The organism is Sphingobium sp. LF-16 (assembly GCF_003711185.1).
Taxonomy (GTDB): domain Bacteria; phylum Pseudomonadota; class Alphaproteobacteria; order Sphingomonadales; family Sphingomonadaceae; genus Sphingobium; species Sphingobium yanoikuyae_A.
This window is the reverse complement of sequence record NZ_CP029335.1, coordinates 4,393,352-4,572,548: the sequence shown is the minus strand read 5'-3', so window position 1 is coordinate 4,572,548 and position 179,197 is coordinate 4,393,352. Positions and strand designations below refer to the sequence as shown.

176 protein-coding genes and 2 tRNA genes (1 of these 178 only partly in view) are annotated in these 179,197 nt (G+C 65.2%); 98 read left to right on the top strand and 80 right to left on the bottom strand.

The features are described from left to right. Window positions 1-431: 431 nt before the first annotated feature. Both rpsT and mutM read right to left on the bottom strand, forming a co-directional pair. On the bottom strand, window positions 432-695 hold the full coding sequence (rpsT, locus tag DIZ22_RS21570; protein WP_010335635.1) for a 30S ribosomal protein S20: 264 nt from the start codon (window positions 693-695) through the stop codon (window positions 432-434). Window positions 696-812: 117 nt separating this feature from the next. Further along, entirely contained in the window at window positions 813-1,625 is an 813-nt protein-coding gene (gene mutM, locus DIZ22_RS21565; protein ID WP_010335634.1) for a bifunctional DNA-formamidopyrimidine glycosylase/DNA-(apurinic or apyrimidinic site) lyase, read from the bottom strand. Window positions 1,626-1,805: 180 nt separating this feature from the next. Here mutM and DIZ22_RS21560 point away from each other — a divergent pair, with 180 nt between their 5' ends. Then, on the top strand, window positions 1,806-2,537 hold the full coding sequence (locus DIZ22_RS21560) for a class I SAM-dependent methyltransferase (RefSeq protein WP_010335632.1): 732 nt from the start codon (window positions 1,806-1,808) through the stop codon (window positions 2,535-2,537). A gap of 7 nt (window positions 2,538-2,544) precedes the next feature. Beyond that, window positions 2,545-4,086, top strand: coding sequence for a 2-polyprenylphenol 6-hydroxylase (ubiB, locus tag DIZ22_RS21555; protein ID WP_048936406.1), 1,542 nt, complete (start codon window positions 2,545-2,547; stop codon window positions 4,084-4,086). A 10-nt stretch (window positions 4,087-4,096) separates the two neighbouring features. On the opposite strand, the gene DIZ22_RS21550 is transcribed toward ubiB, so the two are convergent. Next, a complete protein-coding gene (locus DIZ22_RS21550; RefSeq protein WP_048936405.1) occupies window positions 4,097-5,029 on the bottom strand; it encodes a hypothetical protein in 933 nt (310 codons plus the stop codon). Between the two features lie 97 nt (window positions 5,030-5,126). On the opposite strand from DIZ22_RS21550, the gene coaBC reads away from it, so the two are divergent. Genes coaBC through DIZ22_RS21525 form a run of 5 tightly spaced genes read left to right on the top strand, consistent with a single transcriptional unit; the run spans window position 5,127 to window position 8,328 of the window. Then, complete coding sequence (coaBC, locus tag DIZ22_RS21545; RefSeq protein WP_048936404.1) at window positions 5,127-6,371, top strand: bifunctional phosphopantothenoylcysteine decarboxylase/phosphopantothenate--cysteine ligase CoaBC; 1,245 nt, start codon at window positions 5,127-5,129, stop codon at window positions 6,369-6,371. Continuing rightward, a complete protein-coding gene (gene dut, locus DIZ22_RS21540; protein ID WP_048936403.1) occupies window positions 6,346-6,801 on the top strand; it encodes a dUTP diphosphatase in 456 nt (151 codons plus the stop codon). The genes coaBC and dut overlap by 26 nt, the downstream gene beginning before the upstream one ends. Before the next feature lie 5 nt (window positions 6,802-6,806). Continuing rightward, a complete protein-coding gene (locus DIZ22_RS21535; RefSeq protein WP_048936461.1) occupies window positions 6,807-7,211 on the top strand; it encodes a hypothetical protein in 405 nt (134 codons plus the stop codon). Then, entirely contained in the window at window positions 7,208-7,975 is a 768-nt protein-coding gene (locus tag DIZ22_RS21530; RefSeq protein ID WP_048936402.1) for a HesA/MoeB/ThiF family protein, read from the top strand. Before DIZ22_RS21535 ends, DIZ22_RS21530 begins: the two co-directional genes overlap by 4 nt. Then, on the top strand, window positions 7,963-8,328 hold the full coding sequence (locus tag DIZ22_RS21525) for a DsrE/DsrF/DrsH-like family protein (protein WP_170978397.1): 366 nt from the start codon (window positions 7,963-7,965) through the stop codon (window positions 8,326-8,328). The genes DIZ22_RS21530 and DIZ22_RS21525 overlap by 13 nt, the downstream gene beginning before the upstream one ends. Window position 8,329: 1 nt before the next feature. On the opposite strand, the gene DIZ22_RS21520 is transcribed toward DIZ22_RS21525, so the two are convergent. The 3 genes from DIZ22_RS21520 to DIZ22_RS21510 all read right to left on the bottom strand — a co-directional run bounded on the left by DIZ22_RS21520 (window position 8,330) and on the right by DIZ22_RS21510 (window position 9,637). Further along, window positions 8,330-8,521, bottom strand: a complete 192-nt coding sequence (locus DIZ22_RS21520) for a helix-turn-helix transcriptional regulator (RefSeq protein ID WP_004208912.1) — start codon at window positions 8,519-8,521, stop codon at window positions 8,330-8,332. Further along, window positions 8,518-9,105 (bottom strand): hypothetical protein, encoded by a 588-nt coding sequence (locus DIZ22_RS21515; protein WP_048936401.1) that lies wholly within the window; start codon window positions 9,103-9,105, stop codon window positions 8,518-8,520. The genes DIZ22_RS21520 and DIZ22_RS21515 overlap by 4 nt, the downstream gene beginning before the upstream one ends. A 94-nt stretch (window positions 9,106-9,199) precedes the next feature. Next, window positions 9,200-9,637 carry a biopolymer transporter ExbD gene (locus tag DIZ22_RS21510; RefSeq protein WP_048936400.1) on the bottom strand — a complete coding sequence of 146 codons (438 nt, stop codon included), beginning with the start codon at window positions 9,635-9,637 and terminating at the stop codon, window positions 9,200-9,202. Window positions 9,638-9,807: 170 nt separating this feature from the next. Here DIZ22_RS21510 and thrS point away from each other — a divergent pair, with 170 nt between their 5' ends. Then, window positions 9,808-11,790 (top strand): threonine--tRNA ligase, encoded by a 1,983-nt coding sequence (gene thrS / locus DIZ22_RS21505; RefSeq protein WP_048936399.1) that lies wholly within the window; start codon window positions 9,808-9,810, stop codon window positions 11,788-11,790. A gap of 127 nt (window positions 11,791-11,917) precedes the next feature. Then, entirely contained in the window at window positions 11,918-12,451 is a 534-nt protein-coding gene (gene infC, locus DIZ22_RS21500; RefSeq protein WP_029547879.1) for a translation initiation factor IF-3, read from the top strand. Between the two features lie 80 nt (window positions 12,452-12,531). Here the strand turns inward: infC and DIZ22_RS21495 are convergent, their stop codons facing one another. From DIZ22_RS21495 to pabB, 7 genes are all read right to left on the bottom strand, one after another. Further along, window positions 12,532-13,059, bottom strand: coding sequence for a GNAT family N-acetyltransferase (locus tag DIZ22_RS21495; RefSeq protein ID WP_122928739.1), 528 nt, complete (start codon window positions 13,057-13,059; stop codon window positions 12,532-12,534). Window positions 13,060-13,096: 37 nt separating this feature from the next. Then, window positions 13,097-14,215, bottom strand: a complete 1,119-nt coding sequence (locus tag DIZ22_RS21490; protein ID WP_122928736.1) for a zinc-binding dehydrogenase — start codon at window positions 14,213-14,215, stop codon at window positions 13,097-13,099. 84 nt (window positions 14,216-14,299) lie between these two features. Beyond that, window positions 14,300-14,974, bottom strand: a complete 675-nt coding sequence (gene msrA / locus DIZ22_RS21485; protein WP_122928734.1) for a peptide-methionine (S)-S-oxide reductase MsrA — start codon at window positions 14,972-14,974, stop codon at window positions 14,300-14,302. After that, window positions 14,961-15,122, bottom strand: coding sequence for a hypothetical protein (locus tag DIZ22_RS21480; RefSeq protein ID WP_199909680.1), 162 nt, complete (start codon window positions 15,120-15,122; stop codon window positions 14,961-14,963). Before DIZ22_RS21480 ends, msrA begins: the two co-directional genes overlap by 14 nt. Before the next feature lie 310 nt (window positions 15,123-15,432). Beyond that, on the bottom strand, window positions 15,433-16,635 hold the full coding sequence (locus DIZ22_RS21475) for a pyridoxal phosphate-dependent aminotransferase (protein ID WP_037515969.1): 1,203 nt from the start codon (window positions 16,633-16,635) through the stop codon (window positions 15,433-15,435). Between the two features lie 185 nt (window positions 16,636-16,820). After that, window positions 16,821-17,444 (bottom strand): aminotransferase class IV, encoded by a 624-nt coding sequence (locus DIZ22_RS21470; RefSeq protein WP_004210299.1) that lies wholly within the window; start codon window positions 17,442-17,444, stop codon window positions 16,821-16,823. A gap of 32 nt (window positions 17,445-17,476) precedes the next feature. Then, the gene (pabB, locus tag DIZ22_RS21465) at window positions 17,477-18,655 is read right to left on the bottom strand and encodes an aminodeoxychorismate synthase component I (protein WP_048936394.1); all 1,179 of its coding nucleotides are present in this window, start codon (window positions 18,653-18,655) and stop codon (window positions 17,477-17,479) included. A 93-nt stretch (window positions 18,656-18,748) separates the two neighbouring features. On the opposite strand from pabB, the gene DIZ22_RS21460 reads away from it, so the two are divergent. After that, window positions 18,749-19,135 carry a DUF983 domain-containing protein gene (locus DIZ22_RS21460; protein ID WP_037515965.1) on the top strand — a complete coding sequence of 129 codons (387 nt, stop codon included), beginning with the start codon at window positions 18,749-18,751 and terminating at the stop codon, window positions 19,133-19,135. A 14-nt stretch (window positions 19,136-19,149) separates the two neighbouring features. On the opposite strand, the gene DIZ22_RS21455 is transcribed toward DIZ22_RS21460, so the two are convergent. Next, window positions 19,150-19,590 carry a thioesterase family protein gene (locus DIZ22_RS21455; RefSeq protein WP_004210293.1) on the bottom strand — a complete coding sequence of 147 codons (441 nt, stop codon included), beginning with the start codon at window positions 19,588-19,590 and terminating at the stop codon, window positions 19,150-19,152. A 219-nt stretch (window positions 19,591-19,809) separates the two neighbouring features. Here DIZ22_RS21455 and DIZ22_RS21450 point away from each other — a divergent pair, with 219 nt between their 5' ends. The 4 genes from DIZ22_RS21450 to DIZ22_RS21435 all read left to right on the top strand — a co-directional run bounded on the left by DIZ22_RS21450 (window position 19,810) and on the right by DIZ22_RS21435 (window position 25,914). Continuing rightward, a complete protein-coding gene (locus tag DIZ22_RS21450) occupies window positions 19,810-22,080 on the top strand; it encodes a TonB-dependent receptor (protein WP_048936393.1) in 2,271 nt (756 codons plus the stop codon). 1 nt (window position 22,081) lies between these two features. Further along, entirely contained in the window at window positions 22,082-23,422 is a 1,341-nt protein-coding gene (locus DIZ22_RS21445) for an ectonucleotide pyrophosphatase/phosphodiesterase (RefSeq protein ID WP_048936392.1), read from the top strand. Window positions 23,423-23,525: 103 nt separating this feature from the next. After that, window positions 23,526-24,770, top strand: coding sequence for a YceI family protein (locus DIZ22_RS21440; RefSeq protein WP_048936391.1), 1,245 nt, complete (start codon window positions 23,526-23,528; stop codon window positions 24,768-24,770). Window positions 24,771-24,819: 49 nt separating this feature from the next. After that, window positions 24,820-25,914, top strand: a complete 1,095-nt coding sequence (locus tag DIZ22_RS21435; protein ID WP_048936390.1) for an AI-2E family transporter — start codon at window positions 24,820-24,822, stop codon at window positions 25,912-25,914. Between the two features lie 72 nt (window positions 25,915-25,986). On the opposite strand, the gene DIZ22_RS21430 is transcribed toward DIZ22_RS21435, so the two are convergent. Beyond that, on the bottom strand, window positions 25,987-27,855 hold the full coding sequence (locus DIZ22_RS21430; protein ID WP_026109113.1) for an ABC-F family ATP-binding cassette domain-containing protein: 1,869 nt from the start codon (window positions 27,853-27,855) through the stop codon (window positions 25,987-25,989). 199 nt (window positions 27,856-28,054) lie between these two features. Then, the gene (locus tag DIZ22_RS21425; RefSeq protein ID WP_026109112.1) at window positions 28,055-28,930 is read right to left on the bottom strand and encodes an OmpA family protein; all 876 of its coding nucleotides are present in this window, start codon (window positions 28,928-28,930) and stop codon (window positions 28,055-28,057) included. Window positions 28,931-29,576: 646 nt separating this feature from the next. On the opposite strand from DIZ22_RS21425, the gene DIZ22_RS21420 reads away from it, so the two are divergent. Beyond that, window positions 29,577-31,727: a TonB-dependent siderophore receptor gene (locus tag DIZ22_RS21420; protein ID WP_048936389.1), complete on the top strand. Its 2,151-nt coding sequence runs from the start codon at window positions 29,577-29,579 to the stop codon at window positions 31,725-31,727. A 317-nt stretch (window positions 31,728-32,044) separates the two neighbouring features. Here DIZ22_RS21420 and katG read toward each other — a convergent pair whose 3' ends face one another. From katG to DIZ22_RS21400, 4 genes are all read right to left on the bottom strand, one after another. Further along, the gene (katG, locus tag DIZ22_RS21415; protein ID WP_048936388.1) at window positions 32,045-34,279 is read right to left on the bottom strand and encodes a catalase/peroxidase HPI; all 2,235 of its coding nucleotides are present in this window, start codon (window positions 34,277-34,279) and stop codon (window positions 32,045-32,047) included. 131 nt (window positions 34,280-34,410) lie between these two features. Beyond that, window positions 34,411-36,696 carry a glycoside hydrolase family 3 N-terminal domain-containing protein gene (locus DIZ22_RS21410; protein WP_048936387.1) on the bottom strand — a complete coding sequence of 762 codons (2,286 nt, stop codon included), beginning with the start codon at window positions 36,694-36,696 and terminating at the stop codon, window positions 34,411-34,413. Window positions 36,697-36,857: 161 nt separating this feature from the next. After that, complete coding sequence (locus tag DIZ22_RS21405) at window positions 36,858-37,178, bottom strand: multidrug efflux SMR transporter (RefSeq protein WP_017499387.1); 321 nt, start codon at window positions 37,176-37,178, stop codon at window positions 36,858-36,860. An 85-nt stretch (window positions 37,179-37,263) separates the two neighbouring features. Then, window positions 37,264-37,349, bottom strand: a tRNA-Tyr gene (locus tag DIZ22_RS21400). A gap of 103 nt (window positions 37,350-37,452) precedes the next feature. On the opposite strand from DIZ22_RS21400, the gene rlmB reads away from it, so the two are divergent. Together rlmB and DIZ22_RS21390 are read left to right on the top strand one after the other, a co-directional pair. Further along, window positions 37,453-38,193: a 23S rRNA (guanosine(2251)-2'-O)-methyltransferase RlmB gene (rlmB, locus tag DIZ22_RS21395; protein ID WP_004210274.1), complete on the top strand. Its 741-nt coding sequence runs from the start codon at window positions 37,453-37,455 to the stop codon at window positions 38,191-38,193. Between the two features lie 85 nt (window positions 38,194-38,278). After that, entirely contained in the window at window positions 38,279-39,046 is a 768-nt protein-coding gene (locus DIZ22_RS21390) for a hypothetical protein (RefSeq protein WP_048936386.1), read from the top strand. Between the two features lie 22 nt (window positions 39,047-39,068). Here the strand turns inward: DIZ22_RS21390 and DIZ22_RS21385 are convergent, their stop codons facing one another. Continuing rightward, on the bottom strand, window positions 39,069-39,386 hold the full coding sequence (locus tag DIZ22_RS21385) for a 2Fe-2S iron-sulfur cluster-binding protein (protein WP_004210272.1): 318 nt from the start codon (window positions 39,384-39,386) through the stop codon (window positions 39,069-39,071). Window positions 39,387-39,462: 76 nt separating this feature from the next. Between DIZ22_RS21385 and DIZ22_RS21380 the strand changes: the two genes are divergently transcribed. Then, on the top strand, window positions 39,463-40,092 hold the full coding sequence (locus tag DIZ22_RS21380) for a DNA-3-methyladenine glycosylase (protein ID WP_048936385.1): 630 nt from the start codon (window positions 39,463-39,465) through the stop codon (window positions 40,090-40,092). Window positions 40,093-40,131: 39 nt separating this feature from the next. Here DIZ22_RS21380 and DIZ22_RS21375 read toward each other — a convergent pair whose 3' ends face one another. Together DIZ22_RS21375 and DIZ22_RS21370 are read right to left on the bottom strand one after the other, a co-directional pair. Next, the gene (locus DIZ22_RS21375) at window positions 40,132-40,764 is read right to left on the bottom strand and encodes a DUF202 domain-containing protein (protein ID WP_037515927.1); all 633 of its coding nucleotides are present in this window, start codon (window positions 40,762-40,764) and stop codon (window positions 40,132-40,134) included. Window positions 40,765-40,777: 13 nt separating this feature from the next. Continuing rightward, window positions 40,778-41,314: a DUF4136 domain-containing protein gene (locus DIZ22_RS21370; RefSeq protein ID WP_122928732.1), complete on the bottom strand. Its 537-nt coding sequence runs from the start codon at window positions 41,312-41,314 to the stop codon at window positions 40,778-40,780. A 314-nt stretch (window positions 41,315-41,628) separates the two neighbouring features. Between DIZ22_RS21370 and DIZ22_RS21365 the strand changes: the two genes are divergently transcribed. Further along, complete coding sequence (locus DIZ22_RS21365) at window positions 41,629-41,805, top strand: hypothetical protein (protein ID WP_017499382.1); 177 nt, start codon at window positions 41,629-41,631, stop codon at window positions 41,803-41,805. A gap of 191 nt (window positions 41,806-41,996) precedes the next feature. Further along, the gene (locus tag DIZ22_RS21360) at window positions 41,997-42,671 is read left to right on the top strand and encodes a hypothetical protein (protein ID WP_010339336.1); all 675 of its coding nucleotides are present in this window, start codon (window positions 41,997-41,999) and stop codon (window positions 42,669-42,671) included. 5 nt (window positions 42,672-42,676) lie between these two features. Here DIZ22_RS21360 and DIZ22_RS21355 read toward each other — a convergent pair whose 3' ends face one another. From DIZ22_RS21355 to DIZ22_RS21345, 3 genes are all read right to left on the bottom strand, one after another. Then, entirely contained in the window at window positions 42,677-43,351 is a 675-nt protein-coding gene (locus DIZ22_RS21355; RefSeq protein WP_029547956.1) for a hypothetical protein, read from the bottom strand. A gap of 15 nt (window positions 43,352-43,366) precedes the next feature. After that, a complete protein-coding gene (locus tag DIZ22_RS21350; protein WP_048936384.1) occupies window positions 43,367-44,098 on the bottom strand; it encodes a hypothetical protein in 732 nt (243 codons plus the stop codon). 239 nt (window positions 44,099-44,337) lie between these two features. Beyond that, window positions 44,338-45,009: a murein L,D-transpeptidase catalytic domain family protein gene (locus DIZ22_RS21345; RefSeq protein WP_037490921.1), complete on the bottom strand. Its 672-nt coding sequence runs from the start codon at window positions 45,007-45,009 to the stop codon at window positions 44,338-44,340. A 133-nt stretch (window positions 45,010-45,142) separates the two neighbouring features. Here DIZ22_RS21345 and DIZ22_RS21340 point away from each other — a divergent pair, with 133 nt between their 5' ends. After that, window positions 45,143-45,712 (top strand): helix-turn-helix domain-containing protein, encoded by a 570-nt coding sequence (locus tag DIZ22_RS21340; RefSeq protein ID WP_048936459.1) that lies wholly within the window; start codon window positions 45,143-45,145, stop codon window positions 45,710-45,712. A gap of 21 nt (window positions 45,713-45,733) precedes the next feature. On the opposite strand, the gene DIZ22_RS21335 is transcribed toward DIZ22_RS21340, so the two are convergent. The 8 genes from DIZ22_RS21335 to DIZ22_RS21300 all read right to left on the bottom strand — a co-directional run bounded on the left by DIZ22_RS21335 (window position 45,734) and on the right by DIZ22_RS21300 (window position 59,487). Next, complete coding sequence (locus DIZ22_RS21335; protein ID WP_048936458.1) at window positions 45,734-47,056, bottom strand: oligogalacturonate lyase family protein; 1,323 nt, start codon at window positions 47,054-47,056, stop codon at window positions 45,734-45,736. Window positions 47,057-47,070: 14 nt separating this feature from the next. Next, on the bottom strand, window positions 47,071-49,779 hold the full coding sequence (locus tag DIZ22_RS21330; RefSeq protein WP_048936383.1) for a Tat pathway signal sequence domain protein: 2,709 nt from the start codon (window positions 49,777-49,779) through the stop codon (window positions 47,071-47,073). Window positions 49,780-49,801: 22 nt separating this feature from the next. After that, complete coding sequence (locus tag DIZ22_RS21325) at window positions 49,802-50,494, bottom strand: DUF6250 domain-containing protein (protein ID WP_048936382.1); 693 nt, start codon at window positions 50,492-50,494, stop codon at window positions 49,802-49,804. Between the two features lie 105 nt (window positions 50,495-50,599). After that, entirely contained in the window at window positions 50,600-53,326 is a 2,727-nt protein-coding gene (locus tag DIZ22_RS21320) for a TonB-dependent receptor (protein ID WP_048936381.1), read from the bottom strand. A 320-nt stretch (window positions 53,327-53,646) separates the two neighbouring features. Next, window positions 53,647-54,459, bottom strand: coding sequence for a class I mannose-6-phosphate isomerase (locus DIZ22_RS21315; RefSeq protein ID WP_048936380.1), 813 nt, complete (start codon window positions 54,457-54,459; stop codon window positions 53,647-53,649). A 100-nt stretch (window positions 54,460-54,559) separates the two neighbouring features. Further along, a complete protein-coding gene (astD, locus tag DIZ22_RS21310; RefSeq protein ID WP_122928730.1) occupies window positions 54,560-55,972 on the bottom strand; it encodes a succinylglutamate-semialdehyde dehydrogenase in 1,413 nt (470 codons plus the stop codon). A 120-nt stretch (window positions 55,973-56,092) separates the two neighbouring features. Beyond that, complete coding sequence (locus tag DIZ22_RS21305; protein WP_122928728.1) at window positions 56,093-57,184, bottom strand: tyrosine-protein phosphatase; 1,092 nt, start codon at window positions 57,182-57,184, stop codon at window positions 56,093-56,095. A 23-nt stretch (window positions 57,185-57,207) separates the two neighbouring features. After that, complete coding sequence (locus tag DIZ22_RS21300; RefSeq protein ID WP_048936377.1) at window positions 57,208-59,487, bottom strand: TonB-dependent receptor; 2,280 nt, start codon at window positions 59,485-59,487, stop codon at window positions 57,208-57,210. A 226-nt stretch (window positions 59,488-59,713) separates the two neighbouring features. Between DIZ22_RS21300 and DIZ22_RS21295 the strand changes: the two genes are divergently transcribed. From DIZ22_RS21295 to DIZ22_RS22320, 4 genes are all read left to right on the top strand, one after another. Continuing rightward, window positions 59,714-60,919 (top strand): TetR family transcriptional regulator, encoded by a 1,206-nt coding sequence (locus tag DIZ22_RS21295; protein ID WP_240626787.1) that lies wholly within the window; start codon window positions 59,714-59,716, stop codon window positions 60,917-60,919. Window positions 60,920-61,157: 238 nt separating this feature from the next. Next, window positions 61,158-62,018, top strand: coding sequence for a methyltransferase domain-containing protein (locus DIZ22_RS21290; protein ID WP_048936375.1), 861 nt, complete (start codon window positions 61,158-61,160; stop codon window positions 62,016-62,018). A gap of 32 nt (window positions 62,019-62,050) precedes the next feature. Further along, a complete protein-coding gene (locus tag DIZ22_RS21285; RefSeq protein ID WP_048936374.1) occupies window positions 62,051-62,917 on the top strand; it encodes a DUF2520 domain-containing protein in 867 nt (288 codons plus the stop codon). Then, window positions 62,914-63,135, top strand: a complete 222-nt coding sequence (locus DIZ22_RS22320; protein ID WP_048936373.1) for a hypothetical protein — start codon at window positions 62,914-62,916, stop codon at window positions 63,133-63,135. Before DIZ22_RS21285 ends, DIZ22_RS22320 begins: the two co-directional genes overlap by 4 nt. On the opposite strand, the gene DIZ22_RS21275 is transcribed toward DIZ22_RS22320, so the two are convergent. After that, a complete protein-coding gene (locus DIZ22_RS21275) occupies window positions 63,132-64,100 on the bottom strand; it encodes a nucleoside hydrolase (RefSeq protein ID WP_048936372.1) in 969 nt (322 codons plus the stop codon). The two genes, DIZ22_RS22320 and DIZ22_RS21275, sit on opposite strands and share 4 nt — an antisense overlap. Window positions 64,101-64,265: 165 nt before the next feature. Between DIZ22_RS21275 and DIZ22_RS21270 the strand changes: the two genes are divergently transcribed. Further along, window positions 64,266-64,373: a helix-turn-helix domain-containing protein gene (locus tag DIZ22_RS21270; protein ID WP_234415651.1), complete on the top strand. Its 108-nt coding sequence runs from the start codon at window positions 64,266-64,268 to the stop codon at window positions 64,371-64,373. Here the strand turns inward: DIZ22_RS21270 and DIZ22_RS21265 are convergent. From DIZ22_RS21265 to DIZ22_RS21245, 5 genes are all read right to left on the bottom strand, one after another. Further along, a complete protein-coding gene (locus DIZ22_RS21265) occupies window positions 64,370-65,467 on the bottom strand; it encodes a glycosyltransferase (protein ID WP_048936371.1) in 1,098 nt (365 codons plus the stop codon). The two genes, DIZ22_RS21270 and DIZ22_RS21265, sit on opposite strands and share 4 nt — an antisense overlap. Beyond that, the gene (locus tag DIZ22_RS21260) at window positions 65,464-66,555 is read right to left on the bottom strand and encodes a sugar-transfer associated ATP-grasp domain-containing protein (protein WP_048936370.1); all 1,092 of its coding nucleotides are present in this window, start codon (window positions 66,553-66,555) and stop codon (window positions 65,464-65,466) included. Before DIZ22_RS21260 ends, DIZ22_RS21265 begins: the two co-directional genes overlap by 4 nt. A gap of 3 nt (window positions 66,556-66,558) precedes the next feature. Beyond that, window positions 66,559-67,365, bottom strand: coding sequence for an NTP transferase domain-containing protein (locus DIZ22_RS21255; protein ID WP_048936369.1), 807 nt, complete (start codon window positions 67,363-67,365; stop codon window positions 66,559-66,561). Further along, window positions 67,365-68,396, bottom strand: a complete 1,032-nt coding sequence (locus DIZ22_RS21250) for a phosphoribosylglycinamide synthetase (RefSeq protein ID WP_048936368.1) — start codon at window positions 68,394-68,396, stop codon at window positions 67,365-67,367. Before DIZ22_RS21250 ends, DIZ22_RS21255 begins: the two co-directional genes overlap by 1 nt. A gap of 118 nt (window positions 68,397-68,514) precedes the next feature. Then, a complete protein-coding gene (locus DIZ22_RS21245; RefSeq protein ID WP_048936457.1) occupies window positions 68,515-70,137 on the bottom strand; it encodes an NAD(P)/FAD-dependent oxidoreductase in 1,623 nt (540 codons plus the stop codon). 118 nt (window positions 70,138-70,255) lie between these two features. Here DIZ22_RS21245 and DIZ22_RS21240 point away from each other — a divergent pair, with 118 nt between their 5' ends. Together DIZ22_RS21240 and DIZ22_RS21235 are read left to right on the top strand one after the other, a co-directional pair. After that, window positions 70,256-70,663: a MerR family DNA-binding transcriptional regulator gene (locus DIZ22_RS21240; protein WP_004210206.1), complete on the top strand. Its 408-nt coding sequence runs from the start codon at window positions 70,256-70,258 to the stop codon at window positions 70,661-70,663. Between the two features lie 57 nt (window positions 70,664-70,720). Beyond that, window positions 70,721-72,523 (top strand): acyl-CoA dehydrogenase C-terminal domain-containing protein, encoded by a 1,803-nt coding sequence (locus DIZ22_RS21235; protein WP_048936367.1) that lies wholly within the window; start codon window positions 70,721-70,723, stop codon window positions 72,521-72,523. A gap of 6 nt (window positions 72,524-72,529) precedes the next feature. Here the strand turns inward: DIZ22_RS21235 and DIZ22_RS21230 are convergent, their stop codons facing one another. Then, entirely contained in the window at window positions 72,530-73,387 is an 858-nt protein-coding gene (locus DIZ22_RS21230) for a DUF3617 family protein (RefSeq protein ID WP_240626786.1), read from the bottom strand. Between the two features lie 149 nt (window positions 73,388-73,536). Here DIZ22_RS21230 and DIZ22_RS21225 point away from each other — a divergent pair, with 149 nt between their 5' ends. After that, the gene (locus DIZ22_RS21225) at window positions 73,537-74,835 is read left to right on the top strand and encodes an amino acid permease (RefSeq protein WP_048936456.1); all 1,299 of its coding nucleotides are present in this window, start codon (window positions 73,537-73,539) and stop codon (window positions 74,833-74,835) included. Between the two features lie 18 nt (window positions 74,836-74,853). Here DIZ22_RS21225 and dnaJ read toward each other — a convergent pair whose 3' ends face one another. Together dnaJ and dnaK are read right to left on the bottom strand one after the other, a co-directional pair. Continuing rightward, the gene (gene dnaJ / locus DIZ22_RS21220; protein WP_048936455.1) at window positions 74,854-75,990 is read right to left on the bottom strand and encodes a molecular chaperone DnaJ; all 1,137 of its coding nucleotides are present in this window, start codon (window positions 75,988-75,990) and stop codon (window positions 74,854-74,856) included. Between the two features lie 103 nt (window positions 75,991-76,093). Beyond that, window positions 76,094-77,992 carry a molecular chaperone DnaK gene (gene dnaK, locus DIZ22_RS21215; RefSeq protein WP_004210200.1) on the bottom strand — a complete coding sequence of 633 codons (1,899 nt, stop codon included), beginning with the start codon at window positions 77,990-77,992 and terminating at the stop codon, window positions 76,094-76,096. 177 nt (window positions 77,993-78,169) lie between these two features. On the opposite strand from dnaK, the gene DIZ22_RS21210 reads away from it, so the two are divergent. Together DIZ22_RS21210 and DIZ22_RS21205 are read left to right on the top strand one after the other, a co-directional pair. Then, entirely contained in the window at window positions 78,170-78,655 is a 486-nt protein-coding gene (locus DIZ22_RS21210) for a copper chaperone PCu(A)C (protein WP_037515827.1), read from the top strand. Continuing rightward, a complete protein-coding gene (locus DIZ22_RS21205; protein WP_048936365.1) occupies window positions 78,652-79,116 on the top strand; it encodes a hypothetical protein in 465 nt (154 codons plus the stop codon). The genes DIZ22_RS21210 and DIZ22_RS21205 overlap by 4 nt, the downstream gene beginning before the upstream one ends. Window positions 79,117-79,125: 9 nt before the next feature. On the opposite strand, the gene DIZ22_RS21200 is transcribed toward DIZ22_RS21205, so the two are convergent. The 4 genes from DIZ22_RS21200 to sdhC all read right to left on the bottom strand — a co-directional run bounded on the left by DIZ22_RS21200 (window position 79,126) and on the right by sdhC (window position 82,475). Then, the gene (locus tag DIZ22_RS21200; protein WP_048936454.1) at window positions 79,126-79,752 is read right to left on the bottom strand and encodes a hypothetical protein; all 627 of its coding nucleotides are present in this window, start codon (window positions 79,750-79,752) and stop codon (window positions 79,126-79,128) included. A gap of 124 nt (window positions 79,753-79,876) precedes the next feature. Then, the gene (sdhA, locus tag DIZ22_RS21195; protein ID WP_004210194.1) at window positions 79,877-81,691 is read right to left on the bottom strand and encodes a succinate dehydrogenase flavoprotein subunit; all 1,815 of its coding nucleotides are present in this window, start codon (window positions 81,689-81,691) and stop codon (window positions 79,877-79,879) included. Then, entirely contained in the window at window positions 81,691-82,080 is a 390-nt protein-coding gene (gene sdhD / locus DIZ22_RS21190) for a succinate dehydrogenase, hydrophobic membrane anchor protein (protein WP_004210192.1), read from the bottom strand. Before sdhD ends, sdhA begins: the two co-directional genes overlap by 1 nt. After that, window positions 82,080-82,475: a succinate dehydrogenase, cytochrome b556 subunit gene (gene sdhC, locus DIZ22_RS21185; RefSeq protein WP_122928726.1), complete on the bottom strand. Its 396-nt coding sequence runs from the start codon at window positions 82,473-82,475 to the stop codon at window positions 82,080-82,082. Before sdhC ends, sdhD begins: the two co-directional genes overlap by 1 nt. Before the next feature lie 172 nt (window positions 82,476-82,647). Here sdhC and DIZ22_RS21180 point away from each other — a divergent pair, with 172 nt between their 5' ends. The 3 genes from DIZ22_RS21180 to DIZ22_RS21170 all read left to right on the top strand — a co-directional run bounded on the left by DIZ22_RS21180 (window position 82,648) and on the right by DIZ22_RS21170 (window position 85,925). Then, window positions 82,648-83,979, top strand: coding sequence for a methyl-accepting chemotaxis protein (locus DIZ22_RS21180; protein WP_029547951.1), 1,332 nt, complete (start codon window positions 82,648-82,650; stop codon window positions 83,977-83,979). Window positions 83,980-84,176: 197 nt separating this feature from the next. After that, the gene (locus DIZ22_RS21175) at window positions 84,177-85,175 is read left to right on the top strand and encodes a 50S ribosomal protein L11 methyltransferase (protein ID WP_048936364.1); all 999 of its coding nucleotides are present in this window, start codon (window positions 84,177-84,179) and stop codon (window positions 85,173-85,175) included. A 30-nt stretch (window positions 85,176-85,205) separates the two neighbouring features. Further along, window positions 85,206-85,925, top strand: coding sequence for a dienelactone hydrolase family protein (locus DIZ22_RS21170; RefSeq protein WP_048936363.1), 720 nt, complete (start codon window positions 85,206-85,208; stop codon window positions 85,923-85,925). Here the strand turns inward: DIZ22_RS21170 and DIZ22_RS21165 are convergent. The 3 genes from DIZ22_RS21165 to DIZ22_RS21155 are packed head-to-tail and all read right to left on the bottom strand — an operon-like array spanning window position 85,922 to window position 89,041. After that, window positions 85,922-87,286 (bottom strand): amidase, encoded by a 1,365-nt coding sequence (locus DIZ22_RS21165; protein ID WP_234415652.1) that lies wholly within the window; start codon window positions 87,284-87,286, stop codon window positions 85,922-85,924. The two genes, DIZ22_RS21170 and DIZ22_RS21165, sit on opposite strands and share 4 nt — an antisense overlap. Before the next feature lie 37 nt (window positions 87,287-87,323). After that, complete coding sequence (locus DIZ22_RS21160) at window positions 87,324-88,454, bottom strand: M14-type cytosolic carboxypeptidase (protein WP_048936362.1); 1,131 nt, start codon at window positions 88,452-88,454, stop codon at window positions 87,324-87,326. Next, on the bottom strand, window positions 88,451-89,041 hold the full coding sequence (locus DIZ22_RS21155; RefSeq protein ID WP_004210178.1) for a DUF4136 domain-containing protein: 591 nt from the start codon (window positions 89,039-89,041) through the stop codon (window positions 88,451-88,453). Before DIZ22_RS21155 ends, DIZ22_RS21160 begins: the two co-directional genes overlap by 4 nt. A 196-nt stretch (window positions 89,042-89,237) precedes the next feature. Here DIZ22_RS21155 and ykgO point away from each other — a divergent pair, with 196 nt between their 5' ends. After that, on the top strand, window positions 89,238-89,363 hold the full coding sequence (ykgO, locus tag DIZ22_RS21150) for a type B 50S ribosomal protein L36 (RefSeq protein WP_004210176.1): 126 nt from the start codon (window positions 89,238-89,240) through the stop codon (window positions 89,361-89,363). Window positions 89,364-89,547: 184 nt separating this feature from the next. On the opposite strand, the gene pyk is transcribed toward ykgO, so the two are convergent. Next, window positions 89,548-91,020, bottom strand: a complete 1,473-nt coding sequence (pyk, locus tag DIZ22_RS21145; RefSeq protein WP_010339297.1) for a pyruvate kinase — start codon at window positions 91,018-91,020, stop codon at window positions 89,548-89,550. Between the two features lie 104 nt (window positions 91,021-91,124). On the opposite strand from pyk, the gene DIZ22_RS21140 reads away from it, so the two are divergent. The 7 genes from DIZ22_RS21140 (at window position 91,125) to DIZ22_RS21110 (ending at window position 94,472) form a co-directional block, all read left to right on the top strand. Beyond that, the gene (locus DIZ22_RS21140; RefSeq protein ID WP_048936361.1) at window positions 91,125-91,424 is read left to right on the top strand and encodes a DUF1244 domain-containing protein; all 300 of its coding nucleotides are present in this window, start codon (window positions 91,125-91,127) and stop codon (window positions 91,422-91,424) included. Between the two features lie 178 nt (window positions 91,425-91,602). Then, window positions 91,603-91,845: a DUF2312 domain-containing protein gene (locus DIZ22_RS21135; protein ID WP_004210171.1), complete on the top strand. Its 243-nt coding sequence runs from the start codon at window positions 91,603-91,605 to the stop codon at window positions 91,843-91,845. A gap of 123 nt (window positions 91,846-91,968) precedes the next feature. Beyond that, window positions 91,969-92,295 (top strand): heavy metal-binding domain-containing protein, encoded by a 327-nt coding sequence (locus DIZ22_RS21130; RefSeq protein WP_004210170.1) that lies wholly within the window; start codon window positions 91,969-91,971, stop codon window positions 92,293-92,295. Between the two features lie 94 nt (window positions 92,296-92,389). Then, on the top strand, window positions 92,390-93,133 hold the full coding sequence (locus DIZ22_RS21125; protein ID WP_004210169.1) for a YebC/PmpR family DNA-binding transcriptional regulator: 744 nt from the start codon (window positions 92,390-92,392) through the stop codon (window positions 93,131-93,133). Between the two features lie 84 nt (window positions 93,134-93,217). Next, window positions 93,218-93,709, top strand: coding sequence for a crossover junction endodeoxyribonuclease RuvC (ruvC, locus tag DIZ22_RS21120; protein ID WP_004210168.1), 492 nt, complete (start codon window positions 93,218-93,220; stop codon window positions 93,707-93,709). A 25-nt stretch (window positions 93,710-93,734) separates the two neighbouring features. Then, on the top strand, window positions 93,735-93,965 hold the full coding sequence (locus tag DIZ22_RS21115; protein WP_004210167.1) for a DUF2188 domain-containing protein: 231 nt from the start codon (window positions 93,735-93,737) through the stop codon (window positions 93,963-93,965). A 69-nt stretch (window positions 93,966-94,034) separates the two neighbouring features. Then, window positions 94,035-94,472 carry a response regulator gene (locus DIZ22_RS21110; protein ID WP_037515798.1) on the top strand — a complete coding sequence of 146 codons (438 nt, stop codon included), beginning with the start codon at window positions 94,035-94,037 and terminating at the stop codon, window positions 94,470-94,472. Here DIZ22_RS21110 and DIZ22_RS21105 read toward each other — a convergent pair. Together DIZ22_RS21105 and murA are read right to left on the bottom strand one after the other, a co-directional pair. Continuing rightward, complete coding sequence (locus tag DIZ22_RS21105) at window positions 94,417-95,934, bottom strand: PAS domain-containing protein (protein ID WP_048936360.1); 1,518 nt, start codon at window positions 95,932-95,934, stop codon at window positions 94,417-94,419. The genes DIZ22_RS21110 and DIZ22_RS21105 overlap by 56 nt on opposite strands. Beyond that, window positions 95,927-97,210, bottom strand: coding sequence for a UDP-N-acetylglucosamine 1-carboxyvinyltransferase (gene murA, locus DIZ22_RS21100; protein WP_004210161.1), 1,284 nt, complete (start codon window positions 97,208-97,210; stop codon window positions 95,927-95,929). The genes DIZ22_RS21105 and murA overlap by 8 nt, the downstream gene beginning before the upstream one ends. A 208-nt stretch (window positions 97,211-97,418) precedes the next feature. Here murA and DIZ22_RS21095 point away from each other — a divergent pair, with 208 nt between their 5' ends. Further along, complete coding sequence (locus tag DIZ22_RS21095; protein ID WP_004210159.1) at window positions 97,419-98,156, top strand: Crp/Fnr family transcriptional regulator; 738 nt, start codon at window positions 97,419-97,421, stop codon at window positions 98,154-98,156. Window positions 98,157-98,167: 11 nt separating this feature from the next. On the opposite strand, the gene DIZ22_RS21090 is transcribed toward DIZ22_RS21095, so the two are convergent. Continuing rightward, complete coding sequence (locus DIZ22_RS21090; protein ID WP_004210158.1) at window positions 98,168-98,734, bottom strand: HNH endonuclease; 567 nt, start codon at window positions 98,732-98,734, stop codon at window positions 98,168-98,170. 93 nt (window positions 98,735-98,827) lie between these two features. Here DIZ22_RS21090 and gluQRS point away from each other — a divergent pair, with 93 nt between their 5' ends. The 8 genes from gluQRS (at window position 98,828) to DIZ22_RS21050 (ending at window position 104,772) form a co-directional block, all read left to right on the top strand. Continuing rightward, window positions 98,828-99,733: a tRNA glutamyl-Q(34) synthetase GluQRS gene (gene gluQRS / locus DIZ22_RS21085; protein WP_164488921.1), complete on the top strand. Its 906-nt coding sequence runs from the start codon at window positions 98,828-98,830 to the stop codon at window positions 99,731-99,733. A 9-nt stretch (window positions 99,734-99,742) separates the two neighbouring features. Continuing rightward, a complete protein-coding gene (locus DIZ22_RS21080; RefSeq protein ID WP_004210155.1) occupies window positions 99,743-99,976 on the top strand; it encodes a twin transmembrane helix small protein in 234 nt (77 codons plus the stop codon). A gap of 6 nt (window positions 99,977-99,982) precedes the next feature. After that, a complete protein-coding gene (locus tag DIZ22_RS21075) occupies window positions 99,983-100,558 on the top strand; it encodes a cob(I)yrinic acid a,c-diamide adenosyltransferase (protein ID WP_048936358.1) in 576 nt (191 codons plus the stop codon). 126 nt (window positions 100,559-100,684) lie between these two features. Next, window positions 100,685-101,539 carry a GGDEF domain-containing protein gene (locus DIZ22_RS21070; RefSeq protein WP_004210153.1) on the top strand — a complete coding sequence of 285 codons (855 nt, stop codon included), beginning with the start codon at window positions 100,685-100,687 and terminating at the stop codon, window positions 101,537-101,539. Window positions 101,540-101,632: 93 nt separating this feature from the next. Then, window positions 101,633-102,901 (top strand): ergothioneine biosynthesis protein EgtB, encoded by a 1,269-nt coding sequence (gene egtB / locus DIZ22_RS21065; RefSeq protein WP_048936357.1) that lies wholly within the window; start codon window positions 101,633-101,635, stop codon window positions 102,899-102,901. A 5-nt stretch (window positions 102,902-102,906) separates the two neighbouring features. Next, entirely contained in the window at window positions 102,907-103,863 is a 957-nt protein-coding gene (gene egtD, locus DIZ22_RS21060; RefSeq protein ID WP_048936356.1) for an L-histidine N(alpha)-methyltransferase, read from the top strand. A 358-nt stretch (window positions 103,864-104,221) separates the two neighbouring features. Beyond that, on the top strand, window positions 104,222-104,470 hold the full coding sequence (locus tag DIZ22_RS21055) for a type II toxin-antitoxin system ParD family antitoxin (RefSeq protein WP_099231618.1): 249 nt from the start codon (window positions 104,222-104,224) through the stop codon (window positions 104,468-104,470). After that, complete coding sequence (locus DIZ22_RS21050; protein ID WP_048936355.1) at window positions 104,467-104,772, top strand: type II toxin-antitoxin system RelE/ParE family toxin; 306 nt, start codon at window positions 104,467-104,469, stop codon at window positions 104,770-104,772. The genes DIZ22_RS21055 and DIZ22_RS21050 overlap by 4 nt, the downstream gene beginning before the upstream one ends. 13 nt (window positions 104,773-104,785) lie before the next feature. Here the strand turns inward: DIZ22_RS21050 and DIZ22_RS21045 are convergent, their stop codons facing one another. From DIZ22_RS21045 to DIZ22_RS21035, 3 genes are all read right to left on the bottom strand, one after another. Beyond that, the gene (locus DIZ22_RS21045; RefSeq protein ID WP_080993510.1) at window positions 104,786-105,547 is read right to left on the bottom strand and encodes an HAD family phosphatase; all 762 of its coding nucleotides are present in this window, start codon (window positions 105,545-105,547) and stop codon (window positions 104,786-104,788) included. Between the two features lie 32 nt (window positions 105,548-105,579). Further along, window positions 105,580-106,635 carry a DUF1176 domain-containing protein gene (locus DIZ22_RS21040; protein WP_048936354.1) on the bottom strand — a complete coding sequence of 352 codons (1,056 nt, stop codon included), beginning with the start codon at window positions 106,633-106,635 and terminating at the stop codon, window positions 105,580-105,582. Window positions 106,636-106,701: 66 nt separating this feature from the next. Beyond that, complete coding sequence (locus DIZ22_RS21035; RefSeq protein ID WP_004210148.1) at window positions 106,702-108,015, bottom strand: nucleoside transporter C-terminal domain-containing protein; 1,314 nt, start codon at window positions 108,013-108,015, stop codon at window positions 106,702-106,704. A 161-nt stretch (window positions 108,016-108,176) separates the two neighbouring features. Here DIZ22_RS21035 and DIZ22_RS21030 point away from each other — a divergent pair, with 161 nt between their 5' ends. From DIZ22_RS21030 to DIZ22_RS21015, 4 genes are all read left to right on the top strand, one after another. Further along, window positions 108,177-109,424 carry an MFS transporter gene (locus DIZ22_RS21030; protein ID WP_048936353.1) on the top strand — a complete coding sequence of 416 codons (1,248 nt, stop codon included), beginning with the start codon at window positions 108,177-108,179 and terminating at the stop codon, window positions 109,422-109,424. 114 nt (window positions 109,425-109,538) lie between these two features. Next, window positions 109,539-110,441: an intradiol ring-cleavage dioxygenase gene (locus tag DIZ22_RS21025; protein ID WP_122928721.1), complete on the top strand. Its 903-nt coding sequence runs from the start codon at window positions 109,539-109,541 to the stop codon at window positions 110,439-110,441. A 44-nt stretch (window positions 110,442-110,485) separates the two neighbouring features. Then, complete coding sequence (locus tag DIZ22_RS21020; RefSeq protein ID WP_037490911.1) at window positions 110,486-111,217, top strand: response regulator; 732 nt, start codon at window positions 110,486-110,488, stop codon at window positions 111,215-111,217. A gap of 8 nt (window positions 111,218-111,225) precedes the next feature. Then, window positions 111,226-112,578, top strand: coding sequence for an ATP-binding protein (locus DIZ22_RS21015; protein WP_048936351.1), 1,353 nt, complete (start codon window positions 111,226-111,228; stop codon window positions 112,576-112,578). Here DIZ22_RS21015 and DIZ22_RS21010 read toward each other — a convergent pair. The 3 genes from DIZ22_RS21010 to typA all read right to left on the bottom strand — a co-directional run bounded on the left by DIZ22_RS21010 (window position 112,575) and on the right by typA (window position 115,954). Continuing rightward, window positions 112,575-113,750, bottom strand: a complete 1,176-nt coding sequence (locus tag DIZ22_RS21010) for a hypothetical protein (protein WP_234415653.1) — start codon at window positions 113,748-113,750, stop codon at window positions 112,575-112,577. The genes DIZ22_RS21015 and DIZ22_RS21010 overlap by 4 nt on opposite strands. Before the next feature lie 107 nt (window positions 113,751-113,857). Next, window positions 113,858-114,028: a hypothetical protein gene (locus DIZ22_RS22040; protein ID WP_004210141.1), complete on the bottom strand. Its 171-nt coding sequence runs from the start codon at window positions 114,026-114,028 to the stop codon at window positions 113,858-113,860. 108 nt (window positions 114,029-114,136) lie between these two features. Beyond that, window positions 114,137-115,954, bottom strand: coding sequence for a translational GTPase TypA (gene typA, locus DIZ22_RS21005; RefSeq protein ID WP_004210140.1), 1,818 nt, complete (start codon window positions 115,952-115,954; stop codon window positions 114,137-114,139). Between the two features lie 221 nt (window positions 115,955-116,175). Between typA and DIZ22_RS21000 the strand changes: the two genes are divergently transcribed. After that, the gene (locus tag DIZ22_RS21000; protein ID WP_048936349.1) at window positions 116,176-117,735 is read left to right on the top strand and encodes a peptidase S10; all 1,560 of its coding nucleotides are present in this window, start codon (window positions 116,176-116,178) and stop codon (window positions 117,733-117,735) included. 35 nt (window positions 117,736-117,770) lie between these two features. Here the strand turns inward: DIZ22_RS21000 and DIZ22_RS20995 are convergent, their stop codons facing one another. The 3 genes from DIZ22_RS20995 to DIZ22_RS20985 are packed head-to-tail and all read right to left on the bottom strand — an operon-like array spanning window position 117,771 to window position 120,552. Continuing rightward, window positions 117,771-118,469: a DUF899 family protein gene (locus tag DIZ22_RS20995; protein ID WP_048936348.1), complete on the bottom strand. Its 699-nt coding sequence runs from the start codon at window positions 118,467-118,469 to the stop codon at window positions 117,771-117,773. 44 nt (window positions 118,470-118,513) lie between these two features. Then, window positions 118,514-120,214, bottom strand: a complete 1,701-nt coding sequence (locus DIZ22_RS20990; protein ID WP_048936347.1) for a cation acetate symporter — start codon at window positions 120,212-120,214, stop codon at window positions 118,514-118,516. Next, complete coding sequence (locus DIZ22_RS20985) at window positions 120,211-120,552, bottom strand: DUF485 domain-containing protein (RefSeq protein WP_037506302.1); 342 nt, start codon at window positions 120,550-120,552, stop codon at window positions 120,211-120,213. Before DIZ22_RS20985 ends, DIZ22_RS20990 begins: the two co-directional genes overlap by 4 nt. 153 nt (window positions 120,553-120,705) lie before the next feature. Here DIZ22_RS20985 and DIZ22_RS20980 point away from each other — a divergent pair, with 153 nt between their 5' ends. From DIZ22_RS20980 to DIZ22_RS22035, 3 genes are read left to right on the top strand one after another with little or no spacing between them, the layout of a single operon-like run. After that, the gene (locus tag DIZ22_RS20980) at window positions 120,706-121,917 is read left to right on the top strand and encodes a toxic anion resistance protein (protein WP_048936345.1); all 1,212 of its coding nucleotides are present in this window, start codon (window positions 120,706-120,708) and stop codon (window positions 121,915-121,917) included. A 40-nt stretch (window positions 121,918-121,957) separates the two neighbouring features. Then, entirely contained in the window at window positions 121,958-122,668 is a 711-nt protein-coding gene (locus tag DIZ22_RS20975) for a hypothetical protein (RefSeq protein WP_048936344.1), read from the top strand. 18 nt (window positions 122,669-122,686) lie between these two features. Then, window positions 122,687-122,842, top strand: coding sequence for a hypothetical protein (locus DIZ22_RS22035; RefSeq protein WP_004210133.1), 156 nt, complete (start codon window positions 122,687-122,689; stop codon window positions 122,840-122,842). Between the two features lie 67 nt (window positions 122,843-122,909). Here the strand turns inward: DIZ22_RS22035 and DIZ22_RS20970 are convergent, their stop codons facing one another. The 4 genes from DIZ22_RS20970 to DIZ22_RS20955 form a co-directional block, all read right to left on the bottom strand. Beyond that, on the bottom strand, window positions 122,910-124,358 hold the full coding sequence (locus DIZ22_RS20970) for an alginate export family protein (RefSeq protein ID WP_122928719.1): 1,449 nt from the start codon (window positions 124,356-124,358) through the stop codon (window positions 122,910-122,912). Window positions 124,359-124,388: 30 nt separating this feature from the next. Further along, a complete protein-coding gene (locus DIZ22_RS20965; protein WP_048936342.1) occupies window positions 124,389-125,573 on the bottom strand; it encodes a benzoate/H(+) symporter BenE family transporter in 1,185 nt (394 codons plus the stop codon). Between the two features lie 10 nt (window positions 125,574-125,583). Next, window positions 125,584-126,912, bottom strand: coding sequence for an aromatic acid/H+ symport family MFS transporter (locus tag DIZ22_RS20960; protein WP_048936341.1), 1,329 nt, complete (start codon window positions 126,910-126,912; stop codon window positions 125,584-125,586). A gap of 125 nt (window positions 126,913-127,037) precedes the next feature. Further along, window positions 127,038-127,961 (bottom strand): LysR family transcriptional regulator, encoded by a 924-nt coding sequence (locus tag DIZ22_RS20955; RefSeq protein WP_122928718.1) that lies wholly within the window; start codon window positions 127,959-127,961, stop codon window positions 127,038-127,040. A gap of 111 nt (window positions 127,962-128,072) precedes the next feature. On the opposite strand from DIZ22_RS20955, the gene DIZ22_RS20950 reads away from it, so the two are divergent. The 13 genes from DIZ22_RS20950 (at window position 128,073) to rlmJ (ending at window position 139,249) form a co-directional block, all read left to right on the top strand. Then, window positions 128,073-129,230, top strand: a complete 1,158-nt coding sequence (locus DIZ22_RS20950) for a muconate/chloromuconate family cycloisomerase (RefSeq protein WP_048936339.1) — start codon at window positions 128,073-128,075, stop codon at window positions 129,228-129,230. A 5-nt stretch (window positions 129,231-129,235) separates the two neighbouring features. After that, window positions 129,236-129,526, top strand: coding sequence for a muconolactone Delta-isomerase (catC, locus tag DIZ22_RS20945; protein WP_037511893.1), 291 nt, complete (start codon window positions 129,236-129,238; stop codon window positions 129,524-129,526). A 38-nt stretch (window positions 129,527-129,564) separates the two neighbouring features. Then, window positions 129,565-130,491, top strand: a complete 927-nt coding sequence (locus tag DIZ22_RS20940) for a dioxygenase (RefSeq protein ID WP_048936338.1) — start codon at window positions 129,565-129,567, stop codon at window positions 130,489-130,491. 26 nt (window positions 130,492-130,517) lie between these two features. Continuing rightward, window positions 130,518-131,867 (top strand): Rieske 2Fe-2S domain-containing protein, encoded by a 1,350-nt coding sequence (locus DIZ22_RS20935; RefSeq protein ID WP_080993509.1) that lies wholly within the window; start codon window positions 130,518-130,520, stop codon window positions 131,865-131,867. Next, entirely contained in the window at window positions 131,864-132,379 is a 516-nt protein-coding gene (gene benB, locus DIZ22_RS20930) for a benzoate 1,2-dioxygenase small subunit (RefSeq protein WP_048936336.1), read from the top strand. The genes DIZ22_RS20935 and benB overlap by 4 nt, the downstream gene beginning before the upstream one ends. A gap of 11 nt (window positions 132,380-132,390) precedes the next feature. After that, complete coding sequence (gene benD, locus DIZ22_RS20925; RefSeq protein ID WP_048936335.1) at window positions 132,391-133,176, top strand: benzoate diol dehydrogenase BenD; 786 nt, start codon at window positions 132,391-132,393, stop codon at window positions 133,174-133,176. Between the two features lie 13 nt (window positions 133,177-133,189). After that, window positions 133,190-133,897 (top strand): CoA transferase subunit A, encoded by a 708-nt coding sequence (locus tag DIZ22_RS20920; protein WP_122928715.1) that lies wholly within the window; start codon window positions 133,190-133,192, stop codon window positions 133,895-133,897. After that, window positions 133,897-134,544, top strand: coding sequence for a 3-oxoacid CoA-transferase subunit B (locus DIZ22_RS20915; protein ID WP_048936333.1), 648 nt, complete (start codon window positions 133,897-133,899; stop codon window positions 134,542-134,544). The genes DIZ22_RS20920 and DIZ22_RS20915 overlap by 1 nt, the downstream gene beginning before the upstream one ends. Before the next feature lie 14 nt (window positions 134,545-134,558). Beyond that, entirely contained in the window at window positions 134,559-134,876 is a 318-nt protein-coding gene (locus DIZ22_RS20910; RefSeq protein WP_048936332.1) for a 2Fe-2S iron-sulfur cluster-binding protein, read from the top strand. 2 nt (window positions 134,877-134,878) lie between these two features. Then, window positions 134,879-135,649: a 3-oxoadipate enol-lactonase gene (gene pcaD / locus DIZ22_RS20905; RefSeq protein ID WP_048936331.1), complete on the top strand. Its 771-nt coding sequence runs from the start codon at window positions 134,879-134,881 to the stop codon at window positions 135,647-135,649. A 5-nt stretch (window positions 135,650-135,654) separates the two neighbouring features. Beyond that, complete coding sequence (pcaF, locus tag DIZ22_RS20900; RefSeq protein ID WP_048936330.1) at window positions 135,655-136,857, top strand: 3-oxoadipyl-CoA thiolase; 1,203 nt, start codon at window positions 135,655-135,657, stop codon at window positions 136,855-136,857. After that, entirely contained in the window at window positions 136,857-138,107 is a 1,251-nt protein-coding gene (locus DIZ22_RS20895) for an FAD-dependent oxidoreductase (protein ID WP_048936329.1), read from the top strand. The genes pcaF and DIZ22_RS20895 overlap by 1 nt, the downstream gene beginning before the upstream one ends. 311 nt (window positions 138,108-138,418) lie before the next feature. Further along, window positions 138,419-139,249 carry a 23S rRNA (adenine(2030)-N(6))-methyltransferase RlmJ gene (rlmJ, locus tag DIZ22_RS20890; RefSeq protein ID WP_048936328.1) on the top strand — a complete coding sequence of 277 codons (831 nt, stop codon included), beginning with the start codon at window positions 138,419-138,421 and terminating at the stop codon, window positions 139,247-139,249. Between the two features lie 306 nt (window positions 139,250-139,555). Here rlmJ and DIZ22_RS20880 read toward each other — a convergent pair whose 3' ends face one another. After that, a complete protein-coding gene (locus DIZ22_RS20880) occupies window positions 139,556-139,744 on the bottom strand; it encodes a hypothetical protein (RefSeq protein WP_048936327.1) in 189 nt (62 codons plus the stop codon). On the opposite strand from DIZ22_RS20880, the gene DIZ22_RS20875 reads away from it, so the two are divergent. Continuing rightward, complete coding sequence (locus DIZ22_RS20875; protein ID WP_048936326.1) at window positions 139,745-139,957, top strand: hypothetical protein; 213 nt, start codon at window positions 139,745-139,747, stop codon at window positions 139,955-139,957. Between the two features lie 493 nt (window positions 139,958-140,450). Here DIZ22_RS20875 and DIZ22_RS20870 read toward each other — a convergent pair whose 3' ends face one another. Further along, on the bottom strand, window positions 140,451-141,596 hold the full coding sequence (locus DIZ22_RS20870; RefSeq protein ID WP_107917513.1) for a site-specific integrase: 1,146 nt from the start codon (window positions 141,594-141,596) through the stop codon (window positions 140,451-140,453). A 73-nt stretch (window positions 141,597-141,669) separates the two neighbouring features. After that, window positions 141,670-141,759: transfer RNA gene (locus DIZ22_RS20865), tRNA-Ser, on the bottom strand. A gap of 146 nt (window positions 141,760-141,905) precedes the next feature. Between DIZ22_RS20865 and hspQ the strand changes: the two genes are divergently transcribed. The 7 genes from hspQ to DIZ22_RS20835 all read left to right on the top strand — a co-directional run bounded on the left by hspQ (window position 141,906) and on the right by DIZ22_RS20835 (window position 150,858). After that, window positions 141,906-142,277, top strand: coding sequence for a heat shock protein HspQ (hspQ, locus tag DIZ22_RS20860; protein WP_004210078.1), 372 nt, complete (start codon window positions 141,906-141,908; stop codon window positions 142,275-142,277). Continuing rightward, window positions 142,234-143,022 (top strand): GDSL-type esterase/lipase family protein, encoded by a 789-nt coding sequence (locus tag DIZ22_RS20855; RefSeq protein ID WP_048936324.1) that lies wholly within the window; start codon window positions 142,234-142,236, stop codon window positions 143,020-143,022. Before hspQ ends, DIZ22_RS20855 begins: the two co-directional genes overlap by 44 nt. 90 nt (window positions 143,023-143,112) lie before the next feature. Beyond that, window positions 143,113-145,077, top strand: coding sequence for an oligopeptide transporter, OPT family (locus tag DIZ22_RS20850; protein ID WP_122928712.1), 1,965 nt, complete (start codon window positions 143,113-143,115; stop codon window positions 145,075-145,077). A 147-nt stretch (window positions 145,078-145,224) separates the two neighbouring features. Beyond that, complete coding sequence (locus tag DIZ22_RS22030; protein ID WP_164488920.1) at window positions 145,225-145,365, top strand: hypothetical protein; 141 nt, start codon at window positions 145,225-145,227, stop codon at window positions 145,363-145,365. 131 nt (window positions 145,366-145,496) lie between these two features. Continuing rightward, window positions 145,497-148,298, top strand: a complete 2,802-nt coding sequence (locus DIZ22_RS20845) for a TonB-dependent receptor (protein WP_048936322.1) — start codon at window positions 145,497-145,499, stop codon at window positions 148,296-148,298. 77 nt (window positions 148,299-148,375) lie between these two features. Further along, entirely contained in the window at window positions 148,376-149,776 is a 1,401-nt protein-coding gene (locus tag DIZ22_RS20840; RefSeq protein ID WP_048936321.1) for a metallophosphoesterase family protein, read from the top strand. A gap of 11 nt (window positions 149,777-149,787) precedes the next feature. Then, window positions 149,788-150,858 (top strand): phytase, encoded by a 1,071-nt coding sequence (locus DIZ22_RS20835; RefSeq protein ID WP_048936452.1) that lies wholly within the window; start codon window positions 149,788-149,790, stop codon window positions 150,856-150,858. A 44-nt stretch (window positions 150,859-150,902) separates the two neighbouring features. Here DIZ22_RS20835 and DIZ22_RS20830 read toward each other — a convergent pair whose 3' ends face one another. The 4 genes from DIZ22_RS20830 to queF form a co-directional block, all read right to left on the bottom strand. Further along, complete coding sequence (locus tag DIZ22_RS20830) at window positions 150,903-151,307, bottom strand: NUDIX domain-containing protein (protein ID WP_048936320.1); 405 nt, start codon at window positions 151,305-151,307, stop codon at window positions 150,903-150,905. Between the two features lie 49 nt (window positions 151,308-151,356). Then, on the bottom strand, window positions 151,357-154,005 hold the full coding sequence (locus DIZ22_RS20825; protein ID WP_048936319.1) for a M1 family metallopeptidase: 2,649 nt from the start codon (window positions 154,003-154,005) through the stop codon (window positions 151,357-151,359). Between the two features lie 163 nt (window positions 154,006-154,168). After that, a complete protein-coding gene (locus tag DIZ22_RS20820; RefSeq protein WP_122928710.1) occupies window positions 154,169-154,435 on the bottom strand; it encodes a hypothetical protein in 267 nt (88 codons plus the stop codon). 48 nt (window positions 154,436-154,483) lie between these two features. Beyond that, window positions 154,484-154,936, bottom strand: a complete 453-nt coding sequence (gene queF / locus DIZ22_RS20815) for a preQ(1) synthase (protein WP_004210067.1) — start codon at window positions 154,934-154,936, stop codon at window positions 154,484-154,486. A gap of 109 nt (window positions 154,937-155,045) precedes the next feature. Here queF and DIZ22_RS20810 point away from each other — a divergent pair, with 109 nt between their 5' ends. The 6 genes from DIZ22_RS20810 to DIZ22_RS20785 all read left to right on the top strand — a co-directional run bounded on the left by DIZ22_RS20810 (window position 155,046) and on the right by DIZ22_RS20785 (window position 161,420). After that, window positions 155,046-156,362, top strand: a complete 1,317-nt coding sequence (locus DIZ22_RS20810) for a hypothetical protein (RefSeq protein ID WP_048936317.1) — start codon at window positions 155,046-155,048, stop codon at window positions 156,360-156,362. A gap of 66 nt (window positions 156,363-156,428) precedes the next feature. Further along, complete coding sequence (gene sseA, locus DIZ22_RS20805; RefSeq protein ID WP_048936316.1) at window positions 156,429-157,277, top strand: 3-mercaptopyruvate sulfurtransferase; 849 nt, start codon at window positions 156,429-156,431, stop codon at window positions 157,275-157,277. Continuing rightward, window positions 157,274-158,482: a cystathionine beta-lyase gene (gene metC, locus DIZ22_RS20800; protein WP_048936315.1), complete on the top strand. Its 1,209-nt coding sequence runs from the start codon at window positions 157,274-157,276 to the stop codon at window positions 158,480-158,482. Before sseA ends, metC begins: the two co-directional genes overlap by 4 nt. Further along, a complete protein-coding gene (locus DIZ22_RS20795; RefSeq protein WP_048936314.1) occupies window positions 158,479-159,774 on the top strand; it encodes a mechanosensitive ion channel domain-containing protein in 1,296 nt (431 codons plus the stop codon). Before metC ends, DIZ22_RS20795 begins: the two co-directional genes overlap by 4 nt. Window positions 159,775-160,045: 271 nt before the next feature. Further along, complete coding sequence (locus DIZ22_RS20790; protein WP_048936313.1) at window positions 160,046-160,786, top strand: TorF family putative porin; 741 nt, start codon at window positions 160,046-160,048, stop codon at window positions 160,784-160,786. A 115-nt stretch (window positions 160,787-160,901) separates the two neighbouring features. Continuing rightward, window positions 160,902-161,420: a sterol desaturase family protein gene (locus tag DIZ22_RS20785; RefSeq protein ID WP_048936451.1), complete on the top strand. Its 519-nt coding sequence runs from the start codon at window positions 160,902-160,904 to the stop codon at window positions 161,418-161,420. 411 nt (window positions 161,421-161,831) lie between these two features. Here the strand turns inward: DIZ22_RS20785 and DIZ22_RS20780 are convergent, their stop codons facing one another. After that, the gene (locus DIZ22_RS20780) at window positions 161,832-162,551 is read right to left on the bottom strand and encodes a methyltransferase domain-containing protein (RefSeq protein WP_122928707.1); all 720 of its coding nucleotides are present in this window, start codon (window positions 162,549-162,551) and stop codon (window positions 161,832-161,834) included. After that, window positions 162,551-163,678, bottom strand: coding sequence for a peptide chain release factor 2 (prfB, locus tag DIZ22_RS20775; RefSeq protein ID WP_048936311.1), 1,128 nt, complete (start codon window positions 163,676-163,678; stop codon window positions 162,551-162,553). The genes DIZ22_RS20780 and prfB overlap by 1 nt, the downstream gene beginning before the upstream one ends. Window positions 163,679-163,906: 228 nt before the next feature. On the opposite strand from prfB, the gene DIZ22_RS20770 reads away from it, so the two are divergent. Continuing rightward, entirely contained in the window at window positions 163,907-164,341 is a 435-nt protein-coding gene (locus DIZ22_RS20770) for a hypothetical protein (RefSeq protein ID WP_048936450.1), read from the top strand. A gap of 33 nt (window positions 164,342-164,374) precedes the next feature. Here DIZ22_RS20770 and DIZ22_RS20765 read toward each other — a convergent pair whose 3' ends face one another. Both DIZ22_RS20765 and DIZ22_RS20760 read right to left on the bottom strand, forming a co-directional pair. Further along, window positions 164,375-166,909: a transglycosylase domain-containing protein gene (locus tag DIZ22_RS20765; protein ID WP_048936310.1), complete on the bottom strand. Its 2,535-nt coding sequence runs from the start codon at window positions 166,907-166,909 to the stop codon at window positions 164,375-164,377. A gap of 136 nt (window positions 166,910-167,045) precedes the next feature. Next, on the bottom strand, window positions 167,046-168,326 hold the full coding sequence (locus DIZ22_RS20760) for an N-acetylmuramoyl-L-alanine amidase (protein WP_048936309.1): 1,281 nt from the start codon (window positions 168,324-168,326) through the stop codon (window positions 167,046-167,048). Window positions 168,327-168,845: 519 nt separating this feature from the next. On the opposite strand from DIZ22_RS20760, the gene DIZ22_RS20755 reads away from it, so the two are divergent. From DIZ22_RS20755 to DIZ22_RS20715, 9 genes are all read left to right on the top strand, one after another. Beyond that, on the top strand, window positions 168,846-171,584 hold the full coding sequence (locus tag DIZ22_RS20755; RefSeq protein ID WP_234415655.1) for a ribonuclease E/G: 2,739 nt from the start codon (window positions 168,846-168,848) through the stop codon (window positions 171,582-171,584). A gap of 149 nt (window positions 171,585-171,733) precedes the next feature. Further along, the gene (locus tag DIZ22_RS20750; protein ID WP_048936449.1) at window positions 171,734-173,080 is read left to right on the top strand and encodes a M48 family metalloprotease; all 1,347 of its coding nucleotides are present in this window, start codon (window positions 171,734-171,736) and stop codon (window positions 173,078-173,080) included. Then, a complete protein-coding gene (locus DIZ22_RS20745; RefSeq protein WP_170978344.1) occupies window positions 173,077-173,844 on the top strand; it encodes a DsbA family protein in 768 nt (255 codons plus the stop codon). Before DIZ22_RS20750 ends, DIZ22_RS20745 begins: the two co-directional genes overlap by 4 nt. A 170-nt stretch (window positions 173,845-174,014) precedes the next feature. Then, window positions 174,015-174,149, top strand: coding sequence for a 50S ribosomal protein L34 (gene rpmH, locus DIZ22_RS20740; RefSeq protein WP_004210039.1), 135 nt, complete (start codon window positions 174,015-174,017; stop codon window positions 174,147-174,149). A gap of 32 nt (window positions 174,150-174,181) precedes the next feature. After that, the gene (gene rnpA, locus DIZ22_RS20735; protein ID WP_037518557.1) at window positions 174,182-174,583 is read left to right on the top strand and encodes a ribonuclease P protein component; all 402 of its coding nucleotides are present in this window, start codon (window positions 174,182-174,184) and stop codon (window positions 174,581-174,583) included. Then, window positions 174,580-174,792: a membrane protein insertion efficiency factor YidD gene (gene yidD / locus DIZ22_RS20730; protein ID WP_004210035.1), complete on the top strand. Its 213-nt coding sequence runs from the start codon at window positions 174,580-174,582 to the stop codon at window positions 174,790-174,792. The genes rnpA and yidD overlap by 4 nt, the downstream gene beginning before the upstream one ends. 35 nt (window positions 174,793-174,827) lie before the next feature. Next, complete coding sequence (gene yidC / locus DIZ22_RS20725) at window positions 174,828-176,534, top strand: membrane protein insertase YidC (RefSeq protein WP_048936307.1); 1,707 nt, start codon at window positions 174,828-174,830, stop codon at window positions 176,532-176,534. Window positions 176,535-176,575: 41 nt separating this feature from the next. Then, the gene (gene yihA / locus DIZ22_RS20720; protein WP_048936306.1) at window positions 176,576-177,223 is read left to right on the top strand and encodes a ribosome biogenesis GTP-binding protein YihA/YsxC; all 648 of its coding nucleotides are present in this window, start codon (window positions 176,576-176,578) and stop codon (window positions 177,221-177,223) included. Window positions 177,224-177,227: 4 nt separating this feature from the next. Continuing rightward, window positions 177,228-177,530: an alkylphosphonate utilization protein gene (locus DIZ22_RS20715; protein WP_037507361.1), complete on the top strand. Its 303-nt coding sequence runs from the start codon at window positions 177,228-177,230 to the stop codon at window positions 177,528-177,530. A 6-nt stretch (window positions 177,531-177,536) separates the two neighbouring features. Here DIZ22_RS20715 and DIZ22_RS20710 read toward each other — a convergent pair whose 3' ends face one another. Further along, window positions 177,537-178,088, bottom strand: a complete 552-nt coding sequence (locus DIZ22_RS20710; protein WP_048936448.1) for a 2'-5' RNA ligase family protein — start codon at window positions 178,086-178,088, stop codon at window positions 177,537-177,539. A 119-nt stretch (window positions 178,089-178,207) separates the two neighbouring features. Between DIZ22_RS20710 and DIZ22_RS20705 the strand changes: the two genes are divergently transcribed. After that, window positions 178,208-178,642: a pyridoxamine 5'-phosphate oxidase family protein gene (locus DIZ22_RS20705; protein WP_122928705.1), complete on the top strand. Its 435-nt coding sequence runs from the start codon at window positions 178,208-178,210 to the stop codon at window positions 178,640-178,642. Window positions 178,643-178,659: 17 nt separating this feature from the next. Further along, the gene (locus DIZ22_RS20700) at window positions 178,660-179,037 is read left to right on the top strand and encodes a DoxX family protein (RefSeq protein ID WP_080993508.1); all 378 of its coding nucleotides are present in this window, start codon (window positions 178,660-178,662) and stop codon (window positions 179,035-179,037) included. Between the two features lie 3 nt (window positions 179,038-179,040). Here DIZ22_RS20700 and DIZ22_RS20695 read toward each other — a convergent pair whose 3' ends face one another. After that, window positions 179,041-179,197: the final stretch of an aminotransferase class V-fold PLP-dependent enzyme gene (locus tag DIZ22_RS20695; RefSeq protein WP_048936303.1), read on the bottom strand. Its footprint extends 1,082 nt past the window's final position; 157 of the gene's 1,239 nt are visible here — the last part of the coding sequence; the start codon falls outside the window, past its right edge; the stop codon is at window positions 179,041-179,043.

Below are 179,197 nucleotides of genomic sequence, written 5' to 3'. Positions count from 1 at the left end.
TGAATGCTGCCCCCAAAATACCAACAAAAATGCCCCTGAGGGCACGACTATCGGACGCAACAAGATGGTTCGGAAAAGCGCCCCCGCCTTTCCGAGTCTGATACATCGACTGACATTATGACGACCGCCAGGAAGTGATTCGATCAGCGGCCGGAGGATCAAAATAGACAGGGCCGCTTCGCCGGATCAAGGGCGGGTCGCTTCAAAAAACTGAAATAAAGACGTTGACTCGGGAATCCCGCGGAAAACTGCAGATTCACAAATTATGGCTATTTTTCAGTGAATTACTTGGCAGCGATTCTGACGATCCGGCTCGAATCGTGAGAAATTCGCGGGTCAGGGAAATGACTATTCCGTGACTCCAGCAGAAAAAGCCCGCTCCGGCGATCCGGAGCGGGCTTTTCAGATAAGCGGGTAGCTTAACGTAAGGCTTAGGCGATCGCGCCGACGGCCTTGGTCAGGCGACCGAACTTACGAGCGGCGGTGTTCTTGTGCAAAACGCCACGGGCAACGCCGCGGGCCAGTTCGGGCTGGACAGTCTGAAGCGCGGTCGCAGCAGCATCCTTGTCACCGGCGAGGATGGCGGCTTCCACCTTCTTCACCAGGGTGCGGATCCGGCTGATGCGGGCGCCATTGATCGCGGCGCGACGCTCATTGCGACGGATGCGCTTCTTGGCTTGCGGCGTATTGGCCATTCTATTCCTCGGTTCTCATCAAATCTCGGGAAGAGGCCCGTCGGATTCGCCAACCAGCCTCGTGAAGGTGCGCCCCTTACAGCTGTTCCGGGGTGTCGTCAACCAGCGAGCCCCCCGCTATTTCTGGCATTTGGGGCAATGGAAGGTCGATCGCCCCCCATCGACTCGGCGTTGCACGGTGCCGCCACAGGGACAAATCTGCCCTTCGCGCCCATAGACTCGCCATTGATTGGAGAAATAGCCCAATTCGCCATCCGGCCGCGCATAATCGCGCAGGGTGGAACCGCCGGCGACGATGGCGGCGGACAGAACGGTACGAATCGCTTCTACCAGCAAAGTGAGTCGGGGCTTCGATATGCGCCCTGCCGCTCGAGTCGGGGCGATGCCCGCCATGTTCAGCGCTTCGCATACATAGATATTGCCCAGCCCCGCGACGATGCGCTGGTCGAGCAGCGCCGCCTTGATCGACGTCGCCTTGCCATCCAGCACCTTCGCCAGATAGGCCGCGTCGAAATCCGGCCCCAATGGCTCCGGCCCCATGCGGGTGAAGGGGGCATAGCCCTGCCAGGCGTCACTGCGCACCAGATCCAGCGAGCCGAAGCGGCGCGGGTCGTTGAGCGAGAGAAGATGCCCGTTGCCCGTCTCCAGCAACAGATGGTCATGCGCCCCGATTTCCGCCGGATCGATTCGCCATCGCCCCGACATGCCGAGGTGGAAAATCATCATGTCGCCGCGATCGGTTTCGATGAGGCCATATTTGGCCCGGCGCGACAGTCCCGTGACGGTGGCGCCGGTCATACGCTGACGCAGGTCCACCGGAATCGGGAAGCGCAGATCGGCGCGGCGTGGCTCGACCCGTGTGAGGGTCGCGCCCTGCAGGACGGATCGCAGGCCGGAAACGGTGGTTTCGACTTCGGGAAGCTCTGGCATGGTCCCTATGTAGGATGCCGGATAGCGGAGCGACAGGGGCGTTTACGCCCAACTCCCAACCCATGCCTTCGCGCCGGATTGGCGCTGAAACTGCGCAATCATACAAGAGCGGGATTCGCCGCATCGCGTAAGCGCGCATAGCGCTTCCATCTGGCACGATCAGGCTCTAGAGCGAACCGCATGAGCGAAACAGCATCCTTCGGCTATCGCGACGTCGATGCCGCCGAGAAGGCCGGCATGGTCCGCGCCGTATTTTCCAATGTCGCCGCCAAATATGACCTGATGAACGACGCCATGTCGGGCGGCGCCCATCGGTTGTGGAAGGATCAGTTCGTCAAGCGCGTGAAGCCGCAGCCGGGCGAACAGATATTGGACATGGCCGGCGGCACCGGTGACATCGCCTTTCGCATGCACAAGCTGGGCGCGCATATCACCGTGTCCGACATCAACCCCGAGATGCTGGCCGTGGGCGTCGAACGGGCACAGAAGAAGGGCTATGAGGGCCTGATCTGGTCGGAGCAGAATGCCGAAACGCTGACCTTTGGCGACCGGGAGTTCGACGCCTATACGATCGCCTTCGGCATCCGGAACGTCACCCATATCGACATGGCGCTGCGTGAGGCGCACCGCGTGCTGAAGTTTGGCGGCCGTTTCTTCTGCCTGGAATTTTCGACCACCACCTGGCCGGGCTTTTCCGATGTCTATGACAGCTATTCGCACAAGCTGGTGCCGCAGTTGGGCAAGCTGTTCGCCAATGATGCCGACAGCTATCGCTATCTGATCGAATCGATCCGCCGCTTCCCGCCCATGCCCAAGTTCGAGGGCATGATCCGCGATGCCGGCTTCGTGAACACCAAGGTCGAGCCGATCCTGGGCGGACTGGTGGCGATTCATTCGGGCTGGAAGATCTGACGCCCGCATGACCACCCACGCGACTCATATCTGGCGGCTCCTGAAATGGGGCCGGACACTTGCACGCCATGGCGCCCTCACTGGCATAGAACGCGATCCGCTGACGCCGACGCCGGTGCGCCGGCTGGTCCGCCTGGCCCGCTTCGGCGCGCGCGTGCCCAAGCAGCCACGCTATGCCGACGCGTTCCAGTCGATCGGCCCGGCCGCGATCAAGCTGGGCCAGACGCTGGCGACCCGCCCCGACCTGGTCGGCGAGGAGGCGGCGAACGACCTGCTGCGCTTACAGGACGCCCTGCCCCCGGTGCCGTTCGAGACGATCCGCGCCCAGATCGAGCAGAGCTTCGGCCGGCCGCTGGAGCAGGTCTATGCCCACTTCGACGAGACACCGGTCGGCGCCGCATCGATCGCACAGGTGCATCGCGCCGTCACCACCGATGGCCGCGACGTGGCGGTCAAGGTGATCCGCCCCGGCGTGATCGATCAGTTCAACCGCGACATCCAGACCTATGAATGGGCCGCCGCCCATGTCGAGATGCTGGGCGGCGAAGTGGCCCGCCTGCGTCCGCGTCTGGTGATCGCCAATATGAAGCGCTGGACCGCGCGGGAGCTGGACCTGCGGCGCGAGGCGGCATCGGCATCGGAACTGGCCGAGGCGATGGAAGCGATGCCGGGCTATCGCATTCCCGCCATCGACTGGGATCGCACGACCGGCAAGGTCATGACGATGGAGTGGATCGACGGCATCAAGATCTCCGATCGCGATGCGCTGATCGCCGCCGGCCATGACCTCAAGGACATCGCCGCGCGGCTGGTCAACGCCTTCCTGCGCCAGGCGATCGCCGAGGGTTTCTTCCACGCGGACATGCATCAGGGCAATTTGTTCGTGAAGGGCAATGGCGACATCGTCGCGATCGATTTCGGCATCATGGGGCGGATCGATCGGCGCGCGCGCATGTGGCTGGCCGAGATTCTCTATGGCCTGATCACCGGCAACTACAAACGCGTCGCCGAAATCCATTTCGAGGCGCAATATGTGCCCGGCCATCATAATGTCGACGAGTTCGCCACCGCCTTGCGCGCCGTGGGCGAGCCGATGCGCGGCAAGCCGGCCAGCGAACTGTCGGTCGGCGGCATGCTGGACGGCCTGTTCGCCATCACCCGCGATTTCGACATGCAGACCCAGCCGCATCTGCTGCTGCTGCAGAAGACGATGGTGATGGTCGAGGGCGTCGCGCATCAGCTCGATCCCGAAATCAACATGTGGGAGACGAGCGGCCCCTATGTGAAGGAATGGCTGCGCACCGAATTGGGGCCGGAAGCCAAGGCGGCCGATGCGCTGATCGAGAATTGGCGCCTGATCCAGCGGCTGCCAGCACTGGTCCGCCGGATCGAGGATGCCTTCCCCGAAAAGGGCGGTGCCCCGCCACCGCTCCCGCTGGGCGACGTAAAGTTGATCCAGGTGGGCGGCGGCTGGCGCTATGGGCTGATCGCGCTGCTGGCCGCGGCGATCGGCGCCGGGGCGATGGCCGCGGCCACGACTTTCCTATGAAGTCACAGGGTTAAGAGCCGGACGGATCATTCTTGTCGTCGTCCGGCCTCTTGCCAAAGCCGCGCATACGCCACACCACCAGCGAAGCCGCAACAATGACGCCTGCTAGCGCCAACAGCCATCCGCGCAGGCTTTCGAGCAGGCCAGTCGTATCCTTGATATCGTCCTTGGCGGTCTGAATCTTCTCGGCCCGGACTTCCCGGTCGGTGACATGGACGCTGACTGCGATCGGCGCGCTCTGATAGAGTTTGAGCCGGGTCGCATGGCCCTCCCCATCCTGGGCGAAAGTCTCGATCCGAACCTGCAATGTCTGATCGCCCGCGCGGGTCGGGGTGACATCCCATTCCCATTGTTCGCTGCCGCTCATCCCCAGATCGCGCTGAGGATCGCCGATCGGCACGATATCAAAGGCGCTGCCGCTAAGCGCGGCGCGCATGTAGCGACCGATACGGATCGGGGACACCTGAACATCGGCCGGACGGCCGCCGGCAGCGCGTATCGTCTCGCTCCGTTCAGCCTGCGCGCCTATGGCCAGCACGACTCGGGTGGCAGCACCGCGCATCATCATGCGCGGTGGATTGAAGGCGGCAACCCCTTGCTCCAACGAATCACGCTGGGCGGCGAGTGCCGCGCAGCGCGCGGCTGGCATGGCTGCGCGCGCGGCGGGGCACCAGGGATCATCCGCCGTACCACCAGCCGCATTGCCCGGCTCAACCGATCCGCCGCCATAAACGGGGCCGCCAGTATCCGGACTGACGGCATTGCCGGGCATGATGTCGGCCGCGTTCATCGCATTGTCGAGCGCATCTTCGGGGATCGCTCCGGGCATGGGGGCCGCCGCATTTTCGACATCGGACGATGCGCTCTCGCCCTGCATCGGCGCGCTGTTGCAACCCGCCAGCCCCAGCATCACCGCCATCGTCAACAGCCGTCCGCCCATCATCCCAGCCCCCAGAGACGAAAATGGAAGACGCATCCTATCATGAATGCCGGCCGGTGCGACGATTGATTCATGCGCGGCCAACGGGCAAGGAAGACATATGACCCAGCGTGTCCTTCTCATCGTCTCCGGCGGCATTGCGGCCTATAAGTCGCTGGAACTGGTGCGCCAGTTGCGCCGGCGCGGCATCGCCGTGCGGGCGGTGCTGACCGAAAGCGCGCAGCAGTTCGTCACGCCGCTGAGCCTGGGCGTGCTGACCGAGGATCATGTCTATGGCGACATGTTCGACCTCAAGGAAGAGCGCGAGATCGGCCATATCCAGCTGTCGCGGCAGGCAGACCTGATCGTCGTCGCACCGGCCACCGCCAATATCCTCGCCAAGATGGCGGCGGGCATCGCCGATGATCTGGCCACCACCATCCTGCTTGCCACCGACAAGCCGGTGCTGGCAGTGCCGGCGATGAATGTGCGCATGTGGCACCACAAGGCGACGCAGCGGAACTTGGCGCAGCTCCATGCCGATGGCGTCCGCATCATGACGCCCGACGATGGCGAGATGGCCTGCGGCGAATATGGCAAGGGCCGGCTGCCCGAGCCCGAAGCGATCGCAGCGGAGATCGGGCGCCTTCTGGCCGCCGCCCCCCTGCCCGATCCGCTGGCGGGCCAACCTGATTTCGCGGGCGCGGATGAGCCGCTGGCCGGGCGCCATATATTGGTGACTGCCGGGCCGACGCATGAGCCGATCGATCCGGTGCGCTACATCGCCAATCGGTCTTCGGGCAAGCAGGGCTTTGCCATCGCCGCCGCTGCCGCCCGCGCTGGGGCGAAGGTGACTTTGGTGGCCGGCCCAGTCCATCTGCCAACACCTGCCAGGGTCACCCGCATCGATGTCGAGACCGCGCGCGAGATGCTGGCGGCGGTCGAGGGCGCGCTGCCCGCCGATGCCGCGATCATGGTCGCGGCCGTTGCCGACTGGCGCACCGCCGACGCGGCCGAGCAGAAACTGAAGAAGGATGGCTCCGGCCAGCCCGCGCCGCTCGCCCTGGTCGAGAATCCCGACATATTGGCGACGCTGGGCCATCATGCCCGCCGCCCCCGCCTGCTGATCGGCTTTGCCGCCGAGACGCAGAAGATCGCCGAACATGCGCAGGCCAAGCTGGCCCGCAAGGGCGCCGACTGGATCGTCGCCAATGATGTGTCGGGCGACGTCATGGGCGGCGACAGCAACAGCGTCCAGATCGTCACATCCACCGGCATCGAAAGCTGGGCCGCCATGGCCAAGAGCGATGTCGCCACCAAACTCATCGAAAAGGTTGCCAATGCCCTCTCCGCTGCCGCCGATTGATATTCAACTCATGCGCCTGCCCAATGGCGAGGGCCTGCCCGTCCCCGCCTATGCGACCGCACATGCCGCCGGCATGGACGTGGTGTCGGCCGAGGAGATCACCCTCAACCCCGGCGATCGCCATCCGGTCGCGACCGGTTTCGCGCTGGCGATTCCCGAAGGCTATGAGATTCAGGTGCGGCCGCGGTCCGGCCTGGCGCTCAAGCATGGCATCACCCTGCCCAACGCTCCCGGCACGATCGACGCCGATTATCGCGGTGAACTCAAGGTGCTGCTGATCAACCATGGCGCCGATCCCTTCCCGATCAAGCGGGGCGATCGCATCGCACAACTGGTGGTTGCGCCGGTTCAGCTTGCGAGCTTCGTCGAGGTCGATATGCTCGACGATACCGTCCGCGGAATGGGCGGCTTCGGTTCTACGGGAGTATGACCATCATGATGACCCCGCTGCTTTCGCTGATGCTTGCCGCCGCCACACCGCAGGCGCTGCCCGCCATGCCCCAGGATCTGAGCGAAGTGCCGGTGATCGAGGGCTGGCAGGGTCGCAAGGTGTCGCCCAAATGGTCGGAGAATGTTCACACTCTCTACCGCAAGGCATCGTGCAGCGGCGCGGTCAATTATGAAGGCTCGCAACTGCTGGAACTGGATGTGCTGTTCCTGCTCGACGGTCAGGGCCGGCCGCTGAAGATCGCGCCGGTCAATGTCCGCTGCCCGGATGTCGAAACATTCGTGAGCAAGCGCATCCTCGGCACGCTCAAGGGCAGCTTCCCCAAGACCGGCACCGACGAACCGGTCTGGATGCGCTCGCAGGTGCGCTTCCTCTGGTCGGACGCCTCGTGACGCTGACCGACGATCAACTGGAGCGCTATGCGCGCCATATCGTGCTGAAGGAAATTGGCGGCGCCGGCCAGGCGCGGCTGCTGTCGGCCGATGTGGCGGTGATCGGCGCGGGCGGCATCGGTAGCCCGGCCATTCTTTATCTGGCGGCCGCCGGCGTCGGCACGATCCGGGTGATCGACGATGACGCCGTCGCCCTGTCCAATCTGCAGCGGCAGGTGCTGTTCGGCACCGCCGAGATCGGCACGCCCAAGGCGGAAGCGGCGATGGCGGCGGTCGCCCGGATCAATCCCGACATCAAGCTGATCCCGATCAATGCGCGGATCGACGCGGACAATGCCGCCATGCTGCTGCGCGAGGCCGATGTCGTGCTGGACGGGTGCGACAGTTTCGCCACCCGGCTGGTGGTCGCCGATGCCGCGCAAGCGCTGCGCATGCCGCTGGTGTCGGCGGCGGTCGGCCCGTTCGAGGGGCAGCTCGCCACCTATCGCGGCTGGGAGACGGACAAGCCCTGTTATCGCTGCCTGGTCGGCAGCCCGGTCGATGCGCCCGAGCGCAATTGTTCGGAAACCGGTGTGATCGGCGCGCTGACCGGGGTGATGGGCAGTCTGGCCGCGCTGGAGGTGATCCGGGCGCTGGTGCCGTTCGGCACCGACATGGCGGGGCAGTTGCTGATCGCGGACCTGCTGGCGATGCGTTTCCGCACGCTGGGCGTGCCCAAGGATCCGGCCTGCCCCGGCTGTGCGGCGGAACTGTGCGCGCCCTGAGGATCGTCGTCATGACGGCCGATGCGGAGCGGCTGCGTGGCGCATTGGTGCTGGCCACGGCGCAGGCGGCATTGGGCGGCGAGGCCAGCCTGTTCCTGCAACTGGATGCCGTGGGCCTATTAGCACGTCCAATGGCTGCACCACAGGATGATGCGCACCACGCGGCAGGCTTGCCTACGCTCTCCGAATTGGTGAACGAAGCGCTGGACATGGACGTCGCCATGATCGCCTGCCAGAGCGGCCTTGCACTATCTGGGCTGTCCGCCGACAGCCTGCCCAAAGGTGTAGAGGTCGGCGGCCCACTCTCCTTCCTGCAACAGATGGACTCAGAAGCCCGGCTGCTGATCGCCTGAATCAGTCGCGCAGGAAGATATCCTCGATCTTCAAACCGAACAGGTCGGCGATGCGGAAGGCGAGCGGGAGCGAGGGGTCATATTTGCCCGTCTCGATCGCGTTGACGCTCTGGCGCGAGATGCCGAGCTGGGCGGCGAGATCGCTCTGGTTCCAGTCGCGCTCCGCCCGCAATATCTTGAGCCGGTTCTTCATGCGCGGCCGCCGGGCAGGATCGGCGCCAGCAACAGGCCCAAATTCCACAGGATGAAGGCGGCATAGGCGGGCGCATGGGGGGCAAGGCCGGAACCTTCGAGCAGGCCCCAGACAGTGGTGATCACCAGCATGAAACCGGCCGCGATCAGCGCGCGCCGGGCATGGACCATACGCAGATATTCGTCGCTCTCCTCCACCAGAAGGCGTCCCATCGCCCAGATGAAGCCGATCAGCGGCGGCGCCGGCAGCAAGGCGACGAGCACGGCCAGGACGCCCGCCGGATGCCATTCGCGCTGGATGGTGATGGCCGCGACCACGGTGACGATATTGGCGATCATCAGCGGCACGACCCGGCCGATATAGCGGGCGATCGCCGATCCGGGCACGCCGCGCGCCAGCCGCATCGCTTCCCAGATCAGCCAGCCCAGCGCCAGCAGGCCCGGCACCATCAGCGGCAATTTGCCGTTGCCGCTGATGGTGAAGATGTTGGCGGCGACGGCAGCGGCCACCATCAGCACCGTGAACAGCGCGGCGGCAGCGCAGATGCGCCAGGGAAAGGGGTGAATGGGTTCCGGGGCGATCATGACTCGTGCCTCCTGCTCTGAAAGGGTCAAGCGTCCTTTACAGAAACAGGAAGCAACGAGTCAACTTACCTTTACATTTTATCGCGTATCCTTGTCAGAACTGGCCATAGCGCTCATTGCCGACAAAGCCGAGCTTGGTGACGCCGGAACGGCGGATGTCGGCCAGGGTCTGGTCGACCACCAGATAGCGGGCGGCGGCGTCGGGCTGGAATTGCAGTTCCGGTTCGACCGGCATGGCGAGCGTCTGAGCGAGATAGCGGCGCAGCGTCAGGGCATCGACCGCATTGCCGTTCCAGCGGACCACGCCCGATGCGTCGATCGTCACCTTGTTCTTGATCGGATCGGGTTGGGGCAGGCTGGTATCGACCGGCGCCTGGGGCAGGTTGATACCCACGCTGTGGGTCTGGATCGGGATGGTGATGATGAACATGATCAGCAGCACGAGCATGACGTCGATCAGCGGCGTCGTGTTCATCTCGCCCATCGGCGCGTCATCCTGCGCGCCACGGGATTTTGCAAAGCTCAAAGCCATAAGTCCCTCCTGCGCTGATAATGATATATCAGCACATAAAACATGCGCCCATGGGTGACTCTTGGCAAGAGGGCTTCTATTGACAGGGCAGACCGCCCATTTATGGGGAAGGCGCGGCTTTTTGGGCCGTGCAACCTGAACATTTCACAGAAAGACCCCCCGTGTCCGCCATGCTCAAGATCACCCTGCCCGATGGTTCCGTGCGTGAAGTCGCGCCCGGCACTACCCCGGCGGATATTGCAGCGGCGATCGGGCCGGGCCTGGCCAAGGCGGCGATCGCTGCGAAGGTCGACGGCGAGTTGCGCGACATCATGCGCCCGCTGGAACAGGATTCGCAGCTGGCGCTGGTGACGGCGAAGGACGAGGCCGACGCGCTGGAACTGGCGCGCCACGATTTCGCCCATGTGCTGGCCGAAGCGGTGCAGGCGCTGTTCCCCGGCACGCAGATCACCTTCGGCCCGGCGACCGACGATGGTTTCTATTATGACTTCGCGCCCAAGGATCGCCCCTTTGCCGAGGAAGACCTGCCCGCGATCGAGGCGGAGATGCGCAAGATCATCGCCGCCAACAAGCCGCTGCGCCGCGAAGTCATCGCCCGCGACACGCTGATCGCCCAGTGGGAAGCGGCCGGCGAGACGTTCAAGGCGCAATGGGCCGCCGAGCTGCCGCAGGGCGAGGAACTGACCGTCTATCATAGTGGTGACGGCTGGTACGACATGTGCCGCGGCCCGCATCTGGCCTCCACCGGCAAGCTGGACCCGGCCGCGTTCAAGCTGACCCGCGTGTCGGGCGCTTACTGGCGCGGCGACCAGAAGAACGCGATGCTGAGCCGCATCTATGGCACCGGCTGGCTCAACAAGAAGCAGCTCAACGAGCATCTGACGCGGCTGGAAGAGGCCGGCAAGCGCGACCATCGCAAGCTGGGCGCGGAGATGGACCTGTTCCACCTGCAGCAGGAAGCGCATGGCAGCGTCTTCTGGCACCCCAAGGGCTATCTGATCTGGCGCGAGCTGGAAGCCTATATGCGCCGCGCGATCGACGATGCGGGCTATCGCGAGGTGAAGACCCCGCAGGTGATGGACGCGCGCCAGTGGGAGCAGTCCGGCCATTGGGGCAAATATCGCGAGAATATGTTCGTCATCCCCGACGAAGTGCCGAATGTGGCGGACGAAGGCCCGCTGGTGTCGGACGATGTCGACTGGATGGCCCTGAAGCCGATGAACTGCCCGGCGCACATCCTGATCTTCAAGCAGGGGATCAAGAGCTATCGCGACCTGCCCTTGCGCTTCTACGAAAATGGCTGCTGCCACCGCAACGAGCCGCATGGCGCGCTGCATGGCCTGATGCGGGTACGCCAGTTCACCCAGGACGACGCCCATATCTTCTGCCGCGAGGACCAGATCGTCGAGGAAGTGCGCGCCTTCTGTGCGCTGGCCGACCGGATCTACCGGGATTTCGGCTTCACCTACTCGATCAAGCTGGCGCTGCGCCCGGAAAAGCGCTTCGGCACCGAGGAAATGTGGGACAAGGCGGAAGAGGAACTGCGCAACGCGGTCGCCGCCGCCGGCCTCAACACGCCCGAATATGGCTGGGAAGAACTGCCCGGCGAAGGCGCCTTCTATGCGCCCAAGCTGGAATGGCACCTGACCGACGCGATCGGCCGCACCTGGCAGGTCGGCACGATCCAGTCGGACCGCGTGCTGCCCGAGCGGCTGGACGCTTCCTACATTGCCGAGGATGGCGAGCGTCATCGGCCGGTGATGCTGCACCGCGCGATCTTCGGCAGCTATGAGCGGTTCATCGGCATCCTGATCGAACATTATGCCGGCAAGTTCCCGCTGTGGCTGGCGCCGGTGCAGGCGGTGGTCGCGACGATCGTGTCGGATGCGGATACGTATGCACTGGACGTGGTCGAGAAGCTGCGCGCCGCTGGCATTCGCGCGGAAGCCGACGTGCGCAACGAGAAGATCAACTATAAGGTACGCGAACATTCGCTGGGCAAGGTGCCCAACCTGCTGGTCGTCGGCCGGCGCGAGGCGGAAGAAGGCACGGTCGCGCTGCGCGAACTGGGCAAGGATGGCCAGACCATGCTTTCGCTGAGCGAAGTGATTGCGCGCCTTGAAAAAGAAGGTCGCGCACCCGATATGGGTTGAGGCAGCAATGCCACAGGGTGCGTGATTCCGTTACGACGGAGGCACGCACCCCTTTCGGTTTTGTAGAAAAGCCGCTAAGAGCCACTCGGTTTTAATAGACTCAGGAGAAGCTGCTATACGTCCCCCGATGATGCGCCGCCCACTGGCGCCGCCGCCGAAGTCCGGCCCCCGGTATAACGAATTCATCACCGTGCCCAAGGTGCGCGTGATCGATGACGAAGGCGAAAATTTGGGCGTGATGTTTACGCAGGAGGCGATTGAGCAGGCCGCCGACGTTGGCCTGGACCTGGTCGAAGTGTCGCCCAACGCCGATCCGCCAGTCTGTAAGTTCCTGGACATCGGCAAGTTCAAGTACGAAGCCCAGAAGAAGGCGAACATCGCCCGCAAGACCCAGAAGACGCAGGAACTCAAAGAGATCAAGATGCGTCCGAACATCGACGATCATGATTATGATACGAAGATGAAGAAGGTCCATGATTTCATCGGCGATGGCGACAAGGTGAAGATCACCCTGCGCTTCCGCGGCCGCGAACTCAGCCACCAGCAGCTCGGCATGAACCTGCTGCAGCGCGTGGCGGAAAATGTCGCCGAGATCGCCAAGGTCGAAGCCTATCCGCGCATGGAAGGCCGCCAGATGCTGATGGTTCTTTCGCCGAAATAAATGGCGCCGCGACATTGAAGAACATGCGTATCGGGCGGGGTCTGGCGACAGACTCCGCCCGATACGCATTTGAGCGCGACTTAGTCGATCAACGACGTGTCGGGCGTGGCGCGTGCATCCAACGCCAGTTGCAGGAAGGCCAGGTCAAGCCACCGGCCAAATTTCATGCCGACCTGCGGCAGCAGGCCGACCTGGGTGAAGCCCAGTTGCTCGTGCAACCGGATCGACCCGATATTGCCGGCCTCGATGCCGGCGACCATGACATGCTTGCCGATCGCGCGGGCGCGATCGATCAGGGCGAGCATCAGCGCCTTGCCGATTCCCGCCCCGCGCTGATCGGCGCGGACATAGACCGAATGTTCGACCGTGTTGCGATAGCCATCCCAGGCGCGCCAGTCGCCAAAGGAGGCATAGCCAAACACGTCGCCCAGCGCATCGACCGCGACCAGCACCGGATAGCCCTGCCCCTGCCGCTCCGCCAGCCAGGCGCGGCGATTGGCAGCGTCGACCTGATGATCGTTCCAGATCGCCGTCGTGTTGACGACCGCGTCATTATAGATGGCCGCGATGGCCGGCGCATCGGCCGGGCCGGCATCCCGAATGGTCATTGGCGCAGGTCACTCCTTGATGGGTTCATATAAGGGCTCAGGCGGCGTTCGGCACGATCAGATATTTCTCGCCGGTGCGGCGGGCATTATAGGCCAGCACCGCGTCGCGCGTCAGCGCCTCGCGGAGCGACAGGCGCGCCTTATAGTGGCTGGCGAAGAGGCCGGTGAGATTGGCGCGGACGCGGGCGCGCATCCGCTCCCCCGTGTCCGCCCCCGCCTGCGCCAGGAAAGGCGTCAGCAGCCAGCCGCCGACCCGCCAGCTGAAGCCGAAGCTGCGCGTCAGCAGGGTTGGCGACAGGTCTAGGGCGCCATAGATATAGGCCTGCTTCATGGTGGCGGAGCCATAGCGGCTATAGGCAGCGCCCGCACTCGCCACCTGTTCCATCGCGCCCAATATCCGGCTGACCAGCGATCCGCCGCCAATCGCGTCAAAGGCGATGGTCGCCCCCGTTTCGCTCAGAGCGGCGACCAGCAGTTCGGCAAAATCATCGGCCGTGCTGTCGAGCACATGGCGCGCGCCCAGATCGCGCAGCAGCGCAACCTGCGCCGGGCTGCGGACGATATTGACCAGCGGGATGTCGTCCGCCTGGCAGATTTTGACGAGCATCTGGCCAAGGTTGGAGGCCGCCGCAGTATGGACCAGCGCCTTGTGCCCCTCTGCCCGCATGGTTTCGACAAAGCCGAGCGCAGTCATCGGATTGACGAAGGCCGATGCCCCCTGCTCCGCCGTGGCGCCATCCGGCAAGACCATGCAGGCGCGCGCATCGACCAGCCGATATTGGGCATACATGCCGCCCGGCACACAGGTGACGCGCTTGCCGAGCAGCGCTTGCGCCTCCGGCGCTTCGCCCGCTGCGATCACCGTGCCCGCCCCTTCATTGCCGACCGGCATCGCTTCGCCCAGGCGCGAGGCCATGGCGCGCATCGCTGCCTCGGGCATCTGCGCCACCAGATAGCCATCGCCATATTCGGCATGGTCGACATCGGCCGACCCCAGCAGAAACCCGAGATCGGATGGATTGATCGGCGCCGCCTCGACCCGCAGCACGACCTGAGATCCGGTCGGCGCTGGCAGGGTCTGCTCTGCCAGCGATACGGTCAGTCGGCCATCGGGCGCGAGGGTCGAAAGAATTTGCAGACCGGTGATGTCGGACATGAGGAGGCTCCCTTGGCGGCGATGACATTGCGGCGATGAAAGGGGCTTAGCCTGCCACGCCGCCATCGGCCAGCATCGGCGCGATCAGGCGGCGGGGACCGCGCGGTAGAGCGTGGGATACATGGCGCGGAATGCCTTGAGCTTGGGCATGTCCCAGCGCTGGATATAGGGATGATAGGGATAGCGGGCCATGAAGTCCTGATGATCGGCTCCGGCATCCTGGAAGCCGGTGAAGGGCTCCACCTTGGTCACGATCGGGTCGCGCCACAGCTCGGCCTTCTGCAACTGTATGAGATAGGCGCTCGCTGCCTTGTCCTGCTCTGGATTGAGCGGGAAGAGCGCGCTGCGATATTGGGTGCCGCTGTCGGGCCGCTGATAATTGAGCGTGGTGGGATCGGTGATGACCGAGAAGAAGATGCGCAGCAGCGTGCCGTAGCTGACGATCTTCGGATCATAGGTGACCCGGACCGACTCGGCGAAGCCGGTATCGCCGCCGCTGACCATGTCATAATCGACCTTGCGGTCGCGCGGGCCGCCGGCGAACCCCGCCACGACGAGCCTGACGCCCTTCACATGGGAAAAGACGCCCTCGACACCCCAATAGCAGCCGCCCGCGAAGATCGCGGTTTCCAGCGACCGGGTCGGCTGCGCATCCAGCGCCGGAATCGGCGCGGGGACGGCAGGTTCGGCATGCAATGGGGAAGACGCGGCGGCGAGCGCCGCAAGGGGGAGTAGGAAAAGGCCCTTAGAACGCCGCACTGCCGACAGGGGTCGCGGTCGACGCGATCGCGGTCGAGGTCAGCGCCGGCGGCTCATTATTGGGCTGAAGCGCGAACATTGCGACCGCCCCGATGGCAAAGCCACCCAGGAAGCGGAAGAACAGTTCGGATTTCAAAAACGCCAACATGGCCAAGCCTTTCTGTCGCGATATCTTCGCGATCGTCGCCCGGTAGGACATTGCGCCTTGCCCCTGTCTGAACATGATCGCGCCGGACAGCGGCTTTCGACCAAGGACGGGAGCGGAGCGACGAAATGCCACCGCACATAAGTTTCTTTACGCAACGGGCATATAGCGCCTGCGGCGTCAATCACAAGACGCTGCAGTGCGAAAAAGACCGTTTCATTTTTTGAGACAATGGAAAAATCCGGCCGCGATAGACAGTATCGCGACCGGATTTTCAAGAGCTTATTGCAGGCCGACGATCATCGGCCGGCGCTTATTTCAGCGCTGCGCAGGCTTCCTGGATGCGCACGCAGGCGGTCTTGAGCACCTCTTCCGAGGTCGCATAGCTGATGCGGAAGGCCGGCGAGAGGCCGAAGGCAGCGCCATGGACGGCCGCGACCTTCGCTTCGTCGAGGAAATAGCCGATCAGCGCTTCGTCGCTGTCGATCAGTTGGCCCTTGGGCGTCACCTTGCCGATCACGCCGCTGGCGTCGGGATAGACATAGAAGGCGCCTTCAGGCGTCGGGCAGTCGAGGCCCGGCGCGTCGTTCAGCATGGCGACGACCATGTCGCGGCGCTTCTTGAAGGCGGCATTGCGCTCTTCCAGGAAATCCTGCGGGCCGGTCAGCGCGGCCACGGCGGCGGCCTGGCTGATCGAGCAGGGGTTGCTGGTCGACTGCGACTGCAGCTTGCCCATGGCCTTGATGATCCATTCAGGGCCACCGGCGAAACCGATGCGCCAGCCGGTCATCGAGAAGGCCTTGGAGCAGCCATTGACCGTCAGGGTGCGGTCATAAAGGTCCGGGCACACCTGGGCGATGGTGGCGAAGGGGGTCGGCGCGTACCAGACATGCTCATACATGTCGTCGGTCATCACCAGCACATGCGGGTGACGCAGCAGCACCTCGCCCAGCGCCTTGAGTTCGGTCGCCGAATAGGCGGCGCCCGACGGGTTGGACGGCGAATTGAGCATCACCCACTTGGTGCGCGGGGTGATCGCGGCGTCGAGCTGGGCCGGGGTGATCTTGTAGCCCTGGCTGGCCGGGCCTTCGATGAACACCGGCGTGCCGCCGGCAAAGTTCACGATGTCGGGATAGCTGACCCAATAGGGTGCCGGGATGATGACTTCATCGCCCACGTCGACGGTGGCGACCAGCGCGTTGAACAGGGTGTGCTTGCCGCCCGAGTTCACGCTGATCTGGCTGCGCTTGTAGATCAGGCCATTGTCGCGCTTGAACTTGAAGGCCACGGCTTCCTTGACGTCGGCAGTGCCGTCGACATCGGTATAGCGGGTCAGATTCTTGCGAATGGCCTCGATCCCCGCCTCTTTCACGAAATCGGGCGTGTCGAAATCAGGTTCGCCGGCCGAAAGACCAATGACGTCCACGCCTTCGGCTTTAAGGGCATTCACGCGCGCGCTCATCGCCAGGGTGGCGGAGGGCTGGATGCGACCGAGGGCTGCGGAAGTCTGGCTCATGGCAATGATCTTTCTCCAGAGCGATGCCCAGACGGACAAAAGCGTCCGCGTTCGACGGCATCGCGACAAAAAATAATATTATCTCCTTGCCTGCCGCGCAGGCAGACGCGGCGGTCCTTAGTGCGCAAAGGACGCCGGAGCAACCGCCAGTTGCCGGTTATTGGCTTGTGCGCGTCCTAGGAAAACTATCGGACCAGCGAGGCCGCGACCATCCCGCGCGACGCATTGCCGATGAAGAAGCCGCGTTCCAGATCATGGATGCGCAGATCCCCCTCCACCGCCTCGCCCATGTCGAGCAGGCTCTGGCGCAGGATTCCGCGCAGCAGCCCGCGCGAGGCCGGCGGCGTCACCAGCTTGTCGCCCCGCTCGACGAAGATGGAGGAGAAGCAGCCTTCGGTCAGATAGCCCTGCTCATCGGTCATCAGCACCTCATAGGTGCCGCCGCGCTGCAGCGCGTCGCGATAGAGGGAGCGGTCGGTGGTCTTGTGCTCCAGCCGGGGATCCGTGGCGGCGGCGAGCCGGGGCACGACCTTCACCTGCATGATCGCCTTGGGCCAGGTGCGATGTTCGCGCACCTCGATCGACACCGAGCCCTGGCGCGACACCAGCAACCGCACGCGGCTGAGTTCGCGCAGGCGGAAGGTTGCGGCCTGAAGCTCGTTGCGCACGCTGTGGCGGTCGAAGGCGAAACCCAGCGCCTGCGCGCTGTCCTTCAGCCGGCCAAGATGCAGTTCCAGCAGACGCACGCCTTCATGCGGATCGAAGGCCATGGTCTCGAGCAGATCATATCGTCCGTCAGCCACCGACATCGAACCTATTCACGCCCCACTGCAATCATCTTTCATCCCAGCGACAGGAAGCGCCCCTTGGCCAGGCATTCCGCCCATTCGGCCGACGCATCCGAATCCGCAACGATGCCGGAACCCAGGCCCAGGCGACCGATACCGCTTCCTTCTTCGACGCAAATGGTGCGAATGGCAACATTGAAAGCCGCGTCCCCCGCAGGATCCATCCAGCCCATGGCGCCAGTGTAGACGCCGCGGGCGAAAGGCTCGACCATATCGATGATCTCCATCGCCCGCACCTTCGGCGCGCCGGTGATCGATCCGCAGGGGAAAAGCACCCGCAGCACGTCGACCGGCGCCAGCCCCGGCAGCACCCGGCCGCGAATGGTGGACACCATCTGATGGACGGTCGGATAGGTTTCGACCTTGAACAGGTCGGGGACCGTGACCGATCCGGCCCGCGCCACCCGCGACAAATCATTGCGCAACAGGTCGACGATCATCAGATTTTCGGCGCGCTGCTTGGCATCGCGCGCCAGCTCGGTCGCCAGGGCGGCATCGCGATCCGGATCATGATCGCGCACGGCGGTGCCCTTCATCGGCCGCGCAGTCAGTTGCCCGCGCACCTGGGTGAAGAAGAGTTCGGGCGAGAAGGACAATATCTGATGCCCGCCAATGTTGATGACGCCGCCATAGCCGGCCTGCGCGCGCGGACGCAGCGCCGCATAGAGCGCCATCGGATCGCCGGCGAAGCGCAATTCGCACGGGAAGGTCAGGTTGACCTGATAGATGTCGCCGGCACGGATCAGTTCCTGCACCTGGTCGAACTGCGCGCGATAGTCGGCTTCGCTGACCAAGGGCCAAGGCGCATCGACGCTGACAGCCGCAGGATCGGGCAGCAGGTCCGCGACGCCATCGGCCGGGATGAAGCGACAGCCCTCGAACAGGCCGAACCAGAGCAAGGGCATGGCCTGCGGCCCGCCCTTGGGCGGGCGGTGCGCGATCGGCGCCAGCCGCTCCTCCAGCGCCAGCCCGGCTTCATAGCTGATATAGCCGGCGGCATGCAGGCCGGCCTCGCGTGCTTCGGCGATGCGGTCGAGCGCGGGCTGTACCTCCTCCATCCGCCAGGCGGCGATGACCGACACCGGATCGCGATACAGCCGTGCGGGCGCTGCCCCCTGGACGCGCGCATCGTCGAACAGGGCAAAGGCTTCGGTGGGACCAGGCAGGCGCATGGCGTCCTCTTAACAGGCTTTGGCGCGCACGAAAGAGCGATGCAGGCAGCAGCATGATTGCCCGGCGGGGCAAAGCTGGCTTAGACAGGAGCCATGTCCGACCAGCCCCCTGCCTCGACCAGCGAACCGCGTCCGTTCAAACCGGCCTTGCTGCTGGGCCTGCGCAGCCGCTGCCCGGCCTGTGGCGAGGGCAAGCTGTTCGCGCGCTTCCTGAAACCGGTCGCCGCGTGCAGCCATTGCGGCCAGCGCTGGGACGGGCATCAGGCCGATGATTTCCCGGCCTATATCGTCATCCTGCTGCTCGGCCATCTGCTGGTGCCGCTGATGATCGAGGTCAATGCCGCGCTGGCCATCCCGATCGGCTGGCAGGCGGTGCTATGGCCGACGCTGGCGGCGATATTGGGGCTGGCGATGATCCAGCCCGCCAAGGGGGCGGTGCTGGCCTTCCAATGGTCGCGCCGGATGCACGGCTTCGCCTGACGGCGCGCCGGGCCTTATTCTGCCGGCTTGCGGATGAAGTTGAGTTCCATCGCTTCGCGCAGCGTGTCGTCGATCGAGCGACGCCCCTCCGCCCCATGGGTGACGACGGTGGTGTCGCAGGTGGCGACGCATACGCCCTTCTGGAAACCGGCCGAGCTGATCGTCCAGCTGGTGCGACCGATATGGCCGATCGCGCAATGGACCTCGAACGGATAGGGGAAATGCGATTCCTCGATGAAGTTGAGGTTCACATTCGCCACCAGCCAGCGCACGCCCTGTTCCTGCGGGTGGCGGCCCATATGGTGATGAAAGCGGATACGGGCCGTTTCGAAGATACCGGAAATGGCCACATTGTTGATGTGACCCATGGTATCGAGATCCTGGAAACGCGTATCGATGCTCGTGATGAAGCGATATGCGTCGGGACTGAACCGCCAGGATTCGGGTTTGGCCATGTCCTGCTTTCCTTGAAATTGTTTTTTTCGCTCTTAGCCCAGCGATCTTGCGATGCAATGTTCGCGGCGAAAATGCCGCGACTGCGACCTTTATGACACAGACAAAATCATAACGATATTGTCACGAAACTGACGCCGCAGCGTCGCGATAGTCACATTGCAGTGCAACATGCCCAGCCTAGAGCGCCCGCCAATCACATCCGATTGGGGGATTTCACCATGCGCCACGCACTCAGCCTGCTGCTCGCTTCGACCGCCTGCATCGCCGCACCCGCCTTTGCCCAGGACATGGCGCCCGCCGCCGATGCCGCGGCCGATGCGGACAGCGCCGGCATCATCGTCTTTGGCCGGGGCGAAACCCGCCAGGTCCAGGAAATCACCACCCGCGACCTCGTCACCCTGACGCCCGGCACCAATGCGCTCAAAGCCATCGAGAAGCTGCCCAGCGTCAATTTCCAGTCGTCCGATCCGTTCGGCAGCTATGAATGGTCGCAGCGCGTCAGCATCCGCAGCTTCAACCAGAACCAGCTTGGCTTCACCTTCGACGGCATTCCGCTTGGCGACATGAGCTATGGCAATCATAACGGCCTGCACATCACCCGCGCCATCAGCAGCGAGAATATCGGCACCGTCCGCGTGTCGCAGGGCTCTGGCTCGCTCGGCACCCAGTCGACCGGCAATCTGGGCGGCACGATCGAGACCTTTTCGATCGACCCGGCCGATGCGCTGGGCGCACAGGGCAACCTCACCTATGGCAGCGACGAGACCTGGCGCGCCTTCGCCCGGCTAAACATGGGCAGCGCCGACGGCATTCGCGGCTATGTCTCCTACGCTTACGGCTCGACCGACAAGTGGAAGGGCCAGGGCACGCAGGACCAGCATATGGTCAATGCCAAGGTCGTGATCCCGGTCGGCGACGGCAAGCTGGATGGCTGGCTCAGCTATTCCGACCGCCGCGAACAGGACTATCAGGACATGTCGATGGACATGATCAACCGCCTGGGCTGGAAATGGGACAATACCTCGCCCGACTATGCCAAGGCGGTCCTCTATGCCGACATCGGCAATAATCGCGGCGAAACCGGCGCGCCGGTCAGCAACGCCGCCGCCGGCACCGTCTATCCCGACAATGTGACGTCGGTCTGGGACGCCTATTATGACGCCGCCGGCCTGCGCGAGGACTGGCTGGGCGCGATCGGCTACAGCACGCCGCTGGGCGATCATGCCAATTTCAAGATCAAGGGCTATTACCACAATAACAGCGGCATGGGCCTGTGGGCGACGCCGTCCGTCCCCAGCCCCACCGGTGGTTCGCCGCTGTCGATCCGCACCACCGAATATGACATGGACCGGATCGGCGCGTTCGGCAGCGTCGATGCGACGATCGGCGTCCAGACGCTGGAAGCGGGCGCCTGGTACGAGAATAACAAGTTCAACCAGGCCCGCCGTTTCTATGCGTTCAAGAGCCGCACCGAAGCCGGCCTGTCCTTCCGCGACTATCCCAAGAACCCGTTCGCGACCCAGTGGGAGTTCGATTTCACCACCGACACGATCCAATATTATGTCCGCGACAAGATCGACCTCGGCATGCTGACGATCAACCTGGGCTGGAAGGGCTTCAAGGTCACCAACGAGGCCGAGGCGGTCGTGTCCAGCAGCTTCCCCGAGGGCAAGATCAAGGCCGAGGACTGGTTCCAGCCCCATGCCGGCTTCGCCGTCGAACTGAGCCCCGAAGCGGAAATCTTCGGCGGCTTCACCCAGGTGACCAAGGCCTTTGCCAGCGCCACCACCACCGGCCCCTTCTCCACCAACCAGGCCGGCTTCGACCAGATCCGCGACGACCTGAAGCCGGAAAGCTCGGACACGTACGAACTGGGCCTGCGCTACAACACGTCGCGCTTCAACGGCACGCTGGGCGCCTATCTGGTCAATTTCCGCAACCGCCTGCTGGCGGTGCAGGTCGGCAGCCCGATCCTGGGCCTCGCCTCCGCGCTGCAGAATGTCGGCAATGTCCGCGCCGTCGGTATCGAGGCGGCCGGCGACCTGAAGCTGGGCCAGGGCTTCGGCCTCTATGCCAGCTACAGCTACACCGACGCCACCTATCGCGACGATGTGCTCAACAGCTCGGACGGCACGCTGGTCGCGGCGATCAAGGGCAAGACCGTGGTCGACAGCCCCAAGCATATGCTGCGCGGCGAGCTCAATTATGACCAGGGGCCGCTGTTCGGCCGGATCGGCGCCAACTATATGTCGAAGCGCTATTACAGCTATACCAACGACGCGTCGGTCGATGGCCGGGTGATCGTGGACGCCTCGATCGGCTATCGCATCACCGACCAGATCGAAGTGCAGCTCAACGCCAGCAACCTGTTCGACAAGAAATATATCAGCACGATCGGATCGGGCGGCTTTGGCAATAGCGGCGACGCGCAGACGCTGCTGATCGGCGCGCCGCAGCAATTCTTCGTCACCCTCAAGGCGGGTTTCTAAGATGAACAAGGCCGCGCTGCTTGCCTCCGCCCTGCTCGCCGTCACGCCGCTCCCGGCGCTGGCCGAGCCGGTGCTGCTGATCTCGATCGACGGGCTGCGCCCCGGCGACGTGCTGGAGGCGGACAAGCGCGGCCTTGCCTTGCCCAATCTGCGCCGGTTCCTGACCGATGGCGCCCATGCATCGGGTGTCACCGGCGTGCTGCCGACGCTGACCTATCCCAGCCACACCACGCTGATGACCGGCGTGTCGCCGGGCAAGCATGGCATCGTCAGCAACAACAGCTTCGACCCGATGCAGATCAACCAGGGCGGCTGGTATTGGTATGCGCAGGATGTGAAGGTGCCGATGCTGTGGGATGCGGCCGCAAAAGCCGGGCTGTCCACCGGCAATATCCACTGGCCGGTCAGCGTCGCCGCCAAGGGCATAAGCTGGAACCTGCCGCAAATCTGGCGCACCGGCCATGCCGACGACGCGCAACTGCTGGATGCGCTGGCGACGCCGGGCCTGAAGGCGGAACTGGAACGGGCGGTCGGCCAGCCCTATGCCATGGGTATCGATGAAAGCCTGTCCGGTGACCAGAACAGGGGCCGGTTCGCCACCGCCCTGATCGCCGCGCACCAGCCCAACTTCCTGACCGTCTACCTCACCGCGCTCGACCATGAGCAGCATGGCAGCGGTCCCGACACGCCGGCCGCCAAGGCCGTGCTGGAAAAGATCGACGCGATCGTCGGCGATCTGGTCGCCGCCGAGCGCAAGGCCCATCCCGACGCGCTGATCGCGCTGGTCAGCGACCATGGGTTCGAGGCGACTCATAGCGGCCTCAACCTGTTCCGCCCCTTCATCGATGCAGGCCTGATCACCCTCAGCGCCGACGGCAAGGTCGCGTCGTGGCAGGCCATGCCGTGGATCGGCGGCGGATCGGCCGCGATCATGCTGGCCCGCCCGGACGACCAGATGCTGGCCGACAAGGTGAAGGGCCTGCTCGACAGGCTGGCCGCCAACCCCGCCAACGGCATCGACCGCATCGTCGACCGGGCGGAAATGACAAAGCTCGGCGGCAATCCGCAGGCTGCCTTCACGATCAACCTCAAGCCCGGCTTCGTCACCGACATCTTCCGCGGCGCCAATGTGCCGCTGGTCGCGCCGACACCGGTCAAGGGCATGCACGGCTATTTCCCCGGCCCGGCCAATTTGCGCGCCACCTTCATGGCGATGGGACCGGGGGTGAAGCCGGGCAAGGATCTGGGCCTGATCGACATGCGCGCGATCGCGCCCACCCTGGCCAAGGCGTTGGGCGCCAAGCTGGCCGGCGCGGAGGCGGCGGCGATCGACCTGCGCTGATTCACCCGGCAACGGATCGTTTCCTGCTGCGACGATGGACTTCATTACCCCCGCGACATAATTTTGCGCCCAATCCAACAGGGTCATTTTCGGGGTAGTCCATATGCCGCAGCGTTACAGCCTGGCCGCCATCATCTTGCACTGGGCGATCGCCGCCCTGCTCGCCTTCCAGATCGCCGTCGGCTTGGCGCTGGGCAGTCTGGGCGCGCGCGGCTTTGCGCTGTTCCAGTTGCACAAGTCGATCGGCATCACCGTGCTGCTGCTGACGCTGCTGCGCATCGGCGTGCGCTGGTGGAAGCCGCGCCCGGCCAAGCTGGAGGGCGGCTGGCAGGGCGCGCTGGCCTCCGGCGTCCATGTCGGCCTCTATGCCTTCATGCTGGGCGCGCCGCTGACCGGATGGGCGCTGGTATCGACCGCCAAGGTCAAGGTGCCGACGCTGTTCTTCGGCGTCATTCCCCTGCCCCATCTGCCGCTGCCGATGGCAAGCCATGGCCTAGCCGAAGGCGGCCACAGCCTGCTCGCCTGGATCGGCATCGCGCTGGTCGCGCTGCATGTCGCGGGCGCGCTGCGCCATCATGTGCTGATGCGCGACGGGCTGATCTGGCGGATGGTGCCGGGCCGTTCGACCGCCTTGCTGCTGGGATTGCCCGCGCTGATCCTCGTCGGATTCCTGCTAGGCCGGGCGATCCTGCCGGGCGCCGCGCCTGAAGCGCCCGCGGCCCCCGCCACCAATGCGGTCGAAGCGGAAGACGTGCCTGCCGAAGACAATGCCGTCGAAGCCGCCGGCAATGCGAGCGACAATGCCGCCGCCCCGGCTGCGAACGAGACCGCGGCTGTTGCCGAGGAACCCGCCGGCCCGCCGCCGGCCTGGGCCGTACAACCCGGCGGCAAGATCGGCTTTTCGGTCGGCAACAGCGGCGAGACGATCAGCGGCAGCTTCTCCAAATGGACCGCGAAGATCGTGATGGACCCCGACCATCCCGAAAGCGCCGACATCAAGGTGACGATCGACATGGCATCGGCCAGCGTCGGCGACGCCTATAAGGATAGCATGCTGCCGGGCGACGAATTTTTCGGCAGCGCCGCCCACCCGACCGCAACCTTCGTCGCCAAGGGTGCGGAAAAGACCGGCGCCGACGCCTATCGCGCCAATGGCACGCTGACGCTGAAGGGCGTGGCCAAGCCGCAGGCGATCCGCTTCACCCTGTCGGGCAGCGGCACAAGCCGCAAGGTCAGCGGATCGGCCAGCGTCGCCCGCCTGCCCTTTGGCGTGGGCAATGGCGACAGCAGCACCGGCCTTGATCCCAAAGTGATGGTGACCTTCAACTTTGACGCCAAGGCGCAATAAGACCATGCGATGCATGGATTAACGTAACGGTTTCTGCCAAGAAGCGGACATGGAACGACAGAGCCGGCATCGCCGAACGCAGATTGAGGATGGGGTGTTCGTCGCCCTGGTGGTGCTGGTTTCCATCGCCTTCGCACTGGTGGTCGAGCCCTTTTTCGGGGCGATCCTCTGGGGCGTGATCGTCGCCATCCTGTTCATTCCGGTGAACCAGGGGCTGCTCAAGCTGATCCCCGGCCATCGCAACAGTGCCGCGCTGCTGACGCTGCTGCTGATCATCGCGATCGTCATCGTGCCGGCCATCATCCTGTCGATCGCGCTGGTGCAGGAAGCGACCGCGCTCTACGCCCAGATCAATGTGGGGAAGATCAACATTCCCCACATGTTCGCGCAGTTCCAGGCGGCGTTGCCCGACTGGGCATCGATCGGCCTGCGGCGGCTGGGCATATCCAATTTCGCGGCGGTCCAGCGGCTGCTGACCGATGGCCTGACCGCCAGTTTCCGCACCGTCGCGGCCCAGGCCTTCCTGATCGGCCAGGGCGCCTTCAGCTTCATCATCGCGCTGACGGTGATGCTCTATCTCACCTTCTTCCTGCTGCGCGACGGGCTCGACCTGACGCGCAAGCTGGACCGGGCCGCGCCGCTGCGGGTGCTGCATCGCCGCGCGCTGATGCGGCAATTCGTCATCGTCATCCGCGCCACCATCAAGGGCAGCATCGTCGTCGCCATCCTGCAGGGGCTGATCGGCGGGCTGGTGTTCGGCGCACTGGGCATTTCCGGCGCGCTGCTGTGGGGCGTGATGATGGGCTTCTTCTCGCTGCTGCCGGCCGTCGGCACTGGCCTCATCTGGGCGCCGGTGGCGATCTATCTGCTGGCGACCGGCGCGATCTGGAAGGGGCTGATCCTGATCTTCTGTGGCATGTTCGTGATCGGCATGGTCGACAATCTGCTGCGCCCGATCCTGGTCGGCCGCGACACCCGCATCCCCGACTATGTGGTGCTGATCACCACGCTCGGCGGGCTGCAATTGTTCGGCTTCAACGGCATCGTCATCGGGCCGGTGATCGCCGCCCTGTTCATCGCCACCTGGCAGATCGTGATCCGCACCCGCTCCAACGAAGCGGGCGCGCCACCGCTGACATTCTAGACCCTGATCGTCTGAGGTGAACGCGCTCCGCGCTTTCACCGATGGCGTGAATCAGGGTCTAAAGCCGGAGAATCAGCCGGCTTCCAGCGCCGCGCCGGCTTCCATCCAGACTTCCTCGGCCGCTTCGAGCTTCTTCTCGACTGCGGCGCGCTTCACCATCAGTTCGCTGGTGGTCATCTTCGCCTCGGCCCCGGTCGCGCTCTTGGGATCGGACAGCACGGCGTCGATCCGCTTGCGCTCGGCGATCAGCGTGGACATTTCGCGCTCGGCCTTGTTGACGGCATTCTTGAGCGTCTTCTGCTTCTCGCGCCATTCGGCAGCGGCCTTCTTGTCCGCCTTGCGATCGACCTTGGGCGCGTCGCCGCCCGACGGGTTGCCGTCCGCCTTGCGCAGGATGATGTCGGTATAATCGTCGAGCGATCCGTCGAACGGTTGGGCGGTGCCATTGTCGACCAGCACCAGCCGGTCGGCGACCAGTTCGATCATGTGGCGGTCGTGCGAGACGATGACGACGGCGCCCGAATATTCGTTGAGCGCCTGCACCAGCGCCTCGCGGCTGTCGACGTCCAGATGGTTGGTCGGTTCGTCGAGGATCAGCAGATGCGGCGCATCGCGGGTGATGAGCGCCAGCGCCAGCCGCGCACGCTCGCCGCCCGACATGGAGCCGACCTTCTGCGTCGCGCGCTCGCCGGAAAAGCCGAAGCGGCCAAGCTGGGCACGCACCGCGCCGGGCGTCGCGCCCTTCATGACGCGGGTCATATGCTCCAGCGGCGTGTCGGTGACGTCCAGTTCCTCCACCTGATATTGGGTGAAATAGCCGACATTCATCTTGGCCGAACTGTTGATGGCGCCTTCCATCGGCGCCAGCTGCGCGGCGATCAGGCGGGCCAGCGTGGTCTTGCCATTACCGTTGCGGCCGAGCAGCGCCAGACGATCGTCGGGATCGATGCGCAGATTGACGCGGCGCAGGATCGGCGTGTCGTCATAGCCGACCGAGGCCATGTCCATGGTGATGAGCGGCGGGCGCAGTTCGGCGGGGCTGGGGAAACCGAAATGCAGGCTGGGGTCTTCGATCGCAGCGGCAATGGGCTGCATCTTGGCCAGCGCCTTGGCGCGCGACTGGGCCTGCTTGGCGGTCGAGGCGCGGGCGGAGTTGCGGGCGACATAATCCTGCAATTTCTCGCGCTCGGCCTGCTGCTTGGCGCGTGCCGCCTCCTGCTGGGCCAGGCGCTCGGCGCGCTGGCGCTCGAACGCGTCATAACCGCCGGGATAGAGGGTCACCTTCCCGCCTTCGAGATGCAGGATATAGTCGACCACATTGTTGAGCAGGTCGCGCTCATGGCTGATGATGACCACGGTGCCGCGATAGGCCTTGAGGAAATTCTCCAGCCACAAGGTCGCTTCGAGATCGAGATGGTTCGACGGTTCGTCGAGCAGCAGCAGGTCCGGGTTGGAGAAGAGCAACGCCGCCAAGGCCACGCGCATCTTCCAGCCGCCCGAATAGCTGTCAAGCGGACGGCCCTGCATTTCCTCGTCAAAGCCCAGGCCGACGAGGATGCGGGCGGCGCGCGCGGGCGCGGTGTAGGCATCGATCGTGGTTAGCCGCTCATAGATATGGCCGAGGCGGTCGGGATCTTCGGTATGCTCCGCCTCCGCCATCAATTCGGCGCGTTCCTTGTCGGCGGCGAGCACGGTGTCGAATGGGGTGGCGGTGCCCGAGGGGGCTTCCTGCGCGATATAACCAAGGCGGGTGTCGCGCGGCATGTCGCAACTGCCCTCGTCGGGGTCGAGTTGGCCGATCATCACCTTCATCAGGGTCGACTTGCCCGCGCCATTGCGGCCGATGAGGCCGACGCGGCTGCGCGGCGGCAGCGCGGCGCCGGCGCGGTCGAGGATGGTGCGGCCGCCCAGGCGCACGGTGATACCGTTCAAGTTAAGCATGGCCGCGCCTGTAGCAGAGCTGCGGCGGGGGGTGAAGCGGCTTGGCACGCTTGCGAAAGCTGCAAAATATATAGTGTCGCAGAGGACGCATTTGCGCCGCTGCCGGTCCGCAGTCACGACTTCGCAATAGGAGATTTTTGCGAAGTCGTGCGGTCGACACGCAAAAAATGGGGGTGGGCAAGGGCCCACCCCGCAGGTGTCAGAGGCCGTCGACGGCCTTGCTGACAAGGATATTGACCGCGACGCGGCGATTCTGCGCCTTGCCCTCGATCGTGTCGTTGCTGGCCACCGGATCGGCCTCGGCCATGCCGGTCGGGGTCAGCATGCGATAGGGCTTCCAGCCGCACGCCTGCTGCAGATAATTGACCACGCGCGAGGCACGCTTTTCACTGAGTTCCTGATTCAGCTCCTCGCCACCGGTGGAGTCGGTATAACCCACGACCAGCAGCAGCGCGTTGCTCATGCCATTGGCCGAGGTCGCCGCGGCGCAGAGGTCATTCTTCGCCTGATCCGACAGCACCGCCTTACCGGTGTCGAAATTGACGTTGGTCGTACCCTTCACATTATACTGGTCGATCTCGCCCATGCGGCCACGCAGCGCCTCGGTCGCGGCGGTCTGTTCATCGAACCGCTGGGCCGTGCCGTTGTTGATCATCGACGCGGTCTTGAGATCCTTGTTCTGCAGGGCGATCTTGCTGGCAAGCAGCCCTTCGCCGGCCTGCAGGGTCTTCACTGTCACCGGCAGACCGTTCAGCAGCGACGTCGCGGCCAGATGGTCGCGGCCAAGGCCGAACAGCCCCTTGCTGGCGCTGATCTTGGTATCGTCATTGATGGTGATGACGCTCTTGCTGCCGTCGGCGGCGGTCACCTGCATCCGGTCGCCGCTGCGCGCGGAGATGATGCCCTTGATCTCGGGCCCCTCCGTCAGTTCGGCGGCCGGCATGGCGACGCTGGCCGACACATCGGCCGGCGGCGCGTCCTGGGCCTGGTCCTGCGCCACGACGGCGGCCGGGGCGGCCCCGGCCAGCAGGGCAAGCATCACAAGATATTTTTGGTTTTTGGACATGATAGGCATCACGCTGCTCCTTCACTTCTCGATCGGTCGGGCCTGCAGCATTGCAGCTTGTCGTCCGACGGCGGCCGCCTGGTGGCGTTTCCGGCCGTCAGAACCCCCTTCTTCTGACCTTCATAAATTTTGACGTCTTGGCGCCGTGGGATGCGCCAGACACATTGCCTGTTCGTGTCCGGCTTTCTGCTGCATGAACAGCCCGTGTTCCGGCCGTGTTGCGCAGGCCAGATGAGCGGATGATGCGACGAAACGAAGGTGGAGACGGAAAGTGTTAACGCGATCCACTTGAGTCATAACAGCTATAGATTGCCACCACACTTCGCCATGAAGGACCCTGTTGTTGTGAAACAAAAATCAGCGTCCGCGTGGAACAAATTCCGAATTTCTATTTTTGCGCTTTCATAACATTGACTTGAAACATTATTTGACGATCCGGCGTGCGGAGCAGGCCGAGGGACGCCTTGACCGGCCGCAGCCGCAACGCGCATCACCCGCCAGTCGACGGCACTGGTTGTGGCAATATGGTCACAGAGGGAAATATTCGCATATTTTGCGCAAAATAGCATTGCGACGCATTCGCATTATTGTTGCGATCACCTCGCAATACCGCTTAGGACGACGCCCAATTTCCTACCAGAAAACAGGGGTCTTCATGCTGTCCAAATATCACTGGCTTGCCGGCGTCGCACTATGCGTCGTCGCCCTTCCCGCCGCCGCCCAGACCAGCGCCGCACCGGCCGATGAGAATCGCGACGACCAGATCGTCGTCACCGGCACCTATACCCTGCCCGACAAGATCGACACCGCGACCGGCCTGGGCCTGACGGTGCAGGAAACGCCGCAGTCGGTCAGCATCATGACCGCGCAGCGCATCCTCGACCAGAATCTGATCAGCGTGAAGGATGTCATCACCAATGCGGTGGGCGTATCCGCCAACGAAGTCGACGATGTGCGCAACAGCTTCTTCGCGCGCGGCTTCGAGATCCGCAACACCCAGGTCGACGGCGTGCCCGCGGCCTGGACGCTGGCCGGTGGCAATGGCGAGACCAGCATCGACGTCTCCATCTATGAACGGATCGAGGTCGTGCGCGGCGCGACCGGCCTGCTGTCGGGCGCGGGCGATCCGTCCGCATCGGTCAACCTGGTGCGCAAGCATGCCGACGCCACCGACCTGACCGGCTATGTCAATGCCAGCATCGGCAGCTGGAACACCTGGCGCCTGTCGGCCGACATTGGCGGCGCGCTGACCGCTGATGGCCGCATCCGCGCCCGGCTGGTCGGTCGCTATGAAAAGGGCGACTATTTCATCGACATTCAGGACCGCAAGAAGTGGGTCCTCTATGGCGTGGTCGAAGCTGACGTCACCGATAGCACGCTGGTCCGCGTCGGCATGAGCCACCAGGACAGCAAGCCCAAGGGCGCAACCTGGGGCGCGCTGCCCACCTTCTACACCGACGGCACGCTGACCGACCTGCCCCGGTCGCAGACCACGGCGGCGGACTGGACCTACTGGAACACCACCAACCAGAATATCTATGCCACGGTGCGCCAGGAATTTGGCGATCGCTGGAACCTGACCGCCAATTACAACCGGCTAAAGACCACCGGCGATACGCAGCTCCTGTATCTCTATGGCGGCGTCGACAAGGCGACCGGCACGATGGACGGGACCAACCCCTACAAGTCCAAGGGCGAAAGCATCCAGAACAGCATCGACGCCCAGTTGAAGGGCCAGGTGGCGCTGTTCGGCCGCGATCATGAGGTCGTGCTGGGCGCGCTGCACAGCGTGCTGAAGCGGCACACCGACAATTATGTGGCGCCCTCGCCCTGGCTGACGGACGTGCCGGTGATCGGCCAGGAAGGCGTGCCCTATCCCGAGCCGGTCTGGGGCACCGACGCGGTGCGCAACGAACAGGAACGGATCGAGCAGACCGGCTATTATGGCGCGTTCCGCCTGAACGTGGCCGATCCGTTCAAAGTCATCCTGGGCGGCCGCATCGCCAGCTGGAACCAGCGCGGCTTCGCCTGGAGCGGGCCGAGCGACTATGGCGACGACAATGTGTTCATCCCCTATGTCGGCGCATTGTATGACATCACGGCGAACCATCGCGTCTATGCCAGCTATACCAAGATCTTCCAGCCGCAGAACCTGTATGACCGCGAACAGCGCCTGCTCGATCCGCTGAACGGCGCGGCCTATGAAATCGGCCTCAAGAGCAGCTTCTTCGGCGACGCGCTGCAGACCTCGATCGCGCTGTTCCGCATCGAGCAGGATAATGTCGGCGAGATGGACGGGCCGGAAATCATCCTGAACGGCCAGACCTTCCAGCCCTATCGCGCGGTCGAGGGCGTCACCAGCAAGGGCTTCGAACTGGAAGCCACCGGCCAGCCGCTGCCGGGCTGGAACGTCAACGCCAGCTACAGCCAGTTCAAGATCGAGGATCCGGACGGCAATGACGTGAACACCGCCCAGCCGCGCAAGCTGCTCAAGATCTTCACCACCTATGACCTGCCCGGCGTGCTGACCGGCCTGACCATCGGTGGCGGCGTCAATTATCGCAGCAAGGCCTATTCGGACGGCACCATCCCCGGCACCACGCCGGCCGTGCCCTTCCGCTTCCAGCAGGACGGCTATACGCTGGTCAGCCTGATGGCGCGCTATGCCGTGACCGAGCAGCTGCAGCTCCAGGCCAATGTCGAAAATCTGTTCGACAAGAAATATTACAGCCAGGCCGGTTCGTTCAGCCAATATCGCTACGGCGCCCCGCGCAATTTCACGATCAGCGCGAACTACAAGTTCTGATAAAAGAAGGGCGCCGTGGGAGACCAGGGCGCCCTTTTTGTTGGGGGGCGGATGGATGCTGACGCAGGTCCAGCATCAGGAATGACGCAACGTTGTTTTGGGGTGGCGCCCGGCCATTCCCCTCCCGCCGGCGGGAGGGGGAGCGAGACTTGCGCGCGCAGCGCGTTAGTCGCAGCGGGGTGGGCTTTCGCGATGTCCAGCCCACCCCCTAACCCCCTCCCGCTTGCGGGAGGGGGAACAGGTCCGAACTTGGTCGCTTCCGGTCAATCTGATACCAAGAACCCGGCGTCGCCCTGCGCCGCCGGGTTCTTCATTCTTCAGAAGCGGTCCGCGTTCATGACCTTGGTCCAGGCGGCGGCGAAGTCGGTGACGAACTTCTCCTTCGCGTCGTCCTCAGCATAGACTTCGGCCACGGCGCGCAGTTCCGAATTGGAGCCGAAGATCAGGTCGACCGGGGTCGCCGTCCACTTCGCCGTGCCGCTGGCCCGGTCCTTGCCGTCATAGAGGCCCGGCGTCGCCGACTTGCTCCACACCGTGTCCATCGTCAGCAGGTTGACGAAGAAGTCGTTGCTGAGCGTGCCCGGACGGGTGGTCAGCACGCCATTCTTCGATCCGCCGCTGTTGGCGCCCAGCGCCCGCATGCCGCCGACCAGCACGGTCATTTCCGGCACGGTGAGGTCGAGGGCGTCGGCCTTGTCCACCAGCGCGTCGGCCGGACTGACCTCCGCCCTGGGGCCATACCAGTTGCGGAAGCCGTCCGCCTTGGGCTCCAGATAGGCGAAGGAGGCGACATCAGTCTGCGCCTGCGCCGCGTCGACCCGGCCCGGCGTGAAGGGCACGGTGATGCTGTAGCCGCCCTTCTGCGCCGCCTGCTCGACCGCGGCGTTGCCGCCAAGCACGATGAGGTCGGCCATCGACACCTGATTGCCGGACTTGGCGAAATCCTTCTGGATCGCGGTCAGCTTGGCCAGCACCTTGTTCAGCTCCGCCGGGTCGTTGACCGCCCAGCCGCGCTGCGGGTCGAGCCGCAGGCGCGCGCCATTGGCGCCACCGCGCATGTCGGTGCTGCGGAAGGTCGCGGCCGAGGCCCAGGCGGTGCGCACCAATTCCGGCCCGGTCAGACCCGACGCCAGCACAGCGGCCTTCAGCTTGGCCTGATCGGCGGCGCTGACGGGGGCGAAGCTCGCCTTGGGCAGCGGGTCCTGCCAGCTATAGGTTTCGGACGGGATGTCCTTGCCGAGATAGCGGGCCTGCGGCCCCAGGTCGCGATGGGTCAGCTTGAACCAGGCGCGGGCGAAGGCCTTGCTGAACAGCTCGGGATTCTTCTGCCAGCTTTCCAGCACCTTGCGGAAACCGGGATCTTCCTTGAGCGCGATGTCGGTGGTGAACATGATCGGCGCGTGCCGCTTGTCCTTCACATGCGCGTCGGGGACCATCTGCGCGGCGGCGGGATCGGTCGGGATCCATTGCGTCGCGCCCGCCGGGCTCTTGGTCTTGACCCAGTCGAAGTTCAGCAGATTGTCGATATATTGGGTGGTGAACTGGGTCGGCGTGGCGGACCAGGCGCCTTCCAGGCCCGAGGTCAGCGTATCCTCGGCATTGCCCTTGCCGCACTTGTTCTTCCAGCCGAAGCCCTGATCCTCGATGCCGGCGGCGGCGGGTTCCGCGCCCAGGCATTCCTCCGGCTTCTTGGCGCCATGCGCCTTGCCGAACGTATGGCCACCCGCGATCAGCGCCAGCGTTTCCTCGTCATCCATCGCCATATTGCCGAAGGCGCGGCGGATGTCGGCGGCGGCGCCCTTGGGATCATGATTGGCGCCGGGGCCTTCGGGGTTCACATAGATGAGGCCCATGGTGGTCGCGGCAAGCGAGCGCTTGAGCGAACCGTCGGGATTGGATCGCTCGGTGCCCATCATCTTGGTTTCCGGGCCCCAATAGACGACGTCGGGCTGCCAGGCGTCGATGCGGCCGCCGGCAAAGCCCACGGTCTTGAAGCCCATATCCTCCAGCGCGACATTGCCGGACAGGACCATCAGGTCGCCCCAGCTCAATTTGCGGCCATATTTCTGCTTGATCGGCCAGACCAGGCGGCGGGCCTTGTCGAGGCTGACATTGTCGGGCCAGCTGTTGAGCGGATCGAACCGCTGTTCGCCGCCATCCGAGCCACCGCGGCCGTCACCGACGCGATAGGTGCCGGCGCTGTGCCAGGCCATGCGGATGAAGAAGGGGCCATAATGGCCATAGTCGGCCGGCCACCAGGGCTGCGACGTGGTCAGCACCTTGCGGATGTCGGCCTTGACCGCTTCGAGGTCGAGGCTGTTGAATTCCTTCACATAATCATAGTCGGCACCATAGGGATTGGCGCGGGTCGCCTCATGCTGGCGCAGCGCGGTGAGGTCGAGGCGCTTGGGCCACCAGTCCTTGTTGGTCATGCCGCCGGGCTTTTCGGTGACGGCGGGCGCAGCGGCGGCGGGCTTGGTTTCTGCGGCGAGCGCCGGGCTGGCGAGCAGCGCGCACGCCAAAGCGAATGTGGAAATGCGGGTCGTGGACATGTTTCTCTCCCCTGTCCTGTTCTGCCTGTTCAAGGCGCGAAAAGGGGTAGTCCCGTGCGGCAGCGGATCGAAACGAATCGATTCCGTCACAGTGATCGGATTTTCCTATGAGAGAGGGTGGATCGGAGCGGTCAGCCTTTTGGTGGCGGAGAAGTCGGCGCCGCCGCGTAGAGGGTGAACTGGCCGTGCAGGCCGCCGGTCGAGGACTGGCCGACCCACAGATCGAACAGGCCCGGTTCGGCGATGCGGCGGTTGCCGGCGCCGACAAATTCGAGGTCGGTGCGCGACAGGGTGAAGCGGACCTGGGTGGAATCGCCCGGCGACAGGGTGACGCGCTGGATGCGCTTCAGTTCGCGGATCGGGCGGGTGCGGCTGGCGACGCGGTCGCGGATATAGAGCTGCACCACCTCGCTGCCCTTGCGCTTGCCCTTGTTGGTGAGGCGCGCGGTGATCTCGACCGCGCCGTCCCAGCGCAGCGCGGTGTCGGAGAGCTTCAGGTCGCTGAGGGCGAAATCGGTGTAGCTGAGGCCATGGCCGAAGGGAAAGCGCGCGCTATTGTCGGTGGTGGCGTAGCGCGCCTTATATTCGGTGCTGCCATTGTCCACGGTCGGCCGGCCGGTCGACTTGCGATCGTAGAAGAAAGGCTCCTGCCCGCTTTCCCAGGGGAAGCTGACCGGCAGCTTGGCCGATGGATCGACCTTGCCGAACAATATGTCGGCCAGCGCATGGCCGGTTTCCGACCCCAGAAACCAGGTCGCCAGCAACGCCTGGGCATTGGCGACGCCGTCATGCAGGGCCAGCGCGCGGCCATGGCGCAGCAGCACGATGACCGGCTTGCCAGTGGCGGCGATCGCATCGGCCAGCGCCTGTTGCGAGGACGGCAGCTCGATCATCGTGCGCGATTGCGCCTCGCCCGACATCGCCTGGGATTCGCCGACCGCCAGGATCACCACGTCCGCCGCCTTCGCCGCCGCGACGGCACGGACGATCCCGTCCTTGATCGGGCCGTTGACCGCGCAACCCAGCTCGACCGTCAGCTTCGCCGGATCGGGCATCGCCGCGCGCAGGCCGGTGGCGATGTCGACGCCCTTGTCGGGATCGCCGTAAAAGGCCCAGGGGCCGTAGAGATTGGCCTTGTCCTCGCCGAACGGACCAATCAGCGCGATCCTTTGCCCGGCGGCGGGATCGAGCGGCAGCACCCCGTCATTCTTGAGCAGCACGACCGATCGCGCCGCCGCCTCACGCGCCAGTGCATGATGGGCGGGCGTGCCGATGCGCGCCTTTTCAACCTCTTCGTCAAGCGAGCGATAAGGATTGTCGAACAGCCCCATCGCGGTCTTCACGTAAAGGATGCGGCGCACCGCGACATCGACCGTCGCCATCGGCACCGCGCCGCTCTTCACCAGATCGGGGATGTGGCGGATATAGAGGCCGCTCTGCATCGACATGTCGACCCCGGCCAGCACAGCGAGGCGGGCGGCGTCGCGCTCATCCTCGGCAAAGCCATGGGCGACCAGTTCTTCGTCGGCGGTGTAATCGGAGAAGACGAAGCCGCGAAACTGCATCTCACCGCGCAATATGTCGGTCAGCAATTCCCGGTCGGCGGTGGCGGGCACGCCGTTAATCTCGTTGAAGGCGGCCATGGTGGTGAGCGCCCCAGCGGCAAAGGCCTTGCCGAAGGGCGGCAGATGGGTTTCGCGCAGCGTTTCGTCACTGATGTCGACGCTGCCATATTCGAGGCCCGCCGCGACCGCGCCATAGGCGGCGAAATGCTTGGGACAGGCGAGCAGCGAATCGTCGCGGCGCAGGTCACGCCCCTGGAAACCGCGAATGCGCGCCGCCGACAACAGGCCGGTCAGATAGACATCCTCGCCCGCGCCCTCGACCACCCGGCCCCAGCGCTGGTCGCGCGCGACATCAACCATCGGCGCGAAGGTGAGGTGCAGGCCGGCTGCCGTCGCCTCCACCGCCATGACCCGCGCGGTCTTTTCCACCAGCATGGGATCGAAGCAGGAAGCCTCCCCCAGCGGAACGGGAAAGATGGTCTTGAGTCCGTGAATCACGTCGCCGGCCAGCAGCAGCGGGATGCCCAGGCGGCTGTTCTTGACCGCCATTTCCTGCGCGCGGCGCCCGCCGGCAACGCCGATGCCATTGAACAGGCAGCCGACCCGGCCCTTGCGAATCTCGTCCGCCAGGCGCTTCTCGTCCTGGATGCCGGCCGCCGGGTTGGGTGGGTTGAAGGGACGGAAGCTGTCGGCCAGGCAGGTCATCTGCCCAGCCTTTTCCTCCAGCGTCATCTTCGCGATCAGCGCGTCGACGCGAGCAACGTCAGCCTGCGCCAGTGCGCGGCGAGGGATGCCAAGGGCGAGGACACCGCCCAGAGTGCGGATCAGAAGGTCGCGGCGATCAAGAGTCATGCGGGAGAGAGCGTAACCGGGGAAGAATGAACGGGGCTTGTCCGAAGACAAACGGACTTGCGCCGATTTTGTTGCGCTGCGGCAATAAGCCTGCGGCGCGACGCCCCGATCCCGCGATCAGGCCATGCGCCGAATCATGTCGCGCGAATCAGGAGTAGCAATCACGCCTGGGCCGACAATTTGGTGCCGACCACGCCGATCACGATCATCGCCATGAAGCCGATCTGGGCCATGTTGACCCGATCGCCATAGAGAATCATGCCGCCGATGATGACGCCCACGGCGCCCAGGCCCGTCCAGATCGCATAGGCGGTGCCCGCCGGCAGATCCCGCATCGCCAGCGCCAAAAGGCCCATGTTGAGGAAGCTGAGGCCGATCGGCACGGCCGATGCCTGCCAGCTGCCGACGGTGGCGGCCCATTTCAGGCTCAATGCCCAGATGATTTCGGTGAATACGGCAATGCCGAGAATGACCCAGGCCAAGCGGCGTTCCTCTTGCGGTAACGGGCTCGGCTGGAGCGGCGCGCGGACCGGAAACCCGAAAGAGGCGGCGCGCCGATGAGGGCAGTGGTGGACAGGGCTGGATTCGAACCAGCGTACGGAAACCCGGGCAGATTTACAGTCTGCTGCCTTTAACCACTCGGCCACCTGTCCAGTGCCCTACGCGGTGGAAATTTGCTGTCCCGCCGCGCTGGAGGCGGCTCAATGGCGAATGGAGGCTTGCCTGTCAATGGGGTGATGTGAAAAGAGCGAAAACATGAAAAGAGGACATCGTACCGGCAAGCCGAAAGGCGCCTTCCCCCGCTTCTACGGACGCCATGCCATCACGGCTGCGCTCGCCAATCCGAACCGCGTCGTGCGCAAGATATGGGGCACGCGCGAAGCGATCGGCGCGCTCGACCTGCCGCCCGTGCTGCCGATCGTCTATTCCGACGTCGCCGACATGGGCCGGATGGTGCCGTCGGATGCGCCGCATCAGGGCATCGTCGCCGAAGTCGAGCCGCTGGACGATGTCTGGCTGGGCGACGTGCTGGAACAGGGGCGGGACGACCAGCGCCCGATCCTGGTGCTCGACCAGGTGACCGACCCGCATAATGTCGGCGCGATCCTGCGGTCGGCCGCCGCCTTCGACGCGCTGTGCATCGTGACGCAAGACCGGCATGCGCCGCCCGAATCGGGCGTGCTGGCCCGCGCCGCGTCGGGCGCGCTGGAAACCGTGCCCTGGGTGCGGGTGGTGAACCTGGCCCGCGCGCTCGAAGAGATTGCCGAAGCCGGTTACTGGCGCATCGGCCTGGACGGCGATTGCGACACCGTGCTGGCCGACGCGATCGGCGAATCGCGCGTCGCGCTGGTGCTGGGCGCCGAGGGCGAAGGGCTGCGCCACAACACCATGGCGCATTGCGACATTATCGCTAAGCTGCCGATCAGCCCGCGCATGGAGAGCCTGAACGTCTCCAATGCGGCAGCGATCGCCCTGTACGCCGCCACCAGCCGGTAAGCGGCCGCCGGGCACCATCTTGCGGCGATGTGGGTAGGGCGCCCTGCCCCGCCCATATCGTCGCGCAGACGAACGGGGGTTCGCCATGGTCCTATTGTCCCGCGCGGCGGGCGCGCTGGCGGCGCTGCTGATGCTGCCCGGATGCCTGGTGACCCCCGGCAGCTTCACCTCCACGCTCGACATCCGCGCCGACCGCAGCTTCGCCTTTGCCTATAAGGGCGAGATATTGGCGTCGGACATGGACAAGGCGCTGGGCGGCCTCAACAGTGATGCGGAGGAGGATCCGCTGGAAGGCGTCGCCCCGCCCGAGGGCGAGGAGGCCGTGCTGCAGAAGGTGGCGCAGAGCCAGAGCAAGACACCCGCCCCGCCCGCCGAACCCCAGTTCGACAAGGCCGGCGGCGACGATGCGCAGATGCAGGCGATGGCGAGCGCGCTCACCAAGGAGAAGGGCTTCCGGTCGGTCCAGTATCTGGGCGATCACAAATTCGCGATCGACTATGCGATCAGCGGAAGGCTGGACCATGCCTTCCTCTTCCCCTTCAACATCGACGCGCAGATCGTCCTGCCCTTCGTCGCGGTGGAAATGCGCGGGGCGGACCGGGTGCGGGTGAAGGCACCGGGCTTTTCCAACGGTTTCGACAAGAGCCAGGGGCCGGCCGGCATGGGCGGCGGATCGGGCGACGCCGCCGCCAAGGCGCTGAACGGCACGTTCACGCTGACCACCGATGCAGAGATCGTGAGCCAGAATCAGGAAGATGGCGCAACCACAGTGCCGGAGGGCAAGCGCATCACATGGACCATCACGCCGCTGACCGGCGATGCGCCGGCCGCGACGTTGCGGGTCAGGCCCTGAAAAACGGGGCCGTAGGAAGAAATCAGTCTTCCGGCGCGATGGTGACGCGCAGGCCGTCAAGCGCATCGCTCAGCACGACCTGACAGGACAGGCGGCTGGTCTCGTTGCGATGATCGCTGCTGTCGAGCAGGTCATTCTCGTCCTCGCTCATCGCCGGCAGGGCGTCGGCAAAGGCCGGGTCGACATAGACATGGCAGGTCGCGCAGGAGCAGCAGCCGCCGCACAGCGCGAGCAGCTCGTCAAAGCCATGGTCGCGAATGACTTCCATCACCGAGAGACCCTTGTCCCCCTCAACAGTCTGTTCGGCACCATCACGGTTGACCACGATCAGCTTCGGCATCTACCCATTCCTTTTGGACTTATCCCCGCCGCTCTGACCGACAGCGACGGCGAAATCAAGGGCTGGACAGGCGGACATGGTAAGCACGGCGGAAGAATTGCGCGTCAGCCTGGACTTCATCGCTGCGGCGGAGCCGGCATTCGGCGCGGCGATCGCCAGCGTCGGCTATCCGGTGCCGCGCGTGCGCGAGCCGGGCTATGAGACGCTGCTGCGCACCATCGTCGGCCAGCAGGTCAGCGTCGCCTCCGCCGCGGCGGTCTGGCGCAAGCTGGAGGCGGAGCTGGGCGTGGGCTGCACAGCCGAAGCGCTGCTGGCGCGCGATTTCGATGCGTTGCGCGCCTGTGGCCTGTCGCGGCAGAAGCAGGGCTATGCCCGCAGCCTGGCCGAACTGGTCGTGGACGGCACATTGGACCTCCACGCCCTGCCCGCCGACGATGAAGTCGCGATCGCGCAACTGGTGCAGATCAAGGGGATCGGCCGCTGGTCGGCGGAAATCTATCTGCTGTTCGCCGAAGGCCGCCCCGACATCTGGCCGGCCGGCGACCTGGCGGTGCAGATCGCGGTCGGGCGGATATTGGGCTTGGGCGAGCGGCCGAGCGAGAAGCTGACCCGCGACCTTGCCGAAGCCTGGCGGCCGCATCGCGGCGCCGCCGCGATCATGGCCTGGCACCATTATAATAAAGGGCAGGACATGCTGCAGAGCTGAGACGCGGCGGGGCACAGCCCCCGCCCGCCTGCCCGCGCTTCAGCCCAGCAGGGCGATGTTGAAGACGATGCCCAGCACCGCCGCCAGCGCCAGCGCCAGCAGACACAGCGCAATCACCAGCGTCACCGAGATCGGGAAGCGGCTGTCGGAGTGAATCAGCCCATCCTCCGTCATGATCTTGCGCCGATCCCGCAATTCGGTCGCGAACTGGACATGGCGCACGATCCCGCCGGCCAGCAGCACGATGCCGAACACCAGCAGCGCCACGCCGAAATTGCGCGGCGCGTTGACATTCTGGATGCTGCCCGCGTCCTGCATCTTCTGGAATGCCTGGTTGATGGTAAAGCCAAAGCCGATCAGCGACAGCGCCGTACGCATTTCCGACATCAGGGTCCGGTCCGCGCTCATCCGGGTGCGCTGGAACGACATGCCGGTCCGGCGCATCGACATTTCGGTGCGATGCCCGGACAGGTCGGTGCGATATTCGGAAAGGTCGGTGCGATGTTCCGACAGGCCCGTGCGATGGCGCGACAGGCCGGTTCGGAAATGCGAATAGGCGGTCGATGCCCCTTCGGGATCGCTCGCATCGACCGGCGGAATGGGCGGCACGGGCTCGCCCACATTGCGGGCCGGGCGGATGGGCACGCCCCTGGGTTCCTGCGTTTCGGCCATATGCCCCCTCCTGTCAGTTCGGCTTGATCGGCGGCGGGAAATTGGCGAGCACGGCGGTCACCGCCTTGTCGATTGTCGCCTGGTCGGGTCTCTTGCGGCTGACCTCCTGCGTGGCCGTGCCATGCCAGACCGGCTGTTTCGTCCCGGTGTCATAGATATCGACCGTCAGCGTGCCGTCGGTCACGTTGCGCACATCGACATTGCGATAGCCGCCCCAGCCGGCCCACCCGCCCCAGGGACGATAATAAGTGGCATAGGGACCGAAATCGGTCACCTCGACCCGGTCGCGCGCGCCCAGGGTAAAGCCGATGGCAAATTCGCCGGGTTCAGCCTGGCTATAGCCGCGCGCCGCGAGGGCGGTGTCGATCGACGCCTTCACCCGCTGGAACAGCAATGGGTTCATGCCCTGCGGCACATTGATCGACGCCCAGCTATAGCTGCGATAGCTGGCGAAATTGGCCGCGGGATCGGCATCATAATTGACCCGTGGCGTGGTGGCACAGCCTGCCAGCGCCAGCAGCAGACCCGTGACGAATATGCGCCTGATCATATCGCGACCTCCCTTTGAATATCCCTGGGCATAGCCAAGCGGACGCCGGGCCAGCCATCGGGATTCTCCCCTAGGGAGCGCCCCGGATATCCCTATCCCATGGCGTGAAGCGGCGCCCGAAAGCCGCGGTCGGACCAAAGCGGGACGATCGCCCGACCCCCGGAAAATCCGCTATGGCGCGATGCCCGCGAATGCGCGATCATCCCTTATTCCAGCGGTCGGACGGGTGAGTCGCGGCGTCAATCGCGAAACTGTTCCTGCCGATCGCAGCCCAGCAGAGGGAGCTGTGTGCGATGGTAAGAGACTGGCCTGCAATGGTCGCAGCGGGCGCCGGCATTTGTGTGGCACTGGCCACGGCAAGCAGCATGGGCACGCCGCAGGATGCAACCCCCACCGTCAGGCTGGCGCCACCGGCCCTGCCCTGGCTTGACGATCTGACCGCGGACAAGCCGGCGGTGCGCGCCGGACAGCAACTCGCCAGCAACCGCTAGCGCGGCCATCATCCGAGCTGGACGGGCCTGCGTTGAACGGGCTGACGGATTCACGCTCAATCGGTCCAACTGAACCGGCCCAACTGAACCGGGAAACATTCGGCCGGGGCAGCACCAACGCCTGAACGGCTCGGCGGCAAGACCCTGCCCCGGCGGCGGGATACCAGCCTTCCTCATGATCGGGAGCATCAATGGATTTCCTACGCCTGTTCCAGTCGCTGGAAGAATTTCTCTATGAGGCGATGAGCTGGCTGGTCTTCTATCCCCGCACCCTATGGCGGACCATCCGCCACCCGATCCAGATGCTGCGCTATTCCGACAAGGAACTGGAGGATGCGCCGGACCAGCAATTCACCGACATGCTGAGCCCGCCCCTGTTCCTGATGCTGACCATATTGCTGTCGCACCTGATCGAGGTGGCGTCGCACCAGAAGATGCCGGAGGTCGCGACCACCGGCATCGGCAAGGAAATCACCGCGTCGGAGATGAACCTGCTGGTGCTGCGCGCCTTCCTCTTCGCCATCTATCCGCTGATGTTCGCGGTGCGGCGGCTGAAGGCGCAGCGCATGGCGCTCAATCGCGACACGCTGCGCCGCCCCTTCTACGCCCAATGCTATATTGCCGGGCCGGCCGCGCTGGTGCTGGGCATCGCGTCGATCCTGGCGCGCCTCGGCGACGTCGCCTGGGCGATCGCCGCACTGGTCATCATGCTGGTGACGATCAGCTGGTATCTGCGGATCGAGACGATCTGGCTGCGCAGCCGCACCCGGAAATCGACCGGCAAGGCGTTCCGATCGGCGTTGGGCACCTGGCTGCTCGCCTCGCTGATCAACAGCGGGGCGAGCTTCCTGATCCTGGGCGGCTGACCCGGCTATTTGCCGTCCGGCGTCATCGCCAACACGTCGACGAAGCGACGCTGCGCATCGAAGCGGCAACGGAAGCGCTTGATCCCCTCGCTGCCCTTGTCGACCGTGCCGTCGATGAAGAAGCCACCGGGCGCCTTGGCGATCGCGCCGGTCTTCACATAGGCCGGGCGAGTGCCATATTGGCCGGACACTTCCCCCCGGCAATAAGCGGGCATGTTGCCCGACGTCAGCGCCGGCCCGGTCGCCGCCGGCATCACCTGCGCCGCGGTCGCCGCCAGCGCTTGCACGCTGACGGTCAGCGTATAATTGGCGACTTCGTTGCGGCGGGCGGCATTGCGCATCAGATAGACGCGGATGCGATAATCGCCATTGGCGGGCAGGCGGCCGGCAAAGCTGTTGCCGGCGGACGAACCGACGAACATGGCGCTATCCCCGGCACCGGGCGCGATCACGTTGAAATAGCTGGAGGCGTTGCTGGTCTGAAGCCGGACATTCATGGTCTGGCCGGCCCGCGCGCCGACCAGATAATCGACCATGTCATAGCCCTTGAGCGACGCCTTGATGACCTTGGAGGCGGTCCCCCTGGCGAATTGCACCCGCTCGCTGCGCACCGGGGCCTGGGCGATGGCCGGCATGGCCAGTGCCGACAGCGCGACGGTCGCAATCATGGCATTCCTCATGATGCATCCTTTCGATCAGTAGGGGTCCATCGACATCACATTGCCATTGCCCGTAACGCTACAACGCGAGCGATAATGGCCGGACGCGACGATGATCTCGTAGCGATCCCCACCTTGGGGATAGACGCTGACCGGCACGGAACTGCCCGCCGGCACATTCTGGAACTCGTCGCCGCGCCGGGCACAGGCCCGCTGCGCCGCCGCCGGCGCGCCCCGCACGATCTGGCTGTTGGCGGCAAGGCGATTGCTCCGCTCCGCATTGCCCGCCGAAAAGCCCGAATGATAGGCTTCGCTGTCGTTGCGATCATAGTCACCGCCATAAAGGCCGTCATGATAGCCGCGCTCATATTCGCTGTCATGCTGGGCCGAACTGTCGCCATGGCTCTTCTTGTGGCTGGCAAGCGCCGCGATCAGGCCGATCGCCGCAACGCCGGCTACGGCCGCGGCGGCCGTGTTGCCACCGTCATGGCCGCAATCACCGTCTGACGCGCTGTCGATCGCGTCATAGCGACCATTATAGGTGACGACCCGGATGCACTGGTCCTTCGCGCTGTTCCACCAATAGTTGGTGAGGCCATTCTGCTTGGCGACACGATAGCCGCGCGACTGGAGCGCATTTTCCCCCGAAGAGCCTCGCGCACCGACCAGATCATCGACATCGCGCGGCGCCGCCGCATGGGCCGGTGAGATCGGAAGGGCAGCCGCCAGCAAGGCGGTCACCGACAAGAATGTCGAAAAACGCGTCATCCTCTTTTCCCCTGTTCCTGCGACGCCGGAAAGCGGAGTCGCAGACGGCCGCATGCTACAGCAACGCTGGCGCCGCGCATTCGGCAAAGCCGTGGATAGAGCTCAGGGAAAATACCGAGAAATAAAGTCCGGGAGCGATGCAAGCATCGCTCCCGGACGGCCATGGTGCCCACCGCGAAAGGGGTTAAGCGGCGGCACGGACCCGCGCGCCGATTGGGGCGACGCGCTTATGGCAGAATTCAGACGACCAGCTTGGCCGCGTAGATCAGGCTGCCCCGGCCCAACTGGGCCATGACCTGCGACCGGACGCTGTCGCCGACCGCGAAACAGCCCTGGCTGCGCCCCAGCTTGCCGCGCGCACCGGCCAGCGTGGGTTCGGCATACCAGGCACCATGCAGCACGATCGCCCGGCTCATCGCATTGTCGTTGGTCGGATCGAGCCCCTGCAAGCGCTGCGACGGGCCATGTTTCCCGACATAGGGATCGGCCGTCAGGAATGCGCCCGAACAGGAGGCGTTGGAACCGGGCGCATTGGAAAAGCGCTCCAGCCAGCCGCTATGATCCGGGTCCGATCCGCTGCCATGCGCCACCAGATAGGAGGTGGTGGTGCCATCCAGCAGGTTGACGATGTGCAGCCGCGGCTCCGACGAGGGCGCGGCAAAATCGACCAGCGCCATGCGGTGCCGGTTGACGATCTGCGGATGCCGTTCCAGCGCCGCGCGGGCCTGCGCGAACAGCGCGGGCTTCACCAGCGCCGGCGGGGTGGGCGTGGCAAGCGGCGCGATCGGCTGGGCCGGCACCATGGGTTTCAGCGCGCGCATCGGCCCCGGCGCGGAGGCACGCGCGGTGCCAACAGCGCCCGCGACCAGAACGGAAGCGGAAAGGAGAAAACGGCGACGATCGGGGTTCATGGATGGTGCGACTAGGGTGCAGGCCCCGCCAAGGTCTTTGCCGAAATCGGGCGCCGCGCACAAAGTCTTGCGCACATCCGTCCGGCCCGGCATTTTTGTCGGGCGGGGCACGTCGAAGCGGGAGAAGCGGGACATGGCCGGAACGCGGCTATCGAACGGCATCTATCGGGAAGCGGTCGCCACCATCGTGCGGCGCATCCAGAAGGCCCATGGCCTGTCCGACAGCCAGCTGGCGGAACGGATCGGCTGTTCGGCCGGCACGGTCAAGAATGCCCGCAACGAGGCGAGCAACCTGGACGCCGTGACCCTTGCCAATATCGAGCAGGTCTTCGGCCCCGGCGCGATCGACCCCTATCTGGCGCTGGCCGATGTTCGCGCCGTGCCGCTGACCCCGCCAGTGCCGGTCGAGCGACTGCACCCGACGCTGGCGATCGTCGAGGCGTTGCACCGGATCATCGAGAAGCAGATGCCCGACAGCGAAGGGGGCACGCGCATCACGTCCCACGAGCTGCTGACGATCCTGAGCGAATTGCGCGAGGCGCGCGGCGTGTTCGACGCCCTCATCATGATCGCCGATCCCGCGATCGACAGCGGCGAGATCAGCTTCCGCGACAAGGGCCGCAAGCGGCTGGCCGTGGTCCACAGCCAGGGCGGCACCATCACCCGCGCCGACATCATGCACAGCGAGGACGATGCCGACTGAACCGGCATCGTCCCGCGCCGATCAGCCCGCCGTCTTGGCAATCTCCGCCGCGTAGATTTGCGGCGCGCCATCCATGTTGGAGCGGAAGATCATCCATTTGCCGTCGGGCGTGAAGGTGATGTTGGGCTCCAGCCGATAGTCATGCTTGCGCATGTCGACGATCTTCTCGACGCCGAAGGTGCCCGGCGCGATCAGGTCGGCGGCATTGTCGGCATGGATGCCGGCAACGTCGGGAATAGCCTGGGGCGTGAAGAGATAGAGATATTTGCCGTCGGGCGCATGGGCGACCATTTCGCTGTCGCCGCCGTCGCCGGAGAAATGCTTCAAGTCGGGCGCCTGGTTGTAATGGACCGACCATTGGTTGCGGTCGACCTTGAACCATTGGCGATGCCCGGTCGCCAGCTCATAGCCTGCGAGCCAGAACACCTCGCCACGCGGGGTCTGCAGATCATACCAGATCCACTTGCCGTCGGGCGAGAAGAACTCGTGGCCGGCGATTTCCATGTTCATGCTGCGCTTGTGGACCAGTTGCTGGCCGCTGCCGTCGGTGCGGATCGTCCAGATCCGGTCGACCTTGTGCCAGGGGCCTTCATGACAATACATGATGAGGCCGGGGTCGGTCGGCGAGAACTGGATATGGTTGAGCCAGTCGGTCGAGGCGACCACCACCTTGCGCTCCCCGGTGCGGATGTCGATGGTGAAGATCTCCATCGGGATGCGCGCTTCCAGCCGTTCATTGAGGCGCACTTCCTTCGCCTCGGCAAAGCTGAGCGGCTTTCCGTCCGGGCCGTTGGCGGCATAATTGGCCTGGCCGAACTGCTGCTTGATCTCGGGCGCGGCGCGCTTCTGGGTGCCGTCGGGCTGGAGCGGCTTGTCGCTCGCCGCCCATTGGCCGAGCAGCAGCGTCTCGTCCGCATTGATCGAGCCGATCGAACCACGATCGACGGTCGCGATCTTGCGCACCTTGCCGCTGTCGATGTCGGCGGCATAAAGCGTCGTCGCGCCCGCGCCGTCGTCGCGCCTGTGGCTGGCATAATAGGCCGTGCGCGTCTTGCGCCCGGTGAAGAGCAGCTGGATATCCTTGCCCTTGACCAGCGGCCTGATGCTCCAGTCCGCCAGCGTCAGCACCGAAATGCCGTCGGGGGTGGAGATCACCATCTTGTCGCCCTGCGGCGTATAGCTGTTCTGGTGGAAATAGAGGCTGGCGCTGCCCGGCGTGTCGGTCAGCCGCAGCACGCGGTGGCCGGTAGTCTGGTCGACCCATTCGGCCACGGGCTTGGCCAGCGCCGGGGTCGCCGCGCTCACCGTCAGCGCCGCCATCAGGCCCATCATCATCGTCTTCATCTTATGGCCCTTCATCAGTTGGCAGCGTCAGCGAGCGCGTCGGGAATGAGCGCCAGATTCTCGATCGCGGCAAGGCCCCATTGCGACGCCGCATTGGTGGAGACGTCCGGCCATTCGACGATCGGGCGGACATAGGCCGGCCCCTTCAGCGCCACGCGCGGATCGCCGTTCGACAGGCCGAGGCCCGCGTCGCCGCCGAGAAATTCCTTCCAGGCGCGCACCGCCAATTCCTTGTCGCCGGTCTCGCGCGCGACATAGGCGGTCAGGCGCGAATGGCCTTCCTTGAGGTTACGGCGACCGAAGGGCTGGTCGAATTTCGCCTTCCACTCCTGCGGCGAGGCATTGAACCAGCGGCAATAATCGAGCCAGGCGGTGCGATAGCGCGGCACGTCGAGCAGGTCGAGAAGCTCGGCATTCACCTCCAGCGCGCCAAACACGGCATTGAGGTGCGAGATGGAAATCTTGTCCCCCGCGCCCATGAAGCGCCCGGTCTTGAGATCATAGGGCGCGCTGCCCGCCAGCCAGCCATATTTCAGGCGACCGATGCTATCCATGCCGTTCAGCAGTCGTTCGCGCCACTTCTTGTCGCCGGTCCGCTCCCATTCGGTGAGCCAGGCCGAGGCGACCGAGCACCACATGGTGCCGAAGCTGAGGTCAATGACCCCCGCCGGCAGCGGCGTGCGCTCGGCCCCCGGCACCTTGCGGCCGATCTCGACATGCTCCAGCGCCAGGTCGGACGTGACCAGATCGCGCATCAGGTCGCCGGCGCGCTCGTCGGCGGTCAGATAATAGAAGATGCGGCGATACATGGCATTGCTGACGCGCGGCTGCTTGCTGCTGTCGCTCCAGTGCTGGACGCCATGGCGGGTGCCCAGCCCCTTGAACCGGCCGAGATGATAGACGTCGACCTCGCCGGTGTGCCGGGTCAGCGCCTCGGCAAAGCGGAAGGCGGCGGCATTGCCGGTGCGCAGCACGCTGGTCCAGAACCACAGGTCGGGCGAAAGCTCGCTATTGTCCCAGGCGAAGCCGCCAATGTCGTAGCGCCAGACATGCCGGTCGAAATCATAGGTGTGCATGATGTCGCCATGGTTCCAGAAACCATACCAGCGGCGGCGATCGACCTCACCAACATAGAAGTCGACGAGATTTGTATTCTGGTCCTCGATCCGCGCCTTCATGGGCGTCGAGCGGTCCGGCAGGCTCCAGATGCCAAACACCCCGGCTTCATGGATGCGGTCGGGCGTCACCATCAGCTGCGGCGGCACGGCGTTCGCCTGTGCCATGGCGGCCAGCGCATCGGCCGAGGGGGTGGCGGCGCAGGCCCAGAGGGTCAGCTCGCTGGTGCGGGCAACGCCGGTCGCGGCATCCCAGCCGGGCTCATAATCCTCATAGGTGATGTCGAGCCCTTCATTCTGGGCGTCATAACCCTCCATCCCCAGGACGCCGCGATAGGAGCGCATGTCCATCGGCTTGGCATCGGGCGACCAGAGCCAGGCGGTCAGCGTCGCCATGTCGCTTTCGGCGTCCCGAATGCTGATCTGGGACGGGTGGCGCTGCCAGAAATAGCGGGTGGCGATCGCCGCGCCGCCTTGGGGCGAGCCGATATAGCCCAGGCCCTGCGACCGGCTGCCAGCGACGGAATCGACCCAGGCATGGCCGTCCTGGGTGCGCTTGGCGATGGAGAAACCGTCGGCCGACAATTGGGTCAGGTCGAAATCGCCCCAGGTCGGGATGCGATCGAGCAGCTTGGCGACGCCCGGCGCCATCGCGTCCATCGGCACCGCCTTGCCGGCGATCTGCGCGGCACGCACCGCCTTGCCCGGATCGCGGCGCAGGCCGGTGAGCGGCCGCACCGCTTCGCTGAACAGGCCATCATCGGCGGTGGCGAGGCGGACATGACGGTCATGCGCGGCGCCCGCCATCGGCACGGCGGCGGTGAGGCCGATGCCGCTGATGAAATCCTTCGCCGGATCGCCATCGAAGATGAAGCTGTGGACGATGCGCAGATGGTCGCCGCCGGCATGGGCGTAGAGGCGCAGGGTGAAGGGCAATATCTGTCGCCCCTGCCCCTCATGCACGCCAGTCAGCTTGACCTCGGCGCGGACCGGCCCCTTCTGCTCGACCGTGGCGCTGGTGATGCGGCCGGTGAAGGGCGTGCGGGTGCCGCCCTCCGGCGCGCTGTCGACGCTGGCGACCAGCGTCAGGGGACCAACGACAGTGCGGCCGCCCTGCTGCGCCGACTGGATGATGGCATTGCCCGAGCGGCCGATGCTCCAGCGCAGCGCCCCGACCTGAATCTCGATCCGGTCGGCCAGTTCGCGCACCAGCACCGGTGCCTGCGGCGCGGCCGGCTTGCCCGGTACCACGCGCAGCGCGCCGGGCTGGCCGGTGCCGGCGGGCAGCGCATGGGCGGTCCATTTGATCGAACCGTCGGGCCAGGTGGCCAGCGTCCAGTGCTGCGAGGGCAGAGCGGTGCCATCGGCGCCCTGTACCGACAGCGGCTTGCCCGCGCGCAGCACGCCGCGCGGCCATGGCACGCCGAACGTCTGGCCGAGCGAGAGCGGCGGGGCGGCATCGTCGATCCAGCGCACCGGGGTTTCCGGCATCGCGCCGCTGCGCGCACTGGTCGCCGCCTGCGCCGCGCCCGGCAGCAGCGCGGTCGCGCTCGCCATCAATCCCGCCTTCAGGCTGTCGCGCCGGCTGATCCCCGCCCTGATATCCACTTTGCTCTCCCTTTTATGTTGTTCAGATCTTGGTGATGGTGAAGTTGCGGACCTGGAGATGGCTCTGCGTCGTGCGCAGGCCGAAATGGCCGCTGCGATAGGGATCGGGATCGTCGAGCGTGAACAGGGTCGCCCCGTCCCGCTCCACCACGATATGAGATCCGTTGGCGATCAGGCCGATCGAAAACCACTGATTGGGCACCAGCATCGCCGCCTTGTCGGTGCGGTCATGTTCCGGCAGCAGCGGGCGATGGCCCGGCTCCCCCACATAGCGGCGCATCCGCGTGGTGCTGTTCCGGTTGCCGCCAATGCCGACATAATAGGTCTGGAGGCTGTCATAATCCTCGAACGTGCCGCTGCGCGTGCGGCCGAGCGCGGATCCGCCGGGCGCCGCCGGGTCGCACGCCATCCAGAAAGCGTTGACGTCGCTGACCTCGTCATAGGGGCCGCCGTCCGACACGGCGCGCACATCATAGCGGATCGCGACCGGGCCCTTGAGCGCCTGACGGAACCAGAGCGTCAGCCCCCTGGGCGCGACGATGTCGAGCAGCCCGTCCTGCGCGGTCACGCGCGCGTCGCCCACCGCCTCGAGCTGCCATTGCTTGAGGCCATGACGGAAATCGTCGCGCCAGAGCGGCTCCCGCGCCGCAGCGTTCAAGGGGCCGGCGATCGGCGCGAGGGCCAGCGATGCAAGAAGGGTGCGGCGAGAGAACATGGCGACCTGTCCCGCTTGATCTTGAAAACATGATGCTGCGGGTCGGGCATGTCCCGACCCGCAGCCTGTCTCATGACCTGGGGGAGGCCAGGCCATGAGCGCCAATCAGAGCTTGAATCGGATACCGCCATAGACGCGGCGGCCGACCGTCTCGATGATGGTGCGGCGTTCGACGCTGTTGGCATTTTCCTTGCGCGTCGCGTCGAGCAGGTTGACGCCTTCCAGGAACATCGAGATGCCCGGCATCAGCGTGACGTTGAGCGACGCGTCGAGCTGGCCATAGGCTTCGCCAAACTCGGGATTGTTACCGCGGCCCTGCGCCGTGATCAGATATTTGGACCGCCAGTTATAGGCGCCCCGCAGGCTGACGACGTCATCTTCATAATAGGCCGAGATATTGTAGGCATGGCGCGACAGGCCCTGGAAGGGCAGGGAATCGCCAGTGAAATAATCCTTCCCTTCGTAGCCGCTATCCTTGGAATAGGTATAGTTGGCGACCACGCCCATCTGCTTGAGCACCGGCACGTCGATGAAGTCGAACGCGATCTGCGCGCCGGCCTCCACGCCGTTGATCGTCACCTTCTGCGTGCCGTTGGTGGGCACGGTGATGGTGTAGGTCACGCCGCTGGCATCGGTGTAGGGTTCGGTCGTGTTCTGGATGAACGAGCTGATTTCCTTGCGGAAATAGGTGACCGACGCGAAGCTGGTGCGGTTGATATAATATTCCAGGCCCGCATCATATTGGCGAGCGCGGAACGGCTGCAGATTCGGGTTGCCGCGCGAACCCGACAGGCCAACGACGTCGATGGTGAAGCGCGGTGCCAGCTGCTGCGGCAGCGGACGGGCCATCACTTCGGTCGCGGTCGCACGCGCCATCAGCTTGTTGGGGATGAGTTCCGCCTTCATGTTGATCGAGGGCAGGAATTCGGTGCTGTTGCTGTCATAGGATACGGGCGAGATCACGCCGCCGGTGCTGAGATAGCCCGAGGTGTTGACCTTGGTATTGACGACGCGGGCGCCGATCACGCCGCTGACGGGCACGGCCCCGACGTCGAAGGCGAAGCTGGCCTGGCCATAGCCGGCCAGATTGCGTTCGCCGACCTTCCAGGTGTCGGTATAGACCTGGCAGGTGCCGTCGGCATTGGCCGGGCAGCCGCCTTCCGCGAACGGATCGGGAATGCCGACCGCATCGGCCACGCCCTGGGTCATGTTGAGCCAGCCGCTATAATCGCCGGTGAAGCCCAGATTGCCGGTGTGGAAGAAGGGCGAGGTGCCGAGCGCCGCATTGCCGCTGACGATGCTGTCGATCTGTGCCTGCACCGCCGGATCGCTGAAGCCATTGAGCGTCGTGGTGCGGGTGTAGAAGCGGCTCTTGACCGTCAGGTCGCGATACTGGCCACCGATCTTGAACGAGGTGAACAGGCCGCCGTCGGTCTTATATTCCGCGTCCAGCTTGGCCATCTTCTCGGTCTGGTCGTCATAGCGCGGACGACGCAGCACGGTCAGCTGGTTGATGCCGGCCGTGGTGGTCGGATCATTGGGCAGGATGATGTTCGGCGCATTCTGGCCGTTGCTATAGTCGACGATCAGGCTGGACATGCCGGTGACGGCTGCGGTCGCGTTGATCTCGTTATTATAGGCCTTGGCCTTGGACAGCGAGATTTTCGGCGTCAGCGTCAGGTTGCCGGTCGTCCAGTCGGCGCCCAGCGCGACATTATAGGTGGTACGCTTGATGTCGCCCAGAATGTTGCGATAGGACACGCCCAGCTGGCTGGTCTGCGCCTTCGACGTATTGTTGGTCATCACCAGATATTCGACCGTATTGTCCGGGCCGATGATGGTGTTTTCCGTGTCGACGATGCCGCCGCTGGTGCCGGTCTGCAGATATTGCGAGGTCACCGACTGGATCGACTTGGTCCAGTTGCTTTCGACATAGGCCTTGAAATCGTCGCTCGGGCGCCATTCCAGGATGCCGTTCAGCGCATAGCGGCGGGTTTCCAGGCGGTTGATGACATAGCGCGGAATGTCGGGGAAGAAATCGCCGACGCCGTCATTGTTGAGGTCATAGGCCTGCATGCCGGCCGTATTGGGATCGCTGTCCAGCTGGACCCAGCCGGTGGTGCGCGCCTGATGGCTTTCGACATTGCGGTTCTCGAACGTGCCCGACACCAACACGCCGATCGTGCCATTGGCGAAGGTGTCGCTGCCGATCAGCGCCAGGCGCGGGTCCATATGGTCGCCGATATCGGCATAGATGGCCTGGGCGGAACCGGCCAGATAGGGCTTGCCGCCATTGTCGAACGGCCGGCGGGTGATGACGCGCACGGTGCCGCCGACGCCGCCTTCGGTCATGTCGGCGGTGGCCGACTTCACCACTTCCAGGCGGTTGACGAATTCGGAGGGCAGATCGCGGAAATCGACGTCGCGGCCGCCGCCCACGGTGGTGGACAGGGCGGTGACGCCGTTGATCTCAACGCGGTTCAGTGACGGATCGGCACCACGGATGGTGATGCCGGAGCCTTCGCCGTCGGAACGGGTCAGCTGGACGCCGGTCACGCGCTGCAGCGCTTCACCGACATTCTTGTCCGGGAACTTGCCGATATCCTCGGCCGAGATGGCGTCCAGAACCTGGGCTGCATTGCGCTTGGCGTTGAGCGCGCCCTGAAGGCTGGAACGGATACCAGTGACGACGATATCCTCGCTGCTCGCTTCGGGCGCCTGCTGGGGCTGTTCGGACTGCTGCTGGTCTTGTGCCGCGGCCGGCATGGCGCCCAGCAGGACGGCGGCGACGGCCGACGTCGACAACAAGGCGCGATAATTGGAAAACCTCACTTAAACATCCTCCCTATGCGTGCCCCCCCGTTTGGGCACGGGTTTGAGGTCGACCGCGACCAGACCCCGCCGCGACAACCCTTTGATATCCCATATATTGGGTCTTTATATCTATATATGGACACGTAGAGATGGCGCTCTCTTTGCGACAAAGCGAGCTATATCATCGATGAACCGTTGCCATAACGGACCATGGTTCCATCATGTGGATCATTATACGTCACCAGACGCTTCACCGCGAATCCGGGCGCGCCGGTCGCGTTAAGCCGTCCGGCGGATCGAGCGCCAATGCGTTCCAGATTGTGGAATGGGTGCGCCGTTCAGGCGACGGGTCGCGCCAGTAGGGCGTGCAACCGGTGTTCGACCGCGATGTCCGCCTGATCTTCGATCAGCCAGCACTCGCCCGCCATCCAGGGCTGACCGTCGATCAGCCCACTCCCCTGCAACGGGATGAACCAGAACGGCCCCTGATCCTGCAGAACCCTTTCGCCAGCCTCATGCACCAGATTTTCGAGCGTGAAGGGGGCGCCGGTTTCCTCCACCAGCATAGCGGCGCTGTCGTTGGTCACATGCTGTGCCAGCCGGTCATAGGGTACGGGCTCACTAACAGCCATGCCGGCATCCAGATGCAGTTCGCGGGGGCGCCCATAATCAAACAGGCGATAGGTCACGTCGTTATTCTGCTGCACTTCGACGAGGGTGATCCCGCCGCCGATGGCGTGGATCGTACCTGCCGGAATATAATAGAAATCGCCCGGCTTTACCGGCTTCCAGTCGATCAATTCCTCAATCGATCCATCCAGTGCGGCAGCCTTCAGCGCATCGGCATCGACCGTCCGGGTCAGGCCGATGCCCAGCCGAGCGTCCCCTTCGGTTGCCAGCACATACCAGCATTCCGACTTGCCGCCAGCCAGCCCCATGGCCTGCGCCTGGGCATCGTCGGGATGGACCTGCACCGACAATTTCTCGCTGGTGAAGAGATATTTGACCAACAGCGGCTGAGGCAGGTCCGCGTCCGCCGTGAACCAGATCTCGCCCACGCGACGATCGGCATTCAACCCAAAGCGCGCAGGCAAATCCCTGCGTCCCCAAGGCTTTTCGACGGCGCTCGGAATCAGGCGATAGGACGACATATCCAAAGCCATAGCAGAATGGCAATCGCTGTCATGTCATCATCCGTGCCAAGCCGATATTGTCTTGCGTCATCTAGTAATTCCCGACCGGGCGCATGTATCAGCCCGCCAGCCCCTTGATATCGGCAGTCAGATCCAGCACCTGCGCCGCCTCGAAACTGGCGACCGGATAGGCGCAATAATCGGCGGCATAATAGGCGCTGGGGCGGTGGTTGCCCGATGCACCCAGACCGCCGAACGGCATCGCCCCGCTGGCACCGGTGGTCGGCCGGTTGCGGTTGACGACGCCCGCGCGGCTTTCCAGCAGGAACCGGTCCCACAGCGCATCATCGGCGGACACCAACCCAGCCGCCAGGCCATAGCGGGTCGCGTTGGCGGCGGCGATCGCGGCGTCGAAATCGGCGACGCGGGTCACCTGCAACAGCGGCGCGAAAATCTCCTCGTCGGGGGCGCTCACCCCGGTCATGTCGATGATGCCCGGCGTCAGGAAGGCCGCGCCGAGGTCTGCCGGCTGCTCCAGCGGCAACAATTCGCCCCCGCCCAGCGCCAGCAGCGCGGCATGGCGCGCCCTGGCATGAGCTGCCGCCTCAGCCGAGATCAGCGCGCCCATATAAGGCTCAGGCTGGCTGTCCCAGGCACCGATCGTCAGCCGCCGGGCGAGCGCCACCGTCGCGTCGAGGATCGCGTCGCCCGCCGCGCCCTGCGGCACGATCAGCCGGCGCGCGCAGGAACAGCGCTGGCCCGCGGTGATGAAGGCCGACTGGACGATGATCGAGGCGACCGCCTGCGCATCGCCGTCCCAGGCGACCAGCGGATTATTGCCGCCCAGCTCCAGCGCCAGGATGACGCCCGGCCGGTCGGCCATCACGCGCGCGAAATGCGCGCCCGCGCCCGCCGATCCGGTGAACAACAGACCGTCGATATCCTGCGCGATCAATGCCGCGCCGGTGTCCCGCCCACCCTGCAACAAGGTGAAGACGCCATCGGGCAGGCCCGCGTCGCGAAACGCCTGCGCCATCAGTTCGCCGACCAGCGGGGTAAGTTCCGATGGCTTGAAGATAACCACATCGCCCGCCAGCAGCGCCGGCACGATATGGCCGTTGGGCAGATGGCCGGGGAAATTATAGGGGCCAAGCACCGCCATCACGCCATGCGGCTTGTGGCGCAGCACCGCCCGGCCGAACGGGGTCGCCTGCTCGCGCGATCCGGCGCGCTCCGCCTGCGCCGCGATCGAAATGTCGACCTTGCCGATCATCGAGGCGATTTCGGTCTTCGCCTCCCATAGCGGCTTGCCGGTCTCGCGCGCAATCGCCTTGGCAAAGGCATCGCTGCGGTCCGACAGCAGCGCCTTGTAGCGCCGCACATGATCCTCGCGCGCGGATTGCGGCAGCCCGGCCCAGGCCGGAAAGGCGGCGCGGGCGCGCGTCACGGCCGCCGCACAGGTCGCGGCATCGGCCGCCTCCCCTTCCCACAGGAGCGTGTCGCTGGCCGGGTCGATCGAACGGAAAATCATATGGCCTCCAGAAAGTGGGACAAGGATAGCGCACCCTTTTCCAGCCTCCTAGCGCCTTGCGGGCGCGGCGGGATAATGAATCCCGCCGCGCCCTTCATGCCGATCTGGAATAAGCGATACTTATTCCAGATAGGTGGTGCGCAGCGCGGCAATGTCCACCGGCGTCAGGCCGATTTCCTGGGCCAGATAGGCATCGACCGAACCCCATTTCTGGTCGATTTCGGCGAAGGCATAGGTCAGGAAGGGCGTGCCGTCGGGCAGCACCAGCGGATTGGCCTTGGCCATCGCTCCGCCCTTCTGCATCTGTGCGAACATGCCGGCGATCGGGCTGCTCTGCGCGACGGCATCGCTCATCGGCGGCACTTCATATTCCGGGCGGCGCGACGGCGTCGAGAGCACATAGTCGCGATAGATGACATCGCGCGGCACGCCGAGCGCCGACAGGATCATCGCGCTGACAAAGCCGGTGCGGTCCTGCCCGGCCGAGCAATTGTACAGCAGCGGCCCGTCCTTCGACAGCAGGCGGGCAAAGACGATACGCAGTTGCGGCTTCAACTGGGTCGCCATGCCGCGATAAGTGCCGGCATAGGCTTCGGCCTGCTTGGCCATGTCCATATTCTTGGGGTCGAACTTCATGCCCTGCATCATTGCGGCCATCGAATAGCCGACAGCATTATAGGCAATGCCGTCCAGCTTGGTCGGCGCGAACAGCCGTTCCTCGTCGGAGCGCAGGTCGACCAGATTGGCGACGCCCAGCGCCTTCACCTGCGCCACGTCGGCCGGGGTCAGCATCGCCTGCCCACCCGAGCGGTAGATCCGGCCCCAGCGGACATGCTTGCCGCCAGCCGCCGGATAGCCGCCCAGATCGCGGAAGTTGGAGGATTGTTCCATCACCAGCACACGCTCGGCCACGCGCGTCACCGCGCCGCTCTTGCTGTCGCGCAACAGGAAATAGGGGCGGGTGCCCGGCGCCACCTGCACCTCCTGCACGCCGTCCTTGTCCCTGGCCGCCACCAGCGTGGCGCTGGCAATGGGGGCATCGGGGCGATCGGCCTGCAACAGATCGACCGGATCGGCATCCTGCCAGCGGATCGCCAGCTTGTCGGGCGCCACCCGTTCCACCACCGGATCGGCGATGGTGCCGGCGAAGGCTGCGGCCGGCATCGTCAGGGGCAGCGCCGCCAGCGCGGCGCGGATCATCATCTTGCGCATGATCTTTTCTCTCTCCCTCTATTTTAGAAGCGCACCGTGGCTTCCAGGCCATAGGTGCGCGGTTCGTTGAAAATGCCCATTTGCAGCGACGAGGAGCCGGTCTGGAAGAATGTGTGCTGTTCGTTGAACAGGTTGCGCGACCAGGCCGAAATCTGGAGCTTGGCGTCGCCCTTGAGCGTGATGTCGGCGAGCGACAGGCGGGCATTCACCAGGAAGGAAGAGTCGGTCAGCGCCGCGTCGCTGGACTGGGAATGATAGCCATCGCCGCCATTGGCATCGACATGGGCGCGCAGCGTCGCCCAGTCGAGCGGCAGGCTATAGTCGATCGCGCCGCTGAAGGCGTTCTTGGGCGTGTAGACCACGAACACGGTCTGCAGCGCATTGCCGGCAAAGGGGTTGGCCGCCTGTGCCAGATCGCCCTTGGTATAGGCATAGGCGGCGGTCAGCGTCAGCCCCTCGACCGGCATGACCACCAGATCCGCCTCGAAGCCCTTGATCGTGCCATGGCCGTCGACATTGACGGTCTCGATCGTGGTGCGGGTCGGGCCGCCCGGCACTTCGGACAGCACCGCGTTGAAGTCGATCTGCTGATTCTTGTAGATCGTCTTGTAGGCGGCGAGGTTCAGCCGGACATGACGGTCGAGAAACTCGCCCTTGAAGCCGATTTCGGAGGTTTCGACCTCTTCGGGCTTATAGGCGCGATAGGTGACGGAGCGGGAATTGGCGCCGCCGGCGCGATAGGCTGTCCCCCATTTGCCATAGAGATGGATATTGTCGGTCGCGTCGAACGCCAGAGTGACGGTCGGGTCGATCCGGCTGCTGGAAATGTCGAAACGGAAATCCTTGTCGACGCCATTGACCTTGAACAGGTCGCCGCTCTTCTTGTCGCGGGTATAGCGCGCGCCGCCGGTCAGGTGCAGCGCATCGTCGAGGATCGCCGGGGTCCAGGTCGCCTGGCCATAGAGGGCGAAGCTGTCCGCCTTGGCGTCGCTGGCACGGTCGGGATAGGGCGTGACCTGGCCGGCTTCCAGCGTCGGCAGGCGGGTCGGCGCGTCGGCCGCAGTTGCGCCCCACTGCATGGTGTAGGGCGCCCAGGCCCAATCCTCGCCCTTTTCATGATAATAATAGGCGCCGGCGACGAAATCGACGCGCGAGAGCGAGCCCACCAACTGCACTTCCTGGCTGAACTGATTCTGTTCGAGACCCGCGAGGCTGTAGCGCGCAAACTTGGCATAGGGGGCGAAGGCCCCCTGATGCGCGCCGCCATTGTCATATTGGCTCTGGCTCAGTTCGCGATAGGAAGTGATGGAGCGCAGGTTGATGCCATCGGCGACCTGCCAGTCCATATGCAGCGCATGACCATGGGTCTTGCCGATGCTCTTCTGGATCGGCACGCCGATATCGGCGGTCCTGGCGCGATCGGGCTGGACCTCGACCATGTCCGCGACCGGCAGACGGTCCGACTTGCCCAGCATCTGGAAATAATAGGGCGTGCTGGCGTCGTAGGAGGTGTCGAAATCATATTGGGCGGAGAAGCGGCTGCTCGGTTCCCAGAGGATCGCGCCGTGCATGCCGCGCTGGTCGAGCTGGTTATAATCCTCCTCGCCCGTCATCGGATTGTCGGTGGTGCCGCCGCGCTTGGTGACCAGCGCGTCCAGCTTGACGCTGAGATTGGCGAAGCTGGGCAGGTCGAGATGGGTTTCGACCTTGTAGCCGTCATAGTTCATGACGCCCATGGCCTGGCTGAGGTGAAACTCGCCGCTCGGCTTCCTGCTGACGATGCTGAGCGCGCCGCCGGTCGAGTTGCGGCCGAACAACGTGCCCTGCGGCCCCTTCAGCACCTCGATCCGTTCGATGTCGAACAAAGCCGTGCCCAGCCCCTGCGACCGGCCGAGATAGACGCCGTCAATATAGATGCCGACGCCCGCGTCGCGGCTGGGCTGGTTGGCGTCGAACGGCACGATGCCGCGAATGCCGACGGTCAGCGCGGAATTGCGCGAGGCGAAGGGGGCGATGCGCAGCGAGGGCACAGCGCCGTCGCCCAGATCCTTCAGGCTCACCACGCTGCGCGCCTTGAGATCATCGCTGCCCAGCACCGAAATGGCGATCGGCGTCTTCTGCAGATTGGTCTCGGTCTTCTGCGCGGTGACGACAATCGAACCAAGGCCGGCATCCCCTTCGTCAAGCGGCGCGTCCTCCGCATGGGCCGGGGCCGCGAAGCCCGCCCCCATCAGCCCCGCCCCCATCAGCATGGTGCCGGCCAGAATGAGTGCGCGACGGCGCAGGACAGACGAACATTTCATGATGCGTATCCCCCGAATGATGTTGAATTCGGAGGGGCAGTTAGAACGTCTGTATGCATCCGCAGTTACATATGTATCTCAGTTCGATGACAGGAACAGCGGCAATATGACAGCGGCGAGACACGGATATCGCCCCGACGCAGCCTTTGCCAGTTCGGCGGGATATGGCATAAAGGACGTTATGGCGACGGCTGCAAATTCGAAAAAAACATCGGAAATCTGCGCGATGGAGCGGCTTATCGAGGCCGTTCTCGACATATGGGAACGCGATGGCGCGAGCGGCACATCGGCCCGCGCGATCAGCCGCCTGGCCCAGACCCCCGTATCCGGAATCTATCACCACTTCGGATCACTGAAACATTTGTTTCTATCCAGTCACGAACAGGCCCAGCGCGATTCGGAACGCTGGTGCGCGGCGCGGCTGGCGGAACTGGAGGGGGTCGCGCCCCTGTCGCGTAACGCCTTCGGGCCGTTGCTCGCCGCCCTGATCGACCAATGGTGCGAGGAGGAACGCCGCCTGGCCTTCGTCTGGCGCGAATGCCAGCTGATCGCTGCGCGCGAGGATCGCTATGGCCCGGTCGCCCAACGCTGGACGGCGATGTGGCGCAATTTCTGGGAAGAGGTCTGCGCGCGCTGCGACCATCCGGGCCGAGGCGCCTTCACCGCCTATCTGTTCGATGGCGAAGCGACGCTGCACCTGATGCGCTGGCGCCGGCCGGTCGACCGCGCCGGGCTGGAAGAGCTGTGCGCCGGCTGGAACGACTGGCTGTGCGGGCGCCCGGTGCGTGCCGGCCATTGGCGTCAGTTTGCCCGCGAACAGGCCGACCTTGCCCTGCCCGAACAGACGATCAGCAGCGGCACGATGGAACAGATTGCCGAGGCGGCGGCCGATGTGCTGGCGCAGGAGGGCATGGCGGCCCTGACCCATCGCGCCGTCGCCGCGCGGGCCGGCCTGACGCTGGGCGTCGTTTCCTATAATTTCCGGTCCAGCGCCGAACTGGTCCGCGCGGCGTTCGAGATGATCTATCGCAAGGCGGTGGAATCGGGCGGCGGCACCGTGCCGGAGGCAGTGACATTGACCGACGAGCAGTTGCTCGCGCGCTATTCCAATCCCCCGCCCCGCAACGACCGCATCCTGCCGGCGATCGACGAACTGATGCTGGCCGCCGCACGCGATGGTGACCTGCGCGATTTCGCCCCCCAGTTGCGCTATCGGCGCGGCCGCACCAGCGGCGGTCTGCTCCGCGCGATCCTGGGCCGGGATGTCGCGCCGCTGGAGGCCGCGCTCTTTTCCGGCGTCATATCGGGTCATCGCAAGACCTGTTTCGGCCTGACGCCGGCCGAAGCCGCCAGAGCCGGCGCACAGGCCATGCTGGACCTGCGCACGATGGTGCGCACCGCTGTGGATATGGCTCAGTCGGAAAGTGCCTGAGCATCATGCGCCTCAATCCCGCCGCGTGCAACGGATCGATGGCCAGCGATGCCAGCCATCACCCGTGGCGCGCCGTTGCTCGGCGAGCATAACATCTGGTCTATGGCGATATATTGGGCTTGAGTGACAGCTAAATTGACGACCTGATCGCCTGTCGCGTCATCTGGTAATCAGCCGCTCTTGCAAGTTGATCGCCAGCCATTAGATTTTTGCGAACGATTCGCAAAAGGGAAAGAAGATGGCGCAGCCCAATGTCTATCAGGTGTCGGACTGGAACGGATCGAGCGGCGAACGCTGGGTCACGCATCGGCAGCGGCTCGACGCCATGCTCGCCCCCTTTGGCGATGCGGCGATCGCGGCGGCGGCGGTCCAGCCGGGCGAGCGCGTGCTGGACGTGGGATGCGGCGCGGGCACCAGCAGCATCGCCCTTGCCCGCCAGGTCGGCGCAACCGGTGAAGTGCTGGGCCTCGACATTTCCGGGCCGCTTATCGCGCTCGCCCGATCGCAGCAGCCCGCCGACCTGCCGATCCGCTACGCCCTGGCCGATGCCGGCAGCGCGACATTGACCACCCACGGCTTCAACCTGCTCTTCTCCCGCTTCGGCGTGATGTTCTTCGACGATCCCGTGGTCAGCTTTGCGCATATGCGGCGCTGGCTGCGGCCGGGCGGACGGATCGCCTTCGTCTGCTGGCGGGCGGCGGCGGACAATGATTGGGTGCGCCTGCCGATGGGCGCGATCCGCGACATCGTGCCGCCGCTGGCGCCGCCCGACCCCGAAGCGCCCGGCCCCTTCTCCTTTGGCGATCAGGCACGGGTAACGCGCATCCTGACCGACGCCGGCTTTGCCGAAATCGACCTAGCCCCGATCGATGGCGTCATCCCCTTCGGCCAGGGCGCAAATCGCGAGGCGGCGCTGGACGATGCCCTCGCCATGGCGTTCGAGGTCGGCCCGCTCTCCCGCGCGCTCGCCGATCAGCCTGCCGATGTGCGGGATCGCGCCGCCCAGGCGGTACGCCAGGCCTTCGCCGCGCGGCCCGGCGAGACCGCGATCCTGATCGACGGCGCCGCCTGGATCGTGACCGCCACCAATCCGGGCTAGAGTAGCCGCACCGGCCGGGATATAGGCGCGCCATGACCGAGCATCCCGCCTATCGCCAGATCGGCCTCATCGGCACCGGCCGGGTCGCGCGCGCGCTGGGGCTGGCACTGGCGCCGCACAGCGCTGCGCCGATCCTGGTGCAGGGTCGCAATCCGGATCATGCCGCCGCTGCGCTCGAGGCGATTGGCCGTGCGCAGGCCGTTGCCCTGTCAACTTCGCTGTCATCCAATTGCGACCTGATCCTGCTGGCGGTGGCGGACGACGCCCTGCCGGCGGTGATCGCGGATCTGGCCACTATGCCGCTGTCTGCCACCATCTGCCATGTCAGCGGGCGCAGCGGCGCGGCGCTGCTTGCCCCGCTGCGAGCGCAGGGCGCGATCACCGCCGCCGTCCATCCGGCGATGACCTTCACCGGCGATCCGGCCGCCGAAGTCGCGCGGATGCAGGGCGCCCGCTTCGCCATCACCGGGGCCGATGCGCCTTCTATCGCGGCGGCGCGCAAGCTGGTCGCGCTGCTGGGCGGCGTGGCGGTCGAGGTCGCGGAAGCGCATCGCGCCCTCTATCATGCCGCCCTCTGCCATGCAGCCAATCATCTGGTAACGCTGATCGCCGGCGCGTCCGACGCGCTGGTTGCGGCCGGCGTGGTGGAGCCCGGCGCGCTGCTGGCGCCGCTGGTCCGGGCCGCGCTCGACAACAGCCTGGATCGCGGGATCGATGCCCTGTCCGGCCCGCTGCTGCGCGGCGACCGACAGACGATCGGCAATCATCTGACGGCGTTGACCTCGCACGCGCCCGAACTGCTGCCGGCCTATCGCGCCATGGCGCTGGCGACTCTCGACGCGCTGGACCGGGACGAGAGCGCGCTGCGCGACGATCTCAGCCGGCAAAGCGGCTGTTGATCATCCGGGTGGTCGACCAGCCGCCGTCCACCGCGCCCGAGCGGTCGATGCGCCGCCAAATTGATGTCCCTTCTGCACAACAAGGACCGACAGGCCCAGATGGACCGCATGCACACCTATATCTGGAAACCGGCCACGCGATGACCCCGCCGGCCAAGGCGCCGATGAATGTCTACGAGGTGCGGGTTGTGGACGATCGGATCGAGATCGCCCGCTAGCCTGCCCGCGGCCGCATCAGGGCCAGGAAATCGGCCAGTGCCAGCCGCGCATCGAGTTGGGTGAAGAGGCGGATCGAGCGGCCGGGGATTTCCGCGCCATAGCGGGAATCGTCCAGCAGGCGCCGTCCGGCGACGACCGAGGAGGCGCTGCTCTCCGCAGACACGGACGTCAGCAATACCATCGGACTGTCGCCCAGGGTGATGGCGCCGCCCAGTTGGACGAAAGGCGGCAGATCGGCATAGCGGCCATAGAGCCATGCGGTCGTGGGCGACATCGGCCGCAAGGTTGCCGTCATTTCCGCCACCGACATCTGCAACTGGCGATAGGCGCCGGCGGCTATCTGCCAGATCGGCATGCGACTCCGCTCGATCACGACACGCGCCGCTTCCAGATCGGTAGACAGATTATATTCGCTGCCGCCCTGCGGATAGTCGGCGCCGCCGATCCAGACCAGGGTCATGCGATCGGCGATGGCCGGCTCCAGCAGCATCGCCTGGGCGAGATTGGTGAGTGGCCCGCCACAGGTGAAGAAGAGCGGCAGCGGATCGTCCCGCATCGCCTCCGCCACGATCGCCCGTGCCGCCGCCGATGCCTGTGCCCCGGCGACGCCGAACTGCTCGCTGCCTGCGATCACCGGGCAAGGGTTCGTCACCCCCATGATCTTCATCAGGTCGATCGCCGCCTGTTTGCCCGCCGCGGCGGTTGCGCCGGCCGGCTGTCCGCCGAGCGCCGCCAGCTTCGCGTCGAGCGCCGATGTCGTGACCAGCACCGGCCGCGCCGCCTTCGTCGCCAGTTGATGCGCGAGCGCGATCAGACCGTCGGGATCGCCGGCGAAATCATTGTCGATGATGATGCGCGCCTTGGGCGACTGCCGGATCACCGGCAGGGCGGATCGGGCGGCCGTGCCGATCATCAGGCTGGCGCCCGCTGCGATGAACCCGCGCCGATCGATCTCTGTCCGCATGCCTCTCCCCTGTCTGGACCGAGGGCTGGCATGGGGCCGCTAAAGGGTCAAATAGCGATTTGCAGGTAGGCCATAGGCCAGCGCTATGGATGGCTGAGCAGCCCGCGCTGGCCCAATTTTCGGCGACCTGGAAGCACGTCCATTGGTGCGGCCGGCCGGTGAGGAATGTCGAGCGCCACGGCGGAGCGGCTGGGCTATGCCGAACAGACCAGTTTTGGTCGCGCGTTCAAGCGCTGGACCGGACTAACGCCACGGCAGTTTCGCAACGGCTAGCGCAGCAGCCGCCCCCAGGCATCGGACAGCGCGTCCAGACCGAAATGATCGATCCGGTCACCGGGGCGGATCGCGGTGGCGAGATCGAGCTGACGCTCCAGCGCATCTGCCAGCGCTGTCGCATCGGCCGGGTCGACCAGCAGGCCGCACCGTCCATCATCGAGCAGGTCGACGGCGTTGCCGGCGCTGCGCGACGCGACGATCGGCACGTCCACGGCCATCGCCTCCAGCAGGACATTGGGTGATCCTTCCCACCAGCTCGGCAGGATAAAGGCATCGGCATGGGCCAGCCAGGGAAAGACATTGTCGACCGTGCCGGGCAGGTCGAGATCATCAGCTATACCGAGCGCCTTCGCCTGCGCCCGCAGGCTGTCACAGGCGCGGTCGCGACTTTCGCCCAGGATGATGAGGCGCGCGGGTCGCTCCCGCCGCAGGATCGCGAAGGCGGCAAGCAGAGTGACGAAATTCTTCTGCGGCGCCAGCCGGCCGATCGCCAGGATCACCGGCGGCGTGCGCCCCATCCAGCGATGCGGCACTGGCCCGTCGGCCAGGAAGCGGGCGGCATCGGCGTCGATGCCATTGGGGATCACCGCCACCTTGCCTGCCCGCGCCGCGCCGGCAAAAGCAGGCGTATCCGCCAAGGTCGGCGACACCAGCACCAGATGATCGGCGTCGCGCGCCAGCAGCCGCGCCATCGCGGTGCGGCCGATGCGTCCGAGCCCACCTGATGGTGCGCCGGCCGCATTGCGCATGATGTCGTTGCTGATGCGATAGATGCGCCGCACGTCGCGCAGCCCCTGGCTCGCCGCCCAGGCGGTGCCATGGCCATGATTGCCCGCCGAAATCAGCGTCGCTTGCCCCCGCGATCGCAGATGCCGCCGCAACGCCGCGATCGCCTGCACCTTCTCGCGCGGGCGCGACGGGTTTGGCCCGGCCAGCAGCGCATGATGCGGCACGCCGGTCACGCCCTCGCCGCCCGGCAGCGCCGTCACCAGTTCGACATCCAGCCCGCGCGCCGCCAGTTCGGCGGCCAGGATACGGACATTGCGCACCACGCCGGTCGCGGCCAGCGCATGGACATAGAGGATGATCACGCCCGACGCGGGTCGCGCTCGATCGCGCCGGCCGCCTGCCAGCGCTGCGGCGGCAGATGGCGCAGATGATGGCAGTAAAGCGCGCCCAGCCGGCTGTCGGCCAGCCCCCGGCCGCTCACCAGTTGCATGATGTCGGTGCCGGGGTTCCAGTTGCCTTCGACCAGCACCGGGCCGTCCGGCGTCAGGCCAACATCCCAGCCGATCACGGTAAAGCCCGATCGGAAAGCGAGATGCGCCCGCAGCGCCAGCGCCACGGCGGCATCCAGATCAGGCACCGGCCGGCCGCTGATAAGTGCGCCGGTCAGCGGATGCCGGTCGCAGCGGATCGGCGCGCCGTCCGGTCCCGCCTGCCACACCGGCCCACAGCGTCCGTCGGCATCGACCGACAGCACAAGATTCCCGGCGTTGAAATTATCCACAGGGCGCCCGCCGCCGGCAGACAGGCGCAGCGCCAGCGCGCAGGCCTCGGGCGTGCCAACCTCGTCCAGGCAGGTGACCACGCGCAAGGTCGGCAGCGCGCCCGGCGACATGTCCGCCAGCGCTTCATGGGTAGCCAGGCAGCGCTGGATCACCCCGCCGGCCGCCCAGAGCGCCAGCAGGCGTGCGCGCAGCGTATCGTCGGCGATCGGCCCTTCCGCCCCTTCCCAGCGCCCGCCCTTCTTTGCGAAGCGCACAACCCCCTGCCCCTTGGAACGATAGCTGGGCTTGGCGATGATGACGCTCTGGCCGTGCAGCCAAGTGGCGATATCACCTGTCTCCAGCGCGAAACTGTCGGGCACCGGCAATCCCGCCGCAGCGGCATGGCGGGCGAAAAGCTGCTTGTTCTTGAGCGGATTGGTCTCGGCCGGGAAAGCGCCGGGATTGAGCAGCCGATGCAGCCCCTTGCGATCGCGCATGCTGAGCCCCTGCGCCCGCACCGTTTCGCACAGCAGGCGCCGTTCCGACGCCGCCCAGCCGCTGCGCCCGCTCGCCGCGATCAGCCGCGCAACCGTTCGCCGGCCCAGCGGCCAGTGGCGACGCAATCCGTCATGATAGGCCGCCAGCAGGACATTGCCGTCGGCCGGGGGCAACGCACGCAACGTGAACAAGGGTCAGGCCGCCTCGACCCGCGCCAGCCGCCGCTCCAGCAATTCGCTTGCCACGCCATGGCTGCGCGCATTGTCGACGTCGATCGCGACCGCGCCGTCGCTCAGGATCACCGGCGCGATCACCATGCGGAAGCGGCGGGAGAAACGCGCAAAGGCCTGGCCCAGTGTGCCGATGCCGAAGCGGAAACGGATCAGGTTGAGGAGGCCGAAGGCGCCGATGATCCGCATCGGATGCTTCACGAACTGCCCGCCCGAGCGGAAGGTCTCGGCCGCTGCCAGCGCCTTTGCATTCTTCAGCCAATAGGTGTTGCAGTTGGAAAATTCGTCGTCGGCGAAGCGATAGAATTTGCGCTGTCCCTGCGGATGCGCCGTCAGCACGGACGCGCGGCGGGTGAAGGCGACGGCGGCGTTCGCGCCCTGCGCGGCGCAACCGTCCAACATCTCGGCCAGTGCATCGGGCGTCAGCAGCACATTGTCGGCAGTGGTGATGAGCAACGGGAAGCGCGCACCATCGGCCGCCGCCAGTACGGAATCGACCAGATTGGGCCGGGCCGAAATAGCGACCAGCCGTCCGGTATTCCGTAGTCCGCGCAGTTGCGGCAGGGCGTCGAGCACCGCCACATCCTCGATCGCGACCCGGATTTCGCCGATGCGCGGGCTGGCCGCCAGCGCCTCGATCACATGGACCAGCATCGGCTGGCCGACCACCGGGACCAGGCATTTATGGGTGACGCCCGCAGCCTGTGCGAGTGGGTCTGTCGCGCCGTCGCGCTTGCCGGCGAGCACCAGCGCCGTTGCCATGCCGGGCATCAGGCGGCCTCCAGCACCGGCATTTCGGTCAGCAGGCCATGCCGGGCCAGGCTTTGCGCGACGATCGTTTCGACCAGGCTCTGATGATCGACGCCGATCGACGCGGCTGAGCGCGAGATCGTCTTCTTCGACCAGAGATTGCAGGACAGGTTCACTTCCATGAACAGCAGCTCGCCCGACGCCGGATCGTAGCGATACTCGAACCGGCCATAGTCGAACGGCCAGAGTTCGGGCAGCAGGCGGCGGGTCATATCCTCTAGCCGCGTCCGCAGGTCATGGTCCTCCACCAGGATCAGCGGATCATCGCCCGCATCGATCAGGCCGCGCTTCTCCTCATAGCTGCGTTCGCGATGCGGATCGGCCGGCACATACATCATCGGCGGGAGAATCCAGGGCTGGCCACCGCTGCCGCCGACGACCGGCACGGCCACGTCGAGCAAGGGCGCCCAGGCCTCGACCAGCACGTCATGGCCCAGGCCATGGAGATGATCGGCATGGGCATGGGCCTCCGTCCAGTTGTCGACCATCGCGAGGCCCCAGGAGGCCGACGAGGCGTTGGGCTTCACCACCAGCCGCTCGGCCTGGAATTCCGGGCCGGCCGGCATGGCGCCCCGACGCAGGATGCGCGCCGGCATGGTCGGCACGCCATGGGCGCGAGCGATCAGCTTGGAGAGATATTTATCGTCGGACACGCCACGGACGATCGGGCTTGCACCCAGGAAGGGCACGCCGCGCCAGGACAGCAGGAGCGGCGCCAGCATCTCGCTATTCTGAAATCCGCCGCGATTGAGCAGGGTGACGACGAAGTCGACATCGGGCTTGTCGAACAGCGCATCATAACTGTCGGCAACCGCGACATGGAGGCCAATCGCCTCCAGCGTCGATCGCATCTCATGATGATAGACGGCATGATTGCCATCCACGCTGTCGGCGCCGCCGCCCTTGCAGGCATGCTTGGCCAAGAACAGGAGGCGCAGCCGGGCCTTGTCGGCCGGGGAGATGCGCATGCAACGGTCGATCGGGTTCAGCATGGCGCCGCAATAACGCGCGCCCGTTACGCTGGATTGACGGTGCGATGACGCCGAAGGGACGAAGACGGGTCAGGGCCGTGACGGCTTCATGACCGGGCGATGTCAAACCCGTCGCAGATCAGGACTGGACCATCTGAACCGCCACCGCCTCGGCCACCTTGATGCCGTCGATCGCCGCCGAGAGGATACCCCCGGCATAGCCCGCGCCCTCACCCGCCGGGTAGAGGCCGGCAACGTTGAGGCTCTGAAAATCCTTGCCGCGCGTGATGCGGATCGGCGAGGAGGTGCGGGTTTCCACGCCGGTCATCACCGCGTCGGGATCGTCATAGCGGGCGATCTGGCGACCAAAGGCCGGCAGCGCCTCATGAAACGCCTCGATCACATAGTCGGGCAGGCAGAGCGACAGGTCGGTCGGCGTCACGCCCGGCTTGTAGGAGGGCACGACCGACCCCAGCTGGGTCGAAGGCCGACGCGCGAGGAAGTCGCCGACCGTCTGCCCCGGCGCCCAGTAGGAGGAACCGCCTGCGACATAAGCCAGGCTCTCCCAATGGCGCTGCAGTTCGATCCCCGCCAGCGGTCCATCGGGAAAGTCGCGCGCCGGATCGATGCCGACGACCAGCCCCGAATTGGCGTTGAACTCGGCGCGGCTATACTGGCTCATGCCATTGGTGACGACGCGCCCTTCCTCCGAAGTGGCGGCGACCACCCGGCCACCCGGACACATGCAGAAGCTGTAGACGGTGCGGCCATTGGCGCAATGATGGGCGAGGCTATAGGCCGCCGCACCCAAATCGGGATGGCCGGCGCAATTGCCATAGCGCGCCTTGTCGACCCAGCTTTGCGGATGCTCGATCCGCACGCCGATCGAGAAGGGCTTGGGTTCGATATGCACGCCCTTGCCGTGCAGCATCTCGAAGGTCGGGCGGGCGCTGTGGCCCACCGCCATCACCACATGATCCGCCTCGATCACGCTGCCGTCATGCAACACCAGCCCGCGCAATTTCTGCGTGCCGTCGCCCTGCCGTTCCAGCACCAGATCGTCGACGCGGTGCTGCCAGCGATATTCGCCGCCGAGCGACTCGATCTGCTTGCGCATGGCTTCGACCATCGAGACCAGGCGGAAAGTGCCGATATGGGGGTGCGCTTCCCACAAGATATCGTCGGGTGCGCCGGCGGCGACAAATTCCTCCAGCACCTTGTGACCCAGGAAGCGGGGATCCTTCACCCGGCAATAGAGCTTGCCGTCGGAGAAGGTGCCTGCGCCGCCCTCGCCGAACTGGACGTTGGAATCGGGGTTGAGTTCGGCCCGGCGCCACAGGCCCCAGGTGTCCTTGGTCCGCTCGCGCACCACCTTGCCGCGATCCAGGATGATCGGCTTGAACCCCATCTGCGCCAGGATCAGGCCGGCAAACAGGCCGCACGGCCCCGCCCCGATCACCACCGGGCGCTTGCCCTGCCAGCCGTCGGGCACATGGGCGACGAACTTGTAGCTGGTGTCGGGCGTCGGCCGGACGTCATGGTCCTTGGCAAAGCGCTCCAGCACCGCGGCCTCGTCGGCCACGTCGATGTCGAGCGTGTAGACCAGTTGGATCGCGCTGCGGCGGCGTGCATCATTGCCGCGCCGCACGACGCTGTGGCCAAGCAGTTGCTGCGGCTCCAGCCCCAAGCGTTCGCAGATGGCGACGGGCATCGCCTCGGCCGGGTGGTCGAGGGGCAATTTCAAACCGGAAAGACGGATCATGGCGCCGCCCATAGTCGCAAATCGCCCGAAATGCTATTCCCCGAGGCCGTGGCACGGCCGATCGTCCTGCGCATCTTCTAACCTTGACGTAAACGTAAAGCCGTCATAGTCTTTGCTCATGAACACGCGCACCAGCATTGCCGGCATCGAGCTTCCCGATGACCGTGACCAGCAGAGCTACAGCATCACCGACCTCAGCGAGGAGTTCGGCGTCACCGCCCGTGCCCTGCGCTTCTATGAGGATGAAGGACTGATCGCACCGGAGCGCCAGGGCCTGGCCCGCGTCTATTCGCGCCGCGACCGCGCCCGCCTTGCCTGGATCCTGCGCGGCAAGCGCGTGGGCTTCAGCCTCAACGATATTCGCGAGATGATCGACCTCTATGACGCCGACGAGGGTCATGAGGAACAGCGCCGTGTGACGATCGACAAGTGCCGCGCGCGCATCGACCTTTTGACCCGCCAGAAGGACGATATCGATGCCGCCATCGCCGAACTGGCGAGCTTCATCGGAACGATCGAGAAATAAGCCGGAGCCGCATCGTCGGCTCCCCCGCAGCAGAACAAAAACGCCTGGAGAAGATTCATGCCCAGCTACAACGCCCCTGTCCGCGACACCCGCTTCGTGCTCGACCATGTCGTCGGGCTGGAGCGCTACGCCAATCTGCCCGGTTTCGAGAATGCGACCCCCGACCTGGTCGAAGCGATCCTGACCGAAGGCGGCAAGATCGCGTCGGAAGTGCTGTTCCCCATCAACGCCGTGGGCGACAAGGAAGGCTGTACCCGTCATGCCGACGGCAGCGTCACCACGCCGACCGGTTTCAAGGCTGCCTATGACCAGTTTGTCGAGGGCGGCTGGACCACGCTGCACGCGCCAACCGAATTTGGCGGCCAGGGCCTGCCCAATGTCGTCGCCACTGCCGTCACCGAATATGTGCTGTCGGCCAACCAGGCGTTCGAAATGTATCATGGCCTGACCGCCGGCGCGATCGCCGCGCTGATCGCCAAGGGCAGCGACGAACAGAAGGCCACCTATCTGCCCAACATGGTGTCGGGCGTCTGGACCGGCACGATGAACCTGACCGAGCCCCATTCCGGCACGGACTTGGGCCTCATCAAGACCAAGGCCGTGCCGAACGGCGATGGCAGCTTCGCGATCAGCGGCACCAAGATCTTCATCTCGGCCGGCGAACATGATCTGGCGGAGAATATCATCCACCTCGTCCTCGCCAAGACGCCGGGCGCCCCCGACAGCAGCAAGGGCATCTCGCTGTTCGTCGTGCCCAAGTTCATAGTCAATGAAGACGGCTCGCTGGGCGACCGCAATGCCGTGTCCTGCGGCTCGCTCGAACATAAGATGGGCATCCACGGCAACGCCACCTGCGTCATGAACTATGACGGCGCCAAGGGCTGGCTGGTCGGCGAGGAGAATAAGGGCCTGGCCGCCATGTTCATCATGATGAACGCCGCGCGCCTGGGCGTTGGTCTGCAGGGCCTGGGCCAGGGCGAGATCGCGTTCCAGAACGCCGTCCATTACGCCAAGGACCGTCGCCAGGGCCGCGCACTCACCGGCCCCAAGGAGCCGGAGGAAAAGGCCGACACGCTGTTCGTCCACCCCGATGTCCGCCGCATGCTGATGGAAGGCAAGGCGCTGACCGAAGGCCTGCGCGCGCTGATCCTGTGGGGCGCATTGCAGCATGACCTGTCGCACAGCGCCGCGACCGAGGAAGAGCGCCAGGCGGCCGACGATCTGCTGCAGCTGCTGACCCCGGTGATCAAGGGCTATGGCACCGACAAGGGCTTCGACGTTGCGGTGTCGAGCCAGCAGGTGTTCGGCGGCCATGGCTATATCTGGGAAAATGGCGTGGAACAGTATGTTCGCGACGCCCGCATCGCCCAGATCTACGAAGGCACCAATGGCGTGCAGGCGATGGACCTGGTCGGTCGCAAGCTGCCGATGAATGGCGGCCGCGCGCTCCAGGCCTTCCTCAAGATCCTGGCCACCGAAATCGCCGAGGCCAAGACCAACGAGAAGCTGGCGAGCTTCGCCGATGCGCTCGAAAAGGCCAAGGGCCAGCTCGAAGCGGCGACCATGTGGTTGATGCAGAACGCGATGAAGAACCCCGATAATGCCGGGGCCGGCGCGCATCATTACATGCACATCCTGGGCATCGTCGCCACCGGCCTGATGTGGCTGCGCATGGCGAAGGCCGCCACCGGCCTGCTCGATGCGGGCGAAGGCGATGCCGGCTTCCTGGAAGCCAAGCTGGTCACCGCGCGCTTCTTTGCCGAGCGCATCATGCCCGACGCCGGTTCGCTCCGTCGCAAGATCGAGGGCGGCGCCGACACGCTGATGGCGCTCGACCCGGACATGTTCCTGGCGGCCTAATCAGCCTTAATCCCGCCCTGCCGTGCCTTCGGGCCGGGAGGGCGGGCATTCGCCGATGCGCCGGCCGTTGAGCAGATATCGGTCCTCGGTTTGAAAACGCCCGGTGTCGGTGTTGGCGAGCATCAACCCTTCAATCCGCTCGGCCGTCAACTGCGCGCTCAATCGCATATCGATCGTGCCATAACGTGAAGGACAGGAGCGGGTGACACTCAGCCGCCCCTCCTCCACCTCCATGCGCGCCATCATGCAGCCCTGGTGTCCCTCGCGCTCGAAATGATCGTCGACAAATTGCCGCAATGTCTCCGCATCACTGCGGCTGAGGCATAGCTGATAGCGATAGCCCGGTGGCGGCGGCGGCGGCGCCCGTGACGGGCGGGGGCCAGTCGTTGGAAGACCCCGCGTCTGGCTGAACATCCGCCCCTTCTCGATCTCCCACAGACCCGGCCTGATCCGGTAGCGCGATCCGGTCACGAGGATGTCCGTATCCCGCTCGGCCGGCGGCAGGCTGATCTGCGGACCGGGCAGCGCGACCGAAGCGACCGGTTGCCGCGCCTGTTCCAGCGCTGCGGGACGAACGAGGACCACATCCTCCGCCTCCATATCCGCATCGACCAGCGCCGCGATCCGGTCGCTGACGCAGGCCTGCGCCTCGCGCCGTCGGCCATGGCCATCGGCCACGCACTGGCGCACGAACTCGCACATCGCCTGATCGACCCGATCCTCGCCGCTGCTGCGCGTGATCGTGCAGCGGACAAGGTCGCGGCCGCGCACATCATAGTCGATACCGACCTTGCGCAGCTTGGCGGCAGTGACGACGATCGGATCGTCCGCATCGGCTGCGACGAGCGACGCGGACAGAAGCATCAACACGCCTGTCGCGATCGGTCGCATGTCCCGCCTCTCCTGCTCTGTCCTTGGCCAAGGATCACCCGAAGCGCGCCGCCATGCAAGTCCGAACGAAGGCGCAACGATCCGCTCTGGCCCTGCCCCCTTTTCACCGATAGACAGGGATGATGGACAGCCCGCCGCCGGCACAGGATGTGATCCCCCACCGCCCGGTGCGGACGCTGGGGCTGGCCGCCTGCATCGCGCTGGTCATGGGCAACATGATCGGATCGGGCGTGTTCCTGCTGCCCGCTGCGCTCGCCCCCTTCGGCTGGGATGCGGTCGCCGCCTGGGTGTTCACCATCGCCGGCTCCTTGATCCTGGCCTTCGTGATCGCCCGACTGACCGTCGCCATGCCCGATGCCAATGCCGCGCAGATGAGCGCGCGCGCCTATGGCCCGCTGGCCGGCTTCGCGATCGGCTGGATCTACTGGCTGTCGATCATTATCACCAATGTGACGATCGCGGTCGCCGCCACCGCCAACCTGTCCAGCCTGTTGCCGGCGTTGAACCGGCCGGGCATGGGCGCGCTCTGTTCGATCGGCTTCATCTGGCTGACCACCGCGATCAACCTGCGCGGCGCCCATGCCGCCGGCACGGCGCAACTGGTGACGACGATCATCAAGGTCGTGCCCATCCTGGTCGTGCTGGTGCTGCTGGCGCTGACGATCGGGCGCGGCACGGCGGAAATCGTGCCCTTCCCGGCCCAGGGCTTTACCGGCAGCGGCATCACGGCAGCGGCGGCACTGACGCTGTGGGCCCTGCTCGGTTTCGAATCCGCCTCGGTCGCGGCCGACAAGGTCAAGGATCCCGCCCGCACCGTGCCGCGCGCGACGATGATCGGCACGGCGGTCACCGGCCTTCTCTACCTGTTCGTCTGTTCCGGTATCGCCCTCACCCTGCCCGGAGCCGAAAGCCAGACCGGGTCGCCCTTCGGCGCCTATGTCACCCATTATTGGTCGGCCGGGCCCGCCAGCCTGATCGCGACCTTCGTCGTCATCAGTTGCCTTGGCGCGCTCAATGGCTGGACCCTGTTGCAGGGCGAGGTGCCGCTGGCGATGGCGCGCGCAGGCGAGCTGCCGGCCTGGCTGGCGGGCACGGATGCGCGCGGCACGCCGGTGCGCGGATTGATATTGTCGAGCATCCTTGCCAGCCTGCTGCTGGTCGCCAACAGCCTGCAGGGGCTGGTGGCCTTGTTCACCGCCATGGCGCTGCTCGCGACATCGGCGACGCTGTGGCTCTATGTGGGTTGTGCGCTGGCTGCGCTGCGCTTGCGGATTGCCGTACCCGCCGCAGCGGTCGGCCTCGCCTATGCCTGCTGGACTTTATGGGGCGCGGGCCTCGTTCCCAGCGGCGCCAGCTTCCTGCTGATGGCGGGCGGCCTGCCCTTCTACTGGTGGGCGCGGCGCACCAGCGCCACGCCCTGACCAGTCCTGTGGGGAGGATCAGTCCCCCCACAATTCCTTGAGCTTGCCGAAGAAGCCGCTCGATTGCGGGCATTCCTCGCCGGTCTCGGTCTCGCGGAAGGCTTCGAGCAACTCGCGCTGCTTGGCCGTCAGCTTGGTCGGCGTTTCGACATCGACCTGGACGACCAGGTCGCCCTGACCGCGGCCGTTCAGCACCGGCATGCCGGCGCCACGCTGCTTGATCTGCTTGCCCGACTGGATACCGCTCGGGATCTTGATCTCGTGCCGCTGGCCATCGAGGCCCGGCACTTCGATCATTCCGCCCAGCGCCGCCGTCGTGATGCTGACCGGCACGCGACAGAATAGCGTGGTGCCATCCCGTTCGAAGATGCTGTGCCGCTTCACATGCAGGAAGATGTAGAGATCGCCCGCTGGCGCGCCACGCGCACCGGCCTCGCCCTCGCCCGACAGGCGAATGCGGGTGCCTTCGTCAACGCCCGCCGGGATATTGACCGACAGCGTCTTGGGCCGATCGACCCGGCCTTCGCCGCGACAGGATTTGCAGGGGCTTTCGATCACCTGGCCCGCGCCATGGCAGCTGGGGCAGGTCCGCTCGACCACGAAGAAGCCCTGCTGTGCCCGCACCTGGCCGTGGCCATGGCAGGTGCCGCAGGTCTTGACCCCGGTGCCCGGCTGGGCGCCCGAACCGTCGCAGCTATCGCAGGCGGCCGACACCTCGATCTGGATCTCGGTCTTCTTGCCATGATAGGCTTCGTCCAGCGTGATTTCGAGATCATAGCGCAGGTCCGCGCCGCGGCGCTGCTGCTGGCGTCCGCCACCACCGCCGCCAAAGCCGGCCTGGCCAAAGATCGTCTCGAAAATATCGCCAAGGTCGGAGAAACCACCGGCACCGCCGTGGAATCCGCCGCCGCCACCCTGTTGCTGCTGCTTGAACGCGGTATGACCGAACCGGTCATAGGCCGCCCGCTTCTGCGGATCCTTCAGGCAGTCATAGGCTTCGGAAACGGCCTTGAACTTGGCCTCGCTGTCGGTGCAGCCCCCGGTCTTGTCCGGGTGATATTTCATCGCCAGCTTGCGATAGGCGCTCTTGATCGCGGCCCCGTCGGCTGTGCGTTCTACTTCGAGCAGTTCGTAATAGTCGATTTCGGTCGTCATCTCGCCCTCGGCGCGCACGGTCCCCGGCCTCGCTCCGAACGGATGCACTGGTCAGAAACCAGCCTGTCCGCCCGAAGCGAAGCCGAGGAGCGTTTCATGGGGCTTACGCCTTGTTGTCGTCCACTTCGGAGAATTCGGCGTCGACGACGCCGTCATCGGCCTTCGGCGCTTCGGCCTCCGGCGAGGCTGCAGCAGCCTGCTCCTTCTCGTAGATCGCCTGGCCCAGCTTCATCGCGACGGTCGCGAGTTCCTGCGCCTTGGCCTTCATGGCTTCGGCGTCGCCACCTTCGATCGCCGACTTGGTTTCGGCAATCGCGGCTTCGATCTCGCCCTTCAGCGAGGCGTCGACCTTGTCGCCATGTTCGGCCAGCTGTGCCTCGGTCGTGTGGACCAGGCTTTCGGCGTTGTTCTTGGCTTCGGCGGCTTCACGACGCTTCTTGTCCTCTTCGGCGAAGCGCTCGGCATCCTTGACCATCTGGTCGATGTCGGAGTCGCTGAGGCCGCCCGAGGCCTGGATGCGGATCTGCTGTTCCTTGCCGGTGCCCTTGTCCTTGGCGGACACGTTGACCAGGCCGTTGGCGTCGATGTCGAAGGTGACTTCGATCTGCGGCACGCCGCGCGGTGCCGGCGGGATGCCGACCAGGTCGAACTGGCCGAGCAGCTTGTTGTCCGCCGCCATTTCACGCTCGCCCTGGAACACGCGGATGGTCACCGCCTGCTGATTGTCGTCGGCGGTCGAATAGACCTGCGACTTCTTGGCAGGGATGGTGGTGTTACGGTCGATCATGCGGGTGAACACGCCACCCAGCGTCTCGATGCCGAGGCTCAGCGGGGTCACGTCGAGCAGCAGCACGTCCTTGACGTCGCCCTGCAGCACGCCGGCCTGAATGGCGGCGCCCATGGCGACGACTTCGTCCGGGTTCACGCCGGTGTGCGGTTCCTTGCCGAAGAATTCCTTCACGGCTTCGCGCACCTTGGGCATGCGGGTCATGCCGCCGACCAGAACGACTTCGCTGATTTCGCTGGCGGTCACGCCGGCGTCGGCCAGAGCCTTCTTGCAGGGCTCCATCGTGCGCTTGATGAGGTCGGCGACCAGACGCTCCAGATCGGCGCGGGTGATCGTCTTCACCAGATGCTTGGGACCATTCTGATCGGCGGTGATGAAGGGCAGGTTGACTTCGGTCGACTGGGCCGAGGACAGCTCGATCTTCGCCTTTTCAGCGGCTTCCTTCAGACGCTGGAGGGCCAGCTTGTCCTTGGTGAGGTCGATGCTCTCGGCCTTCTTGAAGTCGGCAGCCAGATATTCGACCAGCTTGGCGTCGAAATCCTCGCCGCCCAGGAAGGTGTCGCCGTTGGTCGACTTCACTTCGAACACGCCATCGCCGATCTCCAGGATCGAGATGTCGAAGGTGCCGCCGCCAAGGTCATAGACGGCGATGGTCTTGCCGTCCTGCTTGTCGAGGCCATAGGCGAGCGCGGCCGCAGTCGGCTCGTTGATGATGCGCAGCACTTCGAGGCCCGCGATCTGGCCGGCGTCCTTGGTCGCCTGACGCTGGGCGTCGTTGAAGTAGGCGGGAACGGTGATGACCGCCTGCGTCACGGTTTCGCCCAGATAGCTCTCGGCGGTTTCCTTCATCTTCTGCAGGATGAAGGCGCTGATCTGCGACGGACTATATTCCTCGCCACCGGCCTTGACCCAGGCGTCGCCATTCGGGCCCTTCGCGATGTCATAGGGGACGAGTTCCATGTCCTTCTTGGTCATGGGATCGTCGAAGCGGCGGCCGATCAGGCGCTTCACCGCGAAAATCGTATTGTCCGGATTGGTGACAGCCTGGCGCTTGGCCGGCTGGCCGATCAGACGTTCGCCATCCTTGGCGAAGGCGACGATCGACGGCGTGGTGCGCGCACCTTCCGCATTCTCGATCACCTTGGGCTTGCCGCCGTCCATCACAGCGATACAGCTGTTGGTCGTGCCAAGGTCGATACCGATAACTTTTGCCATTTGTGTCCTCTTTGAACCCCAAAATAAATTCAGCGGTTGACGGCCCAATACCTCACGTAAGCGCCAAGGCAAGGCCGGTTTGCGCAAGGGATATAGGCGCGCTTTCGCTTGGCACAAGGATCAGGCGCGATTAGTCAGGCATTGACCGGAAACGAGACAGTCACGGAGCCCTGATCCATGCGTGCGCCCCTTGCCCTTATCGCCCTCGCCGCGCCGCTGGCCCTTGCCGGCTGCGGCGACCCTGCGCCCAGCTATGTCGACCAGGCCTGGGTCCGGCTGTCGCCCAACAAGGATACGCCCTCGGCCGGCTATTTCGTGGCGCATGGCGGCGATGCCGGGGTGCAGTTGCGCGGGGTGATGACCGACTATGCGCTCAAGGTCGAGATGCATGAGAGCGTCGGCAAGGACGGCATGATGTCGATGCAGCCGATCGAGAGCGTCGACGTGCCGGCCAAGGGCACGGTGGCCTTCGCGCCGGGCGGCAAGCACCTGATGATCTGGGGCGTCAACGATACCGCGATCAGCCGGGGCAAGATGCAGCTCACCTTCCTGATGTCGAACGGCGACCGGTTGCTGGTCGATGCGGTGATCCGCAAGCCCGACGGCAGCGCAGCACCGGCGCCTGCCGCGGGCAATGCGACGGAAGAGCATAAGGCGCATTGACCAGCCGCCCGCTGACACTTGAGGAGGCCGCGCTCGCCCGGACGATGTTCGGCGACGCGATCGCCTATGACCGGGTGCGCGTCCACAACCGCAAATGGTGGCCCTTCCAGCCGCGCGCCGTGACCATGGCGCCCGACGGCGACCTTTGGTTTCATCCCGAAGGCGGATTGTTCTGCGACGATTTCTGCGCCAGCCCGCTCAGCCTGCAGGGCCTGTTCATCCATGAAATGACCCATGTCTGGCAGGCGCAGCGGTCGGGCAAATATTGGCTGCCGCTGATGCGACACCCCTTCTGCCGTTATGATTATGCGATCGAGCCGGGCAAGCCCTTCGCCCGATATGGCATCGAGCAGCAGGCCGAGATCGTCCGCCATGCCTTCATCCTGCGCCAGGGTGGCCGAGTGGAAGGCAAGCCGGGGATCGCGGTTTATGAGGCGCTGTTACCGTTTGCCGTGACCTAATCGCTCCCCTCATCCCCCATGGCCGCTGCGGCAACCGTCGGGGACGACGCTGCGGCTGAGCGAGGCGGTGGAGAAGATATCGGCTTCGGGCAGGCTGTGGCTGTAGGTGAGGACCGCGCTGGTCAGCCGCTCCGTCGCGTCGCCATTGGCGTCATGGATCGTCGCCGCGATGATCGCGCCGTCGTCGAGCACATCATAGGTGCGCAGATTGCCGTCATCGGCCACCGCGATGCGGGATACGGGGCCATAGCGACCGCCGGTCTCCCGCCCCAGAAACTCCTTGGCGACCAGTTTGCGGTTGGCATCGACGCCACAGGCGGCGGCCGCGAGTGACGGCGAAGTTGACACTTCACCAGTGCGCACGTCGAGATGCTGCGCCTCCCCCGTGGCGCAATTGGCGACGATCCGGTCGCGCGGGGTTTCGACCCGGTGACGGTCGCCCTGATGATATTCGGCCGCCCATTCCTTGAGCTGCACTTCCTCACTGGGCGTCACCACATTCCAGGTGCAGACCGCATATGTCGCTTTCGTTGTCCGCGTCAGCGCGAGCACCGCGTCCACATCCTGGGGCGGGGCCGCAGCCGTCAGCAACAAGGGCAGCAGGATTATCCCCTGACGTCCAACAGGTTTCCGCATCGCCGGCACCTCCTTGATCGATCGGCACCCAAGCTAGAGCCTGATCGCGCGCTGGCAATGGGCAAAGAAAAAGGGCGGACCAGATGGCCCGCCCTCTTCGGATTTCCGGCATGATGCCAGAGGCTTAGTATACGCGCGCCTTCGGCTTGATATACTCGGCCTCGTCGGTCATCGTATAATCGTGGACCGGACGATAATCGAGGGTCACCTTGCCGCTCGAACCACCCCAGCCTTCGAACCAGCTGATGGTGTGCTTCATCCAGTTTTCGTCGTCGCGGTTCGGGAAATCCTCATGCGCATGGGCGCCGCGCGATTCCTTGCGGGCCTCGGCGCCTTCCATCGTGCAGATGGCCTGGCTCATGAGATTGTCCAGTTCCAGCGTCTCGATCAGGTCGGTGTTCCAGATCAGCGAACGGTCGGCGATCTTGACGTCCTGAAGGCGCTTGTTGACCGCCTGCATCTTGACGACGCCATCGGCCAGCAATTCGCTGTCGCGGAACACGGCAGCATGCTTCTGCATGGTGCGCTGCATGTCCATGCGGATGTCCGCCGTCGAGGTGGTGCCATTGGCATTGCGGTAGTGATCGAGGCGCGACAGCGCCAGATCGGCCGCATTGGCCGGCAGCGGCTTGTGCGGGGTGTTGGGCTTGAGATTGTCCTTGAGGAACAGGCCGGTTGCGCGGCCGAACACGACAAGGTCGATCAGCGAATTGGAGCCCAGGCGGTTAGCGCCATGGACCGACACGCAAGCCGCTTCGCCGACCGCGAACAGGCCCGGCACCACGACTTCCGGATCGTCGCCGACCTTCGTCACCACCTGGCCATGATAGTTACAGGGGATGCCGCCCATATTGTAATGGACCGTCGGGGTCACCGGCAGCGGCTGGCGGGTCAGATCGACACCGGCAAAGATCTTGCCGCTTTCGGTGATGCCCGGCAGGCGCTCGGCCAGAACCTTGGGGTCGATATGGTCGAGGTGCAGGAAGATATGATCCTTGTGCTCGCCGACGCCACGACCCTCGCGCATTTCCATCGCCATCGAGCGCGACACGACGTCACGCGACGCCAGATCCTTCGCCGAGGGGGCATAGCGTTCCATGAAACGCTCGCCTTCGGAATTGGTGAGGTAGCCGCCTTCGCCGCGCGCGCCTTCGGTGATCAGCACGCCCGCGCCATAGATGCCGGTCGGGTGGAACTGGACGAATTCCAGATCCTGCAGCGGCAGGCCGGCGCGCAGCACCATGCCGCCACCGTCGCCGGTGCAGCTATGGGCCGAGGTGGCCGAGAAATAGGCGCGGCCATAGCCACCGGTCGCCAGCACGACGGCATGGCTGCGGAAGCGGTGGATGCTGCCATCTTCCATGCAGATGGCGATGACGCCGCGGCATTCCTTGCCGTTCGGGCCATCTTCCATGATCAGGTCGATGGCGAAATATTCGATGTAGAAGTCGGCGTCATACTTCAGGCTCTGCTGATAGAGAGCGTGCAGCATGGCGTGGCCGGTGCGGTCGGCGGCGGCGCAAGTGCGCTGCACCGGCGGGCCGGCGCCCATATTCTGCATGTGGCCGCCGAACGGACGCTGATAGATGGTGCCGTCCTGGTTGCGGCTGAACGGCACGCCGGCATGTTCCAGCTCGATCACCGCCGCCGGCGCTTCGCGCACCATATATTCGATCGCGTCCTGGTCGCCCAGCCAGTCCGACCCCTTGACGGTGTCGTACATGTGCCAGGTCCAGTGATCGGGGCTGTTGTTGCCGAGCGAGGCGGCGATGCCGCCCTGCGCCGCCACGGTGTGGCTGCGGGTCGGGAACAGCTTGGTGATGCAGGCGGTCTTGAGACCCGCTTCGGCGCTGCCCATGGTGGCGCGCAGGCCCGAGCCGCCGGCACCCACGACGACGGTGTCGTAGGTATGGTCGATGATCTTGTAAGCTTCGCTCATTACTTGACGACCCCGATGAAGGCGATCTTGGCGATCGCGAAGACGCCCGCGGCAGCGCCGGCATAGGCATAGAAGTTCAGCAGCAGCATCGAGAAGAAGGCCAGGCCCTTGTCGTGGACATAGTCCTCCAGCATGACCTGCATGCCCAGACGCAGATGCATGAAGATGCTGACGACCATCAGCATCAGCGGCACGGCGACCAGCGGATTGTGGATCCAGTTGACCACGCTCTCATAATCGAGACCGGGCAGCGCGATCAGGCTGAAGAGCAGCCACAGCACCAGCAGCAGATTGCCGATGGCGGTGTAGCGCTGTGCCAGCCAGTGGTGCGCGCCATGCTTGGCCGAGCCAAGACCGCGGACGCGGCCGATTCCGGTTCCGGTTCCCATCAGAATTTCCCCAGGCAGATCGCGGCCCAGAAGGCGGCGGTGGCGATCGTCGACAGCACGAAGGTCAGGATCGACCAGGTCTTGCTGGTCTTCAGGTCATAACCCGCACCCATGTCGAGCACGAAGTGACGCAGACCCGAGAAGAGGTGCTGGAAGAAGAACCAGGACAGGCCCGCCATGACCAGATAGCCGATCGGCGAGGTCGCGCAGATGACGAAGGTGGCATAGGCTTCCGGGCCGGTCGCGGCGGCCATCAGCCACCAGATGAGGCCAAGAGCACCAGCGGTGGCCAGGCCATTGCCCGTCACGCGGTGAATGATGGAGACGGCCATTGCCGGCCCCCATTTCCAGATCGTCAAATGCGGCGAGAGCGGCCGGCTTGTGGTTCGCGCCATGTCTACCCAGGTCCCTGCTATGTCCTTTGAGTCCGCTCCCCTTAGGAGCGAAGACGCCGAAGGGCAAGCCGCGCGGACCATGTCGATGCGCGCGCCCAAATAAGAAGTGATTAACCAAATGGCGCTATCACCGCCTGGTTCGTCCTGACACCTATTTGGGGTTCTGCAATCCATGACTTCCGCCACCACGCCCAGGAACGCCATCGCCCAGATGCTGGCCGAAGTGGACCCCCGCGGTGATCTGGCCCGTGGCATGGCCGAAATCGAGCAGCTGGTTGCCGACGATGCGGTGATTGCCGCGCGCACCTTCTTCTCTACCTATATGGACAGTTCGGGCCTGCGAAACCGGTTGCAGCCCACGACGCTGGCGAAGATCGAGACCGCCGCGCATGAATATGTCCGCCAGAAGCTGCGCCATTACAGCGCCGGCGACTGGGCGCTGTCCTCCACCGCCTGCGTCCGCCACGCCCGCAAGCACGGCATTTCGGTGCGCGGCGTGCTGCTGCCCGTCGCCGCGGCCAACGAGAAACTGACCGATATCATCTGGGAACGCGCAGCCGACGACGCCACCCGGCGCCGGCTGGTCGACATCATGGCGCAGGTCGGCATGGTCGATGCCGGGCTGATGGCCAATGTGATCGCGATCGACGATGCCGAAAGCCAGCGCAATGCGCGCCAGCAGTTCGGCGTCCTGTTCGAACAGCGCATCATGGGCGAGATCGACGGCGCGTCGCAGCTGGGCGAATCGCTGCGCGAGCAGGCCAAGGATGCCTCTGCCGCGACCCGCGGTATGCTGGGCAAGGCGTCGGAAGTCGCCGCAGCCGCCGAACAATCCGCCCTTGCGATGCGCGAGGCTGCCCGCACCTCGGCCGGCCTGATCCGCGCCATCGAGGACGCGCGCACCGAAGTGGAAAGCGCCGCCGAAGTGGCACAGCGCGCCGCGTCGCAATCGGGCGACGCCGTTTCCATGTCGGCCACCCTGTCGGACCATGCCAAGTCGATCGAATCGATCCTGGGCCTGATCCGCGACATTGCCGGCCAGACCAACCTGCTGGCGCTCAACGCCACGATCGAGGCCGCCCGTGCCGGTGACGCCGGTCGCGGCTTTGCCGTGGTGGCGCAGGAAGTGAAGAGCCTGGCCAACCAGACCGCCCGTGCCACCGACGAGATTGCCGGCAAGATCGCCGCCATCCAGGCATCGACCCGCCAGTCGGTGGAGACCAACGAGCGCATCCGCGATACCGTGGGCGAAGTGCAGGCCAGTGCCCAGCGCATCCGCCACGCCATGGACGCCCAGGCCCAGACCGTGACGATGATCACCGCCGCCGTCGACGAGACCGCGCTGGCGGCCGACTCGATGTCGACCACCATTTCGGCGATCCGCCAGGACACCGAAGTGGTCGCATCGGAAATCGACCAGTTGGAACGCGGCTTCATGAGCGTCGAGGGCAAGCTGTCCAGCCTGCGGCATGCCTCCAGCGACTTCGGCCGCCAGGTCGCCTGAGACTGGGCTGAGGCCGGGCTGCAAATAGCGCCTTTCTGCGCTTCCGGTGCTCACGTGCTTCAAGCACGTTCCGTCGGACCGAGGCACGTGACTCGGTCCGAGGTTCTCGAAAGTCACTATTTTCGCTCCGGCCTGAGCCCAATCTGACAATTGCCAGATGCTTCCCCTCTTCCCTCTGCTGGTCTAAAGGCGGCGGCATGAATGATGTCGCTGCGCCAGCCGCCCAGAGCTGGAAAGTCACCCTGCCCTGCACCCGCGCCGAAGCGGAGGCGCTGGACGGGGACATCGCCGCCTTCGCCCTGATGGAGCATCCGCCGGTGCTGATGACCAGCGAGGCGGAGCCGGACGACGAGAATAAGTGGCAGCTCGACGCCTATTTCGAGGGCAAGCCGAGCCCGGCGGCGATCAAGCTGCTCAAGACCCTGGTGCCCAGCGCATCGGGCATCAAGCCGCAGGTGGAAGCGCTGCCCGACGAGGATTGGGTGACGATGAGCCAGCAGGGGCTGGAACCCGTCACCGCCGGTCGATTCCATGTGCGCAATGTCGCCAGCGATCCCGAACAGCCCGGCCATGTCAATTTCCTGATCGAGGCGAGTCGCGCCTTTGGCACCGGCCAGCATGAGACCACCGCCGGCTGCCTGGCGATGATCGACCGGATGCGCGGCGTCGGCATGCGCTTCCGCAATGTCGCCGATATCGGCACCGGCACCGGCCTGCTCGCCTTTGCCGCGATGACATTGTGGCCGCGCGCCCATGCGATTGCTTCCGACATCGATCCGGTGGCGGTCGACATCAGCCGCGAGAACGCCGTGGCGAACGGCATTGCCCTGGGCGGGGGCGCCGGCCAGTTGGCGCTCTGCACCGCTGCCGGCGTGGATCATCCCGCGCTGGTCGGGCGCGCGCCCTATGACCTGCTGATCGCCAATATCCTGGCCGGGCCGCTGATCGAACTGGCGCCATCGCTCTGCGCATTGGTGGAGGATGGCGGCACGATCGTGCTCGCCGGCCTGCTCAATGAACAGGCCGATGCGGTAATCGCCGCCTATCGCGCGCAGGGCATGCGCCTCGCCGAACGCAGCGATCGCGGCCATTGGCCGACGCTGCGCCTGCGCAAGCGGCCGCAGATCGGCTGGAAGCGGCCCCGCCGCATCAATGCCGCCGCGCGTGGCGAAGCCCCCGGCTTCGGCAGCATCTGACTTTTCGACTTATCCACAGGAGACGCTTTCATGGTCCTCACCCGTCAGACGATCATCCATGACGGTCCAGGCGGCACGTTCGAAAGCGTCGCCGTGGTCGACAATGCCGCCGCCGGCCCGGTGCCGGGCATCCTGCTGGTGCCCAATGTCCTGGGCACCAAGGAAGCCGACTTTGCCTATGCGGAAAAGGTTGCGGCGCTGGGCTATGCGGTGCTGGTCGCCGACGTCTTTGGCCAGGGCAAGCGCACCACCCGCGAAGATCCCGATGCCGGGCGCTACATGAACGAGCTCAACGCCGACCGCGCGCTGCTGCGTGACCGGATGCTGGGCGCCCACGCGCTGCTCAAGGATATGTCGGCGGTCGATGCCGCCCGCACGGCCGCGATCGGCTTCTGCTTCGGCGGCAAATGCGTGCTCGACCTGGCCCGCGCGGGCACCGACATTGCCGGCGGCGTCAGCTTCCACGGGGTCTATGAGGCACCGCCCTTCCCCAACGCCACGATTACCGCCAAGCTGCTGGTCTGCCATGGCTGGGAAGACCCGATCGCCCCGCCCGAAGCGACCGTCGGCCTGGCGAAGGAACTGACCGAGGCGGGCTGCGACTGGCAGATTCATGCCTATGGCCACACCGGCCACGCCTTCACCGACGAAAGCGTCCATATGCCCGAAAAGGGGCTGGCCTATAGCGCCGACGCCGACCGGCGCAGTTTCCGCGCGATGGTGAATTTCCTCGACGAGCTGTTCGGCTAAACCGCGAGCAGCTTCTCCACCGCTGCCGCGATCGCGAACAGGCGCCGGTCCTGCCCGGCCCGCGCCATCAGCATCAGGCCGACCGGCAGGCCGCCCTCGCGCGGCAGCGGCAGGGAAATGGCGCACAGGTCGAAGCTGTTGCCGAGGCCGGTGTTGCGCAGCAGCAGCCGGTTGCGGGCGACGAAGGCGTCGGCATTCGCCACTTCGGCCTGAGTCGGCGCGACGATCGGCGTGGTCGGCAACACCAATATGTCCAGTCCGGCCAGGCGCGCGTCCATCGACCGCACCAGCGCAGCGCGCTCCACCAGCATCTGCTTATGGCGTTCGCGCGTCACGTCACGGCCCGCCTGCATCCGCGCCAGCACGATCGGATCGAAATCCTGCGCACGGGTCGCGATTCGATCGCGATGGATGGCATAGGCCTCGACCGAGGCGATCGGCACCGGCGACTGGAGCGCCTGCATCGCATCGAATTGCGGGAAGACCTCGTCACTGAGCGTCACACCCGCCTTGCCCAGCCGCGCCAGCGCATCGGCAAAACGCGCCGCGACGGTCGCGTCCAGATCGGCCAGCGGCAGGCCCTGGGAAATGCCGGCGCGCAGCCCCTTGAGCGGTGCGAGGTCGAGCCGGCGGGGCGCCTCGCCCGCCAAGATCGCATCGGTGCGGAAACAGGCGTCGACGCTGGTTGCGATCGGCCCGATCGAATCGAGCGTGGGCGAGAGCGGAAAGGCGCCGTCGGTCGGCACCCGCGCCTTGGTCGGCTTGTAACCGACGACACCGCACAGCGCAGCGGGGATGCGGCAGGAACCGCCGGTATCGGTGCCGATGGCGATCTCGCACATCTGATCGGCCACCGCGACGCCGCCGCCGCTGGTCGATCCGCCCGGCACGCGGCCCCGGTCGGCCGGATTGCCCGGCGTGCCATAATGGGGATTCACGCCGACGCCGGAAAAGGCGAATTCGACCATGTTGGTCTTGCCGACGATCACCGCGCCGGCCTGCTTCAGCCGGGCAACGACCGGCGCATCGACGGTGGCGGGCGGGGCATCGGCCAGGATCAGCGAACCGGCGCGGGTCGGCTCGCCCGCGACATCGAACAGATCCTTGATGCTGACGATCGCGCCGTCGATCGGCGAGAGCGGCGAAGCGGCGCGGGCATCGGCCGCATCCGCCGCCGCCCGCGCGCTGTCCGCATAGAGGGTGAGGTAGGTGCGCCTGCCCTCCCCCGCCGGGTCGGCGATGCGCGCGAGCGCGGCTTCCAGACGCTCGCGCGACGGGCGGGATTTGGCGATGGCCGGCGCGCCGACGGTGCCGAGCGCCATGGCGCCACCGGCGCCGTGCAGGATCGTCCGTCGCGTCACGCCGCCATGCTCCATTATTGCCCCCCGACCAGCCTCGTCAGATATCCTCGATCATCTCCGCCAGCACGGCCAGGCAATCCTTGCCCAGTTGCGCCGAACGGGCCGGCGACCAGCCGAAATCGGCGTCGGGCAGATCGTCATTATCCTTGAACGGCATTTCCAGCGTCATCGCGACCGCGCCGAAGCGTTCGGCCAGCTGGTTGGTCGACATGGCGAGATTGGCCTTGCCGCCGCCCGCCACCGGATAGCCGAGGCGCGTCTGGAAATCGGGCGTGCGGGCCGCCAGCGTGTCGCGATAGCGATGATAGAGCGAGAGTTGCCGGTCGGTGATCGAGGGAATGCCCTCAAAGCCGGCCAGGAAGACCGCCGGAATCGCCTCGTCGCCATGCACGTCCATGGCGAAATCGACGCCGGTTTCATCCATCGCGGCACGGACCAGATAGACTTCCGGGCTCTTCTCCATCGACGGCTCATGCCATTCGCGGTTGAGATTGATGCCCGCCGCATTGGTGCGCAGATGACCGCGCCGGCTGCCGTCGGGATTCATGTTGGGGACGATGTGGAAGGTCGCCTTCTGGCGCAGATAGCGCGCCACCGCATCCTCGTCGTCGGTCAGGCGCTCCAGCGCGCCTTCCATCCACCACTCGGCCATGCTCTCGCCGGGATGCTGGCGGGCATAGAGCCAGACATTCTTGGGGCCTTCGCCGACGCTCAGCATGTCGAGCGGCTGGCCGTCCAAGGTCAGGCCGAGTTCGCGATGCTCGACGCCCGGCTGGCAGGCGGCCCAGGCGACCAGGTCATGATGGCGCTCCATCGAATAGGGCGCGAAATAGGCGAGCCAGACGGCATTGCTGTCGGGCGAGAGGCGGATGGTCAGCGTGCCGTCGGCATAGTCGGTATCGGCTTGCAGCCAATTCTCGCGATCCTCGCTCATCCGCGCCTTGTAGCCCGGCCAGCCGTCGGGATAGGCCGAGCCCGCGCAGTTCACGATCGCCAGTTCCACTTCGCGTCCGGCGGCACCCGCCAGACGGAAATGGAACCATTGATAGAAGTCGCTGTCCTTGTCCTTGACGATTTCCAGCTCGGCGCGGACGCCTTCTGGACTGTCGGTGATGGAAAGAACGCGGATGTTGCCGCTGTCGAAGGCGCTCGAAATGGAGATGGTCATTTGACCGTTATAGTGCGCCCGGATTCGCCCGGATAGCCCCCGAGGAGGGCGGCAGCGAGCTTTTGCGCGACGGCGCGCGGCTGCGATTCGGGCGTGCCTTCACGCGATTCGGTCGAGGCGCGGCCTTCCCAGATGGCGGCCTGATCGCTGCGACGGCGAATCTGGATCTGCAATTCGGTGGAGACGATATCCTTGGGCTTGCCCGACAGGTTGATGCCGACGCCCAGCCCCAGGCCGGAATAGCCGCCACTGCCCAGCGCGCCGCCGACGCCGACGCTGACCGGCTTGTCATTGCGCGCGGTGCCGGTCGGGCGGAAGCTGCGGCGGAAGCCGACCAGCGCGACATAGTCGCTGCCCGCATCGCCCGCATTGGTGAAGCCGACGCGCTGCAGTTCCTGGCTCACTGCGCCTGCATAGGTGCGGAATTCCAGGCCAACGTCCGGATTGCCGGGGATTTCCTGTACCGCGATCGATCCGGTCTGTGCCGGGCTGCCATTGTGGAATCGCGTCACCTCCACCGACGGCACCGTCGCGCAGGCGGCGAGCGACAGGGCAAGACAGGAGGAGAGGATGATCTGTTTCAACATGCGATTGCACTCCAACGGGACTATGTCCAACACGCCGCCGACATAGCATTCCCTTCCAACGGGTGAAGCCATGACTTGGCTGCATGCAGGATGAACGGTGGCAAAAGGCGGTGGCCTGCGCTTGACTTTCGGCCGCCTCCCCCATAGGGGCTGCGCTTCGATTTTTCCAATCAGACATGATTCCAGAAGGCTGACAATGAAGATCCGCAACTCGCTCAAGTCGCTCAAGGGCCGCCACCGGGACAACCGCGTGATCCGTCGTCGTGGCCGGACCTACGTCATCAACAAGACCAACCGTCGCTTCAAGGCCCGCCAGGGCTAAAAGCGCGGACGGATCGGCTCGCCGATCCTCCGGACCTTCCAAAGGTCTTATTGAGCGCCCGATCCCATGGATCGGGCGCTCAACGTGTTGGCGCGGCATTTTCACGCGAATCGATTCGCGGCCATAAAAAAAAGCGCGGCCGCCCGAATGGGGCGGCCGCGCCGAATCGATCATGCCAAAGCCGTCAGGCCGGCAGGCTGGGTGTCTCGTCGCGCCCCTTCAGCTCGTCGCCGCGCACGGTCGCCACATGCAGCACATTGGTCGAACCGGGCGTGCCGAAGGGCACGCCGGCCAGCACCACGATCTTGCCGCCCTTGGCGCTCATGTCGTGGCGCAACGCCATGCGGCGCGCCTTGCCGATCATTTCCTCGAAATTGCCGATATCCTTGGTGCGGATCGCATGGACGCCCCAGGTCAGGCCCAGCTTGCGCGCCGTGTCCGACCGCGGCGTCAATGCCAGGATCGGCGCGGACGGCCGCTCGCGCGCCACGCGGCGCACGGTGCTGCCCGATGAGGTGAAGCAGGTGATGACGCTGGCGCCGACGACCGGCACGATGCCGGCGGCAGCCTCCGCCAGGGCGTCGGCGGTGGTCGGGTCGGGCCGCGTTTCGGTGAAGTGCAGACGGGCGAAATAGCCCGGATCGCGCTCCACGCTATGGGCGATGCTGTCCATCATCGACACTGCCTCGACCGGCCAGTCGCCCGCAGCCGTTTCGGCCGACAACATGATCGCGTCAGCGCCGTCATAGACCGCGGTGGCCACGTCCGACACTTCGGCGCGGGTCGGGGTCGGCGCCTTGATCATCGATTCGAGCATCTGGGTCGCAACCACCACCGGACGGCCCATGCGGCGCGCGGTGGCAACGATCTGCTTCTGCAGCGGCGGCACCGCCTGCGGCGGCAGTTCCACGCCCAGATCGCCACGCGCGACCATCACGCCGTCGGCCATCTCGATAATCTCCTCCAGCCGCTGCACGGCCGAGGGCTTCTCGATCTTGGCCATCAGCGCGCCATGGCCGCCCATCAGCTTGCGCGCTTCGGCCAGATCCTCGGGCCGCTGGACGAAGCTCAAGGCGATCCAGTCGCAGCCCTGATCGACCGCGAAGCTGAGGTCTCGGCGATCCTTGTCGGTCAGCGCCGGCACCGGCACGACCACGTCAGGCACATTCACGCCCTTGCGGTTCGACAGGGTGCCGCCGATTTCGACGATGGTGTCGATTCGCGTGTCCGTGACTGCCTTCACCCGCAGCACCAGCTTGCCGTCATCCAGCAGCAGCCGGGTCTCGGGGACCAGCGCGGCGTAGATTTCGGGGTGTGGCAGGTTCACGCGCTCGACGGTGCCCGGCGTGTCGTCCCGATCGAGGACGAAGGGCGCGCCGGTTTCCAGCACCACCAGCCCCTTCTCGAACGTGCCCACGCGCAGCTTGGGTCCCTGAAGGTCGGCCAGAATCGTGGTCGGCCGGGAAAATTCCTTTTCCAGCTCGCGGATCGTGGCGATGCGGGCGGCATGATCCTCATGCGCGCCATGGCTCATATTGACTCGAAAGGCGTCGGCACCCGCGACAAACAAGGCGCGGATCATCTCTGCGCTCTCGCTGGCGGGACCCAGGGTCGCGAGAATGCGAACCTTGCGCGAGCGGGGCGATAGTCGTGTCATGTCTTCTCCTGGCCGTATTGATCGCCTCTGGCTTGCCAGGGCGTCGTTATCGATTATCCGTGCTGCACGACAGGATGATGTAGATTAAGCGAAAGGTTCCGCCTGTGTCCGCTACCATACTCAGTGACGCCGTCGCTGCAACCGCCTTCCGTCGGCTGATCGCGCATTTGCAGCATCGGACCGACGTACAGAATATCGACCTGATGGGCACGGCCGGCTTCTGCCGCAACTGTCTGGCCGACTGGATTGCCGAGGCGGACGGCAATCTGAACCGTGACGAAGCCCGCGCAATCGTCCACGGCATGCCCTTTGCCGAATGGAAGGCCCGCCACCAGGGCGAGGCGACGCCGCAGCAGATCGCAAAGATGCAGGAGAGTGTGGCGAAGAACGCGGACAACCATTAAGCTTTGGCATCAGGCTTCGGGCGACCCTGCCGGATCAGCCTGGAGTGCATTTCGCAACCCGGCATTTCTCAATTAGAGCCTGATTCACGGTATCGGCGGAAGCGCAAAGCGCTTCCACCTCAACCGATCAGGCTCTAGGAGCATCCGCCAACCGATTCACACTGACACGGAGATTCCCATGAGCGAGGGCAATATCGCAGCCGACCAGCTGCGCCTTCTGATCGAGCGCATCGAGCGCCTGGAAGAAGAAAAGAAGGGCATCGGCGACGACATCAAGGACGTCTATCTGGAAGCCAAGGCGACCGGTTACGACCCCAAGATCATGCGCCAGATCATCCGCCTGCGTAAGATGCAGCCGCATGACCGCCAGGAAATGGAAGCGATCCTGCAGACCTACCTGTCCGCGCTGGGCATGGAATAAGGCGGTCCACACCTTATTCCCGACCGGTGCAAGCCACCGGACCTTGCCGAGGGGTGCTGTCGACCTACATCTGGTCCAGCCCCCTCGCGCCAGGGGCGCCACCAAAATGAGAGGACGCCCCTTATGACCGACATCATCGTCAGCACCACCAGCCGCCTGGAAGGCCGTCCCGCCCAGGATTATCTGGGCATCGTCACCGGCGAAGTGATCGTCGGCGCCAACCTCTTTCGCGACCTGTTCGCCAGTGTGCGCGACATCGTCGGCGGCCGATCGGGCGCCTATGAGGATGTGCTGCAACGCGCCCGCAGCGAAGCGATCGAGGAGATGCAGGGCAATGCCCGCAAGCTCGGCGCCAATGCCGTCGTCGGCGTCGACCTCGACTATGAAGTGATCGGCGCCAATGGATCGATGCTGATGGTCTCCGCCTCGGGCACCGCGATCCGCTACTGATCGCGCCACCCCCGCTATCCTCTAGCGTTGCAGGATGGCGACGCGCTCGCTAGAGAGCGCGCTTCGGTTTCACAGAAAATGTCAGGAGAAGGCCGTGGCCGGCCATTCCAAATTCAAGAACATCATGCATCGCAAGGGTGCGCAGGACAAGAAGCGCTCGTCGATGTTCTCCAAGCTGTCGCGCGAAATCACCGTCGCGGCCAAGATGGGCATGCCCGATCCGGACATGAACCCGCGCCTGCGCCTGGCGGTCAACGCCGCCAAGGCCCAGTCGATGCCCAAGGACAATATCCAGCGCGCAATCGACAAGGCGATCGGCGGCGACATGGAGAATTACGAGGAAATCCGCTATGAGGGCTATGGCCCCGGCGGCGTCGCCATCATCGTCGAGGCACTGACCGACAATCGCAATCGCACCGCGACCAATGTCCGCACCGCCTTCGCCAAGAATGGCGGCAACCTGGGCGCATCGGGCGCGGTGAGCCATGGCTTCGACCGCCTGGGCCTGATCACCTATCCCGCCAGCGCCGGCGATGCCGACGCCGTCTTCGAAGCCGCGCTAGAAGCGGGTGCGGACGATGTCTCGTCGAACGAAGACGAGCATGAGATCTGGACCGCGATGGACGCGCTGCACGAAGTCGCCAAGGCGCTGGAAGCCAAGCTGGGCCCGGCAGAGGGCGCCAAGCTCGCCTGGAAGCCGCAGACCACGCTGGAAGTCGACGAAGCCAATGCCGCAACGCTGCTGAAGCTGGTCGACACGCTGGAAGATGATGACGACGTCCAGACCGTCTGGGGCAATTATGAAGTCTCCGACGCGGTGATGGAGAAGCTGGGCTAAGATGCCCGGCTCCCGTTCGCTTCGGGCGAGATCGCGCAGCGCCGATGCGCGCCGGTCTTGCCCGATGCGGACGATCCTGCACTCATGATCATACTTGGCCTCGACCCCGGCCTCGGCACCACCGGCTGGGGCCTGATTGCCGCCGATGGCAATCGCCTGACCCATGTCGGCAACGGCCAGATCAAGACCGACAGCGCGATGTCGCTGGCGACGCGACTGATGGCGCTCGATCTGGCGCTGACCGACCTGATCCTCGAACATCGGCCCGATGGCGCCGCGGTCGAGGAGGTGTTCGTCAACGTAAACCCGCAATCGACGCTGAAGCTGGGCCAGGCGCGCGGCGTCATCCTGCTGAATGCCGCGCGGTCCGGCATGGAAGTGGGCGAATATGCCGCCCGGCTGGTCAAGAAATCGGTCGTCGGCGTCGGCAATGCGTCGAAGGACCAGGTCCATGCCATGGTCCAGCGGCTGCTGCCCGGCGCCAAGATCGTCGGGTCGGACGCGGCCGATGCCCTTGCGGTGGCGATCACCCATGCCCATCATCTGGCGAGCGCCCGGCGGATGCCCGCGCGCTGACCTGCCATCGGAGACCATCGCGACCATGACCGACCTGCCCCACGCCCGCTACATCATCGTCCCGCATGACGGCGCGTGGAAGATCAACCTCAACAACAGCTATTACGGACCCTTCGCGACGCAGCAGGCGGCCATCGACAGCGCTACCGAAACGGCGAAGAAGGCGGCCGCAGGCGGCTATCCCGCATCGGTCCTGCTGATGAACGGCACCGCGTTCGATACGGCCTGGACCAGTATCGAAAACGACGACACCTGATTTTTACATATTTCGGGAACTCTTCGTCCCTTTCCGCATTTATCGACACCAGCATAAGCGGGCGCAGGGATGAGCAAGAAGATTCTGATCGTCGAGGACGAGATTTTCGTCGCATTGGAAATCGAACAGATCGTGCAGGATGCCGGCTTCGATGTCGGCGGCATCGCGGCCGACCGCGAGGCGGCGATGGCCGCCGCCGAATCCTGCGACATCGCCCTGGTCGACCTCAACCTGCGGGATGGCCCCACTGGTCCTGCCATCGGCATGGAACTGGCCAGCCGCTTCGGCATCAAGGTCATCTATGTGACCGCCAATCCGGCGCAGATCGGCACGGCTTCCGTTGCCGCGCTGGGCGTCGTCACCAAGCCCTTCCGCGCACAGAGCATTGCCCAGACCGTGCGCCTGGCCGCCACCGAAGCAGCCGACCTCGCCACGGCGGAAATTGCCGGCTTTACGCCCTTCCCGCCGCAGCGCGGTGCATCGAGCGTCGCGGTATCCGCAGGCTGAGCCGAAGTCCTTCGGGGCACCATTGCCGTTCGAGTTGACCACCCAGCTGACGCTCGACGCTGAGCGCGATCAGGCGACTGCCAAAGCCTTCGCTGGCGATCGGCGCCACACTCGGCCCGCCCTCTTCGCGCCAGTCGAGCCGGATATGCTCATCCTGCGTCACCACATGCAGCGCGATAAAGCCATCGGGCGTCGATAGCGCGCCATATTTGGCGGCATTGGTCGCCAGTTCATGAAACAGCAGCGCCAGCGGCGTCGCCGAGCGATCATCGATCGGCGGATTCTCGCCCGACAATTGCAACCGCTCGCGACCGCCATAGGGCGCGAAAATCTCCTCCAGCACGCCATGAAGCGATGCCTGTTCCTCCGCCATGCTGACGCCGCCGCCATGGGTCCGGACGAAGTCATGCGCCCGTCCCAGCGCCAGGATGCGGTCGCGCAGGTCGTCCGCCCCTTCCTGCATGCCCGGACGCTCGCGCGCCGACAGGCCGATAAGGCCGGCGATGACGGAAAAGATATTCTTGATCCGGTGCGACAGTTCATGCGCGATCATCTCGCGCTCTTCGAGCATCAGCTTCTGTTCGTGAATCTCGGTGCAGGTGCCGATCCAGCGGATGATCTGCCCCTGCGCGTCGCGGATCGGCAGGGCGCGCCCCAGCGTCCAGCGATAGAGGCCGTCGCGATGCCGCAGTCGATATTCGATTTCATAGGGATCGCCGCTCGCCAGCGAATGGCGCCATTTCTCCCAGGCCTTGGGCTGGTCATCGACATGGAACATGCCGTTCCAGGCATCGCCATCGGTCGATCCGGCCGGCACGCCGGTATATTCATACCAGCGCGCATTATAATAATCATGATAGCCGTCGGGCAGGGTCGACCAGACCATTTGCGGCATGGTGTCGGCCAGGGTACGGAACATGCGATCGCTGTCCGCCACCGCTGCCGCGTCGAGCCGCTGCTGGGCGATCACGTCGCGATCGCGGCGGCGTCCTTCCAGTTCCACCATCACCTGCCGCGCCAGCAGCGACAGCCCCTGGCGCTGCAGCGGGGTCAGGTCATCGCGCGGCACCGTATCGATGACGCAGAGCGCACCCAGCGGCTCGCCATCGCCGCCGACCAGCGGCGCCCCGGCATAGAAACGGATATGCGGCGCACCGGTGACCAGCGCATTGTCGATGAAGCGCGCATCCTGGGTCGCGTCGGGCACGACGAAGATATTGTCGCCCAGCATGGCAAGGGCGCAGAAGGAGACGTCACGCGGCGTCTCCTCCGCATCCAGCCCGACCCGCGCCAGAAAGCGCTGCCTTACATCCTCGACAATGCTGACGAGCGCGATCGGCGCCCCGCATAGTTGCGCCGCGAAGCTGGTGATATCGTCAAGGGTACGGAAACCGCCGGCGTCGAGATCATAAAGCGCCAGCAGCGCCGCCCGATCCGTTGCCAGGCCGCGTCCGTCAGCCATCGCTGACCCGCTCGATGTCGGCGCCGACGGCCGAGAGCTTTTCCTCCAGCCGCTCATAACCGCGATCGAGATGATAGACGCGGCTGACGATGGTCTCGCCTTCGGCGGCAAGGCCGGCCAGGATCAGGCTCATCGAGGCGCGCAGATCGGTCGCCATCACCGGCGCACCGACCAGCTTGTCGACGCCGCGTACGACCGCAGTGCGGCCGTTGACGCTGATGTCGGCACCCATGCGCGCCAGTTCAGGCACATGCATGTAGCGATTTTCAAAGATCGTCTCGGTCAGGACCGATGCGCCCTCCGCCTTGGTCAGCATCGCCATGAACTGCGCCTGCATGTCGGTCGGGAAGGCCGGGAAAGGCGCGGTCGACAGGGTCAGCGGCTTGAGCTTGCCGTCGGACGAAACGCGGATGCCGTCGCGATGCTCGTCGACCTGCACGCCCGCGTCGCGCAGCGCGGCCAGGATGGCGTGCATGTCGTCGGCATTGGCGCCGATCAGGTCGAGCGAACCGCCGGTGATCGCCGCAGCACAGGCATAGCTGCCCGCCTCGATACGGTCGGGCATGACACTGTAGGTCGCGCCGTGGAGACGATCGCGGCCATGGATCACCAGCTTGTCGGTGCCCACACCCTCGATATCGGCGCCCATTGCGATCAGCAGCTTGCAGAGATCGACGATCTCCGGCTCGCGCGCGGCATTTTCCAGGATGCAGGTGCCCTTGGCGAGCGAGGCCGCCATCAGCGCATTTTCAGTCGCACCGACCGACACCACCGGGAAGGTATAGATGCCACCGGGCAGGCCGCCATCGGGCAGGCTGGCGCGGACATAGCCGGCCGCGATCTCGATGATCGCGCCGAAGGCTTCCAATGCCTTGAGGTGCAGGTCGATCGGGCGGTTGCCGATCGCGCAGCCGCCGGGCAGCGACACCCGTGCCTCGCCGGCGCGGGCGAGCAGCGGCCCGAGCACCAGGATCGACGCGCGCATCTTGCGCACGATGTCATAGGGCGCCTCGGTCGAGGTCACGCGGCCGGCACGCATCGTCATGACGCGGCCGAAATCCTCCGGACGGGCGCCCTCGATCATGGTCGACACGCCAAGCTGGTTGAGCAGATGGCCGAAGCTGTCGACGTCGGCCAGGCGCGGCAGATTGCGCAGCGCGACGGGCTCGTCGGTCAGCAACGCGCAGGGCAGCAGCGTCAGGGCAGCGTTCTTAGCGCCGGAGATGGGAAGGCGGCCATTGAGTTGCTTGCCGCCGCGAATGTGAATGCGGTCCATTGGCTAGGTTTCATAGCGTCTATTGCGCGCCGTGCAAGGCGCGCGCGCGGTCGTTCGGCGTGAAAAACGGGCAGGGACGGGCGCGGCGGAAGACTATTTTCGCGGATCGCCGCAACCTTGATCGAGTTTAGTGCGCCTTGCCGAAATGCAGCCAAAAGGAGGTTGGGGCGTTCTGCCATCGTAACAACAATTTCAAGAAGAAGGTGTATTGGTGGCGACGAGCTGTTTCGCGGAAAGACTGGCCAAGACGGTTCCCCTGTCCGACGCAGAAAAAGCAGCATTGGCTCGGCTGGAAGAAAATCCCCGCAAGATCAAACGCGGGGCCATGATCCAGCGCGTCAACGAGACGATCACTGAGTTGTTCGTGCTGCGCGAAGGTCGGGTCATGAGCTATGTCATCCTGCCCGATGGCAGCCGCCAGATATTGCGCGTCTACTTCCCCGGCGATTTCATCGGTTCGGCCAGCACCATCTATAGCAAGGCCCCGGAATCACTGGTCGCCCTGTCGGACGCCATCGTCTGCCCGTTCGACAAGCATGCGCTACGCCGGCTGCTGGAGGAATATCCGCGCGTCGCCGCCCTGCTGTTCCTGCTGTCCAATGCGGAGCGGGTGGCGATGACCGATCGGCTTGCCTCGCTGGGCCGCACATCGGCCAGGGCGCGGGTCGCCTCCTTCCTGCTCGACATGTTCGATCGGCTGCGCGTGACGGACGACAGCATCACCGACAGTTTCGACCTGAAGCTGACGCAGGAAGAGATTGGCGACGCGATCGGCCTGACGTCTGTTCATGTGAACCGGATGATCCGGCAGATGGAGCAGGAAAAGCTGATCAGCCGCGCCAATGGCCGGATCACGCTGGTCGACATGGCCCGGCTGGAAGAGATCGGCCATTATACCAACCGGCACAAGCATATGGACCTGGACTGGCTGCCCGCGATGAGCTGACGCGCCGCTCGTCAGGCCAGCAGTTCGACATCCCAATAGAGCCAGTCGTGCCAGCTTTCGTGGAGATAGCCGGGCGGGAAGGCGCGGCCATGCTCCTGCAACTGCCAACTGGTCGGCCGGATCGGCTGGACATGCAACTGCATGCCCGCTTCGCGCGGGGTGCGCCCGCCCTTCTTGAGATTGCAGGGCGAACAGGCGGTCGCGACATTCTCCCAGGTGGTGCGGCCACCCGCGCGCCGCGGCACGACATGGTCGAAGGTCAGATCCTGCGTCGTGCCGCAATATTGGCAACTGAAACGATCGCGCAGGAACAGGTTGAACCGGGTGAAGGCCGGATGCTCCGAGGGCCGCACATATTGCTTGAGCGCGATGACCGAGGGGATGCGCATCTGCAGGCTGGGGCTGTGGACTTCCCGCTCATAGGAAGAGACGATATCCACCCGCTCCAGAAAAATCGCCTTGATGGCGGTCTGCCAGGGCCACAGGCTCAGGGGATAATAGCTGAGCGGGGTATAGTCCGCATTCAAAACCAGCGCCGGGCAGTTTTCCGGATGCCGTATCAGGTCGGGATGGTACATAGTCGCCTCTACCCCCTTGCCGACGCCGCTGATCGACCAACAACGTGACAAGAGCATGACAGCATTAACGAATATCCGCCGTCAAGAGCCTGTATGACTCAATCCACCGCACCACAGCATCTTGTGAGTCGTTTCGCGCCAAGCCCCACCGGTCGATTGCATGTCGGCCATGGCTGGTCGGCGCTGATGGCGATGGACCTGGCACGGGCCGCGGGTGGCGCCTTTCGCCTGCGGATCGAGGATATCGACGGCACCCGCAGCCGGCCCGAACATGTCGACGGTATTGTCGAGGATCTGCGCTGGCTGGGCGTGGCATGGGATGGGGAGATCATCTTCCAGTCGCAGCACCTGGCCGACTATGACGCAGCGCTCGACCAGTTGCGCGCGATGGACCTTCTCTATCCCTGCTTTTGCACGCGCGCCGATATCCAGGCGAGCCTGACCGCGCCGCATGGCCCGGAAGGCCCGGTCTATCCCGGCACCTGTCGCGCCCTGCCGAACGCCGAGCGCACACAACGTATCGCGGCGGGCATGCCCCATGCCTGGCGGATCGACATGCAGGCGGCGGTCGCACGGGCGGGAACGCTCCACTGGGCCGCCCTGCCCTATCCGCCCGATCCCCACGCGGCGCCGTGCGAGATTGCCGCCGATCCAGCGGCGGCGGGCGACGTCGTGCTGGCGCGCAAGGATGCGCCGGCCAGCTATCATCTATCCTGCACGCTGGACGATGCGGCGATGGGCGTCACCCATGTGCTGCGCGGCAATGACCTGCGCGCCGCGACCGACATCCATCGCCTGCTGCAGGCGCTGCTCGACCTGCCAAGCCCCGCCTATATCCACCACCCGCTGCTGCTGGGCGCCGATGGCAAGCGGCTGGCGAAGCGGGACGGGGCGATTGCGCTGGCGGAACTGCGTGGCGCCGGCATGGACCCGCAGCGCCTGGCCGATGATCTGCGCGCCGGGCGCTTTCCGGTTGGCATCACCGCCGGAGCGGCCTAGCATCCCCCCATGACCACCGTGCTCGTCATCGCCCTGATCCTTGCCATGGCCGCGACCCTGTTCGCGCTGGTCCGCGGCATCATCGCCTTCCTCCAGGCGACGAAGGAGGAACTGAACCTGCCGGAGGGGGCGCCGCGCCCGTCCAGCCTGAAGCAGAACCGGATGATGATGAACCGCATCCTGTTCCAGGCCGGCGCCGTCATCATCATCGCCCTGTTGCTGATGATGAAGGGCAATGGCTAAGGCCTGATGGTCAAGCTCAACAAGATCTACACCCGCACCGGGGACGCGGGCACCACCGGTCTGGTCGATGGATCGCGCCTGCCCAAACATGCGCCGCGCATGCAGGCGGTGGGCGACGTGGACGAGGCGAACAGCGCGATCGGCCTGGCCATATTGGCGATCGGCGACAGGCCCGAGGGGGGCTGGCTGACCACCATCCAGAACGACCTGTTCGATCTGGGCGCGGACCTCGCCACGCCGATCCCGGACGGCGCGGACGAACCCTGGGCGCTGCGCATCATTGCCGGGCAGGTCGCGCGACTGGAACAGCAGATCGACGACATGAACGCCGATTTGGCTCCACTCGACAGCTTCATCCTGCCCGGCGGCAGTCCGGCCGCAGCCGCCGTCCACCTCGCCCGTGCGATCACCCGCCGGGCCGAGCGCAGCGCGACGGCCGCAGCCGCCGATGTCGCGCTGAACCCGCAGGCGCTGGCCTATCTCAACCGCCTGTCCGACCTGCTGTTCGTGCTTGCCCGCCGGCTGAACGACAATGGTGCCCGCGACGTCAAATGGGTGCCGGGCGCGTCAAGACAGGTCTGATTTCAACGGCCTGGCTACCATCGGCCACGCTTTGCCTTGCAGCGCAACATTAACCCTATTCATTCAGAGCGCGTTTAGCCAATTCTCCAAATTTGCGGGTTATTCGCAATTAGTGAGAGGGCCAAGATGCAATTCTATCTGGCAACATCCTTCATCTTTCCGCGCAGCCTGCGCCTGCGCCTGTTCGCACTCTGTTTCGTCGCCACCCATCTGCCGCTGATCGGCTATATCAGCTGGGGCATGGCCACCGGCCGGATCGCACTGGCCGAGTTCCTGCTGCTGCTTGGCGCCACGCTGGTCGGCACGATCATGGCGCTGATGGGGATCGGCGCGCTGCTGAGTCCGATCCATGCGCTGGCCGATACGCTGCGCCCCGATAGCCCGGAGGCGCCGGTCCTGCCTGAAGTCGGCGACGTGATCCGCACCCTCTATGCCGGCGTCCACCGCGCCGCGACATCGACCCGCGCGCAGATGGACGAATTGCAGGTGGCGGCGCATGAAGATCCGCTGACCGGCATCGCCAACCGGCGCGGCCTGCTGGCGCAGATCGACGAGCTGCCGGTCGAAAAGCGCCAGGGCTGCATCGCGATCATCGACATCGATCATTTCAAGCAGGTCAATGACCGGCTGGGCCATGACGAGGGCGACCGGGTGCTGCGCGATTTCGCCACCCGCCTGTCGGCCCAGATCCGGCGCATCGACATGGTCGCGCGCTGGGGCGGCGAGGAATTTGCCGTCTTCTTCCAACATTGCATCGAGGATGAGGCGAGCTGGTCGCTGGCCCGCCTGGCCGAACAGATTCGCGAGCATCCGCTGGGCGATGTCGATGGCCGCCCGATCACCTTTTCCGCCGGCATCTGTCGCTGGAAGGGCGAGGAGATGGACGAGGTGCTGCGCCTTGCCGACCAGGCGCTGTACGAAGCCAAGGCCAATGGTCGCAACCAGCTGCGCCGTGCCCGGCCGGAGCGCACCGCCGCCTGATTCTGAACCACGGCGGGCCGGCAAGGAACCGACCTGCCCGGTCATGCGCTTACCCCTTGCGAGAGCGGTGCAACCGTATCGAAAGGGGCGTGCATGGCCAAAATCTGGATCCAGCCCGGACAGGACGCGCTGGCGGAACACTATCGCGCCGTCCGCGCCCTGACGCAGGCGCTGGCGACGCCCCTGTCCGACGCGGATGCCACGGTGCAGTCGATGCCCGACGCATCGCCCGCCAAATGGCATCTGGCTCATGTCAGCTGGTTCTTCGAGACCTTCGTCCTGCGCGATCATGTCGAGGGCTATCGCCCCTTCGACGACCGTTTCGCCTATCTGTTCAACAGCTATTATGAGGCCGAAGGGCCGCGCCATGCCCGGCCGATGCGGGGCATGCTGACCCGGCCGAGCCTGAACGAGGTGCGCGCCTATCGCGCCCATGTCGATGCAGCACTGCTGGCCGCCATGCCGCATCTGCCGGAGGCCGCCTGCACGCTGGTGACACTGGGACTGCAGCATGAGCAGCAGCATCAGGAATTGCTGCTGACCGACCTGCAGCATCTTTTTTCGCTCAATCCCATCGCCCCTGCCCTGTTCGATGCGCCCAGGGCAATGCCCGCGCCGGTGCCCGGACCGCTGCACTGGATCGAGGGACGCGAGGGGCTGGTCGAGATCGGCGACGACGGCAAGACCGGTTTCGCCTTCGATTGCGAGGGGCCGCGCCACAAGGTCTTCCTGCGCCCCCATGCTTTGGCCCACCGGCCGATCACCAATGGCGAATGGATCAGCTTCATCGAGGATGGCGGCTATCGCGATCCGGCGCTGTGGCTGTCGGATGGCTGGGCATGGGTCCAGGCGGAAGGGATCGAGGCGCCGCTCTACTGGCAGCGCGGCGAGAAGGGCTGGACCCGTTTCGGCCTGGACGGACGCCAGCCGGTCAATCCCGCCGCTCCGGCCTGCCATATCAGCCTGTATGAGGCAGACGCCTATGCCAGTTGGGCGGGCGCGCGCCTGCCGACCGAGGCGGAGTGGGAAAGCGCGGCGCTCAACATCGCGCCGACCAGTGGCGAGCAACTGGACGGCGCCGCCTGCCCCCGCCCCCGCGCCGCCGAAGACGGCACCAGCCTGACCCAGATGTTCGGCGATGTGTGGGAATGGACCGGCAGCGCCTATCGCCCCTATCCCGGCTTTCGCACCGCCCCCGGTGCGGTCGGCGAATATAATGGCAAGTTCATGTCCGGGCAGTTCGTGCTGAAGGGCGGCAGTTGTGCCACTCCGCGCGGCCATGTCCGCGCCAGTTATCGCAATTTCTTCCACCCCCATCAACGCTGGCAGTTCACGGGACTGCGGCTGGCCAAGGATCTGTAAGCCCCATGCTGCTGACGCACGACATGCCCGCCGCCCGCACCATCGACCCGGCATTCCGCCGCGACATATTGGCCGGCCTTGCCCGATCGCCCAAGGCGACCCCGCCCATCTGGTTCTACGACCGGCGCGGGTCGGAATTGTTCGAGGATATTACCGACCTGCCCGAATATTATCCGACCCGCACCGAAACCGCGCTGCTGGCCGGCCATGGCGGTGATTTCGCTGCCGCCATCGGCTCCGGCCGGGCGGTGGTCGAATTCGGCGCCGGCAGCGCGCGCAAGACGCCGCATCTGCTGCGGGCAATCGATCCCGCCGCCTATGTGCCGATCGACATCAGCGGCGATTTCCTGCGCACGAGCAGCGCCGAACTGGCGAGCGCCTTTCCCGGTCTGCCGGTGCTGCCACTGGTCGGCGACTTCACCGGCACATTGGCCCTGCCCGATGCGATCGACGGCCTGCCGCGGCTCGGCTTCTTCCCCGGCTCCACCATCGGCAACAGCGAACCGGACACCGCCGTCGACCTGCTGCGCGCGATGCGCCGGCTGCTGGGCGACGCGGCGATGCTGCTGATCGGCATGGACCGGATCAAGGATCGCGATAGGCTGATCGCCGCCTATGACGATGAGGCCGGTGTCACCGCCGCCTTCAACCGCAACCTGCTGGTGCGGATCAACCGCGAGCTGGAGGGTGACCTGCCGGTCGATGCCTTCGCCCATCGCGCCATCTGGAATGACGAGAAGGCGCGGATCGAGATGCATCTGGAAGCGACCGAACCGCTGCATTTCCATGTCGCGGGCCAATGTTTTCACATGAAGGCCGGCGAGACGATTCACACCGAGAGCAGCCATAAATATGGTGCGCGCGACGAACGGCTGCTGCTGCGCGCGGGCGGGTGGGAACCCACGGCCGAATGGATGGACCCGGACGGCCTGTTCGCGCTGGTGCTGGCGAAGGCGGGGTAGAATCGGCCGGGGAATTTCACGCGACAGTCGAAGTTCACAGTGTCGTGGGGCTGATTCCGGCCAAATGCGCCGGCCATGCGCCTGCCCCGCGCCGGTGAAGCGACAGTCGCGCGACAATCGGGTCATGGCGACGCGCCTTCGACGCGACACGGACGCGACAGCGAGGCGACAGTGAAGCGACACTGGGCGGCTGAAACGCCACGGTGCAGGGCGGGGATAGAGCGCGCCTTCCATCCTCCAGGATAGATCAGAGAAAGGCCGAGTAGGAAAGCAAGCGTAAGGGTCTTGCCGCCGCCCGGCAACTGGCATCGGAGCCGAAGATGCGATATGATAAAATCATATCGGAATGGAGGCAGGCATGGCCGCGAAAGCAATCACCGTGACGCTGGGCGAAATGACATCCCATGCCGAGCGCCATCTGGCATCCGGCCGCTATGCATCCATGAGTGAAGTCATGCGCGCCGGTCTGCGCGCGCTGGATCGCGAAGAGGCTGTGCTGGACGAACTGGTGCGCGTCCGCGTGGCAGAAGCGCTGGCCGACCCTCGCCCCCCGATGCCGCTCGACAAGGCATTTGCGCAGGTCAGGGCCGCGATCGACAAGGCATGAGCCATCATGTCCGATTGTCGGCATTGGCGATCGAGGATCTGATTGTGATCCACCATTGGGTGCGTGCGGAAGCCGACCTTGCCACGGCCGATCGCTATCTGGCCCGGATCGAAGAGCGCGTTGCCGCACTGTCCGACTTCCCCGATCGCGGATATCCGCGCGATGATCTAATCGCGGGCCTGAGGACGTTGACCTTCGAGCGCCGGCTATTGATCGCCTATCATGTGGACGGAGAGATGGTCACCGTTCAGCGCGTCATCCATGCGGTGCGCGATCTGGGGCCGATGCTTCAGACACCCTGAAGCCACCCCCAGCCTATTCCGTCGCGAGCAGCAGGTCGCGCAGGTCGTGCAGGCTGGGCAGGACGGCGCTGGCCGCCAGGACCAGTTCCTCGGTCGGCGGCAGGAGGTCGGGAACCATCACCGTCGCCATGCCCGCTGCCACGCCGGCGCGGACGCCGGCATGGCTGTCCTCCACCGCGACGCAATCGGCCGGATCGACGCCCAGCCGCTCAGCCGCCAGCAGATAGGGCTGCGGGTCGGGCTTGGGCCGGTCGACGTCATTGCGGGTGACGACGGTCTGGAAATAGGGAAGCAGCCCGGCCTTCTCCAGCCGCTGCTGGGCATAGGGCGCCATGGTCGAGGTCGCGATCGCCATCGGAATACCGGCCCTGGCCAGATGATCCAATATGACCTCCGCGCCCGGCCGCAGCGGAATGCCGGCCTCCAGCGCGGCGACGAACAGCGCGTCGCTGTCGGCATAGAATTGATCGACCGGAAAGTCCGGCCCCATGCGGTCGGCCAGCATCCGCAGATTTTCGTCGCGATGGATACCGACCATCGACAGCAGCATCTCGTCCGACATCGGCCAGCCCATCGCCGCACCGGTGCGGGCGAAGGCGTCGCGATGCGCGGCCTCCGTATCCAGCAGCGTGCCGTCCATGTCGAAGATGACGGCGCGGATCGGGTTAGGCAGCGCAGCGGCGGCTTGCGGCGGCGCGTCGGAAAGGGATGCGGTGCTTGCCATGCCCATCATATGGTGGGTGCGCTGCAATATTTCCATTGCAAAGCGCGCCATCGGGGCTGCAATTTTCCTATTGCAGCCGCGTCCTATTCGACGACCTGCGCGGTCCAGACGGGGATCCAGCGCCAGGCGCCACGGCATTCGCCCATGCTGGTCGCTTCGGTCAGGCGGAAGCGGCTGCCATCCCAGACATAGGTCTGGCTGGTGCCACAATCGCCGATGCCGCGCCCCTTGGCAAAGCTTTGCAGCAGCGACTTTTCAGGCGCCCAGCCGGCATTGACCAGGGTGGGATGGCCGATCTCCTCCGTGCCCCAGCCGGGTGCATAGTCGAACGGCGCGAAGCGGAAGCTGCGACGGCCCGGAATGCCGCTGGCGATTACCGGCACGGTGGTGAAATTATAGGCGCCAGAGCCACAGGGAACCAGGATCAGCGTGTCATTCTTCGACAGGCGATGCAGTTCGGACTGGCCATTGGCCATCTCGTCGGTGCAGCCGGTGAACTTGCCGAGCGCGGTCCGCTCCTCGCGCCACAGTGCGGCCGGGGCATCGCCGGTCGCGATGACCGCGCGATGGATCGCCGGCGTCGGCGGCGCGACGCGCACCGCCAGCGGACCGAGCGGCCCGGTCGCGACCAGCGCGGTTGTGGTGCCGGCCCGGCCCTGGCGCGCATCCATGTAGCGGATTGCCGCGCCCGCCCCCGCGAGCGAGGGACGACCGAGCGACCGGTTGCCGGTGCGCACTTCCATCGTGCTGCCGCGCGCCATCGCGATCGCCAGCGCCGACGCCTGCGGCCCGCGCAGGGTGGCGTCGCCATCGCGCGCGGTCACCGTCGCGACCTTGCGGCCATCGACCAGGAAGCTGACGTCGGAGGAACCCTTGGCATCGCGGCTGACCCAGACTTCGGCCGCGGCATCGGGACCGGCCGAACGGGCGACGCCGACCATCACCGGATTGTCGGGCCAGTCGCTGCCGGGCAGCAGCGACACCGCCTCGCACCGGTTGCGATTGTCGCAACCGATGGTCCAGTCCTTGTAGGTTTCAAGCGTGCCAGGCTTGGGCGCAGGCGCGTTGGTCTGCGCCGTTGCCATGCCAATGGTGCCGATGGCCGTTAAGACGGCCGCGAAAAATCTAAGTTCCCCCATCGGTTAACCATAACCGATTTGTTAAGCCGGGGGTAGGGCCTCTGTTAAGTAATCGAAATGATTTGGTTAAAGGCTTAACATCAACCCGGCCAGCGCGGCGCTCATCAGATTGGCCAGGCTGCCGGCGACCAGCGCCTTCAGCCCCAGCTTGGCGATCATCGGCCGCTGATTGGGGGCAAGGTTGCCGGTCACCGCCATCTGGATCGCGATCGAGCTGAAATTGGCGAAACCACATAGGGCAAAGGTGATGATGGCGATGGTCGAGGGCGAGAGGCCGTCCTGCACCTGGCCAAGGTTGATGTAGGCGACGAATTCGTTGAGCACGACCTTGGTGCCGAACAGGCCACCGGCCACCTGCGCCTCGTTCCAGGGGATGTTGAGCAGATACATGACCGGCGAGAAGACATAGCCGAGCAGCTGCTGGAAGCTGAGTTCGGGATAGCCGAAGATGCCGCCGATACCGCCGAGGATGCCGTTGGCGAGTGCCACCAGCGCGACGAAGGCCAGCACCATGGCGCCGACGGCGACGGCCAGCTTGACGCCGGTCTGGGCGCCCTGCGCCGCCGCCATGATGATGTTGGCGGGCTTTTCCTCGTCATGGGTGGCGACGGGCATGGGTTCGCCCGGCGTGGTTTCCGCATTCAGCACCGCCGCGACCGCAGCCGCACGGCGCGTTTCGGGCAGGTGGATATCATCCTCCAGCGGCAGTTCCGGTTCGCATTCCGGTTCGTCGGGCATCATGATCTTGGCCATCAGCAGGCCGCCGGGCGCCGCCATGAAGCTGGCCGCGAGCAGATAGTCGATCTTGATCCCCATCGAGGCATAAGCGGCGAGGATGGTGCCGGCGACGCCCGCCATGCCGCTGGTCATCACCGCGAACAGCTGCGGCCCGTTGAGGCCGGCGAGATAGGGACGGATCACCAGCGGGCTTTCGCTCTGGCCGACGAAGATGTTGGCGGCGGCGCACAGGCTTTCCACCTTCGACACGCCCGTCACCTTCTCGATCGCGCCGCCGACCCAGCGGACGATGAACTGCATGATGCCCAGATAATAGAGGATCGACACCAGGCTGGCGAAGAAGATGATCACCGGCAGCGCCGCGATGGCGAAGCTGGCGCCGCCGATTTCGGGCTTCGCCAGCGGGCCGAAGATGAAATTGGTCCCCGCCTGCGCATAGCCCAGCAGATTGGCGACGCCATGCGACATGCCCGCGATGATGGCGCGTCCGGCCGGCACATAGAGCACCAGCAGCGCGATCCCCGCCTGCAGCAGGAAGGCCGCGCCGACCACGCGCAGCCGGATCGCGCGGCGGTTGGAAGAGAGGGCAAAGGCAATGGCAAGAATCAGCAATATGCCGGCGAGGCCGATAAGAAGATGCATGAAGCGCTTTCGCGGGAATGGGCAAACCGCGCGACTATACAGGGCCAGCGCGCGGAAACCAGCAGGGAATCCCGCCCCGCGATATAAATGAGATAGCCTCGCTTTTTGTCGGCAAATCGATCAGAACCATGACGACACAGAAGATGCGATGGGGAGAGGCGATGCTGATGGAAACTGACAAGCCCGGTGCCGCTACGGAATGGCGGCGTCATTATATGCTGCCGATCGCGGCCGCGCTCGGCTATGCCACCAGCGTCATCCATATCTATGGGCTTGGCCCCTATATCCAGCCGATCAGCGACCAGTTCGGCTGGACGCGGACGCAGGTGACGGTGGGCCTGACCCTGTCCACCCTGGTCCAGGCAGTCTTTTCCGTGCCGATCGGCCTGATGGTCGACCGGCTGGGGCCACGCATCTTCGGGCTGGTCGGCGTGCTGCTGACCTGTGGCGCCTTTGCCCTGCTGGGCACGGCGACCGGCAGCCCCGGCCAATGGTATCTGCTCTGGGCGCTGCTGGCGCTCGCGACCCTGCCGGTGCAGGCGACGATCTGGACCAGTGCCGTCGCCACCCGTTTCGAGGCGTCACGCGGCCTGGCCTTTGCCATCACCCTGTGCGGCGCATCGATCGCGGTCGCCATCTTTCCGCTGATGGGCAGCTGGCTGATCGGCCAATATGGCTGGCAACGCGCCGCGCCGATCCAGGCGGCGATCTGGGCGGCGTGCAGCTTCCCGCTGATCTTCCTCTTCTTCCGCGGCGCGCGAGATCGGCGGCGCGGCGAGGCCGAGACGGCCACCGCTGCGGCACCCGCAGTCGGCGCCACACTGGCCGAAGGGGTGCGATCCTCCATCTATCATCGCCTGCTGCTCGCCAGCCTGCTCTTCACCTTCACCATCATCGCGCTGGTCGTGCATTTCGTGCCGATCCTGACCGATCGCGGCGCGGACCCGATGCGGGCGGCCGGCATAGCCTCGGTCGTGGGCCTCTGTTCGATCATCGGCCGGCTGGCGACCGGGCTGCTGCTCGACCGGTTCCGCGGAGCGCTGGTCGGTGCCGGCGTCTTCCTGCTGCCGGCGGCCGCCAGCCTGCTATTGCTGGGCGCCGGAAACAATGTCGCACTGCTGATCGCGGCGGCCGCGCTGATCGGCCTGACACTGGGCGCGGAGGTCGACGTGATCGTCTATCTCACCACCCAGCATTTCGGCCTCAAGACCTTTGGCGGCCTTTATGGCGGACTGCTGATGGCACTATCGGTTGGCACCGCCACCGGGCCATTGGGCGCGTCGGCGATTTTCGACCGATTCGGCAATTATGCGCCCTTCCTTTGGATAACGCTTGCCCTGATGGTCGGCAGCAGCCTGGCGCTTGCCAGCCTGCCGCGCCCGGCCTTTGCCCGGCTGCGCGGCCATTGAACGGGCATTGACATAAAGCGCTACAAAGCCGCCACGTCGAGACATCGCGGGGATATATGGCGCGCCTAGTCCTGCCCTTCTGACAGTCCACAGACGACAGAAGGGTAGAGCGAGATGATGCAGGATGGTGCGCATGACGACCATGGCCATGGCCTGGCCGACGACCTGGCGCAGATGCGCAAGCTGGCCGGCGAGGCGATGGGTCGCCGCCGCACGTTGCGCCTGCTCTTTTCGGCCGGCAGCGCCGCGCTGATCACCGCCTGTGGTGGTGGCGGCAGTGACAGCGACACTGACACGTCGACCGCCACGCCGACGCCCACCCCTACCCCGACGCCAACACCCACGCCGACCCCGACGTCGAGCAGCTGCATCGCCGATCCGGAAGAGACCAACGGCCCCTATCCGGCCGACGGGTCCAACAGCAGCAATGGCAGTGTCGTCAATGTGCTGGACGACACCGGCATCGTGCGCACCGACATCCGGTCGAGCTTCGGATCGTCGAGCGGCACGGCCGAGGGCATCTATATGCAGCTGACCATCACGGTGGTGAACGTCAATGGCAGCTGCGCGCCGCTGGAAGGCTATGCCGTCTATATCTGGCATTGCACCCGCGACGGCCTCTATTCGCTCTACACCGTGCCGGGCGAAAATTACCTGCGCGGCGTGGGCGTGACCGACGCCAATGGCCAGGTGACCTTCACCAGCATCTTCCCCGGCTGCTATGACGGGCGCTACCCGCATATCCATTTCGAGGTCTATCCCAGCCTGGCCAAGGCGACCAGCTATGCCAATCGCGTGCTGACGTCGCAGTTCGCGATGCCGACGGATGCCTGCAACACGGTCTATGCGACCAGCGGCTATTCCAGCAGCAAGACCAACTTCGCCAAGATCACGACTAGCAGCGACAATGTGTTCGGCGACAACACGTCGGCCCAGGTCGCGGCGATGACGCCCACCATGACCGGCGATACGACCAATGGCTTCACCGGCACGGTGATGGTCGGCATCGCCATCTGACAGGAATTATGCGGATGACTTTGCAGGGATCGCCTTCAATCGATATGCTGACCGCCAATATGGACGGATCGCGCATATTGGTGGTCGACGATGATGCGGACATCCGCATCCTGTTGTCGGATTTTCTGGAGCAGCATGGCTTTGCCGTGACCGCGGTCGCGGACGGCGTGGCGATGGATCAGGCGCTGGCGGCGCAGACATTCGACATCGCGGTGCTGGACGTGATGATGCCCGGCGAAGACGGGCTGTCGATCCTGCGCCGGCTGGCCGCGAGCGGCGACCTGCCGATCATCATGCTGTCGGCGATCGGCGGCGATATCGACCGGATCGTCGGGCTGGAAATGGGGGCGGAGGATTATCTGCCCAAGCCGTGCAATCCGCGCGAACTGCTCGCCCGCGTCCGCACCGTGCTGCGCCGCAATCGCCGCCAGACATCGGAACCGCAGGTGCCCGCCGGGCAGCGGCTGCGCTTTGCCGGCTGGCAGGTCGACATGGGCGTGCGCCTGCTAACCGACCCTGACAATGTCGTCGTCACCTTGACCGATGGCGAGTTCCGCCTGCTGCGCGCCTTCATCGAGCATCCGCGCCGGGTGCTGAGCCGCGACCAGTTGCTCGACTATTCGGCCGGCAGCGACGCGGAAAGCTATGACCGGGCGATCGATGTCCAGGTCAGCCGTCTGCGCCGCAAGCTGGAACGTGGCGAGATGGGCGACGAACTGGTCCGCACGATCCGCAACGAAGGCTATATGTTCACCGCCGAGGTCCGCCCGGCGTGAGCCCGGCAATGCTGCCGGGCGCCGGCGAGCGGGGGCGCTACAATCCCTCGATCCTGACGCGGATCGTCTTTCTGGTCGCCGCCACCCTGTTGCTGGCGCTGGGCGCGATGATGCTGGTCGCCTTTCGCGGCCCCCCGCCCCATGCCCGGCCGATGATGCTGGTGGAGGCGACCGGGCTGCTGCGCGGCGGCACCCAGCCGCCCGGAAGCTGGCAGATCAGCCGCTATCAATCGGATCGCGCCCCCGCGCCCGACGCGGGGCAGGAAAGCAACCGTGCGGGGGCCGAGCGCATTGCCGGCCTGCTGGGCGTGCCGGCCAATGCGGTGGCGCTGATCCAGGAACGGCCGCCGATCGGCATGCCGCGCCCCGGACCGGAGATCGGGCCCCGACCCGACATGGGGATGGAGTTCGACCCCGGCCGGATGATGCTGCGCGGCAGCTTTGCCCTGGCCGTGCGCGAGGATGGCAGGAACTGGTCGGTGCTGCTGGGTCGGCAGGGGCCGAACTGGCGCTGGTATGCGATCACCCTGTCGCTGATGGCGGGCATCTTCATCCTGCTGCTGCTGCCGGCCTATTGGGTGGCGCGGCGCATTACCCAGCCGATCCGCCTGCTGGCCGAAGGGGCCGCGCGCGAGCGGCCGGAACGGGCCGAGCCGCTGCCGATCGGCGGCCCGCCCGAAGTGCGCGCCATGGGCATCGCCTATAATCACATGCGCGCGCGGATCGCCGATTATGTGTCGGAACGCACCGCCATGCTGGTGGCGATCGCCCATGACCTGCGCACGCCGATGACGCGCCTGTCCTTCCGCCTGGAACAATTGCCCGACGGCCCGCGCGCCAAGGCGCAGGCGGATGTGCAGGAAATGCGGGCGATGGTCACCGACCTGCTCGATTTCATGCGCGAAGGGACCGAAGGGCGCCAGCGCGCGCGCATCGACCTGTCGGCCATTGTCGAGACGCTGGCCGACGATCTGGCCGACATGGGCCATGATGTCGTCGTCACCGCCAGCCAGCGCGCGGTGATAGAGGGCGACGCGCTCGCGCTGCGCCGCTGCATCGGCAACATGGTCGAGAATGCGGTGCGCTATGGCGGATCGGCGCGGGTCAGCCTGCGCATCCAGGGCGCACGGGCGATCGTCGATGTCGAGGATTCCGGCCCCGGCGTTCCGCCCGAGATTCTCGACCGGCTGTGCGAGCCCTTCTATCGCGGCGAAGCGTCGCGCAATCGCGAGACCGGCGGCGTGGGCCTGGGCCTGTCGATCGCCCGCACCATTGCCGAGGGACATGAGGGCAGCATCGGCTTTGCCAACCGGGCCGAGGGCGGATTGCGCGCCACGGTGATCCTGCCGCTCGACCGCTAAAGCATCATCCCCTTCAGTTCCTGCAGCACCATCGCAGTCGGCATCGACAGGAACATCGCCACCAGAAAAGGTGCCAGCGTCGCCGCGACCAGGATCAGCAGGCTGCGCAGGTCGACCGGCAGGAAGCGCATGGCATAGACGTTGGAGACCACGCCATAGAGGTCAGCCGCCGCCGAAAAATCCGGCGCGGAGAGAAGATCGGGCTGTTCCTTCGCGCTGCCATCGAACCAGCGACCCTCGAACGACCGGCCCAGCGCCACCGCCAGCGCGCCATAATGCATCGCGTTGCGCCGCCAGGCCCGCGCCATGACCGGGCGGAACACGCCGAGCGGCGCAACGCACAGCAGCAGCACCAGCGCCACCGTGCCACCGATCAGGAAGCCGCCGGTCATCGGCGTCGCAGCGCCCTGGAGATGGACGTTGGCGAAACGGCCCGCGGTGATGCAGCCGATCCCCAGCGCAAAGGTGCCGAAGGCCCGGACCGACTGGGCCAGAAAGCCCAGGCCGCCGGCATTGTCGGGATGGGCGACGACCAGCCGCAGGTCCATGGCCGCGACCTTGTGCAGCAGCCGCGTCCACACGAGGATGCGCCAGAGCCAGCCCATGAGCAACGTCAGCAACAGCGGCAGGCTGACCAGCATATGCCACCAGCCGGCCGCCGATAGCCGCCCCGGCCCGGCGATGGTCCAGGCCGGCAGGCCATGGTTCGAAATGCCGGTCGCGAACAACCACAGGATGATCGCATAGGCGGCGAGCAGCACCAGCAGTTCGGCGACCGGCGCACGCACCGCCGCGCGCGCCCTGGCCAGTTCAGCCTTCAATCCGTCCCCGGCATCAGGCGGGATCAGCCCGGAAATGGCGAAATGGCGCACCACCGCGCCCAGCCGCCGCGCGGTTTCGACATGGGCGACCAGCAGGAGCGGCACGGCAAAGGCGAAGCGGGCATGTGCCCCGATGTCGCGCAGGAAATGGCGCAGGTCGCCGGCCCGGTCATGGCCCGGCAGGAAGAGGATCAGCAGCAGGAGCGGCAACCAGCCGACCGCCAGCGCAAGCAGGGCGCGGGCGCGGACCGTGGGCAGGGCCGGCACCGACAGGCGGACAAGGCCGGGCAGCCCGCGTGGCGGCCCCCATTCGAACAGGTCGTGCCCCTCCGCGTCCGCTTCGTTGGTCACTCGCACGCCCTTCCGCTTCGCCTCGGCTCATGAGAACCGCGACGATAGGAAGCATGCCCTTCCCGCCTATCGGGATTTATGCTGAGCCGACCGGAAAATAGCGGCCGTCACGGGTTGGCGGACTTGCCGTCCTTCTTGGCCTTGTGCGCCTTGAGCAGCGCGTCGATCTCGACGATCCGCTCGCGTTCCGGCGTGCCCTTGGGCAGGCCCTTGAGGCGGCATTCGGCCCATAATTTGCGCCGCTCGGATTCCAGCGCCTTGAGATAGAGATCGGCCATTGCAGCCTCCTGGATAAAGGAAAAGGGCCGGCGCCTCGCGACACCGGCCCTTTTCGAAACCTACTTACCTGAAAATCAGGCGGCCTGCATATGAGCCGCCCTGATAAATCAAGCGGCCTTCGAGCGGCTCATGCGCTTGCGCTCGTTCGGATCGAGGTAGCGCTTGCGCAGACGGATGGTCTTGGGCGTGACTTCGACCATTTCATCGTCGTCGATGTAAGCGATCGCCTGTTCCAGCGTCATCTTCTTCGGCGGGGTCAGGCGGACGGCGTCGTCCTTGCCGCTGGCGCGGAAGTTGGTCAGCGCCTTCGACTTCATCGGGTTGACTTCGAGGTCTTCCGGCTTGGCATTCTCGCCGATGATCATGCCCTCATAGAGGGCTTCGCCCACGCCGACGAACAGGATGCCACGATCTTCCAGCGGACCCAGCGCATAGGCATTGGCTTCGCCGGCACCGTTCGAGATCAGGACGCCGTTCTTGCGGCCTTCGATCTTGCCCTTGTGGGGGCCGTACTTCTCGAACAGGCGGTTCATGATGCCGGTGCCGCGCGTGTCGGACAGGAATTCGCCATGATAGCCGATCAGGCCGCGCGAGGGCGCGGAGAAGGTGATGCGGGTCTTGCCGCCGCCCGAGGGACGCATGTCGGTCATCTCGGCCTTGCGGATGTTCATCTTGTCGACGACCGTGCCCGAGAACTCATCGTCCACGTCGATGACGACGGTTTCGTAAGGCTCGGTCTTGCCGCCATTTTCGTCTTCGCCGAACAGCACGCGCGGACGCGAGATGCCCAGTTCAAAGCCTTCGCGGCGCATGGTTTCGATGAGCACGCCCAGCTGAAGCTCGCCACGGCCGGCGACTTCGAAGCTGTCCTTGTCGTCCGATTCCGTCACCTTGATGGCGACGTTGGATTCGGCTTCGCGGGCCAGACGATCGCGGATCATGCGGCTCGTCACCTTGCTGCCTTCGCGGCCGGCCATCGGCGAGTCGTTCACGGCAAAGCGCATCGACAGGGTCGGCGGATCGATCGGCTGCGCCTTGATCGGGGTGCTGACCTGCGGATCGGAAATGGTGTTGGCCACAGTCGCGACGGTGAGGCCGGCGAGCGAGATGATGTCGCCTGCCTTGGCTTCCTCGACCGGCACGCGGTCCAGGCCCTGGAACGACATGATCTTCGACGCGCGGCCGGTTTCGATCACATTGCCTTCAGCGTCGAGCGCGTGGATCGGCTGGTTGACCTTGACCGTGCCCGACTGGACGCGGCCGGTCAGGATACGACCCAGGAAGTTGTCGCGGTCGAGCAGCGTCACGAGGAAGCTGAACGGCGCGTCCTGGTCCAGCGACGGCGGCGGGACATGGTCGACGATCTTCTGGAACAGCGGCTCCAGCGTGCCTTCACGGCGCTGCGAATCCTCGCTGGCGTAACCGTTGCGGCCCGATGCGTAGAGGACGGGGAAGTCGAGCTGTTCGTCGGTGGCGTCGAGCGTCACGAACAGGTCGAACACTTCGTCCAGCACTTCCTGGATGCGCTCGTCGGGACGGTCGACCTTGTTGACGACGACGATGGGCTTGAGGCCGAGCGCCAGCGCCTTGCCGGTCACGAACTTGGTCTGCGGCATCGCGCCTTCCGACGAGTCGACCAGCAGGATCACGCCGTCGACCATCGAGAGGATGCGCTCCACTTCGCCGCCGAAGTCGGCGTGGCCGGGCGTATCGACGATGTTGATGCGGGTGCCGTTCCATTCGACCGAGGTGGGCTTCGCCAGAATGGTGATGCCGCGTTCCTTTTCCAGGTCGTTCGAGTCCATGGCGCGCTCTTCGACGCGCTGGTTGTCGCGGAAGGTGCCGGACTGGCGGAAAAGCTGGTCGACGAGCGTGGTCTTGCCATGGTCGACGTGCGCGATGATCGCGATATTACGCAGGGACATGTCTTGCCTTTGGGATATGGGGCTCCCCTGGCCGACACAAGGCCGCGCAGAGGCTTCGGGCGCGCCCCTACAGGAAATGACGCGATGCGGCAAGGGCAGCGGAAGGATCGGCCGAAGCGCAGATGAATATCCTGTCATGTTATGATGTTTCCCTTGCCCCGCTGTGGCAGCCGCCTATGACACCGCGTCAGGTTCGCACCCTGAAAAGAAAAGGACACCCCATGCGGCTGACCGCCACCCTTGGCTTTGCTTCCCTCCTCGCCCTTTCCCTGTCCCACCCTGCCCTCGCCCAGAAGGATGGCGCGCCCGACGCCGCCAAGCAGCATGCCGAGCAGACGGCGGACGAGATCGCCAAGAACTGGGCCAGCGCCCCGGTCGAGGAAGTGACCAAGACCAGCAAGGGCACGGCGAGCGTCGACGGCAAGTCGATCGCCTACAGCGCGACCGCCGGCACGCTGACCATCCGCGACGCCCAGGGCAAGCCGACCGCCAGCGTCTTCTACACCGCCTATACCGCGCCCGGTAAGCATCGCCCGCTGACCTTTTTCTACAATGGCGGTCCCGGATCGGCCTCGCTGTGGCTGCGCATGGGCAGCTTTGCGCCCGACCATGTGCGCACCGGCAATCCTGAAGCGGTCGCGCCCGCGCCCTTCGATGTCGGCCCCAATCCCGACAGCCTGATCGGCAGCACCGACATGGTGTTCCTGGATGCGGTGGGATCGGGCTATTCGCGGCCGCTGGGCGATGCCAAGGGCGCCGACTTCTATGGCGTCGACCAGGATGTCGATGCCTTTGCCAAGGCGATCCTGCGCTACACCACCAAGAATGGCCGCTGGGGCGACCCCAAATATATTTTCGGCGAAAGCTATGGCACCACCCGATCGGGCGCGCTCGCCTATCAGCTGGAAGACCGCGGCATGGCGCTGAACGGCGTGATCCTGCTGTCCTCGATCATGAATTACGGCATCCGCCAGTCGGGCTTCGACACCATCCATATCGGCTATCTGCCCAGCTATGCGGCGACCGCCTGGTATCATAATCGCGTCCCCGGCGGCCGCCCGGCCAGCCTGGAAGCCTTTGTCGAGGAAGCGCGCCAGTTCGCCAACGGCCCCTATGCCGCCGCGCTGCTGAAGGGCCAGGACATCAGCGCCCAGGAAGAGGACGCCGTCGCCCAGCAGATGAGCCGCTTCACCGGCCTGTCAGTCGATTATTTGAAGCGCGCCAATCTGCGCGTCAGCCTCAGCCGCTTCCGCAAGGAATTGCTGCGCGACGGGCGCGAAACGCTGGGTCGGTTCGACAGCCGCTACAAGGGGATTGACGAGGATGCGGCGGGCGAGGATCCCGAATATGATCCGTCAGATACCGCGATCAGCGGCCTCTATGTCGGCAGCTTCCTGGATCAGCTGACCAACAAGCTCGGCTATCAGACCGACCTCAGCTATCGGCTGAGCGCGCGGGAAGGCGGCGCCTTCAACTGGGACTGGAGCCATGAGCCTCCGTCGGGCCGCAAGCAGAATGTCGCGGACGTCACCGCCGACCTCAGCACCGCGATGCGCATCAACCCGCATCTGCGCGTGCTGTCCTTGAACGGCTATTATGACATGGCGACGCCCTTCTTCTCGACCGAGCGCGACCTGAAGCACATGATGCTGGAGCCGGCGCTGCGGCCGAACCTGCAGTTCAAATATTATCCGGCAGGCCACATGGTTTATCTGAACCCGGAAGCGCTGCACCAGATGCGCCTCGACATGGAGCGCTACTACGCCGAGGGCGCGCGCTGACGCATGAGGGGGGGCGGTGGCGACACCGCCCCTTTTCAGTAGCGCAATTTGGGATACCAGTCGGCCGGCCGGCCCTGCGGCGTCAGGTCGAGGATCGACCAGAGCGCGGCGATGTCGGGCGCGTCGCGGGGATCCTGGCCCGGATCGGCCATTTCGCGTCCCATCTCGCTCATCCAGAAGAGCCGCACCTGATCGCCGTCGCGGCGATAGACGACCAGCGCAGGATATTCGCCGTCCGGCTGGAGCAGGTCGAGATCACGGGCATAATCGTCGCCGATCGTCTGGATGAAGTCGGTGTTGCGCCAGCCCCGCTCCTGCGCGAAGGCGAATTGCCGTTCGACCGGGCTGCGGCTCAGTATCTTGTAGGCGACGCGCTGCTTGATATCGCTGGCATTGCCGTCGACCGCCCCGATCCAGTTGGTACACATCGGGCAGGGCCGTTCACGTTCCGGCCCATACATCCAATAGTAACTGACCAGCACATCCTTGTCGCCGAACAGGTCGATCAGGCCGATCTCGAAGCCCTGCTCGTCCTTGAAGCGATAATCCTTCGTGATCAGCGGGCCGGGCGGCAGCGCCTGGCGCTGGGCGGTCAGGCGCGTCATGTGGCGGCGAAATTCGATCTCCGCCGCCAGCAGGTCCTGCCGCGCCTTGGCATAGTCCGCGCTTTCGCCGGGAAATGCCGGCCGGCGATGCGCCGCCATGTCGGCGGCCGCTGTCAATTGTTCGTCCATGGCTTCTCTCCTCCCGCGCCGAACGCGGCGCGGGAGGAGAAGGTTCAATGGTCGCTGGCGGCGAAGGCGCCGATGCCGGTTTCCGCCCGCACCCGCTGCGCCGGATAGCCGGCCTTGTCGACGGCCGCGCGGGGCGAGCGGTCGAGCCGGGAGATCAGCCAGATGGCGATGAAGCCGGCCGGGACCGAGAAGATCGCCGCCGAGCTATAGGGGAAAGGTGCCGGGCCGAGGCCGAAGGTGGTGGTCCACACAGCCGGCGACAGGAGCGTCAGGACGAAGGCCGTCAGCAGTCCGATCGTGCCGCCCCAGGCCGCGCCACGGGTGGTGCAGCCACTCCACAGCAGCGACAGGATCAGCACCGGGAAATTGCCCGATGCCGCCAGCGCGAAGGCGAGGCTGACCATGAAGGCGACATTCTGCTTCTCGAAAACCAGCCCCAGCAGCACCGCCAGCGCGCCCAGCGCCAGGGTGGTGATCCGCGAGACGCGCAGCTCGTCGGCGGAGTTGGCCCGTCCCTGTTTCAGCACCGTGGCATAAAGGTCATGGCTGACCGCCGAGGCGGCCGACAAAGTGAGCCCCGCCACCACCGCCAGGATCGTCGCGAAGGCAACCGCCGAGATGAAGCCGAGGAACGCGTTGCCGCCGACCGCATGGGCGAGATGGATCGCCGCCATATTGCCGCCGCCGCGCAGCGTGCCGTCGGCCATCTTGTAGCCGGCATCGGTGCCGACCAGGATGATCGCGCCGAAGCCGATGATGAAGGTGAGGATATAGAAATAGCCGATCCAGCCGGTGGCCCACAGCACCGACTTGCGCGCTTCCTTGGCATCGGGGACGGTGAAGAAGCGCATCAATATGTGCGGCAGGCCGGCCGTGCCCAGCATCAGTGCAAGGCCGAAGGAGATGGCCGAGACCGGATCCTTGATGAAGCCGCCCGGCGCCATGATCGCGCGGCCCTTCGCCGCGGCTTCAGCGGGAGTGGCACCGGCGGCCTGTGCCGCCGCGCTCTTCACCGCGACCGCGCGGGCGAACAGGGCTTCGAGCGAGAAGCCGAACTGGGCCAGCACCATCAGCGCCATGAAGCTCGCGCCGCCCAGCAGCAGCACCGCCTTGATGATCTGCACCCAGGTGGTCGCGCGCATGCCGCCGAACAGCACATAGAGCATCATCAGCGCGCCCACGATCACCACGGCCACCGCATAGGGCAGGCCGAACAGCAATTTGATGAGCTGCCCCGCGCCCACCATCTGGGCGATCAGGTAGAAGCTGACGACCAGCAGGGTGGAGACCGCCGCGAAGCTGCGCACCGGCGGCTGGGCGAAACGGTAGGAAGCGACATCGGCAAAGGTGAAGCGACCAAGGTTGCGCAGCCGCTCCGCCATCAGGAACAGCAGGATCGGCCAGCCGACGAGGAAGCCGGTGGAATAGATGAGGCCATCATAGCCGTCGGTGAATATCTGCGCCGATATGCCGAGGAAGGAGGCGGCGGACATATAGTCGCCCGCCATGGCGAGCCCGTTCTGGAAGCCGCTGATGCCGCCGCCGGCGGTGTAGAAGTCCGACGCGGTGCGGGTGCGCGCGGCCGCCGCCTTGGTTATCCACAGGGTCAGGCCGACAAAGGCGACGAACATCGCGATCGCCACCCAGTTGATCGGCTGACGCTGCGCCTCCCCCTCCAGCGCGGCGGCGAAGGCGGGAGCAGGAAGCAGAGCAAGGGCGAGCGCGCCGGCAAGCCGCGCCCTCATGCGCCATGATCCTTGAGGATGGCGGCCATCTGTGCGTCATGATGGCGATTGGCATAAGCGACATAGAGGCCGGTCAGCGCGATCGCGAGCAGGATGAGGCCAAGGCCGATCGGGATGCCGATCGAGGTGACGCCATCGCCGATCGGCATGCCGAGCAGCGCCTTGTCGAAGGCGATCAGCGCGAGATAGCCGACAAAGGCGGTGAAGATGATCGCCGACAGCCACCAGCCCAGCCGCGCCCGCCGTGCCACCAGCTCGCCATAACGGGGATCGGCCGCCACCGCCGCGATCATCGCGGCCTGTGGATCGGCCGGGGCATGCCCTTCCTGCTGCGTCATTCACTCTCCTCTGGTCTTTGCGCCATGCTAACCAGACGTCCCCCGATTGCAATGGCATGGCCCGAGCGCCTATATCTGCACGCAGAGAGACTTGCGGCCTTACTGTTTTATGCACATATGACAGTCAGGCCGATCTGGCCCCTGGGAGATGACATGGCTTCGACCGCGCCGACCGCGACCGCTGATACGCTGAACCTCACGCCGCCCGATCCGGTGCCGGTGGTCGCGCCCGAAAAGGCGGCGGGGCTGGTGCCGATCGACGAGGAAAAGCGATCCAAGCTGGACGAGAAGGTCGATGCCTTCATCGACGATCTGGTGGCGCAGGATGCCAATTCGCCCGCCTTCGGCCAGCGCGTCGACCAGTTGACCAATATGGGCCGCAAGGAAATCGCCGAGGCCGCCGGGCACAGCAACCGCTTCCTCGATCGGCCGGTGCGCGCGATGGACAGCGACAACAAGGTCGGGGCCGATCTGGCCGAACTGCGCCGTACGGTCGAGGATCTGGACCCCGGCAAGCGCGGCAGCCTGACCGCGCCCAAGAAGCTGTTCGGCATCATCCCGTTCGGCAACAAGATGCGCGACTATTTCGACAGCTACAAGTCGAGCCAGACGCATATCAACTCGATCCTGGGCAGCCTTGCCAGCGGCAAGGACGTGCTGATCAAGGACAATGCCGCGATCGACGTGGAACGCCAGAATATGTGGCAGACCATGGGCAAGCTGGAACAGATGATCCACATCAGCAAGACCATGGACGCGCGCCTCGAGTCCAAGGCGCTGGAGCTGGATTCGACCGATCCGACCAAGGCGAAGGCGATCCGCGAGAGCGCGCTCTTCTACATCCGCCAGCGCACCCAGGATCTGCTGACCCAGATGGCGGTCACGGTGCAGGGCTATCTGGCGCTGGACCTGGTGAAGAAGAATAATGTCGAGCTGGTGAAGGGCGTGGACCGCGCCAGCACCACCACCGTCGCCGCGCTGCGCACCGCCGTGACTGTGGCACAGGCGCTGGTCGGCCAGCGGCTGGTGCTGGAACAGATCACCGCGCTCAACACCACGACCGCCAATATCATCGATTCGACCGGCGAACTGCTCAAGAGCCAGACCGCGCAGATTCACGAGCAGGCCGCCAGCAGCACGATCCCGATCGAGACGCTGCAGCGCGCCTTCCAGAATATCTACGACACGATGGACAATATCGACACGTTCAAGCTCAAGGCGCTCGAAAACATGAAGACGACGGTCACCGTGCTGTCGAGCGAGGTGGAAAAGTCTAAGGGCTATATCGCCCGGTCCGAAGGCCAGGCCCAGGCCGCCAAGGAAGCGCGGGCGGAAAACCCGCTGCTGAGCGCGATCGAGGGATAAGGATGCGCCCCACCCTGCCCCTTTTCCCGGAGTTGATGGCATGAGCCGGTCCGACCGCGTGCTGGCCGATGCCGAGGCGGTGCTGCGCCGCCATAGCGAGCGCGGCAAGAGCCTGACCAGCCGCGCGCGCGAACGGCGCAACGCATCGATCATGCGGCGGCTGGGCCGGATCGCCGGCACCGCCTTCGCGATCATCATCGCGGCCATGGTCGCGGGCTGGTTCATGCCGCTGGGCACCAGTGGCGTGATGATCGTGCTGGGCCTGCTGCTGGTTACCACGCTGTTCTTCGCGCTGCTGCCGGGCGAGCGCGCGGTCAGTCCTGACAAGCTGGCGGACACGGCGCTGACCGCCCTGCCGCTCAAGACCGAAATCTGGCTGGAAAATCAGCGCAAGGCCTTGCCCGCGCCCGCGGTCAGCCTGGTCGACAGCATCGGCGTCAAGCTGGAGACGCTGGCGCCGCAGCTCGAACGACTGGGCGAGCAGGATCCCGCCGCGCACGAGATTCGCAAGCTGCTGGCCGATCATCTGCCCGAACTGGTCACCGGCTATCAGTCGATCCCCGCGCCACTGCGCCGCGAGGAACGTAATGGCCGCGTGCCCGAAAAGCAGCTGATCGAGGGCCTGTCGGTGATCGACGCCGAGATCGGCCGGATGAGCGAGCAACTGGCGAGCGGCGATCTCGACAAGCTGGCGACGCAGAATCGTTTTCTGGAGCTGAAATATCAGGAGGCGAAGGAACTTGGCGCCTAGCGCCGTCTTCCTTCCTGCATGATCCACCTCACCCTCATCATCGTCGATTTCCTGACGGGCCTGCTGGCCGCCGGGGCCTGGGCGCTGGCCTCGGCTGGCGGCGCGATCGCGGCCGTGGTGGGCGGCGGGGTGCTGGGGCTATCGCTGTTCCGGCGCTGGCGACGGCGGGGCTGACAGCCGCTGCCTGTGCCGGAGGAGACCGGCGATCCCGCCTGCCTCCGGCACATCCACACTGCCTGATCTAGAAGCGGAAGGTCAGGTAGGTGGCGGCATAATAGAGGTCGCGGCCGGGTTTGAACTTTTCCGAGACGTCGCCATAGATGGTGTAGAAGCCCAGCGTCATGAACGGGTTGAGCGCATATTGGCCGGCCGCTGTCGCGCGCTTGCCGAAGAAGCGGCTGTCGCTTTCGTCGCCGCGCCGAAGCACCTGGCCACCGAGCGAATAGACGCCATCTTTGGTGGAGGTGCGCCACAGGCCCGCCGCCGAAAAATCGAGCTTCAGCTTCGCCGTCGGCTGGATCGACAGCTGCGGCTGGATGATCGTCAGATTATGCGGGCCAAGGTCGCCATTATAGGTGAGCGGCTTGGGGAAGAGCGGCGCATAGGTGCCGATCTTGCCGTCATTGGGGTTCTTGTCGCCCGAGCCGACATCGACGCGCAGGGCCAGCTTGGGCTTCCATCCGCCCTGCCAGCCATAGGCGGCGGTGCCGGTGACATAATAGGCGTCGATGTCGAGATCGCCGAACGAGCCCCATTGGCGGATGCCCTCGACATCGATGCTCCAGGCGTCGCGCTTGCCGGCATAGCGCAGCGACAGGGTGCGGCGCTGGTCGCGGGCGGCGGCTTCGCTGTCGAAGGCGAGGCTGGCGCGGTCGGAAGAGACGAACAGCGCCTCGGCGCGACCGGTGCGGGCGCCGGCGCCGAAGCTGCGGCCGGCATGAAAGCCGGTCAGGTCATAATCATGATTGGTTTCGTCATCGAATGTGCCGAGCTTCTCCAGCACGGCATGACCGGTGAGGAAGCCGCCATCCCATGGTCCCTGGGTCGCCATGACGCGCAGCAGGTCGAGCGAGCGGCGGGTATTGGCGCCTTCGCGCATGTCGAACACGGTCTGGTTGCCGATACCGATTTCCTGTCGGCCGAGGCGCGCGGTGATTTTCGCTTTGCCGATCGGTACATGCGCTTCGATGAAGGCCTGGTTGAAGTCGAGCCGGCCTTCCTCGATCGGCGCAACGACGGAATCGAGGCCGGTGCTGGTCGCATGTTCGAGATCGACGAAGGCGCGGAAAAGCCCTTCGACCTGGAGGTCACCCCAGATACGGCTGCGCTGCTGGAAATTGCCGTCATCATCCTGGGGGCCGCGGCCCCAGCGTTCGCCCAACCGCAGTTCGGGGCGCAGCCGCAGTTCACCGCCGAGCGTGGCATAGGTGTTGCCGACGATCGGCAGATATTTGAGGCGGGTCCACAGATTGGCGTCGCGCACATCGCGGAAGCCGGAATAATCCTCGTCATGGTTGATCGGGCGGAAGGCGGGCTTGGGTGCCTTGGGCCGATCGCTGGTCTGTGATGGCGGCAGTTGGGCTTCGGCCGGCGCCGCCTCCTTCTGCGCGACGTCGACAGGAGCGGGCGGCGGGGCGGGGGCGGCTTGTGCTGCGGAGGCGGCCAGGACGGGCGCCAGAAGATCGAACATGCATACTCTCCGGTATATGGGTTTTTCTGGTTATGCGGTGGCCTGGTCGGGCCGTTTTGCGACGAGGCTCTGGAGCAGGTGGACGGCGAGGCCGAAGATCAGGCCCCAGAAGGCGGAGCCGAGTCCGGCCAGCGTCATGCCCGATGCGCTGACGGCGAAAGTGACAAGGGCGGCGTCGCGTCCCTGCTCGGCGCGCAGTGCGGTGCTGAGCGAATTGGCGACGACCGGAAACAAGGCGAGGCCCGCCAGCGCGGCGATCAGCGTCTTGGGCAGGGTGGCGAACAGCGCGAGCACGGTGGCGGCAAAGGCGCCGAAGACGAGATAGGTGACGCCGCCCGCGATGCCGGCCATGTAGCGGCGGGCGGGATCGGGATGGGCGTCTGGGCCAAGGCAGATGGCGGCGGTGAAGGCGGCGAGATTGAGGCCGTGGCAGCCGAACGGCGCGAGCGCGATCGAGGCGATGGCGCTGGTCGAGACGATCGGCCGGGCGGCGGGCTGGTCGTAACCGGCGGCGCGCAGCACGGCGATGCCGGGCAGGAACTGGCCGGTCAGCGCGACCACGGCCAGCGGCACCGCGATGCTGGCGGTCGCGGCCCAGTCGAAGCGCGGCGTCGTCCAGACCGGCATGGTGAGGTGCGGCGTGCCGATCGATCCGGACAGGCCGCCGCTGAGCGCGGTGATGGCGACGCCGGTTATCAGCACCGCGACCACGGCATAGCGCGGCGCCAGCACGCGACCGGCGAAGAAGGCGGCGATCATCGCGATCAGCATCAGCGGCGCGGACGGCACGGCGCCAATCATATCGATAACGAAACGAAAAAGGATGCCGGCTAGCATCGCGGCGGTGATCGCGGCGGGCAGCCGCTGCATCAGCCGGTCGAAGGCGCCCGACAGGCCGACCAGCAGGACCGCGAGATTGGCGACGATATAGGCGCCGATCGCGGTCGCGAAATCAGTCTGCGGCAGCATCGTCACCAGCAGCGCCGATCCCGGCGCTGACCAGGCGATGACGATCGGCACGCGCCAGCGCCAGCTTAGCAATATGCCCAACAGGCCGCTGCCGATCGAGATCGCCCAGATCCAGGAGGCGACGAGGGCGGGTTCAAGGCCCTGTGCCGCCTGGAAGATGATCACCAGCGGGCCGGCATAGGATATGGTGGTGGCGATGATCCCGGCGATGATCGCCGGGATCCAGCCCGTCTGGCTTGCAGTCATGATGGTCCGATCACACCGCCAGGGCGTAGTTTTCTCGGGCAACCTGCTGGCGACGGCTCAGCATGAAGACCAGGGTGGCCAGCACCGAGACGAGGCCCGGAATGGCGAAGGCGACGAAATTGAGCGTCATCGGCAGTTGCGCCGCAAGCAGCACGCCGCCCAGCATCGGCCCGACGATCGCGCCGACCCGGCCCATGCCCGATGCCCAACCAAGTCCAGTCGAGCGGACCGAGAGGTCATAGAAGTCGGCGACGCTGGCATAGAGCAATATCTGCGTGCCGGTGGTGCCGGCGCCGGCAACGAAGATCAGCAGATAGAGGATCGGCATCGGCCCGTTGAGGCCGAGCAGGCTGATGCAGATCGCGCCGAGCAAGAAATAGGCGATGACCACCTGGGGCAGGCCGAACCGGTCGGCGAGGCGTCCGCCCGCGATCGCGCCGAACATGCCGCCGAAATTGAGCGCCAGCAGGAAGGACAGGCTGGAACCCAGACTGTATCCGGCACTGCGCATCAGCTGCGGCAGCCAGGAGCCGAGCGCATAGACCATGAGCAGGCAGCAGAAGAAGCAGAGCCACATCGACAGCGTGCCGAGCGTGCGATTGTGCTGGAAAAGGGCGGCGATGCTGGTCTTGGCGGCAGCGCCCTGCGGCTGGATCAGCGGGCCGTCGAGGCGCTGGCCAGGCGACAGCCGCTGAAGGATGGCGCGGGCCTGTTCCTGGCGCCCCTGACGGACCAGGAAGCCGGCCGATTCCGGCAGGCCGCGCAGGACGAGCGGCAGGAAGACGAGCGGCACGGCGGCGGCGAAGAACATCGCCTGCCAGCCGAATAGCGGCAGCAGCCAGATGCCGAGGCCCGCAGCCGCCATGCCGCCCACGGCATAGCCGCTGAACATCAGCGCGACGAGCGTGCTGCGCATCCGCTTGGGCGCATATTCATTGGTCAGCGCCACCGCATTGGGCATCAGCCCGCCACAGCCGAGGCCGGCGAGAAAGCGCAGCGCGCCGAACATGGTCGGCGTCGTGGCGAAGCCGTTGACGAAGGTGGCGGCGCTGAACAGTGCGAAGCAGATGGTGATGCAGGTCTTGCGGCCGATTCGGTCACCCAGAGGACCGAAGAAGAGGGCGCCGGACATCATGCCGAACAAGGCCCAGCTGGCGAGCGACCCGGCCTGTGGGGCGCTAAGTCCCCATTGATCCATCAACTGTGGAAGGACGACTCCGTAAATGAAGACGTCATAGCCATCGACTATAAGCAGGATGGCACAAGCAATGATGATCTTGAGATGTAGGTTTCCGAATCTGGCTTCGTCGATGTGACGATTTATATCGATACCCTGCATATCGATTCCTCTCCCTTATTGATGGGTATGATTTGCCGGGAAAGTGAAGGACATGCAGGGCAGCGCCAAATACCAATTAAGTCCCGTTGAAATACGCTACGGGTATGGCGGGCGCTTCGGTGGCTTCAAAGCTCCTCGGTCAGGGCGGCTGGCACCTCATAGCCCCATTGCGCATATTGGCGCGCGATCACCGACGCCATCAGCGCCAGTTCGGGCGAACGGTCGCCGGGGCGGTGGCTCATGATGATGGGAGAGGTGGCCGGCTCGATCAGGTCGCGAAAGGCGACATCGTGGCTGCGGGCGCGATGGACCGATTCGGGGACGATCGCCATCCCCTCCTGCGCCGCGACCAGGCCGATGGCGATCTGCAGTTCGCGCGCCTCATGGACGATGCGCGGTTCGATCGCATGGTCGCGGAACAGTGATATGACCTGGTCGGCATAGCTGGGGCGTGGCGCGCGCGGATAGATGATCTGCGGTTCTTCGGCCAGGTCGCGGATCGAGATCGGTCCTTCGCCGCGGGCCAGCGGGTGGTCCATCGGGAAGGCGGCGACCATCTTCTCGTTGCGCAGGATGATACGACGGACGGCAGGATCCTCGAACCGGATGCGGCCGAAGCCGACATCGATGCGTCCGTCCTTCAATGCTGCAATCTGTTCCAGCGTGGTGCTTTCCACCATGACCAGCTCGACATTGTCGGCGACCTTGCGAAATTCGCGGATCAGTTCGGGCAGGCGGGCATAGATGGTCGAGGCGACGAAGCCGATCACCAGCCGGCGGCGCTGGCTGGCGGCGGCGGTCTTCACCATTGTCTCGACATCCTCCATCCGCGCCAGCAACTGCAGCGCCTGGGCATGGAGCAGGCGCCCGGCATCGGTCAGCCGCAGCGGGCGGCTGGCGCGGTCGAGCAATGGCGCGCCGACATGCGCCTCCAACTGCTGGATCGCACGCGACAAAGGCGGCTGGGCAATATGCAGCCGGTCGGCGGCGCGGTTGAAATTGCCTTCGTCGGCCACCGCCACGAAATAGCGCAAGAGGCGCAGGTCCATCACTGACTTATACCTCCAGAGTATGGTCCCTTGACCGCATTGATCTTTGAAACCGGCGCGGACGAGGCATAGCTATCCCATGAAACGTAAGCATTTGGGAGAGTCGCCGCAATGGCTGGATTGAGCCACGCCGATACCTTCATCGTCGATGTGCCGACGATCCGCCCGCATGTTCTGGCGATGGCGACCATGCACGCCCAATCGATGGTGATCGTCCGCCTGACCGATGCCGACGGTATCGAGGGGGTTGGCGAAGGCACCACGATCGGCGGCCTCAGCTATGGCGAGGAAAGCCCCGAAAGCATCAAGTCGGCGATCGACACCTATATCGTCCCGGTTCTGGAAACCTGCGACCTGGCGCAGGTCGGCGCCACCATGGCCAAGGTCGCCCGCTGCGTGCGCGGCAATCATTTCGCCAAATGCGCGGTCGAAACCGCGCTGCTCGACATGGCCGGCAAGCGGCTGGGCATCGCCGTGTCCGAACTGATCGGCGGTGGCCGGGTGCGCGACAGCCTGCCCGTGGCCTGGACGCTGGCCAGCGGCGATACCGCGCGCGACATTGCCGAGGGCGAGGAGATGCTCGACCGCCGGCGCCATCGCATCTTCAAGCTGAAGATCGGCAAGCGCGAAGTGCGCGACGATGTCGCCCATGTCGGCGCCATCTGCAAGGCGCTGGGCGACCGCGCCAGCGTGCGCGTCGACGTCAACCAGAACTGGTCGGAGGCGCAGGCCAAGATCGGGATGGCCATGCTGCATGATGTCGGCTGCGACCTGGTCGAACAGCCGATCGCTGGCGACGCGATCGCCGCGATGGCGCGCCTGTCGAAGAACCAGCCAGTGCCGCTGATGGCGGACGAGGCATTGAATGGTCCGCGCAGCGCGATGCGGATCGCTTCGGCCCATGCCGCCAGCGTCTTCGCGCTCAAGATTGCCCAGTCGGGCGGCCTGTTCGCCGCGGCCGACGTCGCCGCGATCGGCGCGGCGGCCGGCATCGGCCTTTATGGCGGCACGATGCTGGAGGGCGGTGTCGGCACGGTCGCGTCGGCCCATGTCTTCGCCACCCTGCCGGACCTCGCCTGGGGCACCGAATTGTTCGGTCCGTTGCTCCAGACCGAGGATATTTTGCGCGATCCGCTCGGCTATGCCGACTTCTCGCTCGCCGTGCCGACCGGGCCGGGCCTGGGCATCGCCTTTGACGAAGACAAGCTCGCCTTCTTCCGGCGCGATCGCACGTCGCCGATCCTTCACGCTGTTACCGCAGGAGCCTGAAACCCATGCTGTTCATGGTCGAAATGGACGTCAACATCCCGCTGGATTTCGATGCGGCGGAAGCCGCCCGGATCAAGGCGGCGGAAAAGGCCTATTTCCAGACGCTGCAGGCGGCCGGCACCTGGCGCCATATCTGGCGCAAGGTCGGCCTCTATTCCAACGTCTCGATCTTCGATGTGGAGAGCAACGCAGCCTTGCACGACACGCTGATGGCGCTGCCGCTCTACCCCTTCATGACGATGAAGATCACGCCGCTCTGCCGCCATCCGTCCTCGATCCATGAGGATGATCGCTGATCGTCCGACACAGACCGCAAAGCTTAGGAGAGAAAAATATGGGTACCAGCTTCGTAGAAACACCGGAAATCCAGAACCTGCTCGACCGTGTCGCGGGTCTGGATTGCGACGGTGGCAACGCCCGCATGAAGGGCATCGTTCGCGACCTGATCCAATCCTGCATGATCGTCATCGCCCGCTATGATGTCAGCGAGGATGAGGTGTGGAATGCCGTCAACTTCATGCAGGGCGCGGCGGGCGCGGGCGAACTGGGCCTGCTGATGCCGGGCGTCGGCCTGGAGCATTTCATCGATCTCTACATGGATGCCAAGGATGCCGAGGCCGGCAAGTCGGGCGGCACCCCGCGCACGATCGAAGGGCCGCTCTATGTCGAGGGCGCGCCGATCGTCGAGAGCGGCGCCTATCTGACCGACGATGCCGACGATACCGACACGCTCTACATGACCGGCCGCATCATCGGCCCCGATGGCGAGGCGGTGACGGACGGGTTGGTCCATGTCTGGCATGCGGACTCGCACGGCTTCTATTCGCATTTCGACCCGACCCATGAACAGACGCCGTTCAACAATCGCCGTCGCCTCAAGATCGCGGCCGATGGCACCTATGCCTTCTCGTCGAAGATGCCGAACGGCTATTCGGTGCCGCCGGGCGGCGCGTCCGACACGCTGATGAAAGCGCTCGGCCGGCACGGCAATCGCCCCGCCCATGTGCATTTCTTCATCGAGGCGCCGGGCTATCGCCGCCTGACCACGCAGATCAATTTTGGCGATGATCCGTTCGCTGCCGACGATTTCGCCTTCGGCACCCGTGAAGGGCTGCTGCCGGTGCCCAACCGGCAGGGCGACAGCGCGCATATCGCCTTCGATTTCCATCTGCAGCGCGCGGACGATGAGGGCGACGAGGCCTTCTCGACCCGCAAGCGCCTGGTGGTGGATGCCGACGAACCGGTCACAGAGCCGGCCTGAGAGGAGAGAGGATCATGACCAGCCCCATGGCTTTCCTGCGCGACCGTGTTGAAACCGCGGTCGTGGACGATCCGGAAACCGGCATCTTCCGCTGCCGCCGCGACGTCTTCACCGACCCGGAACTGTTCGATCTGGAGATGAAATATATCTTCGAGAGCAACTGGGTCTATCTGGCCCATGAGAGCCAGGTCGGGAAGAAGAACGATTACTTCACCACCTGGATCGGCCATACGCCGGTGATCCTGACGCGGGCCAAGGATGGCGGCCTCAATTGCGTGGTCAATGCCTGCGCTCATCGCGGCGCCAAGCTGTGCCGCCGCAAGCGTGGCAACCAGCCGCTCTTCGTCTGCCCCTTCCACGGATGGAGCTTCAAGACCGACGGCAAACTGCTGCGCGCCAAGGATGCCAGCACCGGCGCCTATCCCGACAGTTTCGACCATGAAGGGTCGCACGACCTGACCAAGGTGCGGGTCGAAAGCTATCGCGGCTTCATCTTCGGGTCGCTCAATCATGATGTCCTGCCGCTGGAGGATCATTTGGGCGAGGCCAAGGTCATCATCGACCAGATGGTCGACCAGGCGCCCGAGGGTCTGGAAGTGCTGACCGGCAATTCCACCTACACCTTCCATGGCAACTGGAAGATGCAGATGGAAAATGGCTGCGACGGCTATCATGTCAGCTCGGTCCATGAAAATTACCAGTCGACCATGGGCCGCCGCGCCGAGGGCGGGACCAAGGCGGTCGACGCCAATGGCTGGTCGAAGGCACCGGCAAGCGGCGTCTATGGCTTCGAGCATGGTCATATCCTGCTCTGGACCCAGGTGCTGAACCCCGAGGTCCGGCCGGTCTGGAACTATAAGGACCAACTGGTCGAGCGACTGGGCGAGGGCAAGGCCCGCTTCATCCTGGAGCAGACGCGCAATCTGGCGCTCTATCCCAATGTCTTCCTGATGGATCAGTTTTCGACCCAGATCCGCGTCGTCCGCCCGATCGACGTGCATACGACCGAAGTCACCATCTATTGCTACGCCCCCAAGGGCGAAAGCGCGGAAGACCGGGCGCATCGCATCCGCCAGTACGAAGACTTCTTCAACGTCACCGGCATGGGCACGCCCGACGATCTGGAGGAATTCCGCAGCTGCCAGTCGGCCTATGAAGGCGCGGGTGAATTGTGGAATGACTTGAGCCGTGGTGCGACCCGCTGGATCGCCGGGCCGGACAGCAATGCGACCGCCATGGGCATGAACCCGCTGCTGTCGAGCGAGCGCAGCGAGGATGAAGGGCTGTTCGTGCGCCAGCATGAATTCTGGGCGCAGATCATGCTCGACGGCATGGCTCGCGAAGCCGTCACGCCGATGATGGAGGCCGCAGAATGACACTGGTTCTCGACACGGAGCGCGCGGCGCTCTCCTATCAGGATATCTGCGCCTTTCTCTATCGCGAGGCACGGCTGCTCGACGATCGCGAACTGGACGCATGGCTCGAATGCTATTCGGAACAGTGCGAATATTGGATGCCGGCCTGGACCGATGATGATGCGCTGACCACTGATCCGCACAGCGAAATCTCGCTCATCTATTATGGCAACCGCAAGGGGCTGGAGGATCGCGTCTATCGCTTGAAGACCGAACGGTCGTCGGCGAGCACGCCGGAGGCGCGCACCTCGCACTTCCTGGCGAATATCGAGGTGATCGATACGCGGAGCGATGCGATCGACCTGCGCTACAACTGGCACACGATGAGCCATCGCTACCAGAAGACGCAGCAGTTTTTCGGAACCAGCTTCGTCACGCTGGACATCAGCGGCGCGGCGCCGAAGATCCTGAAGAAGAAAATCGTCCTCAAGGACGACTATATTCATCAGGTCATCGACGTCTATCATATCTGAGGGGCCAGGCGATGATCTTCCAGGGACGCTTCGCCGGCAAGGTGATGGTCGTGACCGGCGCGGCGCAGGGTATCGGTGCCGGCGTCGCCACCCGTGCCGCGGCCGAGGGCGCCAGCCTCGTGCTGGTCGACCGGGCGGACTTCGTGACCGATGTCGAGCAGGCGATCGTCGCGGCCGGTGGCAAGGCGATTTCGGTCACCTGCGACCTTGAAACCTATGCAGGCGCGGCGCAGGCGATGGCGGCGGCGATCGCGGCGTTCGGGCGCATCGATATCCTCATCAACAATGTCGGCGGCGCAATCCGCATGCGGCCCTATGCGCAGTTCGAGCCGGATCAGATCGACGCGGAAATCCGCCGCTCGCTGATGCCGACTCTCTATTGCTGCCATGCGGTTCTGCCCGCGATGCTGGAGCAGGGCGCGGGGACGATCGTCAACCTGTCGTCCAATGCCACGCGCGGCATCCGCCGCGTGCCCTATTCGGCGGCGAAGGGCGGGATCAATGGCCTGACCCAGGCACTGGCGATGGAATATGCGGAGGCGGGCATCCGTGTCGTCGCGACCGCGCCGGGCGGCACCAGCGCGCCGCCGCGCCGCGTGCCGCGCAATGCCGAGGGCGACAACCGCCAAGAACAGGCCTGGATGGCCGAGGCGGTGGAACAGGTGACATCGTCGGCCTTCATGAAGCGCTACGGCACGCTGGACGAGCAGATCGCCCCCATCCTTTTCCTCGCCTCCGACGAGGCCAGCTATGTGACCGGATCGGTCCTGCCCGTTGCGGGCGGCGATATCGGCTGAAGGGACTGAAGACATGCAGAAAATCTATGACAGCCCGGCGCAGGCCCTTGATGGCCTGTTGTTCGACGGGATGACGATCATGTCGGGCGGCTTCGGCCTGTCGGGCAACCCCGAAAGCCTGATCCCGGAAATCCGCGCGAGCGGCGTGAAGGATCTGACCGTTATTTCCAACAATGCCGGCGCCGACGGCTTTGGCCTGTGGATGCTGCTGGAAAGCCGGCAGGTCCGCAAGATGATCTCGTCCTATGTGGGCGAGAACAAGCTGTTCGAAAGCCAGTATCTCTCCGGCGAACTGGAGCTGGAGCTGAACCCGCAGGGCACGCTGGCCGAGCGTATCCGCGCCGGTGGCGCGGGCATCCCGGCCTTCTATACCAAGACCGGCGTCGGCACGGTGGTAGCCGAGGGCAAGCCGGTCGAGAATTTCGAGGGCGAGGATTATGTCCGCGAAACCTGGCTGCGCGCTGATCTGTCGATCATCAAGGCGTGGCGGGCCGACCCGGCCGGGAACCTGATGTTCCGCAAGACCGCGCGCAACTTCAACCCGAATATGGCGACCGCCGGCAAGGTGACAGTGGTGGAGGTCGAGGAAATCGTGCCTGAGGGCAGCTTCGACCCCGACTGCATCCATACGCCGGGGATCTATGTCGACCGCATCGTCCTTTCCACCATCAACGAGAAGCGGATCGAGAAGCTGACCGTCTGCGAAAGGGAGAGTGCATAATGGGCTGGACCCGCGACGAGATGGCGGCGCGCGCCGCGAAGGAACTGCGCGACGGCTATTATGTGAACCTCGGCATCGGTATCCCGACCCTGGTGGCGAACCATGTGCCCGAAGGCGTCAATGTCACGCTGCAAAGCGAGAATGGGATGCTCGGCATCGGCCCCTTCCCGTTTGCGGGCGAGGCGGACCCTGACCTCATCAACGCCGGCAAGCAGACGATCACCGCGCTGCCGACCAGCAGCTTTTTCTCCTCGGCGGACAGTTTTGCGATGATCCGGGGTGGCCATATCGACATGGCGGTGCTGGGCGCGATGGAAGTGGCCGCCAATGGCGATCTCGCCAACTGGACCATCCCCGGCAAGATGGTGAAGGGCATGGGCGGGGCGATGGACCTGGTCGCGGGCGTGAAGCGCGTGGTCGTGGTGATGGACCATGTGTCGAAAAATGGTAGCCCCAAGATCCTACCGACCTGCTCGCTGCCGCTCACCGGCAAGGCGGTGGTCGACCTCATCATCACCGACCTCGCCGTGATTGCCGTCGATCGGGCGAAGGGCGGCCTCACCCTTGTCGAACTGGCGCCGGGCGTCACCGAAGCCGAAGTCGTCGAGAAGACCGGCGCGCCGCTGGCGATCCTCGAAAACGCATAAGACTGGAATTTACCGTGCCCAATCTGATCGTCGTCAACCATGCGGGGGACGAAACGAGCATCGATGCCCGTGAAGGCGTGTCCGTGATGGAGGCCATTCGCGACAATGGCTTTGATGAACTGCTCGCTTTGTGTGGCGGCTGCTGCTCCTGTGCCACCTGCCATGTCTTCGTGGATGATGCATGGAGTGATGCGGTCGGCGCGGCCAGCGGCGACGAGGATGATCTGCTCGATTCCTCCGACCATCGCGGGGATCGGTCGCGCCTGTCCTGCCAGATCATGATGACGGCAGCCCTCGACGGGCTGCGCGTCGCCATCGCGCCGGAGGATTGAACATGGCCTTCACCCAGCGTGTCGGCGCCAGTCTCTATTGGAAGCGCGATGGACGGGATGACGCCCCCGCACTGCTACTGCTGAACAGCATCGGCACTGACATGGATTTGTGGGACGGCGTGCTGCCGCATTTGCGCGATCACTTTGCGCTGCTGCGGATGGACGCACGCGGCCATGGTGCATCGATCGCCGAACCGGGCGACTATTCGCTGGCCATGCTGGCGGATGATGTGCTGGCGGTGGCCGATGCGGCCGGGTTGGATCGTTTCTGCGTCGCGGGCGTGTCGCAGGGCGGCATGATCGGCATGGAACTGGCGCTGCGCGCGCCGGGGCGGATAGAAAAGCTGATGCCCATCTGCACCTCCGCGACGATGGACAGTGCCTCCTGGAATGACCGCATCGCCAAGGTGCGGGGGGAAGGGATGGCGGCGATCGCCGATCTTGCCATGGGGCGTTTCCTGTCCGACGCTGCCGAACCGGCCCTCTATGAAGCGGTGCGCCGTCAGTTGCTGGCGATGGATGCGCAGGGCTATGCCGGCTGCGGCGCGGCGATCCGGGACATGGATTTGATCGACCGGATCGGGGGCATTGCCTGTCCGACCCTGGTCATCACCGGCACGCGCGACACGTCGACGCCCTTTGAGGGGCATGGCGAGCATCTGATTGCCCGCATCCCCGGCGCGGCGCATGTGGCGCTGGAAGCCGCGCATCTTGCCCCGCTCGAAGCGCCCGAAGCGCTGGCGGGTGCTATCACCTCTTTCCTGGAAAGCTGAGACATATGGCACAGGCCTTCATCTGCGATGCCGTCCGCACCCCGATCGGCAAGCTCAACGGATCGCTCGCGACCATTCGCGCCGACGATCTGGCGGCGCTGCCGCTCAAGGCGCTGATGGCGCGCAACGGAAAGGCCGACTGGTCGGCGCTGGACGATGTGGTCCTGGGCTGCGCCAACCAGGCGGGCGAGGATAATCGCAACGTCGCGCGCATGGCGGTGCTGCTGGCGGGTATGGGTGAGGGTGTGCCGGGCGTGACCGTCAATCGGCTTTGCAGTTCGGGCCTCAATGCGCTCGGCATGGTGGCGCAAGCGATTCGCAGTGGCGATGCCGACTTCATGATCGCCGGTGGTGCAGAAAGCATGACCCGTGCCCCCTATGTGCTGGGCAAGGCTGGTAGCGCCTTTGGTCGCGATCAGAAGATCGAGGACACGACGCTCGGCTGGCGCTTCATCAACCCGGCGATGCAGGCCGCCTATGGCGTCGATACCATGCCCAAGACCGGCGAGAATGTCGCTGAGCAATGGGACGTCAGCCGCGAGGAGCAGGATCGCTTTGCCCTCGCCAGCCAGGAAAAGGCCGCGCGTGCGCAGGCGAGCGGGCGCTTCGCTGCCGAGATCGTGCCCGTTGCGATCCCGCAGAAGAAGGGCGATCCCCTGCTGTTCGAGGCGGACGAGCATCTGCGCGCCACCAGCCTTGAGGCGCTGGCCAAGCTGAAGCCGGTGGTGAAGGCTGACGGCACGGTGACGGCGGGCAATGCGTCGGGCCTGAATGACGGTGCGGCGGCGATGCTGGTCGCGTCGGAAGCGGCTGCGGTGACGCACGGCCTGACGCCGCGTGCTCGGGTGATCGGCATGGCAGCGGCCGGCATCGCGCCCCGCATCATGGGCGCCGGCCCCATCGAGGCGGCGCGCAAGCTGCTCGCCCGCAACGGCATGACTGTCGATCAACTGGATGTGATCGAACTTAATGAAGCCTTTGCCAGCCAGGCGATCGCGACGCTGCGCGACTTGGCCGTCGATCCGTTCGACCCGCGCGTCAATCCCAATGGCGGGGCGATCGCGCTCGGCCATCCGCTCGGCATGTCGGGCGCGCGCATTGCGCTGTCGGCGGTCGAGGAACTGCATCGGACCGGCGGGCGCCATGCGCTGGCCTTCATGTGCATCGGCGTCGGCCAGGGCCTCGCCGTGCTGCTGGAGCGGGTGTGATGGACCGCGCAGATATCGTCATCGTCGGGGCCGGCCATGGCGGGGCGCAATGCGCGATCGCGCTGCGCCAGAACGGCTTTGCCGGGACCATCATGGTGGTCGGCCGCGAGCCGGAATATCCCTATGAACGGCCGCCGCTGTCCAAGGATTATTTCGCGCGTGAAAAGGCGTTCGAGCGGCTGCTGATCCGTCCGCCGGCCTTTTGGGCGGAAAAGGATGTAAACTTCCTGCTCGGCACCGAAGTGACGGCGGTCGATCCGGCGGGCAAGCAACTGACGCTCTCCGACGGACGCAGCCTTGGCTATGGCAAGCTTATTTGGGCGACCGGCGGCGATCCGCGCCGGCTGACCTGCGCTGGCGCGGATCTGGCCGGCGTGCATGCGGTGCGGACCCGCGCCGACTGCGACGCGCTGATGGCGGAAATCGATGCCGGCAAGCGCGAGATCGTGGTCATTGGCGGCGGCTATATCGGGCTTGAGGCGGCCGCAGTGCTGAGCAAGATGAGCCTCAAGGTCACTTTGCTGGAAGCGCTACCCAGGGTGCTGGCGCGGGTGGCGGGCGAAGAATTGTCCGCCTTCTACCAACAGGTCCATCGCGACCATGGCGTCGACCTGCGCCTGGATGCCAGGGTCGATTGCCTGGAGGGGGCGGACGGTCAGGTGACGGCGGTGCGGCTGGCGGATGGCGAGCGCATTCCCGCGCAGGCGGTGATCGTGGGCATTGGCATCATCCCGGCGGTCGAGCCGCTGATCCGTGCCGGGGCCAAGGGCGGCAATGGCGTCGATGTCGATGCCGGGTGCCGCACCTCGCTGCCCGACATCTATGCCATCGGCGACTGCGCCGCCTTTGCCTGCGACTTTGCCGGCGGGCAGGTGATGCGGGTGGAATCCGTCCAGAATGCCAATGACATGGCGACCTGCGTGGCGAAGGCGATCTGCGGCGACGAACGGCCCTATCGCGCCTTCCCCTGGTTCTGGTCGAACCAATATGATCTCAAGCTCCAGACCGCCGGGATCAACGCGGGTTTCGACCAGACAGTGATGCGCGGCACGCCCGCCGACGGCGCCTTCTCGATCGTCTATCTCAGGGACGGCAAGGTCATCGCGCTCGACTGCGTGAACAGCGTGAAGGACTATGTGCAGGGCCGCAAGCTGGTCGAGAATGACGTGCAGATCGATATCGACCGGCTTTCGGATAGCAGTGTCGCGCTCAAGGACACCGTCCGCGCGACACCGGCTGCCGTCGACTAAGTGCAGGCGATCGCCGTGCTCCCATGGCGGCGGCGGTCGCTCACGGGCCGATCATGACCATGCCAAGGGCGTGGCCACGGCACCCGATGCGGCTGTGGCCACGCCCTTATCAATCCACGACATAGGGCGAGCCTGACCTGGTTCCGAAGCCAGTTGCAGGTCTCCGCTCGCCCCTATGCGGGCACCGGATTGGTTGCTTCAATCACCTCGCATTCGGTTTGTGCGCCCGATAATATCGGCCCGGCCACAACTTCGCTTTGCAGAAGGTCCGGCAGCTCGTCTAAAGGCAGGCCGTCAGGATCTGAAACACAATGAATTATCGCCATTCCTTCCATGCGGGCAACAGCGCCGATGTGGTCAAGCACAGCCTGTTGATCGCCCTGATACGGGCCTTGCAGCACAAGCCGGGCGCGCTCACGCTGATCGACACCCATGCCGGTTGCGGCCTGTACGACCTTGGCGGCGATGCCGCTCAACGCACCGGCGAGGCGACGCAGGGCGTGCTGCGGGCCTTTGCCGACCAAAACCCCTTGCTGGACGACTATCGCGCCGCCGTGCGGGCGGTGAATGTGGGGGACGAGCCGCAGCTTTACCCCGGCTCGCCGCGGTTTCTGGCACAGCTTTTGCGCCCGCAGGATGTCCTGATCCTCAACGAGAAGCACCCGGAAGACGCTTACACCCTGCGCGGCGTGATGCGCGGGACCAGCGCTGCCGTGCATGAACGCGACGCCTACGAATTGTGGCTGGCCATGGTGCCGCCCCGCACCGCGCGCGGCGTGGTGGTGGTCGACCCGCCCTATGAGCAGACGGACGAACGCGCCCGCATCACCGCCACCCTCGCCGCCGCGCAGCGTAAATGGGCGCATGGCGTGACGGTAATCTGGTTTCCGCTGAAAGACTACGCCACGCATGCGCGGTGGAAGGCGCAGTTGCGCAAGCTCGGCATCCCGAAATTTCTGTGCGTGGAGCATTGGCTATATGATAGCGAGCAACCCGGCATCTATAACGGTGCGGGCCTTTTCATCGTCAATCCGCCCTACGCTTTCACGCAGGCATTACCGCCCATGTTGGAGGCCTTTCGCACGGCGTTGGCCCCCGAAGGGCATCGGGGCGAGATTCTCGCCGATTGGTTGAGCGACTAGGATAAGCCCAAGCCCACTCTTCCTCCAGAGCGAGCATTGCCGCGCTCCAGATTGCAGGCAGACTGGATCGGGCTGATCGCTTCAACACGAAGTTCGCCGATCATATCGCCAAAGCCGCAGCCCGCAGGCATAAGGAGGCGGCAGAGATGATGCGCCTCCAACAGCCCATCCCTTCCCGGAATTGTGCAGCGCACAACCGCGCTTGGTTGAGCATTCCGACACCTCATCCGCTCCGCATTCCGCTAATGGAGCCGGCATGGGTGCTGCCGCGATCGCCAAGACCATGGGGATCGGTCGGGCATCGGTCTATCCGGCACTGGCTGACTGATCGGCATCCTCCGGACCCCCGTCTTCACCGCCGACGGTCGTTACCAGCATCAGGCCGGGATCATCTCGCCCGATCGTCGACCCGACATCGTCAGGCCACATCGTCATCCGCCGACCATCACCGCCCATGCTCTGGGCGACCGTCAGCGACATCATGGAGATCAGCATATGGCATCACGTTCGAAGCCGAAGGCAACGTCGGCCACCCATGCTGCTGCCCATGATCAGGGGGAGAGCGTCGCCGGGATCATCGAACATATCGATAGCGACGCCGGGGACGATGGCGAGGAAATGATGGCCGAGGACGCTGGTTCACCGCAGCCCTCCAGAACCACCCGACGGACCCCCGCCACCCGCTCCACCTGCCTCGCATCGCCTTGATCTCCATCATGACGCTCGATCCTCCGGCGTGATGATATCCCGCGCGATCACGGCAGGGACGATCGGTGGAGAACGGTTCGAATCCCGTTGCAGAAGTCGAACTACTGCTCCACTTCAACGCTACAGCCTGCTACGTTCAACCCTCGAAAAAACACGCAATATCAGCATGTTTGACGCGAAGAACGGCTTCCATCCCTCTCCGCCACGATTTTCCTAAGTGATTGCCTTTACTAAACTTTATGAAATAGTGTCGCCTTTCACCGTCCGTGGCTACAAAACGGTCAATTCTCGTAGGAAATATCCATCGAAAGCTCTGTATTATATTACATATAAGCATAATTGCCATCTGAAGGGGAAAAATTTTCAGAATTTTTGCCCGACTACGGAGTCTACCATAGACACTTAGGTTTCGGTTTTACCACCAACTTGCTCAATTTCAGCTCGACCGTGCGATCTATAATACACGACAGCAGATGGATGGTCACCCACCACTTCACATTCTCATCGACAATACTATCCTCGATTTGGCAATCACGCACGCTTCCGGATCGATCCCAGCACGACGAGCTATCGTCTTGAACAAATGTCGCCACCCATGGTTTGGCTGAACGTGGGTATCATCAACGCCGAGGTCGCACACCCACATAGCCAAGCGCTCGCCTACCTTTTTGTAATGGGCGTTGCCAGCAGACCCGCCTCGACCACGCGCAGGGTCATAGAAGATCGGTCCGTCGCCAGCTTGTTCCGCTCCCCTCAGCAATCCCTGCTCAACCAGATGTGGGTGAAGCGGCACAATCCGCGCTTGCCCGCTCTTGGTCGAACCGGCCTCCGGCGTGATCCGCATCGCCCAGATGCCCTCCACCTCAATGATGCCCCGGCCTCGCATCTGCGCAATCTCGCCGACGCGCGCGCCGCTGTAAGCGCACATCCATGGTATCCACCGTCGAGCCAAAGCTTGCTCACGGCTGATCTTGCTCTGATCCCTTGAGAGCGATGCCGACGGGATCGTGCGCGCCTCGGCTGAGGTGAAGCTCGGCCCACGCGGGCGGTGCCGCTTTGGCACCCGCACGGAGACGCCAGCGGCGGGGTTAGCGTCCAGCTTCCGATTCTCGACGCCCCATGCGAACACCACCTTGGCGGCAGCTAGGTAGACTTCGCGGATCGTCCGCCCACTCGCGCTCTGACGGGCCAGCGCTTCCTTCCAGCCAATGATGTCATCGGCGCTGATGCTGCGCGGCTCGTCATGCCCGAGATGATCGACGAGATGGGTGATCACCGGACGCCACCGTTTGATCGTCGCAGGCGACGACTGCCGTTCGCGCAGATACCCGTCAAAGATTGCCATCAGCTTCGGCGAGGAAGCCTGCCGGGGAGAAGGCTTCGAAGGTGGGGCCAAGGTTGCGACGGAAACAGGCGCAGGAGATGGATCGTCGAGCGGCCCCGCTTTCGCTCTCTCGATGAGATCATGAAACTGCTGGATGACCGGCGCGGCCAGACGATTGGCGCCCGATTTCGAAAGCCGCCCGAGGCGTCGGGTCAGGTTCGTTTTACCGATCGTGGATCGAAGGTCAGCGGGGACCACGATGCGGACTTCGAATCCGCCATCACTCGACCTCCGAACATGCGTCATCAACCGCATTTTGTAGCACCTGGACGGTGAAAAGCGACGCCATTTCAGAAAGTTGAGTAACGACAATCACTTAGGAAAGTCGTGGCGGAGAGGGAGGGATTCGAACCCTCGGTACCCTCACGGGCACGCCGCATTTCGAGTGCGGTGCATTCGACCACTCTGCCACCTCTCCGCAGAAGACCGGAAGCATTGAACCACAAGGAAAAATGCCGCCCCGATCGGGTCGAGGGGCGCCCATTAGCGAATGATTCCATCCTTGCCAAGCACCCTTTTCGGTATTTTTCTTGTCTCCCTGCGCGGGCACCCTAAATTGGTCATATGAAAGTCACGATTCAGAATATCGGTACCGGCATCACCGCCCCGCCGGTCGTCCATGCCCGCTTCAGCATCGGCGATGTCCTCAAGCATCGCAGCTTCGGCTTTCGCGGCGTGGTGTTCGACATCGACCCGGTCTTCGCCAACAGCGAGGAATGGTATGAATCGATCCCCGAACATGCCCGCCCCGACAAGCAGCAGCCCTTCTACCACCTGCTCGCCGAAAATGGCGAGAACAGCTATGTCGCCTATGTCAGCCAGCAGAATCTGGTGGCCGACGACAGCGAGGAGCCGGTCGATCACCCCGCGATCACCGGCCTGTTCGGCGATTATGCGGATGGCAAATATCAGCTGCGCCCGCGCCACCGGCACTGAGCCGCACCGGCGGGCGGCGCTGGGCCTTGCCCTGCTGCTCGCCGCGGCCGGGCCGTTGCAGGCTGCCCCGTTGCCGACGCAGGCCCCGGCGCCGGACAAGGTCGCGGTTCCCAATGCCGACCCGACCTTCCCCTTCTCCAACGAGATCGCCGCCTTTGCGAAAGCGGAAGCGGCCGGCCCGCCAGTCGCCGACGCCACGCTGTTCCTGGGCAGTTCCAGCATCCGCCTGTGGGACATCAAGGGCAGCTTCACCGATATCGGTACGGTCAATCGCGGCTTTGGCGGCGCGACCACGCCCGACGTGCTGCATTATTACAAGCGGCTGCTGCCCAAGGCCAAGCCACGCTCGATCATCGTCTATGTCGGCGAGAATGACCTGGCCGCCGGCGCCACGCCGGACAAGGTCGCTACCGACGTGCTGACCCTGCTGCGCCAGCTTCGCGCCGACTATCCCAGGGCGCATATCGCCTATCTCTCGCTCAAGCCCAGCCCGATCCGCTGGACGCTCTGGCCCCAGATGGCGGCGGTCAACATGACCGTTTCGGCGCGCAGCAAGGCGATGAAGTTCGATTATCTCGATGTCGGCCGCCCCTTGCTCGCCACGGACGGCCTGCCCGATGCATCGCTGTTCCGTGCCGATGGTTTGCACATGAATCCGCGCGGTTACGAGCGCTGGACCAGGCTGGTCGACGCCTATCTGGACCATGCAGTGCTGGCGGATGCGGGCGCCGGCCGCGATTCCTGACCGCCCTGCCGGCCAGTTTAAGATTGATCCAAGCGCCAGCAACATTATTACCAGCCGCTTGATCGATCGACTGGCGAAGGGAAAAGAGCAGTGACAACCGATTCGGCCAAGGCCGTGCCGATGGCGGAGCTGACGCTACGCGGCGTCATATTGGGCGCGCTCATCACCCTGCTGTTCACCGCCGCGAACGTCTATCTGGGCCTCAAGATCGGCCTGACCTTCGCCACGTCTATCCCCGCCGCCGTCATTTCCATGGCGGTGCTGCGCCTGTTCGCGACCGGCACGATCCTGGAAAACAACATCGTCCAGACCATCGCATCGGCCGCCGGCACGCTCTCGGCGATCATCTTCGTGCTGCCGGGCCTGGTCATCATCGGCTGGTGGCAGGGCTTCCCCTATTGGCTGTCGGCCTGCACCATCGCGCTGGGCGGCATATTGGGCGTCATGTATTCAGTGCCGCTGCGCCGCGCGCTCGTCACCGGATCGGACCTGCCCTATCCCGAGGGTGTCGCCGCCGCTGAAGTACTCAAGGTCGGCGCCGGTTCGCGCGAGGGCCTGGAAGAGAATAAGCGCGGTCTGGCCGCCATCGTGATGAGTTCGATCGCCGCCGCCGGCTTCTCGATCATCGCCAAGACCAAGATCCTGGCCGAGGAAGCCGCCACCTTCTTCAAGCTGGGCGCAGGCGCCAGCTCGGTCTCGACCAGCTTCTCGATGGCGCTGATCGGCGTCGGCCATCTGGTCGGCATTTCCGTCGGCGCCGCCATGTTCGTCGGCCTGCTCATCAGCTGGGTCGGCATCGTCCCCTATCTCACCAGCCCGCTGCCCGTCGGCGCGGACCTGGCCGACCTGGTCGGCACCACCTTTCGCATGAAGGCCCGCTTCATCGGCGCCGGCACGATCGGCATCGCCGCGATCTGGACCCTGCTCAAGATCCTCAGCCCGATCATCAGCGGCATCCGCTCCGCCCTCAACGCCGCCAAGGTCCGCAAGTCGGGCGACGCCGGCACGCTGGACATCACCGAGCGCGACCTGCCGATCGGCATCGTCTTCGGCACCATCCTCGCCTCGCTTGTGCCGATCGCCGTCTTGCTGTGGATCTTTGCCCAGGGCGGGCCGATCGCCGCCAATCCGGTGCCGATCATCGGCCTGACGCTGGCCTATATCCTGGTCGCCGGCATCGTCATTGCCTCGGTCTGCGGCTATATGGCCGGCCTGATCGGCGCGTCGAACAGCCCGATCTCGGGCGTCGGGATTCTTGCCGTGCTCGGCGCGTCGCTGATCCTCGCCGCCATCTATGGCTCGGGCCATCCCGAACAGAGCCAGGCGCTGATCGCCTATGCCCTGTTCACCACCGCGATCGTGTTCGGCGTTGCCACCATTTCCAACGATAACCTCCAGGACCTGAAGACCGGCCAGCTGGTCGGCGCGACGCCGTGGAAGCAGCAGATCGCGCTGGTGCTGGGCGTGCTGTTCGGCGCGCTGGTGATCCCGCCGGTGCTCGACCTCCTGAACAGCGCCTTCGGCTTTGCCGGCGCGCCCGGTGCCAAGGCGACCGCCCTGCCCGCGCCGCAGGCTGCGCTCATTTCCGCGCTCGCCAAGGGCGTGCTGGGCGGCGATCTCGACTGGGGCCTGATCGGCTTTGGCGCTGGCATCGGCGTGGTCGTGGTCGCGCTGGACGAACTGCTCGGCAAGACCGGCAAGATGCGCCTGCCCCCGCTCGCGGTCGGCATGGGCATCTATCTGCCAATGGCACTGACCTTGCTGATCCCGGTCGGCGCGGTGATCGGCCATTTCTACAATCGCTGGTCGCTGCGCCAGGCGAACCCAGAATTTGCCGAGCGCATGGGCGTGCTGATGGCGACCGGTTTCATCGTCGGCGAAAGCCTGTTCGGCGTCGCCTTTGCCGGCATCGTCGCCTCGACCGACAGCGACGCGCCGCTGGCGCTGGTCGGCGAAAGCCATTGGGCGGTGCCGCTGTCGGTGCTGATCTTCGCCGGCGTGATCGCCGCCCTTTATGCGCGCCTGCGCCACTGGGCGACCGCGCCGCTCGCCTGACGGGATGAGATGGGGCGACCGACGCCAGGTCGCCCCATTCTCACGAAATCCTACGACAATAGAATGGATATGGGCCGGCCTACGGCTCGAAACCCTATGCCCGGCGGTTTAATTCTCCAGCATCACCCAAAGGCTGGAGAGACTCTGATGCCCGCCGAATTTCTGATCGCCATTGCCCTTTGTATCGGCGCCGTCTTGTTCATCGACCATATGGCTCGGCTCGAAAAAGGCGGCCGGCTGCACCATCGTGGCGGCCTGTCCCGGCGCAGCGGCCCGCGTCGCGACTGAGCCTTCACAATGTGGCCCCTGCGTCACGTCACATAAGTTACATTTTTCAGACTTTTAACTGCAATCATATTGCCATGAAGCCGTAAGGACTCATCGCCAATGGCCTCCCCAACCGAAGGGGAGCATTCACCATGAAGACCTTGTTCCGTGGCGCGAGCCGCGCCGCGATCATCCTTGCCACCGCCATGCCCGTCGCCGCCCTGGCCGGCACCATCAGCGGCACCGTGTCCGACGGCACCGGCACCCGCGCGCTGCAGTCGACCCAGCTGCGCATCGTCGAAAATGGGCGCATCGCCGAAGCCGGCCGTGACGGTTCCTACCGCTTCCCCGACGTTGCACCGGGCACCTACACGATCGAAGCCCGCTACACCGGTGCCGATCCGGTGCGCACCACCGTCGTCGTGCCCGCCACTGGTGACGTCGATGCCGACATCCGCATCGGCTCGAACGTCGATGCGTCGATCATCGTCGTCGGCCAGGTCGCCAACCAGGCATCGGCCCTGTCGCGCCAGCGCGCGGCCGACGGTGTCGAAAGCGTCCTGACCCGCGACGCGATCGGCCAGTTCCCCGACCAGAATGTCGCCGAATCGCTGCGCCGCCTGCCCGGCGTCAACATCATGAACGACCAGGGTGAAGGCCGCTTCGTCTCGGTTCGCGGCCTCGACCCGGAACTCAACGCCGCATCGGTCAACGGTGCCCGCCTGCCCGCCCCGGAAAGCGATGTTCGCTCGGTCGCGCTGGACGTCGTGCCTTCGGAACTGATCGAATCGATCGAAGTGAAGAAGTCGCTGACCCCGGACATGGACGCCGACACCATCGGCGCCTCGATCGAGATCAACACCACCAGCGCCTTCGACCGCAAGAAGGATCTCTATTCGGTCAAGCTGGAAGGCAGCTATAACGACTATGCCGACACCGCGACGCCCAAGGGCAGCGTCGACTTCGCCACCCGCCTCAGCGACAATTTCGGCATCTCGGGCGGCTTCAGCTATTACAAACGCCAGTTCGAAACCGACAACATCGAAACCGGTGGCTGGAAGACGGCGGAAAATGGCGTCGTCTATACCGACGAGCCGGAATATCGCGACTATGACGTGACCCGCAAGCGGATCGGCGCGACGCTGAACATGGACTGGCGTCCGTCCGATACGACCAAGCTCTATGCCCGCGGCATCTACAACCAGTTCGACGATCATGAATATCGTCGCCGCCTGGCCTTCGTCTTTGACGAAGAACCGGCATCGGGCGATGCCGACAGCGCCAACTTCACCGATGAGGATGGCCGCATCGAAGTACGCCGCGATCTCAAGGATCGTTTCGAGCGTCAGCGCATCAAGTCGTTGGTGCTGGGCGGCACCACCGAAACCGGCCCGTGGAAGCTGACTTATTCGGGCAGCTGGTCGGAATCGACCGAAAAGGAAAAAGGATCGATCGACCCGATCCGCTGGCGTGCCCGCTTCGACGGCGACGGCGTCGATGTCGGTTTCAATTATTCCGATCCGCGCGTCCCGACGTTCGAGGTGACCAGCGGCAACGACCTGTTCACCGATCCGTCGGAATATGGCTTCAATCGCGTCGAACAGACCGCCCTGTCGGACTCGCGCGACCGTGAATATGCATTGAAGGGCGACATTTCGCGCGCCTTCGCCATGGATGGCGGCACCTTCACCGTGCAGGCCGGCATGAAGGCTCGTTTCCGCAAGAAGAGCTATAATTTCAACATGAACTATTATGGCGACGGCGATCTCAGCCTCGCCGATGTTCTGGGCGATTCCACCTATCGCCTGATCGGCATCGATCCGGTGCCGGGCAAGGGCCAAGCGACCGATTATTTCTACAACAATATCGGTGAGTTTGAACTCGACCCCATTGCCTCCGCCTATGAATCGGCCACGGCCGACTACAGCGCCAAGGAAGACATTCTTGCCACCTACATGATGGGTCGCTGGGACAGCGCAACCGTTCGTCTGATTGGTGGCGTTCGCATGGAACAGACCCGGAATGTGCTGCGCGGTAGCCGGACCGAATATCTGTTGGATGAGGAAGAGGAGATCACCGGCGTCAGCGTCACCCCCAACGTCTTCACCAAAAATTATACCAACTGGTTGCCCAGCCTGACCGCACGGTTCGAGCCAAGCCAGGGCTTGGTCTTCCGCGCCGCCGGCTACAAGAGCCTGGTGCGGCCGAAGCTGTCGCAGATGGCGCCGCGCTTCTATGTCGATGAAGATGGTGGCGCGACGTTCGGCAACCCCGATCTCAAGCCGTTCCTCGCCTGGAACCTGGATGCGTCGGCAGAATGGTATTTCAGCAGCAACGGCGCGCTAACCGCCGGCGTTTTCTGGAAGTCGATCAAGGACTATTCGGTCACGCTGCACGACTTTGACGGCGGCGTTTATCAGGGCATTCCCTACAACGAAGCCACCATCTATCAGAATGGTGATACCGCGAAGGTGAAGGGCGTCGAACTGTCGTTCAGCCAGGTTCTGAACTTCCTGCCCGCACCGCTCGATGGTTTCCTGGTGAACCTCAACTACACCTACACCGACGCCAGCGGCAAAATCACCAGCTATGATGATGACGACAATGCCTATCTCCGCGGGATCAGCCTGCCCAACGCATCCAAACACACGCTGAACGCGGTGCTGGGTTATGAGAAGGGGCCGATCTCTTTCCGCGCGGCCGGCACCTATCGCAGCAAATATCTGGACGAGATCGGCGATGCGGCTGACAGCGACCGCTATGTCGACAATCACTTCCAGCTCGACCTGAGCGCGAAGTACAAGATCCTGCCCGGCGTCCGCCTGTTCGCCGACTGGGTCAACGTCAACAACGCCAAATATTTCGCCTATCAGAATTTCGAGGGCAGCAAGCGCCTGCTCCAATATGAGGAATATAACTGGACCGCGAAGTTCGGTATTTCCGCCAGCTTCTGATCCCGTTCGATGTCCCCTGCTTGCCGGTCGCGCCCTTGCGCGGCCGGCAAGTCCCGTTTTCCCCGGAAAGGACGCCCATGTCCCGACTGTTCCTGTCCATGCTGCTGATGGCGAGCCCCGCGCCGCTCTCCGCCCAGCCGACCGCCAGCCCGCCCGTGCCCCGCTCGGCCGGCACGCCCTATGCGGCACGCACCCTGCCCGACCGGATCATGCTGACGCCTGCTGCCGATCCGTCGCGCGGCATGGCCGTCGCCTGGCGTACCGATGCCACCCAGATCGCCAGCGAAGCGCAGATCGCCATCTCCGTCGACGGCCCGACGCTGGAGGAAAAGGCCAGGACCGTGACCGGTCCCGTCGGCACCGCGAAGGACAGCGCCAATGGCCCGGCGCTCTATCACCAGATCCGGTTCGACAATCTGACGCCCGATACCGTCTATGCCTATCGGCTGAAGGGCAGCGCGGGCTGGAGCGAATGGCTACAATTCCGCACGGCGGCGGCCGTGGCAAAACCCTTCCGCTTCCTCTATCTGGGCGACATCCAGAACGGCATCCTGACCTATGCCAGCCGCGTCATCCGCCAGGCCTTCCACGCCAATGGCGGGATCGAGCTGGTCGCCCATGCCGGCGATCTGGCCGCGCAGCGCGACGATCTGGATCATGATGACGAATGGGGCGAGTTCAACCAGGCTGGCAGCTACAACTGGTCGATCGTCCCGCAACTGCCCGCGACCGGCAATCATGAATATGTCGATGTGGTGAAGCCCGACGGCAGCGAGAGCCGCACGCTCGGCCCCTATTTCCCGCTGCAATTCGCGCTGCCCGACAATGGCGTGCCGGGCCTCAGGACCACCTATTATGTCGATTATCAGGGGGTGCGCTTCATCATCCTCGACGGCACGTCGGCGATCGACCTTGGCACCATGGCGCAGCAGACGCAGTGGCTGGACGCCACTCTCGCGTCCAGCAAGGCGAAATGGAATGTCGTGCTGTTCCATCAGCCCGTCTTCACCTGCGCCCGGCCCCAAGATACGTCCGAGGTGAAGGCCGCGTGGAAGCCGGTGTTCGACAAGCGCAAGGTCGATCTGGTGCTGCAGGGCCATGACCATTGCTACAGCCGCCTGACCTCCGAAGCCGGGCGCGAGGCTTCGGCGCAGGCGCGGGCCAATGGCACAATCCAGGGGCCGGTCTATCTCGTCTCGGTCACCGGCTCCAAAATGTACGGCCTCAACGATCGGGCCCGCACCCAGCCGGACAAGACCGCCGAGGCAACCGAGCTTTATCAGGTCGTGGACGTGGATGGCGATCGCCTGAAATTCCGCACCTATACCGCGTCGGGCAAGCTCTATGACGGTTTCGACCTCACAAAGGGCGCGGATGGCAATCACCTGACCGACACCAGCGAGCCCACCATTGCCGTGCGCACCTGCACCGGAAACATTGGTCCCGACGGCGGCAAATGCGTCGCGCGCGGCAAATGAGGAATATCGTGATGAAGCCCTTCTTCCTGTCGCTCACCAGCCTTCTCACGCTGGCCGCCTGCACCACCGCCGAGACGGAAGTGCCGGTCGCCGTCCGCATCGCCAATGCGACCCCGGCCGTAACCGTCACCGCGCGCGGCGAAACCACTCCGGTCGGCACACCCAATGCCGACGCGGCGGATGATCCGGCGATCTGGCGCAATGCCGCCAATCCGGCCGCGAGCCTGATCGTCGGCACCGACAAGAAGGCCGGCCTCTATGTCTATGGCCTGGACGGCAAGACCCGCGATTTCCTGGATGCCGGCCGGGTCAACAATGTCGATCTGCGCGATGGCGTGGCGGTGAACGGCCAGACCGGTATCCTGGTGGTCGCGTCGGACCGCAATGATGTGGTAAACGCCAAGCTGGCGCTGTTCCGGCTCGACAGCGTGACAGCGAAACTGACAGCCCTCGGCAAGGTCGATGCCGGCAAGGGCGAGGCCTATGGCATCTGTCTGTACAAGGCGCCGGAGGCGACCTACGCCTTCATCGTGCTGATGGATGGGACGATCCACCAGGTCGCGCTCGATGCGTCGGGCGCGACGCCCACCGGCAGGATCGTCCGCAGCATGAAGCTTGGCACCCAGTCGGAAGGCTGCGCCGTGGATGACCGCACCGGCATCCTCTATGTCGCGGAGGAAGATGTCGGCCTGTGGCGCTTCGACGCGCGCGCATCTGGCGCCACCACGCCCACGAAAATCGCGGCGGCCGACGGCAAGAATCTGGTCATGGATGCCGAAGGCGTCGCCATCGCCCAAATCGGCGCGAAGGACGGCTATGTCCTCGTCTCCAGCCAGGGCGACAATGCCTATGTCGCCTATCGCCTGTCCGACGACGCCTATGTCGGTCGCTTCCGCGTCGTCGACGGCGCGATTGGCGGGTCGGAGGAAACCGACGGCATCGAACTGATGCTGGGCGATTTCGGCCCGGCCTATCCCGGCGGCCTGTTCATTGCGCAGGATGGCCATAACGCGGCGGCGGCGCAGAATTTCAAGCTGGTCGCCTGGGATGACATTGCCAAGGCATTGGGCCTGCCGAACTGATCGAAACACCGGCAAGGGCGGCCGCGATGCCGCCCTTCCTCATTCTATCGCGCCTGCAAGGCGGCCAGCGCCGCCCGTGTCGACAGGGTCAGCGGCTGCGGCAGCGCATCCAGCGCAAACCAGCCGCATGCCGCCAGCGCCTCCGGCTCCATCACCACCGGATCGCCCTGCGCGTCCTCGACCAGATAGACTGGCGCGACCCAATGGGTGCCGCGCGCTTCATCGATCTGGTCCGTCAGGCACAGCAATTCACGCGCCCTGATCGTCAGGCCCAGCTCCTCGAAAATCTCGCGCTCGGCCGCGGCGGCCATCGTCTCGAACAGGTCGACCTTGCCGCCCGGCAGGCCCCAATGCCCCGCCTCCGGCTCGCGCCGCCGCTGCACCAGCAGCAACCTGCCATCGCGCAGGATCGCCGCGCCGCATCCGACCCGCGGTTCCGTCTGATTCATGCTCTTCCCATTTGGAAAGGGCGGCGGATCGCTCCGCCGCCCGATGCCGTTACTTCTTCGCCGCGAACCAGGCCGCGGTCGGCGCCTTCAGGCGGCTGCGCGTCTCGATCCGGGTCTTGATCGCGGCGATCGAGCGGTCGACCACCTTGCGCGATTCCGGCGTCAGATACTGGGTCGCATAGGCGTCCAGCTTGGTCACCATCGCCGGGTCGGCCGATCCACCACCCAGACGGGCCAGCGCTTGGCTGCGCGCCGACACGTCGATCAGCGCCTCATATTGCGCCTTGTGCGCCAGCACATAGTCGACCGCCAGCATCGGATGGGCGACGCCCACCTGGCCGATGATCGCGGCGCTGGTGGTCTTGCCCGGCTCGTCGGTCAAGGCGAGATCTAGGGCCTGCTGGCCCAGTTTCTCATCCTTCGCCTTGCCGAGCAGCGCGTAGAGCGTGCTCTTTTCGAGGTCGCTCTGCGCACCCTTGGCCATCACGCGCAGCTTGTCCCAGGTCGCCTGGTCGGCATTCTGGGCGATGATGCCCAGCCAGACATTGCGCAGCGGCCCGTCGAGCGCGGCCGGGTTGGTCGCCAGCGCGGCGAAGCGGCGGTTGGCCTCGGCCACCACGCCCTTGTCGCCCATGCTGCCCAGCGTCGCGACCAGGCTGGTGCGCAGCACCGGCACCTGCGGCCCTTCGCCGGCCTTGGCATCATAGCCAATAGCTGTCAGCGCCGGGGTCAGCTTGGCCGATGCATAGGCCGCGACCTTCGCCTGGGCGGCGGCATCGCCCTCCAGCATGTCATAGCTGCTCTTCAAATAGCCGGGCACTTCGGCCAGCACCGACGGACTGCCATTGACCGGCACCGCGTCGACCAGGTCGAGCGCCAGACCGATCGGCTGATAGCCACCCAGCGCCAGCTGGAAATTGTCCGCCATCAGGCCCGTCTGGTCCATGCTGGACAGCTGGCTGAAGCCCTTGGCCAGTGCCTGGATATTGGCGGCGGGATAGAGCGCACGATAATAGCCGGTCTGGCCCGCATTGATCACATAGGCGCCGCAGCCCGGCAGCGTGATCTGGCCATTGCCCTGCAGGATCAGGCGCTGCGCCTCGCCGCCCTGTACCTGCGCCTTCACCGGCACATTCCACTTGAGCGGGGTCTTGTCCTTGGCGTCGCGGCTATATTCGCCCTGGCTCAGCGTCAGGATGGTGTTGCCGCCCTGGCACTGGGCGCTCTCCACCTTGACCAGCGGGATGCCTGGCTGGCTGGTGAAATCATGCGCGATGCTGACCAGGCCCTTGGCGCCCGCGCCCTCGACCGCCTTCCACAGATCGTCGGTGACGGTGTTCCCATAGGCATGTTGCTTCATGTAGGACTGGATGCCCGCCTTCCACGCATCCTCGCCGGCATAGCCTTCAAGCATGGTGATGACGGCTTCACCCTTCTGATAGGTGATGGCGTCGAACGCCTGGTTCACCTGATCGACGGTGGTGATCTTCTGCACGACCGGGTGGGTGGTCTTGAGCGCGTCTAGGCTCATCGCCCGCTCGCGGCCATCGACGCGCGACAGCAGCGCTTCCCATTCCGGGTTCAGCTTGTCAGTGACCTTGGTCGCCATCCAGCTCGCAAAACCTTCGTTCAGCCAGAGATCGTCCCACCAGGCCATGGTGACGAGATCGCCGAACCACTGGTGCGCCATTTCATGCGCGGCCACTTCATAGATGGCGCGCTTGGTCTCTTCGGAGGTGAAGCGCGGATCGACCAGCAGGGTACGTTCGAAGGTGAAGATCGCGCCCCAATTCTCCATCGCGCTGAAGAACTGGCTCTGGCCCGGACCCGCGACATTGTCGAGCTTGGGCAGCGGGAAGGGCACGCCGAAATAATCGTTATAATAAGGCAGGATCGCCGCCGATGCGTCGAGCGCCAACTGCGCCTTGCCGGTATTGCCCCGGCCGGTGATGACGCCGACTTCGGTATTGCCCGCCATCTTGGTCGCGCGGTCCAGTTCGCCGAGGCCAAAGAAGAGCAGGTAGGAGGACATTTTGGGGCTGGTGCCGAAGGTCACCAGCTTCTTGGCCCCGCCCAGATCCTTGGTCGCCTTGACCGGCATGTTGCCGACCGCCAGCTGGTCCGCCGGCACCACGGCGCTGAGGTCGAACGTCGCCTTGTAGCTCGGCTCGTCGAAGCTCGGCACGAAACGGCGGGCGTCGGGTGCCTCGAACTGGGTGAAGAGCGCGCGCTTCGCGGCGCCTTCATTGTCGGTATAGTCGAGCGCGAACAGGCCGTTCGCCTGCTGGTTGATGATGCCGGCATAGACCATGGTCAGCTTGTAGCTGCCCGGTTGGACCGGCTTGCCGAAGTCGAGGCTGACGGTCTGGGCATCGGCATCCACCTTGGCCGTGCCGGTGATCGCCTTGCCCTTGGCCGGGGTCAGCGTGACGCTGGAAACGGTCAGGTCGGCCGCGTTGAGCACCAGCGCCGGCATGGCGGCGGCGACAGTAACGTCGATCGTCACCTTGCCGGTGAATTTGAGGTTCGCCGCATCGGGCGTCACTTCGATCGCATAATGGCTGGGCGCAGCGCCACGGGGCAGCTGGGTGGTGACGCCGGCGGCGGGGCCGGCAGGCGCGGTCTGGGCCAACGCGGGCGCGGCGATCGCCAGCGGCGCGGCCGCCATCAGGAACGGCAGGATTTTCGACAAGGGCATGGGGGAAGCAACTCCGATACGGCTTGGATGGCGCAATGAGACATAGTCACGCGCAACATGCAAACCGGATCGGCCCTTTCCCGCGGGGGGTCAAGTGAACTATCCGCAAGAGAATGTCGTTGGTCGAAGCCTGTTGCGCGTTCGTCCAACAAGGGCAGAGTGGCTATCGGACGAAAAGCCTTCCGTCCCGCTGGACGATGAGCGAGCGATCGCCGTTATCGCGCATGTGCCGCAATGCGGCCTTCCGGCAGGTAGGATCGCTATTGATCTGGCGCTCGAACCAACGCCGCCAAATGGGATCAGTCAATGCGATGGCATAGGCTTCTTCTATGCCGCATGCTTCGCGCAGGCGAATTTCCTTGATCAGCAAATGCCAGCGCGAACCGTCGGACGGGTCCAGTTCCGCCCGACGATTACGATAGAAAGCCATGAGGCTTGCGGCATCCTACATGATCGGCGCAGCCTATGGATCAGATATTCAGCCGCGGCCGCGATAGCCCGGCACGTCCTGCGGCGGCAGCCACAGGCCGGCGGGCGGCTCGCCCGACTGCCAGAAGACGTCGATCGGGATGCCGCCGCGCGGATACCAATAGCCGCCGATGCGCAGCCAGATCGGCTGCATTTCGGTGAACAGCCGCTCACCGATGCCGACGGTGCAATCCTCGTGGAAGCCGGCATGGTTGCGGAAGCTGCCCAGGAACAGCTTGAGCGCCTTGGATTCGACGATCGTCGCGCCGGGCGCATAGTCGATCACCAGATGGGCGAAGTCGGGCTGGCCGGTCACCGGGCAGAGCGAGGTGAATTCCGGCGCCGTGAAGCGCACCAGATAGGGCTTGCCCGGACGGGGATTGGGGACATAGTCGAGGACGGCGTCCTCGGGCCGCTGCGGCAGGGTGCTGGCGCGGCCGAGATGGAGCGGGGTATCGGTCATGAGGGCGCATGTAGTCGATTACACGCAATTTGTCATCGGTCCGGCGCGCAAGGCCACCCGTTCATCTGGCGTTCAGCAAAATTTCTGCCTTGGCAGGGCCATGGGGTCTATGCGTCTGTTCCTTTCCGCCCTGCCGCTGCTGGCAGTCACACCCGCGCTGGCACAGCAAGCCACCGGCAGCGATCCGGTCGTCAATCTGCAGCGCGCCGCGCCGCCGCCGCCGGCCGATGACCCGCGCCGTCAAGGCCCGGAACTCGACGTGTTCCGGGGCACGGCAACGCCGACCCCGACACCCACGCCGTCGTTGCCGCCGATCGTCGCCCCCACGGTGACGCCAGCACCGACCCAGCGCACGCCCGCGACCACCCCTGCCCCCGCACCGCAGCGCCCGACACCGACGCAAGCGCCGACGCGCACCGAAACACCGCGCACGACGCCCGCCCCTACCCCGGCCGAACGCCCGGTCGCGCGCGACGCCACACCGGCGCAGCCCCGCCCGGCGCCCGCTGTGGCGGAGCCGGACAATGCCGCCAACGCGGTGGAAACGCCGCCGCCAGCCGCGCTGCCCGCGCCCGAGCCGGTCACGGCCGACAACAGCGTCACCGCTGCCGAACCCGCGCCGGAAACCGAAGCGCAGGGGCTGAGCTGGCCCTGGATCGCCGCCGCCATCGCCGCGCTGGCGGTAATCGCCGGCTTCCTGCTGATGCGGCGCCGTCGTGCGGCTTCGGACGTCGACGCCGTGCCGGCGAGCGCGCCACCCCCGGCAGCACCCCGGCCAGCCCCGGCCCCCGTTGCGCCGCCCCCGCCTGCTCCGGCTCCGGCCCCTGCTCCCGCGCCCATTCCGGCGCCCACGCCAGCCCCTGCCCCCGAACCCGTGGCAGCTGCGCCGGCCAGCGACGCCGGCGATCGCCCCTGGATCGACCTCGGCCTCGACATCAGCCTCGCCCGCTCCTCGCTGATCGGTGTGACCATCGGCTACACGCTGCTGCTCCACAATCGCGGCGATCGCCCGGCCCGCGACATCATGGTGCGCGGCATATTGGGCAATGCGGGCGCGCAGCAGGATGCGTTGCTGCGCCATTTCTTCGGTGGCGAGACCGGCATGCCGCTGCATTCGATCGTCTCGATCGCGCCGGGCGAAACCGTGCGCATGACCAATGAACTGCGCCTAGCCCAGGACGAGATCGTGCCGGTGACGATGGGCGAACGGTCGCTACTGGTGCCGATAGCCGCCTTCGACGCCCATTATCGCTGGGGCGAGGATGAGGAAGCGCCCGAAGGCACCGGCCGCACCGGTCGCGCCTTCATCGTCGGCCAGGAACAGGATCCGCCCGCCGAACGCCTGTCGCCTTTCCGCCTCGACCAGGGGCCGCGCCAATATCGCCGGCCGGCCGCCCGCGCCGCCGCCGAAGTGCCGCCGGCCTGAGCATTTCCCTTTCCTGTCCGGCCAGGCGCTCCTAAAGTGCCTGCCGGACAAGGCAAAAGGGGCCGCATGGACATTATCGTTTCCACCGACTGGCTGGCCGGCGAAATCGGCAAGCCCGATCTCGTCATTCTCGACGCCAGCCTGTTCCTGCCCGGCACGCCGCGCGACCCGCGCGCCGAATTCGACGCGGCCCATATCCCCGGCGCCGCCTATATGGACCTGCCGAGCCTCAGCGATCCCGCCGATCCGGTACCGGGCCAGTTGCCGCCCGACGCGCTGATGACGCAGCGCATGCAGGCGCTGGGCGTCAACGCCGACAGCCGCATCGTCGTCTATGACAATAGCCCGACCCACAGCGCGGCGCGCGGCTGGTGGATGATGCGCGTCTATGGCCTGGGCGCATCGGCTGCGATCCTGGACGGCGGCCTGCCCAAATGGGTCGCCGAAGGCCGCCAGGTCGACAGCGGCATGCCCGCCATCGAGCCGGGCAACGCCGTCGCCCGGCTCGACCGCACACAGGTCCGTAGCAAGGCGGACATCCTCGCCAATCTCGCCAGCGGCACGGCGCAACTGCTCGATGCACGCGGCGCAGGGCGCTTCACCGGCGCCGAGGCCGAACCCCGCCCCGGCATGGCGTCGGGCCATATCCCCGGCAGCCGCAACATCCCCTCCTCCGCCTTCTTCGCCGCCGACAACAGCCTGAAGCAGGGCGAGGAGCTGCGCCGCCTGCTGATCGACGCCGGCACCGATCTCGACCGGCCGATCATCACCACCTGCGGCAGCGGCGTGACCGCGGCGATCATCCTCGCGGCGCTCGAAACGCTCGGGAAGCGCGACGTCAGCCTCTATGACGGCAGTTGGTCGGAATGGGGGTTCGATCCCGCCACGCCCAAGGCGACCGGGCCGGCCGCATGAGCGAGGACAGCAGAAGGCCGCTAACCCGACTGGCGCAGGCCGGCCGCCGCGCCGACTGGACCGGCATGCCGGGGCAACCCGGCGCGATCGTCAGTCCGGGCGTGTGGCGCGCTTCCACCATCCTCTATGACGATGTCGCCCATCTGCGGAAGGCGGCTGGCAGCAGCACGCATGAACGGCTGTTCTACGGGCGCAAGGGCACGCCGACCAGCTGGAGCCTGGCCGATGCGCTGACCGAGATGGAGCCGGGCGCGGAGGGCACGATGCTCTTCCCCTCGGGCGTGGCGGCGATCGCCTGCGCGCTGATGGCGGTGCTGCGGCCGGGCGACCAGTTGCTGATGGTCGACAGCGCCTATGATCCGACCCGCAATTTCTGCGAACAGGTGCTGAAACCCTTCGGCGTCGAGACGCTCTATTATGATCCGACCATCGGCGCCGGCATCGCCGAGCTGCTGACCGATCGCACCCGCGCCATCTTTCTGGAATGCCCCGGCAGCCTGACCTTCGAGGTGCAGGACGTGCCGGCGATCACCGCGATCGCGCGCGATCGCGGCATCACCACCCTGCTCGACAATACCTGGGCGACGCCGCTTTTCTTCCCGGCGCTGGCCCATGGCGTCGATATTTCGATCCTCGCCTGCACCAAATATATTGTCGGCCATAGCGACGTGATGATGGGGTCGGTCACTGCCACACCGGCGCTGTTCCCGAAAGTCCGCCAGTCTGCCTATCTGTTCGGCCAGATGACCAGCCCCGACGATGCCTGGCTTGCCAGCCGGGGCCTGCGCACGCTGGGCGTCCGCCTGGCCCAGCATCAGGCGAGCGCACTGCAGATCGCGCAGTGGTTGAAGGACCAGCCCGACGTTGCCCGCGTGCTGCATCCCGCTCTGCCCGATTGCCCCGGCCATGAATTGTGGGCGCGCGATTTCAGCGGCTCGACCGGCCTGTTCAGCTTCGTGCTGCAGGGCGGGGACGAGGCGGCCCGCGCCGCGCTGATCGACGGGCTCGCTCATTTCGGCATCGGCTATAGCTGGGGCGGGTTCGAGAGCCTGGCCCTGCCGGTCGATCCGGCCCGCTATCGCACCGCGACCGCCTGGCAGGCGGAAGTGCCGGTCATCCGGCTGCAGATCGGGCTGGAGGATCCCACCGACCTGATCGCCGACCTTGACGCCGGTCTCGCCCGCTTCCGGGCAGCGCGCGGATGACGCAGCTGTCCGCATGGCTGGCCCGACTGCCGGGCAATGCGGACATCACCCAGCCGCTGATCGCGGTCGGCATCGCGCTGCTGCTCTATGCCATTGCCCATAGCGCGGCGCGCCTGCTGGCGCCGCGGGTGAAGGACAGGCTGCCCGCGCTCAGCGAACTGGTCTCCACCCATATTCGCCCGATGCTGCGTCATGCGATCAGCGTGCCGCTGTTCGCGACGGCACTGGCGCTGTGGCCGGCGGACAGCATCGCCCATCTGATCCTGGGCGCCGCGCTCGCCCTCGCCGTCGCCCTGTTCGCGCTGCATCTGCTGCAGGCGCTCAGCTTCCCGCGCTGGGCGATTACCCCGCTCGCCCTGCTGCTGTTCGTCATGGTGATATCGGGCAGCAGCGGCGGCATCGCGCCGGTCGGGTCGATGCTCGATGATGTCGCGCTGACGCTGGGCAAGCGGCGGATCAGCCTGCTCGACCTATTGTCGGTTGCGGCGACATTGGTCGCGCTGCTTGCCGGTATCCGCCTTGCCAACCGGCTGATCCGGCGCAGCATCCAGAAGGCGCCCGATCTCGACCCGACCCAGAAGTTGCTGGGCCAGAAGCTGGCCGGGATCGCCGTCATCATCGCCGCCTTCTTCATCGGCATCGACATATTGGGCATCGACCTCACCGCCTTCACCGTCTTTTCCGGGGCGCTGGGCCTGGCGGTCGGCTTCGGCCTGCAGAAGACGGTCGGCAATCTGATCGCCGGCATCATCCTGCTGATGGACCGGTCGATCAAGCCGGGTGACGTGATCGCGGTCGGCGACAGTTTCGGCTGGGTCAGCAAGATCGGCGTGCGCGCCGTGTCGATCATCACCCGCGACGGCAAGAAGCATCTCATCCCCAACGAAAATCTGATGACGCAGGAGGTGGAGAACTGGTCCTATTCCGACCGCAATATCCGCGTCCGCATCCCGGTGGGGATCAGCAACGACAGCGACATCGCGCTGGCCCAGCAACTGATGCTGGAAGCGGCCAAGGAAAGCCCGCGCGCGCTCAAGCATCCCGAGCCCAAGGTATGGCTGACCGCGCTCGGCCAATATCGGCTGGAGCATGAGATTCGCGTCTGGATCAACGATCCGGAAAATGGCGTGGGCGGGGTGACATCCGACGTGCTGATGCGGGTGCTGGACAAGTTCAAGGCACATGGCATCATCGTCCCCTATCCGCGCCAGATCATCGAATTGCGGCAGCCGCAGGACAGACATGATCCAGCAATGAATGAGCCCGACATTTCGGACCATTCCCCGTCCTGAGCGACCGCGACAGCGTTCGAATATCCAATAAATTATGCCTTATCATGCAGATACGCCGGACATCCGGCGATCGCAGCCGCGCACCTTGTTGCGTCGTAGCAACAATAAAAGACGCAAAAGACATGAAACAGCAATAATATCTTGTGCGCCGCAGCGCGCGCAGGCATGGCCAAACTTGTTGAGGCAAGCTGGCCCACTTCCCCTGGGGGAAGCATAGAGGCAGGCGCCTGAACGCAGGCGGGACGATCGCAGAACCATCAAGGGGATTATCATGCGTAAGTCCATTCTCGGCCTCTCGGCCTTCGCTCTTGTTGCGCTGTCGGCACCCGCCATGGCCCAGGATGAGCCCGCTCCCGCGGTGACCGTCACCGGCAATGCCGCCGTCGTCAGCGATTATCGCTTCCGCGGCATTTCGCAGACCAACAAGAAGTTCGCGCTGCAGGGCGGCATCACCGTCACCCATGAATCGGGCTTCTATGTCTCGACCTGGGGCAGTTCGATCGACGAATATGTCGCCAACGGCTCGGACCAGGAACTCGACCTGATCGGCGGCTATTCGACCACGGTCGGCGGCGCGACGATCGACGTCGGCGTTCTCTATTATTACTATCCGGGCAATGCCGGTGCGAACACCGACTTCGTCGAGCCCTATGCCTCGATCAAGGGCACGTTCGGCCCCGCCACCGCCAAGCTGACCGCCAACTACGCCCCCAAGGCGAAGGCGCTGACCGTCGGCAATGGCAAGGAAGACAATCTCTACCTCGCTGGCGACGTCTCGGCCTCGATCCCCAACACCGCGCTGGGCGTGTCGGCGCATCTGGGTCACAGCTTTGGCCCGAGCTACCTGACCATCGGCAAGGAATATACCGACTGGAATATCGGCGCGACCTACACCTGGGGTCACCTGACCTTCGGCGTATCCTATGTCGACACCGACAAGTCGCTCTATTCGTCGGCAGGCCACAATATCAGCAAGGCCGGCGTGCTCGGTTCGCTCACCGCCTCCTTCTGATCCGCCTTCCCTTCGGGGATGAACAGGGCCACGCTCTCCAGGGGGGATCGCGGCCCTTTCCTATATGCGGTGTTTACGGGTCGCCTTGGCCCGCGCCGCTGCCTATAAGGCGCCGATGCCTCCGATCGCCCTCCTGCTGCTCTTCGTCGTCACGATCGCGCTGATGGAGGGCTTTGCCTATGTGATGCACCGCTGGGTGATGCATGGGCCGGGCTGGTTCCTCCACGCCAGCCACCACCGCCCCCGCACCGGCTTCTTCGAGGCCAATGACCTCTATTTCGTGATCTTCGCCATGCCCTCCATCCTGCTGCTGCTGGGCGGGGTGCAATGGGGCTGGGGCAATTGGGCGACGGCCGTTGGCGCCGGCGTCGCCGCCTATGGCGCGATCTACCTGGGCTTCCACGACATCATCGTCCATCAGCGGGTGCGCCACCGCTATGTTGCCCGCTCGCGCTACATGAAGCGGATCGTCCAAGCGCATCGGCTGCACCATGCGGTCGAGACCAAGGACGGTACGGTCAGCTTCGGCTTCCTGATCGCGCCCCACCCCGCGGACCTCAAACGCGAACTAGCGCGGCGCGGCCGGGCCGGCGTGCGCGCCGCCAGGCATTGGCAGCCCGGCACGCGGGACTAGATCCGCGCGACATCGGTGGGAAGCGGACATTCTACCCCTCTCCCTTGAGGGAGAGGGCTGCGCAGACTTGGCAGCTTGCTGCCTAGTCGTAGCTGGGTGAGGGGGATGCCGCCCTTTCCTATTCGGTCATTCTCTGCTCCACCCTTGTCCATGGACGAGAGTGCCCGGCAATCCATGCGCGACATCCCGCCAATGGCTGGCCGGCGCCTGACTGGCGCACCCTTGTCGCGTCACTGTCGCTTCGGGCGCGCGTCAGCGACGCGTCGCGTTCTGCCCGGCTGTCGCGTTACAGGCGCGCCACCGGCGCGCGGCAGGCGCATATCTGGCGCAAATAGGGTGAATCACCCCGATAACGGTGTGAACTTCGGCGGACATGAAACTGTCGCGTCGCGAACCGGACTGGGCAGGCCCCTAGCCGCGCAGCGCGCAGGGGACGATGCTGGACGGATCGGGGCGGGCGGTGCTGCGGCGGAAGCGGGCCATATAGCCACCGGCGGTCGGCTTGGCGATCATCTCCTCCAGCCGGAAGCCCATTGCCGCCAGTTCGCAGGTGAGCAGGCGCCGGGGCGTGCCATGCTGGTCGGTCGGCCGATCGGCATCGACCACGATCAGTTCGCCATCGGCTTTCAGCGCGGGGCTGAGATGCCAGAGGAACGCATAGGGCTCGGCGATCTCATGATACATATGGACCATGAAGATGCGGTCGAAGCTGTTTTCGGGCAGCTTGGGATCTTCCGGCGCGCCCAGCTTCACGCTGACATTGGTCCAGTTTTCGTGGGTGATGCGACGGCTGAGCGCATCGATCACCTCGGGCAGGATGTCCTCGGCCAGAACCCGGCCCTTGGCGCCGACGCGCTTGGCCAGGCGCACGGTATAATAGCCCTCGCCAGCACCAATGTCGGCAATGGTCATGCCCGGCCGGATGCCGGCCCGGTCCATGATGTCCTCGGCCTCATTGACCCGGTCGCGCGCCTCCTCGCTCGACCAGCGGGTCGACACGATCGGCGCCACCGGCCGGTCGGCGCGGGGGAAGGACGCGGCGCCGGCCGCGCGTTCCGACTGATTGCCGCCTGCCAGCGGCCCGCAGGCTGCCAGCAGGAGCAACGGCCCCGCCAGCGCCATGCGGATCATCAGTCGACATCCTCCACGTCGACCTTCTCGCCCGTGACCTTCTGGCTGAGCGCAGCGGCCATGAACGGATCGAGCGCGCCATCGAGCACATCGTCCGGAGCGGTCGAGGTGACGCCGGTGCGCAGATCCTTCACCAGCTGATAGGGCTGGAGCACATAGGAGCGAATCTGGTGACCCCAGCCAATTTCGGTCTTGGCAGCATAGTCGGTCGACGCTGCTTCCTCGCGCTTGCGCAGTTCCGCTTCATACAGGCGCGCCTTCAGCATGTTCATGGCCGTCGCGCGGTTCTTGTGCTGCGAGCGGTCATTCTGCGACGCGACGATGATGCCCGAGGGGACGTGGGTGATGCGGACCGCGGAGTCGGTGGTGTTGACGTGCTGGCCGCCCGCACCCGAGGCGCGATAGGTATCGATCTTGAGGTCGCTCTCCTTGACCTCGATATCGATATTGTCGTCGATCACCGGATAGACCCAGACCGACGAGAAGCTGGTGTGGCGGCGCGCGGCGCTGTCATAGGGGCTGATGCGGACCAGGCGGTGGACGCCGCTTTCGGTCTTGGCATAGCCATAGGCATTTTCGCCCTTGATGAGGAAGGTAGCCGACTTGATGCCGGCGGTTTCGCCCGCCTGATAATCGACCAGTTCCACCTTGAAGCCGCGCCGTTCGGCCCAGCGGCGATACATGCGCGACAGGATTTCGGCCCAGTCCTGGCTTTCGGTGCCGCCGGCGCCGGCGTGGATTTCCAGATAGGTGTCGCTGGCATCGGCTTCGCCCGCCAGCAGCGCCTTGATCTTGTCCTCGTCGGCGCGCTCGGCCAGCGCCTTCAGCGCGGCGATCGCTTCGGAGACCATATCCTCATCGCCTTCGGCCTCGGCCATTTCGATCAGTTCGGCATTGTCGGTCTTTTCCGCCTCGATCGCGCGGGTGGCGCCGATCGCGCTGTCGAGACGGGTGCGCTCGCGCATCACCTCCTGCGCCAGCTTGGCATTATCCCACAGGGTCGGATCCTCGACGCGGGCATTCAGCTCGTCCAGCCGGCGTAGCGCACGGTCCCAGTCGAGGAAGCGGCGCAGCAGGTCCAGCGCGGCGTCGATACGGTCGATATATTGCTGCGCTTCGGCGCGCATGGGAGGTCTCCAGAATCTCGTGGCGTCCAGCGTCAGCTACCCGAACGCATCAAACGCCTGCCCCTATCCCAGGCCGGGCTTTTTGGGAAGATCAATCCGCCGGAGGGGCGGCGCGGCAAAGGTCCGAAATCTGCCGGACATAATGGCATCTTAGCCCGATGGCGCAGACCGCCCCGCGCGAGGGCGGCGCATCAAGGGGGAAAACCTTTTTCCATGAAAGGCGATCCCATGAACCCGACCACGCCCATGCCGGCGACGCACAGCCCGGCCACCCTCTATATCCTGCTCGACGCCGTGCGTTGCTGGGCGGCAGCGCGACGCCGACGCCGGCCGGCGATGGCCCAGTTGCACCTGCGGCTGCGACGCTATGGCTGCGAACAGCTATCCCCGGCGCTCGACAGCCTGTTGCGCCTGGGCGAGCAGGTGACCGGCCATGGGCTGCGCACCGGCCGGGGGCCGCGCCTGAGCGAGGACGAGAATCTGCTGATCGACCTGTTGCAGGCGCGCTGGACCGGCCCCGTTCCCTATGCCTGCAGCGACGCGATCGCCTGCGCCTTCTGCTATGCGGTGCGATCGACCCAGATATTGCTGGCGCAGGCGCTGGAGGGCCGGCGCGGCGCCACCAGCCTGTCGATCCGCGACGCCAATCCGCGCCACTGCTGAGGATAAGAGGGCGGGCGCCGACGCGCCCGCCCCTCAATAGATGCCGCCCTGGTCCTGCAGGAAGTCGGCGTCGTTGCGCTGCCGGGTGCGGACCGCGTCGGCCTTGGCCGCGACCTTGGCCTGCGCCTCCGCCTCTTCCTTGCGGATGGTGCGGCGCGGTTCGGATTCGGGCTTGAACGCTTCCCAGATGACCGCGGGCTTGGGCTCGTCGGTCGGCCAGGCGCCATAGACGCGCTTGCCCGAACGGCGGTCGATCGCGACCATGCGAATGCCGGCCGGGGCGATGAACGGCGTCTTGGGCATGGTCTCCAGGATCGGGGCCATCGCTTCCTTCCAGATCGGCGCGGCGATGCGGCCACCCTGTGCCCAGCCGCCCAGGCTGCGGGGCTGGTCATAGCCGATATAGACGCCGGCAACGAGGTCGGGCGAGCCGCCGACGAACCAGACATTGGTCGGGCCGTTGGTGGTGCCGGTCTTGCCGAACAGCGGGCGCTTGAGGTCAGCCAGCACGGTCGCGGTGCCGCGCTGGATCACGCCTTCAGTGATATGGACGACCTGATAGGCGGTCATCGGGTTCATAACCTGACGCCCCTCGAACCCGAAGCGCGGCATCGGCTTGCCGTCCCAATTGGCCATGTTGCAATTGTCGCAGGGATGCCAGCGTTCCGGCCAGATCACCTTGCCGCGCCGATCCTGGACATAGTCCATCAGCTTGGGCGCGAATTGGCGACCCTGATTGGCGAGCGTGGCATAGGCGTTGACCATCCGTTCCACCGTCGTCTCGCCCGCGCCCAGCGCGAAGGAGAGATAGGGCTGATAGTCGCCGATGCCCATATTCTTGATGGTGCGCACGACCCGGTCCATGCCGGTCTGGCTGGCGGCGCGCACGGTCATCAGGTTGCGCGACTGTTCCACGCCCCAGCGCATCGTCTGCGGCCCGGCACTGCCGCCCGAGAAGTTGCGGAAGCATTTCTGGCCAAGGCCGGCGCCCTGATAGACGCACAACGGGCCATCAACGATGATCGAGGCCGGCGTCATGCCATTGTCGAGCGCGGCGGCATAGACGAAGGGCTTGATCGTCGAGCCGGGCTGACGCTGCGCCTGGGTCGCGCGGTTGTAGGAGGAAAGGCGATAGTCGAAGCCGCCCTGCATCGCGCGGATGCGGCCCGAATGCACTTCCTCCACCACCATGCCGCCCGACACTTCGGGAATGTTGCGCAGCGCCCAGCTGGCACCGTCGCGGGCGACGATGATCAGGTCGCCCGGCTTCATCGCCGAGATGGCGGGACCACCGGTGCGGCGATAGGGCAGCTGCGCCAGGCTGGCGGGCAGCGTGCCGGTGGTGCCGTCGGCAAAGCCGATCTGCGCGCCACTGCTGTCGCGGCTGATGACGGCGGCGACGCGCCAGCCGGCATAATCGACGCTGATGAAGCTGGCGGCGAGTTCGCGTTCCCAGCCCTTGTCGGGGTCGATATGACCGACCGGGCCGGACCAGCCGCGCCCGGCGCCGAAACGCAGCAGGCCGTTGCGCAGCGCGGTCTGGGTATGATCCTGCACCACCGGATCATAGGGGCTGCGCACCCACAGGCCGCCGGCATAGACGCTGTTGGGGCCATCCTCCGCCTTTTCGCCGAACTGCTGGATCAGGCGGCGACGCACCTCCTCCATATAATAGCCGCCGGCATTGGCGTCGAAGCTGGAGCCATGGGCGGCAACGGTGCCGAGCGGCAGGGCGATGGCGGCGTCGCGCTGGGCCGCGCTGATCCAGCCATTCTTCTCCATCTCGCCCAGCGCCCAGTTGCGACGATCGATCGCGCGGGCATGGCCGGTGGTGCTTTCCGGGCGATAATTGGCCGGCCCCTTGGGCAGGATCGCCAGATAGGCCATTTCATGCAACTGGAGATCGGCGACGTCCTTGTCGAAATAGGCGCGGGCCGCCGCCTGCACGCCATAGGCGTTCCGGCCGAGGAATATCTGGTTGAGATAGAGTTCGAGGATCTGCTGCTTGGTGAGGACATTTTCCATACGCCAGGCGAGAATCATTTCCTTCACCTTGCGCGTGGGCGAATATTCGTCGCCGATCAGCAGATTCTTCGCCACCTGCTGGGTGATGGTGGAGCCACCGCGGGCGCGCTGCCCCGAGCCGAGCTTGCTGGCATAGTCGAACACCGCACCGGCAAAACCGGGAATGTCGACGCCATGATGTTCGAAGAAGGTCTTGTCCTCCGCCGCCAGATAGGCGTGGATCAGCTGCTGGGGATAATCGCTATATTGCAGCTGGACGCGGCGTTCGCGGGCATAGCTGTGGACCGGCTGGCCATTGATGTCGCGCACCATGGTCGGCAGCGGCGGCTCATATTCCAGCAGCGAGGTCGCGTCGGGCAGGCCGCGCGCGAAGATCAGCCAGAACAGGAAGATGGCGAGCAGGAAGCCGCCCAGCAGGATCGCGGCCCAGCGGAACAGGCGGCGCTGCCACAAGGGCTTCAACCGGTCGGCAATGCCCCCGGCGCCACGGCGCAGGCGATAGGCGAAGGACGATGCGGGCGGATTGGAACGGGCCTCTTCCATGGTGGAAGAGGCTCTAGAGCCTGATCGCCTGAGATGGAAGCGCTTTGCGTTTCCATCGATGGCGTGAATCAGGCTCTACATCCTGACTCCCGGTCAAAAGTCCTTCAATACCAGCACCGATGCGCGGATAGACGCGTCAGCCGCCCGACCGGCCGCTGCCCATGGCAAGCTTGCGGGCGAAATGGACGTCGATGGCGCGGGCGACGCCGCGCGCGATTGCCTGCTGCCCCTCGTGCGAGGAGAGGAAAACGGCATCATCCGCATTGCTGATATAGCCGGTCTCGAACAGGACCGAGGGGGTGTCCGGGGCCTTCAGCACCATCAGCGAGGCGAAGCGGTGATAGGCGCTGCGGAACGGCACATAGGGTGCCGCCTCGCGCTGCAGCAGCCGCGCGAAATTGGCCGAAATGTTCATCGATTCCCGCTGCGTCAGATCGATGAGGATCGAGGAGACATCGCCCGACTGGTTGCCGAGATTGACGCCGTTCAGCACATCGGCCTTGTTCTCGCGCGCGGCGAGCCGGGCCGCCTCCCGGTCCGATGCGGTTTCGGAGAGGGTGTAGACGGTGGCGCCATGGGCATCGGCATTGTCCGCCGAATCGGCATGGACCGAGATGAAGAGATCGGCACCCAGCTTGCGGGCGATGCCATAGCGCTCCTGCAGCACGAGGAAGCGGTCATCGTCGCGGGTCAGCGCCACGCGCACCCGGCCGGACTTGACCAGCTGGTCCCGGATCGCCTGCGCGATCGCCAGCGTCACATCCTTTTCGCGCTTGCCATTATCCTTGTTGATGGCGCCCGGATCATGACCGCCATGACCCGCATCAATCACCACCAGCGGGCGCGATCCGTCGCGCACGCCCTCGATCGCGGGCAGATCGACGCCGCGTGCGACCGGCGGGATCGGCACGGTGATCGAATGAATGCGCTTTTGCGGCCGGGCGCTCATATTGGCGGGCGCGTCGAAGCGCAGCCGCCCCTGCCCCACGGCGGTGCGGAACCGGCCGTCGGTCACATTCTGGAGCGAGAAGCTGAGCGACTTGCCGTCGGCCGCGATCTGCGGATCGCCGAGCGTTGCCGGCGTCGTCAGGTCTAGCACGATGCGCGCCATGGTGTCGCTGAGCTGGCCCTGGCGAATGCCACTGACCGCAGCATTGGAACCGGCATAGCGGCTGGCACCGGCCTGCGCGCCGGCAACATCCAGCGCGATGCGGCGCGGCCCGTCGAGCAGGAAGGCGGACGCGCCCTCGACCCGATCGTCGAACCGAACGGTGACGCGGTCGCCCTGCACGTCCACAGCCGCGATGCCGCCGGCATCGCCGGGGGTCGCGGCCAGCATCGTCGTTGCCAGCGCAATTATGTTGAGCATGCGCTGCTTGTGCAACGCGCGCCCATCGGCCGTCCAGCCCATTTTCATGACGTCTATCCGTCCAGCGTCCCCACGCTGAATTTCGGATTAAGCATCGCCCGTTGTGACGGGGTAAAATGAGACGGTTAATATCGGTTTCAGCATGAATCGCCGACCGGCCAATCAAGGTCATCATAAAGACATAATCTTTTCACGGACCGTTGCTCCCCGCGCCCATGACTGCTACCCCTTCACATTCCGGGAGGACCGACCATATCAATAAGGTCCTTTGCGGATCTTGATTATTTGCATCGGCGCGCGCCTGTCGCTCGAGCCGATGCGCAACAGGTTGACGCTGCATGAGGCATGACTTTCCTTCCACGCTGGCCCCGATACCGGGTGCTGTGGCGTGGATGGTCCGGCCCGGCGCACTGTCCGGCCCTGCCGACGCAGCAGACACGCAATTCTTCCTTCAAACCTGGACGATGCCGCCTCGCGCGCCGAACCCGGCGCGCGCACGGCCGTCCCTTCACTATCGCGTGGCGGCCCGGCTCCATGCCTGCGGCCGCCGTCGCCGGAGACACATAAATGACAATGCGTATGCTGATCGATGCGCGCCACCGGGAAGAAACCCGGGTCGCGGTCGTCAAGGGAAACCGGATCGAGGAATTTGACTTCGAATCCGCTGAGCACAAGCAGCTCAAGGGCAATATCTATCTCGCCAAGGTCACCCGCGTAGAGCCTTCGCTCCAGGCGGCCTTCGTCGATTATGGTGGCAATCGCCACGGCTTCCTCGCTTTCAGCGAAATCCATCCCGACTATTACCAGATTCCGCGCGAAGACCGCGAGGCACTGCTGCGCGAGGAACGCGCGCATGCCGAGGAAGAGGCCGCGCTGCGCGCCGATTATGACGAGGATGAGGACGCCGCCGGCGACGATGGCGTCGAGGTCGTGGAAGCGACCCATCATGACGATGAGGAAGGCGCCCACGAAGCCGAAGCCAGCGAAGGCGAAAGCAACGAAGGCGGCCGCCCGAACCGGCGCAAGCGCGAAAAGGGCGACGACGCAGCCGACGAGCTGCGCCGCAAGCGCATGGCGCTGCGCCGTCGCTACAAGATCCAGGACGTCATCAAGCGCCGCCAGGTGCTGCTGGTGCAGGTCGTCAAGGAAGAGCGCGGCAACAAGGGTGCGGCGCTGACCACCTATTTGTCGCTGGCCGGTCGCTATTGCGTGCTGATGCCCAACACCAGCCATGGTGGCGGCATTTCGCGCAAGATCAGCAATGCGGCCGACCGCAAGCGGCTGAAGTCGATCATCGCCGAAATGGCGCTGCCTTCGTCGATGGGCTGCATCGTGCGCACCGCCGGCCTGCAGCGCACCAAGCCCGAGATCAAGCGCGACTTCGACTATCTTGCCCGGCTGTGGGACGAGATTCGCGAAAAGACGCTGCGCGCCGCCGCGCCCGAGCTGATCCATAACGACAGCGACCTCATCAAGCGGGCGATCCGCGATATCTACAACAAGGATATCGAGGAAGTGATCGTCGAGGGCGAGCATGGCTACAAGGCCGCCAAGGACTTCATGAAGCTGCTGATGCCGAGCCATGCCCGGCGCGTGAAGCAATATGCCGACGCGGTGTCGCTGTTCCAGCGCGCCAGCGTCGAGGACCAGCTGGCGGCGATGTACAATCCCGTCGTTCAGCTGAAGTCCGGCGGCTATCTGGTCATCAACCCGACCGAGGCGCTGGTGTCGATCGACATCAACTCGGGCCGGTCGACCCGCGAGCATGGCATCGAGCAGACCGCCGTCGCCACCAACCTGGAGGCGGCGCGCGAGATCGCCCGCCAGCTGCGCCTGCGCGACATGGCAGGCCTGGTCGTCATCGACTTCATCGACATGGAGATGAACTCCAACATCCGTAAGGTCGAGAAGGCGATGAAGGAGGCGCTGAAGGACGATCGCGCCCGTATTCAGGTCGGCCGCATTTCGGGCTTTGGCCTGATGGAAATGAGCCGTCAGCGCCTGCGCACCGGCGTGCTGGAAGCATCGACCCGCCAGTGCCCGCATTGCGAAGGCACGGGCCTGGTCCGCACCGCATCGTCGGCGGGCCTTGGCGCGCTGCGGATGCTGGAGGAAGAGGCCGCCCGTGGTCGCGGCAGCGTCATCACCCTGCGCGCCAGCCAGGAAGCCGCCTTCTACGTCCTCAACAACAAGCGTCGCGAACTGGACGAGATCGAACAGCGCTATGGCGTGCGTATCGTCGTCCTGCCCGATGGCGAGATCGAGGGTGCCCGCATGTCGGTCGAGCCCAGCGGTCCGCGTCCCGAACGCGTCGTCACCTATGCCCCGCTCGCGGAGGAAGAGGATGACCTCGACGTGATCGAGGACGAGGAAGAAGAGGAAGAGATCGAGGAAGAAGCCGCCCCCGAACGCCAGGAGCGTGGCGAGCGTGGTGACCGGGGCGAGGAACGCGAAGGCGGCCGTCGCCGTCGCCGTCGTCGCCGCCGTCGCGGTGGCCAGCGCGAGGACGCGCAGGGCGAAGCCGGCGAAGACAATGGCGCCGAAGACGGTGAAGAAGGCGAGGAATCGGGCGACGTCGAGACCGATGCCGAGGCTGTTGCCGCCGAACCGGCCGCCGAAGGCGAGGATGAAGGTGGCAGCCGTCGTCGTGGTCGCCGCGGTCGCCGTGGCGGTCGTCGCCGTCGCGAAGGTGGCGAAGCGGGTGCCGAAGCCGGTGAGACCGCTGGCGAGGACGGCGCTGAAACAGTGATCGGAGCCGATGCGGCCGCGCCCGCCGAAGAGGCTCCGGTTGCCGAAGCGGCCCCGGAAGAAGCCCCGGCCGAAGAAGCGCCCAAGACGCGCCGTCGCCCCCGTGCCCGCAAGGCGAAGGACGCGGCGGCCGAACCGGCTGCCGTCGAAGCGACCGAAGCCCCGGCCGAGGTTGTGGCCGAAGCGCCCGCCGCCGAGCCGGTTGCCGAGGAAGCGGCCGAAAAGCCCAAGCCCAAGCGCACCCGCAAGAAGAAGGCGGATGTCGAGGCCGAAGCCGCTGCGGCAGCCGAAGCGCCCGCCGTCGAAGCGGTTGCCGAGGAAGTGGCCGAAAAGCCCAAGCCCAAGCGCACCCGCAAGAAGAAGGTCGAACCGGTCGCCGAGGAAGCCGCCGTCGAGGCCGCGCCGGCCGTGACCGAGGTCGCTGCCGCACCCGCCGAGACGCCGGCTGCGGCTGCACCGGCCAGCGAAGCCGTCACGGCCGACCCCGCCGCCGAGGCGGAGAGCGACGAGAATGGCGAGCCGCGCCGTGGCTGGTGGCAGCGCACCTTCGGCCAGTAAGGCCAGGGCACAGGCCTGAATGAAACACGCCGCCATCCAGCCCCAAGGGTCGGATGGCGGCGTTTTTCGTGGCTTCACTTGATGTTCAGGGCGAGAAGGGCATAAATCGGGCCAATGCCTGTTCCCCTTCCCCATCAAGGCTTTGCATGATGACGCGGTGGCTGCGCCTTGCCGCGCTCCTGCTGGGGTCGCTGATGCTGATGGCGCGGCCGGCACTGGCCCAGAGCATCCTGCGCGATGCTGAGACCGAAGCCTTCATGGCGGACATGTCGGGCGATCTGGTGAAGGCGGCGGGCATGCAGCCGCGCAATGTCCAGGTGATGGTGATCAACGATCCGGAGATCAACGCCTTCGTCGCCGGCGGCCAATATGTCTGGGTGCATAGCGGGCTGATTGCGCAGGCCGACAATGTGAACCAGTTGCAGGGCGTGGTCGCGCATGAACTGGGCCATATCGAGGGCGGCCATGTGATCCGCACCGACGGCATCAAGGAAGCGACCAGCATCACATTGCTGAGCCTGGTGCTGGGTGCAGCGGCGATCGCGGCGGGCGGCGCAGAGGCCGGCATGGGCATCATGGGCCTGGGCCAGCAGGTCGGCATGTCCAAATATCTGGCTTTCTCGCGCGCGCAGGAAAGCTCCGCCGACCTTGCCGGCGCGCGCTATCTGAGCGGCGCGCATCTGAGCGGCAAGGGCAGCCTGGAATTCTTCAAGAAGCTGCAGAATCAGGAATATCGCCTCGCGATTCCGCAGGACAACAGCTATGGCCGCACCCACCCGCTGTCGGGCGAGCGCATCAATGTGCTGCGCGAGGTCTATACGGTCGATCCGGCCTGGGACAATCCACCCAATCCGCAGCTGGAAGCGCGGTTCGAGCGGATCAAGGCGAAGCTGATCGGCTTCGTGTCGGAACCGCAGCAGACGCTGCTCAAATATCCCGAGAGCGACCGGTCGATCCCGGCCCATTATGCGCGCGCCTATGCCTGGCATAAAAGCGCCTATCCCGAGAAGGCGCTGAGCGAAGCGGACGCGCTGCTGACAGCGGCGCCGCATGATCCCTATTTCCTGGAGCTGAAGGGCCAGATCCTGCTGGAGAGCGGGCGACCGGGCGAGGCGATCCCACCGCTGCGCGAGGCCGTCGCCAAGACGCAGCAGCCGCTGATCGCAGTGCTGCTGGGCCATGCCCTGATCGCGACCGAGGATGAGAAAAATTACGCCGAGGCCGAAACCGTGCTGCGCAATGCGATCGCGCGGGACCGCGAAAATCCCTTCGCCTGGTATCAACTGGGCGTCGTCTACGAGCATCGCGGCGACACGCCGCGCGCCGCGCTGGCCAGTGCCGAGCGCTTTTCGATGATCGGGCAGGACAGTATGGCGCTGCGCAGTGCGGACGCGGCGATGCAGGGTTTGAAGCCCGGAACGGTTGACTATCTGCGGGCGCAGGATATCGCGATGGTCTCGCGGGCTGCCGTCGAGCAGAAGCGGAAGAGAAGATGACAGATCAGACCCGGCCCAGCTTTCGTGCGGCCCTATCCAACAGGAAAATGCAGATGACCCTGGGCGCCCTCGCCTTGATCGCTGGCGCCGCCGGCACCGCCCTTGCCGTGCAGGCGCCCGGCAGCGTCTCCACCGGCGACAAGGCCGCGATCGAAAAGATCGTCCACGACTATATCCTGGAGCATCCCGAGATCATCCCGCAGGCGATCGAGAAGCTGCAGGCCAAGCGGATGGAAGGCACGATCGATGCGAATCGCCAGACGATCGAGACGCCCTATGCCGGGGCATGGGAAGGCGCCGCCAATGCCGATGTCACCGTGGTCGAGTTTTTCGACTATGCCTGCGGCTATTGTCGCGCCTCGCTGCCTGACCTTGCCAAGCTGGTCGGCGCCGATGCCAAGGTGAAGATCGTCTATCGCGAACTGCCGATCCTGTCGGAGGAAAGCTCCGACGCGGCCAAGGTGTCGCTGCTGGCAGCCGAGCGCAATCGCTACATGGCCTATCACAAGGCGCTCTATGGCGCTGGCAAGGTGACTCGCGAATCGATCATCGGCGCCGCCACCCAGGCCGGCATCACCAAGGCCGATGCCGAAGCGGCGATGGCGTCGAGCAAATATGATGCCGAGCTGCAGTCGAACATCGCCCTCGCCCAGAAGCTGCAGGCGAGCGGCACCCCGACCTTCGTCATCGGCAATCAGGTGCTGAACGGTGCGGTCGGCTATGATTCGCTCAAGGACGCCGTGACGAGCGCCCGCGGGAAGTAAGCCCGAGAGCGGTTCGGGCGGGACAAGCAGGAGTTTGCGGGGAAGCGCGGCGCAGCGCCATTGACTTCCCCGCCCCATTTCCCTATCGGACGGCCCCTGACTTGCGGCCGCCCCGTGTGGCGGCCCTTTTTTGTCATACCTGATTCTCTAGTTTGTTTGAGGAATGAACGATGAAGCGCACTTTTCAGCCGAGCAATCTGGTTCGGAAGCGCCGTCACGGTTTTCGCGCTCGCATGGCGACCCCCGGTGGCCGCAACATCATGCGCGCCCGTCGTGCCCGCGGCCGCAAGAGCCTGAGCGCCTGAGCGACCTGACGCCGCCGGCCGCGCCTGCCATCATGGGCAAGCGCGCGGATTTCCTGGCGGCGAATCGGGGCCGACGCGCGCCCATGCCGGGATTCGTCCTGCTGGTGCGTGAGCGCGGCGACGGCGATCCGGCGATGCGTATCGGCATCACGGTGACCAAGAAGATAGGCGGCGCTGTCATCCGCAATCGGATGAAGCGCCGTTTTCGCGTCCTGGCACGCGAACTGCTGCCTGTGCATGGTGTGGCTGGTGCCGACCATGTGCTGATCGGCCGTGCCGAAGGCGTGGAGCGCGACTTCGCGCTGCTGCGCGGCGAACTGGAAAAGGCGCTGGGCAAGATATTGACCCGCCCCGAAGGCCAGGGCCGCCCGCCCCGCCGCAAGGGCGATTCCCGACCCGCGCCCCCAGCCGCGAAGACCGGCCAGCCGGCATGATTGCCCGGCTGCTGATCCTGATCGCGCGCGCCTGGCAGCTGGGCCCGTCCCGCATTCTCCCCCCCACCTGTCGCTATGCCCCCTCCTGTTCGGAATATGCGATCCAGGCGGTCGGCAAATATGGTGCGATCAAGGGTAGCTGGCTGGGGTTCAAGCGGCTAATGCGTTGCCACCCATGGGGTGGTTCGGGCTATGACCCGGTCCCCTGAGACATTGACGAGTATAGACGGCGGAGCCGAATAGCGTGGACGACAAGAAGAATATCATTCTGGCGGTGCTGCTGACCGCCGCGATCCTGTTCGGCTGGCCCTATATCTCCGAACATTTCTTCCCGGCGGCCAATTCGCCCGCGACGAAGATCGAGGGCGGCAAGACCACCCCGCTGACCCCGGCGGGCGAGGCGCCGGCGCAGGATGCATCGACCGCGATCCGCGATCGCGCCCTGGTGCTTAAGGAAACGCCGCGCGTCGCCATCCGCACGCCCAAGATCATAGGCTCGATCAACCTGAAGGGCGCGCGCATCGATGATATCGTGCTGCCGACCTACAAGGAAACGATCGCCAAGGATTCGCCGGCGATCCGCCTCTATAGCCCGAGCGGCACCAAGGACGCCTATTTCGCCGGCTTCGGCTGGCAGGGCGAGGGCATCAAGACCCCCGATGCCAGCACCGTCTGGACCGCCAGCGGCACCGAACTGACCCCCACCAGCCCGGTTACGCTGAGCTGGAACAATGGCGCGGGCCAGAATTTCGAGATCCGCTATTCGATCGACGAAAATTACATGATTTCCGCCGCGCAGAAGGTGTCGAACAGCGGCACCGGCGCGATCGCGGTCAAATCCTATGGCTATGTCAGCCGCGCGGCTCCGTCGGCCGATCCCGACACCTGGACCATCCATGTCGGCCCGATGGGCGTGTTCAACGGCGCGGCCAATTATGACGTGAACTACAAGGATCTGGAAAAGGGTCCGGCCAGCCAGAGCTTCCAGTCGACCGGCGGCTGGATCGGCTTCACCGACAAATATTGGCTGTCGGCGCTCATCCCCGACCAGAAGGACGCCTTCACCGGCCAGATGCGCAAGGGTGCTGGCACCCAGTTCCAGACCGACATCGCACTGGCTCCGGTCATGCTGCCCCCCGGCAAGGCGATGACCCAGACCAACCGCCTCTTCGTGGGCGCCAAGGAAGTGAAGACGCTGCAGGCCTATGAGCGCGCCGGCGTGCCGCTGTTCGACCGCGCGATCGACTGGGGCTGGTTCTACTGGTTCGAGCAGCCGATCTTCGCGCTGCTGCACTGGCTGTTCGAGACGCTCGGCAATTTCGGCGTCGCCATCATCTGCCTGACCTTCTGCGTCCGCGCCCTGATGTTCCCGGTCGCCCAGCGCCAGTTCGCCAGCATGGCGGCGATGCGCGCGGTGCAGCCCAAGATGAAGGCGCTGCAGGAGAAATATAAGGACGACAAGCAGCAGCTGCAGCAGAAGATGATGGAGCTGTACAAGCAGGAGAAGGTCAATCCGCTGGCCGGCTGCCTGCCCATCTTCATCCAGATCCCGATCTTCTTCGCGCTGTACAAGGTGCTGCAGCTGACGATCGAAATGCGCCACCAGCCCTTCGTGCTGTGGATCAAGGATCTGTCCGCGCCCGACCCGCTGCATATCCTGAACCTGTTCGGCTTGCTGCCATTTACCCCGCCCTCCTTCCTGGCGATCGGTGTGCTGGCGCTGCTGCTGGGCATTTCAATGTGGCTGCAGTTCAAGCTGAACCCGGCCCAGATGGACCCGATGCAGCAGCAGGTGTTCGCGATCATGCCGTGGATGATGATGTTCATCATGGCGCCGTTCGCCGCCGGCCTGCTGGTCTACTGGATCACCAACAACTGCCTGTCGATGGCGCAGCAATGGTGGCTGTACAAGCGCCACCCCGTGCTGAACACCGCGACGGCCACCAAGTAAGGAAAAGGAAATCCTCCCCGAAAGGGGGGGATTTTTTCGATATGACAGAAGACGACAACACCGCCCTGATCGAGGAAGCCCGCAAGCTCTTTTCCGGGCCGATCAGCTTCCTCAGATCCGCGCCGACGCTCGACTATCTGCCCGACATGGCGGTGAACGAGGTCGCCTTTGCCGGCCGTTCCAATGTCGGCAAATCGTCGCTGCTGAACGCGCTGACCAATCGCAATGGCCTGGCCCGCACGTCGAACACGCCGGGCCGCACGCAGGAACTCAACTTCTTCGACGTTGGCGATCCGCTGCGCTTCCGCCTGGTCGACATGCCGGGCTATGGCTATGCCAAGGCGCCCAAGGACCTGGTCAAGAAATGGCGGTTCCTGGTGAACGACTATCTGCGCGGTCGCGCGGCGCTCAAGCGGGCGCTGGTGCTGATCGACAGCCGCCATGGCATCAAGGATGTCGACACCGACATGCTGGACATGCTGGACGGCGCGGCGGTCAGCTATCGCATCGTCCTGACCAAGAGCGACAAGATCAAGGCGAGCGAACTGGTCGCCGTGACGCAGCGCACCGCCGATGCGATCCGCAAGCGGCCGGCCGCGCATCCCGAGATCATCGCCACGTCGAGCGAAAAGGGCATGGGCATCCCCGAACTGCGCGCCGCCGTGCTCGAATCCGTAAGCCAGGGATAAGCCGATGGCCGACGACGATTATGTCTATGACGAGGCGAGCGGCGAATGGATCAGCGCGGCCGATGCCGCCGCCAGGGCCGACGCCGGCGATGCTGTGGAAGTCCGCGATTCGGTCGGCAATCTGCTGGCCGATGGCGACCAGGTGACCCTGATCAAGGATCTGGTGGTCAAGGGCGCCGGCCAGACGCTGAAACGCGGCACGCTGATCAAGTCGATCCGCCTGACCGGCGACGCGCAGGAAATCGACTGCCGCTATGACGGCATCAAGGGGCTGGTGCTGCGCGCGGAATTCGTGCGCAAGCGCTGAGCGCCATCAGAACAGGCTATATTGGCCGCTGCCGCGCAGCGGCCATCGCCCCAGCAGCTCATGATGGGTGCGGCCGACATGGCTGCATAGCAGCACGAAATCCTCCACCCGCCAGTGAAAGCCGCTGATCCGCTGGGTGGCCGGGGTACCGTCGCGATAATAGAGCGTCTGGTGCGGGTTGAAGCTCCAGCCCGGACGGGCGCCCACCCCTGCCCGCTTCATCGCCAACGCCACCTTGCGCTGCAATTCCCGGAGCGGCGGCAGTGCATGCGCCGGCCGCAGCGCGGCCGATCGGCCACCCTCGCTCAACTGATCCAGCGACAGATCGAATGGATCGGCCAGGATGCCGGTGAAGCTGCGGTGCATCGCCTTCACCAGCGCATAGGGATAGTCCGGCCAGTCGCCGGTGATCCCCAGCGTGATATGCTGGTGCGCCGGCAGGATGCGCTGGGCATCGGGCGCCAGCGTCTCGGCGAAATGGTCGATCTGCCGCGTGATGCGGGTCGGCGGCTTCAGCGCCACGATCAGGCGATAGAGCGACGGCGTGCGGGCAAGCATGGCGAACATCCTCCGAATCGGATTTATGTTCACTATATGTTCTCTTCATCCTCCTGACGAATCCGACGCATCCGAATCCGCTCTGTCAGCGTTGAACCGGGCAGAAGAGGAGAGCGACCATGGCCCAGCAGACCATCGCCATTCTGGCAGACAAGATGCAGCAGATCGATTTCGCGATGCTGTCGACCCATACCGAAGACGGCCAGATCGGCGCCCGGCCGATGAGCAACAATCAGGACGTCGCCTATGGCGGCGACAGCTATTATTTCACGACCGAAGACACGCTGATGGTGAAGGATATCGAGCGCGATCCGCGGGTCGGCCTGTCCTTCCATGGCAAGGGCGGCCTGCTGGGGCAGCGCCCCCTGTTTATCGCGGTCGAGGGCCGCGCCGATCTGATCCGCGATCGCAGCGCCTTTGAAGCGCATTGGAATCCGGATCTGGAGCGCTGGTTCGCGCAAGGCGCCGATACGCCCGGCCTGGTGATGATCAAGGTTCATGCCGAACGCGCCCATTATTGGGACGGCGAGGATGAAGGCGAACTGGAGCTGTAGCCGTTACCGCGCGCGCCATCGCCCGTACCGTCCTGGCGCTTGCCTATGCGATTGCGGGCGCCGCGCATCTGATGCGGCCGGTCGGTTTCGTGGCGATCACGCCGCATTGGGTGCCGGAGCCGCAGATCGTCGTCGCGCTGACCGGTATCGCCGAACTGGCCGGTTCCGTCGGGCTGATGTTGCCGGCCACGCGCCGCGCCGCCGCGATAGGCCTCGCTCTCTATGCGCTGTGCGTCTGGCCGGCCAATTTCAACCATGCCCTGCATGACATCCCGCTGGGCGGCGTGCATCTGAACTGGTGGTATCATGGCCCCCGATTGGCGCTGCAGCCGGTAATCATCTGGTGGGCGCTATGGGCCGGCGCGGTGATCGACTGGCCATTCCGCCGACGATAGCGATCAGGCCTTCGCCAGCAGGTCCGCGATCAGGGCGATCTCGTCGGCGCTGTTGTAGATATGGGGGGAGAAGCGGATAGTCGGCTTGCCGTCCGCCTTGGACGGGGCGACCACCACCCTGCCCTGGGTCCACAGATAGTCGCGGATCGCCAGCACATCC

Excerpts from the sequence above, each read along its gene's own strand:
- DIZ22_RS20845 (WP_048936322.1), top strand. The coding sequence starts at position 145,497 with ATGAAGACCTTGTTCCGTGGCGCGAGCCGCGCCGCGATCATCCTTGCC.
- DIZ22_RS21345 (WP_037490921.1), bottom strand. The coding sequence starts at position 45,009 with ATGAACCCCGATCGTCGCCGTTTTCTCCTTTCCGCTTCCGTTCTGGTC.
- DIZ22_RS20995 (WP_048936348.1), bottom strand. The coding sequence starts at position 118,469 with ATGGACGAACAATTGACAGCGGCCGCCGACATGGCGGCGCATCGCCGG.
- DIZ22_RS21450 (WP_048936393.1), top strand. The coding sequence starts at position 19,810 with ATGCGCCACGCACTCAGCCTGCTGCTCGCTTCGACCGCCTGCATCGCC.
- DIZ22_RS21495 (WP_122928739.1), bottom strand. The coding sequence starts at position 13,059 with ATGACCATTCGGGATGCCGGCCCGGCCGATGCGCCGGCCATCGCGGCC.
- DIZ22_RS20780 (WP_122928707.1), bottom strand. The coding sequence starts at position 162,551 with ATGATCCGCATGGCGCTGGCGGGGCCGTTGCTCCTGCTGGCAGCCTGC.
- DIZ22_RS21295 (WP_240626787.1), top strand. The coding sequence starts at position 59,714 with ATGGAGCGGCTTATCGAGGCCGTTCTCGACATATGGGAACGCGATGGC.
- DIZ22_RS21170 (WP_048936363.1), top strand. The coding sequence starts at position 85,206 with ATGGTCCTCACCCGTCAGACGATCATCCATGACGGTCCAGGCGGCACG.
- rpsT (WP_010335635.1), bottom strand. The coding sequence starts at position 695 with ATGGCCAATACGCCGCAAGCCAAGAAGCGCATCCGTCGCAATGAGCGT.
- coaBC (WP_048936404.1), top strand. The coding sequence starts at position 5,127 with ATGACCCAGCGTGTCCTTCTCATCGTCTCCGGCGGCATTGCGGCCTAT.
- DIZ22_RS20980 (WP_048936345.1), top strand. The coding sequence starts at position 120,706 with ATGGCTTCGACCGCGCCGACCGCGACCGCTGATACGCTGAACCTCACG.
- DIZ22_RS21340 (WP_048936459.1), top strand. The coding sequence starts at position 45,143 with ATGGCCGGAACGCGGCTATCGAACGGCATCTATCGGGAAGCGGTCGCC.
- DIZ22_RS21325 (WP_048936382.1), bottom strand. The coding sequence starts at position 50,494 with ATGTTCTCTCGCCGCACCCTTCTTGCATCGCTGGCCCTCGCGCCGATC.
- dnaJ (WP_048936455.1), bottom strand. The coding sequence starts at position 75,990 with ATGACGACCGAAATCGACTATTACGAACTGCTCGAAGTAGAACGCACA.
- DIZ22_RS21055 (WP_099231618.1), top strand. The coding sequence starts at position 104,222 with ATGGCCGCGAAAGCAATCACCGTGACGCTGGGCGAAATGACATCCCAT.
- DIZ22_RS21435 (WP_048936390.1), top strand. The coding sequence starts at position 24,820 with ATGGAACGACAGAGCCGGCATCGCCGAACGCAGATTGAGGATGGGGTG.
- rlmB (WP_004210274.1), top strand. The coding sequence starts at position 37,453 with ATGAAAAGAGGACATCGTACCGGCAAGCCGAAAGGCGCCTTCCCCCGC.
- ubiB (WP_048936406.1), top strand. The coding sequence starts at position 2,545 with ATGACCACCCACGCGACTCATATCTGGCGGCTCCTGAAATGGGGCCGG.
- murA (WP_004210161.1), bottom strand. The coding sequence starts at position 97,210 with ATGGACCGCATTCACATTCGCGGCGGCAAGCAACTCAATGGCCGCCTT.
- rpmH (WP_004210039.1), top strand. The coding sequence starts at position 174,015 with ATGAAGCGCACTTTTCAGCCGAGCAATCTGGTTCGGAAGCGCCGTCAC.
- DIZ22_RS21300 (WP_048936377.1), bottom strand. The coding sequence starts at position 59,487 with ATGAAATGTTCGTCTGTCCTGCGCCGTCGCGCACTCATTCTGGCCGGC.
- DIZ22_RS20840 (WP_048936321.1), top strand. The coding sequence starts at position 148,376 with ATGTCCCGACTGTTCCTGTCCATGCTGCTGATGGCGAGCCCCGCGCCG.
- DIZ22_RS20975 (WP_048936344.1), top strand. The coding sequence starts at position 121,958 with ATGAGCCGGTCCGACCGCGTGCTGGCCGATGCCGAGGCGGTGCTGCGC.
- DIZ22_RS21460 (WP_037515965.1), top strand. The coding sequence starts at position 18,749 with ATGTCCGACCAGCCCCCTGCCTCGACCAGCGAACCGCGTCCGTTCAAA.
- DIZ22_RS21105 (WP_048936360.1), bottom strand. The coding sequence starts at position 95,934 with ATGGCTGACGGACGCGGCCTGGCAACGGATCGGGCGGCGCTGCTGGCG.
- hspQ (WP_004210078.1), top strand. The coding sequence starts at position 141,906 with ATGAAAGTCACGATTCAGAATATCGGTACCGGCATCACCGCCCCGCCG.
- DIZ22_RS20715 (WP_037507361.1), top strand. The coding sequence starts at position 177,228 with ATGGCCGACGACGATTATGTCTATGACGAGGCGAGCGGCGAATGGATC.
- DIZ22_RS21135 (WP_004210171.1), top strand. The coding sequence starts at position 91,603 with ATGAGCGAGGGCAATATCGCAGCCGACCAGCTGCGCCTTCTGATCGAG.
- rlmJ (WP_048936328.1), top strand. The coding sequence starts at position 138,419 with ATGAATTATCGCCATTCCTTCCATGCGGGCAACAGCGCCGATGTGGTC.
- DIZ22_RS20755 (WP_234415655.1), top strand. The coding sequence starts at position 168,846 with ATGACAATGCGTATGCTGATCGATGCGCGCCACCGGGAAGAAACCCGG.
- DIZ22_RS20990 (WP_048936347.1), bottom strand. The coding sequence starts at position 120,214 with ATGAGGGCGCGGCTTGCCGGCGCGCTCGCCCTTGCTCTGCTTCCTGCT.
- DIZ22_RS21350 (WP_048936384.1), bottom strand. The coding sequence starts at position 44,098 with ATGACGCGTTTTTCGACATTCTTGTCGGTGACCGCCTTGCTGGCGGCT.
- DIZ22_RS20965 (WP_048936342.1), bottom strand. The coding sequence starts at position 125,573 with ATGACTGCAAGCCAGACGGGCTGGATCCCGGCGATCATCGCCGGGATC.
- prfB (WP_048936311.1), bottom strand. The coding sequence starts at position 163,678 with ATGCGCGCCGAAGCGCAGCAATATATCGACCGTATCGACGCCGCGCTG.
- catC (WP_037511893.1), top strand. The coding sequence starts at position 129,236 with ATGCTGTTCATGGTCGAAATGGACGTCAACATCCCGCTGGATTTCGAT.
- astD (WP_122928730.1), bottom strand. The coding sequence starts at position 55,972 with ATGATTTTCCGTTCGATCGACCCGGCCAGCGACACGCTCCTGTGGGAA.
- DIZ22_RS21455 (WP_004210293.1), bottom strand. The coding sequence starts at position 19,590 with ATGGCCAAACCCGAATCCTGGCGGTTCAGTCCCGACGCATATCGCTTC.
- DIZ22_RS20810 (WP_048936317.1), top strand. The coding sequence starts at position 155,046 with ATGCGTCTGTTCCTTTCCGCCCTGCCGCTGCTGGCAGTCACACCCGCG.
- DIZ22_RS21045 (WP_080993510.1), bottom strand. The coding sequence starts at position 105,547 with ATGGCGCGCTTTGCAATGGAAATATTGCAGCGCACCCACCATATGATG.
- DIZ22_RS20745 (WP_170978344.1), top strand. The coding sequence starts at position 173,077 with ATGACAGATCAGACCCGGCCCAGCTTTCGTGCGGCCCTATCCAACAGG.
- katG (WP_048936388.1), bottom strand. The coding sequence starts at position 34,279 with ATGTCCACGACCCGCATTTCCACATTCGCTTTGGCGTGCGCGCTGCTC.
- DIZ22_RS20825 (WP_048936319.1), bottom strand. The coding sequence starts at position 154,005 with ATGCCCTTGTCGAAAATCCTGCCGTTCCTGATGGCGGCCGCGCCGCTG.
- DIZ22_RS21375 (WP_037515927.1), bottom strand. The coding sequence starts at position 40,764 with ATGGCCGAAACGCAGGAACCCAGGGGCGTGCCCATCCGCCCGGCCCGC.
- gluQRS (WP_164488921.1), top strand. The coding sequence starts at position 98,828 with ATGACTCAATCCACCGCACCACAGCATCTTGTGAGTCGTTTCGCGCCA.
- DIZ22_RS21430 (WP_026109113.1), bottom strand. The coding sequence starts at position 27,855 with ATGCTTAACTTGAACGGTATCACCGTGCGCCTGGGCGGCCGCACCATC.
- yidD (WP_004210035.1), top strand. The coding sequence starts at position 174,580 with ATGATTGCCCGGCTGCTGATCCTGATCGCGCGCGCCTGGCAGCTGGGC.
- DIZ22_RS21000 (WP_048936349.1), top strand. The coding sequence starts at position 116,176 with ATGCGGCTGACCGCCACCCTTGGCTTTGCTTCCCTCCTCGCCCTTTCC.
- DIZ22_RS21550 (WP_048936405.1), bottom strand. The coding sequence starts at position 5,029 with ATGATGGGCGGACGGCTGTTGACGATGGCGGTGATGCTGGGGCTGGCG.
- DIZ22_RS20765 (WP_048936310.1), bottom strand. The coding sequence starts at position 166,909 with ATGGAAGAGGCCCGTTCCAATCCGCCCGCATCGTCCTTCGCCTATCGC.
- rnpA (WP_037518557.1), top strand. The coding sequence starts at position 174,182 with ATGGGCAAGCGCGCGGATTTCCTGGCGGCGAATCGGGGCCGACGCGCG.
- DIZ22_RS21160 (WP_048936362.1), bottom strand. The coding sequence starts at position 88,454 with ATGACCATCTCCATTTCGAGCGCCTTCGACAGCGGCAACATCCGCGTT.
- DIZ22_RS21240 (WP_004210206.1), top strand. The coding sequence starts at position 70,256 with ATGAACACGCGCACCAGCATTGCCGGCATCGAGCTTCCCGATGACCGT.
- DIZ22_RS21445 (WP_048936392.1), top strand. The coding sequence starts at position 22,082 with ATGAACAAGGCCGCGCTGCTTGCCTCCGCCCTGCTCGCCGTCACGCCG.
- DIZ22_RS20855 (WP_048936324.1), top strand. The coding sequence starts at position 142,234 with ATGCGGATGGCAAATATCAGCTGCGCCCGCGCCACCGGCACTGAGCCG.
- DIZ22_RS20955 (WP_122928718.1), bottom strand. The coding sequence starts at position 127,961 with ATGGACCTGCGCCTCTTGCGCTATTTCGTGGCGGTGGCCGACGAAGGC.
- DIZ22_RS21115 (WP_004210167.1), top strand. The coding sequence starts at position 93,735 with ATGACCGACCTGCCCCACGCCCGCTACATCATCGTCCCGCATGACGGC.
- DIZ22_RS21385 (WP_004210272.1), bottom strand. The coding sequence starts at position 39,386 with ATGCCGAAGCTGATCGTGGTCAACCGTGATGGTGCCGAACAGACTGTT.
- DIZ22_RS21090 (WP_004210158.1), bottom strand. The coding sequence starts at position 98,734 with ATGTACCATCCCGACCTGATACGGCATCCGGAAAACTGCCCGGCGCTG.
- mutM (WP_010335634.1), bottom strand. The coding sequence starts at position 1,625 with ATGCCAGAGCTTCCCGAAGTCGAAACCACCGTTTCCGGCCTGCGATCC.
- DIZ22_RS21070 (WP_004210153.1), top strand. The coding sequence starts at position 100,685 with ATGCAATTCTATCTGGCAACATCCTTCATCTTTCCGCGCAGCCTGCGC.
- sdhD (WP_004210192.1), bottom strand. The coding sequence starts at position 82,080 with ATGGGAACCGGAACCGGAATCGGCCGCGTCCGCGGTCTTGGCTCGGCC.
- DIZ22_RS21130 (WP_004210170.1), top strand. The coding sequence starts at position 91,969 with ATGACCGACATCATCGTCAGCACCACCAGCCGCCTGGAAGGCCGTCCC.
- DIZ22_RS21305 (WP_122928728.1), bottom strand. The coding sequence starts at position 57,184 with ATGCGCAAGATGATGATCCGCGCCGCGCTGGCGGCGCTGCCCCTGACG.
- DIZ22_RS21020 (WP_037490911.1), top strand. The coding sequence starts at position 110,486 with ATGCTGACCGCCAATATGGACGGATCGCGCATATTGGTGGTCGACGAT.
- DIZ22_RS21250 (WP_048936368.1), bottom strand. The coding sequence starts at position 68,396 with ATGCTGAACCCGATCGACCGTTGCATGCGCATCTCCCCGGCCGACAAG.
- DIZ22_RS21480 (WP_199909680.1), bottom strand. The coding sequence starts at position 15,122 with ATGTTGGCGTTTTTGAAATCCGAACTGTTCTTCCGCTTCCTGGGTGGC.
- egtB (WP_048936357.1), top strand. The coding sequence starts at position 101,633 with ATGGCCAAAATCTGGATCCAGCCCGGACAGGACGCGCTGGCGGAACAC.
- DIZ22_RS21015 (WP_048936351.1), top strand. The coding sequence starts at position 111,226 with ATGCTGCCGGGCGCCGGCGAGCGGGGGCGCTACAATCCCTCGATCCTG.
- DIZ22_RS21370 (WP_122928732.1), bottom strand. The coding sequence starts at position 41,314 with ATGATCAGGCGCATATTCGTCACGGGTCTGCTGCTGGCGCTGGCAGGC.
- DIZ22_RS21510 (WP_048936400.1), bottom strand. The coding sequence starts at position 9,637 with ATGGCTTTGAGCTTTGCAAAATCCCGTGGCGCGCAGGATGACGCGCCG.
- DIZ22_RS21230 (WP_240626786.1), bottom strand. The coding sequence starts at position 73,387 with ATGCTTCTGTCCGCGTCGCTCGTCGCAGCCGATGCGGACGATCCGATC.
- DIZ22_RS20970 (WP_122928719.1), bottom strand. The coding sequence starts at position 124,358 with ATGTTCGATCTTCTGGCGCCCGTCCTGGCCGCCTCCGCAGCACAAGCC.
- sdhA (WP_004210194.1), bottom strand. The coding sequence starts at position 81,691 with ATGAGCGAAGCTTACAAGATCATCGACCATACCTACGACACCGTCGTC.
- DIZ22_RS21475 (WP_037515969.1), bottom strand. The coding sequence starts at position 16,635 with ATGAGCCAGACTTCCGCAGCCCTCGGTCGCATCCAGCCCTCCGCCACC.
- pabB (WP_048936394.1), bottom strand. The coding sequence starts at position 18,655 with ATGCGCCTGCCTGGTCCCACCGAAGCCTTTGCCCTGTTCGACGATGCG.
- DIZ22_RS20935 (WP_080993509.1), top strand. The coding sequence starts at position 130,518 with ATGGCTTTCCTGCGCGACCGTGTTGAAACCGCGGTCGTGGACGATCCG.
- DIZ22_RS20830 (WP_048936320.1), bottom strand. The coding sequence starts at position 151,307 with ATGAATCAGACGGAACCGCGGGTCGGATGCGGCGCGGCGATCCTGCGC.
- DIZ22_RS21360 (WP_010339336.1), top strand. The coding sequence starts at position 41,997 with ATGGATTTCCTACGCCTGTTCCAGTCGCTGGAAGAATTTCTCTATGAG.
- DIZ22_RS21290 (WP_048936375.1), top strand. The coding sequence starts at position 61,158 with ATGGCGCAGCCCAATGTCTATCAGGTGTCGGACTGGAACGGATCGAGC.
- DIZ22_RS20880 (WP_048936327.1), bottom strand. The coding sequence starts at position 139,744 with ATGCTGATCTCCATGATGTCGCTGACGGTCGCCCAGAGCATGGGCGGT.
- typA (WP_004210140.1), bottom strand. The coding sequence starts at position 115,954 with ATGTCCCTGCGTAATATCGCGATCATCGCGCACGTCGACCATGGCAAG.
- DIZ22_RS21040 (WP_048936354.1), bottom strand. The coding sequence starts at position 106,635 with ATGGGGGAACTTAGATTTTTCGCGGCCGTCTTAACGGCCATCGGCACC.
- metC (WP_048936315.1), top strand. The coding sequence starts at position 157,274 with ATGAGCGAGGACAGCAGAAGGCCGCTAACCCGACTGGCGCAGGCCGGC.
- pcaD (WP_048936331.1), top strand. The coding sequence starts at position 134,879 with ATGGCCTTCACCCAGCGTGTCGGCGCCAGTCTCTATTGGAAGCGCGAT.
- DIZ22_RS20950 (WP_048936339.1), top strand. The coding sequence starts at position 128,073 with ATGGCTGGATTGAGCCACGCCGATACCTTCATCGTCGATGTGCCGACG.
- DIZ22_RS20750 (WP_048936449.1), top strand. The coding sequence starts at position 171,734 with ATGACGCGGTGGCTGCGCCTTGCCGCGCTCCTGCTGGGGTCGCTGATG.
- DIZ22_RS21025 (WP_122928721.1), top strand. The coding sequence starts at position 109,539 with ATGATGCAGGATGGTGCGCATGACGACCATGGCCATGGCCTGGCCGAC.
- sdhC (WP_122928726.1), bottom strand. The coding sequence starts at position 82,475 with ATGGCGCGAACCACAAGCCGGCCGCTCTCGCCGCATTTGACGATCTGG.
- DIZ22_RS21440 (WP_048936391.1), top strand. The coding sequence starts at position 23,526 with ATGCCGCAGCGTTACAGCCTGGCCGCCATCATCTTGCACTGGGCGATC.
- DIZ22_RS20790 (WP_048936313.1), top strand. The coding sequence starts at position 160,046 with ATGCGTAAGTCCATTCTCGGCCTCTCGGCCTTCGCTCTTGTTGCGCTG.
- DIZ22_RS20960 (WP_048936341.1), bottom strand. The coding sequence starts at position 126,912 with ATGCAGGGTATCGATATAAATCGTCACATCGACGAAGCCAGATTCGGA.
- DIZ22_RS21200 (WP_048936454.1), bottom strand. The coding sequence starts at position 79,752 with ATGCGGAAACCTGTTGGACGTCAGGGGATAATCCTGCTGCCCTTGTTG.
- DIZ22_RS22040 (WP_004210141.1), bottom strand. The coding sequence starts at position 114,028 with ATGGCCGATCTCTATCTCAAGGCGCTGGAATCCGAGCGGCGCAAATTA.
- DIZ22_RS21035 (WP_004210148.1), bottom strand. The coding sequence starts at position 108,015 with ATGCATCTTCTTATCGGCCTCGCCGGCATATTGCTGATTCTTGCCATT.
- DIZ22_RS21420 (WP_048936389.1), top strand. The coding sequence starts at position 29,577 with ATGCTGTCCAAATATCACTGGCTTGCCGGCGTCGCACTATGCGTCGTC.
- DIZ22_RS20770 (WP_048936450.1), top strand. The coding sequence starts at position 163,907 with ATGAACCCGACCACGCCCATGCCGGCGACGCACAGCCCGGCCACCCTC.
- DIZ22_RS21225 (WP_048936456.1), top strand. The coding sequence starts at position 73,537 with ATGGACAGCCCGCCGCCGGCACAGGATGTGATCCCCCACCGCCCGGTG.
- DIZ22_RS20705 (WP_122928705.1), top strand. The coding sequence starts at position 178,208 with ATGGCCCAGCAGACCATCGCCATTCTGGCAGACAAGATGCAGCAGATC.
- DIZ22_RS20820 (WP_122928710.1), bottom strand. The coding sequence starts at position 154,435 with ATGGCTTTCTATCGTAATCGTCGGGCGGAACTGGACCCGTCCGACGGT.
- DIZ22_RS20760 (WP_048936309.1), bottom strand. The coding sequence starts at position 168,326 with ATGAAAATGGGCTGGACGGCCGATGGGCGCGCGTTGCACAAGCAGCGC.
- DIZ22_RS21245 (WP_048936457.1), bottom strand. The coding sequence starts at position 70,137 with ATGATCCGTCTTTCCGGTTTGAAATTGCCCCTCGACCACCCGGCCGAG.
- DIZ22_RS21380 (WP_048936385.1), top strand. The coding sequence starts at position 39,463 with ATGGTAAGCACGGCGGAAGAATTGCGCGTCAGCCTGGACTTCATCGCT.
- DIZ22_RS20940 (WP_048936338.1), top strand. The coding sequence starts at position 129,565 with ATGGGTACCAGCTTCGTAGAAACACCGGAAATCCAGAACCTGCTCGAC.
- dnaK (WP_004210200.1), bottom strand. The coding sequence starts at position 77,992 with ATGGCAAAAGTTATCGGTATCGACCTTGGCACGACCAACAGCTGTATC.
- DIZ22_RS21535 (WP_048936461.1), top strand. The coding sequence starts at position 6,807 with ATGATGACCCCGCTGCTTTCGCTGATGCTTGCCGCCGCCACACCGCAG.
- DIZ22_RS21030 (WP_048936353.1), top strand. The coding sequence starts at position 108,177 with ATGCTGATGGAAACTGACAAGCCCGGTGCCGCTACGGAATGGCGGCGT.
- benB (WP_048936336.1), top strand. The coding sequence starts at position 131,864 with ATGACACTGGTTCTCGACACGGAGCGCGCGGCGCTCTCCTATCAGGAT.
- DIZ22_RS20870 (WP_107917513.1), bottom strand. The coding sequence starts at position 141,596 with ATGCGGTTGATGACGCATGTTCGGAGGTCGAGTGATGGCGGATTCGAA.
- DIZ22_RS21335 (WP_048936458.1), bottom strand. The coding sequence starts at position 47,056 with ATGAAGACGATGATGATGGGCCTGATGGCGGCGCTGACGGTGAGCGCG.
- DIZ22_RS20835 (WP_048936452.1), top strand. The coding sequence starts at position 149,788 with ATGAAGCCCTTCTTCCTGTCGCTCACCAGCCTTCTCACGCTGGCCGCC.
- DIZ22_RS21560 (WP_010335632.1), top strand. The coding sequence starts at position 1,806 with ATGAGCGAAACAGCATCCTTCGGCTATCGCGACGTCGATGCCGCCGAG.
- DIZ22_RS21075 (WP_048936358.1), top strand. The coding sequence starts at position 99,983 with ATGGTCAAGCTCAACAAGATCTACACCCGCACCGGGGACGCGGGCACC.
- DIZ22_RS21355 (WP_029547956.1), bottom strand. The coding sequence starts at position 43,351 with ATGAGGAATGCCATGATTGCGACCGTCGCGCTGTCGGCACTGGCCATG.
- DIZ22_RS21270 (WP_234415651.1), top strand. The coding sequence starts at position 64,266 with ATGTCGAGCGCCACGGCGGAGCGGCTGGGCTATGCCGAACAGACCAGT.
- DIZ22_RS21155 (WP_004210178.1), bottom strand. The coding sequence starts at position 89,041 with ATGTTGAAACAGATCATCCTCTCCTCCTGTCTTGCCCTGTCGCTCGCC.
- DIZ22_RS20985 (WP_037506302.1), bottom strand. The coding sequence starts at position 120,552 with ATGACGCAGCAGGAAGGGCATGCCCCGGCCGATCCACAGGCCGCGATG.
- DIZ22_RS21365 (WP_017499382.1), top strand. The coding sequence starts at position 41,629 with ATGGTCGCAGCGGGCGCCGGCATTTGTGTGGCACTGGCCACGGCAAGC.
- DIZ22_RS21315 (WP_048936380.1), bottom strand. The coding sequence starts at position 54,459 with ATGTCGTCCTATCGCCTGATTCCGAGCGCCGTCGAAAAGCCTTGGGGA.
- DIZ22_RS21390 (WP_048936386.1), top strand. The coding sequence starts at position 38,279 with ATGGTCCTATTGTCCCGCGCGGCGGGCGCGCTGGCGGCGCTGCTGATG.
- DIZ22_RS20915 (WP_048936333.1), top strand. The coding sequence starts at position 133,897 with ATGGGCTGGACCCGCGACGAGATGGCGGCGCGCGCCGCGAAGGAACTG.
- pcaF (WP_048936330.1), top strand. The coding sequence starts at position 135,655 with ATGGCACAGGCCTTCATCTGCGATGCCGTCCGCACCCCGATCGGCAAG.
- DIZ22_RS20785 (WP_048936451.1), top strand. The coding sequence starts at position 160,902 with ATGCCTCCGATCGCCCTCCTGCTGCTCTTCGTCGTCACGATCGCGCTG.
- DIZ22_RS21285 (WP_048936374.1), top strand. The coding sequence starts at position 62,051 with ATGACCGAGCATCCCGCCTATCGCCAGATCGGCCTCATCGGCACCGGC.
- DIZ22_RS20875 (WP_048936326.1), top strand. The coding sequence starts at position 139,745 with ATGGCATCACGTTCGAAGCCGAAGGCAACGTCGGCCACCCATGCTGCT.
- DIZ22_RS21180 (WP_029547951.1), top strand. The coding sequence starts at position 82,648 with ATGACTTCCGCCACCACGCCCAGGAACGCCATCGCCCAGATGCTGGCC.
- DIZ22_RS20895 (WP_048936329.1), top strand. The coding sequence starts at position 136,857 with ATGGACCGCGCAGATATCGTCATCGTCGGGGCCGGCCATGGCGGGGCG.
- yihA (WP_048936306.1), top strand. The coding sequence starts at position 176,576 with ATGACAGAAGACGACAACACCGCCCTGATCGAGGAAGCCCGCAAGCTC.
- ykgO (WP_004210176.1), top strand. The coding sequence starts at position 89,238 with ATGAAGATCCGCAACTCGCTCAAGTCGCTCAAGGGCCGCCACCGGGAC.
- DIZ22_RS21050 (WP_048936355.1), top strand. The coding sequence starts at position 104,467 with ATGAGCCATCATGTCCGATTGTCGGCATTGGCGATCGAGGATCTGATT.
- DIZ22_RS20920 (WP_122928715.1), top strand. The coding sequence starts at position 133,190 with ATGCAGAAAATCTATGACAGCCCGGCGCAGGCCCTTGATGGCCTGTTG.
- DIZ22_RS21235 (WP_048936367.1), top strand. The coding sequence starts at position 70,721 with ATGCCCAGCTACAACGCCCCTGTCCGCGACACCCGCTTCGTGCTCGAC.
- DIZ22_RS21520 (WP_004208912.1), bottom strand. The coding sequence starts at position 8,521 with ATGAAGAACCGGCTCAAGATATTGCGGGCGGAGCGCGACTGGAACCAG.
- DIZ22_RS21255 (WP_048936369.1), bottom strand. The coding sequence starts at position 67,365 with ATGCCCGGCATGGCAACGGCGCTGGTGCTCGCCGGCAAGCGCGACGGC.
- DIZ22_RS21080 (WP_004210155.1), top strand. The coding sequence starts at position 99,743 with ATGACCACCGTGCTCGTCATCGCCCTGATCCTTGCCATGGCCGCGACC.
- sseA (WP_048936316.1), top strand. The coding sequence starts at position 156,429 with ATGGACATTATCGTTTCCACCGACTGGCTGGCCGGCGAAATCGGCAAG.
- dut (WP_048936403.1), top strand. The coding sequence starts at position 6,346 with ATGCCCTCTCCGCTGCCGCCGATTGATATTCAACTCATGCGCCTGCCC.
- DIZ22_RS21490 (WP_122928736.1), bottom strand. The coding sequence starts at position 14,215 with ATGTCCGACATCACCGGTCTGCAAATTCTTTCGACCCTCGCGCCCGAT.
- DIZ22_RS22035 (WP_004210133.1), top strand. The coding sequence starts at position 122,687 with ATGATCCACCTCACCCTCATCATCGTCGATTTCCTGACGGGCCTGCTG.
- DIZ22_RS20795 (WP_048936314.1), top strand. The coding sequence starts at position 158,479 with ATGACGCAGCTGTCCGCATGGCTGGCCCGACTGCCGGGCAATGCGGAC.
- egtD (WP_048936356.1), top strand. The coding sequence starts at position 102,907 with ATGCTGCTGACGCACGACATGCCCGCCGCCCGCACCATCGACCCGGCA.
- DIZ22_RS21515 (WP_048936401.1), bottom strand. The coding sequence starts at position 9,105 with ATGATCGCCCCGGAACCCATTCACCCCTTTCCCTGGCGCATCTGCGCT.
- pyk (WP_010339297.1), bottom strand. The coding sequence starts at position 91,020 with ATGACACGACTATCGCCCCGCTCGCGCAAGGTTCGCATTCTCGCGACC.
- DIZ22_RS21210 (WP_037515827.1), top strand. The coding sequence starts at position 78,170 with ATGCGTGCGCCCCTTGCCCTTATCGCCCTCGCCGCGCCGCTGGCCCTT.
- thrS (WP_048936399.1), top strand. The coding sequence starts at position 9,808 with ATGCTCAAGATCACCCTGCCCGATGGTTCCGTGCGTGAAGTCGCGCCC.
- DIZ22_RS21410 (WP_048936387.1), bottom strand. The coding sequence starts at position 36,696 with ATGACTCTTGATCGCCGCGACCTTCTGATCCGCACTCTGGGCGGTGTC.
- queF (WP_004210067.1), bottom strand. The coding sequence starts at position 154,936 with ATGACCGATACCCCGCTCCATCTCGGCCGCGCCAGCACCCTGCCGCAG.
- DIZ22_RS21470 (WP_004210299.1), bottom strand. The coding sequence starts at position 17,444 with ATGTCGGTGGCTGACGGACGATATGATCTGCTCGAGACCATGGCCTTC.
- DIZ22_RS21175 (WP_048936364.1), top strand. The coding sequence starts at position 84,177 with ATGAATGATGTCGCTGCGCCAGCCGCCCAGAGCTGGAAAGTCACCCTG.
- DIZ22_RS21275 (WP_048936372.1), bottom strand. The coding sequence starts at position 64,100 with ATGCGGACAGAGATCGATCGGCGCGGGTTCATCGCAGCGGGCGCCAGC.
- DIZ22_RS22030 (WP_164488920.1), top strand. The coding sequence starts at position 145,225 with ATGCCCGCCGAATTTCTGATCGCCATTGCCCTTTGTATCGGCGCCGTC.
- ruvC (WP_004210168.1), top strand. The coding sequence starts at position 93,218 with ATGATCATACTTGGCCTCGACCCCGGCCTCGGCACCACCGGCTGGGGC.
- infC (WP_029547879.1), top strand. The coding sequence starts at position 11,918 with ATGATGCGCCGCCCACTGGCGCCGCCGCCGAAGTCCGGCCCCCGGTAT.
- DIZ22_RS20710 (WP_048936448.1), bottom strand. The coding sequence starts at position 178,088 with ATGCTTGCCCGCACGCCGTCGCTCTATCGCCTGATCGTGGCGCTGAAG.
- benD (WP_048936335.1), top strand. The coding sequence starts at position 132,391 with ATGATCTTCCAGGGACGCTTCGCCGGCAAGGTGATGGTCGTGACCGGC.
- DIZ22_RS21110 (WP_037515798.1), top strand. The coding sequence starts at position 94,035 with ATGAGCAAGAAGATTCTGATCGTCGAGGACGAGATTTTCGTCGCATTG.
- DIZ22_RS21425 (WP_026109112.1), bottom strand. The coding sequence starts at position 28,930 with ATGCCTATCATGTCCAAAAACCAAAAATATCTTGTGATGCTTGCCCTG.